The following is a 230,686-nucleotide window of genomic DNA, read 5'->3' on the forward strand; positions in this document are numbered from 1 at the left end:
TTCGATGTCTGCCCGGATGCGACACTTGAAGTGTCCATCCTCGCAGTATCCGGTTCTCAAGGTGCACGCCTGCGCGGCTCATCCGGTCCGACCGGGCCGCGCGGCAAGGAGATATATTGCCAGACCGGAGGGGCGCCGCGGGCGGGAATCGCGCACTCCATATTTTGTTCACAAATGAATAGAACCCTCAGTTGCTTCACTGAGGCCGTATTCGAAGCAGCAGCTTCTGATATTGGCGATGACCAGCTGGTTTATAGGTGTTAAGGCATCGGTCATCTCTGGAGCGCCACTTTACTCCAAAAGCATCAGCTATTTGTTTCCCGTCGGTAAAAGGCAGGTTTTGTTCGCCAAGCGTTCTTATATACAGAGAAGTTCGGGTTCGAACCCGTGCACCGGCAACAAAAAAGCGACCAACCGGAGTCGATCGCTTTCTATTCTATGGTGGGCCGTCAGGGGTTCAGCCTGCTCCGCAGGCGGCCGCTGCGGCGCTCCGCGCCCCGACGGGTTCGAACCCATGCCTTGGCAACAAAAAAGCGACCAACCGGCGTCGATCGCTTTCTTTTCTATGGTGGGCCGTCAGGGGTTCGAACCCTGGACCTTGGGATTAAAAGTCCCCTGCTCTGCCAGCTGAGCTAACGGCCCGCGGGTGGCATTGTACCACGGTCTGGGACTATTCCCAACTCCATTGGCCGTTCTGGAAAATCACAACTTCACGTCCATCAGGCGTAATGCCCGTAATATCGATGTCGTCCGTGCCGATCATAAAATCGACGTGCGTGCTCGAGACGTTAACGCCATGCTCCAGGAGCTCTTCCTTGGACATGTCGTACCCACCCTCGATGCATTCGGGGAAACCGACACCTAGCGCGAGATGGCAGCTAGCGTTCTCGTCATAGAGCGTGTCATAGAACAGAACGCCGCTTTCGCGGATCGGAGTGTTCTTGGAAATGAGCGCGACCTCGCCCAGATGAGCGGCACCTTCATCGGTGTCAATAATGCTCGCAAGCGTCGCCTTGCCCACACGGGCATCGTAGTCCACTACGCGACCGGCCTCGAACTTAATCCAAAAATCGTCAACCTTGTTACCGTGGTGAATGAGCGGCATAGCCGAATACACGATACCGTCGGCACGCATACGATCAGGCGAGGTGAAGACTTCCTCGGTGGGAATGTTGGGGAAGAAGGGGTGCCCATCGGGCGTCTTACCCTTGCCGCCGGCCCACTCGTGACCCTTCGTCATACCGATCGTCAAATCGGTTCCATTTGCCGAGGTGTAATGCAGGCGGTCAAAACGATTGTCGTTCAGGAAGCGCAAGTTCTTTTCGAACGCCGCGTCATGAAGCTCCCAGTCGCTCTCCGGGTCCTGGCCATCGGCACGAGCGGTGTGCAGAATCGCATTCCACAGCTTATAGATTGCAACCTCATCGGCGTCTCCCGGGAACACCTCGCGCGCCCAAGCCACGACCGGAGCGCCGGCGATACACCACGGGTTGATGTTGTAGTCCAGTCCACGGCGGAAGACCTTGCACTGCGTGTTCCTTGCCTTAGAAGCTGCAGCGGGCTTGGCGGGATCGATACCCTTGAGAGCCGCAGGATCCGCACCCTCGATAAAGATAAAGCAGGCACCGTCCTGGGCCAGGGAATCCAGCTGCAGGCGCTTCCACTCGGGCGTCTGCTCAAAATAGCTTTTATCGACATGCTCGTACGTGAGCCTCGTCACGGCATCATCGGCCCAAATGACCGTCACGTGGCCAGCGCCGGCGGCATAAGCCTCCGCGACCACCACGCGGGCAAAAGGCGCGCACTCGACCGGAGACTGAACGACAACCTCCTGGCCGGGTTTGACGTTTACGCCCTTGCAGACGACCAGGCGCGCGTAGTTTTTAATCTTGGGCTCCAGGGCCTTCATGCCCTCCAGAGCCTCTTCGACCGTCAGGGCAGCTCGAATCATGTGCCACTCCATCTATCTATAGAACAGTAAAAAGGCGCGCCGCAAAAACGACGCGCCTTATATCTTAGCGATAAGTATGAATGCAAACGCTACTTCTTCTTGGAGTCCTTCTTGTCCTCCTCGGCAGCCGCACGCTCAATAAGAGCGTTAAGCTTGTTCTCGGACATGCCCTCGGCCTGCGCGCGGTACATGTTGCGCAGGGGACGAATACGAACGAAGTCGTAGATAAAATCACCCAGAATGATGACATAGGACAAAACGATGCCGACCATCTGGACGGGACTGGACACCGTACCGCCGGGAGCGAAGTAGAGCGAAGCCCAAATTGCCACGACGAGTACCATGCCGATGGCGAGCACGGCCCACCAGATACGACGGCGCTTGGTGTAGTCCTCATCCTGCTTGAGGAGGATATTCGACACCGTGTAGATACGATCCTCACGAGCACGCTGCTTCGCCTTGCGGGCGCGCTTCTCCTCCTTGGAAAGACCTTCCAGGTTTTCACCCTTCTCGAGCTCTTTGCGGCGCGCCTTAGACGAAGCCGGCACGACGCGAACGGAGCTCGCTGCCTGGCGGGCGGGTTTAGCAGATGCGGCGGACTTGCGCGCAACCCCGGTAACTTCGCGGGATTGCGTACGCTTGTTCGTGGCGCTACGGGTACTCACTTATGCGTTCTCCTTCATGCTTGTGAACTGGGAGCCCGTGATGATCTGGAAGGCCTCGCGATAGCGCTCGGATGTGCCATCGATGACCTCGGCGGGCAGGTGAGGGGTCTCCCCCGTCATATCCCAGTTGGCTTTGAGCCAATTGCGGACGAATTGTTTGTCGTAGCTAGGCTGAATCTTGCCCTCCTCGTAGCTGGCAGCAGGCCAGAAACGGCTGGAGTCGGGCGTGAGACACTCGTCAATCAGCGTGACCTTGCCATCGATGACACCAAACTCGAACTTGGTATCGGCGATGATGATGCCACGGGTCGCGGCGTACTCGGCAGCGGCCTTGTAGATCTTGAGGGACAGGTCGCGAATCTGCGTGGCGATGTCCTCACCCACGATCTCGCAGCAACGCTCGAACGAAATGTTCTCGTCGTGGTCGCCGATCTCGGCCTTCGTGGACGGCGTGAACAGCGGCTTGGGGAGCTTGGAGGCCTCGGTCAGACCCTCGGGCAGCTGAATGCCGCAGACGGTGCCGTTCTCGTCATAGGTCTTCTTGCCCGAACCGGTCAGATAACCGCGGACGATGCACTCGACAGGAATCGTCTGGGCCTTCTTGACCAGCATGGCGCGGCCTGCGAGGTAGTCACGATACTCGGCAAACTCCTCGGGGAAATCCGCCGGGTCGATGGAGACGAGGTGGTTGGGAACGATGTCGGCAAACTTATCGAACCAGAATGCCGAGATGCGGTTGAGCACCTCTCCCTTAAACGGAATCTCGTCGGGGAGAATAAAGTCGAACGCAGAAATGCGGTCGGTGGCGACCATCAGCAGGTTTTCACCGGCATCGTAGATATCACGAACCTTGCCACGGGAATCCGGACGACGCTCCATCGTTGTCACGTGAGTCACTCCTTACCAAAATACGACAGTAATGCGGGTTCTTTCCCGCACGTTTTCGCAAACTCGGAGCGGCAGGGACGAAACCCCTCCTTCACCGAATAGCGAAAAGCTAGTGCTCCATTGTAGTAGATGCCGCGTCCGCCGTGTGCTCGCGAGGCAGATGAATCGTAAAAGTCGTACCCTTTCCAAGCTCCGACTCCACGGATATGTAGCCGTGATGACGCTCGACAATCTGCTTGGTCACGGCGAGGCCCACGCCCAGGCCACCCGCCTCGCGGGCGCGACTGGCGTCGGCACGCCAAAAACGACCGAAGATGCGCGACAAATCATCCTTGGCGATACCGATGCCCGTATCCGAAACCGCGATATCGACGTGCTTGCGGTCGCTGAGCACCGACACCACGACCCAACCCCCCTCGGGGGTGTAACGCATGGCGTTGCTCATGAGGTTGATAACGCATTGCGTGATCATGTCGGGATCTGCCTCGACAACGTCATCATGGCCCTGCGTCTCATCTGCAAAGCGCAAACGCAGGTCACGGTCGGCAAACAGGCGCTCCTGGCCATTCACAATCGAACGCACAAACGGCACCATATCCACCGGCTCCAGGTTGAGCGGCGCGGTACTGTTTTCCATGCGCGACAGGTCGAGCATCTGCTGCACCAGACGGGCCAGACGACGCGTCTCGGAAGCGACCGTCTCCAGATGCTCATCGTCGGTGGGATACACACCGTCTTGCATGGCCTCGACCGTTGCAAGCATGGCCATGAGCGGCGTGCGCAGCTCGTGGGCAACATCAGAGGTCAAGCGCTTCTCGTGCTTCATATCCTTTTCGAGTGAGGTGGCCATCTCGTCGAAGGTCTCTCCCAGCTGATCGATCTCATCGTCGCCGCGCAAGCCCGTACGAGCGGACAGGTCTCCATCGCGAATCTGCTTGGCGGTGCTGGTAATACGATGAATCGGCTTGGTGAGCATGCGCGACATGAGCGCTCCGATAACGACCGAGATGCAGACGGCCACAACCGCGGCAAGGGCCATGGCGTTAAAGGTCTTCTCTCTGAATGCCGAGTCTGCCCTGGTGAGCAGGGCATCGGAGCCAACCGCCCACAATTTGACCTGACCCACGTGCTCGCCGGAGGACGTCACGATCTCAACGTTGGCAACACTATTGGAATCGGTGGGAGCAGACGAGACTGGACTGTGCGATGCCTTCTTTCCGCTCGTACCATCGGTCGTCGCCTGATTTTCGCGTACATCGGCAGTAGCGCTTGCCGAGGGCCACGAGTCGTCGTAGACGATGACGCCCTTTTTATTGACGACCTGCATACCAAGATCGTCGGACACCAAACTCGATGTCGCGACCGTGCGCAGCTCCCCCGCGGTCCAAGAACCATTTTCCTCATATGACGTTGCCAACTTTTCGGCAGCGGAATTGGCGATTTCGACAATATTGGAGCGCGTGTAATCCGTAAAAACCGTGCCCCATACAACGGAGACTACGCCCACCAGCACCAATACCGTCATGAGCGACGTCAGGGCAAAAGCCAATGCCATGCGCGAGGGATAGCTCATCGCTGGCCGTGAATCGGAACGAGGCGTGTTCCAACTTGCCTTGGAACCCGCCTCGTTCTCCTGCTTGTGCTTTTGTCCGATTTCAAAGCGCGCAGGTGTCATATGTGATTTCCCTATTTCTCGTCCGACTTATCGGTCTTGGCCGGAGCCTCGAAGCGATAGCCGACACCGTGAACGGTGTAGAGCCACTTAGGCTTCTTGGGGTCATCGCCCAGCTTGGCGCGAAGGTTCTTCACGTGGCTGTCGATGGTGCGCTCGTAGCCCTCAAAGTCGTAGCCGAGCACCTTCTCGACCAGCTCCATACGGTTATAGACGCGACCAGGATGGCGAGCAAGCGTGGTGAGCAGCTTAAACTCGGAGGCAGTCAGGTCTACTTCCTTGTCCTCGACCAAGATCTTGTGGCCCGAGATATCAATGACCAGATCGCCAAAGTCGAGCACCTCAACGGCAGGCTCGTCTGCCTGGTGAGCACGACGGAACAAGGCGCGGACGCGGGCGACGAGCTCGCGCGGCGAGAACGGCTTGATCAGGTAGTCGTCGGCACCAAGCTCGAGGCCGATGATGCGATCCTCGATCTCGCCCTTGGCGGTAAGCATGATAATGGGCACATCCGAGGTATCGCGAATAGTGCGGCAAACGCGCTCGCCGGGAATCTTGGGGAGCATAAGGTCGAGCACAACCAGGTCAAACTGGTGCTTCTCGAACTCCTCGATCGCAGACTGGCCGTCGCCGACGCCAACAACCCAGTAGCCCTCGCGCTCGAGATAGGCAGCGACAGCGTCACGGATTGCCTTCTCGTCCTCGACCAGCAGAATCTTTTTTGCATCTGAAGCCATAACACGGCCCCCCCTGTCTCAATTAGCTAAGAACAAGCCCATTTTAACGCACCTATGCCCACCGAGCACCGCTACAGTGCGGCGGCTCGGCGGGCGGCACTCATAATTACAACGCGCTTATTCCCCCGTTGGCGCCTTTTTAACCCCTCGGCGCTAAAGAGAGAACAGGCGGGCGGTAACCGTCTCGGGAATTCCTTGACTATTACGCACCGTGGCATAGGTTAAAAACGTATTCGATTTACCCGCCGTAGCTGGATAATCGCCATATTCGAGAGCGCGGTCGGGCGACAGCAGCGAGCCATAGGTTTTGGCGGAGGTATCAATCAGAAAATGCGATGCCTGGACCTTAACCAAGTATTTGCTCTTTCTGCCGGCAGCGCACGCAAGCGGCTCACGCGACAGGAATAGGAACGTCCCATTCTCGTTTCCGATATAGGTGCCCATGTTGCCTAGACTCCCCACGCCGCTATAGGTGGCCTCGATGGAGAACACAAACGTGTCACCCATATATACGGCCTCGAAGGGAGACACCGATGAGGGAAGGACCAGCTGAGCCCTCTTGGTATTGTTGCCGTCCGTCAGGTCGATCGCCGTCATGCCGTAGTAGACGCCCTCGTCATTGCGCACGCGCGGGGAGATGGTCAAAATGCCGTCACTCACACGCGGGGCAGATGCAAAGCGACCCGTTGACTTCCAAATGGATTCGGTCTTTGCCTCGTCGAGCGAGCGGCGGTAGCAATACGAGTCGTGACTCGTCTTATTGCCGCCTGTTGAAGGCATCTTGTACCAAATGACGGACGATCCGAACGCCGTAAACAGCGGCGGATCGTAGTCCTTGCCGCCTCGGTCGAGCTCGACCACATCGCCGACAAGCGACGCACCTGCCTTATTTTGCGCATAGAGCTTCCATGATGCGTTTGCAAAGTTCATCTCGACCCAAGCAAATACGCCATCGCCAGCGCGAACATCGTAAAACGAATACCCTGCACCTTCGACAGGGTCCTCGATAAGCGTCGTGAGCGAACCGTCGCCCAAGCTGAGCACACCGAGCGTGTTGGCATGCCGCGCCGATGCGGGTGCCATCATCGCCGCGGCGTAATCGCCGTCGCAGTAGTACAGCAGCGTACCCAGAGGCAATGTCCATGAAGCCGTAGGCTCGAGGTCGATGTCAACAGCCTCGTACTCATCCGTGATCGAGACAATCTTTGAATCGTCCTTGATAACCTGCGGCTCACCAGCGGCATCGTCGCTGGTGCCCGTTTTTTTCGAGCATCCGGCAAGCACCGTGGCAGCGCCTGCGGCAGCACCGCCGAGCACAAAGCCACGGCGCGATATTCCGTTCTTGATGTGATCGACGATACCCATTAGGCGATCTCTGCGCGAGCGGCCTCGATAGCGCGCGTAAGCTGATCGGCGCAAGAGGTCTTTTTCATACCGCAGGTATTACCGGCGAGAACCTCGATTACGCGATCGGCGGGAGCGCCTTCGACCAGCCTGGAGATGGCCTTGAGGTTGCCATCGCAGCCGCCGGTAAACTCGACGCCCAGCACCTTGCTGCCATCGTCAGAGAGATTGAGGTGAATATTGCGAGAGCATACACCCTGAGGCTTGTAGTCAAAACTAATCATTGAGATCCCCTCTCAGAAAGAAATTTCAGACGTCTATTATCCCCACCTGGACCGACTTATTATCGCAAGCACCGATTCAACATCCTACGATGCTTGGACTGGCGGGGGCAAGATTAGCAGTCCGCACCCTGTACGTGGACCATGCGCTTCTCCCGATACATATTGTGGTCGGCGACGCGATATACATCGGCCAGCGTATTTCCAGCCGTCTCGACGGTCGCCACGCCAATCGATGCGCTGACCGTCAGGGTCTCATCGCTTACCGCGGCAAGACCGAGACGAAGATCCTGTTCCAGCCCGAGCGCAGACTCGTTGTCAGTATGGGGGCAAACCAGCAAAAACTCGTCGCCGCCAACGCGCATCGGCAGGTAATCCGCACCAGCCACCCGCCGCAGCACGGACGCCGTCCGTCGCAGCAGTTCATCCCCCATCTCGTGACCATAAATGTCGTTGGTCCGCTTGAGATAATTACAGTCCACCATAATCACGCTCACTGGCAAGTCCTCGTTTACCAGGCTATCTCCACGCGATTCCAGATAGTTGCGGTTGCGAAGCCCCGTCAGTTTATCTTGGTATGACAGCTCCTCGGCATGCTTGACCATCGATATGTTGTGCGTCGCCACGACGACCGAATCCAGGCGGCCTTGCTCATCGCGATGCTGGGGGACAACCTGTAGCGAGTACCAAGTGCCTCGACAATCTCGCACCTCGGCAGCCAAGTACGGTACGCCCTCCATGCGTTCACGAAGCGTACTTATATCTACGAGCCCCACAACCGCTTCGCGGCTTTCGGGGCTCACGATATCCCGGCAGACCGTGTCCATAAAGTCATATGCCTCGCTATGCTCGGCAAACATCTTCGCTATCGCCGGCGACATATTGATTCCCTCGATCTCGAGGGTGTCAAGATGCAAAAGGAAGGTCGAATCGTAGATGGCGCTTATGGCATTGATAATGCCGAGCTGTTTATCCTTTTCGACCAAATTGCGGTGGTCAGCGATATTTCGAGCCAACAGTACCACGACCCAAAACGCAAGGCACACCAAGACGCCGACGGCGACAAATGAAATCCTGTCAGACATGACCTCAGATTTGGGATATAGCGCAAACAGGCGGTAGCCCTTATATGCCGCACGCACGGCATATAAGGTGGTCCCCCGATATTCGATACGTGTTACGCCCTCGTCTTTCCAGTCAATTCCGCTATCGGCGAGAAGCCGGGCAAGGGTTATATCGACGGTCGAATCGTTTGAAGAAACGATTTGCGCATCGCGCATCACAAGCACCGTTGGACTCTGATGGAACGTGTTGTTCACAAGGACGTCGGCGATCGTGTATGAATAGTCATCGGCGGGCTCAGCCGCAAGGGATCGATACCCCAACGCCACCCCATCACCGTATGGAACGGCACTCACGGCAAAGTCGACACCGCGGCGCTCGACAGCGGTCGAGTAGGAAACTTTGGACCCTCGATACATCGATGCGATCGACGAACAGGCCAGCTCCTCTCGCCACAGCATGAGTGGATCGCGGCCGTCGATATCGTAATGGGCGACCATATGACCATCGGCGTCCATGACCAACATTCCCGAAAGGCTCTCGGTATGGACATATTCCTCGACCAGATCGTCGTTGACTTCAAATCGATCAGGCGGCAAGAACGTCGCAAACGACTCGAGCGCCGCATCCAAATTGTGCGTCGCCTCGGTTTTTCTTCCCTGTTCATATCGGTCATATTTTTCGCAGGCATTTTTTAAAAACACCATGGTTTCCTGGCCGAACCCAAGCGTTTTATCAAGGCAGCGATGCGTGCCAACCATATAGAGCAGACTCAGTAGGGCAACGCTGGCCACGATGCCGATGCCCACTGCGGCTAAACTCTTTCGGCGAAAGCGGCGCTCGTCATTTGTCATGATTCCGCTCCTTGCCCGCCTGTCGTCGCTCCTGCTTTGTAATTGTCCACAATGTGCTCTATCGTGCCGTCTCGATCCATGTCGGACAGTGCGGTATCGAGGTTTTTGACGTACTCCCCCTCATAGCTATCATCAAACGCGACGCCCAGGTCAACCGTCATAACGTTGCCGGCGAACACACGATAAACGCCAGGATACTGGGCAACGAGTCGATCAAGCGACTGAACGTCCGCCATCCAACAGTCGACATACCCTTTGGCGAGGGCGGCTTTGCAGAGTTCGGCAGAACCATACGATTTGATTTGCACGTCCGGCGAGATATCCAGATCCCCTGCGAGCAATCGGCGTTCGCTCACCGAGCCCGCAATCACCGCAATGGTCTTGCTTCCATCGAGATGCGCCAAGGAATTGATGCCACTCGTTTTCTTGGCTGCGACCGAAACCGTCAGGGTCAAATACGGCTCAGTCCAGTAATACTTATCCTCGCGATAACAGGGAGAATAGTCGCACCACAGGCAATCGATATCGCCGTTTTTGAGTAGGCGGTCACGGTCATTCCAAGAAATGTCGATAAATTGCGGCTTGATCCCCGCGCGCTTGCAGGCCTCGCGGGCGATGCCGATATCGATACCGGCGCAATCGCCCGTGGTATCGACATACACATAGGGGTCGTTATCCGTAACGCCGATTTTGAGTACCGGGAGGTCTTTGTCGGCTTCATTCGGGGAGGAAGAACTGCTTCGAACGATATACGTCAGGGCGCCCACACAGACGGCAACAAGAAGTATGAGCGTAAACGAGACGATGGCGGCTCGCTTGATACGTCCGGGCACACGCCTCCCTTCATCGAAACAGCAGTCGGATTTCATTTTATACCCGGGGCTGATGCGGCGATAAAAAAGCGCCTCACCCAAGATGGGCAAGGCGCCAAAGGTTGAAATGCATCCGCAAGCGGTCGAATTAGGTTAACCCTACTCGAAGCTCAGCTGCTCCAGGCGGTCGAAGACCGTGTCGATGCGGGTGAGGAAGTCCCACGGATCAAAGATCTCGTCGAGTTTTTCCTGGCTAACGGTGCAGCGCGGATCGGCCTCGAGACGCTCCTTAAAGGTGGGGCCGGAGACACAATCCTGCACCTCGTGCCAGGTGGCCATGGCGTTTTCCTGCACGATAGCGTAGGCGTCCTCGCGGGTGATGCCCGTATCGACGAGGGCCAGCAGGACCTTGGAGGAGAAGATGAGGCCGCGGGTCTTGTTGAGATTGGCCATCATGCGGGCCGGATACAGCTGCAGGCCGTCGATAACGCGAATGAGGCACTGGAACATATGGTCGAGTGCGATGAAGCTATCGGCCTGGGCGACGCGCTCGGCGGAAGAGTGCGAAATGTCGCGCTCGTGCCACAGGGCAACGTTGTCAAAGGCGACCTGAGCGTTGGACTTCACGACGCGCGACAGGCCGCAGACCTTCTCCATGGTGATGGGGTTGCGCTTGTGCGGCATGGCGGAGCTGCCCTTTTGGCCCTTGCGGAAGGGCTCCTCGGCCTCGAGCGTATCGGTCTTCTGCAGGTTGCGGACCTCGGTCGCGATGCGCTCGCAGGTGGCCGCTGTAGTGGCAAGCACGCCGGCAAGGTAGGCGTGGTGATCGCGACTGATGACCTGCGTGGACAGCGGATCGTGGACCAGGCCCAGGTGCTCGCAGACGTACTCCTCGACGAACGGCTCGATGGAGCTGTAGGTGCCGACGGCACCGGAGATGGCACCGAAGGCAACGTTCCTGCGAGCATCCTCAAGACGATCGAGATCGCGCTTGAGCTCCCATGCCCAGGAGCCAAACTTCATACCGAAGGTCATCGGCTCGGCATGGATGCCATGGGTGCGGCCGGCGCAGAGCGTATTGCGCTCCTCGAAGGCACGACGCTTGCAGATCACGCCGAGCTTCTTAACGTCCTCGATAATCAGGTCACACGCCTGAGTAAGCTGATAGCACAGAGCCGTATCACCCAGGTCAGAGCTGGTCATACCGTAGTGAACCCAGCGGCTAGGCTTGGGCTCGCCCTCGGGAACATCGGCGTCGATATATTCCTTCATGTTGGTCAGGAAGGCGATGACATCGTGGCGCGTGACCTCCTCGATCTCGTCAACCTTCGCCTTCTCAAAGTTGGCGTGGTCGCGAATCCACTGGGCCTCTTCTTTGGAAATACCGATCTTGCCGAGCTCCGCCTGAGCCTCGCAGGCCAGGACCTCAATCTCCTGCCAAATGGCATACTTGTTCTCGAGGGAGAAGATATGTCCCATCTCCGGGCGGGTATAGCGATCGATCATAGCGGCTCCTTTTTGGTTATTGGCACGTTGGTCGTAACCCAACCATTGTACCGTGCGCGGGCGCGAGTATGGGCAGCAGGCATTAACCTAACATTTTGTAGCATAGAGCGGCCATGAGGGCGTCCGCGTATTTGCGAAGCAAATTCGCGCCGGCTGCGGGCGGCATGCCACGGTCGGCGCGCATGCACGGGCAAAGCGGGTTGAATCCGACGTTCCCGAAGCCTCCCATGCTCGATGGAGCGGGCAACGGGACGTCCGCGTATTTGCTTTGCAAATACGCACCGGCTTCAGGCGCCTGCCGGCGCCTTCGCCTGCTCGCTACAAACGCTTCGCGTTTGCTTTACGCTCGCACCCTGGCGGGTTCGAATCCCGGCACTTGGTAGTAAAAAGCACGGTAACGTAACGCTGCCGTGCTTGTGCTTTTTACTGGAGCGGGCAACGGGATTCGAACCCGCGAGTGTCAGCTTGGGAAGCTGATGCCTTACCACTTGGCGATGCCCGCTTGTGTGTTGGCTAGTATAACGCGGTTGTCTTGTTTGATACAAGGGTGTCGATGCTTGTTTTAGCTGTGGAGAATCGTTTGAAAACCGCGCCAATTGTGGAGATGGGGACCCCTGTCGTTCTTTTCTTACCATCTTCTACCTGCGCTTTTATCTGATTATTGTATTTGAGCTCGATTTGTCAGAAATCGGGCAAGCTTTTGGTCAGCTTCCGGTACTTACCCGCATGAACCATGGCAGTAGCCTCATCCCAAGCGCCGCGGCCTCCCCGTGCGGCGCACGAGGGATAAGGAGCAGCCATGTCCAACGCACCCACGCACTCTGTCCACAGCGCAATCGCAACAGGTCCGCTGCTCCTGCTCCTCTTTTTTCTGATCGGCTGCCTGGCCCCAGGGGCCGCACTCGCCGTCGACGGGAACGACGCCCTTAATTTCCGCACTATAAGCGACGGCTGCGGCCCCTTCGGCGTCGGTAAATATGAGGCACAGGACACTTCGATTTCGTACTGCATGAATCAAGACTGCCCCGGCCCCAGCAAGCCGGGAGGGCCATGGCGCACATACAACCAGGGCTGGACATGGCTCGATGACGAATTTGCCGCCATCGTCTGTCACGGATACCCCTCCAGCACATCCTTTGGGGGCCACAACCTGTCGCCCGATCTCGCCCGTGCCGCCACCCAGATTGCCGTGTGGATGCTCAAGGGAACCACGCGCCCCGACGGCACCTATTCGTATACAAATAGCAAGGGAGTTGCCAGGAGCGGTAGGTTTTACGAAAACGCCGAGGCCGTAGCGGCTGCACGTTGGCTCTACGAGAGCGCTAAGTCCGGATCTATTAAGGCAGCCCCACATCGAGCCAGGCGTTATCACGGCCCGGTCTCGGGCGAGGGTCGACACCAGGACATGCTCTATGTTCTGCCCGCCGTCTCCGTATCGTTCCAAAAACAATCGTCCCAGGCTGGCATCACCGCCGGCAACGACACCTACAGACTCGGTGGCGCAACCTTCGATATCTTTGAAAGTGCGGGCGATGCACGTGTCGGCACTATCCAGATGGACGAAAACGGGCGTGCACAAGCAACACTTTTGCCCAATACGGCATATTACCTGGTCGAAACCAAAGCCCCGGCAGGCTATATCCCTCGAAGCGACCGAATAGCCTTCACCACACAAAACAGCGGCGAACATGTCACTATTAACGAGCAGCCCGGCACCATCACCTTGCGTATTGCAAAAATCGATGCCGCCACGGATGCCGGCGCCCAGGTTGGAGCGTCGCTTGCGGGCGCTGAATTCACCTGCGTCTCGCAATCAACTCCCGGCTGGACTCGCACCCTTACGACTGACGAAAACGGACGGGCGATCCTCAATGACGTTCCTCTGGGCACCTTTACCATCTACGAATCGAAAGCGCCCGAGGGCTACCTGATTTCAAACGACAGCTGGAGCTACACCGTCGGTGCCGAGCAACTCGGAGATACGGGTATCGTTGAGCTCGAAAGCCGTATTCCCAACATCCCCATCGCCTTTGACCTTGAAATCTCGAAGTTTAAGGATCATGGCGATAACAATGAGTCCGGCCTAGAGCAGCCGACGAAAGGCGTCGTCTTTGAAGTTGTCAGCAATAGCTCCCAACAAGTCGTCGGCACGTTGACCACAAACGTTTATGGCTTTGCCTCCACCAAAGACCAGCCCGAAGCATGGTTTGGCGCAGGCAAGCGACCCGCCGGCGCTCACGGTGCCATTCCCTACGACCGCGCGGGCTACACCGTTCGCGAGGTTGCAGAAACGGTCCCTGAAGGATTTAAGCAAGCAGAGGAATGGGCCATCACAGCAGAGCAGACCGCAGACGGCGCCGAGCTTCAGTACATCGTTGACAACCATGCCCTATCGACACACCTTCAAATCGTAAAGCGTGATGCTCAGACCGGCGGCACCGTACCACTTGCCGGCTTTACGTTCCAGCTGCTCGATAGCCATCACGAGCCCGTCTCGCAAACATGTTGGTATCCGGCCCACAATGTAATGAATACCTTCACAACCGATACATCCGGCGCCGTCACGCTGCCTGAATCACTTAATCCCGGAACATACTACGTGCACGAGGCGTCGGCCAAGGAACCGTATCTGCGCGGAGAAGACCTGGAGATAACGATTCCCGCCGACAGAAATCTGACACCGGTCGCCGTCGCCTCGTTCTATGACGACGCCGCAACCGGAAGCATCGAAATCATTAAGACGGATGCTGTAGATGGGCGCGCCCTCGCTGGAGCCACGTTTGACATCCGCGCTGACGGCGACATCGTGCGAGCCGATGGCAGCATCGTTGCCCTGGATGGCGAAACCGTCGCCACCGTTACAACCGACGAACGGGGACATGCGCGAGTCGACCTTCTTTCACTGGGATGCGGTACCGCCACCTACGAGGTCGTCGAGACGCAGGCGCCCGAAGGTTATCTGCTCAACCCGACCCCACATACCGTGAAGTTGTCGTACGCTGACCAGCAAACACCCGTGATCGAAGCGCACCTTGACGTTTCCAACGACTACACCAAGATCGATGTCTCCAAAGTCGACGCGTGCGGAGGTCAGGAAGTGACAGGCGCCGAGCTTGTCCTCTGCGACTTCAATGGCAACGAAATCGATTCTTGGACTTCATCCGGCAAACCGCACCACATTGAGCACCTTTCACCCGGCACCTACACCCTGCGCGAAACGATGTCTCCGCGTACCTACGACCTCGCCGAAGAGATAACGTTTGAAGTAAAGGCCACGGGAGAAGTTCAAACCATGGCCATGAAGGATACCCCCATCGAGATCAGGGGAAGCGTCGATAAGCGCCAAGAGATTGCACGGCCAGTCGTAAGCAAACTCGTTGCCAACGGCGACGGAAAAAACCGAGCCAAAGCACGGGCCAATACGCAAGGCGCCTTCTCCTATACCATCGACGCCAAAAATGAGTCGAGCACCTGGGTCGACGAGTTAACCATCACCGACGACCTTGAGTGCGTCAAAGATGGTGCAGCGAAACTCGTTGCCGTTGAAACCCCCATTGCGGTCGGTGATCTAAACGGGCTGTGCAACGTGTGGTATCGAACGTCTCCGGCAGGAACAAGCGATACGGGCAGGCAGGTCAATGCAACGCTTGACGACGGGCACCACAATCCTTGGCTCGAAACGGAAGAGGTTGCAAAGCTGCTGGGCGACGATGTGCGTCTCGTCGATTACGACGGGTGGCACCTATGGAAAGCAGATATCCCGACGGACAAGTCCGTCACGCTCGATACGAAAGAGCTTGATCTTACAGACGACGCCGTCATCACGGGCATCCGTTTTGAATACGGTGCGGTAGCCGCCGACTTTACAACCAGAAGCGAGGCGGACTCTTGGACCCGGGATGACCTTAAAGACGAACACGACGATCTTGACGATGCCAAGGCGGTCCTTAACTCGGATGCCCGAGGCGCAGTCGTGCATATGCAGGCAACGTCGTCCTATACGCCCCAAACCGCACTTGCCAACAGCGCGCGCGTCGATCTTTGCCGCAACGGCGGTGGCGATAAACTCGAGGCGCATGATGAGGACCGCGTCATCCAACGATGCACCCTGCCTCAGAACCTGCCGGCAACGGGATCTGTTCCCGTCGCCGCATGCATCACCGCACTCCTGATCTCGGGTACTGCGGCCCTATGGTTCGCTCGCCTTAGGTCAGCCACAAAGAGGCGCTAGTACGACGAAAAAGCGGGCGAGCCAGTCTCCCGGCTCGCCCGCCTTGGGCATAAACGATAAATCGGCTATTCAGCAGATGACGAACCGCCATCGATGGCTGCCTGATCGGACTCGGAAATACCGTCAGCACCCAAACTTTGCTCTTGCTCCACCTCTTCGTTCATTGTCGTCTCGGGCGTCGAGCCCTTAACGCCAACGACATACGCGGCCCCAAAACCCAATGCGACAGCGATCAGGGTCAAAATCAGATAGATGGGCCAATGGCGCTTGATGTACGAAAACACGCTGACTCCTTAGCGGGTCTGTCTACGAACGACGAATGACCTCGGTCACGACCTCGGACACCGTAGCGATATTGGTCGGATTGACGTTGTACGGCAGGTCATCCTCGGTGCGAGCGCAGGCAAGGCGCGGGCCGTCCACACCGGCGATCGTAAGGGCGCGACGGCTCGCCTCGAGCGCTGCGGATGCATCGGTTTTTGCATAGGGCATCTCGAACGCACCGCAATCGACGTGGAACGACTTACACACCTTGTTGACAAGATTCATGATGCGTCGGTCGCCCTTAAACAGCTGCTGCTCGCCCTCGACCGTCACCACCGAAAGCCTACCGGCACCGATAGACTCGAGGTTGATGAAGAACACACCGCGGAGCTTGTCACGATGCGAGGCCAAAAACGCCCTCATGCCGGCGCCGTCGCAATCGGACGCGCCCGTTGCGACGAACCAGATATCGTGGCCGAGCAGCTCATCGTCACCCATGGAGGCAACGGCCGAGAGCATATCCTCGGCAGAAGCACCATCGGAGGAGGTGGCGCCGCCCTTCCAACCGTCGTCGTCATCCTCAAAGTTATCCCACGAGCCAATGCCGCGACCAGACTTCTTGGCATCGTAATCGTCTTCGACGCCCAGCCAGTCGCTCATGCTGTCCTGCTCGTTCTTCTTTTTGCGACCGAACAAGCCACCCAGGCCACGCTTCTGCGGCTTGGCGCCCGTCGAAGCAGGAGCCGAGATGGTCTCGAGCGGTTGTGCGCCCGAGGAGATGGGCATGGGGGTCGCGACCGGTGCCGATGTGGGCTCGGGGCCCTGCGCCGTCGCAAAGGGATCATTTGTCTGTGCCGAAGGATCGGGAAGATCGAACAGCGACGTGCGGGACGCAACGTTGGCCTGTTGCATCGAAGGCAGCGACGGATCGGGGACCGAGGCCAGCGGCGACGAAGAGGGCGCGGGCGCGGAGGCCGGATCGGGGATATTCATTTGCTGGCGCGGAGGCACCTGAGACGAAATCTGCGCCATGAGGGAGTCAACCGTCTCGTCCTGCGTGGGAGCGGCATTGGCCACCGTGGCACCGGGGTCGCTCGGCGCGGGCATGGTGAAGATCTGCGTAGAATAAGGCCTGGACTCATCCGTCTTGGGAGCCTCGCCAATCGCAGGGGACTCCTGTTCCATAACAGGAGCCTCGACCTGCTCGGGTGCGCTGGCCTCAACGGAATCGGCCTCGTCGATAACCGAATCATCGGCGGCGTCCTGAGCACCATCGGAGATGGGAAGGGGCTCAGCAATTGCGGTGCCCTGCTTCTCAAACGTCATCGTGGCATCGAATGACATGGTGCCATCGGCCGGCTGCTGCGCCTCAAAGGACGTCGTAGCCTCGGCAACGTCAGCGGATGTCGGCTGCGGAGCCTCGAAGGACGTCGTGGCGTCGGCGACATCGACAGGCTCCGGCTGTTCGGCCTCGCTCTGCTCGAACTCCTGTGCCGCACGCTCACGCTCGGCCTCGGCGGCCTGCTGCTGGGCGATGGCCTCCCGCTCGGCGGCCTCGCGGGCAGCGGCGCGTTTTTCCTCAAAGTCGTCGACGAACTTCTTGCCCTTCGCAAAGGCACCCTTAAAGAAGCTTGAAGCGCTGGCACCAATCGAGGAGAACGCGGAAGCGATATCGGCATGGGGCGTTGTCGAGGGAAGCTCGGCCGAGAAATCGGTGTCGCTCTCATAGGACACGCGCTGCGGATACTCGTCATAGTCTTCGTCGGCGGTCTCGTCTTCAACCTGTGCCGGAGCGGCAGGTGCCAGAATATCCAGACCGGCTTCAGGATCGAGCGCGGGCTTTGCGTCAGACTCCGCGGCAGCAACAGGGGCAGCGACCGGCTCGGCGGGAGCAACAGCCGTATTTGCCGCGGGTGCGGGCTCCTGTGCAACGAGAGCAGGCTCCGGCTCGAACGTCGGCTCCTCGCCCTCTTCGTAATCGAGCGTGCAGGACTCGGGAAGCATGCCGAGCGCACGGATGGCATCCGAACCAAAGCGGATATTGCCGGCGGCATTGCGATAAAGCCTGGGCTCGGGCTCGGCGACTTCGACCACCGCGGGCTCCTCCGCCGGCTCGGCGGTGGACTTTTCCTCGGTGGACACTTCGGCCTGGACAGTCTGGTCTTGAGCCTCGGGTGCGATAACGCCGATCAGCGTCTCGTCGGCAGAGGCACCCTCAAAACCATCGATCTGTCCATCAAAAGCCTCGTCCTGCTCGGGCGCATCGACAGGCGCCATCGGCTGGCCAAACTCGTCCTCGTCGTAGGAAGGTTCCTCATATTCAATGGTGTTGCCGTAGTCGTTTTGCTGCTGGGCCGCGGCATACTCGGCCGCCGCGCGCGCCATTTCCTCGGCGCGACGCTTCTGCTCGCCAAAATAGGTGTCGAACGGAATGTCGTCGGGGAACTCGTTTTCGCCCTGATAGGGGGCGACGTTGTCCATGACACCGAGCATGGCGGCAACAGAGGACTTGTTGCACACCGCGCCAGACGTGTAGGGAAGCACAAAACGATTGGAGATGATATTGGCGGCGTTGGCCAGTGCCACAAGGGAGGCCAGAATCGCGACAACCCACAGCAGCACCTTGAGCACGCCGGGAAGCGGCAGGATGCGCAGGATGGCGACAGCCGCGGGCGCAATCGTGGCGACAGGCAGGAGCTTGGCGACGAGCGCGCGATACGGAGCGTAGGGCTCGCGAGCAAGGAGCTCGGCACGGGGGGAATCATAGTGTGCCACCACGACGACCGGACGGTTGCGCGGAGACGCAAGCGGGCCCGAGGCCTTGTGATAGGCGATGACATTTTGGCTCACGCCGGTCTTTCCCAGGCGCGAAACCATGGGATGCCCCGTGCGCTCGAGCACGTAAAGCACGGCACCGACAATGGCCAGCAAGGTGCCGACCAAGCCGATACCGCCGCCGATGCCCATCAGCAGGGCGCCAGCAAACGCCAGAATACCGGTAACGGCAAACGCCAACCTGCTGGGCGCGGGAGCATTAAATTCCTGCACCTCGGGGTCAAAGCCGTGGTTGCGGAAAATCTGAGCGATATCCTCGGCAGCCAGGCGCTCTTCTTCACTGCACGCCGGCGTAATGCCGGTGTTCTGCAGCAGGTGGTTAATATAGTTCTGGGTGTTCGCCATGTGCGCTCCACATCCATAATCCGACAAATAGGCCCAATGCATGCACATTAGAACCGTATACAGTCGAAAGTATACCCCGAGCGAGCGCAAACGACCGAATTCGGGGCATCTTAACGCCGCGAGCGGACAAGGATATAGCCTAATCTCCATATCGGACTAAAATCATGGCATCAAACGACCTTCTCATGCGAGGATTCTATGACGGCAAGCGACGCGACCGCGACAATTAAAAAGGGGGCACCCGAGCCCGGTTTCGATAAAACGGCTCAGCGCATCCTCAACCTTTTCTTTGTGCTCAACAGTTCTCCCGAACCGCTGACGACCGAGCAAATCGTCCTGGATTCCGATTTGGGATACGGCTCGGGCAATATTGACTCAGACAAGCGCAAGTTCCGCCGCGATCGCGACAAGCTGCTCGAACGCGGTATCGTCATCAGGGAGGTTCGTGCTGCCGGAGCGCAGGAAACCGAGGAGAGCGCGTGGACGATCGACCGCGAGCACACGTTTGCCGCGGGTGGTCTCATCACCGCAGACGATGCCGACATCCTGCTCAACGCCATCGACCAGACACTCGCGGCAGGCTCATCCGCCTTTGCCGCGCCGCTTGCCGACATTCGCTCCAAGATTGCCTACCTCACCGGTATGTCGACGGCGGGAGAGACACCGATCCGCCGCTCTCCCGCCGTCGATGCGGTATGGAGTGCCTTTGCCGAGCGTTGCGCGCTGCGCTTTTTGTACCAAAACGGACGCGGTGAACAACGCGAGCGGACCGTTTGCGTCTACGGCATGTTCGAGCGCGAGGGTACGGCATACTTCTGCGGCCTCGACAATGCCACCGGCAATATCAGAACATTCCGCTGCGACCGCATCATTCGCGCCTGGAGACCTTCGAAAGCCTACGCCATTCCTGCGGATTTCAACCTCAACGATTACTTATTCTTTGAGTTCGATTTTGCCGACCGTCCATCCGTTGCGGCTACGTTCTCGTTCGCGCGTGAAGCGCAGGCCGATATGATCAGCGGTCTCACACGCGGACGAGGCGAACTCACGCGCACCGAAGCAGAGTGGACCTGGACCGTTGACGTGCGAGACTTTGAAGCCGCAGCCTCGTTTTGCATGGCTCATGCCATGGATGGCATGAGGCCTGTCGCCCCCGATGCTCTCAAGCAGGCGTGGAATCACCTCATCGAAAGGACGGTGCACGAGCATGCCCGTGCGTAAACTCACCAGCGAGCAAAGACTCTCGCGCGCCATCGACATCATGGAGGCCCTCTACGCCGCCGGCGAGAATGGCGTGACACGAGACGAGCTTTGCAGCCGCTTTGATATCACGGGGGCATCGCTCGACGAGATTCTCGAGATCGTCTCGACGCTTGCGGACCGAGAATCGGGCGCACGTATCATCTGCGAACGCCGCGGCGAGTGCGTGGTCCTCACCGGTGATGCGGGGCGCGTGCTACCGCTGCGCCTGAGTGCCGCCGAGGGCGCTGTGCTCAACCATGAACTTGAATCATTGGGGATCGAACCCCAAGCGGCGGCTCGAATACGGCGCGCCCTTCTTCCCAAAGAGCTCGGCTATAACCAGCGCGTCTTTGACACCGTCGCCCACGGATCGCACTGGCAGCAGCTGAGCTGCGCCATTCGGGACGGCGTTCGCTGCCGCATCTCGTATCGCTCGATGGATGACACACAAGCGCGCGAGCGTTTGGTCGACCCCTTGCGCATCACAACAAATGGCGACCAAACGTATCTGATTGCCTGGGATGTCGCGGTCGACGAACAGCGCACCTACCGCATGGATAAAATCGAGGGCCTGGTCTTGACCGATGACTCCGTCGTGCGCCACGCACCGGAACCCGCGACCCTCCACGACTCCCTCGCCCAGGCGGAGCGGAGCGCGAAGCTTCTCATGCCGCGCGCCTTGGCAGAGCGCCTAGACTGGCCCGGCATCATGTCGATTAAACCCAATGGGGCGGACAGCTCAACAGTGAATGTGCGCTACGGCTCCGAGCGATGGCTGTTAAGCCAGGTAATCGCAGCGGGCGGGGCCATCCGTATCTTGGATGACTCCGCCCTGTCAAAGCGTCTGTGCGATATGGCAAAAACCCTCGTCTGCCCTCTTTAGCGGCGACGCTCGTGCGCCTGGCGCCACAACTGTAGGTAATGACCAATCTGCGCCGACTCGATGCGCTGATAGGAGCTCGTGGGCAGCGACGTTAAGAATTTCTTGCCGTAGCCCTTCGTCACCAGGCGCGGGTCGGCCAAGATGAGTACGCCACAATCGGTCGATGAGCGAATGAGGCGACCGGCGGCCTGCTTGACCTCGAGCACGGCCTCGGGCAGCGAATAGCGCGCCCAAGCGCGGTCTTCACGCAGATTGCGCTCGCATGAGAGCGGGTCTGTGGGGCTCGAGAACGGCAGCTTGGGGATGATGACACAGCGCAGCGTCTCGCCGCTGGCGTCAAACCCTTCCCAAAAGGCCTTAAGCGCAAAGAGTGATGAGGTCGGTTCGTTGATAAAACGATCGCGCAGACGGCGAGGAGACGAGTTGCGCTGCTGGCAGTTGAGTTCCAGACCCGCACGAGCCATCTTGGGCTCGACACGAGCGTACAGTTCCTCCATGTCACGCCTGTTGGTGAACAGTGTGAGCACCGAGCCGCCCATAGCAAGGTGAGCGTCGACCAGCACACGCTCGAGCGCCGAAAGATAGCTCTCACGATCGCGCGGATCGGGAATATCCCCAGCCACGACCACGGCCATATTCGAATCGAAGTCGTAGCTCGAATCCAAGTGCAGCGACGATGACGTCGAGGCACCGATGCGATCGAGGCCGACGGCGTGGTTAAAGTGCTCAAAGCTCTTGGAAACCGTCATGGTCGCCGATGCAAAGATAGCCGTGTGGACCTCGGGCAGCCACTCGGTTGCCAAGGCCTCACCAATATCGATGCGCTCCGCGGTCATCGACTCGCCGCCGGCGCGCAATCTGCGATTGACTTGCAGCGAGTACACGTAGTGTTCGTCTGTACCGTCAATGATGAGCTTGAGGTTCTCGACCAGCTCGTGTAGGCGGCGCGAGATATCACCCAGGTCGACAACAACCTCGGGCTTGTCGGCGGCGACGGCTTGTACCAGCGCGTCGACGCTCTTGTCAGCTTGTTCCAATGCGTCGATGGCAGTGTAGGCCGACTGTAAGAAATCATGCCAGTCGTCAGATTCGCGCAGCTCGGGGCCAATCCATAGGTTCGCATTGTCATAGCCCCCGCGCGCACGGCGGCCAAGCTCGCGAACGCCGTCAAACACATCGGCGATTGCCATGCTCGCGCGCGCAACCGTCGACGTCGCCTTGGCGGTTAGACCCAGGTAGAGCGTAGAGCCCTCCGAAGCTGCCAAATCGCGGGAAACCTGGCTCAGTGCACCGGTGCTCGAGCCACCCAGGCGCTCAAACAGAACGCGCGATTCATCCGCCGACACCACGCGCGCCCATTGACGGCGCGCCTCGCGCTCGATGGAGTGGGCCTCATCGATCACCCAGTGACGAATTGGAGGCAAGATTCTGCCCTCGGCCGCAACGTTGCGGAACAGCAGGGAATGGTTGGTGACCACCACATCGGCATGCGCCGCGCGACGGCGGGCGCCGTGGACCAGGCATTTATCGGGGAAAAACGGGCATAGGCGACGGGCGCACTCGCGCGACGCCGTCGTAAAGTCGGGACGGTTGACGCTGCGCCAGCGAATGCCGAGCGAGTCGAGGTCGCCATCGGCCGACTGACACACGTACGCCGTGATGACCGCGACTGCCGTAAGCGTGTCGGCAGGATCACGCTTGGTCGTAATTTCGACTTGCCCGCGGCTCATGCGCTCAAGCTTGCGCAAGCATGGATAGTGGTCATAGCCCTTGAGGGCGCAAAACGATAGGCCTCCGTCCAGCTGCTCGGCAAGTTTGGGCAGCTCATGATACATGAGCTGGTCCGCAAGATTATTCGATTTAGTCGCGATGCCAACCGTGATGTTGTTGCGGCGCGCGGCCTCGGCAAAAGGCACTAGGTAAGCCATCGATTTGCCGACGCCTGTGCCCGCCTCAATCACGCGATGCGTTCCCGTAACGAGCGCGTCACGGACCTCGAGCGCCATCGCGATTTGCTCATCGCGCGGCTCGTACGTGGGATACATGCGATTAACCAGACCGCCCGGGGCATAGTCCGCCTCGATTTCCTCGCGGCTCGGCATCTTAAGGACCGGCAGCTCGTCCGCATCAATGCGATCATCGGCCCGATCGGCCTTGAGTACGTCGGCGCGGGCGGCGCTGAGAGAGAAGATGGAACCGGGGTTCTGTCCCGCCAAGAACGAGAAGATGGGACGATAGGACCAGGGTACGTCGGGGTGCATGTCGGCCAAGCGCGCCATTAAGCCCTGGGGCAAGTCGGTGAGCGCCACGAGCAACACGCGCCATACGCCACACAGGGCGTCGACATCGGCGTTGGCGCGGTGCGACACCGAGTCACAGCCAAACAGGTCGGCCATAAAAGACAGCTTGTGCGAGGCCAGGCGCGGAAGTGCGATGCGCGACAGTGCCAGCGAATCGATCCAGATGTCGCTGACGTTGACACCGCCCTTGACCGACTCGATAAACGAACGGTCGAAGGTGGCGTTATGCGCAATCACCGGGGCGCCGCCGACAAAATCGGCGAGAGCGGCCACGGCCTCGACGGCCGATGGGGCATCTACCACATCGGCGTTTGTAATGCTCGTGAGTTCGGTAATCTCGGCGGGAATCAGCTGCTTGGGATGCACGAAGGTATCGAACCGGTCGACGATCTCGCGGCCCGAAAGACGAGCAGCCGAGATCTCAATCAGTTCATTGTCCTGCACCGAAAGACCCGTGGTCTCGGTATCGAGGACGATAACATCTTCCTCGATGAGACCAAACGATTGGGTTTTGGCGCGCTCGGCAAGCGTGGCATAGGAATCGATGACAAACTGCGGCGTTCCCGACGAAACAGCGTCCTCGATTAGCATGCAACGCCCGCTCGATGAAGTCCCATACGAATCAGACTGTCACACACCTGCGGGAACGTCATGTCATCGGTGTGGCGAATCTCATCCGGATACAGCGACGTATCGGTCATGCCGGGAATCGTGTTGGTCTCGAGGATGACGGGGCCATCCTCGCTCACGATAAAGTCGCTGCGCGAGATACCCAGGCAGCCGAGTGCCTTATGGGCAGCACAGGCGAGCTCCTGAGCACGAGCGTAGTTCTCGGGTGAAATCTGCGCCGGAATGCGGTGGATGTCCGTAGGGTCGACATACTTCACGTCCAGATCGTAGAACTCGCAGTCCTCGGGCTTACGGATCTCAACAATCGGCAGGGCGCGCACGTCATCCTCGCCGTATACGCCGACGGTGATCTCGGTACCCTCGATGCACTTCTCGACCAGCACTTTGTCGCCGTACTCAAACGCCTTGGCGATTGCCGCGGGCAGCTCGGAGGGCTCGTGGACCAGGGAAATGCCATAGCTGGAACCGTTTACGGCGGGCTTCACAAAGCAGCGCTCGCCACAAACCTCGACGATATGATCGATATCGATCTCATCGCCCGACTCGATCGCAATGCCGGGGGCAACGGGAATGCCCGCCTTGGCGTACAGGAGCTTCGAGACCTCCTTGTCGGCACCGCAGGCGCTGGCAAGCACGCCCGAGGCCGTGTAGGGGATACCCAGGGTCTCCATGGCACCCTGCATGGCACCATCCTCACCGCCGGCGCCGTGCATGGCGATAAACGCCACGTCAAAGCCGCCGGTCGCCATGGTTACCATAAAATCATCGGCAGCTGTGTCGAGCAGCTCCACCGAAGTGTAGCCGGCCTCCTTCAAGGCCACCACGACATTCTTTCCCGAATTGAGCGAGATCTCGCGCTCAGCGGAATGACCGCCCGCCAAGACCGCTACGTGCATGTTCTCTAGGCTTTTACCCGGCATGGGCAGACTCCTCCTCTATAATTTCTGCAGCTGATACCATATTGTAGCGATACCCTCTACGTTTCCCCAAAATCGAAAGGCTTCCATGAATCCCAGGACTAAATCTCAGGACATTCGCGACTTGAGCCAAAACGATATTCGCGAGCTTGTTGCCGAACTTGGCCAGCCCGCCTTCCGCGCGAAGCAGCTCATCGAATGGGTCTTTGAGAAGAACGTTTGTTCGTTTGACGATATGACCAACCTTCCCAAGGCTTTCCGCGAGCAGCTGAAGGAGGCATTTGCCTTTGACACGCCGACTGAGCTCACCAAGCAGGTTTCTAAAGATGGCTCTCGCAAGTATCTGCTCGAGTACCACGACGGCATTTCCGTCGAGACTGTCGGTATGCCCCGTCGTAACAAGCTCTCTGTCTGCGTTTCCACCCAGGCAGGCTGTGGCATGGGCTGCGCTTTTTGCGCTACCGGTCTGAACGGCCTTAAGCGCTCTCTGACCGCTCAAGAGATCGTTGACCAGGTGCTTCATGTCTCCAACGACTTTGGTGAGCGTGCCACGAGCGTTGTCTTCATGGGACAGGGCGAGCCCTTTGCTAACTATGACGAGGTTCTCAAGGCGTTGCGCATCCTCAACGACCCCGATGGCATCGGTATCGGCGCTCGTCACCTCACCGTCTCTACCAGCGGCGTTATTCCCGGTATTCGCAAATTTGCCGACATCCCCGAGCAGTTCACGCTTGCCGTTTCCTTGCACTCCGCTATCCAGTCCACGCGCAACAAGCTTATGCCTGGCGTCAAGAAGTACACGCTCCTGCGCCTTCATGAGGCACTGCAGCTCTACACCGAAAAGACGGGCCGCCGCCCAACCTATGAGTACGCCATGATCGAAGGCGTCAATGACACAAACCCCGAGATGCAGGCGCTTTGCGACTTCTGCGAGGGAACGCTGTGTCACGTCAACCTGATTCAGCTTAACGACATTGAGGGTAGCCCGCTCAAGCCGTCTCCGATTCATAAGGTCGAGGATCTTCAGCGCCGCCTTGAGTCTCGTGGCATCGAGACCACGATCCGTAATTCTCGCGGCAATGATATTGATGCCGCTTGCGGTCAGTTGAAGCAACGTTTCAAGGTCCAGAAGAACGCATAGGGGAGTCTGCACTCCATAACGTTTCATGTGAAACATCCGACAGCCCTGGTTGTAGATAATGCAACCAGGGCTGTTTCATTTGTTTTCATCCTAGAGGACTTGATTTACGTAACCTTAGTTTTATAGCCATAATAAGGGGTCCTTGTCTCATGAATCAGACAAGGACCCCTTCAAAATAGGCAAGTAATTGTTAGGTACCTAATAACCAACATTTTCCCATTGATGATTAACCCAGTCTTTGTTAATCTTGGGATTCTTAGTTACCTGAGCTGTACGCATAGCGACATCCTCGGTCATAACGTCCATTTTCTTTTTGGATGTATCGACGATATCCTGCGCCCCGCGAAGCAGACGACCACGCAATTCATCATCTGTTGCGACCTTAAATCCCACAAATGCGCCGACCGCTACAGTTGCAGCCAAAGCAAGAGCAGCCAGAACTTTATTCTTCATCCTGGCCTCCCTGATCAAATTGAATCATTTCACCAAGAATTCGAGACAGTTCTTCCTCATCCTTAAACTCAATCTCGATTTTATTCTTGCCGCGCGAGCTCTTAACGCGAACGTTCGTGTTAAACACCTGACGCAGAACGCGTGCAGCCTTCTTAAAAGACTGAGGCGTTGCAGGGCGAGGTGTCTTAGGCGTCTCTCCGGCAGAAAACAATGGAGCAAGATTTTCTGTCGCGCGGACAGACAATCCCTCGGCAACAACCTTCTCAGCAAGCTTAATGCGCGCTTCTTCATACGGAACCGCAAGAATTGCACGAGCATGACCAGCGGTGAGCTTGCCTTCGAAAATCATCTGCTGAACTACCTCTGGAAGATCAAGCAAGCGCAACGAATTGGTGATTGCAGAACGAGACTTGCTGACAGCCTTTGACAAGGCTTCTTGAGTCATACCGCTCGAATCGATGAGCTGTCGATATCCCTTAGCCTCTTCGACGGGGTTGAGGTCTGAGCGCTGAAGGTTTTCGATTAGCGCGAGTGCAAGCATCTCCTCATCATCAACGTCTTTAATGATAACGGGAAGTTCTTCAAGACCAGCAAGCTTTGAAGCCTGATAGCGACGTTCACCAGCAATAATTTCATAGCCATTACCGTGCTTACGCACAAGAAGCGGCTGCAAAACGCCATGTTCCTGGATTGACTCACCCAACTCCCGAAGTTCTGTCTCATTGAAATGAATTCGTGGCTGATTTGGGTTCGGAACGATATCCTCAATCGGAAGTTTAGTTTCCGAAGCAGCATTTGATGCTGACGTTGCAGATCCACCAGTCTCATATTCAGCTTCCGAGACCAGTGCATTGAGTCCACGACCCAAGCCGCCGCGCTTCTTAGGGCTAGGCACGTTTAATCACCTCTTTAGCAAGGTTCATATACGCCTTTGCGCCCTTATTCTGTGGCGCATAGGTAATTACAGGCTCACCGAACGACGGTGCTTCTGAAATTTTAACGGTACGTGGAATCAAAGTCTTGAACGCCTTGTCGCCAAAATATGATTGAACCTCTTCGACAACCTGGTTCGAAAGCGATGTGCGCGAATCGTACATAGTCATAAGCACGCCATAAGTATCAAGGCTCTTATTTAGGCGTGTCTTAACCATCTTCATCGATTCAAGCAGTTTTGTGACACCTTCGAGTGCGTAATATTCGCACTGTATCGGAATCAAAACGCTGTCTGCTGCGGTCAAAGCGTTGATAGTAAGCAGGCCGAGCGAAGGAGGACAGTCAATGAAAATAAAGTCAAACTCGTCCTGAATCGGCTCAAGCAAATCTTTGAGGCGGGTTTCACGAGCAATTGCGCTTACGAGCTCAATTTCCGCGCCTGCAAGTTGAATTGTAGCCGGAATAACGAATACCTTTTTACAATTTGTATCAAGAACAAGCGATTCTGCCGGCACATCATTCAACAATGCATCATAGATGCAGTGATCAAGGTCTTCTTTTTCAATTCCGAATCCACTGGTGCTGTTTCCCTGCGGATCAAAATCGACAATCAGTGTCTTACGACCCTGCTCACCCAGTGCTGCTGCAAGGTTTACAGCCGTCGTTGACTTACCGACGCCGCCTTTTTGATTGATGATTGCAATGATACGCGTGTCTTTTGCGCTCTTAGAACGCTTAACGTCGCGAAATCCCACGGTCCCTCCTGGTGTGTATTAAAGCTGTCAAACGGAGGATGTTTCACGTGAAACATTCCGAATCGATATCAACCGCCATGTTTCACGTGAAACACTGCAAGTTGTTAGTATCCATTATGTTTCACGTGAAACATCTAGGCAAGCGGATTCTTCTTTGCCACGCCATTTGCACGAGGCAGTGAGACGGATGCTGGATGACTCTTCTTAAGAACAATGAACTCCCTGTGACCCAAGCCTTCAGGCAAATCAATTGCGTCATTCAGAAGCAAAGTGAAGCCGCAAATCTTAGCTGCTGACATGCCGGAAGCAAGCTCCTCATCCGAAGGATTGCCCTTGGTTATAACAAATAGCCCTCCATCCTTCAGATACGGAGCCGCATACTCAACAAGAATCGGTAGAGGGGCCAGTGCGCGGGCGGTTACAACAGAGAACTGCTTCTTATGGCTTCGAGCATATTCTTCAAGACGATCATGAACTGCATGAGCATGTTTCAATCCAAGAGCATGGACAAAGGAATTAACCGCATCAACCTTCTTGCCAACAGAGTCAATATAAGTAGCTTTACGATGCGCGGTTATGGTTAAAGGAATACCAGGGAAGCCCGCACCTGTTCCCATATCGAGCAAAGCTCCCTCAGGAGCCTTATTGATATAGGGGAGCAAAACAAGTGAGTCGAGGATATGAAGTACTACAGCATCTTCTACGTTAAGAATACGGGTGAGATTGGTTGTCTTATTTGTTTCAAGAACCAAATCCAAATGCTGGATACATTTCCTCAGCTCAACATCAGTTACGCTCAAGGAATACTCTTTGCAATAGGAAGTTAGACGACTCAACATCTCGTCAGCCTGCTGATCGGTAAGTACTAACAACGAAAGCTCCTTTCTGACAAAAATCAGTGTATCGAGAACTTTTGACAAAAAAAGGGGACGTGGAAACCACGTCCCCTTAGCATAAGCTCAAGTAGATTATCGAGCAACAATCACCACATGGCGATCAGGGTCTGAACCCTCAGAATGAGTATCGACTGCATCATTGCCACGAAGTGCGATGTGAACAAGTCGGCGCTCGTAGGCATTCATGGGCGGAAGCGAAACGCTCTTATGAGTGCGGATGGCACGCTCGGCAGCAGACTGAGCCATGGAGGCGACCTTGTCCTGACGGCGGCTCTTGTATCCCTCGACGTCCACTACAACCGGATACCTAAAGCCAAGCTTGCGGCTCACCAGCAAAGAGAACATAACCTGAAGGGCATCAAGGGTGCGACCATGACGGCCAATGAGAACAGCAAGATCGGGAGCCGTTACATCCAAAATCAGCTCACCCTCGTCGCCCTCATACTCATCGATAGGAGAGTTGGCGGCATCGAAGTGCGAAAGGATAGAACGCAAGATGGAAACCGCAACATCGGCAATGGTGTCGAGCTCCTCATCGGTCAGCTCTTCACCAGCCTTGTAGCGCTGTGCAATCTCGGGATAATCGCCCGCGACCTGCGGGGCAACCTCCTCAAGCATATCCTCGATGATCTCTTCAGACATAACGTACTCCAAAAGTTAGGTACCTAAATAAGATTGATATCCCACTACTTCTTCTTGTGCGGGCGCGGCTTCTTCTCGCGACGAGTAACCTCGACTTGCAGCGGGGCGTTCTTAAGACGTTCCTCTTCATCGGCCTTGGCTTTATCGATAACCTTCTGCGTCACGAAGATCTGCTGGATAACCTGCCAGGCAGAAAACACATCGTAGTACAGCAGAACGCCGACGGGCAGGCTCCAGCCCATCCAAAGCATCATGACGGTCATGACAACAGCCATCATACGCATGCTCTGGGCCTGCTGACCGGTCTGATTGCGGGACATATACAGCTGCGGAATCAGGGTCAAGACAGCAAACAGGATCAGGCAGATCAGCGCAGGCAGCGCAACCATAAAGCCATCGGCAAAGGAAGCGCTCGGCGTGGTGGTCAGGTCGGGCAGGATGTTGAAGAACGAGAACGTGCCGTCGTTAAAGTACTGCGGCAGGTTGCGCAGCAATGTAAACAGGGCGAACAGGATAGGCATCTGAATCAGCAGCGGCAGACAGCCAGCCATGGGGTTGAACTTGTTCTCGCTGTAGAACTTCTGCATCTCCTCGGCCTGACGCTGGGGGTCGTCGGCGTAGCGCTCCTGGATCTCGAGCATCTTGGGCTGAAGCACCTGCATGCGCGCCGTCGACTTTGTCGACTTGAGCATGAGCGGCGTCAGCAGCAGACGGATGATGACCACCAGGATGATGATGGACAGGCCCCAGTCGACCGCAAAGGTCTGGATGAGCTTGAGCAGCTCGAAAAGGATGTTAACGATCCAATCCCACATGTAAGTTTTCCTCCGATAGCGAGTGCCAACTAGGGCACAGGGTCATAACCGCCGACGTGCAGGGGATTGCAGCGAGCGATGCGCCTCACGGCAAGCCAGCAGCCTCTCAAAACACCGTACTTCTCAATCGCCTGAACGGCATATTGCGAGCACGTTGGGTAATAAATGCAGGCGTCAGGTAATAAGGGCGAAATAACCTGTTGGTATATGCGAATAGGAGCGATGGCAACACGTCGCAAAACGTGATTGCTCATCGCTCCTCCCCGGCAACGCCGGCGCGTTTCATAAGCGAACGCAATGCCTTGTCCATCTCCTGCGGCGAGGAGATCCTCGTCTTGGGAGTCGCGAACAAGATGATGTCATAACCCGCAACGGGAAATCCGCAGCTGCGGGCGGCCTCGCGCATCACACGCTTAGAACGGTTGCGCACAACTGCACAACCGAGCCGTTTAGCACCAACGAAGGCGACCCTTCCGGAGTCGCCTTCGCCAACCGATTCACATATGGTCATTCGAATCAGAGGGTGATTGAAACGACGCCCCTGACTGAACACATGCTCGAAATCTTGCCGAGACTTAATAGTCTTCATGCGAGATGTGTGTATCGCTGCTAGACAGTGAGACGCTTGCGGCCCTTGGCGCGGCGACGGGCGAGCACGGCACGACCACCCTTGGTGGCCATACGGGCACGGAAGCCATGGGTCTTGGCACGCTTACGCTTATTAGGCTGATACGTACGCTTCATCTTAAGTTCCTCCTGCTGCATTTCGAGTGTCCGCGGGAGCGCGGACGCAGATATAGACACGTGAGCTTGAAGATTGTAGGGAAATCAATGTTCAAATGTCAAGAAATCAAAGGTAAAAGGTTGCGTAGTTCACACGGTTCCCCCATAAGCCCAACTGAAATTTGCAGGGTACGGCAACTTTTCACGATATTTCACCAAGTTTTCAACAGGTCATGTTGGCAATGTTGAGAACTTTTCGCCCGTTTTCCAAAGTTTTCAACAGGTTTTGAAAAGTTGTCGAAAGATGAGAAACATTGCACGGTGAGCTACTATTTGTTCGAAACCTTATGAAAGATTGCGAGCAGCATGTCTGACGACTTTTACACCATGGTCGATTCCGGAGACCCGGCACCTGACAACGAGCACATCACCGGCGTGCGCGAAAAGCGCGGCCAGGAAGAGCAGGCCGCTGCGAAAGCGCAGGGTGCCATGTATGCGGCACGCATCGCGGTCTATGACGACATGCTGTCGACGCCGCGCGTCATCGTCATCGAACCGAAGGACGTGCGCACCTATCTGGAAGAGACAACCAACACCGTCTACCAGTGCATGAAAGAGCAGGGCGGGCACATCTCGCTCATGGTTATCCGCGAGATTGTCGAAAACTTTATCCACGCCCACTTTGCAGAGCCCATCATCTCGATCCTAGACGGCGGCGACACCATCCGATTCGCAGATCAGGGACCGGGGATCGACGACAAGGAGCGCGCCTTCGATTTTGGCGTCACCAGCGCAAACAGCAACATGAAGCGATACATCCGCGGAACCGGAGCCGGGTTTCCCATGGTGCAGGAGTACTTGGAAAACGCCGGCGGCGCCGTATCCATCGAGGACAACATGGGCAACGGCACCGTGGTCACGGTAAGCCTGGACCCCAAACGCGTGCAGGAAATCGAGCGAGCCGGAGGGCGAGGGGCCGCCGTGCGCCCCGAGACGGAGCAGTCAGCATACCCCCTACCCGACACGTTTGCACAGCAGCCTGTGATAGCACAACAGATGCAGCAACCCGTGGTGCACATGCAGCAACCCGGAGCTTTTCCAGTGCAGGATCCCCAGGTATCGCTGGGCCACACGGCGCAAAGCATGTCGGAGACCATAAACTCGGCAGGTCTGGACACAAACGTCGCGCAACAGACGGCGGCCATGCCGAACGTCCAGCAAATGGGCTACCAACCGTACCCCCAAGGGTATCCTCCCCAATATATGCCGCAGCAGGGATATGCCCAGCCGTATCCGCAGCAGTACCCTCAGGGATACCAGCAGCCGTATCAGCAGATGCCGCGGGGGCAATTTAACCCTTGGTCCCAGCAGATGCCGCCGCAGCCTTACCAACAGTGGCCGCAAAGTTTTCAACAGCAGGTGCCGCCCATGCAGAGTTCTCAACAACCAGCAGCTCAAATGATGTATCCTAATGCGGCAAATCAATACGCACAACCGCAGCCGGACGTGTTTGTAAGCGAACGCGGCAACGCTGCATTGGGGTATCTGGCCCAACATCAAGAGTGCGGCGCAACGGACTTGGCGCGGGCGTTTGGAAACTCCGCACCCACCTGGTCGCGCACGCTCAACGATTTGGCACAGGCGGGCTTGGTGGTCAAACATGGGCAGAAATACCATCTGACCGAAATTGGAAGCGCTCGCGTGCGGGCTCAGGCTTAAGGAACGGGAGAGACAGTGGACGAGGAAGCAAGCATCATCCTGGGGGATGCCATCGCCTTTTGTCAGCGCGACGGCCAAGATGCGCGCCTCATCAACATGCTGGGGCAATCGCGCGCCGTGAGCCTGACCGAGGACACCTTGACGATTGAGGCCCCCTCACGATTTGCCATCGCTCAGCTCAAAAAGCATCAGCCGACCATCGAGGCGTACCTGGAAGAGATCGCCTTTGCGCCGATCGCGCTCAACATCGTGGCACCGCAGGGCACCGCGGCAGATAATGCCGTACCCGCGGCATCCGTCGTCCCCCCGGCGGCGCCGGCTGCCGCCGCAGTGTCGGCTCCCGAGCATCAAAACGACGATGTTTCCCGTGAAACCATGCCCGCCGTCTCGGCGTGGGCAGCCCCCATGCCCGCTGCCACACACATGCCTATCGCGCACGACGCAACACCGGGCGAGGATTCGGGCATCGCAATCAAAAACACGCTTTCGGCCGACGATTTCCGCCGCATGATGAACCAGATGAAAGGCGGTGCGCCCGAAAAGAGTGCAAAACCAGCCTCTACATCGCCCACGAGTGCCCCCGCAGCTGCGGCGCCGGCCGAGCAAAACGCTGACGGCGCACCCCTCGCGGCCAACTCGAAATTCACCTTCGAAAACTTTGTCTACGGCCCCGAAAACAGCCATGCCTATCGCTCGGCGCTCAAGTTTGCCGCGCTCGCGGACGAACGCGGCACATGCACATCCCTGTTCATCTATGGCAAATCGGGGCTGGGCAAGACCCATCTGCTGCTCGCCATCAAAAACGAGCTCGCCGAAAAGTCGCCCGAGATCAAGGTGAAGTACGCCAACTCGCAGGCATACCTCGATGACCTGATGACGGAGTTCGACCGCCAAAAGAAAAGCAACGCCCCCATCATGCAGGCATACCATGGCGTGGACGTGCTCATTATCGACGACATTCAAAACATCATCGGCAAGCGCGCGAGCGTGGACTACTTCTTCCAGCTCATGGACGAGTTTATCCGCAACAACAAAAAAGTCGTCATCGCAGCCGACCGCGCACCCAAAGACCTGAGCATGGACGAACGCCTTACCAGCCGTTTTAACGCCGGTATGCTCTGTTTGGTGGCGGAGCCCAGCTACGAGATGAAATACAAGATCTTGCAGCGCTACTACGAGAACACGATAGCCGCCGCACCCGAGTCGGGTGACGACTCGCTGCTGGCGGCCTATGGCGGCGATGGTGGGCATCTGACCGACGAGCACTTTAAGCACATGGCAGAAGTCTCGGGAAACAACATTCGCGAACTCGAGAGCTTTTGCGAACGCTGTGCCGGCGAGGCGGGAGACCGCGAACGCGAGGGCAGCGAGCTCAGCTTCGACGACATCGACGCCATCGCAAGCCAGTACTTCGACACGTCGGCCAAGAAGATCAACGTGCAGACGGTCCAGTCTGTCATCGAGGAGCAATACGGCGTGACGCACGAGGAGCTCATCGGCCCGCGCCGCAACGCCAACATTGCCAAAGCCCGCCACATCGCCATCTATCTGGCCATCGAGATGTGTGAGATGACGACTACGGCGGTGGGCGCGGAGTTTGGCAACCGCAACCATTCAACCGTCAGCACGAGCTATAAAAAGGTTCAGAAGATGATTCAGGAAGACCGTACCGTAACCGAGGATCTCAAATCGCTACGAGATAAAATTACACTGCGTTCGTAGGGAAATAGAGACACCTGTTGAAAACTTGTCGAAACGCCGGGCATAACGTGTCTAAAACTCACCCCAAGGCGACGAAAAGTTTTCCGCAGGTTTTGAACGTGGAAAACACGGTCGGTTGCGCACAGGATGCTGTCGATTCTCTTTTTGGGGTTGACCAGCGCTTTTGGGAGTAATCAACAGTTTCGTCAGTGCTATTACTATTATTAAGATATTTATATCTATAGAAAGGTATTAAAAGATGAAGTTCACCGTCAGCCAAAGCTCGCTCACGCAAGCCATCGGCGTCGTTATGAAAGGCGTCGCTTCGGCATCTACCCTTCCCATCCTGTCGGGCGTGCTCGTTAAGGCGCAGGACGGCATCTTGGAATTCCAAACTTCTAACTACACCATCTCGATTCGTCATCGCATTGCCGCGCATGTCGAAGAAGGGGGCGAGATGGTGATTCCCTGCAAGATGCTCTCGAACATTACGAAGACCCTTCCCGACGCTCCGGTTACCTTTGAGCTCTCGGAGCGTCAGGTGCTGATTGGATGCGAGAAGAGTTCCTTCCGCCTCAACACGCTCGATGCCAACGATTTCCCCGAGTTCCCGGCCTATGCCATCGAGAGTGCGGTGGAGCTCCCGACCGACATCCTGTCCGAGATGGTCGGCCGCGTGTGGCGTGTCACTTCGACCGATAAGGCCCGTCCCATCCTGGGAGGCGTGCACATGAAGGTCGAGAACAACACCGTGCGCCTGGTGGCAACCGACTCCTTCCGCCTGGCCGTATGCGACACCCAGGTCGAGACCTCGACGCTCGAGGGCTCTTTTGAGCTCAACGTTCCGGCCGACGCCTTCAACGACGCCCTGAGCATCATGGCCAGCCAGGCGACCATCATGATCGGCGCCACCGACACCCAGGTTGTCTTCGAGGCCGGCAACACCACCTACGTGTCGCGCCGTATCGAGGGCGTGTACCCCAACTACAAGCAGCTCATCCCCGATTCATGCGTGACGAGCGTCAAGATCGACGTGGCGGCTTTTAATGCCGCCCTTAAGCGCGTGGCGGTCATCGCGAGCGCGAACCCCGCCGTCAAGTTCGAGATCGATGTCGAGAACGGTCAGATGGGCCTGTCCTCCATCTCCAATGACCAGGATCTGGCGCAGGAGACAATCGATGTCGAGGCCGAGGGCGAGTCGGGCACCATCGCCTTTAACTACCACTACATCTTTGGCTGCCTCAATGCCCTGTCCAAGGAGAAGGAGATCACGCTGGAGCTCAAGAGCTACTCGCAGGCGGGTATCTTTAAGTCCTACGACAAGATCAACTACCTGTACCTGGTTATGCCGGTTCGCATCTAGCGCTGCGCCATGACCGTGTTTGCCCGCAACCTTTCCGTCGCGCGCTACCGCAGTTTCGATAGCTACCGTCTTGACCTGGACGAAGGCGTGACGGTGCTTGCGGGGCCCAACGCGGCGGGAAAGACCAACCTCATAGAGGCGCTGCAGCTTTTGACGAGTGGCACCTCGTTTAGGCATCCCACAGCTGCCGAGCTCGTGCACGACGGCACGGGCTCGTGCAAGCTCGAGTTGAGGCTCGAGGGCGATGGCCGCGTGCTCGATATGGGGCTGGGCGTTGAGGACGGCAAGCGCTCGTTTAGCCGTAACGGCAAGAGGTGCTCGGCTGCCGGCGTGCGAGGGGTTATGCCGAGCGTGCTGTTTTGCCCCGATCATCTGGATATGGTCAAGCGCGGTGCCAGCGTGCGCCGCGCCGCCCTCGACGACTTTGGCGTACAACTGAGCGCCCGTTACGCCGACCTGGCGAGCACCTACGGGCGGTGTGTGACGCAGCGCAACGCCCTACTCAAGGAGACCTGGTGCTGCCGCGAGATGCTCGGTGCGTGGAATGACTCCATCGCCCGCGCCGGGTCAGCCCTGCTCGTGCATCGTTTGGCCCTGCTCGCCCGACTGGCGGGCCATGTGCGCGCCGCGTATGGGCAGGTGGCGTCCGGCGAGGACGCAGGCGTGTCCTATGTATCCACGCTGGGGGATTTACCTCAAACCGAAGGGCGCGAGGAGCTTAAGGACTGGGCGTACGAGCATATGCTCGCGGCCCTCGATGAACGTGCCGACGAGGAGATGCGCCGCGGCGTGACGCTCGTGGGCCCGCATCGCGACGAGATTGAGTTTACCGTTGCGGGTCGATCTGCCCGTTCGTTTGCCAGCCAAGGGCAGCAGCGTACGCTGGTGCTGGCTTGGAAGGTGGCCGAGGTGACCGTCGCCCGTGACATCCTGGGCACTGCACCCCTGCTGCTGTTGGATGATGTGATGAGCGAGCTCGATGCCGAGCGCCGGGGCGCTTTTCTGCAGCTGATCGGTGATGACATCCAGACAGTCATAACCACCACCAACCTGGGGTACTTTACTGATGACCTGCTTAATCGAGCCAAGGTGGTGAGCATGGGTGAGACGTGCTAACTACGAGCGCGAGAACGGAACGGTTGCCTTTGGCGGCTTTTTGGATGCCGAGCGTCAGCGCATCCTGGCGGCCGCGACACCTGAGCGCCGCGCGCAAATGGAGGCTGCAGAGGAATCTCGTGCGGTCTATCGTGCCTGGAATGCGGTGTGTTCGGGCACGCGCGAGGGACGCCACGTGACGGGCCTGCGCTACCTGCCCGAGTCCAATGAGCTGCTGGTGTATCTCGATTCGCCCTCGTGGACTCAGGAGATGACGCTGCTGCGCGAGATCATCCGGGCACGCATGGAGCGGGCCGGCGCGCATGTGGACGGCCTGGTGTTCAAAACGACCGCGCCCGGTCACACGCCGCCGGCTGCCAAGGAGCGCTTGCGCCCAGCCGTGACCGAGCGCCCGCCGGCCCCACACGCCGATCTCAGTGAAGACGAACGCGGCGAGATCGAGCGCCAAGTGGCGCCCATCGAAGATCAAAAACTGCGCGAGGCCCTCGAGAATGCCATGAGAGCCAGTGCCGAGTGGGCCAAGGGCGTGCAAAGCAAGAAAGAGCCTTAAATCGCATCTGGTGGCCTTGTAGAGCCAAATACCCTCGCTCCCGAGGGTATTTTTTTACGATAAACTAGTAAGGCTGTACACATTTTCTTAGCTGAAGGAGGACGTGTGGCAAACGAAAACGATTACGATGGCGGCGAGATTAAGATTCTCGAAGGTCTCGAGGCCGTTCGTAAGCGCCCGGGCATGTACATCGGCTCGACGAGCGCCAGCGGCCTGCATCACCTGGTGTGGGAGATCGTTGACAACTCCGTTGACGAGGCCATGGCCGGTTTCTGCACCGAGATTCAGGTGACGGTCCACGCCGACAACTCCATCACGGTCGTCGACAACGGGCGAGGCATCCCCGTCGACGAGCATCCCATCAAAAAGATCCCGACGCTCGAGGTCGTTATGACGATCCTGCACGCCGGCGGTAAGTTCGATAACTCGGCCTACAAGGTCTCGGGCGGCCTGCACGGCGTGGGCATCTCCGTCGTTAACGCGCTGTCCAAGCGCGTGGTCGTGCAGGTTCGCCGTGATGGCAGCGTCTACGAGATGGAGTTCTCGCGCGGCAAGACCGTCAAGAAGATGGAGGTCGTGGGCACCTCGGATTCGACGGGTACCACCGTCAGCTTCTGGCCCGACGACGAGATCTTCGAGACCTGTGTCTACGATTTCGATACGCTGCACAACCGTCTGCAAGAGACGGCGTTCCTCAATAAGAATCTAAAGATCGTGCTGACCGACGAGCGCGAGGCGACTCCCCACGTGGAGGAGTTCTGCTACGAGGGCGGCATCATCGACTTCGTCAAGTTCCTCAACGACGGCAAGGACGTCCCCGAGGCCTTTAAGGAGCCCATCTATATCGAGGGCAAATCGGATCCGGATGCGCCCGTGACCAAGATGGGCGAGGTCGAGGTATCCCTGCAGTGGAATGCCGGCTACGGCGAGAACGTCATGTCGTTTGCCAACGACATCTACACCCCCGAGGGCGGCATGCATCTCGAGGGTTTCCGCACCGCTCTCACCCGTGTGATCAACGATTACGCCCGCAAGCAGAACCTACTCAAGGAGAAGGAAGCCAACCTGAGCGGTGACGACGTGCGCGAGGGGCTTTCGGCCGTCATCTCGGTCAAGCTACCCGACCCGCAGTTTGAGGGACAGACCAAGGCCAAGCTCGGCAGTTCCTACATGCGCGCGCTCACGCTCAAGATCGTGACCGATGGACTGACCGATTATCTGGAGGAGCACCCCAAGCCCGCCCGCGAGATCGTCAAGAAGGCCCAGCAGGCCTGCAAGGCCCGCAACGCTGCCCGCAAGGCGCGCGAGGCGACCCGTCGCAAGAGTCTGCTCGAGACGGCTTCGCTGCCCGGCAAGCTCGCCGACTGCTCGGTGCGCGATGCCGAGCTGACCGAGCTCTTTATCGTAGAGGGTGACTCGGCAGGCGGTTCGGCCAAGGACGGCCGTCGCCGAGACATCCAGGCGATTCTGCCCCTGCGCGGCAAGATTTTGAACGTCGAGCGCGTGGGTGACCACCGCGCGTTCTCGAGCGACACCATCCAGTCGCTCATCACCGCGATCGGCTGCGGCGTCACGACGAGTGCCGGCGACGGCGGCGACTTCGATATCACCAAGGCGCGCTACCACAAAATCATCATCATGACCGATGCAGACGTTGACGGTGCGCATATCCGCATCCTGCTGCTGACGTTCTTCTACAAGTACATGCGCCCGCTGATCGATGCCGGCTATGTCTATGTCGCCTGCCCACCCATCTTTGGCATTAAGGTGCGCAACAAGATCCATTACGTGTATCCCAACGGCCGCCAGCCCGAAGACGAGATTCTGCGCGACACCATTCAGAGCCTGGGCCTGAACCCCGACGACAACGACGAGGACGGCAAGGCCAAGGACGGCAAGATCACCAAGAAGCGCAAGGGCTATACCGTCCAGCGCTACAAGGGCCTGGGCGAGATGGACCCCAAGCAGCTTGCCTCGACGACGATGGACCCCAAGACCCGCATTTTGCAGCGCGTGTCGATCGAGGACGCCGTGGTGGCGGACCGTGCCGTGCGCGAGCTCATGGGTTCCGAGGTCGGCTATCGCCGCGAGTACATTGAAAAACACGCCCACGACGCACGATTCTTGGATGCCTAATCCCTGCGGCTTTCCCAGCCACCGCACCTTCGCCCTCAATCGTCGGTCGCGTACCCAAGTACGCTTCCCTCCTCTTTCGGGCGAATCTGCGGCATCTGGAAAAGCCGTCTCCGTGGTAGGGAACTAATGGACCACGCAAACCATGAGGAGGTAACGTGGCAGACGATATCAACAACAACGAGGGTATGGACGAGGCCGGCGACGCCGGTATGCCCGATGATCTGAAGCGCCTGCTCGCCCGCGCTGAGCAGGACGAGGACGGCAATCCGGATTCCTATAACCCCGACGCCGAGGATGAAGAGGAAGAGGATGACGACGCCGAGCTCGAGGAGAGCTTCGGCGCGGTCGATCGTGGCGCCTCAGCCGGCGAGGATATCAACGGTGGCCAGCTCCAGATTTCGGAGTTCGGCCGCGAGATGAAGCAGTCGTTCATCGAGTACTCGATGTCGGTCATCACGGCGCGCGCCCTGCCGGACGTGCGCGACGGCCTAAAGCCGGTGCACCGCCGCATCCTGTACGCCATGAACGAGAGCGGCATCTACCCCAACCGCCCGCATAAGAAGTCGGCCTGGACGGTCGGCGAAGTTATCGGCAAGTACCATCCGCACGGTGACTTCGCAGTCTACGAGGCCATGGTTCGTCTGGCGCAGTGGTTCTCCATGCGCACACCGCTCATCGATGGCCACGGCAACTTCGGCAACATCGATGGCGACGGCGCGGCGGCAATGCGCTATACCGAGAGCCGTCTGGCAAAGCCTGCCATGGAGCTGCTGCGCGACTTGCAAAAGGATACCGTCGACTGGCAGCCCAACTACGACGAGTCGCTCGCCGAGCCCGTGGCACTGCCCGCGCGCTTCCCCAACCTGCTGGTCAACGGCAGCCAGGGCATCGCTGTCGGCATGGCCACCAATATCGCCCCGCATAACCTCACCGAGGCGATCGAGGCAACCTGCTACCTGATCGACAATCCCGATGCTACCGTCGACGAGCTTATGCAGATCATGCCCGGTCCGGACTTCCCCACTGGTGCCATCATCATGGGCAGCGCCGGCATTAGGCAGAGCTATGAGACCGGCCGCGGCTCCATTACCGTGCGTGCCAAGGCCCATGTGGAATCCACCAAGACCGGCCGCAGTCGTCTGGTCTTTACCGAGATTCCCTACATGGTCAACAAGGGCACCCTTCAGGAGAAGATCGCCCAGCTCGTCAACGACAAGCGCATCGAGGGTATCTCGGATATGCGCGATGAGTCCAACCAGAAGGGTATCCGTCTGGTCATCGAACTCAAGAAGGGCGTCATCCCGCAGGTCGTGCTCAACAACCTGTACAAGTACACCTCGCTGCAGACGACCTTTGGCGCCAACAACCTGGCGCTTGTCAACGGCGTTCCCAAATGCCTGAGCCTGCGCGAGATGCTGCAGCACTATATCGACCACCAGGTCGACGTCGTCACCCGCCGCACCCGCTTTGACCTCAAGAAGGCCCAGGCGCGTGCCCATATCCTCGAGGGCTACCTGATGGCTCTCGACCATATCGACGAGGTCATCAGCATCATCCGCTCCTCGCAGACCGACTCCGAGGCCAGCAGCCGCCTGATCGAGCGCTTTGGCTTTACGCCCGAGCAGACTACGGCCATCCTCGAGATGAAGCTGCGCCGCCTGACCGGCCTGGAGCGCGAAAAGATTCAGGAAGAGCTGGACGGCTTGCGCCGCGCCATCGCCTACTACGAGGACCTGTTGGCGCACGAGGAGAAAATCCTGGGCGTCATCAAGGAAGAGATGCGCGAGATTTCCAAGAAGTTCGGCGACAAGCGCCGCACCGAGATCAGCCACGTCGAGAAGGACCTGGACGTCGAAGATCTGATTGCCGACGAGGACATGGTCGTGACCATCACCCACACCGGCTACGTCAAGCGCATCCCGGTGGCTGCCTATCGCGCCCAAAAGCGCGGCGGCAAGGGCGTGTCGGGCGTCAATCTCAAAGAGGACGACGTTATCGACGAGATGTTTATCGCATCCACGCACGAGTACGTGCTGTTCTTCTCGAGCAAGGGTAAAGTCTATCGCCTGAAGGTGCACGAGCTGCCGGTCGGTACGCGCCAGGCGCGCGGTACCGCGATCGTCAACCTGCTGCCCTTTGAGGAAGGCGAGAAGATCGCGAGCGTCATCAGCTGTCGCGAGTTCCCCGCCGACGAGTACCTGATGTTTGCCACCAAGAGCGGCATGGTCAAGAAGACCGTGATGAGCGCCTACGACCGTAGCCGCCGTGATGGTCTGATCGCCATCAACCTGAGGGACGACGACGCGCTGCTCGCCGTGCGCCGTGTGCGCGAGGGCGACAAGATCATCCTGGCCACCACTGCGGGCAAGGCGATTATGTTCCCCGAGGACCAAGTTCGCGCCACGGGACGCGACACCAGCGGCGTTCGCGGTATTAGCATGAAAGACGGCGTGGGCGTTTTGGGTATGGAGGTTACCAACGGCAATGGTGACCTGTTTGTCATCACCGAGCGCGGCTACGGCAAGCGCACGCCGGTCGCGGATTACCCGGAGCAAAACCGCGGCGGTCAGGGCGTCTACACCATCCAAATGACCGAGCGCAAGGGCAACCTCGCGGCCATGAAGACGGTGGGCCCGCAGCACGAGCTGTTCATCGTGACGGAAGGCGCGACGGTCATTCGCGTCAAGACCGACGAGATCAGCCAGACCGGCCGCGCCACCCAGGGCATCAAGATGATGACCGTCGACGACAACGACCGCGTATGCGCCGTAGCCCGCATGACAGCCGCCAAGGAGAAGCCCGAAGGCGAAGCCGCAGAAGACGGCTCTGCCCCCGAAGAAACCCCAGTCGACCTGGGCGACGGCAACGACATGCCAGAGGATCTCCTAGACGAGTAAGAGGTCCTAGCTGATAAAAATCATCAGACCCCTTATATCGGCGGTCGGCGCACTGCGCGCCGACCGCTTTTTTGACAATCTTGAACCCGCGTTCGCCCCGGCCGCGTGGCGGCACATAAAGTCGATCGCGAGTTCCGCACGAGCCGGAGAGCACTTAATGTGCTCTCCGTGCGAGTCAGGACTGTCCGAGCAGGCGACTTCATGTGCCGCCACGCGGCCGGGGCGAACCCCTCCCAAAGATTTTCAAAAAAAGTTGTTGACGCGCGCGTAACGACTCGTCTAATATATCCCTTGCGCGATGGACCTGTAGCTCAGTTGGTTAGAGCGTCCGGCTGATAACCGGGAGGTCACAAGTTCGAATCTTGTCAGGTCCACCACTTTCTTTCGCAATAAACACCCCAGCGAGAGCCGAGTCGCCGCTGGGGTGTTTATTACTGTCTCCGTGGGGGTTTAGCTCAGCTGGGAGAGCGCGGGCTTTGCAAGCCTGAGGTCAGGGGTTCGATCCCCCTAACCTCCACCATGATGGACCTGTAGCTCAGTTGGTTAGAGCGTCCGGCTGATAACCGGGAGGTCACAAGTTCGAATCTTGTCAGGTCCACCATCAAAACTGTGAAGAGCCCCGAGGTATTGCCTCGGGGCTTTTTTCTTGTGTGTTATAAAACTCATTTTGGTTTTGTGTGCTGTGCGAAAGATTGGGTAGTATAGCAATTCAATGTGGCGAAGGCGCCGCGTGTTAACCGCTACGTACCGGAGGTGTTCCATGGTTCGTGTCGACATAGAGACCATCGTCATGGCCGCCGGTCCCGTGCCATCGCTTATCGTGCTTCGCGAGCGCTGCAGCAAATCGGACTCCCCTGCGCCGCTGCGCTCCCTTTCTATCCAAACTGGTTCGTTTGAGGCTGCGGCTATTAGCCGCGGTATCGACAGCGGTCGTGCCGAGCGCCCGATTGCCCATGACCTGCTGCTCGACACGCTCGATGCCCTGGATGCAAAACTCGAGCGTATCGAGATTGTCCGTGCCGAGCCTCCCGTGTTCTACGCGACGGTCGTTGTTTTGGCCGACGGCAGCGAGCACGGCATCGACGCCCGTCCGAGCGACGCCATCGCCCTCGCCGTGCGCAGCAATGCCCCCATGTTTGTGGAGGATGACATCATGAACCGCCTGGGGACTGTCTCTCCGGTCGCCGAGGAAATCGATGACGAGCAGGAATTTGAGAAGTTCGACGAGTTCGTCCATACGCTTTCGCCCGATGATTTTTAAATGACGGGTAGCCATGAGACGGAGTGTGCACTGATGGAGCGTGGCGTCTCGGCCGAGGCCGCCGCCATTGCCCGCGAGGCCCAGATGCGCTCGGAGGCATCCGAGGCTGCACGCATCGCCTACGTGACGCAGGCCCGTACGCTTCGCGAGCGCCGTGCCTCCTTTATCAAGATGGTTGCCGTCTCTGCACTTGTCGCGGCAATCTCATCGCGCCTTCGTGGTACAGTTGGTGCGCTTGGGTTTTCGATTTCGACGGGCTTAGTCATCTGGGGCGTGGTCGATGCCGTGATGTTGACCAACCAGATTAAGGTTCTCGATAAGCGTGCGGCCGATATGACGCGCGTCCGCGACGCCGCCGCCAAGATCGCTGCCGAGGCGCAAGAGATGTAACGACGCCGGACTCGATGGGAAGGTCTAAAAATGGCACAGGATATGCAGGACGCCGGAAACGTCTCCGCCGAGCTCGACGCCATGGTGTGCGACCTCATCGGGGCCTTTTTGGACGATCTCGCCGCTGGTGAGAACCCCGGCGTTGTCGTTGCGATCGAGGACGCTGCGTCCAACCGCTATCTGGCGGCACTCGACGAGGACGGCGAGGAGGCATGCCTCGAGGCTGCCACCAACTTTATCTCCGAGCACAAGATGGGCCTTAAGGACGAGGGCCTGGGCCGCATCGCCCGCTATGCCATCGGTTACACCGGGTGTGTCGAAATTGACGGCGGCTACCATGACGCCCTGCTCGTGAGTTTCTTTGAGACGACGCTCGAGAGCGGCTTTTCGGCATACGTACTGTACGAGGGTGTGGGCGCCGGCGATGGTTTTATGTGGAGCGACCCTGAACCTGCAGGTGAGGAAACCCCTCTAATCTAAAATCGCTAAAATAAACGAGTTTTCGGTAAAAGGCTCAATATTCCCGCTGAGCGTTGTGTTGCTGGGCGGGTCGCATACGCGTGCCGGTTGTATATAGATAGAAGATAGGGGAACTACATGCGCGTAGACAATCTGAGGAACATCGCCATCATCGCTCACGTCGACCACGGCAAGACGACGATGGTCGACAAGCTCCTGCGTGCCACGGACGCCTTCCGTGCCAACCAGCAGGTCGAGGACCGCGTCCTGGATTCTAACGACCAGGAGCGCGAGCGTGGCATTACGATTCTCGCCAAGAACATCTCTATCGAGTACAAGGACGTCAAGATCAACGTTATCGACACCCCGGGTCACGCCGACTTTGGCGGCGAGGTCGAGCGCGTGCTGCGTATGGCCGACGGCGCCCTGCTGCTGGTCGACGCTTTTGAGGGCCCCATGCCCCAGACCCGCTTCGTGCTGCGTCATGCCATCGACACCGGCCTCAAGATCATGATCGTCATCAACAAGATCGATCGTCCGGGCGCCAACCCCGAGAAGGCTTACAACGACTGCCTGGACCTGATGGCCGACCTGGGCGCCACCGACGACCAGCTTGAGTTTGCCATGGAGCACGTGGTCTACGCTAGTGCCATGAATGGCTTTGCCCGCCTTGACCCCAACGACGGAAACATGGACATGTATCCGCTGCTCGATATGATCATCGACGACATGCCTGCACCCGAGGTTGACGAGAACGCCCCGCTGGCCATGCAGTGCGTGACCATCGATCACTCCAACTTCGTTGGCCGCATCGGCATCGGTCGCGTGTACTCCGGCGCCATCCACCAGGGCGACCAGATCCTGGTCGTCAAGAACGACGGTTCCAGCGCCACCGCTACCGTCAAGCAGCTCTTTACCTTCGACTACCTGGGCCGTACCGAGTGCCAGGAAGTCGGCGCCGGCGACATCGCCGCCGTCGTGGGCATCGACCGCACCGATATCGGCGATGTCTACACCGACCCCGAGAACCCCGTCGAGCTCGAGCCTATCGAGATCGACCCGCCGACCCTGTCCATTGTCTTTGAGGCCTCGACCTCCCCGCTCGTCGGCCGCGACGGCGATATCGTGGGCGCCCGTCAGCTCAAGGAGCGTCTGTTCAACGAGGCCGAGAACAACGTGACCATGAAGATCGAGGAGCTCGAGGACAAGAGCGGCGTCGAGGTCTCGGGCCGCGGCATTCTGCACCTGTCCGTTCTGATGGAGTCCATGCGCCGCGAGGGCTTTGAGTTCCAGGTCGGTCGTCCCCGCGTTCTGTTTAAGAAGGACGAGAACGGCAACAAGATGGAGCCCGTCGAGCAGGCCGTCGTCGAGTGCCCGGACGAGTACTCGGGCAAGGTCGTTGAGGTCTTCGGCACCTCCGGCGGCATCATGACGAGTATGGATACCTCGGGCATCGTGACGCACCTCGAGTTTAAGATCCCGACCCGCGGCATCATGGGCCTTAAGAACCGCATCATGAACGTCACTCACGGCGAGGGCGTGTTCTACCACACCTTCCTGGAGTACGGCCCCTATGCCGGCGAGATCGGCAACCGCCAGAACGGCGCCATGATCTCCATGACTACCGAGAAGGCCGTTGCCTACGCTCTGGGTACGCTGCAGGAGCGCGGCCAGCTGTTCGTTGAGCCGGGCACCGAGTGCTACGAGGGCATGATCGTGGGCGAGCGCAGCAAGGCCGGCGACATGGTCGTCAACATCGCCCGTACCAAGAACCTGGGCAACCAGCGCTCCTCGACCTCCGATATCTCCGTCCAACTGGTGCCGCCCCGCACCTTCTCGCTGGAGGAGGCGCTGGAGTACATCGCCGACGACGAGCTGGTGGAGATCACTCCCAAGAACATCCGCCTGCGCAAGCGTCTGCTCAATGCCACCGACCGCAAGAAGGCCGCCGTCCGCGCCGGTCAGGTCAACAAATAAGCGCTGAGCTTTATAGCGACTAACAAGAAAGGGCGCCGACCGCAATGGTCGGCGCCCTTTTTGGTGCACGGGGATTGAGTTGGTCTGTACCACCGCAAAGGTGCCTTGCCCCTTTGCGGTGGTTGGCGGTTAGGCGGAGGGAAGGCCCGGGGTGTTGGCGGTCTGCTGCGGCTTGAGGCGGGCGTTGCGCCAGATGATCTGGATGGCGTAACCGAGCGTAAAGACGAAGGCTACGCCGCTGACAAAGCTGCCCATAAGGGGGAGTGCCGTGAGTGCGCCCGCGGCGATACCGCCCACGGCGGCCATGGCGTAGCGGTTCTGGTTGTGTCCGACCATGCGTGCGATCGCGGTGCCCGTAAATGCCGCCGAGACTAGGGCGATACCGATTACGGCGCACATGAGGGCTCCGGCGAGTGACAGGCCTGCAATCGAGATGATGAGCAGCAGGACGGCGGGAATGGCGGCCGCCGTGCCCAAAAGACCGCTCACCCACAGCGGCGTGGGACGCTGGCGGAGCATGCCGGCGGCACTGGTGGTCGCACGCGGAAAGACGAGCTCAAGGAGGATCGCGACAAAGCAGGTGGAAAGCGCCGCGGCAACGATGCCGCCGATGGTGTCGTTAATCGTAGAGGTGTTCTCGTTCTCGGTGCGGTCAATCTTGAGGGCCCCGACCTGAGCGCCCTCGGCCCGCTCGGGATCCTCGGAGATATGGGCGTTCACCGTGCCGGTGATGTGAGCGTTTTTACCCAGGATGAGTTTGTCGGCCCAGACCTCGACATCGCCATCGACAGTGCCGTCGATAGTTACCGTACTGCCCGCGAGTGCTGCCGACTTGGCGGAGCCGCGCAGGGCAACCGTCTCGCCCATCGCGTAAAAACAGTTGGCGGCGCTACCGGTGTTGAGCACGACGTGCTGACCGGCTACCGTCATGCTGCCATCGATGGCGGTTTTGGAGATGTCGATGGTGCGCGCCGCCAGGCGAACGGCTCCGCCTACGGTGCAGTCGCGAATCGATAGGCTGTCGCCCGCCGCGATAATATCGCGGTCGATAGAGGCATCGTCCAGGTTAAGGTTTTGGCCGGCCCAGTACAGGTCGCCCTCGGCGCCAGACGGAGTTGAGTCGGCTTCGGTTGCGAGTACGTTGCCCGCGGTGTCTGTGCCGGCGAACGACGCCGTGGGCAGTACGGTCAGCGCAAGCGCAATCAGTGCGAATAGGAGGACGATGCGGGCCCGCGCTTTACGGCGCTGGGTCGACGGTGCTAGGTTGCAGGGCATAGTGAATCCTTCGTTAGATACTCGACATGTATCTAACAGGGTACCCAACGCGCAGGCGCTCTAAAAGAACCTCTCGGTTGCATTTCGAAGGGTCGTGCCGCGCTGTCTACTTTTTGCGATGCAAAAAGCGCGCGATGTCTTCTTCGGTGGGGCTTTTGATGTCAAAGCGCAGCGAGAGCCAGCGCAGACCCATGGTCACGATAACGCATACGACCAGCGCGGCGACATTGCTCATGATGTCGCTCATAACGAGACACACATAGCTTGTCGATCCGGCGATGGCGGCGATGGCATAAAAGTTAGTACGTTGGAAAATGCCCGGAACCACGCCCATAAAGCCGTCGCGCAGCATGCCGCCGCCCACCGCGGTGAAGAAGCCCATCATGATGCATACGGCGGGTGCAAATCCGTAGACCAGCGCCTTGTCCGCGCCGGTTGCCGCATAGATGCCGACCGAGATGATATCGAGCAGGGGAATGAGTTTATCGGGCTTGTCGACAATCGCCGGGAAGATGTAGATGATGGCCGCCGTGGCGATGGAGAGCGGCAGCGCCATTGGCTGGTTGAGGATATAGACGTTGCCGACCTGGAGTGTCATATCGCGCAAAAGACCGCCGCCCAGACCGCAGACCACCGCGAGCGCGACCGCGCCCACCAGGTCGAGCTTGTGTTCGCGCGCAACCAGCACACCCGAGATCGATGCAGCGACAACGGCGAACATCTCGAGCCAAAATGGGATAGCGACCATGGCATCCGAGGCATGTGAGGTAACGGTTACAGCGGCGACGACGGGCAAGATGGGGTCCTTTGAGTTGCGGGTTTGGACAATGCCCGTACATAGTACATGTTCGGCGCCGATTGCGACCCTATTGCTCGGCAAACGGTCGGGGCTGGGTTGATGCTGAACGCGATGGGGGCGTGGCTGAATAGGAGGGATGTCCAAATTTTGAGCGAAGCTCAAAATTTATCCGGTCGGCTGGCGCCGACCGCGCTGCGCTAAAAACGCGCCACGGGCGCGTTTTCTTTACGCTCCGCGCCCTGTTGGGTTCGAATCCCTCCTCCTCCGCCGTATTTGCTTGTTAGGGACTCAAAACAAAAAAGCCCCCAATCTGGGAGCTTTTTCAACAAAAATGGCGGAGGAGGAGGGATTCGAACCCTCGTGACCTTATACAGGCCAAACGGTTTTCGAGACCGCCGCATTCAACCACTCTGCCACCCCTCCGCGTGGGGTAAAAACAAAGCAGGCTCTAGGGCCTGCTTTGGAATTAACTGGCGGAGAGTCAGGGATTTGAACCCTGGAGACGCTTTTGACGCCTACACGATTTCCAATCGTGCTCCTTCGGCCACTCGGACAACTCTCCGTTAAATGCGAAAGTCAGTATACACGAGGAATCGAAAAGTGCAAACAGAAAACTTGGCATTTTTTAAACCGCTCGCTCCGCGGCCGTATCCGGCATGCGCCAGATAAGTACTAAAAAAGCATCCTGACCAGCCAGATCCCTCTCGATAACCTGTTCAAAATAGGTATTCATGAATGACGTGGCGGCGAATTTTAAAATTTTGAAGCAATCGATCGAACCGGTGGCATGCATTTTGCGACCACAACCCTGCAATCGACAACCTGCGGTTTGGCTCAGGTTGTCCTCGCCGCGGCGTATCTTACTATCGAATCCGTCAAGCTCTTGGTCAGCATTTGGTTGGAATACGCGAGAAGTGCCGTGTAAGCATGGACATATGTGGAGGTCATGAGGTTGTAGCTGCATATTCTTGCAGCCTGGGAGGTTGAAAGATATTATTACCAAGTCTTTTCCTGCTTCAGGCGCACCTTCACGACCTGAAGCCACATTTGCCCAGAGGAGGTGACAATATGAAGGCTTATGAACTGCTGTTCTTTGTTGACCCGTCGCTCGACCCCGAGACTCGTCTCGCTGTTATGAAGCGTATCGATACCACGATCGCTGAGGGCGCTGGCAAGGTCGACTCCGTTGACGAGTGGGGCAAGCGCAAGCTCGCCTACGAGATCAACGACCTCACCGATGGTGACTACACCCTCATCAACTTCCACGCAGATCCTACCCAGATCGCCGAGCTTGATCGCGTCCTGCGCATCACCGACGCTGTGGTCCGCCACATGATCGTCCGTCGCGACGACCAGGAGTAAGACTGTCGTTTTGGACTGGGCTTGTGCCCCAAGAGGAAGTAGTGAGTTATGAGCATCAATCGAGTGAACATCACCGGTAACCTCACCCGCGATCCCGAGCTGCGCGCCACCGCCGGCGGAACCCAGGTTCTGTCCTTTGGCGTCGCCGTGAACGATCGTCGCCGCAATGCGCAGACTGGCGAGTGGGAGGACTATCCCAACTTTGTCGACTGCACTATGTTTGGCACCCGCGCCGAGGCCGTGAGCCGTTTCCTGGCAAAGGGAAACAAGGTCGCGATCGAGGGCAAGCTGCGCTACAGCTCTTGGGAGCGCGACGGTCAGCGCAGGAGCAAGCTTGAGGTCATCGTCGATGAAATCGAGTTTATGAGCTCCCGTGGTGGCCAGGGTGGCTACGATCAGGGCGGTTACGCCCCCGCAGCTCCCGCGCCCGCAGCGCGTCCTGCCGCACCGGTGGCTACGCCGCCCGCGGTCGACGTCTACGATGAGGACATCCCGTTCTAAGGGTTGTTCGCCTATTTTGAGTGAGAGGCGGCTTCGGCTCGCCGAAGTTGCCAAATGAAAGGTATTTTGACATGGCTAATGATTATTCTGCACGTCAGCCGCGTCGTAAGTACTGCCAGTTCTGCAAGGAGAACACTGAGTTCATCGACTATAAGGACACTCAGCTTCTCCGTAAGTACATGACCGACCGTGGCAAGATCAAGCCCCGTCGCGTCACTGGCGCTTGCACGCAGCATCAGCATGACATCGCCAACGCCATCAAGCGCGCCCGCGAGATGGCTCTCCTGCCGTACACCGTCCCCGTGGTTTCCTCTCGTGGCAACCGCGACCGCGGCTAAGAAGGGAGACGCATCATGAAGGTTATTCTTCTCGATGAGATCAAGGGCAAGGGCGGCGAGGGTGACGTCGTAGAGGTCGCTCAGGGTTACGCTGAGAACTTCCTGTTCCCCAAGAAGCTCGCTGTTGCCGCCACCAAGGGCAACCTCAAGCAGCTCGACGAGCGTCGCAACAACATCGCCAAGCGCGAGGCCGTCCGTCTGGCTACCGCCAACGAGACCAAGGCTGCCTTCGAGGGCAAGCAGGTCACCGTTGACGTCAAGGTTGGCGACGAGGGCATCCTCTTTGGCTCCGTTACCGCCGCTATGATCGCTGACGCCATCAAGGATCAGCTCGGTATGGACATCGACCGCAAGCGCGTCGAGCTCGGTAAGCCCATCAAGGTTGCCGGTGCCCACACCGTCGCTATCTCGCTGTACCGCGAGATCAAGGCCGAGGTTGTCGTTCTCGTCGGCGTTACCGCCGAGGAGCTCGCTGCCGAGGTTGAGGTTGAGGAGACCGCTGAGGTCGCCGAGGCCGCCGAGGTCGAGACCGAGGCTGCTGCCGAGTAGCATTTGCTGCAACGCAACAATCTTGTTCTAAGAAGGGCGCTCTGGGAGACCAGGGCGCCCTTTTGTTTTTGCGCTGGGTGAGTTCATAGCAGTCATTGAGATGCGGTCCCGTGCATAGGACCGTTTATCCGTTTGGTTCGGTGATGATTGCCAAGGCGCGGCTCGATTTATAGCCGTGGCTGATACTATGGATGCTCGCAAGCGATATGAATGAGGATGCTCATGGCATATGACGATAGGGAGACGGGGCTGACGGTCGAGGACCGTGGCTCCAAGTTGGGTCTCCCCCAAAACCAAGATGCAGAGGCCAACGTACTGGCCGCTATGCTGCTATCGCCCGAGGTGGTCGAAGAGGCTCAGGTCGAGCTGCAGCCCGATGACTTCTATCGGCCCATTCATAAGACCATCTATACCGCGATGGTCGATATGTACAACAGTCGCATCCCCATCGACTCCATCTCGCTGATCGATTACCTGCGAAGCATCAACAAGCTCGATGCCGTGGGTGGCGAGGCGTACATTTTGGAGCTGATGGGTCAGACCCTGTCGCTCGTCAACTGGCAGCACCATGCCGCCATCGTTCGTCGCGACTCGATGTTGCGCGAGCTGATTGGCGCCACCAACGAGATCAACGCGCTGGCCTACAACGCCCCCACCGATACTAAGGAGGTCGTGGAGCTGGCTGAGAGCAAGCTGCTCAAGGTCACGGCGCGTGAGGTCAAGTCGAGCTACAAGACGCTGACCGAGTTTATGGTCGAGGCCTATAACGAGGCCGAGGAAGTGTGCAGGGCCGGCGGTCAGGCCGCAGGCGTGCCCACGGGCTTCCCGTCGCTCGACCGTATGCTCATGGGCTTCCGCGAGGGCCAGCTCATCATTATCGGCGCCCGCCCCGCCGTGGGTAAGACGTCGTTCGCCCTGAACTTGGCACTCAATGCCGCCGCCGCTGGCTATACCGTCGGCTTCTTCTCGCTGGAGATGTCGGGCAAGGAAATTGCCCAGCGTCTGATTTGCGCTTATGCCATGATCTCGATCAGCGATTTCCGTACGGGCCGCATTAGCCCCGAGCAGTGGGCCAATATCAATGAGGCCACGCAGACGCTGTCCAAGCTCGATATTCTGATTGACGATACGCCCGGCACCACGGTGACCGAGATTCGCGCCAAGAGCCGCCGTATGCTCCATAACAAGGAGAAGGCAATCATCATTCTGGACTACCTGCAGCTGGTGAGTCCTCCGCCGGGCCGTCGTTCCGAGAGCCGTACCGTCGAGGTCTCCGAGATGTCGCGTGGCCTGAAGATTATGGCCAAGGAGCTCAAGATCCCGCTGATCGCGCTGTCGCAGTTGTCGCGTCAGGTTGAATCCCGTACCGGCAAGCGCCCGCAGCTGTCCGACCTGCGTGAATCGGGCTCCATCGAGCAGGATGCCGATATTGTCATGTTCTTGGACCGATCTGCCGACGAGGCCGAGGCCTCGCGCGACGACCGACCCGACGAGGGCGTTACGCGTATTGTCGTGGCTAAGAACCGTTCGGGCCCGATCGGCGACGTCGACCTGATGTTCCTGCCGGCATCCACCAAGTTCTATGAGCTTGATGGGGCGCATACCGAGGAGTAGGACAGGCGCCCGTTGCACGGGTATACTAGGAATGTTTTGTGCTTCTGCGCGCTTGCGGTGCGCGGACAGTCCATGAATGTGAGGAGTAAACATGCCGTCAACCGTTTTGGTCGGTGCCCAGTGGGGCGATGAGGGCAAGGGTAAGATCTGCGACCTAGTCGCCGGCGACTTTGATGCCGTCGTGCGCTACTCGGGCGGCAACAACGCCGGCCACACCATCGTCGTCAACGGCAAGAAGTACGGCCTGCACCAGGTGCCCTCCGGCATTATGTATTCCGACCACGTGTCGGTGATCGGTAACGGCTGTGTCGTCAACCCCAAGGTTGTCCTTGAGGAGATCGACATGTTCGAGGCCGACGGCATCACCACCAAGAATCTCAAGATTAGCGGCAACGCGCATGTCATCATGCCGTACCACATCGATCTGGATGGCGCCTTTGAGCAGAAGCTCGGCAAGAAGAACATCGGTACCACCAAGCGCGGCATCGGTCCGTGCTACCAGGACAAGATGGCCCGTATTGGCCTGCGTATGCAGGACATGCTGGACGAGGCGCTGTTCCGCGATAAGCTGGAGACCGCTCTTGCCCGCGTGAACCCCGAGCTGGAGCTCATCTACAACCTGCCCACCTACACCGTGGACCAGATTTGTGACGAGTACCTGCCCATGGCCGAGCGCCTGCGCCCCTACATCACCGAGACGAGCCTGCTGCTCAACAATATGATCGATGAGGGCAAGGACTTGCTGTTTGAGGGCGCCCAGGCGACGCTGCTCGACATCGACCACGGCACCTATCCGTACGTGACGTCTTCTAACTGCACCGCTGGCGGCGCCATTACCGGTTCCGGTGTCGGCATGAAGAACGTCGACCGCGTGCTGGGCGTCATGAAGGCCTACATCACCCGCGTCGGTTCGGGCCCCATGCCCACCGAGCTTTCCTACGAGTCCGAGGCCGGCCACACGCTGACCGAGGAGGGCTACGAGTACGGCGTGACCACCGGTCGCCGTCGTCGCTGCGGCTGGTTTGACGGCCCTATCGCCAACTATGCCTCGCGCGTCAACGGCCTCACCGACATCGCCGTGACCAAGCTCGACGTGCTTTCGGCCTTCGACACCATTAAGGTGTGCGTTGCCTATGACGTCGACGGCGAGCGCTACACGAGCGTGCCCGAGCATCAGGTGCGCTTTGAGCATGCCAAGCCCATCTACGAGGAGCTCCCTGGCTGGAAGTGCGACATCACCGGCTGCCGCAGCTTTGACGAGCTGCCGCAGGAGGCTCAGGACTACGTGGCATTTATCGAGGATCTGGCACACACCCGCGTAACGTTTATCGGCGTCGGCGCCGGTCGCGAGCAGATCATCAACCGATTCTGGAAGTAATCGGTTTATACGGTTATTGCGATATACCCCTTTGCAGCCCGGACGGGCGGCCGAGGGGTATATTTGCTTGTAATGGGCCCGCTTGGTTGGCGGGCCGTTGATCCATAGAGGAGGCACCCTTGAAGGCGGACACTCAAACCATCGACATCCTGTTGTTGGGCAGCGGCGGCCGCGAGCATGCTCTGGCAGCCAAGCTCGCAGCATCACCGCGCGCCGGCAAGCTCTACATCGCGCCGGGTAACGGCGGCACCGCGAGCTGCGGCGAGAACGTGGTTCTCGACGATTGCGATCCTGCGGCCGTGGCGGCGTTTGCCCAGAGCCATGGATGCGGACTCGTGGTGATTGGCCCCGAGGCTCCGCTCGTGGCTGGCGTTGCCGACGCCGTCCGCGCGGCGGGTATTCCGTGCTTTGGTCCGGGTGCCGAGGGTGCCCAGATGGAGGGCTCCAAGCTGTTCTCCAAGCAGCTCATGGAGCGCGCGAACATCCCGACGGCCGCCTATGGCTCGTTTACTGACGAGGCCTCGGCTCTTGCTTATGTGCGCGAGCAGGGCGCTCCGCTGGTCGTGAAGGCCGACGGCCTTGCCGCGGGCAAGGGCGTTATTGTGGCAACCGAGCTTTCGCAGGCCGAGGAAGCTGTGCGTGAGTGCTTTGGCGGCACCTTTGGTGATGCCGGCAACACGGTGGTTATCGAGGAGATGCTCGTTGGCCCCGAGTGCTCGCTGCTGGCCTTTACCGACGGCAAGACCGTCCGTCCCATGGCTACCTCGCAGGACCACAAGCGCGCGCTTGAGGGCGATCTTGGCCCCAACACGGGTGGCATGGGCGTCTACAGCCCGGTGCCTATCGTGACCGACGAGGAGCACGCCACCATGGTGAAGGTCATGGAGCAGACCGTGGCAGAGCTCGCCGCCGAGGGCATCGACTACCGCGGCTGCCTGTACGGCGGCTTTATGCTTACCCCCGCCGGCCCCAAGGTGCTGGAGTTCAATGCTCGCTTTGGCGATCCCGAGACGCAGGTCGTGCTGCCGCGCCTTAAGAACGACCTGGTCGAGGTTATGCTGGCCTGCGCCAACTGCGAACTCGATCAGATTGAGCTCGATTGGCGTGACGAGTGGGCCGTGGCCGTTGTCCTGACGAGCGCGGGCTATCCCGGCAGCTATGAGAAGGGCAAGGTCATCACCGGTATCGAGGATGCCGAGGCCATGGAGAACGTGACGGTGTACCACGCCGGCACCGCTGTGGTGGACGGCAAGCTCGTGACCAACGGCGGTCGCGTGCTCGCCGTGACCGCGCTGGGTGACACGTTCGAGAACGCTCGCGACCTTGCCTACGAGGCCTGCGAGAAGATCGACTTTGAAGGCAAGACTCTGCGTCACGACATTGGCCTGCGCGCGCTGCGCGGCCGCGACGCCTGGGATGCCTAAAATCCGAGAGGGATGAGACGGATGGACGATAAGAACGAAGAGCTCGTGGACGCGCAGATCGTCGAGGAAGACGGTCGCGCGTACGGGCACGCCGAGGGCGAGCCTGGTGGCGAGATCGCTGACGAGCCGGCGCTGGTGCTGGGCGACGACGACCCGCATGACGCCCTGTTGCACGAGAAGATTCTTTCGGAGGAGTGTGCCTGGAAGGGCAAGATCCTCGACGTCCACCGTCTTGAGGTTGAGCTGCCTAACGGTCACCACAGTGCCCGCGATATCGTTCGCCATCCGGGTGCGGCGGCCGTTGTGGCGCTGACCGAAAGCGGCAAGATCGTGCTGGTGCGTCAGTACCGCACCGCCATCGACCGCGTGACGGTCGAGATTCCCGCCGGCAAGCTCGACCCGGGCGAGGACCCGCTCGATTGCGCCAAGCGCGAACTGCATGAGGAGACGGGCTTTAAGGCCGGCCGCATCCGCTTTTTGACGTCGATTGTCACGACCTGCGGTTTTTGCGACGAGATTATTCGCATCTACCTGGCTACCAAGCTCGAGTTTGATGCGCCCGATCCCGACGATGACGAGTTTGTCAACGTCGACCTGGTACCGCTGCACGAGCTGATCGACGCCGTGCTCGACGGTAAGATCGAGGACGCCAAGACCGTCGTGGGCGCCTTGGCCTGCGATAGCATCGCGCACCGCCTTGGGGGCACGGAGCTTTAACGAGTGGGGATAGCCCTGGGATAAGTACTACTGATTGCTTTGTCCCAGGGCCTTACGTTGCTGATATTTCTTTGAGGATCACATGCTGAAGAGGTTTCTTTCTTACTACAAGCCCCAGATGGGGCTTTTTGTTGCTGATACTATTTGTGCCCTGGTGCTTGCCGCCATTGACCTGGCGTTTCCCATTATCCTGCGCAATCTGACCGGAGGGTTGTTTACCCAGGGCCAGGCTGCCATTATGCAGGCGCTCGGCATGATCGCGGTGGGACTGGTGCTGATGTATGCCATCCGCTGCGCCTGCCGCTACTTTGTGAGCTATTGGGGCCACGTGATGGGCGCGCGCATGGAGTCCAAGATGCGTGAGGACCTGTTCGATCAGTACGAACGGTTTAGCTTTGCATACTTCGATCGCAACAGCTCGGGTGACATGATGAGCCGTGTGGTCAACGACCTGTTCGATATCTGCGAGGCGGCGCACCACGTGCCCGAATGGATCATTATCTGCGGTATCGAGATCATCGGCTCGTTTGTGATTCTGTTTACCATCGCGCCGGTGCTCGCACTCGCCATGGCTGTGGTAACGGCGGTGTTCGCGGTCATTATGTTTTGGCAGAATATGCGCATGCGCGAGGTCTTTAGCGATAATCGAAAAAAGATTAGCGGCATTAATGCGCAGCTGCAGGATTCGCTGGCGGGCATGCGTGTGGTCAAGAGCTTTGCCAATGAGCAGACCGAACGCTCTAAGTTTCGCGTCTCGAACAATCGCTACCTTTCGTCCAAGGAGAACATGTATCATGCCATGGGCGTCTACACCGCAACGTATGGCCTGCTCTCGGGCGTGCTCTATGTGATCGTGGTGCTGCTGGGCGGTTGGCTCGTTGCCCAGGGTCAGCTGCAGGCGGTCGATATGGCAACCTTCGCGCTTTACATTTCACTGTTCTGCACGCCTCTCGAGACGCTCGTCAATTCGGCCGAGACGTATCAGAAGGCCATTGCCGGCTTTAAGCGCATGGACGAGGTGCTCTCGACTGTCCCCGATATTCAGGATAAGCCGGGCGCTGCGGATCTGCAGGTGACGGCTGGTGCCGTGGAGTACCGCAACGTGTGCTTTAACTACGAGGATGTTGAGCTTGGCGCGGACGATGGGGCACGTCCCGTTATCGACCATATGGATCTGTCCATTAGGCCCGGTCAGACCATCGCTTTGGTTGGCCCCTCGGGCGGCGGCAAATCGACGACTTGTTCGCTGTTGCCGCGCTTTTACGACGTTGCCGGTGGCTCCATTAGTATCGACGGCCAGGATGTGCGCGACGTGACGCAGCATAGCCTGCGCCGTGCCATCGGCCTGGTGCAGCAAGATGTGTACCTGTTCGATGGAACGATCGGCGAGAACATCGCCTACGGCAAGCCGGGCGCCACGGCAGAAGAGATCGCCGAGGCGGCCCGCCGCGCCAATATCGATACCTTTATCGAGTCGCTTCCGCAAGGCTACGACACCGTGGTGGGCGAGCGCGGCAGCCGTCTTTCGGGCGGTCAAAAGCAGCGCGTCGCCATTGCGCGCGTGTTTCTCAAGAATCCCAAGATCCTTATTTTGGATGAGGCGACGAGTGCTTTGGATAACGAAAGCGAGGAAGCGGTTCAGGAGTCGCTCGAAGAGCTGGCACGCGGCCGTACCACGATCATCATCGCCCACCGTCTCTCGACTATTAAGCATGCTGACGAGATTGCGACCGTTGAGCATGGTCGCGTTGTGGAACGTGGCACGCACGAGGAGCTTCTCGCCCGTGGCGGCACTTATGCCCGTTACTATCGAATGCAGTTCGAAGGTGCGCGTGCGCACGAGCTCGACTGATTGATATGACAGGAAGATCATGGCTGATAAGAACCCTTTGACTCCGGAAGAAGTGACGGAGTTATTCTCCGAAATCGATGCATCCGGCGTCTTGGATCCTACGCTCGCCAAAAAGCGTACCGAGCGCATGCGCGAGAAAGAGGCTGCCGTCAAGCGCGGTGACAAGGCGACGCTGGCGCGGCTGCGCAGCGAGGACCGCGCGAGCCAGGCAAAACATATCGACCCGCTGTCCGAGGACGACCCTTCGGGTTCGCAGGTGAGCCACACCATTACGAAGACTGCCATGGCCGTGGTTATCGGCATCTTGGTGCTGATTGTGGGCATGCAGATTGGCTACGGCGTGATGCGACGCCTGAATACCGCGAACCTCTCCGAGAGCGTTTCGGTAGATACCGTCTCGACCGCGCTCAAGGGTGGACTCGAATGGGGTAATGGCTTTACGCAGTTCCCGCTCGATTTTACCGTCGACGAGGCCGATGAGCGCGCGGGCACGGTTGAGGTGACAGTGCTGGATACGTCTTCTGCCAATGAACTCGAGCTGCTGTCCAACGGTCAGATTCAGGCGGCGGCGCTCGCAACCAACGCCTTGCTCAACGACAAGATCGACCGCGTGGTGTATAACGTTCACGCCTATATCAACGAGGACAGCAGAATCCAACACGATTCCTTCTTTGGCATGTTTCCCGCCCGGGGGCACCAAAGCGCCATCCTGACGTTCGTCTGGACCAAGAGTTCGTCCAACGCCACGAGTATCGACTGGAAGATGCGCATCGTAAGCATGGACGACACCATTGCCGAGCGCATTCAAAAACAGGTGAACTCGGTTTCATCGCTGATCGAGGACCCGGTGGTGAGCCAGACCAAGATTGACGAGGAAAAGGCCGAACGTGACCTGGAGCATCGTCTGCATGGCCGCGAGATTTTCCGCGGCGGAAAGCCTGATCGCACGCCGTCCGAGCTGCTGGAGCAGGACAAGCAAAAGTAGCCCGCAGCCATATAGAACGATGCCATCCCGCGTGAGTCACAAGTCCACGCGGGATGATTTTTTATCCCGTCCCAGAAAAATCATTATGCATAGGAAGTCATAATTATCATTTTGTAAACAATTCTATGTAATTAATGCCATAGACGATGCTTGCGGTTAGAATACCGCAAGGCCTAACTGCACACCTTTAAGCCGGTCCCGTGAGACCGGGAAGGAGAACTATGGCGAACAACCATATTGCGGGCGCTGTCGCCCGCACCGTCGCGCCCAGCGAGCTGTGCCAGCGTATGCTGGCTAAAACCAGCAAGGGCACCTGCGGTCCCTGCATCCTGTATCTTGAGGATGGGACCATTTTTTATGGCCGTGCATGTGGTGCCGAGGGTACCGCAACCGGCGAGGTCTGCTTTAACACGTCGCTCGAGGGCTACTTTGAGGTCATGACCGATCCGAGCTATGCCGGCCAAATCGTAACCATGACCTATCCGCAGATCGGCAACTACGGCATTGACGAGACCGACGTCCAGTCGGCCTTCCCCGGCGATACCGCTCACCCCGCGAGTGCTCCCGCCATGCGTGGCATGGTCGTCCACGACATGTGCGCCACGCCTTCCAACTGGCGCTCGACCGTCAGCGTGCCGGAGTACCTGCGTGCACACGGTATCGTCGCTATCGAGGGCGTCGACACCCGCGCTCTTGTGCGCCACCTGCGCGACAACGGTTCCAAGATGGGCATTATCTCGACGGAAATCTTTGACGTCGACGAGCTTGTCGAGCGCCTGTCCGCCGCGCCCACGCTGGTCGGTGAGAACCTGGTCAAGACCGTGAGCTGCCCTGAGCCCCATGCCTTTGCTGCGAGCGACCTGCCCCCCGAGCATAATTTTGCAATGGCTCCTGCCACCCCCGCCCGCCACAGCGTGGTCGCGTACGACTGCGGTGTCAAGCGCGGCATCTTGGAGGGCCTGGTCCGTGCCGGCTGCGACCTCACCGTCGTGCCGTGGGATACGCCCGCGCGTCAGGTGCTCGACATGAATCCCGACGGCGTCTTTTTGTCCAACGGCCCCGGCGACCCCGATGCCGTGGTGGAGACCTACGAGCAGGTGCAGCAGCTGATCGGCAAGGTGCCGATCTTTGGCATTTGCCTCGGTCACCAGATGATCAGCTTGGCATGCGGCGCCCAGATGGAAAAGCTCAAATTCGGTCACCGTGGCGGCAACCAGCCGGTTATGAATCTGGTCAGCCGCCGCGTGGAGATTACCGCGCAAAACCATGGCTTCGGCCTGCTGTTCCCCAGCCTGGGCAAGCTTGTTCCCGAGCTTTCGGGCGGCGAGACCGAGCACGCGGCCGATGGCGATCTGCGCGCCTGGGTGCGCCGCGGTGTCGCGCCGGTCGTGATGAACGAGCGCTTCGGCCGCATTCGCCTGACGCACGTAAATCTCAATGATGGCACCGCCGAGGGCATCCAGCTGCTCGACGCGCCGTGCTTCTCGGTCCAGTACCATCCCGAGGCCTCGCCTGGCCCTACCGATGCCCACTATCTCTTTACCGCCTTTACGCGACTCATGGACGGCGAGGAAGACTATCTGGACATCGATACTGCCAAGGACCGCCTTGCCGGCTGGAACTTTGCCGACAATGGTTCCGCCGCTACCGAGACCGAGGAGAACTAACATGCCTAAACGTACTGACATCAAGCGTATCCTCGTCATTGGCTCGGGCCCCATCGTCATTGGCCAGGCCTGCGAGTTCGATTATTCCGGCGCCCAGGCCTGCAAGGTGCTCAAGGAGGATGGCTTTGAGGTCATCCTAGTCAACTCCAACCCGGCGACCATCATGACCGACCCGGGCTTGGCCGACCGCACCTATGTCGAGCCCATCACCGCCGAATTTATCGAGCGCGTGATCAAGAAGGAGCGCCCGGACGCACTGCTGCCCACGCTGGGTGGCCAGACCGGTCTGAATGCCGCCGTCGAGCTGGCAAAGGACGGCACGCTCGACAAGTACGGCGTCGAGATGATCGGCTGTGACCTTGCCGCCATCGAGCGTGGCGAGGACCGTAAGCTTTTTAACGAGGCCATGGCCGAGATTGGCCTGGAGGTTGCGCGCTCGGGCTATGCCTACAGCGTGGCAGACGCCGAGGCTATCGCCGAGCGCGTGGGATATCCCTGCGTGCTGCGCCCGAGCTTTACTCTCGGCGGCGCCGGTGGCGGCATCGCGCATACTCACGAGGAGCTCGTCTCCATCGTGAGCCAGGGCCTTGAACTCTCGCCCGCTCACGAGGTGCTGGTCGAGGAGTCCATCGAGGGTTGGAAAGAATACGAGATGGAGGTTATGCGCGACCACGCTGGCAACGGCATCATCGTGTGCTCCATCGAGAACCTCGACCCCATGGGCGTGCATACCGGTGACTCCATCACCGTGGCGCCGGCGCAGACCCTCTCCGACCTTGAGTATCAGCGCATGCGTGTCGCCTCGCTCGCCATTTTGGAGAAGATCGGCGTCGAGACCGGCGGATCCAACGTGCAGTTTGCCGTGAACCCCCAGGCCGGCCGCCTGATTGTCATCGAAATGAACCCGCGCGTGAGCCGTTCGTCCGCGCTGGCCTCCAAGGCCACGGGTTTCCCCATCGCCAAGGCCGCCGCTCGCCTGGCCGTGGGCTACACGCTCGACGAGATCGTCAACGACATTACCAAAGCTACGCCCGCCTGCTTTGAGCCCACGATCGACTACTGCGTGGTCAAGGTGCCGCGCTTTGCCTTTGAGAAGTTCAAGGGCACCGACCCCACGCTCACCACGCGCATGAAGGCCGTGGGCGAGATCATGGCGATCGGCCGCACCTTTGAGGAGGCTTTTGGCAAGGCCATGCGCTCGCTGGAGGATGGACATCAGGGTATTTGCGCTGGTGGCAAGGAGGGCGCCGATAAGCTGAGCGACGAGGAGCTCGCCCAGGCCGTGGGCACTCCGACTGAGCACCGCATCTTCTTTGTGGTCGAGGCCCTGCGCCGTGGCTGGGATGTTGCGCGCATCCACGCCATCTGCGGTATCGATCCGTGGTACCTCAACCGCATCAACGATATGGTGCAGGTCCAGGAGAGCGTTCGCGGCCTGCGCGTGGAGGACATTGATGCCGACGCGATGCGTCTGCTCAAGCAGTATGGCACGAGCGATGCCGAGATTGCCACACTGACCGGCTCGGACGAGCGCTTTGTTCGCGCTTACCGCAAGGGTCTGGGCGTGGTCCCCAGCATGAAGACGGTCGACACCTGCGCCGCCGAGTTCTCGAGTGCCACGGAATACCACTACAAGACCTACGAGAACATCTACCGTACGAGCCCAGTCGCCAAGAAGTGCGTTGCCCCCGACGAGACCACGCCGGCAGATAAGCCCAAAGCGATGATTCTGGGTGCTGGACCTAACCGTATTGGCCAGGGTATCGAGTTTGACTACTGCTGCGTGCATGCGAGCTATGCGCTGGCGGCCCGCGGCTTTGAGACCATCATGGTCAACTGCAACCCCGAGACCGTTTCGACTGACTACGACACGTCCGACCGCCTGTACTTTGAGCCGCTCACTTACGAGGACGTCATGGACGTTATCGATGTCGAGCGCCCCGACGGCGTCGTGGTGACGCTCGGCGGCCAGACCCCGCTTAAGCTGGCACGCATGCTCGAGGAGAGCGGCGTGAACATCATGGGTACCAAGCCCGACGCTATCGATTTTGCCGAGGACCGCGAGCGTTTTGCCGCCCTGCTCGACAAGCTGGGCATTATGTATCCGCCGGCGGGCCAGGCAACCTCGTTTGAGGAGGCCGAGGCCGTGGCCGCGCACATCGGCTACCCGCTGCTGGTGCGTCCGAGCTACGTGCTGGGCGGCCGCGGCATGATGATCGCCTATGATGCCGAGCATCTGCGCGATTACATGGCCGAGGCCGCGCGCATTAGCCCCGACTACCCGGTGTATCTCGACCGCTTCCTGGAGGGTGCGATTGAGTCCGACGTCGACGCCCTGTGCGATGGCGAGGAGGTATATATCGGTGGCATCCTGGAGCATATCGAGGAGGCCGGTATTCACTCCGGTGACTCCGCGACCTGCATTCCGCCGTTCAGCTTTAGCGAGAGCCTGCAGGCGAAGCTCCGCGAGACCACGCGCCGTATCGCCATGGCGCTGGGAGTCCGCGGCCTGGTCAACGTGCAGTATGCCATCAAGGGCGAGACCGTCTACGTGATCGAGGCCAACCCGCGCGCCAGCCGTACCGTGCCGTTCATCTCCAAGGCCACCGGCGTGCCGCTGGCCAAGTGCGCGGCGCGTATCATGGCGGGCGATTCCATCGCGAGCCTGGGCCTGCCGAGTGACGAGCGTCAGCTGGACTGGTTCTGTATGAAGGAAGCCGTTATGCCCTGGGGCCGTTTCCCGGGAGCCGACGTTATCCTGGGGCCCGAGATGAAGTCGACGGGCGAGGTCATGGGTATCGCCAAGAGCTATCCCGAAGCATACGCCAAGACGCAGCTGGCGATTGACTACCAGCTGCCCGATCCGAGCTGCGGCAAGGTGTTCATTAGCGTGTGCGACCGCGACAAGCGTCACATCCTTTCGGTCGCGCGTATCCTGCGCTACCTGGGCTTTGACATCTGCTCTACCGAGGGTACGGCGCGCGTTCTGCGTGGAGGCAACGTGACGTGCGAGGTCGTGGAAAAGATCAGCGGCCCGCATGACGGCGAGCGTCCCAACATCGGCGACCTCATCGCCGATGGCAAGATCGCGGTGATCATCAATACGCCGTACGGCCCGGGCTCGCGCGGCGACGGTTATCTGTTGCGTACCGAGGCCGTGCGTCGCGGCGTGACCTGCGTGACCGCGATGTCTGCCGCTAACACGTACGTGAGCGCCATCGAGGCGGTGCGTGAGGACCAGCAGGGTCACGGCAGCGCCAACGACATGGGCATGGACGTCATCGCCCTGCAGGACCTGCCGCAGTACACGGTGTAGGCTGAGCTGTCCGGCCGGGGCGGGAGGGGCCGAAGGGGCTTTGCGCGATGACTAGGGCTGAATAAAAAGTGAGTGTGGGATCCGCCGTTCGTTCGAACGGCGGATCCCACGTTAATATTTCAGCCAACGTACGTCATAGCAATTCCCGGTAGGTCGAAGGTGCTCTGCGGCGGCCCGGTGTTTTCATCTGAACGACTTTGCGTAGCAACCGGAGTGAAGATGAAAACACCGGGCCGCCGCAGAGCACCAACAGACCGCAGGGACGGGAGCAGCTATACTACTCTCAGTAGTTAAGGGTCGCGGATCCGCCGCGTCGCCGCTCTCAACAGGAGGTCTTTGTTTATGGCAGATCAAAAGCCGGTTGTCGGGATCATCATGGGTTCCAAGTCCGATCTGGGCGTTATGGAAGGTTGCACCGCCGAGCTCGAGACGCTCGGTGTGCCCTATGAGCTCGTCATTGCGAGCGCGCACCGCACGCCGGCGAAGGTTCACGAGTGGGCCTCGACTGCTGCCGATCGCGGTATCAAAGTGATTATCGCTGCCGCCGGCAAGGCCGCTCACCTGGGCGGCGTCGTGGCTGCCTTTACGCCGCTGCCGGTTATCGGCGTACCTATGAAGACGAGTGACCTGGGCGGTATGGATTCGCTGCTGTCGATGGTGCAGATGCCTTCGGGCGTGCCCGTGGCCTGCGTTGCCATCAACGGCGCCAAGAACGCCGCCATCTACGCCACGCAGATTCTAGGCGCTTGCGACCCCGAGTACCGCAAGGTTATCGAGAAGATGAAGCAGGAGATGGCCGACGCCTAAGCGGCTTGCCGCCTTATCTGCAATAGAGGAGAAATATGTCCAATTATCAGGGAAAACGTTTTAAACTGTCCCAGATTCCCGATCCTGCGAATCCAGGTGCGCCGCGCCCGGTGCAGCCGGGGCGGACGTCCTCTTCGCAGCCCGTCCGTCCGCCGCAGCCCGCCCATGTCGCGAGGCACGTTCGGGCTCCGCAGCCGGTGGCGCCGTCGAACCAGCGCGTTCAGGGCGCTTTGCCGACCTGCCGCCCGTCCAGTTACGGGGAGCAATCGCAAGCTCATCGTTCTCCTTCGCCCGGGCTCGGTGGCTCGGTGGAAAGTCCTGCTCCTAAGCGCAAAAAAGGCCGTTCGATTTTCGCGAGACTTCTTATTGTGATCGGTGTGTGCCTGATCGCTGCCGCCGCCGGCATCTATATCAAGGCGCAGTTGGGTTACAAGGAAGCAAGCGATTCGTATCAAAAGGTTGAGAAAAAGTCTGTGAGCGATAGCGACGCGAGCGGTGCACCCATTGTTGATTTTGCCACGCTTGCCCAAACCAACCCCGATGTCGTCGGTTGGATATATGTTCCCGGTACCGCCATCAACTATCCGGTGGTGCAGACGGATAACAACACCAAGTACCTGAGCACGCTCTTTGACGGCACGGCAAATCCCGTGGGCTCTATTTTCCTTGACTGCGATGACACGGCTCCCGGTATGGTGGACCAGCAGACTACACTCTACGGCCATCACATGAGGGATAACTCGATGTTCCATTTCATTGCTGACAGCGCCGACCAGTCGGTTTTCGACGGTATCGAATATGCCTTTTACGTTACACGCGACGGCGCCTATAAATTTAAGCCGTTGCTGACCAAGGTGGTCGAGGACTCGTACCGAAAAGCGCGTACTCCCAACTTTGAGGGCGGAGACGGCCTGAAGGCCTATCTTTCCGAGATGATTGACGGTGCTTCCGCCGTGGCGAGCGACGCTGAGAGCCGTGCTGCCAAGGCTGATAAGGTGCTCACGCTTATCACGTGTTCGCCTTCGGCGCTAAGGAACAAGCGTGCCGTGATGATTCTTACCCCCGTTGAGAACTAATGGTTGCATTGCGGGCAACGGAGGTACTGAAGGGCGAGTCGTCGCCCGACGGCATAAGAGATAAAAAAGGGGAAATGATGCTCGAGAATGGCAAAACGATGCCTTCGATTGATGCTTGGCTGCGCGAGGCCAAGGCCGACGCTTCGGCGCCGGCGTGCGGTATGTATCTGACGCATAACGGCGTGGTACGCGCGACGCCCAAGGCCGAGGTGCGCGGAGTCGAGACCGATGGCGTGGCGCCGGGCCACAAGGTGGGCGGCATGGTCTTTGACTACGATGCCGAAAAGGTGCGGTCTGCCATTGAGGCGACGCGAGCGATGCCGGGTATCGGCTATGTGCGCGTGTGGCTGGCAAGCGGCGAGCTTTCCGTGGGCGATGACATCATGCTCGTGCTCATTGGCGGAGACATTCGTCCGCACGTGGTCGATGCCCTGCAGACGCTTGTCGGCACCATCAAGAATGAATGCGTGAACGAGGTCGAGCGCGAGGCATAGGGCTTTGCGATCAATTCGAGCTCATCTATAGCAAAAGCCCGCTGGCAGTTAGGCTGAACTGCCAGCGGGCTTACTTGTCCGTTGGAACCGACTTGCGCCAGCGCCCGCGCTATACGCGTGTGGCGTCCTTGGGGCTCATGGTCATGCTCTGGAAGCGATTTTCCATATACTCATTATCGAAGTACTTGCCGTAGAACTGCGCAACGGGAATATCGTTGACCGTGCCGTTGACGCGCTGGTACCAGTAGTCGAGCGATTGCAGCGTCATGACGCCGTCGACCAGCATGATGATGGTAAAGATGACGGTGGCCGAGTAGCGGCTCTTCCAGGGAATCATGTTGATGAGTTTGAGCAATCTGGGCAGCAGCAGCTTGATCCAGATGAGTCCGCCCAGGCCCCACAGGCAGGCGAAGCCCGTGCAGGTGCGTCCGCCCGTAAGCACGGCGAGCGGATCGGGCATGCCAAAGAGCTTCATATGCGAGTAGCTCCACGAGACCACACCGAACGAGGTCTGCATAAACCAGCCCACGAACACCTCAAAGCTTGCGCCAAGTAGGGCACTCACCAAAAAGATAATGATGGGGTTCTTTTTGTAGAAGCGGTTGAGCACCATGGTCATGAGTACGGCGCCAAATCCGTAGATGGGGCTGAAGGGGCCAAACAGCATGCCGGCGCGGTTCTGGTAGACGCCCGGGTCGTCGACCGTCATATGCCAGATGTCCTCCAGGATGAGGCCCAGCACGCAGCAGACAAAGAATACCCAGAACAGGTTGAAGTAGTTGAGCTTGATGTAGCCTTCGCCGGTCTCATCGCGGCCGAGCATGCCCTCGGCGGCGGCGTCGCGATCGAGCATCTCCTGCAGGCGGCGCTGCAGTTCGCGCTCCTGACGAAGCGTGGGGTCGACGGTGGCCGAAAGCGCGATGAGGATGCCGAGCTGGATGGCGGGGCGCAACAAGAACGGCCCGATACCCTGGAGCATCACGTCGACCAAAAGCTCGACGACGGTGAATGCGATAAGGATGTAGGACAGGCGCGCGGCGTTGCGGCGCTGGTTCTTGATGAGGTCCAGGCCGAAGATGATTAAGATGACCGCGCTCGCCGCCGAGAGCATGATGCCGGCGACGATAAGGCCGACCGCGACGAGCGTGTTGTCGCCGAGCTTGGCGGCGGCGTTGCCGTTGATGAGTGCGGTGATGACCTGCCACATAAAGGCGCCGACCGACGGGAGCGTACCAACACCGGACAGGATGCACAGGACAGCGTACACCTTAATGATGAGGGGGATCTTCTTGACCTCCGTGGCGCTGGGGACGCTGGGGTCGAGTTCGTTTCGATCCATACACAACCTTTCTCGTTTTGTTGTAGATTACAAGGATACGCCGCCGACCTGCTAAAAGACAGGACGAACGTCCCAATTGCAGCAATGTAAGCCCTAATGGTGGGCGAGACGCGTCGCGACGGAAGCATACGGGATCGTTGGCCCCGAGAGCGGGTTTCCCAATAAAATGTTTGGCCGCAAAACGGATTATAAGCTCGGTGGGCTTTTAAAAAGCGCTGCTCATGCGCGGGAGTGCTTGTCTTGCCGTGCGTATAATAGGGCGGGTAACGCCAAATAACGAGGCTCTGAGGGGATGCCATGTCTCAAGAAACCATCCGCGCGGCCGAGCGTGCCACGGGACAGGTGACGACCATGTCGACGTACGATCCGGACTCCGACCAGCTGCATGAGGAATGCGGCATTTTTGGTGTGTGGGCACCCGATCGCGATGTGGCTCGACTGACGTACTTTGGTCTGCGCGCGCTGCAGCATCGCGGCCAGGAATCGGCGGGAATCGCCGTGGGCGATGGCGGCACGGTTATGGTTCGTAAAGACCTGGGACTGCTCGATCGCGTGTTCTCCAACGCCGACCTGTCGACGCTCTCCGGCCAGCTAGCCGTGGGCCACGTGCGCTATGGCACCGCCGGCGCCAAGAGCTGGGAAGCCTCGCAGCCGCATCTTTCTACCATCAACAGCGTCATTATCGCGCTCGCTCACAACGGCACTCTGGTCAACACCGACGAGCTGCGCCGTCAGCTGATCGAGCTGGGCGTGCCGTTCCTCTCCAATTCGGATTCCGAGGTCGCGACCAAGCTTATCGGCTACTTTACCCAGCGTACGGGCCACCTGCGCGAGGGCATTCGCAAGACCATGGAGCTCGTACGCGGAGGCTACGCCATGACGCTCATCAACGAGCAGGCACTCTACGCCTTCCGCGATCCGCATGGCATCCGTCCGATGGTGCTGGGCAAGCTCGTGGACGAGGGCCTGGACCAGGCCGACGCCGCTTCTGTTTCGCAGCTGCCCTCGCAAGATGATGCCTCGACGGTCGACTCCGCCGTCCATGTCACGCACGCTGGCGGCTGGGTCGTTGCCTCCGAGACCTGCGCACTCGATATCGTGGGCGCCGAGTACGTCCGCGACGTCCGTCCCGGCGAGATCTTGCGTATCAGCGCCGAGGGCCTGGTGTCCGAGCAGGGCGTACCTGCAGCCGAAGAGCCCGCCAACTGCATCTTTGAGCAGGTCTATTTTGCCCGTCCCGACTCCATCATGAACGGCAAGAGCGTCTACGCCTGCCGTTACGACATGGGTCGTCAGCTGGCACACGAAGAGCCCGTCGAGGCCGACCTGGTCATCGGCGTGCCCGACTCCGGCCTGCCGCCCGCGGAGGGCTATTCGCACGAGAGCGGTATTCCCTTTGGCGAGGGCCTCATCAAGAATCGCTATGTGGGCCGTACGTTTATCGAGCCCACGCAGGAACTGCGCGCCATGGGCGTGCGCATGAAGCTCAACCCGCTGCGCGACAACATCGAGGGCAAGCGCCTGGTCGTCATCGACGACTCCATCGTGCGCGGCACCACCATGGTGCAGCTCGTCAAGATGCTGCGCAACGCCGGCGCCAAGGAGATTCACATCCGCATCAACTCGCCCGAGGTTATCTGGCCGTGCTTCTACGGCATCGATACTGACGTGCAGTCGCAGCTCATCAGCGCCAACAAGACGGTCGAGGAGATTTGCGAGTATATCGGCGCCGATTCGCTGGCCTTCCTTTCGGTTGAGGGCCTGCTGAAGGTCATGCCCAAGGGCGGCTACTGCGATGCGTGCTTTACCGGCCGTTATCCCGTGGCGATTCCCGAGAGCTTTGGCCGTGACAAGTTCATGGAGGGCTTTAAGCCCCGCAACCTGGATAAGCCGCTGCACTTTGACGACGACGCCGTGGTCGAGAAATACGATGACCGCAGCTGGGAAGAGAAGCACGGCGAGGCCTAAAACCTGCCGTTTAGGGACAGGTTTATTTTGGTAGGTTTTACCTGCTGTTTTGTTGATTGAGCGGCGCGCGTTGCCAGAATGCGCGCCGAATCGAGAGCAACTATGAGCACCGGTTGGCGTCCGTGCGTCAAACGGTAGTGGGAGAGGAAGGCTCAGATGAGCGACAGCAAGCATGTGACGTATGAGGATGCCGGCGTCGATACCGCCGAGGGCGGCCGCGCCGTCGACGCTATTAAGCAAATGGTTAAGGACACCAACCGCCCCGAGGTCATCGGCGGTATCGGTGGCTTTGGCGGCCTGTTCTCGGCCGCCGCGCTTAAGGATATGGAAGACCCGATCCTGATCAGCGGTACCGACGGCGTGGGCACCAAGCTCGTGCTCGCCCAGATCATGGACCGTCACGAGACGGTGGGCCAGGACCTGGTCGCCATGTGCGTCAATGACATCTTGGCTTCGGGCGCCGAGCCGCTGTTCTTCCTGGACTACGTCGCCATCGGCCACATTGAGGCCGAGCATATGGCAAAGATCATCAAGGGCGTGGCCGATGGCTGCAAGCTCGCGGGCTGCGCGCTCGTGGGCGGCGAGATGGCCGAGCACCCCGGTGTCATGGCTCCTGCCGACTACGACCTCGCCGGCTTTACCGTGGGTGTCGTCGACCGTCCCAAGATGCTCGACCCTGCGAACGTCCGCCCCGGCGACGTCATCCTGGGCCTGCCCTCCACCGGCGTGCACTCCAACGGCTACTCGCTCGTGCGCAAGGTCATCGGCGTTGACGGCATCAAGCCGGGCACGCCCGAGGCCGCCGCTAAGGCCGAGGAGCTGAACCGCCCGCTCGAGGAGCTCGGCGGCGCATCGCTGGCCGACGCCCTGCTGGCCCCCACGCGTATTTATGTGAAGCCGATTCTTGAGCTGCTGCGCGGTGGCGCTCCGGTGCACGCCATCGCCCACATCACTGGCGGCGGCATCACCGAGAACCTCAACCGCGCGCTTGCCGACGACGTCGACGCCGTGGTCACTCGCAACGGCGCCGAGATGGGCTGGGATGTTCCTCCCGTCATCACCTACGTGTCGCGCCAGGCCGAGCTCGCGCCCAACGAGGCATGCAAGACCTTCAACATGGGAGTCGGCCTGTGCCTGATCGTCGCCCCCGAGGACGAGGCCGCGGTTACCGAGGCCCTGGTCGGGCTGGGCGAGAAGCCGTTCCGTGTGGGCGAGTGCGTCGAGGGTTCCGGTAAGGTCGTGTACTCCGATGAGCGCTAACGAGCAGATGGCTGCCGCCGAGGGTCTGGACTTTGTGCCCTATACTCGTCCGACCGGTACCGATACGGCCGAGCCGCTCAAGATCGGTGTGCTCATCAGCGGTTCGGGTACCAACCTGCAGGCGCTGATCGACCTGATCGCCGCTGGCAAGCTCAATGCTTCGATTGAGCTTGTGGTGTCGAGTCGTCCTTCGGCCAAGGGTTTGCAGCGTGCAGAGCGCGCGGGCATCCAGACGCTTACGCTATCCAAGGATGTCTATGCTGATCCCATCGCCGCCGACGAGGTCATCGCGCACGAGCTGCTCGAGCGCGGCTGCGAGTATGTGGTCATGGCCGGCTACATGCGCATGGTGCATACGCCGCTGCTGGCGGCGTTTCCCAACCGCGTGGTCAACTTGCATCCGGCGCTGCTGCCGAGCTTTACCGGCGCGCATGCGATCGACGATGCTTTTGCGCGCGGCGTCAAGGTGACCGGTGTGACCGTGCATTTTGCCAACGAGATCTACGACAATGGCCCCATCATCGCCCAGCGAGCGCTGGCCGTCGAGGAGGGCTGGGACGTCGACACGCTCGAGGAGCATATCCACGCGATTGAGCACGTGCTGTATCCCGAGGTAGTTCAGATGCTCGCTGACGGTCGCGTCCACGTGCTGGAGAGCGGCAAGGTCGCAATTGATGCGCCCCGCCATCGTGCGTAAAAGGATTCGCTCGGTTTTCCTTACAACGTAAACTATCAAAAAGCTGATTGGGGCATATGGAATCACATGTGCCTCAATCAGCTTTTATTACCCCTTTGATTTTGGACTCTGGATAACGTGACGTGTGTCATTTCCATCCCAAGAAATCCGATAGGGCCTCGTCCGCGTGTGGCCGGGCCCTTTTGCGTGGCCTTTTATGTCTGCTATACTGCTAGCAAGTAGAGAGGAGCCGCTATGGGTACAGCAACGGTGCAGCTCAACACGCGAATCGACCCTATGCTCAAAGCTGGTGGCGATGCAGTCCTAACTCGCAATGGATTGGGGCCGAGCGATGCCATTCGTGCGCTTTGGGCTTATCTCGTCGAGCATCAAACGTTGCCGGGATTTATGGTGGCGGATAAGCGCGAGGCGCCCCGTGCGGAGAGTCTGGCCGAGCAGGGGTGTGGCCTAGCTTTTTCTTCGTTGGGGCTACGTGCTTCGGATTTTGCGCCAGCTGGATCATCTGCGGAAGACTGGGATGCCGTACGGGATGATATGTATGAAGCGATGATTGCTGACATTGAGGCGAATTGCCGATGATTGAGGCAAAGCATCTCTTGGTAGATACGAACGTTTGGCTCGATTATTACCTGCAAGAGGGGGCGTTCGACGAAGCGAAGAGATTGGTTGAACTGGCCGAGGCAGGAAAGATCGACCTTCTGTATGCGCCAACGACGGCAAAGGACGTGTTCTATATTTTGCCTCGGCGACTAGCCAGGCGGAATGTGAATGGGATTAACGTGTCGTTTGCCTCGGCGTCATGGGCCTGCATTGAGCACATGATGCAGGTGGCAACTGCCTCTCCGCTTTCGTTGGCAGAGTGCGAGATGGCGCGCATGCTTGGCAAACACATGTCGGATCTTGAAGACAACCTCATCATCGCTTCGGGCGAGACGGCAGATGTTGACTACGTGGTCACGAGTGACCGCCGTATGCTGGAGGCGATGCCCGAAGTTTGCCTGACGCCAGCTCGCGCACTCGATATGATTGAGATCCTCGACTAACCTTGCCTGTCTCGTTTCGCTATCATATGGGACATTGTGAACCTCATGCAACTTTGGAGGACGGTATGGCGGATAACGCCGAGATGCTATTCTCGCCTGAGCTGGTGTTTTTTGATTGGGAGTGTGCGACGCCGGATGGGGTGTTTGCGCGACTCGAGGGCGAGCTTGCACCACGTGGCTACATTGCCGACGGTTGGCTCGACGCCGTTCGCATGCGCGAGGATGCCTATCCCACGGGTCTCGCTATGCCGGCGGCAAACATTGCCATTCCGCATACCGATCCGGGGTTTGTGGCCAAGCCCTATATCGCGGTGGTGAAGCCCGCCGCGTCCGTGACATTTAACGCTATGGCTGGCATGGGCGCTCCCGTGCCGGCGCAGATCATCATCAATCTGGGCATTGCCGAGCCGGGCGGTCAGGTCGAGGCCCTGCAAGCGCTCATGAATATCTTTATGGATGCCGACGCCGCAGCCGACGTGCTCGGCCAGACCACACCCCAGGGCGTGGTCGACGCCATCCGCCGCCACTTCTAAGGTGGAACAAAGCCGGCACCTGGGGACGTTCCTTTTCTGCCGGCAGTTAGGGACAGTCCCCAAGTGCCGGCACAAAAGGAACGTCCCTAACTGCCGACTGCCGGGTATGCCCCTTTGCACCAAAATGGTGCAGATTAATCTGTGTCCCATGCACCAGGTGTGCCGCAGGGGCTGCGTTGTGACACAATGGCGTTTGTTCGATTCGTGATGCGAAAGGCCAAACATGGCAAATAAGAAAAAGAACCCCGAGGCCGCGCCGACGCCCGAGCAACAGGCTCGCACCGCCTCCAACTCTCGTAAGAATCAGCGCAAGACCTATGTGTCCAAGACCGTCAAGATTATCCTGGTGGTCATCGGCGTGCTGGCGATGCTGCTTTCCGTCTCGGCCATGGCGTGCTCCGGCCTGATGTCGCAGACCGAAAGCGCCAGCTCGGGCTATAAGCTCACTGGTGGCGTGGCTGCTACCATCAATGGCACCAACCTCACCGAGGACACCGTGACCAAGCAGATCATGAGCATGCGTACGTCCTACGGCTACACCAAGGACAAGGACTGGGCGCAGTACCTGGTCGACAACGACCTCACGCCCAAGAAGTATCGCAAGCAGCTCATCGACTCCTATACGCAGCAGATTCTGCTTCAGCAAGCGCAGAAGGAAAACGGCGTGACCGTCTCGGACGAGGAGGTCGAGAAGGCCTGGAAGGACGCCTGCAAGAGTGCCGGCGGCGCCAAGGCCTTTAAGAAGACGCTTAAGACCTACGGCTATACCGAGGACACCTACAAGGACTCGCTCAAGGAGAGTCTGGCGCAGCAGAAGCTTAAGGATGCGGTAGCGCCCACAAGCAAGCCCAAGGACAGCGAGATTGTCGATTACATCAACGAGAACCTGTCCAACTACAATGACGCCCGTCGCTCGTCGAATATTCTGATCAAGGTCGATTCCGACGCTTCCGACGAGGATAAGGCCGCCGCCAAGGCCAAGGCGCAGGAGTGCCTGGACAAGATCAACTCCGGCGAGCTGAGCTTTGAGGACGCCGTAAAGCAGTACTCCGACGATACCGGCTCCAAGGATAAGAAGGGCGATGTGGGCTGGGACAAGCTCACCACCTTCGTCGACAGCTACCAGGCGGCGCTCGAGGTGCTCAACAAGGGCGATGTGAGCGACGTCGTCGAGTCGACCTATGGTTACCACATCATCAAGTGCACCGACTACTTCCATGTCGATAATCAGGTCGATGACATTAAGCAGGTGCCCAAGGACATCAAGAAGTACGTCTCCAACGTGGTGAAGACGCAGGCGGCAAGCACCGCGTACAGCGAGTGGCTGGAGCAGTACAAGAAGGACGCCGACATCACCGTTAACCCCATGCCCAAGGACGTGCCCTATAACGTCAGCCTGAAGGGCGTCACCAAGAGTTCGACCGGCGATTCGTCGACGACTGAGTAATCATGGGGCGGTGCCCGCGTGAGTGCCGCCCACGCTATTGAGGAGGATTTGCAGATGACCAACGAAGAGCTGCAGAAGGAAATGATCGCGGCCATGAAGGCTAAGGACAAGGTTCGCCTGTCCATCATTCGCCAGGTCAAGGCCGAGGTGAAGAATATTGAGGTCAACGAGCGCCGCGATGTGACCGAGGAAGACGTCAACAACATGATCAAGCGTCTGATTAAGCAGACGAGCGAGACGCTGGAGATGTCCATCAAGGCCGGCACCGACCAAGAGCGTACCGACAACCTGACCGAGCAGGTCAAGATTCTGGAGAGCCTGCTGCCTGCGCAGGTTTCGGGCGAGGAGCTCGAGGCCCTGATCGAGCAGGTTATCGCCGAGCTGGGCGCTACGTCCAAGAAGCAGATGGGCCAGGTTATGGGTGCACTCGGCAAGGCCACCGGCGGCAACTTCGACAAGCCGGCAGCAGCAAAGATCGTCGGAGCGAAATTGGCGTAAGTGCCGGCCGACACATAGCTGATGTCGAGGGGGGCGTGACCATTGCGGTCGCGCCCCTTTTTGATGAGCCTGTCCCCAATGAGTGGGTTATCCCCAATGACTAGGGGGAAGATTGCGGGTTCTTTACGGGGATGTAGTGTGGGCTGCGGAAACGTGGTTCTTTCCGTACAATAGTTCAACTCGTGTAAACGCAGGGAAGGGACATTCATGGCAGACATGATCGAGATCAAGCATCTCAACAAGTACTTTGGCGACCTGCATGTGCTCAAAGATATCAACCTCACCGTCAAGCGCGGCGAGAAGCTCGTAATGATCGGGCCTTCCGGCTCGGGTAAGTCGACGCTCATCCGTTGTGTCGATTATCTTGAGGAGCCCACATCGGGCGAGGTTATCATTGACGGTACGCCGCTCACCAAAAAGAACCACCTGGAGATGGCTCGCAAGTATAGCTCCATGGTGTTTCAGCAGTTCAACCTGTATCCCAACATGACGGTGCTGGGCAACCTGACACTCGCGCCCACCAAGCTGCAAAAGAAGAGCAAGGAGGAGGCGACCGAGATCGCCATCGCCGCGCTCAAGCGTGTTGGCATGGCGCATAAGGCCGGCGAGTATCCGCAGAACCTCTCGGGCGGTCAGCAGCAGCGCATCGCCATCGCTCGTGCCCTGTGCACCAAGCAGCCCATCATCCTGTTTGACGAGCCGACCTCGGCGCTCGACCCCGAAATGGTCCAGGAGGTTCTGGACGTTATGATTGAGCTTGCGCAGGAGGATATCACCATGATCTGCGTGACGCATGAGATGGGCTTTGCGCGCCAGGTGGCCGACCGCGTCATCTTTATGGAGGACGGCCGCATCCTGGAGGAGGGCACGCCCGAGCACTTCTTCGATAACCCCGAGAACCCGCGCTGCCGCGAGTTCCTGTCCAAGATTCTGCACTAGGCGCGGTGATGGACATGACGGATATGACGAGGGCGGCCGTGTCGCGCCGTCACTTTTTGCAGCTGGCGGGTGCCGGCATGCTTGCGCTGACGGGGACCGCGCTTACCGGTTGCGGCAACTCCACCAGCGGCGAGGGTTCCGACAAGGGGTCCAAACTTGCGGCCATTAAGTCGCGTGGCCATCTGAATGCTGGCGTTAAGAAGGATGTTCCCGGCTACGGCTATTACGACACCGCCAAGGGCCGCTTTGAGGGCATGGAAGTCGATTTGTGCTACCAGATCGCCGCTGCCGTCTTTGGCGTGAGCTACAAGGAGGCCCGTGCCCAGGAGCTTGTCGAGTTTACCGACGTAACGCCCAAGACGCGCGGTCCGCTGATCGATAACGGCCAACTCGACGTGGTCGCGGCGACCTACACCATCACCGACGAGCGCAAGAAGAGCTGGGATTTCTCGACGCCGTACCGCACCGACTACGTGGGACTCATGGTCAAGAAGCGTTCGGGCTTTACCTCGATTGAGGACCTAGACGGCAAGGTCATCGGCGTGAGCCAGGGTGCTACCACGCAGGGCCTGATCGAGCAGATGATCAAGGACAACGGCTTTAGCTGCAAGCCCGAGTTTAGGGCCTTTAGCGGCTACCCCATCATCAAGAGTTCGCTCGACGCCGGCAATATCGACGTCTTTGCTATGGACCGCTCCACGCTGGCCGGTTACATGAACGAGACCGTTGAGCTGCTGCAGCCCGAGGTCAAATTTGGTGAGCAGGGCTACGGCGTGGCGACCAAGAAGGGCTGCGACCTTTCGGCCGTGGTCGATCAGGTGATTTGCGATCGCTTGGCCGACGGCTGGCTCGACCAAGAGGTCAAGACCTGGGGTCTTGTATAGGCGCATCGTCCAAGGAAGGAATCAAATGCTCGAAGGATTGTTTGACGCCGACCGCTGGTCGACGACATTTCAAAACATGGGACCCTTCTGGGAGGGCTTTGGCGTGACGCTGCAGGTGGTCGTTGCCGGTCTGCTGCTGTCGCTGGTGCTGGGCACGCTGCTGGGCGTGTTCTCTACCACTCGTTCGCGCGTGCTGCGCGCCATAAGCCGCGTGTACGTGGAGTTTTACCAGAACACCCCGCTGCCCGTGCAGGTGCTCTTTATGTACATGGCCGGTCCGCAGTTTTTGCAGGCCATAACCGGTGCCGATCAGCCGGTGCGCATCGCGCCGTTCGTGCTGGGCTTCTTGGGTGTGGGCCTGTATCACGCGGCCTACATTTCGGAGGTCATCCGCACTGGTATCGAGGCGGTTCCGCGCGGTCAGATGGAGGCGGCCCAGAGCCAGGGCTTCACTCGCGCGCAGGCATACTGGTACATCGTGCTGCCCCAGACGTTCAAGATCATTCTGCCGCCGCTGTGTAACCAGGCGCTCAACCTGGTCAAGAACACGTCGGTGCTGGCGCTTGTGGCCGGCGGCGACCTTATGTACCGTTCCGACAACTTTGTGAGTCTGTACGGTTACCTGCAGGGATACATCGTCTGCTGCCTTATGTACTTCATCATCTGCTTTCCGCTCGCCATGCTGGTGCAGTGGCTCGAGCGCCGCTCCAAGGAGCGTCCGCGCGGCGTGAGCCTGGCCGAGCTGGGGCTCGATAACGTAGAGGAGGCCTAGCGCATGGAAATCTTCAACGCGACCAACCTGCTCTACATCTGGGGCGGCTTTGTTAAGACGATCGAGATCTCGGCGCTGTCGATCTTTTTCTCGCTCATCTTTGGCACGGTGCTGGCGCTCGTTAAAAGCTATGCGCCCCGCCCGTTCCGTATTTTGGTGAGCGCCTATATCGAGCTGTTCCGTTGCACGCCAAACCTGCTGTGGATCCTGTTTATCTACTTTACGGTGCAGGGTTTGGACATTGTGATTTCGACCATCGCCTTTACGCTGTTTACCAGCGCTGTTATGGCCGAGATTGTGCGCGGCGGCCTCAACTCGATTCCGCGCGGCCAGTTTGAGGCAGCGCAGAGCCAGGGCTTCGGCTTCTTTGCCACCATGCGCTACATCATTCTGCCGCAGACGTTTAAGACGATTATTCCGGCGCTGTTTAGCCAGTGCACGACCGTCATTAAGGACAGCTCGTATCTTTCGGGCATTAACGTGGCCGAGCTCATGTACACGGCAAACGTCGTGATGGCCCATGCGATCGACCTCTCGCAGGTGCTTATGCTCTACGGCCTGGTATTTGCGATGTACTTTGTGCTCAACTTTGGTATCTCGCTGCTGGTGAGGGCGTATCAGAGGCGAATGGTGGCAGCGTAGAATGTGGCAAAGGGACAGCCCCTTTGTCACATAGAGAAAGGAATCGCGATGAGCGATCTGGAGAACAAGAAGAGTCCTGTGGTCATTACCATCGCGCGCGACTTTGGCGCCGAGGGCCACGAGATTGGTCGCATGCTTGCCGACGAGTTGGGGATTCCGCTGTACGATAACGAGCTGCTGGTGCGTGCGTCGCTGCGCGCGGGCGAGTCGCTCGACAAGATGGCTGCCTACGACGAGCGCCTGGCCGTGGAGAACATGGCGTTTCTGCCCGACCGCTACGATGCCCGTTCGTACTCGGACAAGTTGTTCCAAAAGATGAGCCAGGTGATTTTGGATCTGGGCGAGACCGAGAGCTGCATTATCGAAGGCCGCCTGTCCGATTACCTGTTGCGTAACAATCCCAACCACATTGCCGTGTTGGTGACCGCTCCCTTTGAGGACCGCGTCGAGATTGTGCGCAAGAAGCGCGGACTTAACAAAAAGAAGGGCGCCAAGCTGGTCAAGCAGCAGCAGAAGGCGCGTGAGGCGTTCTACAAGCGTTACAGCGCCGGAAAGTGGAAGATGACGAGCGGCAAAGACATCGTCGTCAACCGTGCCAAGCTGGGCCGCGAAGGCTGCAAGGATGTCATCGCCGCAGCCTACCGCTACAAAGTAGCGCAACTCGAAGGCTAGTCGATCAAAACCACCACAAAGGGGACAGCACCTTTGTGGTGGTTTTTGTTTTAGGCAGAGGGGAAGGCTTTGGCGAGACCGGCGCGCGTCTGCGTATCGGTCTTTTGGTAGATAGAGCTCAGGTGGCGCTGTACCATGCGCATCGAGATGCCGAGCTCCTCGGCGACCTGCTTGAGCGGGCGTTCATCCTGGGTCACGGCTATGAGCACGTCGACTTCGTGCGGAGTGAGGGCGTGGTTGGCGATGAAGGCCTGGCGCTGCTCTTCGATGCTCGGCGCAGCGAGCGCTTTCTCGGCTCGTTGCTGGTGTTCGCGCTCCTGCTCGGTTTGGGGCAGGCGGAACAGACCCGCGGCTACAAACGCCACACTCGCCGCCACAAGCAGCATGAGCGCGCCGATCATGATGAGGGCGACATTGCCCGAGGTCACAAGTGCCAGCGAGATGCCCGACGTAGTGAACGCGCACACGTTGTTGGCGGCGCGGCCCATGCCAGCCCACAGTGCGGGCGTGTGCATGCTCGGCGCCAGCTGCGTAAACGTGGCGGTAAAGAACGTGACAAAAAAGCCCGAGCTTAGGTAAAAGACGACAAGGCCCAGGTTGGGATCGGCGCCGGCCTCCACGGTCAGGATGGAAATGGTCGAGAGCACGGCGATGCCGAGCATGATGAGGCCCATGTAGCGACGCTCGGCAAGATCAAAGACGATACCGGCGACGAGACCGCTCGCCGCCAAAAAGAGGCGCGGCCAGGTCTGTACGGCGATGGTGCCGTGGGCGTTGGAGAACGTGACGACGTTATCGAGCGTCGAGAACAGGCAGGCGAGAATCATGACGAGCGCGATGCTCCAGCATGCCTGTTTGGCGAGGGCATGAGAGGGCTCAACAAAGGGATTGATGGCGGGGTTGGAGCTCCTGGCAGCCTTTTGGGGAACGACGCTGAGGGCGGAGATGGCGATAGTCGCTGTGCCGAGGATGATGAGCTCTGCGATACCGCCGCAATTGAGCAGGTTGATGGCGAACTGTATCAGGATGCCCGCGGCATAGGCCGCTCCTGCGCCAGTGGCGAGTTTGGGGTCATCCTGGAATGTCAACGAAAAGGTGTGGTGAGCAGCGGCACCCAGCAGACCGAGCCCAAAGAATGCCACGCAGCCCAGAATCTCGAGGGCAAGCGGGGCCGTAGGGAACTGGACCTGGGTCAATCCCAGGATGGCGATGGGAACAGCGGCGTTGACGACTGCCAGTGAGTGGCCTTTGCGCTGTGCGAGCCCGAGCAGCGGCGCGTACCCGATAAAGCCGAGCACACTTGCACCCAGAATAAAGCCCTGCGCGATTACAACGCGTTCGGCACCGGCGAGCAGCCCGACGTTGACGTCGAAGCGAAACTCGGCGGCAAGGAAGGCGAAGGTGAAGAGCGCGAGTGCCAGAAGCGCGTTGATTTTAGGCCCGCTCAGGTTCAAGGACGGTCCTTTGGGTGGACGAATGATCGTGTCCTCGATTGTAGCGTCCCTGGGACGAGTGTAGCGATGGCGAAGTCATATTGGATTAAACCGCAGGTAGCAATAGGGGTTCGTATCTACGAACCTAGGCATATGGAATCGCTGGTCGCACCTTGGTGGTACAGGACCACCACAAAGGGGACAGGCACCTTTGTGGTGGTGTAGTCCTTCGACCAAGGAGGCCGTTATGTACGGAAGCCGCTTCGATAAGCAAACTCAGCGTGAGTGCACCTGCTCGCTGGTTCATGGTACCTGGCGTTGTGTGGGTGCCAAAATAGCTTGCGCCGGCGCGTGTGCGCTTATGGTCGGGCAGTTGCTGCTGCCGAGCGTGGCGCTGGCGACGGAATGCGCCGATCCCGCCGCTGGGACGGATGAGGTTGCCGCGGCTCCGGTGACGCCGACGGTTGCGGAGGATACGGCGGCTCCGTCGCCGGTACCGGTGGCTCCGGCTGCGCCGATGACTGACGCGGCTCCGGCGGCACCGTCCACGGCAGAAGCTCAGCAAGATCAGCAGGACGCACCGCCGGCAACGGTAAACGATGCGGGCGCTGCTGACCAAGACGGCTCTCTTGGCGGCGCCGAAAGCTCGTCGGCAAACGACGCTATCATGCCCTGTGGCGTGACCGATGTGACAGGCGGGAGCGGTGTTAAGGTCAACACGACCGTGGTCCGCCACGATACGGACTGCAAGCTTTCGGACAACATCACGCTCGAAAAGGGCCAGCCGTATACCTATGATTTCCCCGATGTTGAGGGCGGCATGCCGGATGAGCCGCTCTGCGAACTTGTCGAAACCAAGTACTACCGGGCCGATGCTGCTTCGGGCACCCTGGCTGAAGTCCAGGACACATCTATGTCCGATGTGACGGCTCACTTTGAGCCTGTTGGCGATCACATGAGGCTGACGCTGACCTTTACGGGTGGCGCGGCAGGCGGCTCGTATCGACTCACGCGCAATGAGGATCTTTATATTGGCGCGGCACTGACGTATACCGGAACTGACTATGAAGGCAGCTCGACTATCCTCAACGAAACCAGGTACGATTATTACCTCCGCTACGCCATCAATAGCGAAATTACGCTCGTTGCGTCAGAAAACGAAGCCCTCGAGAATTTGAACGTCAACGACGTGAAAACCGACTATGCGCCCGGCGAGGCGCCGCGTGCGACCGCGACGATTCCTGCCGCCGATGCCGACAAGTATGAGATCGCCTATGAGTGCTGGGAAGAGATGGATGGCAGTGACCCTGCGGAGCTTACGCCCGTTGCCTTCTGGTATTCCGACCCCGCTAAGTATCCGACGGGCGCGAGGAGGATCGAGCGCTTCGAAGAGGGCAAGTTCTACATGTATTCCGTTGAGCTGAGGCTCAAGGGCGACAATACCGTGGCTGATGACTGCAATATGAACGTCAACGGTCATTGGGTACACCACATTAAGACCGTCAACGGCGTCTTTGCGCCCAATGCTGACAATATGCTGTGTGAGCAACCAATCGACGAATGGCGTGCCATCGACGTTATTGAGATCAACGGCGCCACGACCACCTTCAAGGCGGGCGACAGGCCGGTCTTTACGGCGGGTACTCCGGTGGATTCGAGCTCTGTCCTTCAGTGTGAGTTCTGGACGGGGAGCGACGGCAGTGAGGTGAATTCCGTCGAGTTTTGGGACCAGCACATCACCAACCATATTGACGCGTTTAAGCCCGGTGTGACCTATCGTTACGGCCTGTACTTTAAGCCGGCGCGTGGCTTCTACTTTACGCCCAATACCAAGCTGAAGATCAATGGGGTTGAGTGTGGCTATCAGGTGGGCGAGGCAAGTGAGGTTGATCCCGAGAGCGGTTGGATTTACACCCTGTGGCTGAACACCAATCTGACGTTTACGCCTGAGACTACGCCTACTCCCGATCCGCAGCCCACGCCGGATCCCAACCCAATGCCGCAGCCTGAGACTAAGCCCGAGGCCAAACCCGCGACCAAGCCGACCGCGACCAAGACGGTTGAGAAAGCCACGCCGGCCAAGAAGTCCGATACCGCTCTAGTCGCCACAGGCGACACCACCGCGATGACGGCCACCGCCCTAGGCATCGCCGGCGCAACCGTTGCCGCGGCCGGCATCGCCGCAACCAAGCGCCGCAAGCGCTAGGTTTTGGTGGCAGCGCCCGTCCTCGGCTTTATCAAGATCTCAATCTGTAACACCTGGCTGCCCAAAACGGCCCTAGATGTTACAGATTTAGATGAACCGAATGGCCGCTAACCTAACGTCTTGATCTGTAACACGTAGCGGGGAATTTGGTCTCTAACTGTTACAGATTGAGATGAACAGGCGGATGTTCGCACAATATCTTGATCTGTAACAACTACGAGGCTCAACAGGTCCTAACTGTTACAGATCGAGACAAAACGATCGACCAGGCCCCAAACTACCACAAAGGTGCCTGTCCCCATCGTGGTGGTCTGGCGGCCGGTATAGAAAAAGTCCCCGCCGGGCGCGTGCTCGACGGGGACTTTGCCGTTTGGTGGCTAGCGCTGCAGGTGATTACTCGCCCAGCAGGCTCTTGGTGATCGAAGCGGCGGCCTTCTTGCCGGCGCCCATCGCCAGAATGACCGTAGCGGCACCGGTGACGATGTCGCCGCCGGCCCAGATGCGGGGATCGGTGGTCTGGCCGGTCTCCTCGTCGGCAACGATGTAGCCCCACTTGTTGAGCTCCATCTTGCCGCCGATCTTCTTTGCGAAGGGGTTGGCGTTGGTGCCGATAGCCGAGATCGCGACGTCGCAGGGAATCTCCTCGATGGCGCCCTCGATGGGCACCGGGCGACGACGGCCGGATTCGTCGGGCTCGCCGAGCTCCATCTTCTGGACCTTGACGGCGCACACGGAGCCGTCCTCGCCAGCGACAAACTCGAGCGGGGAGACGAGCGGCAGAACCTCGACGCCCTCGGCCTTGGCGTGGTGCAGCTCGGCACGACGGCAAGGCATCTCATCCTCGGTACGACGGTAGGCGATAATGGCGTGCTCGGCGCCCAGGCGCTTGGCGGTACGGACGGCGTCCATAGCCACGTTGCCGCCACCAAAGACGACGACGTTCTTGCCGTGCTTGGTGGGGGTGTCGTACTCGGGGAACTTGTTGGCCTTCATCAGGTTCACGCGGGTGAGGTACTCGTTCGCGAAGAAGACGTTGGGCAGGTTCTCGCCGGGGACGTTGAGGAACTTGGGCAGGCCGGCGCCAGTCGCCACGTAGATGGCGTCGAAGCCCTGCTCGAACAGCTCCTCGGCCGTGGCCATGTTGCCCACGACGGAGTTGTACTCAAACTTGACGCCCATGTCCTCCAGGCCGTCAATCTCGCGCTTGACGACTGCCTTGGGCAGACGGAACTCGGGGATGCCGTAGACCAGCACGCCGCCGCCGGTGAAGAATGCCTCGAAGACGGTGACGTCAAAGCCGTTACGGGCGAGCTCGCCGGCGCAGGTGATGCCGGACGGGCCGGAGCCGACGACGGCGACCTTCTTGCCGTTCTTGGGAGCCATCTTGGGCGTAGAGGCGAGCTCGGGGCGGTCACCCAGGAAGCGCTCGAGCTGGCCGATGGCCACGGGCTCGGACTTCTTACCACGGATGCACTTACCCTCGCACTGGTTCTCCTGCGGGCAGACGCGGCCGCAGATAGCGGGAAGCATGGAGTCCTCGCGGATAGTATCGAGGGCGCCGCCGAAGTCCTTCGCGCGGATCTGCTCGATAAAGCGGGGGATGTTGATGTTGACGGGGCAGCCCTCAACACAGAACGGCTTCTTGCAGTTGAGGCAGCGCTCGGCCTCGGCCAGCGCCATCTCCTCGGTGAAGCCCTTGTCGACGGGGCGGAAGTCGCAGGCGCGCTCGGCAGCCGGCTCCTCGTTATCGGGGGTGCGGGGCGACTTCATATCGGCAACGAAACGACCGTTAACTAGTGGCATGCGCAGCTCTTTTCCTCATAGGCCTTGAGGGACTCGCCCTCTTCGGAACGGTAAGCGGCCTGGCGGGCACGAAGGTCATCCCAGTCGACCAGGGTGGCATCGAAGTCGGGGCCGTCGACGCAAGCGAACTTGGTCACGCCGCCTACCTCGACGCGGCAGCAGCCGCACATGCCGGTGCCGTCAACCATGATGGGGTTGAGCGACGCGGTGATGGGGGTGTCGTACTTCTGGGCGGTGAGGGTCGAGAACTTCATCATCGGAACGGGGCCGACGCAGAAGACCTGGCTCACGGCCTTGTCCTGCAGCAGGCGCTCCAGCGGAGCGGTGACAACGCCCTGCTCGCCGTAGGAACCGTCATCGGTAGTGATGTGGATGTGGTCCTCGTCGAGGAGCTCGCGGAACTGGTCCTCCATGAGCAGGAGGTCCTTGGTGCGGGCGCCCATGATGGCGTGCACCTCGTGGCCGGTCTCGACCAGGTGCTTGGCGACCGGGAAGGCAATTGCCAGGCCGACGCCGCCGCCAATGACGGCGCAGGGGCCCTCAGCCATCTCGGTGGGAACGCCCAGCGGGCCCACGACGTCGCGCAGCGACTCGCCGGCCTCGTAGGTGGACAGCATCTCGGTGGTCTTGCCGATCACCATGAAGATGAACTCGACCCAGCCCTCGTCACCGTTCCAGCCGGCCAGGGTAAACGGGACGCGCTCGCCCGTCTCGTTGGCGCGAACCATGAGGAACTGTCCAGCGTGCGCATGCTTGGCGATTGCAGGCGCCTCGATGCGGAACTTGAACACCTTCTCCGAGAACTGCGTCTTCTCCAGGATCTTATACATAGAACCCCTCTCTTGTTAGGGCCGCCGAACCGTGCCTCCACGGAAATGGACGGTAGCCCGAATAAAACCGTACGCGCACAGGCGTTGTGCAGACATACGGTGCAAATTATACCCTCATGGACATGTCACTTACGTGTGTCTTCGGCGGTTGGGAGCAGGGTTTATCCACTGCGGCTTACCAAATAGGGGCAGGTTTATTTTGGTCAGTCTTATCGGGTAAAACGGCAAAGGGGGCCGGCCTCGGGTTGTGATGAGGCCGGCCCCCTTTGGGGTGCTATGTGCGTATGGTGGCGCGCGGTTTATTGCGATGCCGCAACTGGGGCGTTTCCGCAGGTAAAACCTGACAAAATAAATCTGTCCCTAAATGGTAGGTTTTAGTGCTTGCCGTTGGCGGAGGCGGCGCCGTTGACATGGTCGCGGGCATAGACTACGCCGTGCACAATCGCCAGACCGGCGGCGTCGGCCGCGCGGGCGCAGGTGTCCTGGAAGTCCTCGGCCTCGCGGGCGCGCAGCTGCTTGAGCACGTAGTCGGCGACGGCCATCTTGCCGGGAGGGTTGCCGATGCCGGTGCGGATGCGGCTGAAGTCGCGGCTGCCCATCTTGTCGATGATGGAACGCAGACCGTTGTGGCCAGCATGGCCGCCGCCCACCTTAACACGCACGTCGCCGGCGGGAATATCGAGCTCGTCGTGGATTACGAGCAGCTCCTCGGCCTTGATCTTGTACTCGCGGCAGAGCTTGGAGATGGGACCGCCAGAGGTATTCATGTACGACTGCGGCTTGACCAGCACGATCTGGCGTTTGCCGCCCTCTTCCTCAGGATCGTTGATGTTGATGAGCGCGACCTCGGCGCCGGCCTGGTTTTTCCAGTACGTGACGCCGGCCTGACGGGCCAGCTCGTCGATTGCTTTGAAGCCAGCGTTGTGGCGGGTCTCGGCATACTCATCGCCAGGGTTGCCAAGTCCGGCAACCATGCGAATCTTAAGCGGCTGTGCAGCTGCCATATTTATCCTTCCGTTACACAAAAGTTTAATCAACGACAAAGGCTACCACGCCCGCCGAAGGCGAGACTTCGTTTCAGCGAAATCCCACCAGACAAAAGCACGGCCGCGGCAGAGCGAGCCGCCGAAACAGAAGAAACCCCCGCGCGACCTTTGCGAAGCAAGGGGGAGCGCGGGGGTTTCTTCTGTTTCGGCGGCGATGCGCCGGGCTGCAAGGACGATGCGACTACAGCGCGAAGTCGCCGCCGACGAGCGTGGAGACGGGCTCCTCGTGGTAAACGGCGGAGATGGCCTGAGCGAACTCCTCGGCGACCGAGATGGTCTTGATCTTGCCGCCGACCTCGACGGGGATGGCATCGGTGACGACGCACTCGACGATGGGGGCATCGTTCAGGCGCTCGATAGCCGGGCCCGAGAAGATGCCGTGGGTGGCGCACACGTAGATGTCGCCGGCGCCCATGGCCTTGAGCTCCTTGACGTTGGCGCACAGGGTGCCAGCGGTGTCAATCATGTCGTCGTTGATGATGCAGGTCTTGCCCTTGATGTCACCGATGATGCCCATGACCTCGGCGGCGTTGTGGCGCGGACGACCCTTGTGGGCGATGGCCAGGTCGCAGCCGAGCATGTCGGACAGCTTCTTGGCGGCCTTGGCACGACCCACGTCGGGGGAGACGACAACCAGGTTGTCGGTGTCGAAGTGCATGTCGTTGTAGTACTGGCCAAACAGCGGCAGTGCGGACAGGTGATTAACCGGGATATCGAAGAAGCCCTGGATCTGGCCCTGGTGCAGGTCGAGGGTGATGATGCGGTTGACGCCGGCGCGCTCGAGCAGGTTGGCGACGAGGCGGGCGGTGATGGGCTCGCGCGGGCCGGCCTTGCGGTCCTGGCGGGCATAGCCGTAGTGGGTGATGACGGCGGTGATGGAGCGGGCGGATGCGCGCTTGGCAGCGTCGGTGGCGATGAGCAGCTCCATGAGCATGTCGTTGACGTTGCCGCCGGCCACGGACTGAATCAGGAAGACGTCGGCGCCGCGGACGGTCTCGTCGTAGCGGGCGTAAATCTCACCATTGGCGAACTGCTTTAGCGTAAGGCCCGAAAGCTCGACCCCAAGGTACTCAGCGATCTTCTGAGCGAGGGGACGGTTGGAGGAACCGGAATACACGCGGATGGACTTGCGCATATTCTCCGACTTCTCGGGATCATTAATCGGCATTACCCTTCTCCTTTATACATCGAATGCCATATAGATGCCTTTTTGCATTGTAACCGCGCGGCGGGGTTAATCGGGTCTTGATAACGTCTTTACCGTCAACGGACACGAACCGACCACTCATCCGGTCGCGCAGGTCAGCATAGAAAAAGGAGCCGTCCCCATGGGAACAGCTCCTTTTGTGCTTGGTAAAACGTTATACCTCGTCGTCCTCGTGCAGACGGCGGCGATAATCGGCGGCCCAGCCCTCAATATTTACCTGACGGGCGCGGCCCAGACCGAGCGCGTCGGCCGGGACCGGCTCGGTGATGACGGAGCCGGCGGCCACGAGCGCGCCGTCGCCGATCTGGGCGGGCGCGACCATCATGGTGTCGGAACCGATGAAGGCATCCTTGCCGATGACGGTCTTGTGCTTGTGCACGCCGTCGTAGTTGCAGGTGATGGAGCCCGCGCCCACGTTGACGCCGGCGCCCATGGTGGTGTCGCCGATGTAGGACAGGTGCGGAACCTTGGAGCCCTCGCCGATCGTGGACTTCTTGATCTCCACGTGCGTGCCGGCCTTGGAGCCGTCGAGCATGTGGGTGCCCGGGCGCAGGTAGGCGCGCGGGCCGCAGTCGACGCCGTTCTCGATGACGGCCTCGATGGCGATGGTCTCATCGATGGTGCAGCCGCTGCCGACGGTGGTGTCGGTGAGACGGCTGTTGGGGCCGAGCTGGCACTCTTCGCCCACGGTGACGTGACCGATCAGATGCGTCTGCGGCCACACGACGGTGTCGCGGCCGATAACGGCATCGGGGCCGATCCAGGCCTGCGTGGGGTCGATGAAGGTAACGCCCTCGGCCATCCAGTGCTCGTTGATGCGGTCGCGCGCGATGGCGGTGAGCTGTGCGAGCTGGATGCGGCTGTTGACGCCCAGGCCGTCGCGGTAGTCGTCGCAGTGGAAGATGGAGACTGCCTGGCCGTGGCCCTTGAGGATCTCGAGCATGTCGGGCAGATAGTACTCGGACTGCGCGTTGTCGTTGCCGATTTCGTCGATGTGGGCGGCGAGCTGCGCGCCGTCGAAGGCGTAGCAGCCGGCGTTGCACTCGAGCAGCGTGGCGGCCTGCTCGGGCGTGCAGTCCTTCTGCTCGATGATGCGCTCGATCTGGTCGTCGGCGCCCAGCTTGATGCGACCGTAACCGAAGGGGTCGGGCGGGGTCATGGTCATGACGGTGCAGGCGAGCTCGCCGGTAGCGACGGTCTGCGCGAACTTGGCGACGGTGTCGGCGGTGATGAGCGGCAGGTCGCCGTTGAGCACGACGACGGGGCCTTGCGTGATGCCGCAGGCCTCGAGCGCGACCTTTACGGCGTGGCCGGTGCCCAGGCGCTCGGTCTGCTCGACGCACTCGACCCTGGTGGCGCTGTTGGCGTAGGCGCCATCGATGAGGGCGCGCATCTCGTCGGCGTGGCTGCCGATGACGACCACGACGCGGCTGCAGCCGGCCTTGATGGTGGCGTCGACGATCCACTGGACCATGGGCTTACCCAGGATCTTGTGCGAAACCTTGCAGTGGTTCGACTTCATGCGGGTGCCCTCGCCGGCGGCGAGGATAATTGCGGTTGCGTCCATGTGATCTCCTGTTACGTTATAGAGACGTGTGTTTGGAAACGATACACGGCGCAATATGATACCGCAGGCATATGATGAGCGCGTAACGATTGATGCGTGACGGTCGATGTCGCTGCCGCCGATGTGGTATTTGCGCTGGTTGTGCATGGCGGCGGCGCTGCGGCGTTGGCGTTTGAGCGAGGGGGGGGTGGGGTGCCCGTGGATATCATGCGAGAGAAATCGGGCAACGAGTCCGTCGCGGCATTTTCGATGTCGCATCCGGCGGTGCCGGCCCTCTACATGGTGCTGACGTTGGGGCTCACCATGTTCTCGATGCAGCCGGTGCTGATCGCGCTGTCGCTTGCGGGCGGGCTGGCGTACGGGTTTGCGACGCGCGGCGCCGCACGTACGTTGGGGGCGCTTCGCTGGCAACTGCCGGTGATTTTGGTCATCGCGGCGCTCAATCCACTGTTTAGCGCCTCGGGCTCGACGGAGCTGTTCCGTATTGGCATGCGCGCGGTGTATCTGGAGAGCATGGTATACGGCCTGTGCATGGGCGGGCTGTTTGTGGCGAGCGTGCTGTGGTTTGAGGCTGCGGCATCGATGCTTGGCTACGACAAGGTGCTTGCGCTTTTGGGTAACGCCGCGCCGGTGATCGCGCTCATGATCTCGATGTGCATGCGGCTTATCCCGCAGTTTTTGCGCCGCGGTCGTACGGTACTGGCGGTGCAGGATGCGATTGATGTGCCGGGGCGTGCGTCGGCCGACCCCGTGCGTTCGCGCCTACGGGCATCGAGCGTGTTGATGGGCTGGGGCATGGAGGATTCGCTGGAGCGCGCGGACGCCATGCGCTCCCGTGGGTGGGGTGCCGCGACGCGCCGCACGACGTACGCGCGGTATCGGCTGGGGCGCGGCGATGTTGCCGCGCTGGTTGGGCTTGCGCTGTTCGGCGTGGCCACGGCGGCAGTGGCGTGGACCGCGACGACGCAGTATTCGTTTTACCCGCAGCTTTCGGCGCCGGCGCCGTGGCCTGGCTATATTGTGTACGCGGCCTGGATGGCGCTGCCCTGCGTGCTGTACGCGATTGACGAGAAGAGGTTTGGCTGATGGCTCGGTTGGACGGAAGCATGATGGCGGGCGCGGCGTGCGGCTCGGATGCGCCGGCGATTGAAGTGCGGGACCTGCGCTTTGCCTACCCCGGGGCCGAGGCGCCGGTGCTCGACGGGCTCGACTGGTCTGTTCCCCAAGGTGCGTTTGCGCTGCTGGTAGGTGGTACTGGGTCGGGTAAGTCAACGCTGCTCTCGCTGCTCAAACCCGAGATTTCGCCGACGGGCGAATGCGCTGGTGAGCTGCGCGTGCTGGGCGAGAACGTTGCCGACATGGATGTTCGGGCGTCCGCGGAGCGCGTGGGCTATGTGTTTCAGGACCCCGAGAACCAGATCGTGTGCGAAACCGTGTGGCACGAGATGGCGTTTGGCCTGGAAAACTTAGGTATGTCGCGCGATGAGATGCGCCGTCGCGTGGCCGAGACCAGCTATTTCTTTGGGTTGGAGGATTGGCTCCACCGCGATACCGATACGCTTTCGGGCGGACGCAAGCAGCTGCTGTCGCTGGCGGCCGTGCTGGCGTTGCGCCCGCGCGTACTACTGCTCGACGAGCCTACGTCCCAACTGGATCCCGTTGCCGAGAAGAGTTTTCTGCATGCGCTGTTTCGCGTGAATCGCGAGTTGGGCTGCACGGTTGTTGTGGCGACGCACCAGCCGCGCCCGATGCTCGAATACGCGACGTGTGCGTATCGGATTGAGGGCGGGCGCGTATGCGAGGTGCCTGATATCGCCTCCTTGGGGCATCGCGAAGAGCTGTTTTCTGGCGAGGCGCCAGGGTGGGGCGCCTCGCGGCGTGCAAAAAACGGAGTTTTCAGCAGCGCCGGTGGATGTCGAATACTCCCAAAAATGCACGCTGGGTCGGCTACCACCCTGGCAGGGAGCTGGTTTCGATACGATCGAGCGTCCGGCTGGGTGCTGCGCGGACTCGATGCGGCGTTCTCGGCTGGCGCAGTGCATGCGGTTGTTGGCGGCAACGGCTGCGGCAAGTCGACAATGCTTTCGGTGCTAGCCAAGACGGTCAAGTTGCAGCGTGGGCATATGGAGCGCGGGGCGGCCTCGGCGGCACTGCTGCCTCAGAATCCCAAGGCGTTGCTGGTTGCCGAGACGGTGCGCGACGAGCTGATGGAATGGGCTTCGACCTGCGGATATGACGAGGCTGTGGCGCGGGAGCGCGCGGCGAGCCTGGGGCTGTCGGGCCTGGATGGGCGCCACCCGTACGATCTTTCGGGCGGGCAGCGTCAACTGCTTGCATTGGCAAAACTGCTGCTGATTGGCCCCGAACTGCTATTGCTCGATGAGCCCACCAAGGGCTTGGACTTGGCTAGCCGTCGCATCATCGCCCGCGCCTTGCGTGACCATGCGGAGGCTGGCGGTACCGTCATCATGGCCACGCACGATCTGGATTTTGCCGAGCAGGTTGCCGATGACATTGCCATGATGTTTGACGGTGAGATTGCCTGCATGGAGCCGCCGGCCGACTTCTTTGCCGACAACGTGTTTTATAGGGCGTGATGGGATGACGGATTATCGCGTCGCGCGCCTACTCGCAAAACTGGAGATCCCGCTGCTGCTGGCGGTGCCAGCGGTGATGGCTGCGGCGTTGCTAGCGGGCGTTGAGCAGGCGGCGCTCGCCATGCTTGTCGTGGTGGCGCTGGTGCTTGCGCTGTTCTTCGCGGGTTACGAGACGTCGCGACCGGGCCTTCGCCAGATTATGCCCACGCTGGTATTGGCGGCGCTGGCCGCGGCGGGCCGCATCTTGTTCGGCCCCATTCCCGACTTTAAACCCGTGAGCGCCATCGCTATTATCGCGGGGGCGACGTTGGGCCGACGCAACGGCTTCATGGTCGGTGCGCTGGCGGCGCTGACCAGCAATTTCTTTTTTGGGCAGGGCATGTGGACGCCGTGGCAGATGTATGCCTGGGGTCTGGTTGGCTATGTTGGCGGCGCGCTGGCGCATGCGGGCGCTTTTGATCGCGCCGATGGCACCGTGCGCATGCCGGCGCTGCTGGCCTACGGCTTTGCGTCGGGCCTGCTCTATGGAGTTGTAATCAACGCCTACGACATCATCGGCTTTGTGCAGCCGCTCACGTGGGCGGGCGCCATGGCGCGTCTTGTCACGGCGGTGCCGTTCGATATCACGCACGGTCTCGCGACCTGTGTGTTTTTGGCCGCCCTGTACAAGCCCTGGTGCCGCCGCATCAACCGTGTTGTCGTGAAATACGGACTGTAGGGCAGGTTGTGCTGGAGCAAGAACCAATACTGCTGCGGTGCCATTTCAAAACTATGCCGGTTTACGGGGCCAGATTGGCATAGGCCGACCATACCGTCATTTTTCGAAAATAGGCGAGCCGTCTACCTGCGGTTTTATTTTTCCCAAGCTGCGTATGGTTGGGGGCTCGCGATTCAGCCCCGTAAACCGGCATAGTTTTGAAGCGGGCCGACTCATATGACGGTCGCCGCGGGCCCTAGGAGCCAAAATGATCCGTTTCCTCCGTCCCTAAGGGGTCGTTGGGGGGGTGCTCGCCACGAAACCGGGCCATCTACTACGTTTGACCCGATACCTCCAACCATACCCGCGTTTTATTAAAAACCGCAGGCTTTCTACCTGCGGTTTTCTTTTTGCGCTGCTCGTTGTGGTTGAGGGTGGTGGCTTAAACGTAGTAGATGGGCGCGTTTCGTGGCGGGCGGATCATGCGGATGCCCCCACGAGACCCAAAAATGGTCCGCCTTCCTTCGTCCCTGGGGAATCGTTGGGGCTAGAGCTCCAGCGTGAGAGTGACAGGGCAGTGGTCGCTGCCAAAGATGTCGCCGCGGATGCCGGTGTCGCGCACGTTGCCGGCGATTGAATTGCTTACCAGGAAGTAGTCGATGCGCCAGCCGGCGTTGTTCTTGCGTGCATTAAAACGGTAGCTCCACCAGCTGTAGACGCCCTCGACGTCGGGGTTTGCCGCGCGCCAGGTATCGGTGAAGCCGGCGTTGAGCAGCTCGGTAAACTTGCCGCGTTCCTCGTCCGAAAAGCCTGCGTTGCCGCGGTTGGATTTGGGGTTCTTGAGGTCGATCTCCTCGTGCGCCACGTTAAAGTCACCGCAGGTTACGACGGGTTTGCCGGTCTCGCGCTCGAGTGCGCTCAGAAAGCCGCGATAGGCGTCGTCCCAGGCCATGCGCACGTCGATGCGGGCGAGCTCGTTTTGCGCGTTGGGCGTGTAGACATCCACAAACCAAAACTTGTCAAACTCGAGTGCGCAGACGCGGCCCTCGGTCGCGGCTTGGGCGACGAGCTCGGCTGCATCGCCCTTGCCGGCGTAAGGCAGCAGCGCGTCGGCGTGCAACACGCGCAGCGGTTCCTGGCGGCTAAAGACCGCGGTGCCCGAATAGCCCTTGCGCTCGGCGTAGCTCCAGGTTTGGTGGTAGCCGGGCATGTCGATATCGACTTGGCCTTCCTGCAGCTTGGTTTCCTGCAGCGCCAGGATGTCGACGTCGAGTTCCTGCGCGATTTGGATAAAGCTCGGGTCTTTTTTGAGCACGGCGCGCAGGCCGTTAACGTTCCAAGAGGCAAACGTGTAAGTCTGAGGCATGGTGTCCTTTCGACGGGGTTGGCAGGCTTAAGATTAGCGCAACACGAGCGGGGCGGAGTCCGCGAGCGACGGCGCAAACGCCGCCGCCCCGGTGGCAAGGACGGAGGACACACATGACGCAGGCAATATCGGATCCCAGATGGGCCTCCGCTGCGCTGGCGGAGCTGTTCAATACCCACAAGCGCGTGGTCTTCTTTGGCGGCGCGGGTGTTTCCACGGCGAGTGGCATCCCCGATTTCCGCAGCGTGGACGGCCTGTATCACCAGCAGTTTGCCTATCCGCCCGAGACTATGCTCTCGCATAGCTTTTACGAGGCGCATCCGGCCGAGTTCTTCGACTTCTACCGCACCAAGATGATCGCGCTTGGCGCCAAGCCCAACCGCTGCCACACCAAGCTGGCCGAGCTGGAGCGCGTCGGCAAGCTAAGTGCCGTGGTGACGCAAAACATCGACGGCCTGCATCAGATGGCCGGCTCGCGGCGCGTGTTTGAGCTGCATGGTTCGGTCCATCGCAATATCTGCCAGTCGTGCGGCGCGGTCTATAGCGCCGAGTGGATTTGCTCGCGCGAGCACGAGGACGCCGCGGGCGTGCCCGTGTGTCCTGCGTGCGGCGGGCGCATTAAGCCCGATGTGGTGCTCTACGAGGAGCCGCTCGACGAGCGCGTGCTGACCGGTGCCGTTGCCGCCATCGCCGCGGCCGATGCCCTCATCGTGGGCGGGACCTCGCTCGTGGTGTATCCGGCGGCGGGCCTTACGCGCTACTTTACCGGCGATACGCTGGCCATTTGCAATCTTGCTCCCACCGATCAGGATGCAAATGCCGACCTGCTGATTTCTTGCGACATCGCGGCCGCGTTTGCGTTCTAGCCCGTGTGCGCGGATACAATAGAAAGACTGATTGCAAAGCGACCCCGCCGCCAGCGCCCAGGCGCGGCGGCGCGGGCATTTTAGGAGGATGTTCATGGCGAACGATAGCAAGACATGGCGGTGCGGAAAGTACGAGCTCAGCTTTGACCGCCCGCGCATCATGGGCGTCCTCAACGTGACGCCCGATTCGTTTAGCGACGGCGGGGAGCACTTCGATCCGGATGCCGCCATCGAGTACGGCCTGGCGATGCTCGACGCCGGTGCCGACATCATCGATGTGGGTGGCGAGTCCACGCGCCCCGGATTTACCCCGGTCAATCCCGACGAGGAGGCTCGCCGCGTGCTGCCCGTGGTGCGCGCGCTGGCCAAAGAGGGCGCCATCGTCTCGATCGACACGCGCCACGTGGCGGTTGCCAAGGCGGCCGTGCGCTGCGGCGCCTCGATCGTCAACGACGTGACGGGCTTCACCGATCCCAAGATGGTCGAGTTTGTCGCGACGAGCACCTGCGGCGTTATCGTGATGCACGCCGGCGAGGTCGCGGCACCCACGCGCACGCATGCAACGGTGCAGCTCGATACCTCTGCTGCGGCGTTTGTTGCCGAGAAGGCACGCGAGGCGGCCGCCGAGGCTGCGCGCGAGGCCGAGAAGCCTGCCCGCCGTCGCCGTGGCAAGTTGCTGGGCGAGCCCAAGACGGAGGCCAAGCTGCCAGGCGGCGTGGTGCAGCCCTCGTTGCCGTTTGGCGATCCGGAGCCCGCGCCCGAGCCCACGGACGAGCAGAAGCAGGAGGCACCGGCCGCCGAAGAGGCCGCCCCTGTCTCCGAGGCCGCCGCGACCCCTGAGTCCGCGCCGGAGCCCAATGACCGCCTGGCAGCCATGATGCGCCGTAGCGCCCGCCGCGAGGAGGCCTACGTGCCCACCTCTCAGCTCCGCCGCTTTACCCTGCCCGATTCGGCGCCCATCATGCGCCGTGTCATGGGCTTTCTGTCCGACCAGGCCCGCACGCTCATCCATGCCGGCGTGTCGCGCGACCGCATCTGCATCGATCCCGGTCCGGGCTTTGGCAAGACGGCCAACGAGGATATCGTCATCCAGCGCGAGACCGCCAAGATGGCGTCGCTGGGCTACCCGCTCGTGTGTGCCGTGTCGCGCAAGCGTTTTGTGGGCGCCGTTTCGGGCGTGACCGAGGCCGCCGCGCGCGATGCCGCCACGTTTGGCGTGTGCCTGGGCGCTATCCAGGCCGGTGCCAACATCGTGCGCGTGCACGACGTCACCGGCTTTGCGCAGTTCCTGAACGGTTACTGGGCTGTCGCCAAGCCGCAGCCGCGCCGTGCGTTTGTGGCCGTGGGCTCCAACCTGGGGCATCGTTGCGATAACATCCGCGCCGCACGCGACATGATCGCCGAGATTCCGCTCACCTGCGTGTCCAACTGCTCGCGCATCTACGAGAGCGAGCCGGCCTACGAGACGCGCCAGGACGCATTCGCCAACGCCGTCATCGAGATCAAGACCGAGCTGGCGCCGCTGGTGCTGCTCGACGAGCTTATGAAGATCGAGGCCGAGCTGGGGCGCGACCGCTCCAAGAAGGCCAAGGCCAACGGTCCGCGCACCATCGACCTGGACCTGCTGTGGATGGATGGCGAGACCCACGGCGGCAAAAAGCTGCGCCTGCCGCATCCGCTGATCGGCGAGCGCGACTTTGTGCTGGTGCCGCTCGAGGACCTGATGCACGACCCGGCGCGGTTCTTCCGCTACAACGGTGTCGAGGTCAAGGAGCCCGAGGAACGTGTGGGCCATATCGTGGGCGAATTGGGGCGTATGTAGATGATTGAGATGAATGCTGTAGCCGTCGGTACCGAGCTTGACGCCGCGCGCGACGCGGGTCGCGAGGGTGCGTCCGCGGGCTGGTGCGCTTGGAGCGCGGGCGAGGCGTCGTTGACGTTTTCGCTGGTCATGCGCCCGGATGTGAATATGCATGCCTTCCACGGCCTGCCGTTTGTGACGGCGATGGGCATGATGGACGCGCTTGTGGGCACGGCGTCGACGCCGGGCCTGGGCCTTGCCGGCAAGGTGGGCATTGAGTGGCCGAGCAATATCGTGTGCGGCGCGCCCGCGTTTGAGACGTCGCTCGCTCGCGTCGCCGTCAACGGCGGCGCCGGTGCCGCGGGCATGTTCGGTGCCGTGACGGTGGATATTGAGCGTTCGGCGCTGAGCGAGCTTGGTGTGGACGTGGCTGACGAAGCGCTGGTCGAGGCGCTGGCCGCCGCCTTGCTGACCCGCGTGGACGCCTGGGCGGTTGTTGCCAACACGCCGCAGGGCGCTGCCGGTCCGCTGGCCCCCGTGCTGGGCGAGTGCTTCGACATGGTGCCGCTGCTGGGCCGCCAAGTTGCGGCGGTGTCGCCCAACGGTTTGCCGCTTGCGGTCGGTGTGTTTGCGGGCCTGGACATCTGGGGCCGCGCGACCATCAAGACCGATGCCGGCGAGCAGGAGTTTCCGCCCGAGGCCGTACGGATTCGCGGGCTGTAACGCGAGGCGCCCGCGTCCAAAGATAACGATGACAACGAAGCCCTTCTCGGCTGTGCCGGGGAGGGCCTTCGCGTGACTGCAGAGCGGCATCTTGGTCCTATTCCTCAAAACTGAAAAATTTTCGTTTTTGAGGAATAGGCTTGGCGAATGTTTGCGGGGGGCTGTGGCATCGGGCGTGCTCGACTTAGGCCCCTGTCTACCCCAGCTCCTGCATGCGGCGGTAGATTTCGCAGATGCCCTTGATGGTGAGCTGTCCGTCGACTACGTCGAAGGCATCGGTCGAATCGGCGACGATGCCGGCGAGACCGCCTGTGGCGATAACCGTGGCGTCCTCACGACCCAGCTCGCGCTTCATGCGCGCGACCAGGCCCTCGGCCATGGCGGCAGCGCCCACCACGGCGCCGACCTTGATGCACTCCTCGGTATCGCGGCCGATGGCGTGCTCGGGCGCCTCGAGCGGCACGCTGGCGAGCTTGGCAGCACGCGCGGCAAGCGCATCCATGGAGATGCGGATGCCCGGCGCGATCGCTCCGCCAATGTAATAACCGTTCTCATCGATGACGTCGATATTGGTCGCGGTGCCAAAGTCCACCACGATTGCCGGCGCGCCGTAGAAAGTTTCGGCCGCAACGGCGTTGGCGACGCGGTCGGCGCCCACAGCCTGGGGACGCGCCGCGCGCAGCTTGGTCACCGCGGCCGTCTGCGGCCCAATGACGATGGCGTCCGCGGCAATGCGGTCGGCCACGGCGTGCCACTCGCGCGAGAGCTGCGGCACCACGCCGGCAAAGGCGATCGCGTCGACCGCGTCGAGCGAAAGGCCGTACATCTTAAAGAAACCCATCAGGCGCACGTGGATCTCGTCGGCAGTATAGGAGCGGTCGGTGGGCATGCGCCACGACTGCACCAGCTCGTCTCCGTCAAACAGGCCCATGGCCGTCTGCGTGTTTCCCATATCGATAGCGAGCAGCATGTCTACTCCAGGTGTCGGCGTAAAAGGACGCGCACCATTGTATACGTGCCGTCGGCGCTGCTGCGCCGCGATTCGTCTGCGTGGGCGTTTGGACCCGTGTTCAGCTGAACCGAGTGCGACCGAAACGCCCGTTTTGCTGCCAGACTGTCGGCGACAAAGCGGGCGGTCCAAGCCCGCGGAAGCAGCCCTGGACGCGGCGCAGGACGGACCAGAGCCCGCCGCGCCCAGCCGGTGTGGACGATAAGGAGTAGAGATGTTGATTCACTACGAGGCGAGCGTAGCAGGTGCCAGGCATGAGTTGCAGGGGTGCGGAAATCGGGAGCACTGCTGCGTGAGGGTGGTCGAGCCGCCTCGCGCGTTCGGCGCGGTGGGGGATGGTGGCCCGGACGGCGGAGGCTCGGTGGCCGACGCGGCGCCTCGCCAGGCGATCGTTGCCGCCGTCGCGGGTGGTATGCCATCCATGATTTTGAGCAGCGAAGGTGCCCACCTTGCCAGCGAAGCCGCCGCCGATGCCGCGGCCGAGGCGTATCGTCGGGGCGAGCTCGTGCCGGGTGATGCCTCTGCCCTTAAGGGCGTGTTTGAGCGCGCTCTCCGTGCGGTCGCAGACGTGGCCGTCGATCAGCCCGCTGCCGACATCGCCTCGTTTGCCTGCACAATGTGCCTGGTGGTATGGGACGGCACGCGCGTCTGGTATGGCAATGCCGGCGATTCCGGTGCGGTTGCCGTGGGTCTCATGGGCGATCCGTTTGCCCTGACGCATATGCACTGCGGGCCGCTGTCGAGCCAGCCGTTCCCGCTGCACGATTCCTGTCACTGGGAGTTTGGCTATCGCGGGGACGCCGAAAGCGTACTTGTGGCCACAAGCGGCATGCTCGGGCAGTTTGCCGAGTGGGAGCCCGGCTCTTACGGTGCGGCGAAGGCGTATGATCGCGGGCTCATCGGCTTGCTTACAAACCGGAATATCGATGTGGACGACCTGCCGGCGATGAATATCGCTGCAGCTAAATATCTGAATGAGTTGCCCGCGGCTCGCGTGGACGGCGATAAGACGGTGGTGGCGTTGATCAACAGCGAGAAGTCTTCGCTGGCAGATTTTATTGACTCCATGGTGAAGGACGTGACGGCCGAGCGTCTTGCCGCGAAGGGCGTGTCCTTTGCGGACGAGGATGACGATCGAAAAGTCGTGCTGCCGTGGAGCGATGAGCTGCGCATGCGTGCCAGCGATGTGGCGAATGACGTGGGCGGCGACTTCACTGTAGAGCTTGAGTATCAGCTCATGTGCGGCATGTCGCTCGACCGCGCTTTTGAGCTGGCTGCCGCCGCGGCCCGTGAGCGCGCCGAGAGGTATCGCGTGTTTGAGGACTGCGTAGCCGATGGACCCGAAGGTTTTGACGCTGCCGTTTTGTCCGACGATGAGGTGTCGTTTGACGGGATGGTCTAGCGGCGTCGCGGGCCCTGGACTCTTCGCGCCGGGGGCGTTCAAGATATGAAGGAATTATGCTCTACGAGATTTTCCTTGCCGTTTACCGAACTCCCGCGTAATATTCTTTCCTGCGCACATGAGGCGCCCAGACATTGCGGGGTGGAGCAGTCTGGTAGCTCGCCGGGCTCATAACCCGGAGGTCGTAGGTTCAAATCCTGCCCCCGCGACCAAGAACTTGCAGCTCGTCGGCTTAGCCGGCGAGCTTTTTTGTTATCAAGGGACCGTCTTTCGGCGTGGTCCACAGCTTCTCAAACAATATCTCGATCTGTAACATCTAGACCCGATTTGGGCGGCTAGGTGTTACAGATCAAGATATACCGGTGGGTTGGGTCCCGTTTGTCTAAATCTGTAACACGAGGGACGGATTCTGCCGAGCAGCTGTTACAGATTGAGATTTTCTAGCAGGCGGGTTTGGTTTGTCTCGATCTGTAACGCCTAGGGCCGGTTTTGGTCGATAGATGTTACAGATCGAGACGTTTTGTTGGGATGGTTTCTATTGTCTCGATCTGTAACAGGTAGGGGCCAAAAGTGGGCCTAGATGTCGCAGATTGAGACAATTAGAAATTAGACTGATGCCTCTTCGAGAAGCTGGCCTCGCCTTTCCAGGATTGTGGAGCATGTGCTCAGGTACGCTGGTATGCTGTTTTTGAGCTCATTCATATGGGGGCATCTCAGACTTCCGATACCCGCGAGATCGCGGATGCAATCTCGGGATATGTGCTCATTTTCGAAGAATGGCTGGAGCTTCTCCCTCTCAATCCATTTGGCGATATCGATGTTTTCATCGGCGGCACGATGATTTGCAAGATCATATTTACCGAATAGCCAGTCCAAGAAACTAGGCATGTAGTCATACATTTTCCCGCGTTTGCTGTTCCACGATCGGTCGAGTAGGATCATAACGTTCGCCCTGGTCTGGCCGAGTTCAAAAAGCCTCTCGAGGGCTGCTGTGGCTTCGTTGTCGCGTGGTAGAAATTCATCGATATGATCGTTGAACTCCTGTAAGAAGGGCGCGTGGCGCTTTATCATGAAGTCTCTGGGTTGTTTATCGCCATACACATCAGTCGCGTACTGCCGTCCTGCAGCAACTGCGTCGCTATTCAAGCCACACTCGTATTTGGGATTCTCCTTAGGACATTTGACTCCATACTCGAACTCACGCCACCACACCCATCGCTCGTTGGGAGCACTGTTGAGGGTGGCTCGAAGCGGGACCCATAGGGAAAAGATGAGATCGGCGTTCAGGACCAAGTCATTGGGGACACGGCGATCTCGGGACGCGATAATACAGTCCAAATCGTTTCTCTTCCTCCAATCATCGTAGCCGCCCGGTTCTAGGCACGGGTCCGGTTCGCACCAATAGCTCAGCATTTTCCGAATTGCATCGTAGTCGCACATGGGCTTTCCTCTCTTTTTTCGGGAATGGTAGGGAATGCGGACGGTGCTTTGGACTGTCCGCATTCCCTTATCGGGCTGTTTATTGGGGCCGCTGCTCCCAGTTGACATCGTATCCGCTGTACTTTTGCTGGTAGAAGCGTTGAACCTCTGCCGGCATATCGATCGTGCTGGCGGTTTTTCTGTCGATGGCGACAATGAGAAAGTTCCCGAACACGATATCGATGAGCTTGCCATTAGCCCAACGAATGGCTCGATTGGGCGCAGAGCCATCAAATTTTCCCGCATCGTTCACATACAGGAGGACCTCGACGTCATCGTCCCACGTCTCATCGAAAGCGCATGCAAACATTTCGCACCGCAGGGTTTTGTTGATGTTGTTCACCACAACCGGTTGCGGACGGCCCCCGATGGGAACGAGCAGCATCTCCTTACCGCGCTTTCCGTCTTTATACGTCATTAGACACTCCTTAAAAATATCGTCTACTATCGAATCTACTTCAGTGTAAGATTCAATTGATAATAAATCAATAGATAGCTTAAATAAATCTCGTCTAAAACTGGATTACCATCGAGTATAATTGACTTAAACGTTGCGAAAGGACATGGGCATGCATACAAAATGGCTTCCAACCAAGGAGAATATAGAGACCGTCGTGAGTAAAATTAGCCCTGGAAAGCTCTATACACGTCAGCAGGCTATTGATGAGCTCGAGATCGCCGGATCTATTTTTGACAGAAATATCCGCTTAAATTCAATGTGGCTTGCCTACGGCAAGCCGGTAATGGCTGGTCGCATGACCCTCTATCCAGGCGAAGAGTTGGTTCATCAATTCCGACGTCTTGAAGATCCAGCGGTGGCACTTCATCTCTTCAATCTCTACTACCGCTCGAGTGAGGAGGAGTTCCAGCAAGAAATTGGTGTGCCTCGCGATGAGGTATTTGCGGAGGGCACCTATCTAACTATAGGCGGATGGAAGGGCATTAACTACTAACGGCTGCGAGCGGACGGGAGTGCGTGGCCTATGGCAACATCCAACCAAAAGACACTTGTTGTTGGAGATATGCATCTTAAAGAGGAGCTCATACTGGGACGCGTTGACGCGGCAGTTTCTCAAATGGACATTGAGCGCGTGGTCTTTTGTGGCGACTATACCGACGAGTGGCACAGCAACCGACTCACAACGCTGGATGCCCTCGACATGCTCGTCGCTTGGGTCAGACGGAGGCGTAGACAGGGAATGGAGATTGACCTCGTGCTCGGAAACCACGATATGCAGTATCTCCGTCGTGCGCCAGGGCCCGGTACGCATGTCGATTTGTACGATGAGGTCGCGAATGCCCTCGCCACACTGGGCGTGCAGGTGGCAACAATAGCAGGTAATTGTCTGGTAACGCACGCGGGCGTTACGCGTGCGTGGGCAGATCGGCATCTGGAACTCAATGATACATATGATGTGTGCGACGTGTGCCAGGTCCTCAATGCGATGTGGGGGCGAGGTGGTGAAGACGATTTCGCTGCTCTTGAGTCTGCGGGACCCGGAAGGGGTGGATTTGAGATTCCCGGTCCGCTTTGGGCGGATCAATCAGAGCTGTACCAGGATCCGCTTCCCGGTATCCATCAGATAGTCGGACACAGTCCGGTCGAATCAATTGATCTATGGCAAATTCCCTCAGAAGATGGCTGTCACACGGCGGCGAAGCTGGTGTTTTGCGACACGTTCGGTCTCACCCGCGACCTAACACCCATTGGGGATGGCAGTATGCTCTTCGTCGAGGGAAAGTCCGTAGAGCCGGTGACTTCTGATTCGCTGGGGCTTGATCCGTGGTCCGTTGCATCATGGGAATGGATGTCAACATGCGTGCTTCCTTTTTTGTAGTCGAGAGACATGGGTAAGGGGACTACTTCGGATGCAGCCGGTATGTGTATAGTGGGCTAATTGGTTGCAATCGCAGGTTCTGTTTATGTCTCATCCGTTCATCTCAATTTGTAACATCTGGACCCGATTTGGGCGGCTAGATGTTACGGATCGAGATGTTTCGGCAGGACGTTCTCCGTTTGTCTCAATCTGTAACACGAGGGGCGGATTTTGCCGAGTTGTTGTTACAGATTGAGATTTTCTAGCAGGCGGGCTTGGTTTGTCTCGATCTGTAACAGGTAGGGGTCAAAAGTGGGTCTAGATGTTACAGATTGAGATGTTTGGTCGGACCGAATTTGTTCGTCTCGATTTGTAACATCTAGGGTCGTTTTTGGTCTGTAGGTGTTACAGATAGAGATTATCCGACGGAACGCTCCCGTTTGTCTCGATCTGTAACAGTAAGACCCGGTTTTGCCGAGCAACTGTTACAGATTGAGACAAACCGACGGGCCGTCCCGCCCCATCCACCTGCCGCCACCTGATATTCGCCGATTTTCGTTGTGCCGCTGTACCCCCATGCCATATCCTCTAGACAATTACACGGCACCATCGCCGCCGCGCCTATAAGAGAGGAATGTCTATGACCGCACCTGCATCCAAGCTGCTCCAGCCCATTACGGTTGGTCCCCTTGAGCTCAAGAACCGCATTATGTTTCCGCCGCTGACCACCGGCTACGAGGAGCGCGACGGTTCCATTGGCGAGCGCAGCCTGGCTTTTTACGAGCGCCTGGCCCGTGGCGGCGTGAGCTACATCGTCATCGGCGACGTCGCTCCTGTTATGACCGCGAGCCCCACGCCCAAGCTGGCAACCGACGCCCAGATCCCCACGTTTAAGGCGCTGGCCGATGCCGTCCACAAGCACGGCGCCAAGATCGCTTTGCAGCTGTTCCACCCCGAGTACGACGTGCCCGGGGTCGGCCACATGGTCATGGGATCCATGGCCGCCGCCAAGGCTGCGCAGGAGGCCAAGGCCGCCGGAGACGAGGAGACCTTTGCCGCCAAAATGACCGAGTCCAACGAGATCCGCAATCAGGCCTACGCCAAGCTGCACCACGACATGCAGCACTTTGTGAACGAGGCCAGCGTGGAGCAGCTCACCCAGATCAAGGAGGCCATCGCTGCCTCGGCCGCTCGCGCACAGCAGGCCGGGATCGACGCCATCGAGGTCCACGGCGACCGCCTGGTGGGCTCGCTGTGCTCGGCCATCCTCAACCAGCGCACCGACGAATACGGCGGCTCGTTCGAGAACCGCGTTCGCTATGCGCTCGAGGTCGTCGCCGCCATTAAGGAGGCCGCGCCGCAGCTGATGGTGGAGTACAAGCTCCCCGTGATCATGGAGAACCCTGACGGCACGCCGCGCGGCAAGGGCGGCCTGCAGCCCGACGAGGCTTGCGAGTTTGCCAAGCTGCTCGAGGGCGCGGGCATCGATATGATCCAGGTTGCACAGGCCAACCACACCGGCAACATGGGCGACACCATTCCGCCCATGGGTGCCATGCCCTACAATTGGACGCTGCCCGTGGCCGAGCGCGTCAAGGCCCTGGTCTCCGTGCCGGTGGCAACCGTCGGCCGCGTGGTTTCGGTCGAGGCCGGCGAGAAGATCCTGGAGGATGGCTCGGCCGACATCATCGCCTATGGCCGCTCGCTCATGTGCGACCCCGACATTGCGCAGAAGGCCGCGACCGGCGAGCCTATTCGCGAGTGCCTCAACTGCAACAAGGGTTGCGTCGACGCGATTCAAAACCGCAAGTACATCTCGTGCGTGCTCAATGCCGAGAACGGCGATGAGGCGACCATCGCCATTAAGCCTGGCGAGGGCGACAAGAAGATCGCCGTGGTGGGCGGCGGTATCGCCGGCCTAGAGGCCGCGCGCGTGGCGGCCAAGCGCGGCTACGACGTGACCGTCTACGAGGCGAGCGATCATCTGGGCGGCCAGATTGTGCTGGCGGCCGCGCCTCCGCGCAAGGACGAGATCATGCGCTCGGTCGAGTACTACGAGAAGATTCTGCCCGGCCTGGGCGTGAAGGTTGAGCTCAACCACGCAGCTACTGCCGAGGACCTCAATGCCGCCGACGCCGCGATTGTGGCCGTGGGCGCGCACGAAGTGGTCATCCCCGTTCCGGGTGCCGATTCGGACAAGGTCGTCTCGAGCTGGGACGTGCTGGCCGGCAAGGTGGAGCTCACGGGCCGCGTCGCCGTCATTGGCGGCGGCCTGGTGGGCACCGAGACTGCCGAGTACCTGCTGCAGCACGGCTGCGAGGTGGCGATTGTCGAGATGCTCGACAAGATTGCCGCGGGCGAGTCCGAGACCATCCTGCCGCTGATTATGAGCGACTTTGCCGAGCATAACGTGGAGCAGCACGTGAAGACCCGCCTGACCGCCATTACCGACGAGGGCGTGGAGGCCGTTCGCACCACCGAGGACGGCGCCGAGGAGCCGGTGAAGATCGCTTGCGATTACGTGGTGATGGCTGTGGGTTCCAGGGCCAACGTGTTTGACCTGGACGGCGTGACGGTGCCCGTGACCTGCGTGGGCGACTGCTCGGGCGAGCGCACCGCCGACATCGCGAGCGCCATTCGCACGGCATATCACGCGGCCAACGAGCTGTAGTTAACATCGCAGCGGGGCGGGGCGGTAGCACGGATCCACCTCGCCCGACTGCGTCCCATCGGGTGTCAACCGGGGCGGGGTCTGCAAGCGCAGCAGGTCCCGCCCTTCTTGTTTTGCTCCAGTGGATGGCAATGCGCGCTAATCATGAGGAGTGAGGACGTCTACTGCCTTGCAGACCGCTCAAAATTATTAGGGGAGGGGTTAATAATTATATCCTCTATACCAAAGGACATAAAGAGATGCCAATTTTGTTGGCAGGCGAATGACGATTGGCTGCGAGCTAGCTACCAGCGTAAATAATCGATAAAGAAATGTCGTAAATTGATGCCAAATGCCCAGATGCCACCGTTGCGATTTTCAATTAACTGCTACGTGCAAACAGCAAAATGCTACTATCTAACATGCACGTAAGAAGGCAGATTAACGGTTAAGGCTAAGAAGTGGCAGGTATGTCGGAAGCAACAAGGACTCGCACGCATGCGCCCGAGGTTAGGCAGCGCGCCGTCGAGATCCTCCAAGAGGGGGTTGGTCACCGCGCCCTCGCCGCAAAGCTTGGCATTCCCCAGGCCACGGCTCGTCAGTGGGCCCGCGCATATGACGTGGGCGGTGCCGATGCCGTGCTCAACGCGGGCGCTCGTCATCACACCTATTCGTACGAAGTAAAGCTCGCCGTGGTTAAGGACCGTCTGGAAAACGGCCTGACGGTTCGCGAGACCATGATCAAGTATGGGATTCCCAGCGAGTCTTCAGTCAAGGCTTGGTGCCGCCAGTATCGCGAGAGCGGCGAGTCCGCGCTGGTCGATAAGCCGCGCGGTCGCAAGCCGCGCGTTAAAAAGGAGGAATAGCGAACGGGATGGTGCGCCCACAGGGGCGCATTTTTTGCCGCGCCAACTTTTCGGACTGCCGCGAGCCTATCGGGACATCTTCCAACGTGGCCAATAAACCGCGCACAGTGGCCCGCGCGCCTGCCGCTGCGGTAAGGGAGCGTCACCCCTCTACTCCAATGCGGACAGACTCCTTGCCCCGTACGCCTAAAACTCCCCAGTTGACCGAAAACCTGCCGCCGTTGCTCCTCAATTGAGCTATAACATTAAACAATTGCAGCGTTTTTGCATGGGGGAGTGATGGTATGACGCTACTGTATTTCCTTACCCTGTTTCCGCTGGTACCGGCGCTGGGCATGCTGCTTGCGCGCGGTGACCGCGCCCGCGATGCGGTGGGGCTCATAGGTTCCGGCATTATTATGGCGGTGACAGTTGTAGTCGCCGTCATGTTTTTTGTCACGGGTCCGCAGAGCTTTGAGGTTGCCCCCGGCACCTCGCATGTGCTCTCGATCATCAGCTCCGCCATCGACGTAATTCTGTGCGCCGTTATCCTGTACAACGCGTACAAATATAGGAACGCGCTTACCGGTGTGCTCGGCGTAGTACAGCTAGTGGGCTCCGTTGCCTTTGCAGCCATGACGCTGCCCGCGGCCGAAGCCGTCACGGCGACGCCGCTCTACCTGGACTACATGAGCGTGATCATGGTGCTTGCCGTCGGCATCGTCGGCAGCCTGATCTGCGTGTACGCCCTGGGCTACATGAAGGACTTCCAGGCCCACGACGAGCACGAGGCAGCGCTGCGCGGGCAGACCGCGCCCGACCGTCGCCCGCAGTTCCTGGCGCTTATGTTCCTGTTCCTCTCGGCCATGTTCGTCATCGTGACGAGCGACAACCTTGAGTGGCTGTTCTGCGGCTGGGAAATCACCACCGTGTGCTCGTTCCTTATGATCGGCTACACGCGTACGCCCGAGGCCATTAAAAACGCCTTCACCCAGATCATCCTCAACATGATGGGCGGCATCGCGTTTTTGGCCGGACTCATGTACCTGCACGTTAACGGCATGCCGCTGACCATCTCGGGCATGATCGAGCTTTCCGGCGCCGGAACCGCGCAATCCGCGCTGCTGGTGATGCCGGTCATCCTGCTGTCGCTCGCCGCACTCACCAAGGCCGCGCAGATGCCGTTCCATACCTGGCTGCTCGGTGCCATGGTTGCCCCCACCCCCACGAGCGCCCTGCTGCACTCGTCAACCATGGTCAAAGCCGGCGTGTTTCTGATGGTCAAGCTGAGCCCGCTCTATGCCATCTATCCCGTGACCGGCTTTATGGTCACGAGTGTGGGTGCCATCACGTTTTTGCTCGCTGCCCTCATGGCCATCTCGCAGAGCAACGCCAAGCGCGTGCTCGCGTACTCCACCATTTCCAACTTGGGCCTCATCAGTGCCTGCCTGGGCGTCGGCGCGCCCGAGGCCGTATGGGCGGCCATCTTCCTGATCCTGTTCCACACGGTGGCAAAGTCGCTGCTGTTCCTGTGCGTGGGCACGGCCGAGCATCATATCGGCAGCCGCAATATCGAGGACATGGACGGTATGTTCAGCCGCATGCCGCACCTGACGCGCCTGATGATGCTGGGCATCATGGGCATGTTTGTGGCGCCGTTTGGCATGCTCGTGTCCAAGTGGGGCGCCCTGGTGGCGTTCGCGCAGACCGGCAACGTGCTCATGATCATGGTGCTTGCCTTTGGCTCGGCCGCGACGTTTTACTTCTGGGGCAAGTGGCTTGCCAAGCTTTCGGGCGTCGACCCCACGGCTCAAAACGTTGAGGTCAATGTCCATAAGACCGAATGGATGGCGCTCAACACCATCGCCGCGCTGCTGATTCTGTGCTGCGTAGCCTTCCCGCTCATCTCGAGCGGTCTGGTGTCGCCTTACCTCGCCATGGTGTTTGGCCGCGTGCCGTACGTTATCGGCAAGGACGCCATGTATCTGATGGTGGTTATCGTGGCGTTTATCGCCGTGGTGCTGCTGACGTCGTTCCGCGTGAGCAATAAGCCGCGCGTCAACGTGTACCTTTCGGGCGTGGGAACCGACAAATATCGCCATTTCCGCGGCTCGATGGGACACGAGGTGAAGGCCGAAAAGCGCAATTGGTACTCGGAGGACGCCCTTGGCGAGAAGCGCATTGGCCCCGCGGGTAGCGTCGTGTGCTGCAGCATTATCTTGTTTGCGCTGCTGTGCTGCGCGTGGATTGGGCCCGAGCGGCTTGCCATGAGCGCGCCCTCGGTGCTGCGCGGCAAGTATTTCGAAGGTTCGGGCGTCGTGGGCATATTTATTGGCACCGTGGCATTTGCCTTGCTGGCGCCGCTTGTGGGCGGCTTGATCGACGGTATCGACCGCAAGCTGTCCGCCCGCATGCAGGGCCGCGTGGGCCCGCGCCTGCTGCAGCCCTTCTACGACGTTGCCAAGCTGCTGCGCAAGGCCCCCGCCAGCGTAAATACCATGGACGATACCTATATGGCGTGCGCGCTCATCTTTACCGTCGTGGGCGGCGGTATCTTTGTGTCGGGCTCCAACACGCTGTTGTGCGCCTTTATGGTTACGCTCGCCGCGATCTTTGTGGTGTTGGCGTCTGCCTCGACGCAAAGCCCGTTTGCCCAGGTCGGCGCCGACCGCGAGCTGTTGCAGGTCATGAGTTACGAGCCCGCCGTTCTGCTGATGAGCGTGGGCCTGTATCTTGCCACCGACAGCTTTGATTCCATCGCCGTGACGGGGCAGTCGGCCCCCATCATCGTGTACAGCGCGCCCATTTTTCTCGCGCTGCTCGCGGTGCTTACCATCAAGCTGCGCAAGTCGCCGTTTGACCTTTCGTACTCGCATCACGCGCATCAGGAGATCGTTCAGGGCGTCGCCACCGAGATGAGCGGCGGCACGCTGGCCAAGATGACCCTTATGCACTGGTGCGAGACCGTGCTGTTTTTGATGTGGGTGGGCATGTTCTTTGTTTGGGACAACCCGGTGAGCTGGCTGGTCGCCCTGGTCGTGATGGCCGCGACGTATTTTGTCGAGGTCCTGATCGACAACACCTTTGCCCGTAGTACCTGGCGCAGCTGCTTTAAGCTCGGCTGGGGCGTGGCGCTGGTGTTTGGCCTGCTCAACCTTATGCCCATCCTCGTCGACGTGTTTATTTAGGAGGCGGCATCCATGGATCATAAAATGTCGCGCTCGCCGTGGGTTATTCATTACGACGGCTCGAGCTGCAACGGATGCGATATCGAGGTGCTGGCCTCGCTCACGCCATTGTTCGATGCGGAGCGCTTTGGCGTGGTCAACACCGGCAACCCCAAGCATGCGGATATCTTTTTGGTGACAGGCTCGGTCAATGCTCAGAACCTGCCCGTTGTGCGTCAGATTTACAACCAGATGCTCGAGCCCAAGTGCGTGGTGGCGTGCGGCATCTGCGCGTGTTCGGGCGGCGTGTTCCGCGATGCCTACAACGTGATCGGCGGCGTGGACCGCGCGATTCCCGTGGATGTGTACGCGCCCGGGTGCGCCATTCGCCCCGAGACCGTGATCGATGCCATCGTGGAGGCGTGCGGCATTCTGGACCAGAAGGAGGCCGTGATGCGCGCCGGCGGCGATCCGCTCACCGTGGGCGGCGCCGCTACCTGGGACGGTGGCGTTGAGCTGGGCGAGGACGGGTTTGTGGCTGCGGCTGGGGCCGGGGCTGATGGTGTCGGTGGCGCGCCTGCCGGGAAGCCCGCCGCGCCCGTCGCTGGCGACGCACCTGCTGGGACGCCCGTCGCTGCAAAGGAGGCCGAGTAATGCAAAAGGCAATCTATACCACCGTCGGGATCGACGAGCTCCTGCCGCATGTCCAGGCGCTCAAGGGCGTCGGCGCGCGCTTTGTGCAAATGCACGCCGAGCGCAACGTCGACGACGGCTCGTATCGCTTGGTCTATACGTTTATCAACGTTCGGGCTGCTCAGGAGCAGATCGCGCAGGACGGCAGCTATGCGATCGAGAACCTGGTGGTTGAGGGAATTGATCAGTACCAGGAGATTCCGTCCATCAGCTCGTACTATCCGGCAGTATTTCCGTTTGAGAACGAAGCGCACGACCTGTTTGGTCTTGCCATTACCGATATGCAGGTCGACTTTAAGGGCTTTTTCTACCAGGTCTCAACGGCCGAGCCCATGAGCGTTATCACGCCCGAGGTGAAGGCTGCGCGCGAGAAGGCCATGAAGGTCCGCGCGGTTGCAGAGGCCAAGGCGCGCAAGGCTGCGGCCGAAAAGGCTGCCGCTGCCACGGCCACTGCGGGGGAGGGCACTGCGGGCGCCGACGATGCTGCGGGCGCTGCCGTCGCCCAGCCCGCTGCGGCTGCCGGCTCCGATACTCAGCACGATGAGGCTGCTGCCAAGGCGGCGCTCAAGGCTGCCGAGATGGAGGCAAAGCTCGCCGCCATGGATCCCGAGAAAGCGGCCAAGGTCCGTGCGGCGCTTGCCGCAAAGGCCGCCCGCGACAAGCATAAAAAGGAGGCGTAAGGTCCATGGCACATCGCTCCGTTATTCCGTTTGGCCCGCAGCACCCGGTGCTGCCCGAGCCGCTTCATCTGGACCTGGTGATCGAGGACGACCGCGTTCTCGAGGCAATTCCGCAGATCGGCTTTGTGCACCGCGGACTCGAGAAGCTCACCGAAAAGCGTGACATGCACCAGTTTGGCTACATCGCCGAGCGCATCTGCGGCATCTGCGCCGTGGGCCACAGCTGCGGCTATGCCAGCGCCTGCGAGCGCATGCTCGACATCGAGGTGCCCGGCCGCGTGCAGTATATCCGCACCATTTTGCACGAGCTTTCGCGCATTCACTCGCATCTGCTGTGGCTGGGCCTGCTCGCCGATGCCTTTGGCTTCGAGGCGCTGTTCTATCGGTCGTGGACCCTGCGCGAGCAGATTCTCAAGATCTTCGAGAGCGCCTGCGGCGGCCGCGTGATCCTTTCGATTAACGAGGTCGGCGGCCTTAAGCATGACATCGAGGACTCCGAGCTGGCGGGTATTGTCCAGACGCTTGATGCCATGCGCCCCGACTACGAGGCCCTGGTGCATACGTTTTTGGACGACAATAGCTGCGGCGAGCGCCTGCATGGCGTGGGCATGATCAGCAAGAAGGACGCGCTGGAGCTTTCGATGGTCGGCCCGTTCGGTCGTGCCTCGGGCGTGGATTATGACGTGCGCATGTTTGGCGACGGTGCCTATGCGGACTTGGCTGCGTTTGAGCCCATCGTTGCTAGCGATGGCGACTGCTATGCCCGCTGCCAGGTGCGTTGTGCCGAGGTCACGCAGGCCATGGACATTATCAAGGAGCTTGTCGGCAAGATTCCGCACGACGGCATTGGCGGGCGTACCAAGCTCACACCGGCCGACGGCGCGTGCGGCGAGGTTGTGATTGAGCAGCCGCGCGGCGAGGCGTACTACTATGTGCGCGGCAACGGCACCAAGAACCTGGACCGTTTCCGCGTGCGCACGCCGACGTCGCAGAACCTGGCGGGTCTGACGCATGCGCTGCAGGGCGTGCTCCTTGCCAACGTGCCCATGATTATCCTGACCATCGACCCCTGCATTAGCTGCACGGAAAGGTAGGCGCGGCATGAGTTTGCTGACATTTGCCAAGACGGCCTGGGGCTCTATGGTCAAGCAGCCGGTAACGGTGTGCTATCCGCAGGAGAAGCTGGCGGCGCCCGAGCGCTTGCGCGGGCATATCGTCAACGACATGGATGTGTGCATTTGCTGTGGTATGTGCGCACGTCGCTGCCCGGCGGGCGCGCTCACGGTCGATCGCAAGGGTGGTACCTGGTCGATTGACCCGTATGCCTGCGTGGTGTGCGGTGAGTGCATCGAAAGCTGTCCCAAACACTGCCTGACTATGGACACCGCCCGCACTCCAGTTGCGGCGGACAAGACTCCCACGGTAGAAACCAAGCCGGAGTAGCGTTGGAATAGAGTTGGAATAGGGGCCGGTGGGGCAAGATTGCCCCACCGGCCCCGCGCTTAAACGCGCGGTTGTACCACTGCGAACAAAACTATGCCGGTTTACTACGATAAATCGCCTACCCTCAACCACACCGCATTTGGCAAAACAAAAACCGCAGGTAGACGGCTCGCAGTTTAGTGAAAAAGTCGCGCGTGATCGGCGACCTCGTTTTTATCGTAGTAATCCGGCATAGTTTTGAAATGGCACCATATCCGTAACAGCCTTTGATCCCCCGGGGACGGAGGAAAACGGATCATTTTTTGCCTTGCGAGGGCCGCCACGTGACCCGTCTGCCACGAAATGGGCCCATCTACTACGTTTAAGCCGCTGCCCTCAACCATGGCAAGTAATGCGAAATAAAAACCGCAGGTAGAGCACCTGCGGTTTTTCATGAAACGCGGTTATGGTCGGGGGTATCGGGTCAAACGTAGTAGATGGGCCGGTTTCGTGGTGAGCACCACCAATTGATCCCCCGGGGACGGAAGAAAGCGGATCATTTTTGCCTGATGGCTCCGAGTCGCACCCGTTTTCCTGCGAAAATGCCGTGTCTCAACTTTGGTGAGACATTTGTCTCACGCCCAAAACGGAATCTGGAACATGTGTCACCTGCCCAAATTGTGTCTCATTTCGTAACTTTAGGCTGTTGCAAGGTCTGAGACCGCGAGAAGGGAGACGCGATGAGTAAGTACACGAGGGGTCTCTTGGCGGTGATACTTGCCGTAGTGCTTGTGTTGCCGGCTGCAGCATTTGCCATGCTGCCCGAGGCCAACGCCAGGTCCAGCACCGGAATGGACGGACCGACAATGACCGGAAAGGTCGTCGACCCCGACACCAGCAACTACTGGAAGTTCTGGGCCGGCGGCTATAACGGAAAGGAAGTAACAACTCAAAACGTCGGCCGAATCTGGACCGACAAGACGGTCAAGGCAGTCGAGAGCGGGGATTCGGATTTCCTGACCACGCTGTCTGCCATCTCTTCGACATCCGATACGACGATTTCCGGCAAGCCGCTCGACATCGTGATGGTGCTGGATGCTTCTGGCTCGATGGACGACCCTATGGGCACGGGCGACAACACAAAGCGCATCGATGCGCTAAAGACGGCCGCCAATACCTTTATTGACGCCATCGCCGCGCAAAACCAAAGCATTACAGATGCGTCCAAGCAGCATCGGGTTGCCATCGTAAAGTTTGCGGGCAAGAAGAAGACTGATAAGGTCGGCAACGACACTTATCGTGATGGACGGTACACCTACAACTACTCGCAGACCATGAAGAACCTGACGTCCTGCAAGGGCAAGGATGCGGATAGCCTCAAGGACACGGTTGGCAACATCAAACCTGCCGGTTCCACGCAAGCCGACTATGGTCTGGAGCTGGCCGAGAACATTACTATTAATTCTGGTCGTGCAGATGCCAAGAAGATTGTTGTGTTCTTTACCGATGGCTCACCTACGAGTTCAAGTGGATTCCAGGCAAGTGTTGCCGATAGCGCCATCGCTAGCGCCAAGAGCCTCAAAGCTAATGGTGCCGACATTTATACTATTGGCATCTTTAACGGAGCAAATCCCAGCGCCGACCCCACAGCTGAAGGCACGAGCAAAGTGAACAAGTTCATGCATGCTGTGTCGAGCAACTATCCTGGTGCCACGTCAAGCATCTCTTTCTGGGGCGAGTGGGTCATCGACTATGGCACGCGTGCGGAAAACTCCGACTACTACAAGTCGGCAACCAGCGCCTCTGAGCTCGAGAAAATCTTCGAAGAGATCTCGGGAAGCATTATCCAAACTGGTTACCCGACAGAAGTTCACAGCGGTTATGGCGAGCATAAGTCCGGCTACATCACGTTTACCGATGAGCTGGGCGACTTTATGCAGGTCGACAACTTTACGTCCGTCGTGTATGGTGGAGAGACGTTTGAAAAACCGTCAAAGAAGCCCGAGGGTAACGTCGACACCTACACATTTTCTGGTGCCGCTGCGAACCTGGTCATCACCGTTCAGCATGCCGAAGAGGGCAAGCCTCAGACCGGCGATATCGTAACGGTTAAGATTCCTGCGTCGCTGATTCCGCTGCGCCACTTTAAGATCACCGACGGCGTGCTTACGGTCGACAATACTGAGCCCATTCAGGTGAACTACACCTCGAGCGTTAAGAAAGAAGCGCTCGATAACCTGTTTACGCCCAAGAACGTAAAGGGGCTCGAGGACTACATCAAGAGCAATACGACCACCGGGGAGAACGGTTCCAAGACCGTTAACTTCTACGCGAACAAGTGGAACGCTGGCGCGCTGGGCGATACGATCGCGAACTTTGAGCCTGCCGACACCAACCGCTACTACTACTTCCAGAAGCAGACCCCTATTTACACGGACAAGGACTGCACGCAGCCTGCAAAGAATCCGCTGGCAGATACCGGCATCTATTACTACAAGGATGAGTTTGAGGAGCAGGGCGAAAACGGCGTGGCCAAGCCCGCCACCGCCGTCATCGAGTTTATCGGCCGCGACGCTGCGAAGCTTGACGGCGCCATAGTTCGCGATAAGGACGGTAACCTGTCGTTTAGTGCGGGAACCGCGCGCCTGGCATTTATTGACGAGCTTCATACCGACAAGAACCCCAACGCGACCGGCACCGCGTCCGACGTGCTCAATCCCAGGTGGAATGACACGTCGTCCAAGGCGAGCGCAACGCACATTGATTCTCACCTGGGCAATAACGGCAAGATTAGCTTTGCGTACAACATGACGCCGGCAACGGTGGATACCAAGGCGGAGTTTGGTCTGACCAAGGTGCTCGAGGGCCGCGAGTGGACGGGTACGGATGCGTTTGAGTTTGAGCTCTCCGCGACGTCCGACAACAATGCCCCGATGCCCGACCCCGCGACCGTAACTGTGACCAATGCCGATCTCGACAAGGACAAGGCAGCCATTAACTTTGACAAGATTACTTATGCCGAGCCGGGCAAGTACACCTATGAGGTCCGCGAGAAGAACGCTGGTCAAACTATCGATGGCATCGCCTACAGCAAGAACGTCGCGGAGATTACCGTGACGGTGATTCCCAACAAGAAGGGCGAGCTGAGCGCTGATGTGGAGGTGACCTCGGGCAAGGCCAAGTTCGAGAACACCTACACTGCGAATCCTGCTGAGTCCAGCGTTACCGACAAGATTGACGTGACCAAGTCCCTGACCGGGCGCGACCTTGCGGCCGGCGAGTTCAGCTTTGAGCTGCGCGAGGTTAAGGGCGAGGACTCTGAGCTTATCGAGACCGTCAAGAACGCCGCCGATGGCAACGTTACGTTCAGCCCCATCAAGTACACCGAGATAGGTCAGCACACCTATACGCTGCACGAGGTTAAGGGCAACGCCGGTGGTATTGCCTATGACAACACGGTTTACACCATCGTGACGACCATTGCCGACAACGACAAGGGCCAGCTGGTGGCTACGCACGAGCTGAAGAGTGCCGAGGGCGTCAAGAACATTAAGTTCGAGAACGCTTACAATCTGACCCCCAAGAGCTTCAGCGTCACCGATAAGATCGCCGCGACCAAGTTCCTGACTGGGCGCGACCTCAAGGCCGGCGAGTTTTCCTTCGAGCTCGTCGAGGGTAACGATGTCGTCGCCACCGGCACTAACGCCGCCGACGGCAAGATCGCGATGACTGCCATCGAGTACACCGAGGCCGGCGAGCACACCTACACGTTGCGCGAGGTCAACGGCGGAACCGCCAGCAACGGTATATCTTACGACGGCAAGACCTATACCATCGTGACCACCATCACCGATAACGGCGACGGCACCCTCAAGGCCGAGCATGTCCTGAAGGACGCCAAGGTTGCCGAGTTCAAGAACGCCTACAACCTGACGCCTACGGACTCCAGCGTCACCGACGAGATCAAGGCGAACAAGGTCCTGACCGGGCGCGACCTCAAGGAAGGCGAGTTCTCCTTCGAGCTCGTCGAGGGCGACGAGGTCGTCGCCACCGGCACCAACGGTGCCGACGGCACGATCACGATGGGCGCCGTCAAGTACGACAAACCCGGCAAGCACACCTATACGCTGCGCGAGGCCAACGGCGGAACCATCGGCAAGGGCATCACCTACGACGGCACGACCTATACCGTCGAGACGACCATCACCGACAACGGCGACGGCGCACTCAAGGCCGAGCATGTCCTGAAGGACGCCACGTCTGCGACCTTCAAGAACGCCTATAGCGTGACCCCGCTCGATGCAGAGCTCGACTTTGGCCTGAGCAAGGCTGTCGACGGCCGCGACTGGACGGATGCAGACGAGTTCAGCTTTACCATCACCGCTCCCGAGGGCGCCCCGCTGCCCGATCCCGCAACCGTAACCGTGAACAAGAAGGACGCGAAGGATGGCATCGCCGCCATCAAGTTCGGCAAGATCCACTACGCTGCCGCCGGAACCTACAAGTACGAGATCCGCGAGAACGCGGGCAACGCGGCCGGCATGACGTATGACGGGCATGTCGCGACCGCCGAAGTGACCGTGACCGAGAACGGCGAGGGCGTCCTGACCGCCAACGTCACCAAGAAGGAAAACGGCCACTTCACCAACACGTACCGCACTGAGCTCGATTACGCCGCGGCCGGCGGCCTTAAGCTCAGCAAGACCCTCTCCGGACGTCCCATGACTGAGGGCCAGTTTAGCTTTACCGTGACGCCCGCCGACGAGGCTTCGGCCAACGCACTTGGTCTGCTGCCCGGGGCCAACACTTTCAAATCCCCTGCAACGGCAGAGGCAACGGTCGGTCTGATTGACATTCTGGCGGGCCATGAGGTCAAGTTTACGCAGGCTGACGCCGGCAAGACCTTCAAATACACCGTGGCCGAGAAGAACGACGGCAAGCCCGGTTACACCTACGACAACGCCGAGCGCACGGTGACGATCGTTATCGCCGATGACGGCGCCGGTACGCTTACCGCTACCACGACCGTCTCCGGCGGTCCCGAGGGCACGCACGAGACAATCCACAAGAGCGGCGAGAACAAGGTTGAGAGCGCTCTGGTCCCGTTCGAAAACAGCTATAGCGCATCGACCGATAACCCGGGCGTTTCTGCACAGATTGTCGCCACCAAGACCCTGACCGGCCGTCCGCTGGCCGACGGCGAGTTCTACTTTGGCATCGCCTATGCGGGCGAGACGGAAGCCATCAGTGGCACGCCGGCGTTCAACTATAACGGCCAGGTAAGCTTTGGCACGCTGCATTACGACACCAAGATGCTCGCTGACCTGGTAAGCACCGGGCGCGCCATCCGCACCGACACGGATGCCAAGCTCGCGTGGACCATCAACTACACGGCGTTTGAGTACACGTCCCCGCTCACAGCAAAGGGTATTACCGCCGCGAAGCCGAGCTTTAGCTTTAAGGTTATCGTCGTCGACAACGGCGACGGCACCCTGACGGCGAAGCCTGACTACGGTGGCACTGAGCCTGTGTTTGAGAATGTCTATGGCGCCGATGCCGTTGACGCCGCGCTCGCTGGTACCAAGAAGCTCCAGGCTGCCGAGGGCCTGACCCCGGCAGACATTGTGGGCAAGTTCACCTTTACCGTGACTGCCGATGAGGCGGGCGCCCCGATGCCCGAGCATACGACCGCAACCAATGACGCGGCCGGCAACGTGGACTTTGGCAAGATCCACTTTACGCTCGAGGACCTCAACCGCGCTCTGGGCGTGACGACCGATGCTTCTGACGACGCATCGAGCGACGCCGAAGCCAACGCCGACGAGGCCGAGGTTGACGCCGACGCTGCCGAGACCGATGGGTCCAACGACGAGTCCGAGCCCGCAGCCCCTATCGCTCCTCGTTCGCACACTTTTACCTACACGGTGACCGAGTCCGGTACCGCCCCTGGCGTGACTAACGACGCCAACACCGCGCGCAAGGTTTCCTACACCGTGACCGATGACGGCGCCGGACACCTGAGTGTCGTGCGCAACGGCGACGACGGTGCGGCTTTCACGTTCACCAACACCTACAGCGTGACGCCCGCCGATTCTGTCGTGACCGATCAGGTCAAGACGGTTAAGCGTCTGACCGGCCGCGACCTTGCAGCTGGCGAGTTCACGTTTGAGCTGCTCGAGGACGGCGTGACTGTCGCTAGTGGCACCAACGACGCCAACGGCAACGTTACGCTGAGCCCGATCCGCTACGAGGCACCAGGCACGCACACGTACGCGCTGCGCGAGGCTTGCCCCAACGCGCTCGGCCTGTACAAGGGCGTCACCTATGACGGCACGACCTACACCGTCGTGACCACCGTCTCCGACAACGGCGATGGCACGCTGGCCGCGACGCACAAGCTCGAGGGAACCACCGAGTCGGCTGGCTTTACCAACAAGTATCACGCCATGCCCACGCAGGTTTCCATCGGCGCCATCAAGGTGCTCGAGGGACGCGAACTCAAGAAGGACGAGTTTAGCTTTAAGCTCGTTGGCGAGGACGCCGAGTCCACCGTCACCAACGATGCCGACGGCAAGATCAGCTTCGACAAGTTCGAGTACGACGAGCCTGGTACGTACGTCTACACCATCAGCGAGGTCAAGGGCGACGAGGCCGGTATGACCTACGACAAGTCCGTCTTTACCGCGACCGTCAACGTGGTCGACGACGGCGAGGGCAACCTCAAGGCGAGCGTTGCCTTTACCAAGGGCGACAAGAGTGTCGAGGGCATCGTGTTCAACAACACGTACAAGAAGCCCGAGACTCCTGCGCCTACGCCCGATCCCGGCACGCCCAAGACCGTGACGAATATCGTCAAGACGGTTAAGGGCTTCCTGCCCACCACGGGTGACCAGCAGGCCGCCGCACTGCTCATGGCATTCGTCATAGCCATGGCCGGCGTCGGAGCCCTAGTCTGGGGTATCCGTAAGCGCTAGGCGCGCTGACAGCGCCCGGGGCCAAAAGGCCCCGGGCCGCTGGCGGGGAGCCAAAACATAGCCCCGCCCCACCCCCAGCCGCCACGGAGACATCTCCCTTCTCCGTGGCGGCGCTTTTGTGCGTAGGCGAGAAGGGCTTGCCATGGAACCGGCCCATCTACTACGTTTGACTGCCTGTTCCCGACCATGCTGAAAAACACAAAAACAAAACCGCAGGTAGAACGCCTGCGGTTTTCTGAAAACAGAGGTATGGTCGGGGGTATCGAGTCAAACGTAGTAGATGGGCCGATTTCGTGGCGGGCGCCGTCAGCCGATCTCCGCGAGCGGAAGAAAAGGGATCATTTTGGTCCCGCGAGGCTTGCGGAGGCACTCGTGCAAGGCCGCCCGAACAAAACTATGCCGGTTTACTACGATGAATTCGACATTCCCGACCATGACTGCATTTTTCTAATTATTGCAAGCGTTCTACCTGCGGTTTTGCAAGCGCGCAATTTGCCGTGGTCGAAGGTGGGCGATTCATCGTAGTAAACCGGCATAGTTTTGAGTTGATCCGTTGGGGACGGAGGAAAACGGATCATTTTTGGCTCCGTACGGCTTGCGGGGTGTCGGTATGTGACCCCACTGTTCCAAAACTATGTCGGTTTACGGGGCTGAATCGCGAACCCCCAACCATGTCGATAGTTGCAAGAATAAAACCGCAGGTAGACGAGCCGTCATTTTGCAGAAAACGTGGGTATGGATGAGGGTCCCGACTTTAGCCCCGTAATTCGGCATAGTTTTGAAATGGCGTTAAATCGGTAGCAGCCATTTTGCTATGCCGGGGGGCTCGGTCTTTGGGCAACTACCCTCGCAGGTAGGCGATGGCGATCTGCGTGCGGTTGCGCAGGCCCATCTTTGCCAGGATCGAGCTGATGTGGTTGCGCACGGTGCCTTCGCCCATGTAGGCGGTGGCGGCGATCTCCTTGTTGTCGAGGCCGCGGGCGATGAGCTCGGCGACTTCGAACTCGCGGTCGGTCAGGCTGGCGAAGGCTGCGGGCCGGCGGGGCGTGCCCGCTTTGACGCCCGTTCCGTCAAAGTCGATGTCCTCGATCGCCTTGCCCTCGAGTATGCGTTTACCGTCCATGACCTGCGCCAACGCCGGCGGAATGGCGGCGACATCGGTCTTGATCAGGTAGCCGCGGGCGCCGAGCTTGAGCGCCGACACAATGTACTCGTCATCCGAGAATGTCGTCAGAAACACCACGCGTGCCGCAGGATCGCGCTCAAGGATTTCGCGTGCCGCCGAAAGGCCGTCGCGCCCCGGCATCTGAATGTCGAGCAGTGCAATATCGGGTGCGTGCTCGGCGTAGAGCGCCACCGCATCGTCGCCATTGGCGCCGGTGCCCACCACCTCGATCTGCGGCTGGGCGCCCAAGATAATCTTGAGCGAATCGACCACCAAGCGGTCGTCGTCGACAACGATGAGCCTCATCGGCCCTCATCTCCTTGCTGTTTGGGAACGGTGGCAAACACGCGCCAGCCGCCGGCGCCGGCACGCGAGTCGGCGGTGAAGGTGCCGCCAAGCGCCTCGATGCGCTCGCGCATGGAGGCAAGCCCCATGCCCTCCGCGGCGCCGCGGCCGCTTGCTTGGACCCCGCCCACGCCATCGTCGGTAACGATGAGCTGGTAAAACGACGGATGTTCCATGCATCGTACAGTGACGGTCTGGGCGCAAGCGTGGCGCATGGTGTTGGAGAGCGCCTCGCGCAGGACCGCGGCAAAGCAGTTGGCGACGTTTGCGGGTGCATGCTCGGTCATAACTTCAAGCTCAATCTGCGGACCGCCGTCCGAGCGCGCGCCTTCAACAATGCGTTCGAGCTGCACGGAAAGGTCGACAGCGTTGTCGTTGAGCGCGTGGACGCTGGTGCGCACAAGCTGGAGCGCCTCGTCAACCGTGCGTTTGACGTCGGCGAAATCGGCGGCGACGCCGGGCTCGTCGGCGTGGACCACGCGCAGCGCTTCGGCCTGCAGCGAGGCGCGCGTGAGCTGGTGGCCCACATTGTCGTGGATCTCGCGCGCGATGCGGGCGCGTTCGGCGAGCGTCGCGAGCTCGACTTCGTAGTCCTGACGATCGGCAAGGTCGCGGTTGCATGCCTCGAGCGCGAGGGCTCGTTCCTGCAGCTCGTCGCGGGTACGGCGCATGCGTTGCTGCTCGCGCTCTAGCTGGGCGGTACGTAGCGATAACAAGGTGGCGGCAACCGAAAGGATGGCGGTCAGCAGGAGCGTTCGGGCAGTGAGCGCATCGGCACGAAGGTCCGCGACGAGCGCAAAGACAAAGGCGATGCCAATGCCCAGCGCGACCCAGGCGTGCTCACGGCGCACGCGCCGCGCAATGTCATAGAAGGCGAGAGGCGCAAACGGTATAAACGGCGGCACGAAGACAGCCGCGATGATGTAAGCGCAGCTCGTGGCCTCGCTTGCGCGCCGGGCGCGTTCCCCCTGCGCGAGCTCGGCCAGCGAGGTGGCAATAACGCCAAGACAAAACGCCGCGACTAGGCGAGCGTCCACAGCAAGGCCCACGGCGGCCGCAATACAGCACGCCAGCACAATCGATTTGTCGAAAAGCCTGTTCATACGGGTATTGTAAGCGATGCTGCGCGCGGGGGAGGCGCCGCCCGGGGCACCCGTGACATTCCTCCCGCGCGGCAAAGCGGCGTCGATTGCTCGCGCGAGCGGGGGTTTCGCCCCCCCCGCACTCGTGACAAAGCTCACTGGTGCGCGCCGCCTGCTCCTGCGATGATGCAATCGTACCGGGCCGCAATCAACAGAAGGGCCGCCTCATGGCAGATATCGTCCACGTCGAAAACCTCGTCAAGCGCTACGACGATCTTATCGCGCTCGACCACTTTAACCTGAGCATCGCCCCCGGCGAGATCTTTGGCCTGCTCGGCCCCAACGGCTCGGGCAAGACCACGTCCATCAACTGCATTCTGCAGCTGCTCGCCTACGACAAAGGCACCATCGAGCTGTTCGGCGAGCCCATGACGCCCGCCCGCTACGACCTCAAGCGTCGCATCGGCGTGGTGCCGCAGCAGGTGGCGGTGTTCGACGAACTCACCGTGCGCGAGAACATCGACTATTTCTGCAGCCTTTACGTCAACGACCGCAAGCGCCGCCGCGCGCTGGTGGACGAGGCGATCGACTTTGTCGGGCTGGGCGACTTTACCAAGTTTCGCCCCGGCAAGCTCTCGGGCGGCCTGGCGCGTCGCCTCAACATCGCCTGCGGTATCGCGCACGAGCCCGAGCTCATCTTTTTTGACGAGCCCACGGTGGCGGTCGACCCGCAGAGCCGCAACGCCATCCTGGAGGGCATCTGCCGCCTGCGCGACGAGGGCGCCACGGTGGTGTATACCAGCCATTACATGGAGGAAGTCGAGCAGATTTGCAGCCGCATCATGATCATGGACGGCGGCCGCGTGCTGGCGCAGGGCACCAACGACGAACTCAAGCGCATGATTCAGATGGGCGAGCGCGTGACCGTCGAGGTCGGCGCCGTCGAGACCGCCACGGTTGAGCGCCTGCGCGCCCTCGAGCATGTGCTTTCGGTTGGGCTGTCGGGCGGCGAGCTCGTCTGCACCTGCGAAGCGAGCCCGCACAATCTGGTCGACATCCTCGATACGCTGCGCGCCGCCGACGTGGCGCTCGGCCGCGTGTGGAGCGAGCCGCCGACTCTCAACGACGTGTTCCTCGAGATCACCGGCCGCGAGCTGCGCGACTAGGGGGCAGCCATGTTCAACACCATCATCACCACGGTCAAGACGCTGCTGCGCCGGCCGAGCACGTGGGTTTGGGGCGCGATCTTTCCCGTCGCGCTTTCCACGATTTTCATGTTTATGTTTGCGAACCTCAGCTCCGACGGCACGGTCGACCCGGTGCCGGTGGCCGTCGTGGCGGATGAGGCTTGGGACGCCTCGACCTTTAAGGACGTGGCGACGTCGCTTGCCAAGGGAGGCGACGACCAGCTGCTCGAGATCCACGAGTGCGAAGACTTGGCTGCCGCGCGCAAAGCGCTCAAGTCCGGCGAGGTCGCGGGCATCTACACGGTCGACGACGCGGGCACGCCCAAGCTCACGCTGCTTTCGAGCTATGACAACTCGCGCGCCTCGTCGGTGCTGACCGACCGCAGCATTCTGGAGACGGTGGCAAGCTCGTATGCGCAAAATGCCGAGCTCATGTCCCAGATTGCCCAGGACAACCCGGCGGCGCTCGCCGACCCGGAGGCGGTTGCGCGCGCCCTGTCGCTCGAGGGCGGCACCCGCCGCGTTAGCCTGACGCGCACCACGCCCGATGGCACGGTCATCTACTACTACGCGCTCTTTGGCCTGGTTGCGATGATGTCTGCCGAGTTTGCTGCCTTGAGCGTCGTCGATTTGCAGCCCAATCTGTCGGGCCTTGGCGCGCGCCGCTGCGTGGGCGGCCTTTCCAAGACGGCGTCGCTGGCCGGCATCTTTGTCGGCTCGTGGCTGGTCTCCTTCGCCTCGATGACGATCGCGATTGGCTATGTGCGCCTGGTCGTGGGCGTCGACTTTGGCGGGCGCGAGGGACTGTGTCTGGTGGGCGGCGCCGCTTCCGCGCTTGCCGCCACGGGCCTGGGGCTCTTTGTGGGCACGCTTCCCGTTAAGGGCGGCAAGGCGTCCAAGTCCGGCATCCTTACGGGCTTTGCTACCACGTGCGCCCTGTTCGCCGGCCTCTACGGCGAGCCGGCGATGGCGCTTGCCGACGACGTCGCCCGCGCCTGCCCTGCCGAGTGCTGGCTCAACCCCGTCAAGCTTATCTGCGACATGTTCAACCGCCTGTATTTCTTTGAGGACCTGGGCCCCTTTGCCGTTCGCGCCGGCGCACTGGTCCTTATGGCGCTGCTGTTCGTTGCCGCCGCCACGCTGATCTTTGGAAGGAGCCGCTATGAGCACCTTTAAGACCGCGCTTCGCATGGCGCTGGCGCACCCGTTCTACCTGCTCATCTATACGGTGTTCATCTCGCTCATGGGCGTATTCATCGCGGCATCGGTGAGCTGGAACTCGTCGCAGCTCACCGAGTACAAGCCCTACGATGCCAACGTGATTGTGGTCGACCGCGACGACAGCGACCTTTCGCGTGCGCTTACCAAGCATCTGGGTTCGCGCTTTGAGCTGGTCACGGGCGTCGGCGACGACACCTACGACCTTGCGGACGCGCTCTCCAATAGCAACAGCGCCAAGGGCAGCGCCGACTGCGTGTTCTTTATCCCGGAGGGGTTTGAGGGCGACCTCGTTGCGGCCGCTCGCGCGGGGGAGTCCCTGCCCAAACTCGACGTGACGTACGGCTCCGGCACCATGGCGGCGGCGCTTTCGTCTGCCGAGGCCTCGCGCTGGATCTCGCTCGCGGGCGCTGCGGCGGCACTTGAGCCCACTGCCTCCAACGGTGACGTCGCCAAGGCGGCCGAGCATGCGGCCGCGAAGCGTGCGGAGGTCGAGATCGATCAGGTCAAGGTCGACTCGACGGCCGCCGCCACGCTCGAGTCGTATTTCAACTTTGGTGCGTACGCGATTATCTCGTCGGTCATCGTGTCGGTGGGTCTGGTGTTCTCGGGCATGAACGAGCCCGAGCGCGTGCGTCGTATGGATGCCGGTCCAATCTCCGAGCGCCGGCGCTCGCTTGCCGTGTTTGCGGCCGCCGCCGTGATCACCGTCTGCATCTGGTTTGTGTCGAGCATGATGGGCGTCGTGGGCTTTGCCGGTGCGGTCGCCGAGGTCGGCGCGGGCCGTGTGTGCTTGGCGCTGGCAGCGACGTTTGCCCTGGCGTGCACGCCGCTGGCCGTTGGCTTTGCGCTGTCGAGCCTGGGTGCGCGCGAGGAGCTGCTCAACGGTGTGGGCAACCTGCTCGGCATGCTCATGACGTTTTTGGGCGGCGCCTGGATGCCGCTGTCGCTGATGGGCCCGGCCGTGCAGACGGTGGCGCACTTTGTGCCGACATATTGGGTGAACGACGCGATCGGCAAGGCGCTCGCCTCGGATTTGACGTCCGCCGTGCTGGGCGACATCGCCTGCGACCTGGGCGTCACGGCACTCTTCGCCGTGGCCATCGCCGCCGCGGGCCTCGCCCTCGCACGCGCCAAATCCCGCGCCTAGTCTGAAATAAAGTCCAGACCTCGCTCCAAAATAGTTCGCCAAGGTTTACTATTACGCTCATAAAGTAGTACGAGGCTAACAATGGGGGATACCATGGAAGCGCAGGAAGCCTACGTCCAGGTTAAGGATCTCAAAAAGCACTACGGCGATGGAGATGCATGCCTAACGGTGCTCGACGGCATCGACACGTCCATCAACCGCGGAGAGATTTGCGTCATGTTGGGGCCCTCGGGCTCGGGTAAGTCGACCTTTCTTAACCTGATCGGCGGCCTGGAGGATGCCGACGCCGGCTCTATTCTGGTGGACGGCTGCGACCTCACGGTGCTCAAGCCCACCGACCTGGGCGAATACCGACGCCGTGAGCTGGGCTTTGTCTTCCAGTTCTACAACCTGGTGCCCGACCTCACCATCAAGGAAAACATCGAGGTCACGGCACACCTGTCCAAAAACCCGCTCAACATCGACGACCTGCTGCGTTCACTGGGCCTCTACGAGCACCGCAACAAGTTCCCGCGCCAGGTCTCGGGCGGCCAACAGCAGCGTTGCGCCATCGGCCGTGCACTCGTCAAAAACCCGGGCCTGCTGCTGTGCGACGAGCCCACGGGCGCGCTTGACTACAAGACGTCCAAGGAGATCTTGCAGCTCATGGAGGATGTCAATCACGAGTACGGCTGCACCATCATCATCGTTACCCACAATGCCGCCATTGCGCGCATGGCCAATCGCGTGCTGCGCCTGCGCGACGGGCGCATCGTCGAGGATGAGCTCAACGAGTCGCCCGTCGCGGCCGCCGAGCTCGATTGGTAGGCGGCGCCATGACACCTCTCGCAAAACGTCTCCCGCGCGAGCTGCGCCGCAATATTGGCAAGTACCTGGGTATCTTTTTGCTTATGTGCGGAAGCATCGCTCTCACCTCGGGCTTTTTGCTCGCGGCGCATTCCATCGGTTGTCTTATCGACGACATGCGCGATGCGTACACGATTGAGGATGGCCGCGTGACCACCTCCTTCGAGGCCACCAAAGACCAGCTCAAGGCCGCCGAGGATGCTGCCGGCGACGTCGGCGGCGTCACGCTCTACAAGAATTTCTCTATCGATGCCATCATCAAAAAGGCGTCCGGCGACGACGGCACCAAGCGCACGCTGCGCACCTATGCGCACCGCGCTAAGGTGGACATTGCGTCCTACTGTGAGGGCAAGCAGCCCAAGGCGGATGACGAGCTGGCCATCGACCGTGTCTTTGCCACCAATAACAACCTGTCCGTGGGCGATAAAGTCGAGCTCGAGGGCCGAACCTACACCATTTGCGGCATCATGACCCAGCCCGATAGCCAGGCGCTGTTCCTCAACAATTCGGACTTTACGGTGAACACCATCACGTACGGCGTGGCCGAGGTCAGCGACGCCGGCTTTGCCGCGCTCGAGGACGCCGGCGGTGCACCTGCCTACACCTACTCCTTTACCTTTACCGATCGCGACCTCCCCACCGCGGACCGCACCGATGCCGAGCAAGCTATGGTGGAGGCGCTCGCCGATGCCGATGCACGCGTGGATGACCTCATCGACGCCGATTCCAACCAGGGCATTGGCTACGCACGCGACGACGTGGACGGCGACTCCATGATGTGGATGACGTTGCTCGACATTATCATCGTGATCATGGCATTTGTCTTTGTGGTCCTTACCGATGCCACCATCGAGGAGGAGAGCGCCATCATCGGCACGCTGCTCGCCAGCGGCTATCGTCGACGCGAGATCGTGCTGCACTACCTTGCGCTTCCCGCCATCGTGGGCGTGGTCGCGGCGCTTTTGGGCACTGCGCTCGGCATAGCGTTCTTTACCGAGCCCATGCGCGGCCTCTATTACGGTTCGTACAGCCTGCCGCCCTTCCAGGTGTACTGGAGCTGGGAGATCTTTGTGAAGTGCGCCGTGGTCCCCGCCGCTGCACTCATCCTCATCACGCTGGTGGGCCTGCTTCGCAAGATGGGCAAGACGCCGCTGCAGTTTCTTCGTCACGAAGCGAGCGGCAAGTCGGGTACCAAGCGTGGTATGCAACTGCCGGAGCGCATGGGCTTTGTTTCCCGCTTCCGCCTGCGTATCTTCCTGCGCAACCTGGGCAACTTTGCCACACTGTTCGTGGGCATTGCGTTTGCCTCGCTGCTGCTGCTCTTTGGCCTGGCGATTCTGCCCACGATGACGCACTACGCGGACAACCTCGAGACGAGCCTGGTCGCCGAGCACCAGTACACGCTCAAGGCTCCGCTGGAGCTCGAGGGCGCTGCCGAGGAGCGCGAGCAGTGGTCGGCACTCGAGCGCTTGCAGTCGGTTGACGGCGCGCTGCTTTCTGCCGCTCAGGATGCCGATGACGAGCTTGACGACGCGGCCGATACAGCGCAGGCGGCAGCCGATGCTGCGACCGCATCTCCGTCTGCCGAGAGCCTGGCCGTAGCGCAGGATGCGCTTGCCAAGGTCCAGGACAAGAAGGATGTGCTCTACGCGCGCCTTGACGATCTTGCCGATGCCCTCGGCTGCAACCGCGATGAGGCTATCGACCTGATCGACAAAGCCTCCAAGATTGACACTGACAACGACGATATCCACCCGGTCAATACGACCGACAACGGCGCGGGCGCAATCGCGCAGGCCGAGAAATACGCCGTTTACCTGCTGCAATACGACCGCGGCGATGGTAATGGCGAGGAGACGATTTCCGTCTACGGCATCTCGCCCGATTCGCGCTATTGGAAAGACCTCAACGTCGGCGATGGGCGCGTCGTCTTTGGCGGCGGTCTGCTCGACAAGTTTGGCTGGAGCGAGGGTCAGAAGGTCGCGCTCGGCGACGAGTACGAGGGTGAGCATTATTCCCTTGAGTACGCGGGCAAGGATTGTGCCTGGGGCTCCAAGTCGGACATGAATATCTATATGAGTATCGAAGACTTTAACGAGCTGTTCGACAACGACGCCGCCTACTTTAACGGCTATGTGAGCGACGAGAAGCTCGACCTCGATGCGCGTTACTTTGCCGGCGACACCACGCCCGACGACATGCGCGCCGTGGGCGACCAGTTCATCGGCATGATGAGCAAAATGATCGGCATGATGGTCGGGCTCGCGGTGTTTATCTTCCTGCTGTTTATGTACCTGCTGACCAAGGCTGTGATCGACCACAGCGCCCGTTCGATCAGCTACATGAAAGTCTTTGGCTATCGCGATAGCGAGATCTCGCATCTGTACATCCGGTCGATCACGCTGTGCGTGGCGGCGTCGCTCGTGCTAAGCCTGCCGGTCATTATTGGCTCGCTCACGGCCATCTTCCGCTCGATGCTGCTCGCCTACAACGGCAATATCGAGATCTACGTGCCCGCTTGGTCCATGGCTGCATGCGTCGGCATTGGCTTTGCGACCTACCTGGTCGTGGCGCTGCTACACACGCGTTCTATCAAACGTGTGGGCCTGGCCGAGGCACTCAAAGTCCAAGAGTAGTCGTTTAAGAACCTCCCCAACGACTAGGTTTCGCGCTTGACTTTGACCCTACTTCAACGGGTACCATCCTCTTATGTCTGTAACGCCATATAGACCGAGGGGATAGATCTATGACCGCAACTGCACCCGCAGCACCCGCTAAGGTGTACTTCACCAACTTGCGCACGCATGCTCGCGAGAGCCAGCTCGACAAGCTCAAGCGCCTCATCCGCCACGCCGGAATTGAGCAGATCGACTTTGAGAACAAGTTCGTCGCCATCAAGATTCACTTTGGCGAGCTGGGCAACCTGAGCTTTTTGCGCCCCAACTACGCCCGCGCCGTCGCGGATGTCGTGAAGGAGCTGGGCGGCAAGCCCTTCCTTACCGACTGCAACACGCTCTATGTCGGTAGCCGCAAAAACGCGCTCGAGCACATCGACACCGCCTACCAGAACGGCTTTACCCCGTATGCCACGGGTTGCCAGATCATCATCGCCGACGGCCTCAAGGGTACCGACGAGGCGCTCGTCCCGGTCGAGGGCGGCGAGTACGTGCGCGAGGCCAAGATCGGTCAGGCACTCATGGATGCCGATATCGTGATTAGCCTCACCCACTTTAAGGGCCATGAGCAGGCAGGCTTTGGCGGCGCCATGAAGAATCTGGGCATGGGTGGCGGCAGCCGTGCCGGCAAGATGGAGCAGCATGCCGCCGGCAAGCCGAACGTCGCGACCGAGCACTGCGTTGGCTGCCGTGCCTGCGAAAAGATCTGTGCGCACAACGCCATCTCGTTTGACGATACCCGCGAGCGCGAGCTTGCCAACGGCAACACCCGCACGGTGCACGTGGCCGCCATCGACCACGATCGCTGCGTGGGTTGCGGACGCTGCATTGCGGCATGCAACCAGGACTGCATCAAGCCCGGCTATGACGCTGCGGCCGACGTGCTCAACTGCAAGATCGCCGAGTACACCAAGGCCGTCGTCGACGGCCGCCCGAGCTTCCACATCTCGCTTGCCATGGATATCAGCCCCAACTGCGATTGCCATCCCGAAAACGACACGCCTATCGTCAACGATATCGGCATGTTCGCGAGCTTCGACCCGGTCGCCATCGACCAGGCCTGTGCCGATGCCGTCATGGCGTCCGAGCCGCTGCCCAACACCGAGCTCACCGATAGCGCGGCTAAGATGGAGCACAACCACGAGCATCTGGAGGGCGAGCAGGCCAAGGACCCCTTCTGCATCACGCATCCCGACACCGACTGGCGCGCCTGTATCGCACACGCCGAGAAGATCGGCCTGGGCACGAGCAAGTACGAGCTCATCGAGGTCAAGTAGCGCCTAGTTATTGGACAAATGAAGCGCTTTTCTGGCGCAAGTAGAGCAAAAGCCGCCCGTGGGCACAGCGCTCACGGGCGGCTTTTCGGAAGTATGCGGCAAATTTCGAGACCGCCGAGCACACGACGTTTTTTGGCAACAAAACCCCTGATAAATTGTTGGTAAAACTGCGGTCTGGTCGGCAGTTCCAGATTTTGCCGCATACTTTCGAAAATAGGGGGTCAGATAAAGCCCCAGACGTTGCTTTTTGCCTAAAAATACTCGTCGAGGAAGTTGTTGACTGTGTTCCAGTAGAGCTCGGGGTCAACTTGCGCGCTCTTGGCGTGGGTGGCGCCATGGATGGTGAGCTTTTGCTTGACTTTGCTGGCGCACGCGTCGTAGTTTTGGTCGAGCATGTCGTACGGCACAAAGGTGTCCTGGTCGCCGTGGATAAACAGCATGGGAACCGTCGCGTGTTTGAGTTGCTCCACACTGCTCGCCTTATGAAAGTCGTAGCCCGCGCGCACGTTGCACACCAAGTTTGCTACATCGAGCAAGGGAAAGCTGGGCAGGCCGAACACGTCCTTGAGCTGCAGAGAAAACTCGTCCCAAACACTCGTATAACCACAGTCCTCGATAATACATTTCACGTTTGCGGGCAGAGATTCTCCCGCCACGTTCATAGCGGTTGCTGCACCCATCGACTCGCCAAAGACCAGGATGCGCGCCTCGGGGTCAGCCTGAACGATTTGCTCGATCCATGCGACGATATCGAGGCGCTCGGGCCAGCCCATGCCGATATAGTCGCCGCCGGAGCGCTCGTGGGCGCGGGCGGCAGGCGCAAGCACGTTCATGCCGCGGTCGTGGAAGCGCTTGGCGTATCGGGCCATGCCGATGGGCTCGTTGGTATATCCATGCAGGCAGACGGCGTAATCGTGGGTGTTCTCCGAGGCGGCAAAATACCAAGCGGCAAGTTCGGTTCCGTCATCTGCGGTGAGGCTGCTGCTCTCGCGATTCTCTTTAAACCACGCCCGCGCCTCGGTTTCCTCGGCATCCGGCTGCTCGCCTTCTTTGTCGTTCTTGCTATCCTGCATCATCTTCATGGTGTAGGGCGCTTGGGGATTCAGGGCAAAGTCAAACAAAAAGTTGCCGGCAAACCCCAGCAGCGCGACAACGAGCACCAGCGCAACGACGCCGGCTATCTTGAGCTTTCGATGGGAACGTGCGTTTTGAGACATAAGAAGCTTTCCTATAAGATGTTAATACATCAACATTTAATGCAAGCGCATTATGGACGTTCGCCGTTGATGCGTCAACAGGCAAAGAATGGGTAAACAAAGGGTCACGTATGGTGCAAATTTCGCACGTACCTAGACGCTTTGATATAGTGTTGAGAACTCTTTACGTTGGAGGATGTAACCGGCATGTCCGATTCGAGCGACAGTTCTAAGCCGCGACCCAAGACCGCGGCCGTTCCACACTACACGGTGGGCGAGGAGATCATGAACTCCGTCACCCATGGTGTCGGCTGCCTGCTGGGTATCGCGGGCCTGGTGCTCCTGATCGTATTCGCCGCCCTGCGCGGCGGGGGCCCGGCCCACATGGCCGCGGCAATTGTCTATGGCGTCAGCATTATCCTCGAATACCTAGCCTCTACGCTCTACCATGCGATTCAGCCCGCGGGCGCTAAACGCGTGTTCCGCATTATCGACCACAGCTGCATCTACCTGCTCATAGCCGGCAGCTATACGCCGTTTTGCCTCATCACGCTCGCAAACGACGGCGGCGCTGTGCTGTTCTTTGCCGTGTGGGCTATTGCCATTGTCGGCATCGCCCTCGAGTGTTTTATGCGTGAGCGTCAACCGCACTGGGTAAGCGGCCTGGTCTACCTGCTGATGGGCTGGCTCGTCGTTTTTAAGCTGCCCGAGCTCGTGGCGCTGCTCAACCCCGTGGCACTTGCCCTGCTCGCCGTCGGCGGCGTGTGCTACACCGCGGGCGTGCCGTTCTATATCGCCAAAAACGTGCGCTATCTGCACAGCGTGTTTCACCTGTGGGTGCTCGCCGGCAGCATCTTCCAGTTCATGGCGGTGATCCTCTTCGTAATCTAGCGACCATGTCCGCGCGCCCGCGTCCTCGTTTGGGCGCCGGTGCAATTGCCGTATCTGTCATCAACGTTTTACCCTAACGTCCCGAATCTTGGAGGTTCGAGAAACTCCCGATGGACATAACCATCTCCCTTATCACCACCCTCGTTTTGACCCTCATCAACGGCTACTTCTCCATGTCCGAGATGGCGCTCACCACGGCTAAGCGCGCCGTGCTGGAGCACGAGGCCGAGGAGGGCGACAAGCGCGCCGAGCGCGCCATTAAGCTGGCCGCCGATTCCGACCAGCTGCTCGCCACCATCCAGGTCGCCATCACGCTCGTGGGCTTTGCCTCGTCTGCCGTCGCCTCGACGAGCCTGTCCGACCCGCTTGCCACGTGGCTCACGAGCTTTGGCATCGCGCCGCTCTCTGCCATCGCGCGCGGCCTGGCGCCGGTCATCATCACCGTTGCGGTCGCCTTCGTGTCCATCGTGATTGGCGAGCTTGTGCCCAAGCGCATCGGTCTGGCCAACGCCGAGGGCGTGTCCAAGCAGGTCGTGGGACCGCTCTCCGTGTTCCAAAAGATCGCCCGTCCGCTCGTGTGGCTGACCGGCGCTTGCTCCGATGGCCTGGCCCGCATCCTGCGCATTAAAAGCGCCGACGACCGCCAAAACGTCTCGGAGGAAGAGATTAAGTACATGGTCTCGGAGCAGGACGACCTGCTCGACGAGGAAAAGCGCATGATCCACGAGATCTTCGACCTGGGCGACACCGTTGCCCGCGAGGTCATGGTGCCGCGCGTGGACACTACCATGTGCGAGGACGACGAGACGGTCGCCGACGTGTTGTCCACCATGCGCCAGACCGGCTTTAGCCGCATCCCCGTCTATCACGAGGATCCCGACAACGTCGCCGGCATCGCGCACATCAAGGACCTGATCCAGCCTTCGCTCGACGGCAAGGGCGACCAGCCCATCGCCGACTTTTTGCGCGACGCCGCCTTTGTGCCCGACACCAAGGACATCCTGCCGTTGCTGTCCGAGATGCAGACCTCGCACGACCAGATCGTAGTGGTCGTGGACGAGTACGGTGGCACGGCCGGCATCATCACCATCGAGGACATCGTCGAGGAGATCGTGGGCGAGATCGAGGACGAGTTCGACCCCGACAACAAGTACCTCACGCGCCTTTCGCGCCGCGAGTGGCTCGTCGATGGGCGTTTTTCGTGCGATGACGCGATTGAGCTTGGTTGGCCGCTCGAGGAAAGCGATGATTATGAGACCATCGCCGGCTGGATTTTGGAGCTTTGCGACTCGGTACCCGACATCGGAGAGGTGTTTGAGGTCGCGGGGTACAAGTTTAAGGTGCAGTCGATGCGTGGCCAGCGCATCTCGCTCATTCGCGTGATCGCTCCGGCCGAAACCGATAAGAAGGATTCCGAGCCCTCGGCAGATAAGCCGACGGTGTCGGGTGCGGGCTCTGCGGACCCGCACGACGGCGACGAGTAGGGCAAGGAAGAGTAGGGGAGAGTTATGGCAGGCCTGTTCAACATCCTTAAGGTCACCGTCAGCGAGGACAAGATCTGCGCGCATGTGCTGGTGAACCCCGGCATGCCGCTCATGACCTCGGAGGACATCGAAGCCACGGCGCGCGTGTACTACCTGGTGCCCGCGATTGCCAAGCATCTGTGCCTGGGCGATTCCGGTCGCGAGTTCCAGGACTGCATGGGCCAGACCGAGCTTTGCCATCTGCTGGAGCACGTGACGGTCGAGCTCATGAACGAGACCGGGCTTGCCGGCAGCATTTCGTGCGGCCGCACTCGTGTGAGCGAGCACGATGAGCGTGTCTTTGAGGTCGAGCTTTCGTGTCCCGACGACGCGCTGGCCATCGGCGCGCTGTCTTCGGCGACCTTTATGATGGATTGGGCCTATCTGCATGCCGACCAGCCCGCTCCCGATGTGGACGGTACGGTCGCGGGCCTGCGCAACCTGGTGCTGGGCATGCGTGCCGAGGCCGAGGGCAAGGATCCGCACGAGGCCGTCGCCGCCGCGAACGCCGAGGACGAGGCCGGGGACGCGACCGAGGGCGAGGCGCCTGCCGAGGCTGCCGTCGATCCTGTCGACGAGGCGCCTGCCGAGGCGGCTTCCGAGCCCGAGTCCGCGGAGCCCCAGGGCGTCCCGAACTTTGACGACGAGCCGCAGGAGGCAATCGATACCGAGGGCGCGACCGCTGAGAGCCACGAGGCCCCCGCTGCCGTCTACGGTGGCGCGGCGACGGCTCCGGTTGCCCCCGCGCACGAGGGAACGCTGCCGCTCGTTGACGGCGCCGGCGAGGACCCGGCCGCCACGGTGGCCATGCCGGCCGTGCCGCAGGAGTAGGCTCACTCGCTTATCACCATTATGTACCTGCGCCTTTACCGTACGCAGATGAGCAAGACGGCAAGCGCTGTGCTGCGGGTATAATGGACAGCATTCAAACGGTGGGCGCCGAGGTGCCCGCAGGAGAGGAATGAACATGGGTAAGACTTTCAACTTTATCTCGGGTGCGCTCTTCGGTGCTGCCGCCGGCGCCATCATCGGCGTCGCCCTGGCTCCGCGCTCGGGCGCCGAGACCCGCGCCATGGCTGCCGATATCGCCAACGACGCCTGGGATAACATGCGCGACACCTACGAGCACGGTGCCGAGGGGGCCCGTGCCGCGGTCAACGATTTTGGCCCGATGGTCGACGCCAAGACCGATGACCTGCGTGCCAAGGTTGACCTTGCCCGCGAGCGCATGGACCAGCTGCGGGAGCAGCTCAACGACGCCATCTCGGGCGGCAACGTGACGCCCGCCGCCGATGTCGTGGTCGAAAACGCCGTTGAGGCCGACACCGAGGCCGCGGAGCCTTCGACCGAGGCATAATGCGCGCCGGGGATTTTGTCGGCGCCAAGATCTATCGCAAGCCTACCGAGGACAAGCGCACCAAAAAAGACGGCACGCCGCGCAGCCCTAAAAAGCTCGGCAAGATTCACTTTCCGGTCTTTACCCCGGGCGGTACGCGCGTGGTGGGCTTTATGGTTCGCCAGTCCGATATCGCGGGCATGATCGAGCGCCCTGACCGATTTGTGGCGCTCGATGCCATTGGCGTCTACGAGGGCGCCATCGCGGTTGACGACGTCAAGGGCACCTACGATGCCGCTGCGGCCAAGCGCCTCGACATCAACCTGGACGATTGCATTATCTGGGTTGGCATGGACGTGCGCACGGAGTCGGGCGATGTCGTGGGCTATTGCTCGGATGTGGAGTTCAAGCCGCGTTCGGGTGTCGTGCAGACGTTCTACGTGACCGCTGGTGCTGCTTCGAGTGTGCTGGTGGGCGACACGCAGATGCCGCCGACGATGCTGCGCGGCTATGCGGACGGCGCGATGATCGTTTCGGACGAGGTCAAGTCGCTCGGGTATTCGGGCGGTGCCGCTGCAAAGGCTGCCGAGGCAAGCGTCGCGGTGGGCGATAAGGTCAAGAAGGGCGCCAAGGTGCTCGATGACAAGGGTTCGGTCGCCGTGGACAAGGGCAGCCGCGCGCTGGGCAAGCAGCTCGGCAAGACGCGCGGTATGTTCAAGGCCTTTAAGGACGAATATCAAAAGGCGAGCGGGGGCTCGTCGAAAGCTAGCAAATAGCGACGTACCAAATGACGGGAGACAAGCCGGAGACCTGTTGCTCCGGCTTGCTGCGTTTATGGGGGAGGGCACATGCGTCAAAACGGATCTAACTTAAACAGGCGCTCGGGTGCGCGTCCGACGGCGCGCCGCGACCTGGGGCAGCTGCCCAGCGGTCAGCGCAAGCGTCACCGTAAGCCCGGAGCGATGTATCTCAACCATAGCCGCGGCTTTAGCGACCGCAGCGCTCGCATCGGCAACAGCCGCACGCCCCGTCGTTCGTCTCGCCTGCCCTATGCGCTTATTGCCGTGGGTTGTGCGCTCGTGTTGTTTATCGCTGCCGTCGTGGGCTACGTCAACCGCAGCGTGGATGTCGTCCTCAATGGCCAGGAGACTGCGGTGCGCGTCGGCTCTACGCTGCAAAATCTCATCGACGACCAGGAGCTGGCCGATACCTACGATGCCGGGGACCTGCTGGCTGTTGACGACAGCGTGCTGACCCGCCATGGCGGCGAAAAGCTGTCGGTAAAGGTGGACGGCAAGCGCATAAAACAGGGCAAATGGAAAAGCCGCGAGCTTACGGGCGGCGAGAAGGTGACGGTCAAGGACGGCCGCGACACGTATGAGAAGCACGAGGTCCAGGCGACGGTTATCGAGCCCAAGCTCAAGGTCGAGGGCACGGGTGCCATCGAGTACGTCAAGACGTGGGGCATCCAGGGCCGCTCCGAGGTGTGGGTCGGCGAGCAGTCGGGCAAGACGCAGGACCGTGGCGAGGTCGTGCCCGCCACCGATTGCGTGGTCGAGTGCGCGAGCGTGGCGCCCAAGGGCAACGAAAAGTACGTGGCGCTGACGTTTGATGAGGGCCCGAGCGGAGCGACCAAGCAGATCTTGCAGGTGCTCAAGGAAAAGGGTGTCACCGCGACGTTCTTCCTGTCGGGCGATGCGGCCGAGGCCTCGCCTGCCACGGCCAAGGCGATTGTCGATGCCGGGTGCGAAGTCGGCTCCAACAGCTACCGCGACGAGTCGCTCAAGGGTCAGGACCGCGACGCGGTGCGCGAGCAGATTTCGAAGGGCACCGAGGCGATCAAGTCCGCGACCGGCGTGAAGACGATGCTTTTGCGCGCTCCCTACGCAGCCTTTGACGAGCAAAACTGGATTGATGCGATGGACCTGGTGTCTGCCGTGGTCTCGTGGAATATCGATTCGGGCGACTGGCTGCTCAACGGTGCCGACGAGCAAGTCTCGACGGTGCTCGATTCGGTGACGCCAGGCAACATTGTGCTGCTGACCGATAACGATAAGTGCGCCGAGCAGACGCTCGAGGCGTTGCCGCAGATTATCGATGGGCTTATTGCCGACGGCTACAAAATCGTGACGTTGAGCGATCTGGTTAAGACGGACGCATCGCTGAGCAAAAAGCTCACCTCGCTGACGAAGGTCGCCATGCCCAAAAACGCCGTGTTCCCCCAGCTCGTCGAAGATGACGACACCACAGACTAGTCATTTAAGAACGTTCCCAATGACTATGTCACGGATGCGTCAGCGTTTGGTATGCCTGTGATGTTTGGAGCATAAATATGGCGCCACAGCGCGATGCTGATGCTATAGTTACTGCGGATAACAAGGGTCAAGAGAAAGGTTACAGGTGAAATCCAAACCTCGACCATACAGTCGATGACCCCTTGCAGGTGCTTCTTGCGCATGCACGGGGTGTGAGCGCCGAGCGGCGTGCCGCCCGCGCATGCGTATACATATCTAAAAGTCCACGGATGGCGTGCCGGTATGGCCGCAGTCCGAAGGAATAATGATGGGGAGCACCAGTGAATTATCTGAGTGAGATGCTCAAACTGCCGGTCTTGGACGTCGATGGCGAAAAGCTCGGCGTTGTGAACGATTTTGGCATTGCTACCGGCGAAGTTTTTCCGCACGTGACGTCGCTCGCGTTCCGCGGACCCGGTAAGACGCCGTTTATGATCAGCTGGCGCAAATGGGTCGACCGTATCGACGAGACTGGTGTGCACCTTAAGTCGCCGGCCACCGAAATCCGTTTTTCGTACCTGCAGCCGACCGAACTCTTGCTCGCCCGCGACGTGCTCAACAAGCAGATTGTCGACACGCAGGGCATGAAGGTCGTGCGCGTAAACGACATCAAGTTTTCCATGTCGGGCGAAAATCAGCTGCGTCTGCTGGGTGCCGAAGTTGGCGCCCGCGGTCTACTGCGCGCGATCAGCCCCGCACTCGAGCATGTCGTCGAGGGCTTTATGAAGCACCTGGGCAAACCGCTCGGCGAGGATATCATCGCCTGGTCCTACATGGACCTGCTCGATCGTTCGACTAAAAACATCCAGCTTTCGGTGTCGCACAAGACGCTTGGAGAGCTGCACCCTGCCGACATTGCCGACATTATCGAACAGCTCGACCCGCGCCTGCGTGCGCAGGTGTTCGCGCAACTCGATACCGCCCAGGCCGCCGAGGCCATCTCGGAGTTCGATGACGACGAGCTTATGACCGAGATGCTCGAGGGCCTGTCCGACACGGACGCATCGTCGATGCTGGCCATGATGGACCCGGACGACGCCGCCGACCTGATCGACGAGCTCGATTACGAGAAGGCCGAGAAGCTTTTGCGCCTGATGGGCGTTCAGGAGGAGAAGGCGATTCGTAACCTGCTGGGCTATGAGGACAACACCGCCGGCCGTATCATGACCTCGGAGTTTGTCTCCCTGCCCGCCACAGCGACGGTCGGTGACGCCATCGAGGCGATTCGCAAGCTCGACGAGGACTTCGAGAGCGTCTACTACGTCTATACCGAGGACCCGAGCGGCATGCTCACCGGCGTGCTTTCGCTGCGCACGCTGATCGTGGCCGACCGCGACGCCACGCTGGGCCAGCTGGCCTATCGCGACCTGGTTTATGTGTCGCCCGACGATGACCAGGAAGACGTAACGGACGAGATGACCAAGTACGACCTGGTTGCCATTCCCGTTTGCGACGAGAACCGTCACATCTTGGGTATCGTGACCTTTGACGACGCCATGGATGTTATCGCCGAGGAGCACCAGGAGGACCTGCAGATCGCAGGCGTTGGCTCGGGCGATAGCGCGTCCGACGATTCGACGAATGTGCTCAGCTGGTTTGTGCATCGCCAGTACTGGGTTGTCGTGTGGGGCATTGCCTCGTGCATCATGGCAACGGTGCTTGGGACGGCGCTGGGCTCGGCGCATCTGGTGGTGTTCCCCATGTGCGCCATGCCGCTCGTGCTGCTGGCTGCCTCGCGTATGGTGTCGTTTGTCAAGAACTACTTCTTGGAATACGACGGCCATGACGATGAGCCCAAGCCGTATCTGGGATTTTTCTTCCAGAGCACGGGCATGGGCCTGATTCTGTCGCTCGTGACCTACCTATGCGCCCAGCTGGTGCGCACCGCCGCATTCCTCGACGCGCCCATGTTTGAAGAGCAGCTCTTTACCGGCTGCTTTAACATCGCGGCCATCGTCTGCCTGATCGGCAACATGAGCGCCGTGATTTACCTGATGGTGTTGTTCTGGCGTGACGAGCACGACCTCAATACATCGGGCACCGCCATGAACGTCATTGCCGTCATGATCTCGTGTGTGGCGTACTGCATCGCCGCGGTGCTGCTCACCATGTCAGTCATGGGTTAGGTGGTCGCGTGCAAAACACGAAGCAAAAGGCGAGCACCAAGCAAAAGCTGACCATCGCGGCCATCTTTGGCGCCATGGGCCCTGGCCTTCTGGCGGCGCTTTCGGGCAATGACGCCGGCGGCATCGCCACGTATTCCAGCGCTGGTGCCAGCTATGGCTACAAGATGCTGTGGATGCTTCCCGTCATGACCGTGCTGCTCATCGTGACGCAGGAGACTGCGGCGCGTTGCGGCTGCGTCACAGGCAAGGGCCTGGCCTCGCTCATCCGCGAGCGCTTTGGCGTGCGCAGGAGCGTGCTGGCCATGGCGGCGCTGCTGATCGCCAATACAGCCGTGACCATTTCGGAGTTTGCGGGTATCGCGAGCGGCCTTGCCCTCTTTGGCGTGCCGGCGAGCATCTCGGTGCCGCTGGTGGCACTGCTGGTTTGGATGCTTACCATGTCGGGTAGCTTCCAGCGCATCGAGAAGATTCTGCTGCTGGTGAGTTGTGTGTTTGTGACCTACATTGTCGCTGCATTTATGGCTGGCCCCAGCTGGGGCGAGGTGGCAGTCGACCTGGTTGTGCCCAACATCCAAAATGACCCCAGCTACGTGTCGCTTGTGGTCGCAACGATTGGTACCACCATCGCGCCGTGGATGATCTTCTTGGCGCAGAACAACGTGGTCGATAAGAATGCGGGCGAGGACGATATCGTGCTGCAGCGCATCGACACCGTGAGCGGCTCGATTGCCGCCGATGTCATCGCCGGCTTTATTATCATCACGACCGGTACGGTGTTGTTCCCTGCAGGCATTCAGATTAGCGACGCTGCCGATGCCGCCCGCGCATTGGAGCCTATCGCGGGCCAGTGGTCCACGGTGCTGTTTGCCTCGGGCCTGGTCGCGGCGAGCTTCTTGGCCGCCTGTGTGCTGCCAGGCGTTACGTCCAGCGCCATCTGCGAGGCATTTGGCTGGGAGCGCGGTGCCGATCGCAGCTGGGACGAGGCCCCGGTCTATCGCGGCATCATTACGGCCATCATTGGCATCTCTGCCGTGCTGGTGCTTATGCCCGGTGTTGACCTGTTCCAGATTATGATGACCTCGCAGGTCATTAACGGCGTGCTGTTGCCCGTGGTTTTGGTGTTCCAGGTGATTATTGCCGCCGATCGACACATTATGGGCGCCAACCGCAACGGCCGCGTGTGGAATGTGCTCACCTGGGCGACTATCGGTGTGATTACGGTGCTGACGGTCGTCATGTTTGTGCTGCAGGCGATGGGCTACAGCGCGTAGCGTCTCTTTTGGGTTTCGAGCGGGCCGTGGCCATGGGCTGCGGCTTGTTTTTTGCCTGATGTAGGGGGTTGGTTATATACGCGTGGGCAAAAAATGCCAAATATGAGTACTGTTGCTAATCCGGTGACAATTAAGACAATGAAGATAATGAACATAACTAAAGTATCTGTTAATTAATATCGATACAGCCAGGCTTTAAGCCGATTATTCTGGCCGGTCCAAAGGGGTATGGCGACCGAAAGAACGCCATTTTGGGCCATTTTGCCTGTTACTAAAATGGTATCAGTACTCATATTTGGCATTTTTTGCCCACGGCCCCTTGGGGCCGGCTCGAAAAGAGCAACCTTGGGGTGTTTGCTGCGGGTGCGGGGCTTGCAGACGACACTCGGGGTGGCGAGGAACTCAGAATTCGGCCGCGGAAGGGCATTCATCGACCGCGTCAGGAGTGTCCCTAAGTACCGGCACATATGGAACGTCCCTAACTGCCGGAGGGGGCGTCGGTTGTGGCCGACGCCCCCTCCGGGTGCAAGCGGATTTGACAGTGTGTTACTTGTCGGTGCCTAGCTTGTGCGGTTTGTAGGCGAGCGCGTTGACGAGTGCGTCGGCGGCGGACTTGACGGCCGCCGGCTGCGGATCGTTAACGTGGTCCTCGGGATGCACGGGCAGGTCCTTCTTGACGGCATCGTGGATGAGCTTAAGGTACTCGGCCACGCCCGCGTTCGAAAGGTGCGTGCCGTCGCCGTCGAACAGATCGTTGCGGTTGGCACTATATCCGTACCAGTCGATAACGCGCACGTTTTTATAGCGCGTGGCGGCGTTGGCGATGGCCTGATTGGTAGCGCCGACCCATGGCTGCGGGCTGCGCGTGTTTACAAATACGACGGTGCGCTGATTGCCGGCATCGGCCATGATGGCGTCAATCTGGACATCGGTCACTAGGCCGTTGGTGCCCAGCGCAAAGACTACGATCTTGCCGGCGAGGTTCTGCTGGATATAACCCTCAAATGTTGTGCGGCCCGCATCGAACTGGCGGCCCTTTTCGGCATCGATGTGACTGTGGGGGAACACGCCGTCAAAGGAATCGACGGCGCGCAGGGACACGGAGTCGCCAATCATGAGCAGGTCGTAGGATCCGTCGGGGAAGCCGTCGTTGTCCTTGTCGGTGTCATCGGCCGCCTGCTGGTCCTGGGGTTTTGCATTTTTGGCTTCCTTGTTTAGGATTTCGGCGCCCTCGCCGCTCAGCGCGGATGTGTCGGGCACGAAGACCAGACCACCCAGCGCCACGACAAGCACGACGCCGCAAACGGCGCACACGGGAATATGCGCGCGCACCCAGTTTGCGGGCGTGGTGGTGCCTTCGCGGAGCTCGGAAACGGTGCGTCCAAAGGCGCCCTTCCTAAACGGCGTCTCGATAAAGCGATAGGAGCACTCGGCTACGGCGACCACCACAAGTACCTGCAAGATGTACTGCCACCAGGGCGTATCGCTGATGTTGGCGACCGGGTTCATGAGCAGCAGCAGTGGATAGTGCCACAGGTAGATGCTGTACGAGCGCTTGCCAACCCACACGAGCGGCTCGGCGGACAGCGCGCGGGCAACCATTCCCTGGGGCTGCACGCAGGCTGCGATGACCATGAGCGTGAGGATGGAGCATAACAGCGTGCCGCCGCGATACTGGAACGCGGTGTAGCCGTTGGTGAGTGCGACCATGGCGGCAAGGCCAACCAGACCCACGACGCCTAAGACATCGATGGATGCGGGCGAGGACCAAAAGCGCACGAGGGCGCTCGGCTGTGCCAGGGCGGTATCGGCTGATTCGTCGGCCTTCTTGTCAGGCTTGTCCTCGGCTTTCTTGCCGTGCTTGGCGGCGCCAGCCAGGCGATTGAGCCCCAAACGATGAGCGAGACGCACCGGCGCCAGGTCGCGATCGGGGATAAAGGCCATCCAGGCACCCAGTAGCAGCGAGAACACGCGGGTGTCGGTGCCGTAGTACACGCGGCTGGGGTCGGCGGCGGGATTGTAGAGTACCATCATGGCGAGGGCAGATACCGCGGCAAGGCCCAGAACCACGCGGCGCGTGTTGGGCTTGCTCACATGCATGGATACCATGGCAAACAGCAATGGCGGCCAAATCAGGTAGAACTGTTCCTCGATGGCGAGCGACCAAAAGTGCGTGAGCGGCGAGGGGTCGCCCAGAGCATTGAAGTACGAGACGTTTTGGGCAATCTGCCACCAGTTATTAAAAAACAGCAGCGACGGCAGGATGTCGGGGCGCATCTTGGTGAGCATCACATGGTTAAAGATGGTGCACAGCGCGCAGGTCACCACCACAACGGTTACCACGGCGGGGAACAGGCGACGGATGCGGCGAATCCAGAAGCTCTTGAGGTCGATGCGGCCGGTCTTTGACACTTCGTTGATGAGCAGGCGCGTGATCAGATAGCCCGAGAGCACAAAGAAAATCGTGACGCCAAGCAGGCCGCCCTGTGCCCATGTGAGGTTGAGGTGATAGAGCACTACCGCGACGACGGCGAGCGTGCGCAGGCCGTCGAGGGCGGGGATATAACGAGATTTGGGGCGCGTGGGTGCCTGTTCTTTTGCGGCGCTGTTGGTGTGGGCACCCTTGTTGGCGGGCGCACGATGAGAGCCTGCGGCGTGGCGCGGCTCGGTGGCTTGTCGGTTAGCGCGCGAACGTTCGTGCGGCGCTTGTTGATCGCTCGCGTGGCGTGAGCTGCGCGAACTCGATCGCGGGAATTGTTCCATAAAACATCATCCAATGACGAGAATAATCAGCACGTCTTCATTGTAACCGCCTGCTCCTGTGAATGCTTGCTGCCGGCGCAAGCTCAAGCGCGCGTCCACATCAAAGTGAACTAAAGTTATAGAGGCGCGAGAGCGCACGATTGACGGCCAAAGGCGGGTGCAGAGCCCGCGGACGAGGAGGTTTCCATGGCAGATAGCGGCATCGTTGCGGTGTTCGGCAGCATGAACATGGACCTTTCGGTGGCGTGCGAGCGCATGCCGCGTGCGGGCGAGACCGTTGGCGGCAGCGGGTTTATCACCAACGCCGGCGGCAAAGGCGCCAACCAGGCCGTAGCTGCTGCGCGCATGGGCGCGCACACGCATATGATCGGCGCGGTCGGCTGCGACGCATTTGGCACGTCGCTCGTGGCGGGGCTCCAAGACGCCGGCGTGGACTGTGTCTTTGTAGCGCGTCGCGATGACGTGGAGACGGGAACGGCGACCATCATTCGCTGCGAGGGTGACAACCGCATCGTGCTGTCGCCGGGTGCCAACCATGCGCTCGCGGGCGAGGATGTTGCCCGCGCGCTGAGGCGTCTGGTAGCCGATGAGCTCGACGGAGACGCCAGCGATATTGCCCCGGCTGCCGGAAGCGTCTTTATCGCCCAGGGCGAATGTGACCTTGCGGCGACGGCCGAGGCGCTTGTTTGCGCTCACGAGCTCGGGTTCTATACGGTCTTTAATCCGGCGCCTGCCTGCGAGTTGCCTGCGGAGGCCTGGCCTGCGGTCGACCTGGTCTGTCCCAACGAGACTGAGTGCCAGGTGCTGACGGGCATCTTGCCCGCGGATGATGCGAGCTGCGTCGCGGCGCTCAATGCCCTGCTCGCCAAGGGTGCCGGAGCTGCGGTCATCACGTTGGGCGGCGCCGGGTCGGTTACGCTCGGCGATGACGGCGAGCCGCTGCGCATGCCGGCGCTCTCGAGCACGTTGGTCGATACGACGGCCGCGGGCGATACATTTATCGGTGCGCTTGCCGCGGCTCGCCTGGAGGGCCTGCCGCTCTTTGAGTGCATGGCGGCGGGTGCACGCGCCTCGGCGGTGACGGTGTCGCGCTTGGGCGCTCAGCAATCAATTCCCACGCGTGCGGAAGTCGAGCACAAGTTTGGTTTAGACGGTTTGGATGTAGACGGAGAAGCGGAGTAGAACAATGGCAACCAAGAAGCTGATCCTTGATCTGGATATGGGTGTGGATGATGCGATGGCGCTTGCCTATGCCATCGCGAGCCCCGAGGTGGAGCTCGTCGGCATCACCACGTGCTTTGGCAACGTGCGCGTCGACCAGTCGGCGCATAACTGCCTGGCGGTGCTCGACCTGTTGGGTCGTCCCGAGGTGCCGGTGTACCTGGGCGCCGATCGTCCCGTGAAGGCGACCGAACCCTACACGCCGCCGGCGTCCACCACGCTTATCCACGGCAAGAACGGCATCGGCGGCGCAAGCGTGCCCGCCTCGCTGTACGAGCCGGTGGGCGCGACGTCGGCCGATGGCAATGCGGCGGTCGATTACCTGATTGATGCCGCGCGTACCTATGGTCCCGACTTGGTCTATGTGGCGACCGGTCCGCTCTCCAACCTGGCGCTCGCCCTTGAGCGCGACGCGGCGGCGATGATGTCTATCGGCCGCGTGGTGGTGATGGGTGGCGCCCTGACCGTGCCCGGCAACGTGAGCGCCGGTGCCGAGGCCAACATGGCGAGCGACCCCGAGGCGGCCGATGCCGTGCTGCGCTCGGGCCGCAAACTCACCATGGTTGGTCTTGACGTGACGCATCGCGTGGTGCTGACGCGCCGCGACATTGCCGGTTGGACGGGCTCGGGCACCATGGCGGGCTGCGCATTTGCGAGTATGGTCGAGCACTACATTGGCTCGTACGAGATGAACGCCCCTTACCTGGGCGGCTGCGCGCTGCACGATCCGCTTGCCGTTGCCGTGGCGATTGATCCCACGCTCGTGGGCGCACTTGGTTGCAACTTGCGCGTCGACTTGCTCGGCGAGTATCGCGGCCGCACTATCTGCGACGAGCATCGCCTGTCCGACCCCGACAAGAGCGCGCTTGTGGCACTCACCGTGGACGCCCCGCGCTTTCTGTCCGAGTTCAAGGCGCGCATGGCCCGCATCCTAGGCTAGGCTCGGGATCGAAGCACGCCCATCTGCTCGATGTGGCCGCTGGCGGGCCGACATCTACCGTTCGCCAGCCCGATGGTCCCCGGGGCGGGGAGAGCGCTATAATGCATTCTGCATCTTGGATTGTTACTCCTGTGTGGAGGCATGCCCAAGAGCAATACAACACGGATTGTTACGTAAGGCATGACCGCAATAGCACTGCTATTGGCTATCATGCCTTTTTCTGTGAGTGTTCTTGAAAGGAGGTTCACCATGCTTGCAATTAAAAAGCTTAACAACAACGCGGTTCTTTGCCGTGACGGACAGGGGCGAGATGTCATCGCCATGGGCAGGGGCGTCGGTTTCGGCGGAGATTTTCCTCGAGAGCTCCCTCTTTCTAAAATCGAGCATACGTTTTACGACATTGATCCTAAAGGACAAGATGTCATGAGGGATCTTCCCTCGGATATCGTGATGTTTGCGGCGAAAGTTATGGACATCGTTGCCAACGAACTGCCCTACGACCTCTCGACCAATGCGACGCTGTTCATGGCTGATCACCTGTCGTTTGCCGTTGCGCGAGCCCAAAAGGGGGTCCGCATCGCGATGCCTCTTGCCTATGAAGTGCGGGAGACGTATCCGAAGGAATACAAGGCTGCCCAGTTTATCGTCATGCGACTCGAGAAGGAGCTCGGAGAGCGGCTTCCCAAGGATGAGATTGCCAGTATTGCGATGAATCTCGTGAACGCACGGGTTGTTGAAGCCGTCAAAGCCACGGCCGAGCCCGCAAAGCAGTTCGACGATATGCTCGAGGACGTTATCGAGATTCTCGAAAGCGATTTCCGCATTATTGTCGACCGCGATTCCTACGATTTCACCCGCTTCGCCACGCATCTGCGGTACCTGTTCAAGCGCATTCAAGCCGGCGAGTCGCTGAACAGCGCCAACATGCAGATGTACAAGAACTTTCGTGAGGAGTTTCCGCAGTTGGCAGAGTGCGTGAAGCATATCGGTTCCTATTGTCGTGAAACGTGGGACGCCACGCTCTCCGAGGAGGAGGAACTCTATCTGATGATCCATCTCAACCGGATCATCTCCAAAAAAGGATTGTAACCCGTAGCCATTCGGGGCATGACCTTTGCCGATTCGAACAGTAAGCCAAGATTGTGCAAAGGAGCCAATGATGGCAAATTACAAAAAGGTGGCAGAGCAGATTCTCTCCACTGTGGGCGGGGCGGAAAACGTGGCTTCGGTTACGCATTGCATGACGCGCCTGCGCTTCAACCTCAAGGATGAAAGCCTCTCGAATGATGAGAAGCTTGAGGACATCTCGTCTATCATCAGCGTCGTGCACGCCGGAGGGCAGGTGCAGCTGGTGGTCGGGCCCACGGTCGACAAGGTCTACGACGAGGTTTGTAAGCAGGGCGGATTCGAGGTCACGGTATCGATTGACGAGGAACTCGATGGCCCTCAGCTTAGCTGGAAGGAGCGCTTGGCGCCCAAGCACCTCTTCAATCAGCTGCTCGATGCCGTGAGCGGCGCTATCACCCCGATCCTTCCGATCTTTTGTGTCGCCGGTATCTTCAAGATGCTCGTTATTCTGTTTGGGCCCGAAGGCGCCGGTTTTATGTCCGAAACGAGCGACCTGTATCGGATCCTTTCCCTGGTGGGCGATGCGGCGTATTACTACTTCCCGGTGTTTGCCGCCTATAGCTCGGCTAAGAAGTTCAAAACGAGTCCTGTGCTGGCACTGCTCATCGCTGTTGTGATGATTTATCCCGACATGCTCGCTATTGTTGAGGACGGAAAGCCTTTCAGCGTCTTCGGCATCCCCATGCAGCTCGTCAACTACACCCAGGCTGTTCTTCCGGTCATCTTGATCACCTGGGCCCAGTCCTATGTTGAGCGCTTCTTTAAGAAGATCTCGCCTGATATGTTGCGCATTCTGATCGTACCCGTGGGTACGGTGCTCGTGATGTTGCCGGTCGCGCTGTGCCTCTGCGGCCCTGCCGTCCAATTTGTCATGGGCCTTGTGGCCGATTTCATCATTTGGCTCGCCTCTGTTGCCGGTCCCGCTGCGACCGCGGTTATCGGCGCATTCTGGAATCTGATCATCGCCACCGGCATGCACGTGCCGATCTATACCGCCATATTGCCCGCCGCGCTCCAGAACGGTTACGACGCCATCTTATACCCCGGCACCGCGGTTGTAGCCTACACCACGCTTGCCATCGCGCTCGCCTATGGCCTGCGCGCTAAGGGCAAGGAGAGTCGAGCCACGGGCTGGAACTTGTTCATCACCTATGCCTTCGGTCGCGTGAGTGAGCCCATCATCTACGGCATCCTGTTTCGCGACAAGAAGGCTCTTGCCTGGAACATGATTGGTGGTGCTGTCGGTGGTCTGCTGGTAAGCCTTCTTCATGCCAACGTCTATATCTTCACTGGCGTTGGTTTCCCATGGATGAACGTGCTCATGTTTGCTCAGGATATCATCCCTGGCACCATCGGGTGTCTTGCTGGCGGTGCCGTGACGTTTGCGTTGGCGATGATTTTTGGATTTGAAGGACAGGAGAAGATGCCGTTGAAGTCCAAGAGCGGCGATTCTGAGGCCGTTGAATCCGTCGAGGCATAAGAGGCTACTACACAAATATGCTCCCCAGCCGTTGCGCGGTCCGACCCCTTGGCCGCGCAACGGTACTGTGCTGTTGCGCGGCACTTGCCGAGTCCGTTGCGTTCGACAGTGTGGGCCGGGAATTTGATAGAAAGGACGACACCATAATGTTTAGAGAAGATTTTTTATGGGGCGGGGCTCTGGCTGCAAACCAGTGCGAGGGAGGATGGAACGAAGGCGGTCGCGGTTTAGCCAATTCCGACATGCTGCCGTTTGGCGATCAACGCATGGACGTCATGCGGGGAGACCTTGATCCGCGTGCGTTGGCACCCGACAGCTTCTATCCCGCTCGCAAGGGCATTGATTTTTACCATAGGTACAAGCAGGATATTGAACTGTTTGCCCAGATGGGTTTTAAATGCCTGCGCTTATCAATCGCCTGGAGCCGCATTTTTCCCAAAGGAGACGAAGCCGAGCCCAATGAAGAAGGCCTTGCCTTTTACGAGGATGTTTTTAGGACGTGTCGCGCGCATGACATTGAGCCTTTGGTGACGCTCAACCACTATGATGTCCCCATGCATCTCGTCGATGCGTATGGCGGATGGCGCGATCGCAGGTTGGTCGACCTGTTCGAGCGATATTCGCGTACCGTGTTCGAGCGCTATCGGGGATTGGTCAATTATTGGCTGACCTTTAACGAGATCAACATCATGACGCAGGCGTGCTTTATGGCGGCGGGGATCATCTTCGAGCAAGGGGAGAATCGCTATGCAACGGTTCACACGGCCGTGCACCATGTATTGGTTGCGAGCGCCCGTGCGGTCGGGGCGTGTCATGAACTGTGCCCTGGGGCGAAGATCGGTTGCATGCTCAACGCAGGTGTCTTCTATCCGGCTACATGTGATCCGGACGATGTGCTGGCTGCGCAGGCTGAGAATCGCAGCCATTACATGTTTACCGACGTCCAGGTGCGCGGTGCGTACCCGAGCTATGTTCTCAAGGAATACGCCCGCCATGGTTTTGAGGTGCCCTATCGGGATGATGACCGCGAAGTACTGGCTGCAAACCTGGTCGATTTCGTCTCGTTTTCGTATTACTCGACGCGCGTCGCAAAAGCGCATGCGGAAGGTCAGTTCGATTCGAACCTTCTTCGCTCGGCGCCTAATCCGTATCTAAAACAGGAGCCTTGGGGGAGGTTTATCGACCCCAAAGGGCTGCGCGTCACCATGAATGAAATCTGGGATCGCTATCAAAAGCCGCTGTTCATCGTCGAAAACGGTTTGGGTGCTCCTGATGTGCCGGAAGATTCGGGTGAAATAGAAGACGACTATCGAGTTGAATACCTGCGGGCCCACATCGAGGCGATGAGGGAGACCGTCGAGCTCGACGGGGTGGAACTCATGGGATATACCTGTTGGGGCCCGATCGATTTGGTTTCGGTCGCCACAGGACAGATGCGTAAGCGCTACGGGTTTATCTATGTCGATCGAGACGATAGCGGTGCGGGCTCGTTTGAGAGACGTAAAAAGAAAAGCTTCGAATGGTACCGACGCGTAATAGCAAGCAATGGCGAAGACCTTGCGTAATAACGTTAAGATGGACAAATGCGCCCGTTGGGGGAATAGTCGTGCCACTTCGCTTGACAACAGGCTAAACTAGCTATTAAACATTTACTATTCTGTTTAGATTGAATTTGCGGTCGTTTAGTTGCCGAGCCACGGGGCGGTCAAGCCACGATGCTCGGCCGCGACCGATGCTAGGGGGAACGATGGCTAAAGCAAGCGTCCGCGAGATCAGCCGCATTACCGGCTTTTCGCCCGCAACCGTGTCCAACGCGCTCAACCGCAAGCGCAGCGTGAGCGAGGAGACCGCCAAGGTCATCCTGGAGTGCGCGCAGTCGCTTGGCTATCAGCAGTCGACGCAGCTCGAGAGCATCCAGTTTGTGCTTGCGCGCAAGACGGGCGCCATCCTGGACGAGAGCACCTTCCATCCCGCGGTCATCGAGGGCGTGGAGCGCCAGGCGCGTCGCCACGGCATGAGCACGAGCTTTGTCTCGCTCGACTTTAGCGACCTGGACGCCGTGCGCCCGCAGGTCGAGGGCCTGATCGCCGACCCGTCGGCCGCCATCGTGCTGATGGGTACCGAGCTGGGCGAGGAGGACTACGCCCTGTTCGCCGACGCTGCCGCCCACCTGATTGTGCTCGACGGCTGGAGCGATCGCCAGTACTTTGATGCTGTAGTCATTGCCAATACCGATTCGGTGCTGCGTGCCGTGGATTACCTTATCGAGAAGGGCCACAAGCAAATCGGCTACCTGGCAGGCGACCTGCGCATCCGCAATTTCAAGGATCGCGAGCGCGGCTATCGCCAAGCGCTTGAAGATGCAGGCCTTGAGGCCAATCCGACATGGCGCGTCACGCTGGGCACCACGCTCGAGGGCGCCTATCGCGACATGGGCGCATGGCTCGATACCGTTTCGCATGATGAACTGCCGACGGCTTTCTTTGCCGAGAACGACGTCCTCGCCGTGGGTGCTATGCGTGCGTTGAGCGAGCATGGCATTCGCGTGCCCGAAGATGTCTCGATGATTGGCTTCGACGATCTTTCCGTGGGCGCCTTCTCCAACCCGCCACTCACCACGGTGCATGTTCCCAAGCACGAGGTGGGCGAGATCGCGGTGCGCCGTCTGGTGGGCAACATCCGCAATCCCAAGAGCTATACCTGCAAAACGGCCGTCTCGACCTATTTTGTCGAGCGCCAGAGCGTGCGCGAAATCTAGGCAAAGGCAACGCTAGGCCGTAGGGAGGCAAAGCTCGCTAAGGCAGCCATACATAACGCTACTAAGAGAGGGTCCTTCGGGGCCCTCTTTTTGATGCCCTTGTATGTTCAGTTTGTTTACATACCGTTTAGGCTGATTTCTCTACCGTCTACGGGTATTTCGCGTTAAACTTCTAAACAGTAGAGTAAAACATTTAGTAAACAGAACAAAACGAAACATGCGTCTGTTTACTGAACATGTGATTAGGGGAGGACGTACATGGACAAGATCAAGCTCGGCTTTGTGCCCACGCGCCGCAGTATCTTTAGCGCGCCGGACGCAATCAAGTATCGCGGCCTGACGGCTGATCGCCTGCGCGAGATCGGCGTCGACATCGTGGATATCGACGACATCAATGACGAGGGCCTGCTGTTCGACGACAGCCATATCGAGCCTATCGTGAAGAAGTTCCGCGCCGAGGGCGTCGATGGCATTATGCTGTGCCACGCCAACTTTGGCACCGAGTACGTTTGCGCTCGCCTTGCCCGCGAGCTCGGTCTACCCGTACTGCTGTGGGGTCCGCGCGACGAGCGCCCCGAGCCCGACGGCACACGCCTGCGCGATAGCCAGTGCGGCCTGTTCGCCACCGGCAAGGTCCTGCGCCGCTTCCAGGTTCCCTTCACCTACATGACCAACTGCCGCCTGACCGACCCCGAGTTCGAGCGCGGCGTTTGGGACTTTTTGGCCGTTTGCAACGTGGTCAAGACCTTCAAGCACACCCGCATCCTGCAGATGGCCACCCGTCCATTCGACTTCTGGTCGACCATGTGCAACGAGGGCGAGCTGCTCGAGAAGTTCAACATCCAGCTTTCGCCTATCCCCATGACCGAACTTGTCCAGGCTGTGCGCGACGCCCAGGCCGACGAGCAGGCCATGGCCGCCATGCTTGCCCACATCAACGACAGCTTTGAGATCTGCATCCCCGAGGACAAGGTCCCCGCGGTCGCCGGTCTTGCCATCGCCATGAAGCGCTTGGTCGAGAAGTATGGCTGCAACGCCGGTGCCATTCAGTGCTGGAACGCTCTGCAGGACGAGCTGGGCATTATGCCCTGCGCCGCCAACGCCATCCTCAACGAGATGGGCATTCCTATCGTATGCGAGACCGATATCCACGGCGCCATCACCGCGCTGATGGTCGAGGCCGCCGACCTGGGCCGTCACCGCGGCATGTTCGCCGACTGGACCGTGCGCCATCCCGATAACGAGAACGGCGAGCTGCTGCAGCATTGCGGCCCCTGGCCCTGCAGCTGCGCGGCCGTCAAGCCCAAGCTCACCTACCCGCTGGCTTTCGATCACCCCGGCGCGCTGACGGCCGAGGCCAAGCACGGCGACCTCACCCTTGCCCGCTTTGACGGTGACAACGGCGAGTACTCGCTGCTACTGGGCAACGCCCGCGGCATCGACGGCCCGGCCGGCATGGGCACCTACCTGTGGGTCGAGGTCGACAACCTCAAGCGCCTCGAAGCCAAGATCGTCGAGGGCCCCTACATCCACCACTGCGTCGCTATTCACGCCAACGTGGTGCCGGTGCTCTACGAGGCGTGCAAGTACATCGGCATTGCCCCCGACCTGTACGACCCCATCGAAGAAGACGTTAAAGCCTACCTGCGAGGAGAGTAGAAATGGCAACTATCGAAGAGCTTGAGTCCCTGCGTTGGGACCTTCGCCGCGATTGCGTCGATATCATCATGGCTGGCGCCGGCGGCCACATCGGCGGCGACATGTCGGTGATCGACGCCCTCATGACCCTCTATGCCAACCACCTCAACATTTCGCCCGAGACCGTCGACGATCCCAACCGCGACCGCTTCGTGCTTTCCAAGGGCCACGCTATGGAGGCCTACTACGCGGTGCTCTGCCACGAGGGCTATCTTGACCTCGACGACGTCAAGGCCCGCTTCTCCAAGTTCGGCAGCCCCTACATCGGCCACCCCAACAACAAGCTCAAGGGCATCGAAATGAACTCGGGCTCGCTGGGTCACGGCCTGCCCGTGGCCGTGGGCATGGCGCTCGCCGGCAAGATGGACGGCCGCGATTACCGCGTCTACACCATCATGGGCGATGGTGAGCTTGCCGAGGGCTCGGTCTGGGAGGGCGCCATGAGCGGCGGCAACTACCAGCTCGATAATCTGTGCGCGCTCGTGGACCGCAACCGCCTGCAGATCAGCGGCAGCACCGAGGACGTTATGAAGCAGGACTCGCAGGAGGAGCGCTGGGCCGCCTTCGGCTGGAACGTGCTCTCTATTCCGGGCAACGACGTCCGGGCCATCGACGCCGCGCTGACGCTTGCGGCCGAGACCTGCGGCAAGCCCACGGTCATCATCCTCAACACGGTGAAGGGCTACGGCTCGCCCGTTATGGAGGACAAGGCCGCCTGGCATCATCACCTGCCTAACGATGAGGAATATGCCCAGATCATCGCCGATTTCGCTGCCCATAAGGAGGCCATCAATGGCTAACAAGATCGCCAATCGCAAGGTTATCTGCGACACGCTGCTCGAGGCCGCGAAGACCGATAAGGATATCGTCGTCCTGTGCTCCGATTCCCGCGGCTCCGCATCGCTCACGCCGTTCTTTGATCAGTATCCCCAGCAGTCCGTCGAGGTCGGCATTGCCGAGCAGGACCTGGTGAGCATCGCCGCCGGCATGGCTTCGTGCGGCAAGAAGGCCTGGGCCGCCTCGCCGGCGTCCTTTGTGACCACGCGCTCGTATGAGCAGTGCAAGGTCGACGTCTCGTACTCCAACACCAACGTCAAGCTCATCGGCATCTCGGGCGGCGTGTCCTACGGCGCCTTGGGCATGAGCCATCACTCCGCGCAGGATATCGCCGCCATGAGCGCGATTCCCAACATGCGCGTGTATCTGCCGAGCGACCGCTTCCAGACCGCCGAGCTCGTGCGGGCCCTGGTCGCCGACAACAAGCCGGCCTACATCCGCGTGGGCCGCAACCCGGTCGAGGACGTGTACGCCGAGGGCGAGTGCCCGTTCCAGATGGATCGCGCCACCTGGGTACGCCGCGGCACCGATGTAACGCTCGTCGCTACCGGCGAGATGGTCCGCCATGCCGTGGACGCTGCCGACCTGCTGGCCGAGCAGGGCATCTCGGCAACGGTGCTCGACATGTACTGCGTCAAGCCGCTTGACGCCGAGGCCGTGATTGAGGCTGCCGGTGCCACGCGCGCCGTCGTGACTGTCGAGGAGCACAGTCCCTTCGGCGGCTTGGGCTCTATGGTCGCGCAGGTTGTGGGCGAGCATTGCCCGCGTCCGGTCAAGTGCCTCTCCCTGCCCGACGCGCCGGTCATCACCGGCACGAGCCCCGAGGTCTTTGCACACTACGGCCTGACGGGTGCCGGAATCGCGCAGACCGTCGCCGAATTCCTGCCCACAGAGTAACTGGAATGTGACAAAGGGACCGTCCCTTTGTCACATTCGTTTTGAAAGGGGTGGCCATGGGCCGCTACATCATCGGAATCGATCAGTCCACGCAGGGCACCAAGGCGCTGCTGGTAGACGAGGGCGGCCATCTGATTCATCGTGCCGACCGCTCGCATCGCCAGATTGTCAACGAAGCCGGCTGGGTGAGCCATGATCCGGCCGAGATTGCCACCAATGTGCTGGCCGTGGCGCGTGCCGTGGTGGAGGAGACCGGGGTCAATCCGGCCGACGTCGCCGGCATCGGCATCTCCAACCAGCGCGAGACCACCGTTGCATGGAACCGCACGACGGGCGAGCCGCTGTGCGACGCCGTGGTGTGGCAGTGCGCCCGCGCCCGCGAGCTGTGCGACGAGTTGACCGCGCGCGAGGGTGTGGCCGAGCTGGTGCGCGACACGACGGGTCTGGTGCTCTCGCCCTACTATCCGGCGGGCAAGATGGCCTGGATCCTTGCGAACGTTCCCGCTGCTGCCGAGGCCGCGGCGGCAGGCGAGCTGTGCCTGGGCACCATCGATGCCTGGGTGGTCTGGACGCTCACGGGCGGCGCGGAGTTTCGCTGCGACTGGTCCAATGCCAGCCGCACGCAGCTCTTTGACCTGCGCCGTGGCTGCTGGAGCGAGCCGGTGTGCGAGGCCTTTGGCGTCGACGTGGCCTGCCTGCCGCAGGTGACCGATTCCGATGGCCTGTTCGGCATGACGGATCTGGGCGGCTTTTTGCCAGCGCCCGTGCCCATTCACGGCGTGCTGGGCGACAGCCACGCGGCCTTGTTCGCGCAGGGCTGCCACAGCCGCGGTATGGCCAAGGCGACCTATGGCACCGGCAGCTCGGTCATGATGAACGTCGGCGACGAGTTCGTTGCCAGCTCGCACGGGCTTTCGAGCTCGCTCGCATGGCGTATGGACGGCGTGACCGAGTACGTGCTCGAGGGCAACGTGAGCTACGCCGGTGCTGTCAAGACGTGGCTGCGCGACGATCTGGAGCTCATCAATAACCCCGAGGAAGTTACCGACCTGTGCTACGCTGCCAATCCGGCGAGCCGCGTCTACTTTGTGCCGGCGTTTACCGGTTTGGGCGCGCCGCACTGGGCGAGTGACGCCGAGGGCTGCGTCTTTGGCATGACGCGTACCACGGGTCGCGCGGAGTTCGTGAAGGCCGCCGACGAGTCGATCGCCTATCAGATCTTTGACGTGATCGATGCGATGGTCGAGGATTCGGGCGCGGTGCTGTCCGAGCTTCGCGTTGACGGTGGTCCCACGCGCGATGCGTACCTGATGCAGTTTGAGAGCGACTTGGTTGGCTCGCCTATCCGCATCGCGAGCAACGACGAGATGAGCGGCCTGGGTGCGGCCTGGGCCTGCGGCATTGCGCTGGGCATGTACACGCGCGATGTCGTCGACGTCTATGGGGCCCGCGGCATCGTGGAGCCTGCCATGACCGCCGACGAGCGCGCCAAAAAGATCGCCGGCTGGCGCCACGCCGTGAAATCAACGATTGCCTACACAGCCTAGAATGGTTTTTCTGGGACGGGGATTAAAAAATCATTGGTCCTCGTCCCAGGTAGTCAATTTGGGACGGGGCTTTTTTGACTGGTATGATTGGTGCGACCATTCGTACCAGCTAAAAGAGCCCCGTCCCAAATTGACTACCGAGAGGATCTGCTATGGAGCGCATTGCGAGCTTTTCCGTTGACCATCTGCTGCTTGAGCCCGGCGTGTATGTGAGCCGCATCGACCGCGATCCGGCAACCGGTGCTGCCGTCACCACGTTTGACCTGCGCCTGACCACGCCCAACAAGGAGCCGGTCATGAACACCGCCGAGTGCCACACCATTGAGCACCTGGGCGCGACGTTCCTTCGCAATCATGCCGAGTGGTCGAGCCGTATTGTCTACTTTGGGCCCATGGGCTGCCGCACGGGCTTTTACCTCGTCGTGTTTGGCGAGGTGACGAGCGAGGAGATTCTGCCGCTCGTGCGTGAGCTGTTCGAGTTTGTCGCCGGCTTTGAGGGCGATGTCCCCGGTGCCGCTCCCGAGGAGTGCGGCAACTACCTGGACCAAAACCTCCCCATGGCAAACTGGCTCGCACGCCGCTATCTCGACCGTGACCTGGCCGATATCGATGAGAAGCACCTGCACTATCAGCAGGCTTAAGGGCTTTATCGTCCAAAACGCGCGCATTGGACGCCTTCGCTTATGCGGGGGCGCCTTTTTGTTTATTGGTCGGGACGAGCGTTCAAAATCGCTCATGTTTGTTCTAGAATGTTCGTATAGTCACATTTACGAACAGGAGTGAACATGCATATCTACTCTGTCAATGATCCCGAGTTCAAGCCCTATGGCAACGTTTGGGATGACGTTCCGTCCGAGCTCACGTCGCCCGTGCTCGAGGCGCTTTCTGCCACGCCCATTCCCGAGGGCAGCAAGTACGTAGCAAGTGCGCCGGAGCTCGAGGGCGTCAAGGATGCCGATAAACTGGGCTTTCTCATGTTTGGCGGTCGTCCCTTCCAGCTGGGCTGGTGCAACGGCCACAATACACGACTTAACTGCCTGGAGTATCATCGCGCCAGCGAATTCAACCTGGGCGCTCGCGACTTTATCCTGCTTGTGGCGCATCGCTGGGAGATCGAGGACGGCAAGCTCGACACCGCGTGCGTCAAGGCGTTCCGCGTGCCGGCGGGTACGGTTGTCGAGGTCTTCAACACTACGCTGCACTACACGCCCTGCATGGTCGACGACGGCGGCTTCCAGGTGATGGTGGCGCTGCCGGCGGGCACCAACGGCCCACGCCCCGAGGCTGCATCCGACATGCCCGCGGCCGGCGATAGCTACTGCTACTGGAAGGTCGACAAGTGGGTCCTCTGCCACGCCGACAGCCCCAAGGCAGCCGAAGGCGGCTACGTAGGCCTCATCGGCAAGAACCTCGACATCACCGTGGACTAGAGCCTTCTTTCTCGATCTGTAACATCTAGCGGGCTAAATCGTCTCTACCTGTTACAGATCGAGACAAACCGTAGAGGGCCGCCCGAAAAATCTCGATCTGTAACACCAGGCCCGATTTTGGCTGTCTAACTGTTACAGATTGAGACAAACCGGGCCCAAGCCACCACAAAGGTGCCTGTCCCCTTTGTGGCGGCTTGGACAGGCGGGTATCAAAAAGTGTCAGACGGGGCGGCTGCCGGGCACCTGCGCGCGAAAAGAAGTATCGGCCTGCGCCGTTGCCGTTGAGCGGTACCCCGTTTGCAGGGATACTGAGCCTATGACAACAGCGTGCGAAAGGATTGATGCATGGCTTTCCGTAATGACTTCCTGTGGGGCGGCGCGACGGCTGCCAACCAGTGCGAGGGCGCCTACAACGTGGACGGCCGCGGCCTTGCCAACGTGGACGTGGCTCCGCACGGCCCCGAGCGCTATGCGGTGGTCTCCGGCCAGCGCAAGATGCTCGACTTCGAGGACGGCTATTACTATCCTGCGCAGACCGGCATCGATTTCTATCACCACTACAAAGAGGACATCGCTCTCTTTGCCGAGATGGGCTTTAAGACCTTCCGCATGAGTCTGGCGTGGACCCGCATCTTCCCCAACGGTGACGAGGCCGAGCCCAACGAGGCCGGTCTGGCCTTCTACGAGGACGTATTCCGCGAGTGTCAGGCGCACGGCATCGAGCCGCTTGTGACCATCACGCACTTCGACTGCCCGATTCACCTCATCAAGGAGTACGGCGGCTGGCGCAACCGCAAGCTCATCGACTTCTACAAGAACCTCGCGACCACGATCTTCACCCGCTACAAGGGTCTGGTGAAGTATTGGCTTACCTTCAACGAGATCAATATGATCTTGCACCTGCCGTTTATGGGTGCCGGTCTGGTCTTTGAGGAGGGCGAGAACAAGGAGGCCGTCGAGTACCTGGCCGCCCACAACGAGCTCGTCGCCAGCGCTTGGGCAACCAAGATCGCTCACGAGATCGATCCTGAGATCAAGATCGGCTGCATGCTCGCCGCAGGTAGCTACTATCCCTACAGCTGCCGTCCGGGCGATGTGCGCCAGGCGCAGCTCGATAACCAGGACAACTACTTCTTCGTCGACGTCCAGAGCCGCGGCTACTACCCTGCCTATGCCGTCAAGAAGCTCGAGCGCTTGGGCATCGATGTGGGCATGACGGACGAGGACCGCGAGATCCTGGCCGCCAACACCGTCGACTTCATCAGCTTTAGCTACTACAGCACCCGCTGCTCTGCCGGTGCCGATAACCCCGATGTCGAGCGCACCCAGGGCAACGCCTTCGCCGGCGCCAGGAATCCCTACCTGCAGGAGAGCCAGTGGGGCTGGGCCATCGATCCGCTGGGCTTCCGCATCACCCTTAACGACCTGTACGACCGTTATCAGAAGCCGCTGTTTGTAGTCGAGAACGGTCTGGGCGCCAAGGATGTTGTCGAGGAGGATGGCTCCATCAACGATGACTACCGTATCGACTACCTGCGCCAGCATATTGCCGCGATGCGTGATGCTGTGACCGAGGACGGCGTTGATCTGCTGGGCTACACCACCTGGGGCCCGATCGACCTGGTGTCTGCCGGCACGGGCGAGATGTCCAAGCGCTACGGCTTTATCTATGTGGACCGCGACGACGCCGGCAACGGCACCCTCAAGCGTTCCAAGAAGAAGAGCTTCGACTGGTACAAGAAGGTTATTGCTTCTAATGGTGAGGACCTGTCCTAAGGAAGCTGAGATACTCGACCTCAGAGTCTCCTAACCAAGGCGTCCGGCGAGCAGTTGATGTTCGCCGGGCGCCTTGCCGTCTGCGGATTTTGGGACATGCGGCCCGCTTTTTCGGCCCATCTGTCGGTACACTAAAGGGACTATGGGTACCCGCGAGCGACATATCGGCCACGCGGCCGCCCGGACCGCGCCGGTTGCGGATCCCAGGGGTGGCAGGCTCTTCGCCATGCCGCGATTCCTTGTTGGCATAACACATCAGGTGTACCGTCACCGCGTCTTTGCTATCGCCGGCGCCATCACCGCGCTGTTCCTCATGCTTTTGGCAGTCTTGCCGGCGCTGTTCGCCTTCGACCCCAAACTTTCTAACGCCGTGCCCGCCTATAGCGAGGTGTCCGAAGAGGTCGTGGATGCGCTCGTCCATTCGAGCTCTCTGCCGCTGCTTGTCGCCGCAATTGTATTTTCGATCTGGGGCGTATCGGTCTATCTGCGCTGTTTGGACTATGTGCTGCGTCGGCGCCTTGTGGCCATCGCCGCCATCTGCGCCCTATGGATGATCGAGGTCATTCTCAAGTACAAGTCGTTCACGCCGTTCTATGCCACCGTGCTGTGGTACCTGTACTACGTGCCCATGACGCTTATTCCGCTGCTCTATCAGCTCTGCGGCCTGCGCCTTGCGGGCCTGGAGCAACACCGCCTGGGTCGCCGCTACTGCGCTGCGCTGTGGATTGCGGCCATCCTGCTTATCGGATTTGTGCTCACCAACGATTTTCACCAGCAGGTCTTCCACTTTGACCGTACAAGCGACACCTGGAGCAACGATTACACGTACGGCTGGGGTTATTTCGCCGTCCTCGTGTGGACGGCCTTTGACTTCGTGGCCTTTTTTATCCTGGTTGGTCGGTCCTCGTCCTTTCGCATCCAGCGTTTCTCGGGCACGGCGGCGCTCGTACTGCTGGGTGGCGCATTCTTTGCCATCTCGTATGCGTTGCGTGTGCCCTGGGCATGGAGGCTCAATTTTTCGCTCGTCTATTGCATTCTGTGCGTGGTGGCGATGGAAATCTGTCTCGATTGCGGTGTCATTCCGTCGTATCACGACATCGCCGGCATCTTCGACACCTTGCCGCTCGACCTCAAAGTTCTAACGCGCGACCTGCAGGAGGTCTATGCCACGCCGGTGTCAAAGCCAATGCCGGTAGGCGTGCGTGAGGAGTTGCGGACCCAGGAGCACGGCCGCGCCCATGCCTTTGCCGTGGCGTCCGATCCCGATGTGATGTACCGTGCCTTTCCACTGCTGGGCGGATCGGCCCTGCTTGCCCAAGACGTGTCGGAGCTCAACGAGCTTAACCGTGAACTGGCACATCGTCGCATGGAGCTGCAGCGTCAAAACGAGCTACTCGCCGCCGACTACGACCTTAAGACGCATTTGGCAGATCAAGAGGCCGAGACCTTGCTGGTCCAAGACGTGGACCAGGCGCTTGCCCGCGCACTCGAAGGGATGTACGACCTGCTGAGCTCGCTGCCGCCGTTGACCGATGAAGTATCTTCGCACGAGCGCTACCGCATGCTGCAGCGCGCCAAGATGCTCGTCGCCTATTGCAAACGCAAGGGGTCGCTCACGTTGGCGCAGCACGGGGAGAGCGGTTTTGACCGCGACCGTATTCAGCTCATTGCCAACGAGCTCGCAAGCGACCTGCGCACCATCGATATCGATTGCGCCTCGATTATCGCCATACGGCGCCCGATGCACGCCAGTACGGTAAGCGCCCTGTACGACTGCGTGTATGACTTTGCGTTTTTTGCCTACACCACCGATCATCCGGCGCTTATGTATCACCTGAGTGACCATGATCGGTGCAGCGTCGAGTTGCGTGCCACGCTTTTCTCCAACGACGAGGAGGATCTTTCGCAGACACCCGCTGCGCAAGAGCTCGAAAGCGCTTTGCAAGGACGCAACGTGGCATACCGCCTTGAGGGCGAGCCCGGCCAGCTGCGCATGATCGTCTTGATGCCGAGGGCGGGTGAGTGACGATGCAGATTTCGCTCATTCTTCCCCAAATCGTTGCGCTCGATGTTGTCTTTGCCCTGGCTGCGTGTCTGCAGACGATCCACGTCCCGCTCATCGCATCGCGCCGCTCGTCCTATAACCGTAAGGTGATTTGCGCCTACGAGGCGAGCCTCGTGCTTCACCTGGTGGTTTCGGCGCTTATCCTGTTCGCGTCGTCTGGCTCGTATCTGGTGGCGCCGCTTGACGTTTGCGCCAGGGCAATGGGCGGAGTGCTGTGGCTCAATGCCGCAATCTTTGCCTATGGCGTGGTGCTTATGGTGCACTATCGTCGCCCCGTCATGCTGGTCGAGCTGCTGCTTGTTGTCACCGTTACACCGCCGGTGGTTTTTGCCATGGGCTCGGCGTGGACCGTTGTCCTTATCGCAGAGGGAGCGTTCTTCCTGTTCCGTTCCATCGCGGCGCTCTTGATGGACGTCCGTAACCGCCAGGAGGATATCACCGCGTTCTCGACGATCGAGACCATCAACGTGATTCCCGTGGGCATCCTGTATCTGGACCCGAGGGGCCGTCCGCTGCTCATGAACCGCTGCATGCGCAAAAACCTGGTGGAACTTCATATGCCCACCGATCTAGGTGACATGAGCGACACATGGAACGACTTGCGCAAACTTAGCATGCAAATGCCCGAAAGCAGCACTAATCGCGCCCATATCGACCTTGATCGCTTTGGTAGGGATCGCGCCGTGGTCGAGATCTCTCCTTCCGAGATTCGTCTGTTCGTGCGTGACTCCGTTACGGTCTCGGGCCGTCCGTTCGAGCGCGTCGTCGGCCTGGACGTGACGGAATACGCACACGCCTACGACCGCCTGGCGCAAGCCAACCACCTGCTTGAGCTTGCGGGCCAAGAGCTCCAGGCCCAGATCGAAGAAGTTAAAAAGGTTGCCGACAATGTGGCCTACCTACGTATGCGCGCCCGCGTTCACGATGTGATCGGGCAGCGCCTGTCCATTCTCCATCGCTATTTGGAGGAGGGGCGCCTGGACGACGAGTCGCTCGAGCAGATTGACCCGTTGCTGCGCTCAATTGCCGCCGATTTGCGCAGTGGCGGTGCCAGCGAGCCTGCAGAGCAGCTGGGTGATATCGTCCATGCTTTTGGCCTGGTGAGTGTGCAGATCGATGTTGAGGGTGCGCTGCCTGAGGACGCGCGTGTCGCCGCCGCATTTTTGCAGATTATTCGCGAGGCCTCGACCAATGCCACCAAGCATGCGCAAGCGCATCGGGTCCATGTGCGCCTGTGGCAGGAGGGGGCGGATGCTGACGGCATCGCGCACATGACGATTTCTAACGACGGGTCCCCGGCCCCCGTATCGTATCGCGAGGGAACGGGTATCCCAGGTATGAGGCATGTCGCGCAAGATCTGGGTGGCAGCCTAGAGGTCCATACTGCCCAGCCCTTTACGCTTGCGGCGTCCATCCCGCTGAGCTCCAACGCCACGGTCCAAAGGAGAAGTTCATGATCCGCGTCCTTATAGTCGAAGACCAGGCCATCCTGCGCGAGAGCCTGGCGCGCTCCGTTGGCGACCAGCCCGATATGACCGTTGTTTCCGCCATCGCCGATGCCTCCGAGGCCTTGGGTGTCGCGCTCAAGGAGCGTCCGGACATGATACTGATGGACGTATGCACCGAGCATGATTCCAACGGCATCGTGGCGGCGGCGCGCATCAAGGAGCAGCTGCCCGAGTGCCGCATCATTATCATGACCGGCATGCCCGAGATCACCTTTGTCGATCAGGCCCGCGAGGCGGGCGTCGATAGCTTTGTTTACAAGAACGTCGGTATCGACGAGCTGTTCGCCGTGATGCGCTCCACGCTGGCGGGCTATTGCACGTTTCCCAAGCCGCCCGAGAGTATTTTTTCTGGTACGGCGGCACTCGACGATGCCGAGCTGTCGATTTTGCGCCTTGCCTGCGAGGGCAAAAGCCGCCGCGAGATCGCGGCCGAGCTGTTTATGAGCGAGGGCACCATCAAGCGCCGCATCTCGGAGATCCTGAGCAAGACCGGCTACGACAACATCATGCGCCTGGCCGTGCATGCGGTGACCGAGGGCAGCATCGTTCCCAACATGGAACGCCCGTAATCGACGCGCTCATCCGTGTTCTGGCGCCGTAAAGATAGACCACCCGCCGTTTCGCATCTAAAAACGGCGGGCGGTCTGCTTGTATGGGCAGTGCTGTTGGCATGAAGCGGCGGGGTCGCAGGATCATCTCCTGCGGCCCCGCCTGGCATGTGCGCGGATGTGTCCGCCAATCCGCGGCTGACGTTACGTGCCGTTACGCGATGGTTGCGGTGTAAGAGGCGACGTCCTCGTAGGAATCGGTCAGATAGGCGTCAATGCCGATGGTCGTGTTAACCAGGTCGTCAAGGCTGTCAAGCTCGCCGTTCGAGAACGTGAATTCCTCGGTGGCGTTGGTGCCGGGCATCAGGTGAGCCGAGAACCAGGGTTCCTTCATGGTGCCGTTGACGTTGGTCTTGCCGGAAGGAGCGTAGAAGGTCAGGTCCTTGTCGCTCTTGTTGGTGATGTTGACGACAAAGCCGATGTCGCCCCAGTCGTCCTTGAACTTCTCGGTGATGGTGATGGTGCACAGATCGTCATCGGCGACGGTGACGGCGGGGGAGATTTCAATCTTCTGGACGTCGTCGTCTTCGACGGCCTCATCGATCTCATCTTCCTTCTCAGCCGCCTCGCGATCCTTCTTCACCGTACCGGACAGGTCCTTGTCGGACTTGGTAAAGACAAGATTGCCGTCATCTTCTTCGAGGATGAGTTTTCCGTCCTTGAGCTTCATGTCATGCGACTCGTCTTCGGCGGTGATGGTTACGGTGGTGGCGTCCTTTGCCTCCCATTTAAGGTCGACGACTTCAAGGAACAGATCGAGGGCGCCTGTACCGTCCTCATCGAGAATCAGGACGCAGTGGACACCCCAATCCTCGAGCATCTTCATGTACTCATCGGTCAGCTCTTCGCCCTCCAGGGTTCCACCCGAGAGTTCCCAGCTGCCGACGAAGTTGGCCTTGGGGTCTTTGCCGCCGCCGCTGCAGCCCGTCAGGGCAAAGGCGAGCGCCAGGACGCATGTCAGAAATGCGAGTACGGACTTTTTGAACGTTGTCTTCATGGTGTCCTCCTTCTTGTGTGAAAGCCCATAGAAGCAAATGCGGGGGTGGCGGATCCCCCGCCAATTACCAGATAGAGGGACTAGGGCCGGGGCGTTCCGCAGTTGCTGCAGAATTTGCCGCCGTTTTCGCTACCGCAGTTGGGGCAGAACCACTTGGCCGGTACCGGGGCGGGTGCGGGACTGCCGCACTCGGAGCAGAACTTGCCGGTGTTGGTGGCGCCGCAACTGCAGGTCCACGTGCCGGCCGCGGGGGCAGCGGCAGGAGCCGGTGCGGGGGCGGGTGCCGGAGCCGGCTGCGGGGCGGCCTGCTGCTGTGCCTGGCCGGCGGCGAACAGCTGGCTGGCGTTCATGCCGCCCATGCCGCCTGCCATGCCCATGCCCATAAAGCCGGCCATCGCGCCGTTGGGGTTGGCCGCTGCGGCGCGCATCGCATCGCTCTGGGCGCTGGCGATGTTGGCGGCTGCCATGGTGGGATCGCGCATGACCGCGGCCTTCTGCAGATCCTTGATCATCTGCTCGTCTTCTTGCGAGGCGGCGATGGAGTTGACGCCAAAGCTCACAATCTCGACGCCGCGCAGGTCGCGCCAGTCGGCCGAGAGGACCTCGTTGAGCGCGCGGGCGAGCTCGGTGGTGTGGCCGGGAATGGCGCTGTAGCGAATGCCCATCTCCGAGATCTTGGCAAAGGCGGGCTGCAGAGCGGTGAGCAGCTCGGACTTAAGCTGGCTGTCGATCTTATCGCGCGTGTAGCTATCGGTCACGTTGCCGCACACGTTGGTGTAGAACAGCAGCGGGTTGGTGATGCGGTACGAATACTCGCCGTTGCAGCGAACGGAGATGTCGACGTCCAGGCCAATGTTGTTATCGACCACGCGGAAAGGCACGGGCGAGGCGGTGCCGTACTTGTTACCGATGATCTCCTTGGTGTTGATGAAGTAGACGCGCTGGTCCTTGCCTGCGTCGCCGCCAAAGGTAAAGCGGCTGCCGATATTGGCGAACGTCTCCTTGATGGAGTCGCCCAGGTTGCCGCTAAAGACGCTCGGCTCGCTGCCGGTGTCAAAGACGAACTCGCCGGGCTCCAGCGCGACCTCGATGATCTTGCCGTTTTGCACCACGAGCATGCCCTGGCCGTCGTTGACGGCGATGACGGAGCCGTTGGAGATGACGTTGTCCTCGCCGCGCGTGTTGGAGCTGCGGCCGCCGGTGCGCTTGCTGCCCTTGCAGGCCAAGACGTCAGCGGGCATCGATTCGCAATAGATAAATTCCTTCCACTGGTCGGCCATGACGCCGCCGGCAGCACCCAATCCAGCTTTCAAGAGTCCCATGGTGATCTTCCTTTCTCGTCAAAGGCCGGGTGGTATTGGTCAGAATGGCTAATCGTCCTTGTTGTCCTTCATGACAACGGTGGTCTCGGTGTGGCTGAAGGTGTCGTGCTTCTCGGTCAGGTCGAGCTCGCCGCAGTAGCAGTCGGCGTGGGTGGCCTCGTTGGCCGTCTTGAGCTGGCCTACCAGCAGCACGTCTGCGATGATCACGATGATCAGCGGCGCGACGATGTTGATGAGGATGCCCTCGACATCAAAGGTGAGGTAATCCGGATCGAAGGCGTTCTCGCCCATAAAGAGAATCTGGGAAAGGACAAATCCGATCGCAAAGAACAGCACCGAGGCGATAGCGAGCTTGGGCTTGGAGCAGGGAAGCTCGCCGACCATGCGGCCGGTTTGGCCGTTCATGGCAAACAGGTAACTCTTGCCGTTCCACGAGGTAGAGAGCATCCACACGGGGAACAGAGCATAATCGTTTTCTTCCCAGGTGTAGTCGAGCTGCTTGCTTTCGACCGTGGCGTCGTCGTACTCGTCGACGACGGTCTCGCGCAGGGCTGAGATCGTGCTCTCCTCCATGCGGCGCTCGGCGCGCGCCTTGCAGGTTTCGCAATCCTCGTCATAGCGGTTGGCGATGTAGCCGGGCATATAGGCGACCGAGAACGGGCGCAGCGCGTCGTAGTCAAACGGCTCGATGGCGTCCATGTGGCCGTCGGGCATCTTGGACGATCCGTCGACGGGCACGCGCTCAAACGAGATATTGCCCTTACGGTAGGCGTCGTAGTGGTCGGTGGTCGTGACGGTGCGGTCGGATTCCTCGGTCACGGTCTCGTTGGTCGCGTCAAAGTACACTTCGCCGTCAACGCGGGCGCCGTAGAGCCAAAACGGCACGTAAACGCCTTGGACCTCGTCGATGTGGTTGCCGGTGACAAAGCTCTTGGGCAGCAGGATTTTACCCTTGTAGTGGTCTTTGAGCGCGGCCATGACATCGTCGCGCCCGAGCTTAAACGGAATCACCAGGTCGGGTGAGAAGTCGCCCGAGAGCTGGCCGGGTGCCACGGCGGAGTTGCCGCAGTACGGGCAGGTGGTGACGGCGACGGTGCCGTCGGACACGAGCTCGGCGCCGCACGACGAGCAGATGTAGCCGGCGTTTTGAGCCAGCTCCTGCACGGCATCGTCGACAGCAGGCTTGGGGGCCGCGGCTGCGGCATCGGCTTTGGCATCTGCCTTGTCCTGGCGCTCGCGATAGAGGGCCTCGACTTCTTCGACTTCAAAACGCGAATCGCAGTAGTCGCAGACGAGCTTTTGCTCGGCACTGGCAAAGTGAAGGGGGCCGCCACACGCGGGGCACTGATAGTTGACGCTCTCAAAGGCCATGATCGGTCCTTTCGCTGCCGGAGGCTATGCGCCGATGGCGCCGCCGCAGTATTCGCAGCGCCCGCTGGCATCGGGAATGGTGGTTGCACCGCAGAAGGGGCAGGTGACCGCGGTCTTGGGGGCCTTAGCGGCCACGACGCTGTCGCGCGTTTCCTGACGCAGCTGCACCAGCGCGTCGCGGACCTCGGTTGCCTGGCGCTTGGCCTCGCGGTATTCGATGGAACCGCGCTGATCGATGGTGGAGTCGTTCACGCGCAGGTTGATCTCGGTAAAGTACGGCGTGTTGACGTGGATGGTCAGGTTAAAGTCGTAATCCAGGTCGTAGCGCGGCGGATTGTAGCTCTCGCGCTCGCCGTCTTTTGTCTCGCGATAGATCTCGGTGCGGTGCTCGTCGATATCCATATCGCAGCCGAGTACCTGCGAGAACTCGATGATGTCGGGATTGGCGTCGCGCCAGCGGCTCTGCGAAGTGATGATCAGCAGGCCCGCGTCTTCGTCGAGCATGATGTTGGTGCGCCCGGCCGAGAGTGTGCGCGTGGGGTTGAACGACGCCAGGCGCTCGGCATTGGCCTCGCGGTAGGCGAGTTGCTCGCGGATATCGTCCGCGGTGCTGGAGCGATAGCCGTGGAAGTAGGGGGAGAGCTTGCCGGCACACTCTTTGCACAGGTAGCCTTCGCTGATCTTGGTCTTTCCCAAAAGTCCCAGCTCGGTACCGCAAATCGCGCACTCTTTCTTTTCGAACATCTTGTCAAAGAAGCCCATGGCTGCCTCCCATCAACAGGTAGCGTGTGTCACTTTTGATGATGGGGGAGTGCGCGATCTTTCACGATACCCAGACGGCTCAACGAGTCTCCACAACTGGGACACATGGCCCATTTTTGACTAGTCGTTGGAGGCACTCTTCGGCCACTCATTGGGGACGCACTTAAATGAGTGGCAGTTGGGGACGCTCCATGCCGAATGTGGCGGTTGCCGAATGTGGGCGCCGTCCTTGCTATGCCACGGTTACGGCAATCTGGGCGTAGCGGCTGCAGGGGCGCTCGGCGCGTGTCTGCACGGTAAGGGTGAGCACGAAGCGGTTGCCGGGCTGCGCGTCGGCGGGCACGATAAAAGCGGTGCTCACCGCGCATTCCTGCCATAGCGAAAGATCCTGCGCGCCTGCATAGCCCGACGGGTTCACGGCGACATCCCAATGTGCATCAAAGCCCTTACCGTCGGGGTCGACGACAGTCGCTGCAAGGGCGACGCGCTCGCCGGCTGTAGCGCTGCGGTCGGCCGTGACCTCGATAACATGTGCCGGATGCGAGCAAGCTGCCGGATCATGGGCACACCATTGCGCGCGGGCGGCAAAGTCTTCCTGATAGGCGCGCAGGTAGGGATTGGGGTTGCCGTCTATGGGCGTGCCGATGGCGGCAAAACCGGCGGGCGCGTCCGAATCGGGATGCCCATCAAGAAACATACGGCCGAGCAGTGTATCGAAGTTGCGGTCATCGATACCGCGCAGGCCAAACGGCAGTAGCGGAATGTAGGTCATGCTGTCGCCTTCGGCCATAAAGTCGCCGCGCTCAAACTGCATCGCGGGCATGCCCTCTAGGCCCCAATCCAGATGGGCATGCTTGCCAAACTGGAAGCGCTCGGGCTCGTTTTCGTAGACCTTGCCATCGCCATAGAGCATGTAGCGTGCCATGAGGGGGCCGTTACCCTGCGTGAGATTCTGCTCAGGCCAAGGTGCCTTAAACAGCGGCAGCGTATCGGGTTGAGCCATCTTGGCATCGACATAGCCGCCATACATATAGGGCACACACCAAAAGATGAGCTCGGGAAAGAGCTCACGTCCATGGTCGAGCCATGAGTTGTCCTGCCCCACGCCATCGGCAACGCCCATCACGCGCACCTTCTGATAGACCCGCTGCTGCACGGCAGGCCATTCGGGCGTGGCGCGATAACACTCGGCAATGCTCATGAGGGCGCGAACGATGGTGTTCATGCCACCCCAGCTGAGCAGCCATAACGTACGCGGGTCATCATCCAAAATCGCCTGCGCAATTACGTGAGACCCCTCAGTTTCCTCAGTCACATCACCCTCAAAGGTAACATTTCCCACAAAGGTGCGCTCGATCATCTGGGCAGGCGTGGGAAACGGCGGCTCACCGGCAGCGCCCGCATTCGCTTGCAACTGCGGCCAAGCCTGGGCATATTCATTACTCCAGAGGCTTTCGATCCAATGTTCGGGAAACGGACGATACTCACAAAGCTCCCCGGCCAGCGGATCAGGCTCATGAGGCACAACAGCCCACTCGTAAGAGCGACGCCCTTTGGTCCGCCAATGCGAATTCACCTCGCCCAGCGTATGAACCCCATCCCCAAGAAAGTGATACTGCGAAGCCGTATACACCACAGCCTGAACATCAAGTAAGTTGAGATACAGAGCCAAATGAACGAGCGAGTTCATATCGTCGACTTCCATATCGGTAGTAACAATCACCCGAGTCAAATTCTGGGACATAGGAACAGCTCCAATCAAAATCAATTTAGCCAGTTACGCGCAAGGCAAGACGGGACCCACGCCCTCACCGCCACCGACCCGGCGTGCTGCCGGAAGCGCCCGGCCAGCGTTTCGAACAACGTTAACTTAGGGGGCCCTGACCTTTAGTTTTGTAAACATTCCGCAGCGCGGGCCCCGCTTATCCGATGCTCCGAAGGAGCAGGATAAGCGGGGCTCAGGCGCGAGGACGTTTACAAAACTAAAGGTCAGGGCCCCCGATGGGATGGTTACCTCGAAACTCTGGCCGACCACTCCCAGCAGCCCACCGGCTCGCCGTCGATGAGTACGTTACCCCCGTCGAAGTCTTGATAACACAGGTCGTTGAATTGGTGGATCCACACGCCGTGGTTGAACGTCTTCTTGGGCGAGCCGTCGGCCTCGCGATAGCGCCCGGTCAGGTCCTCGACATGGCTAAAGTAGGTGAGGTGCACGTTGGCTCCGGCGTCACGCAGGCGCGCCGTGAGCGGCAGCACGGTCTGTTGCGGCGGCACGAGCTCGTCGCCCTTGGAGTGCGTAAACCACAGCGGCGTCTTGGCGAGCGCGGCTACGTCCTCGTCCGTGGCGTTGTACCACGGGGCACAGCAGGGAAGGCCCGCGGCGAAGAAATCGGGGTAGTCGGCGCACAGGCGCAGGGTCATAAAGCCGCCGTTGGAAAGGCCAGCGATCACGATGCGGTCGGTGTCGATACGCTCGGCATACTCGGCGACAAACTCGTCAATGAGCGCTTTGAGTACGGGGGAGTAGATGCTCTGGTTGGAGCGACCGAGCTGCTCGACGCCGTTGTCCATCCAAAACGTCGGAGACTGCGGCACGAGCACCCAGGCAAAGCCGCCAAAGTAGCGCTGGATTTGCGCCTGGCTAATGGCTGTCACGCGGTTGCCGGTATAGGCGCGCGTGGCGCCTTCGCCCTGTGTGGCGCCCTTGCCTTCGCCGGCGCCGTGTAGGTACACCACGAGCGGGGCCTTTTGGGGCACGACCGTGGCCTCGGGCGCGAAGGGATTGAAGCAGGCCGAGTCCTCTGCCTTAAAGCTGGGCTCAAAGAAGCCGTACTCGAGCGCGATGCCATCAATGGCGGTCTTTTGTACGGCATTGCTCCAGCCCTTGAGTGCGGGGCAGATGTCGCCGCGACAGGTATCGAAGACCAGGCCGCAGGTGGGGTCGTCGCCGTCGTTGCCGGGAAGAGCCGCGAGCTGCGTGATGTGCAGCTGGTCATCGAGCATGCGCGAGCCCATGACGCCGCCTTCGATCTTTTTGGTCAGGCGCTGCTCGGCGACCTCGAGTGCCACATGGGTGCCCACGGCGAGCTTGCGGCCGTTCTCGTCACATGGATACGCGGCGAGAACGTCGATGTAACCCACGGAGGGCGCGGCATGGTCGGCGCCGTGCTCCTTGCGCATCAGGACCTCGCCCGTGCGCTCGTGACGCTCTGCATATATATGGAAAGTGTTCGAATCGAGATCGTTGGCGCGCACGGTGCAGGGCAGGTCGAGAACGACCTTGCTGATCCAGGGGCCAAAGTCACCCAAGGTGGTGACGGTTGCGTAGGTGCACGATTTGAGTTCCATGAGCTGCCTCCCTTGTGCCGCGAGAGTTAAACGTGTGCGGCAATACAATCTAAACATGTTTAGTGTAAAGCAGAATTAGAGAATAAGCAGATGAACTCGGTAAACGGTCGCATCAAACGCTCAATGAACTACTAAACACTCGTTTACCACTATCTAGCAGGGCTTTTGTTGATGGGTCAACAAGGCATTTGGGTGCCAGATTATATAAAATCCCACGTAGACGGCTATTTATTAATAAACGGTACTATATGTAATGCCTTAGCGTTCAATTACGTTCACCCCCGATTTCCTACCGTTCACCGGACTGCAAACGGCAAAACTGCCACAAATTCAACGCTGCGTGTAAACTAAGTGCTGTAAACGTTCAGTAAACAGATTGTTTACGACAGCGTATCCAAGGGCTCGGCAGCCGTAAGGGGTTATAGTCGCCGGGTCAAAGGCGTGCCTACGTCCAAACGGGTAGGCACACGATGATATGGGGAGGGGTCCCATGGCAGTAGATAACAAGCAGATTGCCACCGATGTCCTCGAGCTCGTGGGCGGTGCGGAGAATGTTGCCGTCGCCACCAACTGCATGACGCGCCTGCGTCTGACGCTCAAGGATAACAGCAAGGCCGACGTGGAGAAGATCAAGAAGGTCAAGGGTGTTCTGGGTTGCCAGTTCGCCGGCAGCCAGCTCCAGGTCATCATCGGCCAGAACGTGCCCAAGGTGCTCGCCGAGTTCGTCGCCATGTCCGGCGTCAAGCAGGGTGCCGCGGTCGACGAGAACCTCGACGCTCCTAAGGAGAAGTTCGAGCTCAAGAACCTGCCCAACATCATCCTCGACTATCTGTCGGGCTCCATGACCCAGCTGATCCCGCTGCTCATGGCCGGCGGTCTGTTCCGCACCATCGCCGCGGTCCTCGGTCCCACTATGCTCGGCGTTCTCTCTGACACCGATCCGACCTACACGTTCCTCTACACCACCCTGTACGAGGCCACGTTTACCTTTATCCCCATTTACCTGGGCTATGCCGCTGCTAAGAAGCTCGGCGCCTCTCCGGTTCTGGGCATGCTCCTCGGCGGTGCTCTCATGGCCCCGTCCGTCGTGAGTGTCGCGACTCAGGAGGGTGGCGGAATCATCTCCGTCTACGGCATCCAGATCGCCGCTGCCAACTACCAGCAGTCCGTCCTGCCGATCATCCTCTCGGTGCCGGTCCTGTACTTTGTCGAGAAGTTCTTTAAGAAGGTCATGCCCGACGTGCTGTCCACGGTCTTCACGCCGTTCTGCACCATGATCGTCACCATCCCCATCGCCTTCATCGTCCTTGCCCCGATCGGCAACGAGATCGGCAGCCTCATCGCCAACGCCCTCTTTGGTCTTGCTGACCTTGGCGGTATCGGTATCCTGATCGTCATGGCCATCCTCGGCGCCTTCTGGCAGCTCTTCGTGGTCTGCGGCATGCACATGCCCGTCATCCTGCTCGCTCAGGTTCAGATCATCGCTGCCGGCTACGATCCCTTCGTCTTCGTTTCCACCAACTGCGCTATGGCCGCTGTCTGGGGCTGCGCCTTCGGTGCCTTCCTCAAGATGAGGAACCCCGACGAGAAGGGTCTTGCTCTGGGTTACGTCATCTCCGCCATCGCCGGCGGCGTCACCGAGCCCGCACTCTTCGGTATCCTCATGCGCTTCCGTCGCACCATGCTCGGTATGTTTATCGGCGGTGCTATCGGCGCTGTGTTCTCCGGCCTCATGGGTGTTACCTACTACCTGGCCGGCGGTGCCTCCAACTTCCTGGTCTTCACCAACTACCTGCAGGGTGGCCAGATGAACACCGTCTGGGCTATCGTCGGTATGGCAATCTCCTTTGTCATCGCCGCTGCCGTCGTCTTTGCCACTGGCTTCTCCAAGGAGGAGCTCGCCGAGATGGAGGCCTAAGGCCAAACCATTCGGACGCATACGACCTTACCTACACGACAGGGCCCCGTCAGGCGCAAGCCCGGCGGGGCCCTTCTTACAAGGTAGACTGATTGGGGGCGCGCGGCGCCTACTCGCCGGGGCTTGCTAAGCGCCAGGGGCTTTCGCGCGGGGTTACCGCGAAAGAATCTGCCGGTTCGCAACTCCTTTATCAAACGAAAGGGCATGCAGATGAGTTTGGGAAAGCTGACCGTTAACGGTCGTCAGGACGGCTTTTTGTGCGAGGGCAAACCGTTCTTTTGGTTTGCCGATACGTGCTGGAGCGCGTTTACGAGCATTACCGAGGCCGATTGGGACTACTATCTGACCCGTCGCGCCGAGCAGGGCATGAACGTGCTGCAGATCAACACGCTGCCGCAGTGGGACCGCTGCTGTCCCGATCTGGGCATTTGGCCCTATGCCAGCGAGGACGGCGTGCATTTTGATTGGTCCCGTCCCAACCAGGCGTACTGGGACCGTGCTGCTGCCATGTGCCGCGCTGCCGTCGAGCACGGCATTCGTCCGGCACTCGTGCTTATGTGGTGCAACTACGTGCCCGGTACCTGGGGCTCCAAGATTGCTGAGCGTTGCGGTGCCGAGGTTATGCCGCGCGAGGAGGTCCGTGCCCACGTTGCCCGCGTCGTCGAGAACCTGGGCGAGTTCGACCCCGTCTATGTGGTGACGGGCGATACCGACTTTACCAGCGACGAGGCGATCGCCTATTACGAGGATGCCCTCGACGAAGTTGTCAAGCGCGCGCCCGAAGCGTTGCGCACCATGCATATCAACCGCGGCAACCGCACCATTCCGTTGCAGTACCTGGACCGCCTGGACTTCTACATGTTCCAGCCCGGCCACAACTACGAGGGCCAGCCCGAGGCCTGGCGCCTGCCGCAGGACTTTATCGCCAACTATCCCAAAAAGCCGATGGTCAACTCCGAGCCCTGTTACGAGCAGATGGGCGCCTCGCGCAACGTGTACTGGCGGTTCACCGCGCAGGACTGCCGCGCGAGCGTGTGGTCGTCGATCCTCGCCGGCGCCAGTGCAGGTGTGACCTATGGCGCGCACGGCGTTTGGAACTGGCAGACCAGCAAGAGCCAGGGCTCGGTGCTGGGCGAGGGCTTCGATATGCCGTTCCGCTGGCAGGAGTGCCTGCAGTTTGCGGGCGTTTGGGACTTTGGCGCGATCGAGCATGTGCTTGCCGGCCTGGGCGCTACGGCTGGCGATGACGCACTTGCCGTGGTTCCGGCGCAGGAGCTGCTCGATGACGCGCGCGAGGCCATTCGTGTGGCGCGCGTTGGCGATCGCGTCGTCACGTACCTGCCGCGTACCACGGCGCTCAAGTTTAAGCTCGACGGTGCGCGCGACTGGACGGCGACGGTCCTCGACATGGAGGACAAGCGCATCGCCAAGCTGCCCGTCCGCGACAACGGTGACGGCACCGTGCGCGTGGCCCAGCATCCCTTTGAGCACGACGCGCTGCTCGTGGTCTCGCCGGCGCGTTAAGGAAAACGGAATAACGCAAGAGAAAAGGCCCGGGTGGTAGCCCGGGCCTTTTTGTATCGACACAGCCGTTGCGGTTGGTAATGGCGATTGCATACCGCCGCTCTTAACGGTAGCCCTCCCAGAGGGGAAGGGGAAAGAGGATGTCCTCGAACTTAGACCACTCGGCGGGATAGTCGATCTCGTCGGGTCGCGCCACCCAACGGCCTTCCAATCCGTACATCGCCGCCAGCGCGCACGAGATGGCTTCGGTGGCGTCGATTCCCTCGGGAACGCTCCAGTTAACATCGGGCTCGGGCTCGATAACTCCGCGCGAGCGGTCGTTGAAATACTCGTGCAGGGGGCTCTCCGTGCTCATGGCCTCGGTATTGAGCATCTGGAAGAGCATGACGAGCTCGGGCTGACTGTTGTTCTCCGCCACGAGCAGACGGCAGCATTCGGGAATCTTGGGGCTCTGGCCCTCAAATGCCCCGCCAGGATGAAAGAGGGAGAGATAGTCGTCTAAGGTTGAGCTGCGATCGTAATAGCGACGGATCACCTCGACCAAAAGCCCGTGCTTGCTGCCCACGTAGTGCAGCACGCCCGCCTGGGTGATGCCCACCTCGTCGGCTACCGCCTGGAGCGACATGCCGTTAAAGCCGCGCGCGTTGATAAGCCGCACGGCCGCCGAAACAATCTGGTCAAGGCGTTCCTGCGCCGCAGCGCTGCGTTTCTTTGCCGCGGGTGTGGGAGTTTTCTGAGTGTCCATATAAATCGCGCTGCCTTATTTAGGGCGGCTCGAGTATTGCCGCCAAATGCCTTTTGTATACCCCCATAGCTTACCTCAGCCGTTCAGCGGTTCAAAACAACCGTTTACCGCTCTTATAGGTTACTAAGTACTTAGTAAGCGTACTATACAGGTCGTGGAGTTACTTACTAGTTAGTAAGTAACAACTCAACAGACGCTCGCGAGCAGCCGTACCCCATTCCACGGCCGCCGCATCCAGCGGGTTTGACCCCTTGACCCTTGGTGCACGAGCGCCCTCGCGCATTCCATCACAGAGAGGATCTATTCCATGGCAAATCAAACCGCCGCGGCGATTGACGAGAACGCCATCGCCCCCGATACCGGAAAGCCCATGACCAAAACCGAGACATGGCGCTTTATGATCGGCTTTATCATCTTCGGAATCATGTGGATGATGTCGGGAACAATCGGCTCCAACGTCTTGTTCCCCGAGCGTTTTAACGGCCTTAATATTGGCCAGCCCGAGGCAATTCTCGCGGCGATGAACTCGGTCGGTTCGATCTTCGCCCTGTTCTCAAATCTCGTTTTCGGCGCGCTTTCCGACCACTGCCACAGCCGCTTTGGCAAGCGCACGCCGTTTATCGTTCTCGGCGGTTTTATCTGCGGCTGTGCTTTCTGGAGCACTTCGGTCGCGACCACACTTCCCATGATCGTCGCCTCCTGGTGCGTGCTGCAGATTGGCCTCAACTGCATGCTTGCCCCTGCTGTTGCCGTGCTTTCCGACCGCATCCCGCTTAACAAGCGCGGCACGCTCTCCGCATTCTATGGCGGCGGCGCAACGGCCGGCCAGTCGATTGGCACCATCATCGGTACGCAGTTCCTCTCCAACCCAGTTCCTGGCTTTATCATCGGCACGGTCTCTTGGTTGCTGACCGGCATCCTCGCCGTCATCATTTGGCCGCGCGAGAAGTCTGCCGCTCTTGACGAGGGCGAGCAGTCTGAGAAGCTCAATCTCAAGTCGCTGCTGCTCATGTTCGTTCCGCCCACCAAGAACTGCCGCGACTTTTATCTGGCGCTCTTTGGCCGTCTGCTCCTCATCTTCGGTTACTTCTGCATCAACGGCTATCAGCTCTATATCCTCGAGAAGTACATCGGTCTTCCCGTGGCAGAAGCCGGCGCAGTTCTTTCGAGTATGTCCGTCGTGATCATGGTCGTGTCGCTTGTCGCCTCGCTTACCTCGGGCGCCATCTCCGACAAGATCGGCCGCCGCAAGCCTATCATCCTCGTCGCAACGATTATGATGTGTATCGGTATCGCCCTGCCCTGGCTACTTAAGTCCGTTATCGGCATGTACGGATTTGCTCTGCTCGCCGGACTTGGCTACGGTATCTACTCTTCCGTGGACCAGGCGCTCAATGTCGATGTTCTGCCCGATAAGGAGAACGCCGGCAAGGACCTGGGCATCCTCAATATCGCCAACACCATCGGTCAGATCCTTGGTCCCATCGTGACCTCGGCAATCGTTGTCGCCACTGGCTCCTATTTCATGGCGTTCCCAATCTCCATCGTGCTCATCGCCGTGGGCTATGTGTCCATCATGCTCATCAAGAGCGCCAAGTAATTTGCCACTCTCTTTCATTCCGTCGGGCTGCGTTCGTGTTGCCCGACGGACTCCGACTATTCAATCGCTTAACTTGGAGGCGTTATCATGACTATCGTCGAGCAGTACAAGGTGCTTAAGCTCGAGCTCGCGGGCACTGCGGCCGGCAATCCCTATGTCGAAGTCGAGCTGTCGGCGCGATTTGACCGCGTGGATGGCCAGGACAGCTTTGAGGTCCATGGCTTCTACAAGGGCAATGGCTGCTACGGAATCAACTTTATGCCCGAGAGCGCCGGTGTCTGGAACTACACGGTGAGCTCCAATGACCCCGAGCTCGATGGTGCCGCCGGCTCTTTTGAGGCCGTGCCCGCCACGGGCGCCAATCATGGTCGCGTGCTGCTGGCAAAGGATGTGCTCGCCCACGGAGCTCCGTTCATTACTGACGAGGATTTCAACTTTGCCTACGAGGATGGAACGCGCTACCTGCCCTTTGGCACCACATGCTATGCCTGGACCAACCAGGATGTTCAGCTGCAGGAGCAGACGCTCGAGACGCTCGCAGAGGCACCTTTTAACAAGATCCGCATGTGCGTCTTCCCCAAGTTCTACGACTATAACGTTGAGGACCCAGCGATGTATGCCTATGAAGGCGAGAAGGGCGATTTCGACCATTTTCGCTTCTATGAGCCGTTTTGGGAAAACCTCGAGCACCGCATCGAGCAGCTTGACGAGCTGGGCATCCAGGCGGATCTCATCGTTTTGCATCCGTATGACAAGCCTGAGGACTGGGGCTTCTCTCGTATGACGCGCGAGGAGGATATTTTCTACCTGACGTATGTCGCTCGTCGCTTCTCGGCATACAAGAACATTTGGTGGAGCCTTGCCAATGAGTGGGACCTTATGCCGTGGAAGCCGGCCGAGGACTGGGACCGCTATGCCCGTATCATCATGGCGAACGACCCGTATGGTCATCTGCGCAGTATCCACAATTGCCGTGAGATCTTTGACCACAGTCATCCGTGGATTACGCACGTGAGCTACCAGAGGTGCGACCTCAAGAACACAGCCGAGGACGTCACCATGCTGCGCGCGCAGTATAGCAAGCCGGTTTTGATCGACGAGGTCGGCTATGAGGGCAACATCAACTGGGGCTGGGGTAACCTGACCGCTCAGGAACTCGTACGTCGTTTTTGGGAGGGCAGTTTGCGTGGCGGTTATGTGACCCACGGTGAGACCTACGTCGACCGCGGACCCAAGCTGTGGTGGGCGCACGGCGGCAAGCTCTACGGCGATTCGCCCGATCGCATTGGCTTTTGCCGTCGCTACATGGAGGCGCTGCCGGCCGATTTTGACTGGGTGCCCGATGAGGTCGGCATCCTTGACGGTACGTTTACCTGGGATGTCACCTGTATGTCCAACGATCATGGCCACGGGACTGCCGATGTCCTTATGTACTTTGGGTTCAACCGTCCGGCGTATCGTGAGTTTGAGGGCGAGGCGGGCGCTCGTTACAAGGTGAATGTCGTGGACACATGGGACATGACGGAGGAAGAGCTTCCCGGAACCTTTGAGGGCAAGTTCCGCATCGACCTCCCTAGTAAGCAGTATATGTTGCTTCGTCTGACTAAAGTAGAGGCGTAATAATAGAGATAATCGGCTCCGGGCGCGATTTGCTGCACGACCATCATAAGGGCAGCCCCTGTGGTGGTCGCGGCGATGCGCGTTCGGGGCTATGGCACGTGAGGGGCGAATATGCAGGAGTTCTTTGGAATCGATGTGGGCGGCACGGCCGTTAAATGGGCTGTGCTGGGCGAGGATTTTTCCATCCGCGAGCGCGGGAGCCTGCCGACGGGCTTTACCACGGCTGAGGAGACCGTTTCGGCGTTGATCGGGCTCGTCGAGCCGTACCGCGAGCGCGTGAACGCCGTAGGCGTGAGCGCACCCGGCGGTATTTACGAGGGAGATGTCACGGGAACGATCCATCGCGGCGGTGCGCTCACGTTTATGGACGGCTGCCCACTGGGAAAGCTCATGCGCGAGGCGCTGGGGGTGCCGGTTGCCGTCAATAACGACGGTAAGTGCTGTGCACTCGGTGAGTATGCGGCTGGCGCCCTGCGCGGGACGCGTTTTGGCGTGGTACTCGCTATTGGCACGGGCATCGGCGGCGGTATCGTCATCGACGGCAAGGTCCTGCGCGGCGCGCACTGCTTTGCAGGCGAGTTCAGCTTCTTGCGCAACGATGTCACGACTGCCGCGAGCATGGAAAACTCCTTTGCGGGCTCGGGCGGTTGGCGCGCGCTCCGCGATGCCGCCGTTGCCGAGAAGGGCCTGCCTGCGGATTCTCCGGTGGACGGCCGCCGCGTCTTTGAGTGGATCGCGGATGGCGACATAGCGGCGCAGCGCGCGCTCGACCGCTACGCTCGCGCATTTGACGGACAGCTCATCAACCTGCAGGCCGTGCTCGACCCCGAGGTCTTTGTGATCGCAGGCGGCATCTCGTGCCATCCCGAGCTCGTCGATGCCCTGCGTGCGCAGATGCCGCTGGCCCTCGCGAGTTACGAAGGGACCCTTGCTGGCATTCCTGTGCCGCAGATAAAGGTGGCCGAGCTCGGCAACGACGCCAACCTTTACGGTACTGTCCAGGAGGCCATGCGCCTGGTGTAGCGCGAGCCAAACAAGGCTGTCGAAAAAGATAAAGGCCGGCGTGAACCGCCCCTATTTCCTTAGCACGGGAAATGGGGGTGGTTTTACTCATTGGGGACGTACTTAAATGAGCGCAGTTGAAAACGCTCCTTGCCGAGCTAGAGGTCGCGCGTGCCCCTTCTGGGCCATGCGGCTCAAAATCTCGGCGTGATGTGGACGACTGGGGTCGAATTAGCAGCATTTCGAGCTTGGTTTTGATATTGAGATTGATTCTTTATTAAAATAGATTCCAGACCAATTAAGCGGCCGGGGGTTAACCGTGAGGGGCATGGGAGACACAACCGCATATCTGCGTCGGGGCATTCGGGAGATTATATGCCTGGCGCTGTTCTTCTTCACGTTTTTGGCGTGCGAGTATCTTTTTGATGTGCGCATAGCCGAGTTCGTGCCATCGAGTGAGGTCGCCATCTACGAGAGCATCGTTGTCGGCGCGAGCGTGATTGGCTTTTTCGTGCGCCCATTTCTGTACTATCGCCGTCCCCAGACGATCGATGCGACGAGCGATATTACAGGCGTGCTTTTGGTATCGGCGTTGCTGCTGATGATTATGGCAGTGCGGTTTGAGGTGGTAATTGCCGGCGGCCTGGTGGCGTGCTGCGCCCTGGGCTACTGCGGATCGACTGCCCACGCAAACTTTGCGCGACGCTTTGCGCGGACGCCCTGCTTGGCGCACGCCGCAGCACTTTCCTATGCCATGGGCGTTCTGGTACAGGTGTTCAACCACATGGCGATGCCTGTTGGTATTCCTCAGCAGGCTGTTCTGGTCATCTGTGCGATCGCGCAGGTAGCGTTGCTCCACGGTGCCCGACGCGCCAAGCTGCGCGACGAGTCCGATCCCAACTTCGAACCCAGTGCTGCCGGGCTTTCGGTAGATGCTCTGGAATATGGCGCCAAATGGCATGACGATCCCGAGGCAAAGGCGGCATTTCGCCGCACCGTAGTTCGCCTGACCGTGGCGACAGCGTATCTTTCCGGCGTATTCGCCGCTCTCAACGCGGGCCTCACAACCCTGTATGCTACCGGAGCCGTTGATTTGGGTGACTGGCCGCGCCTGCTGCTTGTCGTGAGCTCGTTGGCCGCCGGCGCACTATTTGACCTGCACGACCGCTCGTATATGAATATCGGCATGACATGTGTCGCCATGCTGTCCACGCTTTCGTTCTTTGTGCTCATCATCGATGGCAATGGCGGCAACGAGCTTGCTGCCACGATCATCTTTTATCTGGGCTCGGGCTTCTTTGTGGTGTTCTTTACCACAAAATTCGCCGCCATCTCACTCTATGCGCGCTGGTCATATTTTTGGCCGTGCATGGGTCGCGTCGTCAACAACGTGTGCTCGATGCTCGTGACGGCGCCGGCGGTGGCGATCATCTCGAGTCAAAACGTGCTGGTGGCAGTCGGCGCGGCGCTCGTGATGTTTGTGGGTATTGCGATTACGCTGCTGGGGCAGTTGGGGCAACGGGCCGATGATGTCGTGATGCAGGACGGCCTGCCGCTTGCCACTGATGATCTTGGTGGGGATCTTGCGCCCACATGCTCCGACTCCGAGCCCGTGGAGGCAGCGGAGCTCACGTCCGATGAACGCCTCGATGCCTTCGTCGCCACCTTTGAGCTTACAGAGCGCGAGCGCGATGTTCTTGAGGCCTTGGTCGTTTCGGACCAGAGCGTTCAGGACATCGCCACAACGCTTTTCCTTTCGCGCTCCACGCTCTATCGTCACATTTCCTCGATCAACAAAAAGACCGGCACCGCCTCGCGCGTGGCCCTTATCAACTTCTTCTGGTCCTGGACACCAAATGACTAACGTGTGAGACGCCGACCAGTCCCTTACTCTAACGGGGGTGTGGCCTCAAAGCGCGCCCGCATCGACGCTTCGCCTGCGCTAAACTGGAAGGCACGTACGCGATTACGAGAGGAGCCCGCATGGAGGCTTACAAGCAAGAGTTCATCAAGTTTATGGTTGAGTCCGACGTTCTTAAGTTCGGCAGCTTTACGCTCAAGAGCGGCCGTCAGTCCCCGTTCTTTATGAATGCCGGCGCTTACGTGACGGGCTATCAGCTCAAGAAGCTGGGCGAGTATTACGCCCAGGCCATCCACGATAACTTTGGCGACGACTTTGACGTGCTGTTTGGACCGGCCTACAAGGGTATTCCGCTGGCCGTCGTGACCGCAATTGCCTACCACGAGCTGTACGGCAAGGAGGTCAAGTACTGCTGCGACCGCAAGGAGGCCAAGGACCACGGTGCCGATAAGGGCAACCTGCTGGGTTATGAGCCCCAGGACGGCGACCGCGTGGTCATGGTCGAGGACGTTACCACCAGCGGCAAGTCCATCGACGAGACCTATCCCAAGGTTAAGGCTGCTGCCGATGTCGAGATCAAGGGCCTCATCGTGTCCCTCAACCGCATGGAGGTCGGCAAGGGTGGCGTGACCACCGCTCAGAAGGAGATCGAAGCCAAGTACGGTTTCCCCGTCGCGAGCATCGTCTCCATGGCCGAGGTCGTCGAGACCCTCTACAACCACGAGATCGACGGCAAGGTTGTCATCGACGACGAGCTCAAGACCGCCATCGACGCCTACTACGAGCAGTACGGAGCTCAAGAGTAGTTACGGCGTTTTACCAAACGCCGTAACCGGCCGACGCTGCGCGCCGCCCAGGGCGACAATTTGTCATTCAAAAGGCGAGGCATGACCAGAAGGTCAATGCCTTGCCTTTTTCATGCCAACTTGTTCGCCCTGGACGGCGCTCGCTGTCCGTCCTCTACTTGCGGCGTTGTCTTGCTCCGGATGGGTAGTCATTGGGGACGTTCTTAAATGACTAGTCGTGAATGAGCGTGGATAATCTCCCGTTTTTGGCTCGGTGACGGCCTCAAAGTGGGAGATTATCCACGCTCGTTAGATAAGCGTCCGAAAATCCACGCTCGTCGCTACTTGAGCCCCGGGAGGCGGGTGTAGGGGAACGAGCGCTCCAGGAACTCGGAGCAGCGGGCGTAGTCTTTGGCGAAGTAGCTGCTGTAGAGCGAATCGAGCACGTATTGCACGGCGATGTGGCTCGCGAACTGCGTGATGCGATGCGTCATGCTCTCGTGGTCACTCACCGTAAGGTAGGCAGCAAAGCCGGGATGAATGCGCGCGCAATAAGGCGTACCGATAACGATGACCGGGACATGCCGGCTGCTGAGGATCGGCAAGATGTCCTTGAGATTGGGGGCAAGGCCGCTGTAGGAGATGACGATTGCCGCATGGTCGGGACCCGAGGCGAGTGCCGTGCGCACCTGGGCCTCGACACCGTCGTGGCACGTCGCGCTTTTACCGGCGGAGAGCAGGCGGTCGCGGAACATTCCCGCTGGATAGAGGTTGTGCGAGCCCGTGTAGATGTCGACCTGTCGGGCGTTCGCGATGAGCTTGGCGGCGTGGTCAAGCTGCGTGGGGTCGAGCAGCTCCTGCGTTTCGGCCAGCGTGGTCTGGTAGAGCCCCTCCATGCGCTCCATAACCTGCGCGGGGCTGGACGTAGCATCAAAGGGAAAGTTGATGTCCACGTCGCGGCGGTTTCCCGCCTCGGTTGCCAAGCGAATAAGCTCGACCTTGAGATCCTTGAAGCCCTCGAGACCGAGCTTTTTGCAAAAACGGTGTACGCTCGCGACCGAAACGTTGGTTCGCGCGGCAAATTCCTTAATAGAAAGTCCGCGGATGTCCTGACCGATGGCAAGGGCTGCAATGCCGAGCTGTTGCTCGGTGGGGGTGAGGCCCTGCGCTTCGGTGATCTTGCGTTTGATATCCATGCGAACTCCCACACTCGCCAAACCTGCCAAAAAGGGACAGGTTTATTTTGGCAGGTTTTGCCCGCAAAGGGTAACGGGGCCGAGGATGCCGCTGGGGGCGACGGGCTCGGTGAGACCGAAGATGTCGGGGATCGCATGGTCGAGCGTGTTGATGACGTCGATCGCGAGCTCATGCGCACCGGCGGAAAGTGAGCCGGCGGCAAAACGATAGGGCGGGCAGATGCGTGTGCCGAGCGAGCGTCCATCGAGCGTGAGCGTTGCGGTTTCGTAGACGTCTCCCAGGTCGATCGTGGCGTCGGTGCAATCGTTGGCCAGCTCAAACGACGCATGATATCGGTAGGTGCCGCAGGTGCCGGTGAACAGATCGGCCGTAAGGTCGCCCAGGTGTTTGAGCTCTTGTGCTTCACCAAAGGCGCCATTGCTGCCGGCAGGGGAGAGGGCAACGGTCCATGGGCCTTCGATGCGCAGGCCGAGCGATGTATCAGCGTCGATTACGCCGTCTCCGGGCGCATCCTCGTTGCTCGCTTGCAAAACAACGATGCAGCTCTCGAAGGGTGCGAGCTCCAGCGCACCGTCAAACGCAACGGGCTCGGCACCGTTTAGCAGGTCGAGCCGCGTGCCACAAAGGCGCTCGCCTGTCGCAAGTGCAACCGTGCAGTCGATGTGCTCGCGTGGGTGCTCGTTGACGAGCATAACGTAGGTCTCGCCTGCTCGCTCGTAGCGAAGTGCGCGTAGCCAGGGTTGCGGTGTGTCAGGCACAACGGTCTGCAGTCCCGCGCTTGCAAGCGCGCGGGCGACATCGGCGAGCGGCGTTGCGACGAGTCCTCCCAGCTCGACCGCGCCATCGGAATCGTAGAATGCGCCGGGCACCTCGTCGACGGCAAGCACCATAACGCCTGCATCCGTCATGTATCTCGCCGCCTTTGCCGTCTCCGCGCCAATAAACGTAGCACCGGGCATAACAAATGCCTGGTAGTGGCAGTTGTTAACACCAAGCAATCCATCGGCAATCGAAACCTTGTAGCGGCTCTTGTCCTCAAAAGCCTCGGCGGGCACAAAATCAAAGTCGATCTGCGCGCGCGTGAGCTCTGCCGCCACGCGCTCGATAGGCATGGCGCTACCGGCCCATTCGGCATCGGCATGGTACAGGATGGCGACGGGGCGCGTGGCACAGCCTTCCGAAAGCAGCGTTGCCGTACGGTTCATATAGCTCATGAGCTGGCCAAAGTGCGGCCACTGCGGGTTATTGCCGTGCGCGTAAAAGTGCGGCGGGCAGTCCCAATCGGGGAAGGGCGCCATGCTAAACGCGTGCGGCGTAAACCAATTGACGCCGCGGACGAGCATGTGGTCGGCAATCCATTTCATCTCGCGCAAGCCCTCGTGCCAGCCAAAGGCGCCAAAGACCTCGGCCATGCAGCGCCCTTGCTTTTTGGGGTCGAGGCGCGCGGCCGAAGAGCCCAGTTTGGCAAGCGCGTAGGTAAAGAACTCCATGTTCCATGCGCCATGGAAGTAGCTGTAAGGGCCGTGGTCGATGCCGGGGGCGAGCTGGTTAATAACCACATCGATGCCCGCCATGTCCTGACCGGCGACAGCGCGGAAGTAGTGCCCAGCGCCCTGGCCCAAGCGTGTGTGGCAGCTCTTGTCCTCGATTACATGGCCAATGTGCATAACGCCGCGCTCGCGGCACCAGTCACCAATCTGCTCGTCAAAGCACGCACGGTAGAGTTGCGTGGCGATGTCCATGTAGGTGTGGCGGACCCGAGCGCCGGCGGGGTCGCGCGTCCAAAGCCCGCGGAGCTCACTCAGCCAATTTGTGCCCAGTGCCTCGTGCAGGCGTCGCGCAAGTTCGTCCGACCATGGCAGCGCCATGTCACCGCGTCCGATAAAGCTGCTGGTAGAAGCGTCTTCGAGGGTCGCACCCTTCTCGTTCATAAAGCCAGGCTCATCGGTAAAGAACCCCAGAATGGTCTTGCCGAACTCGTCGCCCAGATGCGTGAATGTGGGTTCGTAGACGGCGTTGATGAGCATGCGGCACGAATCGGCGTCGACCATGTTGATGTATTCATCGCGAAAGCCGGTCTTTTGGCTGGTGACGTAGAGCTCGAGGGTGGTGACGCCGGCGGGAGCGTCAAAGCGCAGGCAGGCGGGAGTGCCGCCCTCGGTTTGCTCAACGGCGAGCTCAAGGTCGAGCGATGCGCCGGCAGCGTCAAAACCCGCCGCGCCCACAAAGTGCTCCGTGGGATCCATGAGGTTGCCGAGCTTGATGGTCGTGGACGGCTGGGGTCCAACGACCGTTACCGTGTGATGCTTAAGCACAGTCTTCTTGAGCGCGGGGTCTACATCCTCGCCTGCAAGCGCGCCGTTGGCGTAGCCCGTGGGAAAGTGGGCATCATCGAGCAGCCAGATCTTAAGGTCCAGTCGCTTGCACTCGCCAATGATAAAACGCAGGTCGGACCACCAGCCGTCGCGGCAAAATTCGGGATGCGTGCGCGACTCAAGGCAGACCTCATGGATGTCTGCGCCGGCAATCTGCTCTAAGTATTCGGTAATCGTCTCGCGTTCTTCGCCCTTGAGCCACAAGAACGGAAGCACATGGTTGCCGTATGCTGCCATATCCACTCCTCTAAAACCAACCTTTTAAATCGATTGAAGTCAGGGTACGTCGTCCGCGCTGCCCTGCTAATATCAAAACCACGGCAGAATATGACTAAATCAACGATGGTGGAGCTATGGATATCGCACGTTTAGACAATCTTTTGCTCGAGCTGACCGATAGCGAGCGCGCATACCGCGCGGGTGCCCGCTATGACTGGTTCGATGCGTTCGACTGGGATTTTCAGCCGGAAATCGACGATAATCACGTCCATAAGATCGGCAATCGAATGCGCGCTCTGCATCAAAAAGGTATGCCCGAGGGCCTGTCAATTGTGCGCAACTCGCGTTTCAATCCCGTACCGGAGCACGTGCACGACTATGTCGAAATCAGCTATGTCTATTGCGGAAACGCGCCGCAGATTGTCAACGGCGCACAACTCACACTCGCCCAAAATGAGGTGCTCCTGCTCGATGCGGCATGTCCGCACGCCATAGGCGAGCTGGGTGAGCATGACATTATGCTGAGCATTGTCATCTCGCGGCCGATGTTGCGCCGCAGCCTGGATCAGAGCCTTTCGTCCGCAGGTACTGTCTCGCGATTTCTACTCAACGCCCTCAATGACGAAACCGACCACCGCGGTCACGTGCATTTCCGCACGGGTGGCAGCCGTCGCGTGCGCCGGTACATGCAGGAGATGCTCTGCGAACTCCTGGAGCCGACAGCGGCGAGTCCTCAGATTGCCTCGAGGCTGTTCGAGCTGCTGCTGGTCGAGCTTATGCAAAGCTACGAGGCCGCGCTGCTGCAAACGGACGCGCCCGCACTTCCCTCGGCGCAGGTTGCGGCGGCGATGAGCTACATCGAGCGGCATGCTTGCGATTGCACACTCGACGACTTAGCCCACCACCTGCACCTGAGTCCCAACTACGCGAGCGCGCTGCTCAAGCGGCAGACGGGCCGCACGTTTATGCAGCTCGTGCAGGAGAGCCGCCTGACACGCGCGGCGGCTCTACTCGACACCGGTGCTACTGCAGAGGCCGCAGCGCGCGAGGTGGGCTATGCCAATATGAGCTTCTTCTACAAAAAATTTGCCGAGCGCTATGGCTGCACGCCGGCCGCCTACCGCCGGCGTTTGCCCAGATAAAACCTTCCAAAATAAACCTGTCCCTTTGTTGGTCGGTATCAGGAAGTGTCAGGGACGGGGCGGCGGCGGTCCGTGGGCGCGAAAAGAAGTGTCGGGTTTGGCGCGCCCGCTTCTGCCCGTCCCGCGCGTGGGCGATACTCGGATTATCGACCCGCGATGCAAAGGAGATGCTCATGGCAAACATCAAGTTCCCCAAGGGTTTCTATTGGGGTGGCGCCACCGCCGCCAACCAGTTTGAGGGCGCTTGGAACGTGGACGGCCGCGGTCCTTCCGTCGACGACCATTTCTTGGGCGGCAGCTACAAGGAGCCGCGTCAGATTACGATCGACATCGACCCCAACCGCTTCTACCCCAATCATGACGGTATCGATTTCTACCATCACTACGAGGAGGACATCGCGCTGTTCGCCGAGATGGGCTTCAATATGTTCCGCATGTCCATCTCCTGGAGCCGTATCTTCCCCAACGGCGACGACGCTGAGCCCAATGAGGCCGGTCTCGCCTTCTACGACCGCGTCTTCGACTGCCTGCGCGCCCACAATATCGAGCCGCTCGTGACCCTCTCGCACTACGAGATGCCCTATCACCTGGTCGAGAAATACAACGGCTGGGCGAGCCGCGAGCTCATCAGCTTCTTTGAGAAGTACTGCCAGACCGTCTTCGACCGCTATCAGGACAAGGTCAAGTTCTGGCTCACCTTCAACGAGATCAACTGCGGTACTCAAGACATGGGGAACCTCTTTGAGACCAGCATGATTCAGGGCTTTGAGGGTCCGGCGTCGGCGGTCCACACCACGCCGCAGGCTCGTATGCAGGCGCTGCATCACCAGTTTGTCGCCAGCGGCCGCGTCGTGCGCTATGCCCACGAGCATTACCCGCAGTTTAAGATGGGCAACATGGACTGCTTCATCCTCTCCTATGCCGCCACGTGCGATCCGGCCGACGTGCTCGCCACGCAGCAGGAGATGAACACCATGAACTGGTATTGCTCCGACGTGCAGGTGCGCGGCAAGTACCCGTTCTATGCCAAGCGCTTCTGGGCCGAGAACGATGTTGAGCTCGTGATGGAGGACGGCGACCTGCAGGATATCGCCGACGGCAAGGTTGATTTCTACACCTTTAGCTACTACATGTCCGGCACCGTGGGCACCCACAAGGACCACGAGATGACCGAGGGCAACATGACCTTTGGCGGCAAGAATCCCTATCTGGAGTCCACCGACTGGGGCTGGCAGATCGATCCGCTGGGCCTGCGCATCGCCCTCAACGAGATTTACGCCCGCTACGAGATTCCGCTGATGGTGGTCGAGAACGGCATGGGTGCCTACGACGAGGTCGAGGAGGACGGCTCCATCCACGACCCGTACCGCATCGCCTATCTGCAGAGCCACATCAAGGCTATGGGCGAGGCCATCGCCGACGGCGTTGACCTGATCGCCTACACCTGGTGGGGTCCCATCGACCTGGTTTCCGCCGGCACTGGCGAGATGCGCAAGCGCTACGGCTTCATCCACGTCGATAAGTACGACGACGGCACCGGTACCTACGAGCGCCGCCGCAAGGACAGCTTCTTCGCATACCAGAAGATCATCAAGTCCAACGGTACCGAGGGCTTGGATTAATCGACAATATGAGTGCCACTGGGGAAAAGGTTTTGGGAAGGGCTTGGAAGGGCTTGCGATTCGAGCCCTCACCTTAGCAATTTGATCATTTGGCACTATAATCACCATAGGCATGCGCAAAACGTTGCGCTTAATCAAGAGGAGAAAACGTATGGGTCTGTTTGATATGTTCAAGAAGAAGGCTGAGCCCGCGGCAGCTGCTGCTCCGGCCTCCATCTCTGCTTCTGCCGGTGCCGACGTGCTGTGCTCGCCCGTCAAGGGCAAGGTCATCAAGATGGCCGACGTGCCCGATCCCGTCTTTGGCGGCGAGGTTCTGGGCAAGGGCTGCGCCGTGTGGCCCGAGGACGACCTGGTCTACGCTCCCTGCGACGGCAAGGTGACCGTCACCATGGGTCACGCCGTGGGTCTGCAGTCCGATAGCGGCATCGAGGTTCTGGTGCACGTTGGCGTCGATACCGTCAACATGAACGGCGACGGCTTCGAGGGCTTCGTCAAGGCCGACGACGTCGTGAAGGCTGGCCAGCCCATACTCAAGATCGACCGCGCCAAGATCGCTGCTGCCGGTTACAAGGACTGCGTCGTCGTGGCCGTGTCCAACACCGCCGAGTTTGCCGATGTCGAGCTCGCCGTCGAGGCCGAGTCTGCCGTCGCCGCCGGTGACGCCATCGTTAAGGTCGTCCGCAAGTAGTCTGCGGCATCCAAAAGATGCACAAGGGTGGTCGGGTTATCCGGCCACCCTTTTTTAATAGGCCGAGCAGGCGCATTTTATTGCAGGGGGCTTGCTATATGGGCCATTCGTTCGTCAAATTGAGCCGCCTGCGCTTTTGCGACGTAGGGGTTTGGACGGAGCCGCTAATATGGACTTACTGTCACGACGTGCGCTGCGCGGGAAACGCAACGCCGCTTGTTTGGAGGAATGTCATGAAAAAGAAGCTGCTGCTTGCGCCCCTGATGGCTGCTCTGGTCGCGTGCGTGGTTTTGCTTTCCGGCTGCGGAGGGCCTTCGGTGGAGGAACTCATCACCAATGACCTTACGAGTCAGTTTGACGAGATCAAGAACGGCGGCGATGACTTCCTCTCCGGCCTGGAAGAGGCTTCGGGCGACGAGTTTGAGCAGCTGGGCATCGATCCCAAGGAGTATGCCAAGAGCTATCTCGAGGGCTTTGACTACAAGATCGGCGATGTGACGGTCGACGAGGACAAGGGCACCGCGACCGCCGAGGTCACCATAACCTGCAAGTCCATGAACAAGATTGTCGAAGATTTTGCTACTCAGTATCAGGAGAAGGTCGCAGCGTTCGACGAGCTGCCGTCCGAGGACGACCTGTACAAGATGGCCGGCCAGGTCATGGTCGACGTGACCAAGGCCGCTAAGACCAAGGACACCAAGGTCACCTTTAAGTATTCCGCCAACGAGGATAACGAGTGGTCTGCCGACGATTCCGCAACCACCGAGATGATGAATGCGATGATGAGCTAGTTCGTTGCGGCGTTTTACCAAACGCCGCAACTGCTCGACGCTGCAAGCCCGCCAGAGCGGCAATCTGCCTTTCAACTTCGGCGGCATGACCAGAAGGTCAATGCCGCCTTGTTTCAAGGCACCTTGCTCGCTCTGGCGGGCTTTCGCTGTCGTTGCCAAAACAACGGCGTTCTCTTGGCTGGCTTAAAGTGGCACTTGTACCTGTGGCGTTGCCATCGCTGTCGAAGGCGGCACTTGGGGACGTTCCTTTTCTGCCGGCAGTCGGGGACATTTCTTTGTTGCGGGGGCAGCTAAAAGAGTCCCGTCCCACATTAGCTACCCGTGGAAGGGATGAGCGGTTACTCGCCCAGCATCAGCGCCGCGAGCTCTGCTTGGGTGTCCACCACGTAGTCGGCGCCGGCGGCTTCCAGCTCTGCGCGGCCGCGGAAGCCCCAGCTGACGCCCGCGCTCTTAAGGCCGGCGTTGTGACCGGTTAGGATATCGACATTGGAATCGCCCACATAGATCGTGGTTGCCGGATCGGCGCCCAGCTCCTCCATCACATGCAGCGTGACGGGTGCTTCGGGCTTAGGCGGAAACGCATCGACACGGCCCTGTACCAGCGCAAAGCACTCAGAACCAAAATACTTCTCGATAAGCGGAACTGCCGAGACGTGATCCTTGTTGGTGAGCACGGCAAGCTGCACACCCGCGGCGCGCAGGCGGTCGAGCGTCTCGATCGTGCCGGCATAGGGGGCAGTGTGGTCCTCCTTGTGCTCGCCGTAGTAAGCCCTAAACTCGGCAAGCGTCTGCTCAAACATACGGCTGTCTCCCGCGTACTCGGCGGGCATAAAGCGTTCAACCAGCTTGAGCATGCCGTTTCCCACCTTGTAGCGGTACTCGTCTACGGCAAACGTGGGCCAGCCGTGCGTCTCGCAGGTATGGTTGCCGGCGGCCGCCAGGTCCTCGAGCGTGTTGAGGATGGTGCCGTCCAGATCAAAGATCACATGGGAAAAAGCTGCTGCCATGAAAGCTCCCGTCATTGGCTTTAAAAACGCACCTCATAATACTGGGCTTCCGCGTTGGGCGAGCTTGGAATCTGAACATCTCCAGGGATATCAAGCCGCATCGCGCCGACCGTGCGGTTCCGCCCTAGCAAATTCTCGGCAGCTGCTCTCCCACGAGCATGTCGAGGATACGAGTCGAGCCCCAGCCGGTGCGCACGCGCACGGCGGGACGGGCGCCTGACTCAAGCGGCAGCACGCGACCGATGATGGCGGCATTCTCGCCGTAGCGGGCGGCGCGCATGGCGCTCAGCGCGGCATCGGCTTGCTCGGCCGGCACGACGGCGACCATCTTGCCCTCGTTTGCCACCTGCAGCACATCGTAGCCGAGCATTTCGCAGGCGGCCTGCACGTCGGGACGCACGGGCACGGCATCCTCGTCGACCTCCATGGCAACACCGCTGGCCTGGGCAAACTCGTTGAGTGTGGACGCCAGACCACCACGCGTGGGGTCGCGAAAGCAACGCGTGCCGGGCGCTGCGGCCAAAACGTCGGCAATCAGGTGGTTGAGCGGCGCGGCGTCGCTTTCGATCGTGCTCGAAAACGCCAGGCCCTCGCGTTGGCTCATGATGGCGATGCCGTGGTCGCCTAGCGTACCCGATACCAGAATGACATCACCGGGTTGGCAGTTGGCGCCGCCGAGCGCCACGCCCGTGGGAACCTCGCCCACGCCGGCGGTATTGATATAGACGCCGTCGGCCCCGCCGCGCTCGACCACCTTGGTGTCGCCCGTGATTATGGACACGCCCGCCTCGCGCGCCGTTTCGGCCATCGTCTGCACAATCTGGCGGAGCTTATCCATGGGATAGCCCTCTTCGAGGATAAAGCCGCACGATAGGTAGCGCACGTTGGCGCCCGAGGTCGCGACATCGTTGACGGTTCCGCACACGGCGAGGCGGCCGATATTGCCACCGGGGAAGAACTGCGGCGAGACCACAAAGCTGTCGGTCGACATGGCGATGCGCCCGCTCGCGGGCAGCGCGGCCACGCCGGCATCGTTGCCTTCGAGCAGCTCGGGCGACCCAAAGGCATCCAAAAAGACCTCATCGATGATGCGTTTCATCATCTGACCGCCAGAGCCGTGGCCCAACAGGACGGTGCTATCGGTGATGCTATGGGACATATCCAAAACTCCAATCGTGGGTGGTGCCGGTGTGCGGGTGCGTCCGGACTAGTCGCGGTAGCGGTAGTACGCCGCGCAGCTGCCCTCGGAGCTCACCATGCACGGGCCGACGGGGTGTTCGGGCGTGCAGGTGCGGCCAAAGAGCGGACAGCTGCTCGGCGTAATGGCCCCGCGCAGCACGTCGCCGCAGCGGCACCCACGCGGCTCGACCGTCTCCTCGACGGGCACGTCAAAGCGGGTACGGGCATCAAAGCGTGAGAACTCGGGGCGGATGGAAAGGCCCGAGTTGGCAATCGGCCCCAGTCCGCGCCACGTGGTGTCGCACGGCTTAAACACCTGCTCGACCAGCTGGCGCGCCACGGGGTTGCCGTCTGCGTTGACGCCACGGCGGTAGGCGTTGCCAATCGCGGGCCCGCCCTCGACAACCATCTGGACCAGCATGCAGATGCCTTGCAGGATATCGACCGGTTCAAATCCCGTGACCACGCCCGGGGTATCGAATTCGTTGACCAAAAAGCCAAAGGGTGCCAAGCCCGTGATGGTGGCGACGTGGCCCGGCAGGATAAAGCCGTCGATGGCGGTCTCGGGGTCGTTGGCGATGGCGCGCAACGCCGGCGGCGTGGTCTTGTGGGCGCAATAGACCGAGAAGTTCAAAAGCCCGCGCGCCTCGGCCTCCAGGATGGCGGCGGCGATGGTGGGCGTCGTGGTCTCAAAGCCCACGCCCATAAAAATGACCGGACGATTGGGGTTTTGCTCGGCAATGTCGAGCGCGTCGAGCGGGGAATAGACGATGCGGATGTCGCGCCCTGCCGCCTTTTGCGCAGCGAGCGAGGTGGACGATCCGGGCACGCGCATCATGTCGCCAAAGGTGGTGATGATGGCGCCGTCTATGTTGGCGAGCGCGATTGCGTGGTCGATGTCGCGGTTGGCGGTAACGCAGACGGGGCAGCCCGGTCCGCTCAGCAGCTTGAGCCCGGCCGGCATAATGGAGCGAAAGCCATAGCGGCCGATGCTTACGGTGTGCGTGCCGCAGACTTCCATAAGGTTGATGGTGCGGTCGCCGACAAGCTCGCAAATGCGATCGATGAGCTCGCGGGCCAGCTTGGAATCGCGAAATGCCGAAAAGTCGATACCGGAGCGAGCCGGCTGTCCGGCCGCCACTAGTATGCCTCGGCCGGGTTGCTGGCCAGTTGGTCTTCTTCGGCCAGCTCGGTCATGGTGTTGACCAGGTCGAGCGTCTCCTGCGCCTCCTGCTCGTCGACAATCTGGATGCCAAAGCCGGCGTGCACGAGAATATAGTCGCCAACCTGAGCCGTCGGCACGAGTCGTAGCGACACGGGGCGCTCGATGCCCATCATGTCGACGGTGGCCTTGAGGTCGTCGTCGCGTTTGACTACTTTACCGGGAACGGCAAGGCACATATTGTTCCCCTTTTAGACGCTTTGCGCTGGATGGGCGCTTAATAATCCATCAGTTGATGGTAGCGCTCGCGGGGTTCGCGGGCAAACGCGTTACGCCTGTGAGACGGCTGGGCACGGCGGCGTGCGAGAGCGAGCTACTGCGATGCAATCTGCGCAAGACGAGCGCTTGCGACCGCCGCCTGACCGTAGGCGATGCAGCCGTCGTTGACGGGCACGGTATGGGGGACGAGGACGGTAAGGCCTGCGCTTTTGAGCTCGCGGGTGAGGAGCTGAAGCAGGAGTCGGTTCATGAACACGCCGCCCGATAGGGCGACGGTGTCGATGCCCTCGCGCACGCAGATATCGCTGGAGATGTGTGCCGAGGAGCGCGCGACGGCGACATGGAAGTCGAGCGCGAGCCTGTCGGCGGGCGCTCCGGCTTCAATTCCCTCCAAAAGTGCCTCAAAGAGTGCTTTCTGGTCCAGAACATAGGAGCCGTCCAACCACGATGGGTCAGATGCGGAATAGCCGGCGTTGTCGTCGGGAAAACGGGCGATTTCGCTGTCCAGTGCACGCCAGGCGGCGGCTTCGAGCTCGATGGCGGGTTCGCCCTCGTAGGTTGCCTGGCCGCAAATGCCCAAAATCGCGGCTGCGGCATCAAACAGGCGACCCATGCTGCTGGTGCGCGGGCTGTTGATGCCGCGCTCGATCATCGTTGCCGTTATGCTGCGCGTCTGCTCGTCAAGGCTGTCCAAGAGTCCCGCGGCGCCCGGGTGTTCGAGCAGGTCGAGCTCGCTGAGCAGGGCAAAGGCATTGCGGCGGGCATCGTGTACGGATGCGGCGCCACCGGGAAGCGTCCAAGTGCGCAGATGCGCGACGCGTTCAAAATCGGCGAGATGGGAGATAAGAAACTCGCCGCCCCATATGGTGCCATCGGTGCCGGCGCCCGTGCCGTCGAAGGCGATGCCGAGGACGCGTGCATCGGGCGCAAGCCGGCCTGCGACAATCGCCTCTGTCATTACGCTCGCGATGTGCGCATGATGGTGCTGGACTTCGATAAGCGGCAGATTATGCTCCCGTGCCTGCTCGCGTGCCCATTGGCTCGACAGATAGCTGGGATGCATGTCACATGCCAAGGCGGCGGGCGCCAGGTCAAAGAGGTTTTCCAGACGCGAGCGCGCGGCGCTCCAGGCATCGAAAGTCGCGCCGTTTTCGACATCGCCGATATGCTGCGACACAAAACAGGTCGTATGACCGTCGGCGTCCTCGCGCGTGAGTGCGATCGTGGCTTTTTGCTGCGGCCCACAGGCGAGTACGCAGGGCGTGGTGCCGTCGAGCGCCGGCAACGACAGCGGTTGCGGCGCATATCCGCGTGCGCGACGCACGGGCATGACGTCGCCGTCGACCAAGCGTACCACGGAGTCGTCGTAGCGCGACAGAATCGCGCGGTCGTTACCGAGCAGCGCATCGGCGATGCCGGCGGCAACAAGGTGCTCCCATGCAAGGGCATCGTCGGTCTCGATGGGCTCTTCGCTCAGGTTTCCGCTGGTCATGACGATTGCGTGCATACCGTTCGCTGCAGCCGCGGCGAGCAGCAAATGTTGAAGTGGGGTGTAGGGGAGCATGACGCCGAGCTCGGGCAAGTCGTGCGCGACGGATGGCGCGAGTTCGAGGGCGTTGGGGGAGCCGTGGGTGTCGCTGCCGGCTGCGCGGCGACGCAACAGCACAATGGGACGAACACTGCCGGCCAGCAGGTCGCGCTCAACGCCATCAATGTGACACAGGCGCTCGGCGTCGGCAAGGCTGCGCACCATAACGGCAAGCGGCTTATTGCTGCGACGCTTGCGACGGCGCAACTCGCACACCGCCTGTTCGTTGGTGGCATCGCAGGCCAGATGGAATCCTCCCAGACCCTTGATGGCGACGATCCCGCCGCCTGCCAGCAGCTCGACGCAGCGTTCGATGATGGCATCGCTGGCCTCGCGCGTTGTGCCGACGGCTGGTGTTGCGCCGACCGCCGCTGGCACATCGCCGCGATCCACCTCGCGCCACGTAATATGCGGTCCGCAATCAAAGCAGGCATCGGGCTGCGCGTGAAAGCGCCGATCGATCGGGTCGGCATACTCTGCGGCGCAGGTGGGGCACATGGGAAAGCGATCCATCGAGGTGGCCGCTCGGTCATAGGGCAGCGAGCGGATGATGGTAAAGCGCGGTCCGCAATTGGTGCAGTTGATAAAGGGATAGTGAAAACGTCGGTCGGCGGGGTCGAACAGCTCGCGCAGGCAGTCGTCGCACGTGGCGATATCGGGGGAGATGAGCGTCGTGTGGGCAGTTTGATCCTGCGACGCCACAATGCGAAAGCCCTGCTCGTTAGCGGCGTCCCAGTCGCCGGGTGCTAGGTCCACAACCTCGACATGCTCCACGCGAGACGCCGCAGGCGCATGTTCGGAAAGCGCGTCGACAAATTCGTCGAGCGACTCGCTTAGAGCGTGCGCCTCGATATGCACGCCATCGCCCGCGTTGAGCACCCAGCCGCAAATGCCGTGCGCCATGGCCTCGCGATACACAAACGGTCGCATGCCGACACCCTGCACAATGCCCGTTACATGGATATGCGCATGTCGCATGCGACCCTCCTTCGTTGAAATGTGTGCTGTTACAGCCCCAGGCTCTGCTCGGTGGCGGCGCAGGTGAGCTCGCCGTGTTTAACCCCGCGCAGGCCCAGCAGACGGTCAGCCAGCTCGTAGACACGTTCGCCGCGACCCTTAAGCGCCAGAATCTCCAAGCAGTTGTGGTGATCCAGGTGCACATGCATGGTCGATACGATCTCGTCGGTGTAGTCGTGTTGCACCTCGTCCAAGCGGCGCGTCAGGTCGCCGGTGTGATGGTCGTAAATCATGGTGAGTGATCCGATGACCTGCTCGTCGGGCGTTCGCATCTGCTCCTTGGCAATCGATGCGCGAATCAGGTCGCGTACAGCCTCGGAGCGGTTGGCCACGTCGCCGCGGCGCGCGATCTGCTCGTCAAAGCGGCGCAACAGGTCGTCGGGCGCGGTGACCGAAAAACGGACCAGCTCGGAGGCGGAGCCGCTGCAACGGCAGTCTGCGTCGCCGGTCGGCCCGTGCGAATGCTCGTGCCCGCAGGTGTGCTCGTGCTCGGTCACGCTACACCAGCTTTACGGAGCCAACGGAGTTATGGTCGGCCTCGATGGCCTCCTCGTAGCCCTCGAGTGCGTCGTGCGCCTCGTGGAGCGCCGCCATGGCGGCCTCGAGCTTGGCGCCAATGCGCTCCATATCAAAGTTCTCGGTCGCATGCAGCAGCTGATGGCTCCACTCGTGGGCGAGCTCGATCGTGTCGTCGACCTGCTTGACGCTCATGGCAAGCTGGCTCATGTTCATTCCGACGTCATGCATGGGAAATCTCCTTTTGTACGGGTCTATTCAGTGGTTCAGATTCTACTACGCCTGCTTTGCGCGTCGCCGCATAAGAAAACGGGTGCGAGTCCGTCTGACCCGCACCCGTTCACTGGGGGCTGTTTGTGATTACCATACTATCCGTGGTCGCGGGCGCAGCGCCCGGCTCTCCGGTGAGCGGCGCAAAACCGCTCATGGACGGCAGCACATGACCGGCGTATTACAGGTGCTTCTCAAGCAGCGCCTGCAGCCTGGCCTTGGGCAGCGCGCCAACGGAGCGGTCGATTTCCTCGCCGTTCTTAAAGACAACCAGCGTGGGGATGCTCATAACGCCAAACTTCATGGCCAGGTCCTGATTGTCGTCGACGTTGCATTTGGCGACGGCAAGTTTGCCGGCCAGCTCGTCGGCCACTTCGTCAACGATGGGCGAGAGCGAACGACAGGGACCGCACCACGGTGCCCAAAAATCAACCAGCACGGGAAGGCTGCTGTTAACGACGGAATCGAAGTTCTCGGGGGTAATCTGCTTAATGTCAGCCATGGTGACCTCCATAGTGCGACGCGGCTCGGCCGCGTAAAACTCAGTACGACCGTGCTTATACCCAACGGCCCGTAAAGCAAGCACTCGCGGGCGGCTCTTTTATATAATGGTGGGCACGCAAACGATTGGAGAGCGCATGCCCACGTCACAAAGCCAGAAAAAAGAAGCTATCGCCCAGGCGACCGAGCAGGAGCTCGCATCGCTCGCGGGTCGCGGCGTGCGTATCGCGGGCAACGCGTGCTCGCCGATTGTACTGGTAAAAGGTGATTTAGACGATGCCGAGCGTGCGGGCGGTGAGCTGGCTGCCGGTCCGGACGGTGCTGCGCTGCGCAAGGCGCTCGGTGCCATCGGCTACGCGCCCGAGGATTTTTGCGTGCTGGCAAGTGTTGCCGGCGCGGGCGACGGAGCGGTTGCGACAGGCGAGGGCCTGCCGTGCGAGCTGTTCCGCGAGGCGCTCGAGGCTTTGGACCCCGAGGCAGTCCTGCTGCTGGACGATCGCGCGGCCGATACCATGCGCGAGACCTATGCCGACATGCTCGTGGCAATCGACGACTTCGATACCGCCATGCTCAAGCCCGGCTTGGTCGCCCATGTTCAGGGTCGTCGCGTGCTCGCGCTCGACGGTTTTGAGGCGGCGCTCACTGACAAAGCCGCCAAACAGCGCATGTGGGCCTACATCAAACAGCTGACCCCGGCGGCCGCGCCGCTGTAGCGGACTGGCGCCGGCAAGGCGGTCCTGACGGGTCGAGCGCGGCGCCGGCTTGTCGCGCCCCTACATCACGGCGCGCAGCTCAAATCGGTCGCCGTGAATGCGAAACTGGCAGTTGCCGTCCATGCGCTCGACGGCAAGCTTAATGCTCTTGGTTCCAAAGCCGTGTCCGGTGTGCCCGGCTACGGGCATGCCGTCGACCATGCGCGGCGGGCGCCCAAACGTGTTGGAGACCAAAAGGAGCAGTTGCCCGTCCTCGCAACGCAGGTCCAGATCGACAAATCGCTTGCCCTGGGGAGCGGCGCTCGCGGCGACGATGGCGTTGTCCAGGGCATTCGAGAGCACGCTAAACAGATCGACGTCGGCTACATGGACGCTCTCGGGTACGGCGGCGCGCAAATCGGCGGTGATGCCGTTTCGGTTGATATCGGAGCTAAATGACGAAAGCACGATATTGACCGTGTCGTTGGCGCAGTAGCGGCGCACGGCGGTGCGGTCGTTCGTCTCACAGAGTTCGTCGATGTGTTCGAGCGCCTCGTCGATGTGGCCCTCCTCGATCAAAGCCGCAAGGCCGCGCAGGAAGTGCCGCATGTCATGGCGGAGGACCGAAAGCTCGCGTCCAGATTGGCGCCAAGCTTCGAGTTCCTTGATGGCTGCGCTGTCGCGGGTTGCGAGCATCCAGCGCTCGCGCTCGGCGATTTCCTTCGCCTCGTATTCGCGCAGATACACAGCAAGAAACATAAGGTAGAACGCGCAAAGCGCAAACGCCAAAAACTCAACCGTCACCACGGAGCCCGAGTGGAAGAGCGTGGTATAGACGTTGGTGGCGTAGTCAAAGATGTAATAGACGAGCGGCAGGATGAGCAGAATCTCGAGCTCGGTGGGGGTTTTGACCGCCAGGCGCGGACCGATGTCGCTTGCCCAATGCAGCAGGATCGCAAAGACGACGACCGTGGTGATAATGCGTGCCACGTAGTACGCGATTTGCGAGTCGGTGGCGGCGAGCGCGGCGATGCCCATCCAGTTGCTGAACTGGCAGCTCAGGTAGGCACTGGTAACGCCCAGCATAACGAGCAGCGGGCTCAGGCAATAGCGCGCGCACAGATAGATGACGAGCGGCAAATGCACGACGAGTGGATATGCCTGGCGGGCGAAAAGCTCGCCGCCGACGGCATTGGCGAGGCTGAATGCGCATCCGGTTACGGCGCCGACCATCACCAGCTCAAGCGCATGACGCCGGTTGATCTCGATACCGCAGAGCGCCGCCGAGGCAAAAACGCCAAAAAGCAGGGTCGTTGCGTGGTGGATTGCCCAAAGTAACATCTCGACCGCAGGGAGCATCAGCGCCTCCCGCCCTCGAACCGTGCCGCAAAGTAGGCATCCTGGAAACCCTGCTTGCAGCTGCGCGCCAGCGGGATGCAAGCGCCCGAGCGCATGACGATATCCGTGCGGTTGAAGTGGTCGATATTGCGCAGGTTGACCTGGTAGCTGCGGTGGCATTTGAAGAAGCTCGCGTTTTTGGCTAGCTGGTCCTCGATGTTGCGGAACGGCTCGAGCGCCTCGATATCGCGCCCGTCACGCAGGTGGAATACCACGTGCTTGTTGCGGGCCTCGGCGTATTCGATATCGGACAGGCGCAGGGCATGGTAGCCAAAGGACGTTTTGGTCACGAGCTCATCGGTCGCGGCGGGTCGCATGCTCGAAAGCTCGTCGAGCAGTTGCGCCAGGCGTTCGTACGCTACGGGCTTGAGCAGGTAGTCGAAGGCGCGGACCTCGTAGGACTCCAGCGCGAACTCGGGCGATGAGTTGAGGAACACCAGTCGCACGGCGGTGTCAGATTGGCGCAGCTCCCGCGCGGTGTCCATGCCGTTGACGAGCGGCATGATCATGTCGAGCAGAATGATGTCGGCACGCGATGCGGCATGGCGGGCCAGCAGGTCCTCGCCGCGCGTGACGAGCGCAACGTCGACTGCCGTGCTCGTCTCGGTCGACCAGCGGTCGATCATCCGGTGCAGTCTATCTAGAAAAGCGACGTCGTCGCAGGCGATAATCTTGAGCATTCGAGCCCCCTTAGTAGTTCGATTTTGCCACATTGGGTGCGCGCCGCCCGCGGAGGCGTGTCCCATTTGCGCCCCAAGGCGTGCAACTCGCGCCAAGCGGCAGGGCGTCAGTTTTGACGACCGCACAATACTCCATGGATACACATGTCAATCGATGCCGGCGGTCGGACGGGGAATCAGGCCGACCGCCGGCGCCAAGCGATAACGAACATCGCGAAAGCATAGGGGTAGGGGGAACTGTGATGAGGGAGAAGAAGATGGGGATGCGCGCTGTGTTGACGCGCATACTGGGTATCGCCACCGTGGCCTGCGCGCTCGTGGCAACGCCAGCGGTGGCAAGTGCCGAGACGCAGGTCATGCCCGACGGAGTGAATGCCGAGGTGCTGTCGCTTAAGCAGGACGGCACCAAGCCCGTTCAAATTACTGAGCCGGGTAGCTATGTGCTTAAGACCGCCAAGGGTGAGGTCACGCCTACTTCGGGCTATACCATCGACGCCCCGGATGCGACTCGGATTAATCCTGTAAGGATTTACATCGATGGCACGGTCTACGTGAACAGCTATACGAACTCGTCGGTAGGTCAAAATCGATGGCTGTTCAACATCAAGCAGGGCAGCAATATTGAGTTCATCGGTGTCAATAATCCAATCATTAGCTTTCATGATGAGCGCGGAGGGAGTCAGTCCGTAAGCGGGTTTTTGACCGACCGATATTACGACGGTGGCTACAAAAATGCTTCGGGTGACATCTCGGTTAGCCTGGGGATTGGCGATGATTCGCAAGACCTCACCCTCTGGTACAGCAGCAGTATGGAACAAAAAGTGCCTGCGATTTCGCTTGGCAACACCAAGGGCAATCTGTCTGCAAATTTCAGTAAGCTGATGATTAAGGACTATGCTGGCAAGTCTGGTGCGGTAGCGGGCAATGCTCAAGAGTATGCCGTTCCCGTACATCTCTTTCGCGAAGGCCGGAATACGACTGGCGGCAACATCAACCCCTTCACGGCGACTTTTACCGACTGCGAGTTCTACGATACGTCTGGAGACTTCAATGGTGCTGTTTCCGTCGATGGCAACAGCAGTTTCAAGATGCCGAAAGACGGAAGCGCTGTCGCAAAATTGACGGCGACGTTCAACAATTGCAGCTTCAGCGGTCACAATGGGGAGAACGCGGGCGTCAGGCAGACGAACAGGAGTTACAACTCGGTCGAAGCGTCTCGTTATTTTGCTAATTCCTCTATCCTTAATACCTATGCTGTCTCCGGCGTGATGGGTGTCACCAACGCTACGGTCAACCTCAACAGCTGCGAGATGAGCAACTTCCACAGCACGCGCTCGAGCTCGGCCGACAGCACCTTGACAGTCGATGCCCTCAATGTTGCACGAAGCGCTCGCTGCAACATAAACGGTGGCACGATTGAACGCTATGGTGCACGCGGCAATACGTGCGTGGTATACGCCGCCGGAACCCTTACCCTCAACGGATCGCCGGAAATCGCGAGCTACTGGAAGAACAGTCACGCCGGCGATACTAATTATGGCGACAAGTACACTGAAGCTGATAAAGCTACGGGAACCGCCAAGAGCCTGTATGTCCCGAAGAAAAAGAGTGTCGATGCCAACGTTCCGGCGCTGAACATCGCGTCTGACTTCTCCGTACGCGGAGGCTATGGAGACAATGTTTGGATCTCGATTGAGGAGACCGCGGACAGTAATGGCGTAAAGTCGCGTGTCCTTGGCACCTGCGAATCCAACAAGATCGAAGGCGTTGTGCCTGACGGCTCGTCCGAGAACGACGACAACTCCGACAAGTACGAGGTCGTGAACCTTAACGGCGACCTCACCTTCCGCGAGACCATTCATCAGCATAAGTGGAAGGTCGAAGCTGACGGTTTGGGCGTTCGTGCATCGTGCGTGGGCCCGTTCCGCAACGGCGAGTGTGAATATGGTATGGGCGAGGACGGCAAGCCCAAAAAGTACCTGACGGCCACGTACAAGCTCTCCATGTCCAAGGCAACGAGCTCTCAGAGCACTGAGCTTGTCTATGACGGCTGTCCGGTCAAGATTGCTTTGAATAAGGACGGCGCGTGGAATCTGGAGCAGATGGGCGTAACGGCCAGCGATGAATTCACGTGGTATCAGTGCAAGTCTCAGGCGGACGCCGAGGCATATAAAAACGGCACCAAGCTCAAGGGCGCCCCGACGGACGCCGGCTACTACTATGTCGTTACGAGCTTTAAGACTGCCTCTGGCCAGACGCTCGAGGGCAAGAAGTCTTTTGAGATTTCGCAGCGTCGCTTGGTCAAGAATCAATCCTACAAGTTCATCCTTAAAGACGGCGGTAAGGGTGCGGGCAAGTATGCCTATGACGGCAAGGAGCATCAGCCTGTCGTTGAAAGTGCACAGTTCAAGAACGGTGCCGGCGAGTGGGTCGATCTCGTTGAGGGCAAGGATTACGAGCTCAGCGCTCGAAGTGAATCCGGACTGAAGCAGACCGAGCCAGGGCAATACGAGTGCATTGTCATCGGTAAGGGCAACTTCACGACCGATGGCGGCACCACAAGTGTTCTGACGCTCAAATGGGAGATTGTTGACTTTGCGCGTTTTGACCTCGAGGTCACCGGCTTTGAGGGTGCCTATGACGGCGAAAAACACGGCATTACGGTCAACGTTAAGAACGACCCTGTTCCGGCAGATATGAAAATTGAGTACCGCGAAGACGGCGGTGATTGGACGACGGACAAGCCGACCTATCGCAATGCGGCCGAGTACACGACCTGTTGCCGTGTGACGGCTTCTGGCTACCTGACCGCCAAGGGCAGCGCGACCGTGAAGATTTCCAAGGCCGGTCAGGACGCACCGGCTGACCTCGTGGGCAATAATTGGACTACGTGCAACAGCAAGGACGGCTCCATCTCGGGCGTCACCAAGAAAATGGAATACCGCCACGAATTCAGCAAGAAATACCAGAAGATAACGTCTAGCGACAAGCTGACCGGTCTTGCGAAGTCGGGAACGTACTACGTCCGCTATGCCGAGGACAACAACCACAATGCGTCGGCCGATGCTGAGGTCAAGATCGAGCCGGGATCCCATGCTGTTGCCGACAATGCAGTTTGGAAGCCGAATGGCGAAGGTAGCCACGTTAAGCTCTGCAAGTACTGCAAGAAGGAACAGGAGCGCCAGCCCTGCAGGTGGAAATATGAGATCGTTACGCCCGCCACGCCTGAGGCCGATGGTGTTCGTCAAAAGGTCTGCAGGGTTTGCGGCGGCAAATGGGATGAAGAACGTTATACCTACGTGGACACTTACGCCCCCACCATTTATGACCTGTGGGTAGATAAGGCCTACTGTGAGAGCGTTTCGTTTGACGTGTTCGATGATCGCGACGAGACGGTGACGGTTACCGATAGCGGCAAGGAGCTCAAGGCTGGCAAGGACGGAAAGTACACGGTTAAGGCCGCTGAAGGCGATGCCGGTACTGAGCATGTAATCGTGGCTACGGACACTGCCGGCAATAAAGAGACCATCACAATTAAGATGTACGCCGAACATGCGTATGAATGGACAATCGACAAGCAGCCGACGGTTACCGAGACCGGCTCCAAGCACGGGAAGTGCTCCGTGTGCGGCCACGAGTCGGGCGCGGTAGAGATTCCGGCCCTGGCTGTTAAGGGTTACTCAGGCAAATATGACGGCAAGGACCACTCTGTCGATGCCTCGACCCTGCCCGAAGGTTCCGTCGTTGAATACAAGGCTGCTGACGGCGGCTGGACGAGCGTTGCGCCCAGCATCAAGGATGTCGGCAGTGTGACGGTCGACTATCGCGTCACGATTGATGGCGCGGCGGTTGAGGGCCAGGTGACACTCGAGGTCACTCCGCTCGCGATCACGGTTTCCGCTTTGGACGCCTCCAAGACGTACGGCGATTCTGATCCCGCGCTGGGTTGGGAGGTCACCAAGGGCAAGCTTGTCAAGGACGAGAGCCTCCAGGGCATCACCGTCTCTCGCGAGCTCGGCGAGGCCGTGCGCAAGGACGGCTACGCCGTGACGGTAGCGCAGTCCGAAGGCGCCAACCCCAACTACAAGATTACGTTCAAGGATGGCACCTTTACGATCGGCAAGCGCGAGCTCGCCGTAACGTGGGACACCACTACTGAGTTCACCTACGACGGCGAAGAGCACTGCCCCCAGGCGAAGCTCCACAACGTCGTCGGCGATGACAATATCTCCGCGTACGTCGAAGGCGCCAAGGTCAAAGCCGGCACCTACACGGCGAAAATTACCGAACTGACGGGCGACGACGCAGGTAACTACAAGCTTCCCGCCGAAGGCCTGACGTGTGAGTTCTCCATCAAGAAGGCACTCCAGGGTGCGCCGAAGGTCCAGGCCACGGCCGAGACTGTGAGCGGCAAGTCCGACGGTAAGATCACGGGCGTCGACGCTAAGATGGAGTGGCGAGCCAAGGGATCTGGCGAGTATCAGGGCGTGCCCGATGGCGTGACTGAGATTACGGACCGCGCCGTCGGCACGTATGAGGTGCGCTACCGCGCCGATAGTGACCACGATGCCTCCTCCGCCACCGAGGTTACCGTTAACGCTGGCGGCAAGTTTGTCGTGACGCTGCCTACCAAGCAGATCGGCTATACGATCACGGCGAACCCGGACGAGCTTGACTGGCACGGATCAACCACCCTCACTGTCAGTATCGAGAGCGGCTACTTTACTGACAACGACTCTTACGCCGTCAAGGTCAACAATGTCGTTGTGACGCCCGACGCGCGTGGCGAGTTCACTGTTCTGAACGCCGAGAGCGACCTCGTCGTCACGGTCGAGGGCGTGCGCAAGCACGAGGCCGTGAACGATAAGTGGCTCTCCGACGACAATACGCACTGGCACGAGTGCACCTGCGGTGAGAAGATCGACGAGAGTGCGCACACCTTTGAGTGGGTCATCGACAAGGCGCCCACGGCAACCGAGGCTGGCTCCAAGCATCAGCAGTGCACGGTCTGTGGGCATGCGTTGCCTGCAGTCGAGATTCCGGTTGCCGCCATCGTTGGCTACTCCGGCGAGTACGACGGTGCATATCACACGGTCGATGCGACGAGACTGCCCGAGGGCGCGACGGCCCAGTACAGCACCGATGGCAAGAACTGGTCTCCCGAGGCCCCCAAGATCAAGGACGTCGGCACACTGACTGTTTCCTATAAGGTGACGATCGACGGTACGACCGCCGAGGGCGAGGTTGCGCTCGAGGTCAAGCCGCGCGCGATTACGGTCACCGCCCAGGACGCTTCTAAGACTTACGGCGAGGCTGACCCCGTGTTTACGTGGGCGATCACATCCGGCGAGCTTGTTGAAAGCGAGTCTCTTGAGGGCCTCGAGATCGAGCGCGAAGATAACGACAACGTGCGTGATGGCGGCTATGCTCTGCACCTGACGCAGGCCAAGGGCGCCAACTCCAACTACAACATCACGTTCGTCGATGGCGTGTTTACCATCAACCAGCGCCTGCTTACCGTGACGTGGGGTACCAGCGAGTTTGTCTACGACGGCAAGGAGCACTGCCCCGAGGCAACGCTCGGCAACGTCATCGGCAAGGATGACCTTGGCGCGACCGTCGTGGGCTCCCAGGTCGAGGCTGGCGATTCGTATCAGGCGACCCTCACAGCGCTGACGGGCAAGGCCGCTGGCAACTATGTGCTGCCGACCGAGGGCCTGACGCGTGGGTTCTCCATCAAGAACGCCGCTCAGGACGCTCCGGTGATTCAGGCTACGGCCGAGACCGTGAGCGGCAAGCGTGACGGCAAGATCACGGGCGTCGACGCGACGATGGAGTGGCGCGCCAAGGATGCCGCCGAGTACCAGGCTGTGGGTAAGGACGTGACCGAGCTCAAGGATCTCGCCGCCGGCGTGTACGAGGTGCGCTACCAGGCCAAGGCCAACCATGATGCCTCGCCTGTCACCGAGGTCACCGTGGCCGCCGGTCGCAAGTTGGTCGTGGCACTGCCGGCCACCCAGGAGGGCTACTCGCTCACCGCGACGGCAACCGAGCTCGACTGGCACGGCGCCGCAACGCTCACCATGAGCATCGACAGCGCGTACTTTGCGGGCAAGGACTACGCCGTAAAGGTTGACGGTAAGGCCGTTGAGCTCTCCGACACCGGCACCTTTGAGCTTAAGGGCGTCGAGCACGACGTGAACGTGACGGTCGAGGGCGTGCTCAAGCACGAGCCCGACGGCACGGGTTGGGCGCACGATGTCACGAATCACTGGCATGTCTGCCGCTGCGGCGACATCATCGACAAGGCCGGGCACACCTTTGAGTGGGTCGTCGACAAGCCGGCGACCGTTGAGGCCAAGGGCGAGAAGCATCAAGAGTGCACCGTCTGCGACGAGAAGGGCAAGACCGAGGAGATCGCGATTCTGAAGCCCGTGATCACCGACGGCAAGGGTCAGACGATGGTGGTCGACGCCGCGAAGGACCTGAGCTTCCGTTCGAACGCGCCGCTCGAGTTCTTCCAGAAGGTGCTGGTTGACGATAAGGAGGTCGCGGCCGAGAACTACGTGCTCACCGAGGGCTCTACGATCGTGACGCTCAAGGCGAGCTTCCTGAAGACGCTCGGCGTGGGCGAGCACAAGCTGAGCGTGGTTTCGGCCACGGGCACTGCCGAGACGACCTTCACCGTTGCCGAGGCAGCCAAGCCCGCTCCTGGCCAGACTACCACGACTACTACGACCACGACTACGACTACGACGTCTAAGTCCAAGAAGAAGGCTAGCAAGAAGACGTTGCCTCAGTCCGGCGACAGCGCGTACGCCATGGCCGGTGCCGTACTCGCTGCCGGTGTGGCAGCCCTGCTGCTGGCGTGGGCCATGAAGCGCCGCGCGTAGTCGCGCACCAGTCCCCAGCGGGCCCGGATCGAGCGATTCGGGCCCGCTTTTGGGGTCTGCCGGAAACCCGGTGGTCAAAAAAGGCCAAATATGAGTACTGTTACCAGTTTGGTGGCAGCCAAATGGCCTCAAAAATTGGTGCCAGCGGCCAAAAGTACATCGATTTTCGTCCTTCAGAGTCGCGATCGGGCTCCAAACAAGGCGATTTTGCTGCTCTGGACTGGAAAATCGCTGCTACTAATTTGGTGACAGTACTCATATTTGGCCTTTTTTGACCACTGCCCCTTGGTCCAAGGCAAAACGGGCCGATCAAACCGTGCGGCAGGTCCATTTTCGACTATCCTCAGCTTGCCAGTTCGAAAATGGACCTGCCGCATGATTGAATCTTTATTTCAACTTTACACCTAGGTTTACAGCTGTCTTGTCAGCTGTAAACCTAGGTGTCATACTAAAGCCCCAAGATTCGCCAAAAGAGAGGGGCCTTGATGGCACAGAGCGCGAACATGGATGCGTCGGAGCTTGCGCGCGATATCGCGGCCGGCCTGGCATCGGCAACGACGGCAACGGAGCGCGCGGCATTGGTGCCCGCAGAGCTCGTCGAGGCCATTCAGCAACTAAAAACCCAACGTGACGCGGTGATCTTGGCGCACTATTATGTGGCGCCCGAGGTCCAAGCCGTTGCCGATTTCGTCGGCGACAGCTTCTACCTGGCAAAGCTCGCCAAAAGCCTGCCGCAGCAGACCATCGTGCTGTGCGGCGTGGAGTTTATGGGCGAGAGCGCCAAGCTGCTCAATCCCACCAAGACCGTGCTGTTGCCCGAGCCGGGCGCGGACTGCCCCATGGCTCACATGGTCAAGCGCGAGACAGTCGATGCAGCGCGCGCCGAGTACGGCGACGACCTTGCCGTGGTCTGCTACGTCAACTCGACGGTCGAGATCAAGAGTTGGAGCGACGTGTGTGTCACCAGCTCCAACGCCGTCAAGATCGTGTCCGAGCTGCCGCAGCAACACGTCCTGTTCATCCCCGATCAAAACCTGGGCCGCTTCGTAGCCGAGCAGGTGCCGCAAAAGCACGTCATGCTTAACAAGGGCTACTGCCCGCGCCACCACATCATCACCGTCGAGCAGATTGTCGATGCGCAGGAGGCGCATCCCAACGCGCTCGTACTGGCGCACCCCGAGTGCAAGGCCGACGTGCTGGCCGAGGCCGACTACATCGGCTCCACCGCCGGCATCATCAAGTATGCCGAGGAGTCGGACGCCAACGAGTTCATCATCGTGACGGTCCGCGGCGTGCTCTACGAGCTCGAGCGCCGCTGCGAGGGCACCGGCAAAAAGTTCTACTTCCCTGCGGTGCAGCCCACCTGCGTCAACATGGATCTCATCACGCTCGAAAAGCTCGTGCGATGCCTGGAGACGGGCGAGGGCGAGGTGCAGATTGGCGTGTCGGACGAGGCAGCCGATCAGGCCAAGCTCACGCTCGACCGCATGCTCGAGTACGCGGCGCGCTAAGCCAATGTGGCATGAAGGACAGCCCCTTACGCCACATTACAAGGGAGAGGATTCCTGTGGAAACCAAGCAATACCCCGACATGGAGTGCGACGTCGTCATTGCCGGCTGCGGCGTGGCGGGCCTATACGCGGCCCTCAATCTGCCGACGAGCACGCGCGTGATCATGCTCTCCAAGGGCACTGTCGACGAGTGCGATTCGATGCTCGCGCAGGGCGGCATCTGCGTGCTGCCCGAAGGCTCAGACTACGATGCCTTCTTTGAGGACACCATGCACGCCGGTCACTACGAGAACCGCCGCGAGAGCGTCGACATCATGATCCGCTCGAGCCGTTCGGTCATCAACGACCTGCTAGCGATGGGCGTGGATTTCGAGCGCAAGGCCGACGGCAGCCTCGACTTTACCCGCGAGGGCGCGCACAGCCGCCCGCGCATTGCCTTCCATGCCGATATTACGGGTAAGGAGATCACGACCAAGCTGCTCCAGGCCGTTCGCAAGCTGGATAACGTGCAGATTCTTGAGCACGTGGCCATGACCGACATCCTGACGGGCGAGCGCGATGGGGCCACGGTGTGCACCGGCGTCGTCGCCGTTCCCGTGGACGAGGACAACTCGGTCCGCCCCGCCGACGAGCTGGCACATGCCGCCGAGGGCGTGCATACCGGCGAGCCGTTTAAGATCCATGCCCGCCATACGCTGTGGGCGACGGGCGGTATCGGCGGCGTGTACGACCATTCGACTAACTACCCGCAGCTCACGGGCGATGCCTGCTACATCGCTCAGGAGCATGGCATTAAGATGGAGCACCTGGACTACGTACAGATTCACCCCACGGGGCTGTTCTCGCCGCGGCCGGGCCGCACCTTCCTGATCAGCGAGAGCTGCCGCGGCGAGGGCGCGATTCTGCTCAACGCCGCTGGCGAGCGCTTTACCGACGAGCTGCAGCCGCGTGACGTGGTCGCCGCCGCCATTCGCGAGCAGATGAAGCAGGACGGTACCGAGCACGAGTGGCTGAGCTTTGCCCCCGTCGAGCGCGACGTGGTGACCGGGCACTTCGCCAACATTCGCGCACGCTGCCTGGAGGACGGACGCGACATCTTGGACGAGCCCATCCCCGTTACGCCCACGCAGCACTACTTTATGGGCGGCGTGTGGGTCGACAAGGACGGCCGCACCTCGATGCCCGAGCTGTACGCCGCGGGCGAGACGGCTTGCAACGGCGTTCACGGCAAGAATCGCCTCGCATCGAACAGCCTGCTCGAGTCCCTAGTCTGGGGTCGCCGCGCCGCTTGGCGTATGCGCACCGGCGAGTCGCTGGCCGTGGAGCAGGCGGGCGATCCCGCGCTCGATGGCCGTCATCGCGCCCTGAGCGCCGATACCCTGGCAATCGATGATTTGGCCCGTGCCGCCGGCACGCAGGCCGTGGAGGAGTAGACCATGAATCCCATTACCATGAAGCTCGTCGTCGATGATCTGATTCTGCAGGCTCTGCGCGAGGACATTACCTTTGAGGACGTGAGCACGGCGAGCGTGTGCCCCACGGCGCGCCCCGCCACGGTGGAGCTTATCGCCAAGGCCGATGGCATCATCGCGGGCCTGGATGTGTTCGCTCGCACCTTTGAGCTGCTGGATTCGCAGAGCTCGGTGCTGTTTGATGTTGCCGACGGTGACGAGGTTCACGCCGGCGACCACGTGGGACAGGTGCGTGGCGATGCGCGCGTGCTGCTTTCGGGCGAGCGCGTGGCGCTCAACTACCTGCAGCGCATGAGCGGTATCGCTACCTATACGCACCAGATGGCCGCGGCGCTCGAGGGCACCAAGACCGTGCTTGTCGACACGCGCAAGACCACGCCGGGCATGCGCGTCTTCGAGAAGGCCGCGGTCGAGATCGGCGGCGGCAGCAACCACCGTTACAACTTGTCGACGGCCGTCATGCTCAAGGACAACCACATCGATGCCGCCGGGGGCGTGACGCGTGCGATCGAGATGGCGCGCGCCCATGCATCGTTTACCGCGACGGTCGAGATCGAGTGCGAGAACCTGGACATGGTACGCGAGGCCGTGGAGGCCGGCGCCGATATCATCATGTTCGACAACATGACCCACGACGATATGGCTGCCGCGATTGAGCTTATCGCCGGTCGCGCCAAGACCGAGTGCTCGGGCAACGTGGACGCCAGCAATATCCGCGCGCTCGCTGACCTGGGCGTTGACTTTATTAGCTCGGGGGCATTGACCCACTCTGCGCCGATTCTCGACCTCTCGCTCAAGCACCTGCGTCTGCTGGACGGTAAATAATGGATGCCCGCGAGCGTCGCCGTGCCATCATGGGCGTGCTCGAGGAAGCCAAGGAGCCCGTTTCGGGCAGCGCACTTGCCCGCGAGGTGGGTGTGAGCCGCCAGATTGTCGTGCAAGACATCGCTCTGCTGCGCGCCGACGGGCACGATATCGTGGCGACCAATCGCGGCTACGTGCTGCAGGAGGCCCCCAGCAGCCCGGCTGTTCCCACGCGCTTGGTCAAGGTTCGCCACGGCGTGGAGCAGGCGGGCGATGAGCTCACGAGCATCGTCGACGCGGGCGGCGCCGTGCTCAACGTGATCGTAAACCACCGCGTGTACGGCAAGATCACGGCCGACCTGGACATCCGCAATCGTCGCGATGTTGAGCGCTACCTGCACGATATCGAGAGCGGCAAGAGCTTCCCACTACTAACGGTGACGAGCGGCTATCACTTCCATCGCATCGCGGCAGACGACGAGCAAACCCTCGACGAGATCGAGGCCATGCTCAAGGAGAAAGGCTACTTGGCGGACCTGATGCCCTACGAGGACGACTTGTCCTAGTCGACGCCGCATCTATAAGTTGCGGTGAAATAGTTCCTAAAATCGGCATCCAAGCCATAAAACAGGAACTATTCCACCGCAACTGCCAAGGGTTCCGCTCCAAATTAGCTGCCCGCACATGCAAAAGGAGGCCTCCGCGGCGATGCGGAGGCCTCCTTTTTTGTGCACGGTGTACTTTTGAGTGTGCAAGTGGGGGAGTTATTACTCCTCGACGATCTCGGTGATCGCGCCAGCGGGGCAAGCGTCCTGGCAAGCGCCACAGGCGACGCAGGAATCCTCGTCAGCGACGGTGGCGACGTCCTGGAGCTCCAGAACGCCAGCGGGGCAGGAGTCGACGCAAACGCCACAAGCGATGCACTCGTCGGCATCAATTACGGGATGAGCCATGGTAGTTTCCTCTCTGTTGACCGACGCTACAGGCGATGCGCGTCGGTTTGATTCGGGCAAAAACATACCACGGGAGCGACCGTTTGCAATACCCTCTGACCGGCATCTTCATACCGTTCGCCGAGTATGCCACGGCTTACTAAAAAATATGCAGGTGAGGCCGTTGAGCTGCGCAAATGTTAGCTAAAGGTGACTCGTAATATTGAGCGATTGAGCGAGCTTTTGGAAAGCGTGTCCCGGAATCGACGCCCAAAACGGGTCACGCCTTCCTCGGGGTCGCCCAAGACCGCCCCAGGCACCCCCAGATCCAAACCTCAGCCATCTCTACATAGATCTCAATAGATTTGCCCAGAACTCAAACAGTGCGTCTACCTGCGCATTTGCGAACCTAAACTCTCGGCAATAAGAAATCTTATATGAATTGACTTAGATTTTGTATATTCCGGCCCATAAGGGGATACACTACATCCTGAAAGACAAGCCGAAGCGCCGCGCGACAGACCGTCGAGGCGGCGCGAACGCAAAAGAGAGAGGTAATTTCTAATGAGTAAGATTCTTGGTATCGACCTTGGTACTACTAACTCCGCTATGGCCGTCCTCGAGGGCGGTTCTCCGACCATTATCGTGAACGCCGAAGGCGACCGCACCACCCCGTCCGTTGTTGGCTTCCGTGCTGACGGCGACCGCGTCGTGGGTAAGGCCGCTAAGAACCAGGCTGTCACCAACCCCAAGAACACCGTGTTCTCCATCAAGCGCTTCATGGGCCGCAAGTACTCCGAGTGCACCTCCGAGATCAAGACCGTGCCGTACGAGGTCAAGGAGGGCCAGGGTGGCCGTGCCGTCGTCGACATCGAGGGCAAGGATTACACCGCCGAGCAGGTGAGCGCCATGACGCTCGCCAAGATGAAGGCCGATGCCGAGAAGTATCTGGGCGAGACCGTCACCGACGCCGTCATCACCGTCCCGGCCTACTTCAACGACGCCCAGCGTCAGGCCACCAAGGATGCCGGTAAGATCGCCGGCCTCAACGTCAAGCGTATCGTCAACGAGCCGACCGCTGCCGCTCTTGCCTATGGCCTGGACAAGCAGGGCACCGACCAGCGCATCCTGGTCTTCGACCTGGGTGGCGGCACCTTCGACGTCTCCATCCTCGACCTCGCCGACGGCGTGTTTGAGGTTCTGTCCACTTCGGGCGACAACCACCTGGGCGGCGACGACTGGGATCAGCGCGTCATCGACTGGATGGCCGACAAGTTCCAGCAGGAGAACGGCGTCGATCTGCGTCAGGACCCCATGGCCCTGCAGCGTCTGAAGGAGGCTGCCGAGAACGCCAAGAAGGAGCTCTCCGCGGCGCAGCAGTCCACCATTAACCTGCCGTTCATTACCATGAACCAGTCCGGCCCGCTGCACCTCAACTACACGCTGACCCGCGCCGAGTTCGAGAAAATCACTCGCGACCTGCTCGAGCGCTGCAAGCAGCCTGTCACCAACGCCCTGCGCGACGCTAAGCTCAAGCTCTCCGATCTGACCGAGGTCATCCTCGTCGGCGGCTCCACCCGTATGCCCGCTGTCCAGGATCTGGTCAAGACCATGACCGGCAAGCAGCCCAACATGTCCGTGAACCCCGATGAGGTCGTTGCCGACGGCGCTGCCGTCCAGGGCGGCGTGCTCACCGGTGACGTCGAGGGCATCCTGCTGCTCGACGTAACCCCGCTGTCGTTGGGCGTCGAGACTATGGGCGGCATCATGACCAAGATGATCGACCGCAACACCACGATCCCGACCTCCAAGACCGAGGTCTACTCCACCGCTGCCGACAACCAGACCAGCGTCGAGATCAACGTGCTCCAGGGCGAGCGCGAGCTTGCCCGCGACAACAAGTCGCTCGGTAAGTTCCAGCTGACCGGTATCCCGGCTGCCCGCCGCGGCGTGCCGCAGATCGAGGTCACCTTCGACATCGACGCCAACGGCATCGTCAAGGTTTCCGCTAAGGACAAGGGCACCGGCAAGGAGCAGCAGATCACTATCTCCGGCTCCACCGCTCTGTCCGACGACGAAGTCGATCGTATGGTCAAGGACGCCGAGGCTCATGCCGAGGAGGACAAGAAGCAGAAGGAAGAGGTCGAGGTCCGCAACCAGACCGATAGCCTGTGCTACTCCACCGAGCAGACCCTCAACGAGCTGGGCGACAAGGTTTCCGCCGATGTGAAGTCCAAGGCCGAGGCCGCTATCGCCGACGCCAAGAAGGCGCTCGAGGGCTCTGACGTCGAGGCCATCAAGGCCGCTGGTGAGTCCCTGCAGTCCGTGGCCTACGAGCTGGCTCAGGTTGTCTACGCCGACGCTCAGCAGCAGACCGACGGTGCCGCCGGTGCCCAGTCTGCCGACGATGACGTCGTCGACGCCGACTACGAGGTTGTGGACGACGAGGACAAGTAATCATGTCCGCCCGTAAAGCTCGCACGGAGGCGGCTGCCGCAGGCACTGCCCCCGTTGACTCTGAGGAGAAGGACGTGAAGATTCCCGTAGAGGCCGTCGACGATAGCGAGGCCAACGAGGCCGAGGCCGTCGAGGCTGCCGAGAACCAGGTAGAGGATTCCAACAAGGAGGCGACGATGACCGAGGACGAGATGGTGGAAGCTGCTATCCGCGCCGGTGAGGAAGCCGCCGACAACGACTTTAAGCTCAAGTTCGAGCAGGCCCAAAAGGAGCTTGCCGACGTGCGCAGCGAGCTCGATGCTGCGGCAGAGGCTCAGAAGGCCGCCGAGGACAAGGCAAAGGACGCCACCGAGCGCACCGCCCGTCTACAGGCCGACTGGGAGAACTTTCGTCGCCGCACCGCTAACGAGCGCATCGCCGAGCGCGAGCGCGCGACCGAGAAGCTCGTCACTGCGCTGCTGCCGGTGGTTGACGATATCGAGCGTGCAATCGACCATGCCCGTAGCCAGGAGCTTTCCGACGATTTTAAGCAGTTCGTCGATGGCGTTGACGCGGTGCATGCCAAGCTGCTCGATGTGTTTGCGCACGAGGGCGTTGAGCCCATCGACCCCAAGGGCGAGGCGTTCGATCCGCTCGAGCACCAGGCCGTGGGGCGTGTCGAGGACGCATCGCAGTACGACGAGACCGTCAACGACGTGTACCAGAAGGGCTACCGCATGGCGGATCGCATCCTGCGTTCCGCGATGGTGACGGTGACCTACGGTGGCGAGAAGCGCCCCGCACCGGAGCCCGAAGCGGCGCCCGAGGATGCCGCGGCCGATACGGCCGAGAGCACCGAGGAGTAATTGAGAAGGGCCCCGGGGCAACACCCGGGGCCCTTTCTGGCCTAGTGCCATATGAAAGCATGAGCCGTCGTCAGCAGTGACGGCGGACGTAACAGGAGAGGAGCTACGATGGCTGCAGGCAAAACCTTCTATGACATCCTGGGCGTATCCAAGAGCGCCTCCGACAAAGAGATCAAGAGCGCGTTTCGCAAGCTCGCGCAAAAATATCACCCCGATGCCGGCGGCGACGAGGCCAAGTTTAAGGAGATCAGCGAGGCCTATGAGACGCTTTCGGACGAGAAGAAGCGCAAAGAGTACGACCAGATGCTCATGTTCGGCGGTATGCCGGGCGCGGGCGGCGCGTATGGCGGCGGCTACGGTGCCGGCGCGGGTGCCAGCGGCTGGGGCGACATCTTCGACAGCATCTTTAGCGGCAACGGCGCCTGGGGCAGTGATTGGGGCTCGGGCTTTGCCGGGGCTGCGGGCGCTGCCGGTGCCGGCGCTGGCCGCAGCCGTGCTCGCAAGGGCGGCGACCTGTCGCTGACTGTCGATGTGACGGCCGAGGACGCGTTTCGCGGCGTGACGCACAAGGTTACCTACCGCATTCCCTCGACGGGCGAGCAGCAGACCATTACGGTCTCGGTGCCTGCGGGCGCGGTCGACGGAGGCAAGCTGCGTTACAAACGTCGCGGCGAGTACGGCGTTGCCGGAGGCGAGCGCGGCGACCTGGTCGTGACCACGCATGTGGAGGAGCACCCGCTGTTTAAGCGCAAAGGCGCCGACGTAACCATGGAGGTGCCGGTCTCGGTCTACGAGGCGGCGCTCGGCTGCACGGTGGACGTGCCCACGCCCGGCGGCGCGACGGTTCGTCTGAAGGTGCCCGCGGGTACCCAGACGGGCAAGAAGTTCCGCTTTAAGGAAATGGGCGCGCCCGACGTTAAGCATCGCGGCCGCACCGGTGCGCTGCTCGTCGAGATTAAGGTGCAGGTTCCCACGAACCTGTCCGATGACGAGCGCGATGCTATGACCAAGCTGCGCGAGGCCGACACGCGCGATTATCGCGAGAAGGTCAACCGTTACAAGGCGACGTACTAGGGCGGTCGTGGCGCACACCCGCGCCCGCGGGCTTATGATGGACGATAACGAGACGGAAAGGGGTCAGGTAGCATGGCCGAGGACAATAGGAATAAACCGCTGTACATGATCAGCGTGGCGGCCGAGTTGACCGGCATGCATCCGCAGACTCTGCGCGTCTACGAGTCCAAGGGCCTGGTGAACCCCCAGCGCTCGGGCGGCAACACGCGTCTGTATTCGCGTGCCGATATCGAGCGCCTGGAGCTCATCAACCAGCTGACCGACGAGGGCATCAACCTTGCCGGCGTGGTGCGCATCCTCGATATGAAGGAGCGTGCCGAGGAGCGCGAGCGCGAGAACGAAAAGCTCCGCGCCCGCGTGCGCCAGCTCGAGGACGAGCTGCACGAGTACAAGATGCAGAAGAAGATCACTGCCCTGGCCCCGCGCGATGGCTCGGTTAACCCCGAACAGGTCATGCGCAAGCTGCTGGGCGCGGGGACCGATTTGTAGTTACGCGGGCCGCATTCGGACAATCTGGCATTCAACTTCATGATCCCTTGGGGACGGAGGAAAACGGATCACTGGGTCAGGCCGACCCCCTCAGTGATCCGTTTTCCTCCGTCCCCAAGGGATCATTTTGCCGGCTCACACTGGGCTCGTCCTTTACTTTACCGAGATAAAGTGAACGTGTAGATTCGTAACCCACTCGCAACCGTTCTATGGCACGATATTGAACGAATGTATGCTATGCGCCCAAATCTTTTGGGCAGAGTGGGAGACAGTATGGTCAAGCTGTACGAGGACGGCATCTACCTGCGCGGCGGCAGCGAGGTTGTGCCTGCGGCCGAGGCTGCCGAGCGCGGTATTACGCAGACGCCCGAGGATGCCAAGCGCGGCACCATCGCGTATTCGATCCTCCAGGCACATAACACGTCGGGTGACCCCGAGGCACTCAAGATTCGCTTTGACGCCATGGCGAGCCACGACATCACCTTCGTTGGCATCATCCAGACGGCGCGCGCCTCGGGCATGGAGCAGTTCCCGCTGCCCTACGTGCTCACCAACTGCCATAACTCGCTGTGCGCCGTGGGAGGCACCATCAATGAGGACGACCACGTCTTTGGCCTTTCCGCGGCCAAGAAGTACGGCGGCATCTTCGTCCCGCCGCACATCGCCGTCATCCACTCCTTTATGCGTGAGAACTTCGCCGGCTGTGGCAAGATGATCCTGGGCTCCGACTCGCACACCCGCTACGGCGCTCTGGGCACCATGGCCGTGGGCGAGGGCGGTGGCGAGCTGGCAAAGCAGCTGCTGCGCGACACCTACGACGTTGCCTATCCCGGCGTCGTTGCCATCTACCTCACGGGCGCCCCGCGCCCCGGCGTTGGCCCACACGATGTGGCGCTCGCCATCATCCGCGCCGTCTTTGCCAAGGGTTACGTTAAGAACAGGGTCATGGAGTTCGTGGGCCCCGGCATTGCGAGCATGACGACCGATTATCGCAACGGCGTCGACGTCATGACCACCGAGACCACCTGCCTGTCGAGCATCTGGGCCACCGACGAGGACACGCGCGCGTTTTTGACCATGCACGGCCGCGGCGACGACTACCGCGAGCTCAAGCCCGCCGATGTCGCCTACTACGACGGCTGCGTCGAGGTCGACCTGTCGAGCATCAAGCCCATGATCGCGCTGCCGTTCCATCCTTCCAACGGCTTTGAGATTGACGAGCTCAACGAGAACCTCGAGGACATCCTGCATGAGGTCGAGCTCGAGGCCGCCAAGATCGGCGAGGGTAAGACGCACTTTAGCCTGCTCGACAAGATCGTCGACGGCAAGCTGCACGTGCAGCAGGGCGTCATCGCCGGCTGCTCGGGCGGCAACTACGACTCCGTGGTCCAGGCTGCCCGCGTGCTTAAGGGCGCCAACACCGGCTGCGGCGAGTTTTCGCTGTCGGTCTATCCCACGAGCCAGCCCGTGGCGCTCGAGCTTACACGCCGCGGCTACATCTACGACCTTATGGAGGCCGGCGCGATTGTGCGCACGGCATTCTGCGGCCCGTGCTTCGGCGCCGGCGACACGCCTGCCAACAACGGCCTTTCGATCCGCCACACCACGCGCAACTTCCCCAATCGCGAGGGTTCCAAGCCGGGCAACGGTCAGCTGAGCGCCGTGGCCCTGATGGACGCCCGCTCCATTGCGGCGACGGCTGCCAACGGCGGCGTCCTGACGCCGGCGACCGACCTGCCCGAGGAGACTTGGGACGAGGCCTGCGAGTACACCTTTGACGACGCGCCGTACAAGAAGCGCGTGTACTGGGGCTTTGGCAAGGCTGAGCCGGCCGACGAGCTGGTCGAGGGCCCCAACATCAAGCCGTGGCCCGCGATGGAGCCTCTCGGCGACGACATCCTGCTCAAGGTGTGCTCCAAGATCATGGACCCGGTCACTACGACCGACGAGCTCATTCCCTCGGGCGAGACGAGCTCCTTCCGCTCCAACCCGCTGGGTCTGGCCGAGTTTACGCTCAGCCGTCGCGACCCTGCCTACGTGGGCCGCTCCAAGGAGGTCGACGCGGTGGAAAAGCGCCGCGTTGCCGGCGAGGCAGCGGGCGACCTGGTGGCACTCGATGCCGAGCTTGCCAGCGTGTTTGAGGCGCTGACCGGCGCGGGTGTCGCGGCCGATGCCAAGGCGACTGAGTACGGCTCCATGCTCTATGCCAAGAAGCCCGGTGACGGTTCTGCCCGCGAGCAGGCCGCGAGCTGCCAGCGCGTAATTGGCGGCCTGGCCAACATCGTCCACGAGTACGCCACCAAGCGCTATCGCTCCAACGTGATGAACTGGGGCATGGTGCCCTTCCAGATGGAGGCCGAGCCCAACTTTGAGGTGGGCGACTACGTCTTTGTGCCGGGTATCCGTACCACGCTCGACGGCGACCTGCAGAACATCGCCGCGTACGTAGTGCGCGCCGATGGTGCGGTCGAGCAGATTGAGCTCTATATTGCCGATATGACGGCAGAGGAGCGTGCCATCGTCAAGGCCGGCTGCCTGATCAACTACAACAAGTTCAAGGCCGCTGCCGAGTAACGCACTTAATTGTCCGTCCGGGGCTTACCCTTTCCCGCCCGCTCACGCGCTTCGCGAGGGTCGCGTTCGGGAAAGGGTGAGCCCCGGACTACATTTCTGCATTCTCGTTGGGTCTTGAGGGACGCTAATAAATAGACTTGCTTGATGCCGCCTCTGTTAATGGGGCGGCTTCTTTTTGTCGAAAACCGCCACAAAGGTGCCTGTCCCCTTTGTGGCGGTCCGCGGTTTGTCTTGTCCTGTAACAGGTAGACCCTTATTTGCCGAGTAGTTGTTACAGATCTAGATAAACGGGCGCCGCTGAGCATTTCATCTCAATCTGTAACATCTGGGGTCAAAAACGGCAGCTAGATGTTACAGATCGAGATTTTGAGCGCTGGAGCCGAAAATCACCACAAAGGGGACAGGCACCTTTGTGGTGGTGGGGGTGGGCTCGATGTTATTGTGATCGCTGGGCGGCATTTTAATGAGCGTCCCTACAGGATTTCATCCGGGCTGGCGGGTTTGGTTGTTTTGGGGATGCCGAGTTTGGATGACGCGAAATCGTCAACATTGTCCTTAATTCCGTCTTTGGTGTAGACAGTGACCATATAGGTGCTGTGTCCGAATTCGCCCTTGTCGCGTGTTGCCCAGGCATCCCAGTAGGCGGCCCCGTTTCGCCCTTTGATTTTTCCGACACGGCGGAGTTCTGTTCGCTTTAATTTCCGGTTGCTATAGATGGTTCGACCGGCTTCCGCGGTGAGCCCGCACTGTCCAAGCAGCTTGTCGAGGACTTGGTTCATGTGGCGCTCATCGGTGTTTGGTGCGTAGTCGTAGGCGAGGGTGATGGAGTCGAGTGGCTGGTCGTCGATCAGATAGTTTAGCGCCTGAGGTTCAAGGCAGAAATAGGGGGAGCATCCGTCGACCTTGCCGAGCAACGGTAACTTGGACTGCCAACTTCCGGTGGGAATTGCATATTCGTAGAACACGCCACGGCAGACAAAGGAGAGCGAGGTGGCACGCGAGCCGGCGTCGACCATTCCGCATAAATCGAAGGGCGAGGCGATACCGAGGGAAAAGGGCGTGACGACGATAAAGAAGAACATCGCGATGGGTATGGCGAAAATGGTAATGACGTTGCGACCGGTGGAATGAGACGGCTTCATATGCGCTCCTCGAGACAAAGATCTGTTGAGGATAGGCAGAAATGGATATGTTCAGAGAACAATTCAAGTTTAATCTCATGGCGCGAGATGGTCGACCGTTAGCGTCGAAAACCACCACAAAGGTGCCTGTCCCCTTTGTGGTGGTGAGGAGCGCGCGGCTTCTTTTGGTAATAGTGTTAGCTGGCGGTATCATTAGTGCAGGTGGCGAAGGTTTGCATTGTGGGGTGTTTTGCCGTGAGCCGTTCTGCCCGTATTGGATTGATTGTCTTGGCGCTTGCGATCGCTGTGGTTGGCGCGGGCGCTGTCGGTATGGCATTTCTACCTGCTGCGGTGACGGAGCCGGTGGTCAAGCCTGTGACTCAATCTGTCGAACTTCTGACCGGCGACGACAAGCCCGAGACCATTACCGTTGATTTTGATGAGCAGCCGGCTGTGCTGGGTATTAGCAATTATCCGCGTATTCAGCTTGGGGCCATGCGCTATACCACGGATGCAAGCCTGATCGATAGGGCGTCCGAGCTACTCAAGGGCAAAACATTTAAGCGTTGGTACGGATATGCGTCCTATCGGGCAAAAGCGAACGACATGGTTGGCGGATGCCACTCTTCCATCGAGCTGGACACTGCAAACGGCGCAAAGTTATGTGATGTCTCGTACGATCCGGGCTACGAGGGCAATGAGGGTCCGGGCATCTACATCATGGACGGCGATGTCGCCTATGTCATGGAGGGCGACCAGACCGAGCTCAACGATTTTATGGGTCAGTGTATCCAAGATGCCTATAAACAGACCTGCTTGCCTGACCCGCAGACTGCACGCGATAGTGGGTCTGCCCGTACATGGCTGTTCGAGGATGAGATGCCCTGGACCGTCGAATCGGGAAGTACGGGTTCGGCGAAGGAGTAGAGACCGCGACCACCACAAAGGTGCCTGTCCTCTTTGTGGTGGTTTTCGGTCTGTCTCGATCTGTAACATCTTGGCCGCTAAAAGTGGGCCTGGTGTTACAGATTTAGATTTTTGATCCGGGTGTTTTCTGTTCGTCTCGATCTGTAACAGTTAGACCCTAATTTGCCGAGTAGATGTTACAGATCGAGACAAACGGTTGCCGCTGGTCATTTTCTCTCGATCTGTAACATCTAGGATCAAAAATGGCTGCTAGATGTTACAGATCGAGACGGTAGCGCGCCTGGGCAGCGGCGGGCTGACATCTCAGTATCCTATCCATCAATCACTCAGAAAATCTTATATATAGAGACTTAGATTTGTGTATAAGATCGTACAAAGCTGGCAACAATACTTCTCGAACAACGTGAAGCCGCCCCGTAGGGCGGCCGCCCCAAGAGAGGTGATTCCATGAGAATCGATAAGCTAGCAATGACGTCGCGCGAGGCGCTGCAGACCGCCATGAGCACGGCTGCCGACGCGCAGGCCGGCGCGGTGGAGCCGATTCACCTGCTGTCTGCCCTGCTCGGTGCCGGCGAGCGCAATATCTCCGTGATCATCGAGCGCATCGGTGCCGACCCGGCTCAGCTCGCACGCTCCACGCAGGATGTCATCGACCACGCGCCCAAGGTTTCGGGCGAGGGCCAGCAGATGGGCCTGTCCAACGAGCTTGTCCGCGTCATCGAGAAGGCCGAGAAAAAGGCCACCAAGATGGGAGACAGCTTTGTGGTGACCGAGCATCTGCTGATGGCGCTTGCCGAGGACAAGGGCGAGGCCGGTCGTGTGCTGCGCGACGTCGGCGTCACCAAGGAGCGCATCGAGCAGGTCTACGAGGAACTGCGCGGCGATGACCGCGTGACGTCTGCCGAGGACAAGACCCAGTTTGAGGCGCTGGAACAGTACGGCCGCAACATCTGCGACCTTGCCCGCGCCGGCAAGCTCGACCCTGTCATCGGCCGTACGGACGAGATCCGTCGTACCATCCAGGTCCTGTCCCGTCGCACCAAGAACAACCCCGTGCTCATCGGTGAGCCGGGCGTCGGTAAAACGGCTATCGTCGAGGGCATCGCCCAGCGTATCGTGGCCGGCGACGTGCCGAGCACCCTGCGCGACCGCGACCTCATCGAGCTCGACATGAGCGCGCTGGTCGCCGGCGCCAAGTATCGCGGCGAGTTCGAGGACCGCTTGAAGGCCGTGCTCAAAGAAGTGCAAAAGTCCGAGGGCAAGGTCATCCTGTTCATCGATGAGCTCCACACCATCGTGGGCGCGGGTGCCACCGAGGGTTCTATGGACGCCGGCAATATCCTCAAGCCGGCGCTCGCCCGTGGCGACCTGCATGCGATTGGCGCGACCACGCTCGACGAGTACCGCAAGTACATCGAGAAGGACGCGGCGCTCGCGCGTCGTTTCCAGACCGTGATGGTCTCCGAGCCCACCGTCGAGGACACTATCTCGATCCTGCGTGGCCTCAAGGAGAAGTACGAGATCTTCCACGGCGTACACATCACCGATAGCGCGCTCGTGGCAGCTGCCGACCTCTCCGATCGCTACATCGCCGACCGCTTCCTGCCCGACAAGGCCATCGACTTGGTCGATGAGGCCGCAAGCCGCCTGCGCATGGAGCTCGACAGCATGCCGGTCGAGATCGACGCCACCACGCGTCAGCTCACCCAGCTGCAGATCGAGGAACAGGCGCTCATGAAGGAGACCGATGACGCCTCCAAGGAGCGTTTGGAGGCTCTGCGCCAAGAGATTGCCGAGGTCCAAGAAAAGCTCAACGTGCAAAAGGCCGGCTGGCTCAACCAGAAGAACGCCATCGACCACGTGCAGGAGCTCAAGGGACAGCTTGACGAGGCCAAGAGCGAAGAGGAGCGTGCGACGCGCAACGGCGACCTGGGGCGTGCGTCCGAGCTGCGCTACTCCGTGATTCCTGGTCTGCAGCAGCAGATTCAGGATTCCGAGGCTGCGCTCGAGGCGCAAAAGCAGCAGGACGGCGAGGGCCTCAACGAGCAAGTGACCTCCGATGAGATCGCCGAGGTCGTGAGCGCTTGGACCGGCGTGCCCGTCTCCAAGATGATGCAGGGCGAGCTCGACAAGCTCAAGGGCCTGGAGGGCGAGCTGCATAAGCGCGTCATCGGCCAGGACGAGGCCGTCTCAGCCGTCGCCGCAGCTGTGCGCCGCAGCCGTGCGGGCCTCTCCGATCCGGACAAGCCCATCGGAAGCTTCTTCTTCCTGGGCCCCACCGGCGTGGGCAAGACCGAGCTCGCCAAGGCGCTTGCCGAGTGCCTGTTCGATGACGAGCGCGCGCTCGTGCGTATCGACATGTCCGAGTACATGGAGAAGTTCAGCGTCCAGCGTCTGATCGGTGCGCCCCCGGGATACGTGGGCTACGACGAGGGCGGCCAGCTCACCGAGGCCGTGCGCCGTCGTCCGTACTCCGTGATCTTGCTCGACGAGATGGAGAAGGCCCATCCGGATGTCTTTAACGTGCTACTACAGGTGCTTGACGACGGCCGTCTGACCGACGGTCAGGGTCGCCAGGTGTCCTTCAAGAACACGATCATTATCATGACGTCTAATGTGGGCTCCAAGGCTATCGCCGAGCTTTCCGGCAAGGACGAGGAGGAGATGCGCCATCAGGTCGACGCGGCCATGGCTCAGACCTTCCGCCCCGAGTTCCTCAACCGTATCGACGATATCGTGGTGTTCCATCCGCTCGGCATGGCGCAGATCGAGAAGATCGTCGACATTCAGCTCGCCGACGTCCGCGCGCGTCTGGCCAAGGAGCGCATGACGCTTGCCATCACCCCGGCGGCCAAGCAGATGCTCGCCGTGGGCGGCCTGGATCCGGTCTTTGGCGCCCGTCCGCTCAAGCGTCTGGTGCAACGCGAGGTCGTGGATGCCATCGCGGCCGCCATCATCGACGGTACGGTGCGCGAGGGCGATCAGGTGACGGTCGATGTCGACAAGGACGGCGGCTTTACCGTCGTGTGCGACAACACGCCGGCGGCCACCTACGAGGTCCCCGACGCCGAGTAGATTTTGGGCCATGCCTTAAAAACTACTAGCCGTCTCTAAACGCCAAGGGCGGCGGATCCAATTGGGTCCGCCGCCCTTTTTCGTGCGACAATCGATGGTGTTGAACACAATTGCACGGCAAGGAGATACGCAGATGAAAGACGAGAACAAGACGAACGCACCGGCGACTGAGGCGGCGCCCGCCGCACCCGCCGCACCCAAGCCGGCGCCTAAGCCGGCACCCAAGCCGCGCGACCCCTACATCCGTGCCGAGAACGAGGACGACGACGGCTACGATCCCTACAGCGATTGCCGCCCCGAGCGCGAGCCGCTGTTCGAAGCCGACCCCTGGCGCTGAGTACCACCCAAAAGGCCATGAATAAGTTGCGGTGAAATAGGGACTGTTTTGCGGTTTGACCAGCAAAAACAGTCCCTATTTCACCGCAACTGCGTTAGGGATGTGGGTGTTGGGCGGCTGTCTTTGGGCTGGCTAGTCCTGGGCTTTGATGCTCGGCAGGAGAATCTGGGCGAGGTAGTCGGTCTCGAGTTTGGTCGCGGCGTCTGCGTTGCCGTCTTTACCGACCAGCACGTTCTTGATCTGACTATAGGTGTAGCGGTTGCCGGTCGTAAGCTCGACAAGCTCAATGGCCGTGTCCATGGGGTAGGTCGACACGGGGTCATGCGTGCGTCCGTTGATGGTCTGGGGCACCACATACGGATAAACGGGGCCGCTGGCGTAGACGGTGTAGCCGTTGCCGAGGTTTGCCGCACCCAAAACCGCGTCGCCCTCATCGGGCGTAAAGCTCTCGCCGTCGCGCACCGTGACAAGCGTCACAAGCGGCGTGCTCGTGTCGCCGGCAAGATAGATGCACAGCGTGCTGCCGTTTTGCCAAGTCGCGACTTTGCCGTACCACTCAACGGGAATATCGAGCTGATACAGGTCCGTTGCCTTATGTCGAGCATCGGCGTCGCGGGCCGCCTGCACCTTGCGGGAGCTCACGGCGTTGGTTGCGGCGTCGCGTCGCGCGGTTGCCGCCTGCTGGAGTACCTTTGCGACCGCGGCGGAATTCACCCCGCCTTCCTCGGCATACTTGGCGGCGGCATCGATCTGGTCGTCGGTCACCGTGTCGGCCGAAGGTACCTTGAGCTTAAAGGTGGCCTGGGTACTCAAATCCTGCCCATCGCTCTTAATGGTGACCTGGGCCTTGGTGGTCGGGACGGTGTAGATGGTGCCGTCGGCCGCGATGGGGGAGGCGGCGATGGAGAACGTGTAATCGCCGGGCAGCAGCTTTATGCCGCGACCATGCTCGTCAACGTAGAGCGTTTCGCTCACGGAAGAACCGTCGGAATCCTGTCCGCTCACCTGCACGGGAATCTTAGAGCCAGTTGAGCAGTCGAGGCCCGCGGCATGCACGCCGATCTGCACCGACATCATGGTATGGGCGTTTGCGGCAAGCACGGCAGCCTGCTCTTGCTGATATCCGTTCCAGGCAGCATAGCCTGCGCCGCCGGCGACGAGCGCGACGGCCACAACGCCGGCAACCATCAGGTTGCGGCGCTTGGGCGACATCTTACGATGACGAACCTCGGCTTCGCGTGCCGAAGGAACGGACGGTAGGGGAATATCGCCCATGGCGATGGTCTCGTCCACGGCAGGCGCAGAGCCTAAGCCAGGGAGCTCGCGGGTCAGCGAATCTTCGGCCGGCAAGTTGTCGAGCAAGATGGTTTCCTCGCTCGTGTCGGATCCGGGCTGGCCGTCGGCCTCGCATTCGGATTCCTCGTGCCCCGCCCCGTCTTCGGTGGGCGCGGCGCCATCGTCTTTTGCATCCTGATCATCGGGCTGCGCCTCGATTTCCGGCTCATCCTGCACATCAACGCTCGAATCGTCAAACGCAACATCGTCAAGCGAAATCCGGTCTAGGCTCTCCAGGGCCTCGGCACACGCTTCTGCATCTTGGGCCGCATCCTCTTGGTCCATCGTCTCATCTTTCATATATCCCCCAAGCTCAATATCGGGACAACACTGTACCCAAAAACGGGACCCCATAGAGCCGCCGCATGATTTGAAATCCGATTTTAAATATGCGCATGTTTTTGAATAGATGAATAGAGGCGCGACGACAAAAGCCCCCGAAAAGCGAGCGAAACGCTTTCCGGGGGCTCTGCGAGACATTGGATTGAAAGTCTGGCGGACGGGCCTATGCCCAGGCGCCAACAGCGACCAACATGTTACTCGGCGTGAGCGTAATCAACCTTGGCGCGGCGAGCGGTAGCCTTCTCCCAATCGCTGGTGCCCTCAAAGACATCCTGCTTGTAGGGATTGCGGCCGAGCTTCTTGGCGCGGTAGGCGATGTAGATGATCGCGGCGACGTTGGCGACCAGTGCGGCGATCGAGACCGCGGTAGCGGCGCCGGGGTCGAGCGTGGAGTGGGTCACAAAGACGGACTCCTCCTGGAAGTACGGGAACACCTGGGCAAACATGCACCAAATAGCAAGCGTAAAGGCGCGGTTCTGAATCCAGCCGCCCTTGTTCCAGATAAAGGCGGCGACGGTGGGCGCCAGCAGCAGCGCAAAGCCGCAGAACCAGGAGTGGGTGGGCAGGCAGTTGTAGGTGTAGCAGAAGTTCCAGATATCGTAGGCGATGATGTAGACCCAGGTCATGTCGGGCCACAGCATGTCGGTCTTGTCCTCGGAGGCATAGACGCTCCACCAACCGGTCATGCAGAAGATGTTGATGATACCGGCGATGCCGTTGAACACGTTGTTCCAACCGGCGAGTTGCGTGGCGCCCTCGGAGGTGACCCAGGTGGACTCGCCCAGTACAAAGAAGTGATAGGCGCTCTCGAAGTCGGACACGACGGCGATCATGATGTTGATGGCGACGATCACAAACGGCCACGCACGGAACCAATGCGCCTTGCCGATCTTTCCCCACTGGTACTTAATGGCAATGAAGCCCCAGCAACCGGCCAGCGCAGCGTATACCTTGGCGTAGTGGAACCAGCTGTTCTGGTACACATGGGTGGGGTTGGTGAGCGCCCACTCGGCACCCTGCGAAACGCCGATGGCGATGGCGACGCAGTAGATGGTCATGGCCAGCGGAGCCACGCCAAAGATGATTGCCGCGCCCAGCTTAGTGCGGCGGCCGACCTCGTTGAGCACGATGAGGCCAATAAAGACCATGGCCCAGCCGGCCCAGTGGATAAGGGTATCGCTACCCCAAACATCGAACAGCATGCTGCTCTCCTTTCACACGCCCGCGGCCCCTCTTCTGATCGCGGGCAGTTTGGCCAAATGTCGTCAGTTCTGGGGCTTGCGCTCCGGATACTTGGCGGTATAGCCCTCGATGTGGAGTGTCGAGGCGATGATTTCCTTGACCGTCTCGTCGGGCACATCGGGGTGCGTGCGGATATACATCAACAACCCCATGATGAGGGTGTAGAACGTCTCGTAGACATGATCGATGCGTAGCTCATGATGGGCGACAAAATCCACCACGGTGGTGTCGCAGATATACTGCGCCACGCGCTGGACCACGTTGTGCAAAAAGCCGCCGTAGAGCGCGCCGCTGCTCGAGGTGAGCGTACTCGGCAGCTCGTGGCCGCTGACGACCAGGCGCTTGAAGAGCGGGGCGACGGTGTCGAGTGCGCCCTCGATATCACCGACGATGCGGCTGGCATTCCACTGCTCGAGCTCGGCAATAAAACCGTCGATCGCCTCGTCCATGACGGCGGTGACGGCGGCGTCCATGTCGGCGAAGTAGTGGTAGAACAGCGAGCGCGTGCAGCCGGCTCGCTTGGTCACGGCCGAGACGGATAGATGGGACACGCCCAGCTCGGAGCTTACGGTGCGCACGGCATCGAGGATCTCGCGACGGCGTTCGTCGCCCGTCAGACGTTTGGCCGTGCTGTCGGGCGCGGGGACGGCATCGGCCACAGAGGTATCTGCTGTGTTGTTGCCCATGTTTTGCCGCCTTTCATCCTCTTTTGCCTGACCGTTCACCTAACAGTCTTGAATATTGTTGACGGTTCGTCAATACTATTTTTGACACAATGTCAACAATGGCGGGTGAACGGCATGGGGCATGCTCGACCTGCAAAAAAAGAGGGGCGCTGCGGCCTCGTCGGGCTGCGGCAAGAGAAGGGACAACCATGATTCTCAACGGACCGGGAATTAGCTACACCGAGCCCGACATTGGTTCGGAGTTCGTGCCGCCGCTGCCAGAGCATCCGCGCGAGGCAATCGTCAAGCTGTGCGAGCACTGCACTAACCGTCTGCTGCATCGCGACGAGCTGCTGGGCTACGAGTACTGGTCGTTTGCCGAGGCCGCGACCGACGAGCAGGCCGAGGTGCTCTGCAAGATGAAGATGCGCCGTCCCTATACGCTGCCCGAGATGGTCAAGCTCACCGGCATGCCCGAGGCCCAGATCGAGAAGATGCTCGACGACATGAGCTACACGGGTCTGCTCGAGTACAACTGGGAAAATCCCGAGCGCGCCAAGCAGTGGGTGCTGCCCATGCTGGTACCGGGTTCCGCCGAGTTCCTCAACATGCGCGTGAGCCAGCTCGAGGAGCATCCGGTCTATGCCAAGTTCTTTGAGCAGGCCTCCAAGGGGCCGCTGTCCAAAGCCACGCCGATGGTG

General features: G+C 60.3%; 182 protein-coding genes and 8 tRNA genes (1 of these 190 cut by a window edge). 122 read left to right on the plus strand and 68 right to left on the minus strand.

Going from position 1 to position 230,686, the window contains the following annotated elements; translation table 11 throughout:
* Positions 1-264: hypothetical protein (locus V2391_RS07040; RefSeq protein WP_329738769.1), on the plus strand; the 264-nt coding region annotated here is incomplete at its 5' end.
* A gap of 302 nt (positions 265-566) precedes the next feature.
* On the opposite strand, the gene V2391_RS07045 is transcribed toward V2391_RS07040, so the two are convergent.
* The 12 genes from V2391_RS07045 to V2391_RS07100 all read right to left on the minus strand — a co-directional run bounded on the left by V2391_RS07045 (position 567) and on the right by V2391_RS07100 (position 12,274).
* Positions 567-642: transfer RNA gene (locus tag V2391_RS07045), tRNA-Lys, on the minus strand.
* A gap of 28 nt (positions 643-670) precedes the next feature.
* Positions 671-1,951, minus strand: a complete 1,281-nt coding sequence (locus V2391_RS07050; RefSeq protein ID WP_329738770.1) for an aminopeptidase — start codon at positions 1,949-1,951, stop codon at positions 671-673.
* 89 nt (positions 1,952-2,040) lie between these two features.
* Positions 2,041-2,616, minus strand: a complete 576-nt coding sequence (locus tag V2391_RS07055) for a hypothetical protein (protein WP_329738771.1) — start codon at positions 2,614-2,616, stop codon at positions 2,041-2,043.
* Positions 2,617-3,495: a phosphoribosylaminoimidazolesuccinocarboxamide synthase gene (locus tag V2391_RS07060; protein ID WP_329738930.1), complete on the minus strand. Its 879-nt coding sequence runs from the start codon at positions 3,493-3,495 to the stop codon at positions 2,617-2,619. It lies immediately after the preceding gene.
* 118 nt (positions 3,496-3,613) lie between these two features.
* Positions 3,614-5,179 carry a sensor histidine kinase gene (locus V2391_RS07065; RefSeq protein ID WP_329738772.1) on the minus strand — a complete coding sequence of 522 codons (1,566 nt, stop codon included), beginning with the start codon at positions 5,177-5,179 and terminating at the stop codon, positions 3,614-3,616.
* A gap of 11 nt (positions 5,180-5,190) precedes the next feature.
* The gene (locus V2391_RS07070) at positions 5,191-5,913 is read right to left on the minus strand and encodes a response regulator transcription factor (RefSeq protein WP_118079985.1); all 723 of its coding nucleotides are present in this window, start codon (positions 5,911-5,913) and stop codon (positions 5,191-5,193) included.
* Positions 5,914-6,066: 153 nt separating this feature from the next.
* Entirely contained in the window at positions 6,067-7,278 is a 1,212-nt protein-coding gene (locus V2391_RS07075) for a hypothetical protein (protein WP_329738773.1), read from the minus strand.
* Positions 7,278-7,541: a TIGR03905 family TSCPD domain-containing protein gene (locus tag V2391_RS07080; protein WP_055287275.1), complete on the minus strand. Its 264-nt coding sequence runs from the start codon at positions 7,539-7,541 to the stop codon at positions 7,278-7,280. The genes V2391_RS07075 and V2391_RS07080 overlap by 1 nt, the downstream gene beginning before the upstream one ends.
* Before the next feature lie 113 nt (positions 7,542-7,654).
* Positions 7,655-9,454 (minus strand): GGDEF domain-containing protein, encoded by a 1,800-nt coding sequence (locus tag V2391_RS07085; RefSeq protein ID WP_329738774.1) that lies wholly within the window; start codon positions 9,452-9,454, stop codon positions 7,655-7,657.
* Positions 9,451-10,368: a substrate-binding periplasmic protein gene (locus V2391_RS07090; protein WP_329738775.1), complete on the minus strand. Its 918-nt coding sequence runs from the start codon at positions 10,366-10,368 to the stop codon at positions 9,451-9,453. Before V2391_RS07090 ends, V2391_RS07085 begins: the two co-directional genes overlap by 4 nt.
* 57 nt (positions 10,369-10,425) lie before the next feature.
* Positions 10,426-11,772 (minus strand): adenylosuccinate lyase, encoded by a 1,347-nt coding sequence (gene purB / locus V2391_RS07095; RefSeq protein WP_329738776.1) that lies wholly within the window; start codon positions 11,770-11,772, stop codon positions 10,426-10,428.
* 427 nt (positions 11,773-12,199) lie between these two features.
* Positions 12,200-12,274, minus strand: a tRNA-Gly gene (locus V2391_RS07100).
* Between the two features lie 297 nt (positions 12,275-12,571).
* Between V2391_RS07100 and V2391_RS07105 the strand changes: the two genes are divergently transcribed.
* Positions 12,572-16,003 carry a SpaA isopeptide-forming pilin-related protein gene (locus V2391_RS07105; protein WP_329738777.1) on the plus strand — a complete coding sequence of 1,144 codons (3,432 nt, stop codon included), beginning with the start codon at positions 12,572-12,574 and terminating at the stop codon, positions 16,001-16,003.
* A 65-nt stretch (positions 16,004-16,068) separates the two neighbouring features.
* On the opposite strand, the gene V2391_RS07110 is transcribed toward V2391_RS07105, so the two are convergent.
* Both V2391_RS07110 and V2391_RS07115 read right to left on the minus strand, forming a co-directional pair.
* Entirely contained in the window at positions 16,069-16,287 is a 219-nt protein-coding gene (locus V2391_RS07110; protein WP_329738778.1) for a hypothetical protein, read from the minus strand.
* A gap of 22 nt (positions 16,288-16,309) precedes the next feature.
* Complete coding sequence (locus V2391_RS07115) at positions 16,310-19,447, minus strand: hypothetical protein (protein ID WP_329738779.1); 3,138 nt, start codon at positions 19,445-19,447, stop codon at positions 16,310-16,312.
* Between the two features lie 198 nt (positions 19,448-19,645).
* On the opposite strand from V2391_RS07115, the gene V2391_RS07120 reads away from it, so the two are divergent.
* Together V2391_RS07120 and V2391_RS07125 are read left to right on the plus strand one after the other, a co-directional pair.
* Entirely contained in the window at positions 19,646-20,668 is a 1,023-nt protein-coding gene (locus V2391_RS07120) for a helix-turn-helix transcriptional regulator (RefSeq protein WP_329738780.1), read from the plus strand.
* Positions 20,655-21,572 (plus strand): helix-turn-helix transcriptional regulator, encoded by a 918-nt coding sequence (locus V2391_RS07125; protein ID WP_329738781.1) that lies wholly within the window; start codon positions 20,655-20,657, stop codon positions 21,570-21,572. The genes V2391_RS07120 and V2391_RS07125 overlap by 14 nt, the downstream gene beginning before the upstream one ends.
* Here V2391_RS07125 and V2391_RS07130 read toward each other — a convergent pair.
* Both V2391_RS07130 and V2391_RS07135 read right to left on the minus strand, forming a co-directional pair.
* The gene (locus V2391_RS07130; RefSeq protein ID WP_329738782.1) at positions 21,569-24,463 is read right to left on the minus strand and encodes a helicase C-terminal domain-containing protein; all 2,895 of its coding nucleotides are present in this window, start codon (positions 24,461-24,463) and stop codon (positions 21,569-21,571) included. The two genes, V2391_RS07125 and V2391_RS07130, sit on opposite strands and share 4 nt — an antisense overlap.
* Positions 24,457-25,422, minus strand: coding sequence for a D-alanine--D-alanine ligase family protein (locus V2391_RS07135; RefSeq protein ID WP_329738783.1), 966 nt, complete (start codon positions 25,420-25,422; stop codon positions 24,457-24,459). Before V2391_RS07135 ends, V2391_RS07130 begins: the two co-directional genes overlap by 7 nt.
* A gap of 85 nt (positions 25,423-25,507) precedes the next feature.
* Here V2391_RS07135 and rlmN point away from each other — a divergent pair, with 85 nt between their 5' ends.
* Entirely contained in the window at positions 25,508-26,560 is a 1,053-nt protein-coding gene (rlmN, locus tag V2391_RS07140; RefSeq protein ID WP_055251319.1) for a 23S rRNA (adenine(2503)-C(2))-methyltransferase RlmN, read from the plus strand.
* 198 nt (positions 26,561-26,758) lie between these two features.
* On the opposite strand, the gene V2391_RS07145 is transcribed toward rlmN, so the two are convergent.
* The 9 genes from V2391_RS07145 to rpmH form a co-directional block, all read right to left on the minus strand.
* A complete protein-coding gene (locus V2391_RS07145; RefSeq protein WP_329738784.1) occupies positions 26,759-27,013 on the minus strand; it encodes a hypothetical protein in 255 nt (84 codons plus the stop codon).
* Positions 27,003-27,908, minus strand: a complete 906-nt coding sequence (locus tag V2391_RS07150) for a ParB/RepB/Spo0J family partition protein (RefSeq protein ID WP_329738785.1) — start codon at positions 27,906-27,908, stop codon at positions 27,003-27,005. The genes V2391_RS07145 and V2391_RS07150 overlap by 11 nt, the downstream gene beginning before the upstream one ends.
* On the minus strand, positions 27,901-28,701 hold the full coding sequence (locus V2391_RS07155; RefSeq protein ID WP_329738786.1) for a ParA family protein: 801 nt from the start codon (positions 28,699-28,701) through the stop codon (positions 27,901-27,903). The genes V2391_RS07150 and V2391_RS07155 overlap by 8 nt, the downstream gene beginning before the upstream one ends.
* 134 nt (positions 28,702-28,835) lie before the next feature.
* Complete coding sequence (gene rsmG / locus V2391_RS07160; protein WP_329738787.1) at positions 28,836-29,573, minus strand: 16S rRNA (guanine(527)-N(7))-methyltransferase RsmG; 738 nt, start codon at positions 29,571-29,573, stop codon at positions 28,836-28,838.
* 96 nt (positions 29,574-29,669) lie between these two features.
* Complete coding sequence (locus V2391_RS07165) at positions 29,670-30,239, minus strand: Jag family protein (protein WP_329738788.1); 570 nt, start codon at positions 30,237-30,239, stop codon at positions 29,670-29,672.
* 44 nt (positions 30,240-30,283) lie between these two features.
* Positions 30,284-31,054, minus strand: a complete 771-nt coding sequence (locus tag V2391_RS07170) for a YidC/Oxa1 family membrane protein insertase (RefSeq protein WP_329738789.1) — start codon at positions 31,052-31,054, stop codon at positions 30,284-30,286.
* A gap of 29 nt (positions 31,055-31,083) precedes the next feature.
* Positions 31,084-31,308, minus strand: coding sequence for a membrane protein insertion efficiency factor YidD (gene yidD / locus V2391_RS07175; protein ID WP_022093804.1), 225 nt, complete (start codon positions 31,306-31,308; stop codon positions 31,084-31,086).
* A complete protein-coding gene (gene rnpA, locus V2391_RS07180) occupies positions 31,305-31,643 on the minus strand; it encodes a ribonuclease P protein component (RefSeq protein ID WP_117716212.1) in 339 nt (112 codons plus the stop codon). Before rnpA ends, yidD begins: the two co-directional genes overlap by 4 nt.
* 20 nt (positions 31,644-31,663) lie before the next feature.
* Positions 31,664-31,798 carry a 50S ribosomal protein L34 gene (gene rpmH, locus V2391_RS07185; RefSeq protein ID WP_019127408.1) on the minus strand — a complete coding sequence of 45 codons (135 nt, stop codon included), beginning with the start codon at positions 31,796-31,798 and terminating at the stop codon, positions 31,664-31,666.
* Between the two features lie 345 nt (positions 31,799-32,143).
* On the opposite strand from rpmH, the gene V2391_RS07190 reads away from it, so the two are divergent.
* The 14 genes from V2391_RS07190 to typA all read left to right on the plus strand — a co-directional run bounded on the left by V2391_RS07190 (position 32,144) and on the right by typA (position 47,346).
* Positions 32,144-33,496 (plus strand): ATP-binding protein, encoded by a 1,353-nt coding sequence (locus tag V2391_RS07190; protein WP_329738790.1) that lies wholly within the window; start codon positions 32,144-32,146, stop codon positions 33,494-33,496.
* A 15-nt stretch (positions 33,497-33,511) separates the two neighbouring features.
* On the plus strand, positions 33,512-35,218 hold the full coding sequence (locus V2391_RS07195; protein WP_329738791.1) for a DnaA ATPase domain-containing protein: 1,707 nt from the start codon (positions 33,512-33,514) through the stop codon (positions 35,216-35,218).
* Positions 35,219-35,456: 238 nt separating this feature from the next.
* Complete coding sequence (gene dnaN, locus V2391_RS07200; RefSeq protein WP_329738792.1) at positions 35,457-36,560, plus strand: DNA polymerase III subunit beta; 1,104 nt, start codon at positions 35,457-35,459, stop codon at positions 36,558-36,560.
* A 9-nt stretch (positions 36,561-36,569) separates the two neighbouring features.
* Complete coding sequence (gene recF / locus V2391_RS07205) at positions 36,570-37,676, plus strand: DNA replication/repair protein RecF (RefSeq protein WP_329738793.1); 1,107 nt, start codon at positions 36,570-36,572, stop codon at positions 37,674-37,676.
* Positions 37,663-38,226 (plus strand): DciA family protein, encoded by a 564-nt coding sequence (locus tag V2391_RS07210; RefSeq protein ID WP_329738794.1) that lies wholly within the window; start codon positions 37,663-37,665, stop codon positions 38,224-38,226. Before recF ends, V2391_RS07210 begins: the two co-directional genes overlap by 14 nt.
* A 105-nt stretch (positions 38,227-38,331) precedes the next feature.
* Positions 38,332-40,362: a DNA topoisomerase (ATP-hydrolyzing) subunit B gene (gene gyrB / locus V2391_RS07215; RefSeq protein ID WP_329738795.1), complete on the plus strand. Its 2,031-nt coding sequence runs from the start codon at positions 38,332-38,334 to the stop codon at positions 40,360-40,362.
* Positions 40,363-40,547: 185 nt separating this feature from the next.
* Positions 40,548-43,259: a DNA gyrase subunit A gene (gyrA, locus tag V2391_RS07220; protein WP_329738931.1), complete on the plus strand. Its 2,712-nt coding sequence runs from the start codon at positions 40,548-40,550 to the stop codon at positions 43,257-43,259.
* 300 nt (positions 43,260-43,559) lie between these two features.
* A tRNA-Ile gene (locus V2391_RS07225) sits at positions 43,560-43,636 on the plus strand.
* Between the two features lie 67 nt (positions 43,637-43,703).
* Positions 43,704-43,779 (plus strand) — tRNA-Ala (locus tag V2391_RS07230).
* Positions 43,780-43,783: 4 nt separating this feature from the next.
* A tRNA-Ile gene (locus tag V2391_RS07235) sits at positions 43,784-43,860 on the plus strand.
* 159 nt (positions 43,861-44,019) lie between these two features.
* The gene (locus tag V2391_RS07240; protein WP_329738796.1) at positions 44,020-44,520 is read left to right on the plus strand and encodes a bifunctional nuclease family protein; all 501 of its coding nucleotides are present in this window, start codon (positions 44,020-44,022) and stop codon (positions 44,518-44,520) included.
* Positions 44,521-44,910 (plus strand): hypothetical protein, encoded by a 390-nt coding sequence (locus V2391_RS07245; protein WP_329738797.1) that lies wholly within the window; start codon positions 44,521-44,523, stop codon positions 44,908-44,910.
* A gap of 30 nt (positions 44,911-44,940) precedes the next feature.
* Positions 44,941-45,390 (plus strand): hypothetical protein, encoded by a 450-nt coding sequence (locus tag V2391_RS07250; protein ID WP_035136509.1) that lies wholly within the window; start codon positions 44,941-44,943, stop codon positions 45,388-45,390.
* Between the two features lie 117 nt (positions 45,391-45,507).
* The gene (typA, locus tag V2391_RS07255) at positions 45,508-47,346 is read left to right on the plus strand and encodes a translational GTPase TypA (RefSeq protein ID WP_055287536.1); all 1,839 of its coding nucleotides are present in this window, start codon (positions 45,508-45,510) and stop codon (positions 47,344-47,346) included.
* 129 nt (positions 47,347-47,475) lie between these two features.
* Here typA and V2391_RS07260 read toward each other — a convergent pair whose 3' ends face one another.
* The 4 genes from V2391_RS07260 to V2391_RS07275 all read right to left on the minus strand — a co-directional run bounded on the left by V2391_RS07260 (position 47,476) and on the right by V2391_RS07275 (position 49,982).
* Positions 47,476-48,621 carry a polymer-forming cytoskeletal protein gene (locus V2391_RS07260; protein ID WP_329738798.1) on the minus strand — a complete coding sequence of 382 codons (1,146 nt, stop codon included), beginning with the start codon at positions 48,619-48,621 and terminating at the stop codon, positions 47,476-47,478.
* 106 nt (positions 48,622-48,727) lie between these two features.
* Complete coding sequence (locus tag V2391_RS07265; protein ID WP_329738799.1) at positions 48,728-49,417, minus strand: trimeric intracellular cation channel family protein; 690 nt, start codon at positions 49,415-49,417, stop codon at positions 48,728-48,730.
* Positions 49,418-49,752: 335 nt separating this feature from the next.
* Positions 49,753-49,843: transfer RNA gene (locus V2391_RS07270), tRNA-Ser, on the minus strand.
* A 48-nt stretch (positions 49,844-49,891) separates the two neighbouring features.
* Positions 49,892-49,982: transfer RNA gene (locus V2391_RS07275), tRNA-Ser, on the minus strand.
* A 506-nt stretch (positions 49,983-50,488) separates the two neighbouring features.
* Between V2391_RS07275 and rpsF the strand changes: the two genes are divergently transcribed.
* The 15 genes from rpsF to V2391_RS07350 all read left to right on the plus strand — a co-directional run bounded on the left by rpsF (position 50,489) and on the right by V2391_RS07350 (position 67,500).
* Positions 50,489-50,782: a 30S ribosomal protein S6 gene (rpsF, locus tag V2391_RS07280; protein ID WP_006235831.1), complete on the plus strand. Its 294-nt coding sequence runs from the start codon at positions 50,489-50,491 to the stop codon at positions 50,780-50,782.
* Between the two features lie 48 nt (positions 50,783-50,830).
* A complete protein-coding gene (locus tag V2391_RS07285) occupies positions 50,831-51,283 on the plus strand; it encodes a single-stranded DNA-binding protein (RefSeq protein ID WP_006235830.1) in 453 nt (150 codons plus the stop codon).
* Positions 51,284-51,354: 71 nt separating this feature from the next.
* Positions 51,355-51,621 carry a 30S ribosomal protein S18 gene (gene rpsR, locus V2391_RS07290; RefSeq protein WP_117778657.1) on the plus strand — a complete coding sequence of 89 codons (267 nt, stop codon included), beginning with the start codon at positions 51,355-51,357 and terminating at the stop codon, positions 51,619-51,621.
* 15 nt (positions 51,622-51,636) lie between these two features.
* The gene (rplI, locus tag V2391_RS07295) at positions 51,637-52,170 is read left to right on the plus strand and encodes a 50S ribosomal protein L9 (protein WP_329738800.1); all 534 of its coding nucleotides are present in this window, start codon (positions 51,637-51,639) and stop codon (positions 52,168-52,170) included.
* Between the two features lie 216 nt (positions 52,171-52,386).
* Positions 52,387-53,784, plus strand: a complete 1,398-nt coding sequence (dnaB, locus tag V2391_RS07300; RefSeq protein WP_329738932.1) for a replicative DNA helicase — start codon at positions 52,387-52,389, stop codon at positions 53,782-53,784.
* Positions 53,785-53,875: 91 nt separating this feature from the next.
* Positions 53,876-55,162: an adenylosuccinate synthase gene (locus V2391_RS07305; RefSeq protein ID WP_022094075.1), complete on the plus strand. Its 1,287-nt coding sequence runs from the start codon at positions 53,876-53,878 to the stop codon at positions 55,160-55,162.
* Between the two features lie 119 nt (positions 55,163-55,281).
* Positions 55,282-56,586, plus strand: coding sequence for a phosphoribosylamine--glycine ligase (gene purD, locus V2391_RS07310; RefSeq protein ID WP_329738801.1), 1,305 nt, complete (start codon positions 55,282-55,284; stop codon positions 56,584-56,586).
* Between the two features lie 21 nt (positions 56,587-56,607).
* Positions 56,608-57,303 carry an NUDIX hydrolase gene (locus V2391_RS07315; protein WP_329738802.1) on the plus strand — a complete coding sequence of 232 codons (696 nt, stop codon included), beginning with the start codon at positions 56,608-56,610 and terminating at the stop codon, positions 57,301-57,303.
* A gap of 82 nt (positions 57,304-57,385) precedes the next feature.
* The gene (locus tag V2391_RS07320; protein ID WP_329738803.1) at positions 57,386-59,155 is read left to right on the plus strand and encodes an ABC transporter ATP-binding protein; all 1,770 of its coding nucleotides are present in this window, start codon (positions 57,386-57,388) and stop codon (positions 59,153-59,155) included.
* 19 nt (positions 59,156-59,174) lie between these two features.
* Complete coding sequence (locus tag V2391_RS07325) at positions 59,175-60,140, plus strand: hypothetical protein (RefSeq protein WP_329738804.1); 966 nt, start codon at positions 59,175-59,177, stop codon at positions 60,138-60,140.
* A gap of 221 nt (positions 60,141-60,361) precedes the next feature.
* Positions 60,362-61,807 (plus strand): glutamine-hydrolyzing carbamoyl-phosphate synthase small subunit, encoded by a 1,446-nt coding sequence (gene carA / locus V2391_RS07330; RefSeq protein WP_329738805.1) that lies wholly within the window; start codon positions 60,362-60,364, stop codon positions 61,805-61,807.
* A gap of 1 nt (position 61,808) precedes the next feature.
* Complete coding sequence (carB, locus tag V2391_RS07335; protein WP_329738806.1) at positions 61,809-65,123, plus strand: carbamoyl-phosphate synthase large subunit; 3,315 nt, start codon at positions 61,809-61,811, stop codon at positions 65,121-65,123.
* Positions 65,124-65,465: 342 nt separating this feature from the next.
* A complete protein-coding gene (gene purE / locus V2391_RS07340) occupies positions 65,466-65,930 on the plus strand; it encodes a 5-(carboxyamino)imidazole ribonucleotide mutase (RefSeq protein WP_329738807.1) in 465 nt (154 codons plus the stop codon).
* Positions 65,931-66,298: 368 nt separating this feature from the next.
* On the plus strand, positions 66,299-67,006 hold the full coding sequence (locus tag V2391_RS07345; RefSeq protein WP_329738808.1) for a class B sortase: 708 nt from the start codon (positions 66,299-66,301) through the stop codon (positions 67,004-67,006).
* Positions 67,007-67,083: 77 nt separating this feature from the next.
* Complete coding sequence (locus tag V2391_RS07350; protein WP_329738809.1) at positions 67,084-67,500, plus strand: molybdenum cofactor biosynthesis protein MoaE; 417 nt, start codon at positions 67,084-67,086, stop codon at positions 67,498-67,500.
* Between the two features lie 109 nt (positions 67,501-67,609).
* On the opposite strand, the gene V2391_RS07355 is transcribed toward V2391_RS07350, so the two are convergent.
* Entirely contained in the window at positions 67,610-68,839 is a 1,230-nt protein-coding gene (locus V2391_RS07355) for a putative ABC transporter permease (RefSeq protein WP_329738810.1), read from the minus strand.
* 297 nt (positions 68,840-69,136) lie between these two features.
* Between V2391_RS07355 and purF the strand changes: the two genes are divergently transcribed.
* The 13 genes from purF (at position 69,137) to V2391_RS07420 (ending at position 80,194) form a co-directional block, all read left to right on the plus strand.
* On the plus strand, positions 69,137-70,807 hold the full coding sequence (gene purF / locus V2391_RS07360; RefSeq protein WP_329738811.1) for an amidophosphoribosyltransferase: 1,671 nt from the start codon (positions 69,137-69,139) through the stop codon (positions 70,805-70,807).
* 156 nt (positions 70,808-70,963) lie between these two features.
* Positions 70,964-72,067, plus strand: a complete 1,104-nt coding sequence (gene purM, locus V2391_RS07365) for a phosphoribosylformylglycinamidine cyclo-ligase (RefSeq protein WP_329738812.1) — start codon at positions 70,964-70,966, stop codon at positions 72,065-72,067.
* Entirely contained in the window at positions 72,057-72,764 is a 708-nt protein-coding gene (gene purN, locus V2391_RS07370; protein WP_329738813.1) for a phosphoribosylglycinamide formyltransferase, read from the plus strand. The genes purM and purN overlap by 11 nt, the downstream gene beginning before the upstream one ends.
* Positions 72,765-72,998: 234 nt before the next feature.
* A complete protein-coding gene (locus tag V2391_RS07375) occupies positions 72,999-73,343 on the plus strand; it encodes a type II toxin-antitoxin system RelB/DinJ family antitoxin (RefSeq protein ID WP_329738814.1) in 345 nt (114 codons plus the stop codon).
* Positions 73,340-73,807 (plus strand): PIN domain-containing protein, encoded by a 468-nt coding sequence (locus V2391_RS07380; protein WP_329738815.1) that lies wholly within the window; start codon positions 73,340-73,342, stop codon positions 73,805-73,807. The genes V2391_RS07375 and V2391_RS07380 overlap by 4 nt, the downstream gene beginning before the upstream one ends.
* 65 nt (positions 73,808-73,872) lie before the next feature.
* Positions 73,873-74,340 carry a PTS sugar transporter subunit IIA gene (locus V2391_RS07385; protein WP_329738816.1) on the plus strand — a complete coding sequence of 156 codons (468 nt, stop codon included), beginning with the start codon at positions 73,873-73,875 and terminating at the stop codon, positions 74,338-74,340.
* Positions 74,341-74,563: 223 nt separating this feature from the next.
* Positions 74,564-75,787, plus strand: a complete 1,224-nt coding sequence (locus V2391_RS07390; RefSeq protein WP_329738817.1) for a peptidylprolyl isomerase — start codon at positions 74,564-74,566, stop codon at positions 75,785-75,787.
* Positions 75,788-75,841: 54 nt separating this feature from the next.
* Positions 75,842-76,285 carry a GatB/YqeY domain-containing protein gene (locus V2391_RS07395; RefSeq protein WP_117769746.1) on the plus strand — a complete coding sequence of 148 codons (444 nt, stop codon included), beginning with the start codon at positions 75,842-75,844 and terminating at the stop codon, positions 76,283-76,285.
* A 207-nt stretch (positions 76,286-76,492) separates the two neighbouring features.
* Positions 76,493-77,224, plus strand: coding sequence for an amino acid ABC transporter ATP-binding protein (locus V2391_RS07400; protein WP_329738818.1), 732 nt, complete (start codon positions 76,493-76,495; stop codon positions 77,222-77,224).
* Between the two features lie 8 nt (positions 77,225-77,232).
* Positions 77,233-78,108, plus strand: coding sequence for a transporter substrate-binding domain-containing protein (locus V2391_RS07405; protein ID WP_082435536.1), 876 nt, complete (start codon positions 77,233-77,235; stop codon positions 78,106-78,108).
* Positions 78,109-78,133: 25 nt separating this feature from the next.
* Entirely contained in the window at positions 78,134-78,880 is a 747-nt protein-coding gene (locus V2391_RS07410) for an amino acid ABC transporter permease (RefSeq protein ID WP_035136546.1), read from the plus strand.
* A gap of 3 nt (positions 78,881-78,883) precedes the next feature.
* A complete protein-coding gene (locus V2391_RS07415) occupies positions 78,884-79,522 on the plus strand; it encodes an amino acid ABC transporter permease (protein WP_006235796.1) in 639 nt (212 codons plus the stop codon).
* 48 nt (positions 79,523-79,570) lie between these two features.
* Positions 79,571-80,194, plus strand: a complete 624-nt coding sequence (locus tag V2391_RS07420) for a cytidylate kinase-like family protein (RefSeq protein WP_117564047.1) — start codon at positions 79,571-79,573, stop codon at positions 80,192-80,194.
* Between the two features lie 50 nt (positions 80,195-80,244).
* On the opposite strand, the gene V2391_RS07425 is transcribed toward V2391_RS07420, so the two are convergent.
* On the minus strand, positions 80,245-81,648 hold the full coding sequence (locus V2391_RS07425; protein ID WP_329738819.1) for a helix-turn-helix transcriptional regulator: 1,404 nt from the start codon (positions 81,646-81,648) through the stop codon (positions 80,245-80,247).
* A gap of 226 nt (positions 81,649-81,874) precedes the next feature.
* Between V2391_RS07425 and V2391_RS07430 the strand changes: the two genes are divergently transcribed.
* The gene (locus V2391_RS07430) at positions 81,875-83,833 is read left to right on the plus strand and encodes a hypothetical protein (protein ID WP_329738820.1); all 1,959 of its coding nucleotides are present in this window, start codon (positions 81,875-81,877) and stop codon (positions 83,831-83,833) included.
* A 393-nt stretch (positions 83,834-84,226) separates the two neighbouring features.
* Here V2391_RS07430 and gltA read toward each other — a convergent pair whose 3' ends face one another.
* The 5 genes from gltA to glmU all read right to left on the minus strand — a co-directional run bounded on the left by gltA (position 84,227) and on the right by glmU (position 90,286).
* On the minus strand, positions 84,227-85,636 hold the full coding sequence (gene gltA, locus V2391_RS07435) for an NADPH-dependent glutamate synthase (protein ID WP_022094914.1): 1,410 nt from the start codon (positions 85,634-85,636) through the stop codon (positions 84,227-84,229).
* On the minus strand, positions 85,627-86,466 hold the full coding sequence (locus tag V2391_RS07440) for a sulfide/dihydroorotate dehydrogenase-like FAD/NAD-binding protein (RefSeq protein WP_006235793.1): 840 nt from the start codon (positions 86,464-86,466) through the stop codon (positions 85,627-85,629). The genes gltA and V2391_RS07440 overlap by 10 nt, the downstream gene beginning before the upstream one ends.
* Before the next feature lie 374 nt (positions 86,467-86,840).
* Entirely contained in the window at positions 86,841-87,470 is a 630-nt protein-coding gene (gene pth, locus V2391_RS07445; RefSeq protein WP_329738821.1) for an aminoacyl-tRNA hydrolase, read from the minus strand.
* A 223-nt stretch (positions 87,471-87,693) separates the two neighbouring features.
* A complete protein-coding gene (locus V2391_RS07450) occupies positions 87,694-88,680 on the minus strand; it encodes a ribose-phosphate diphosphokinase (protein ID WP_089573682.1) in 987 nt (328 codons plus the stop codon).
* Positions 88,681-88,873: 193 nt separating this feature from the next.
* Complete coding sequence (gene glmU / locus V2391_RS07455; RefSeq protein WP_329738822.1) at positions 88,874-90,286, minus strand: bifunctional UDP-N-acetylglucosamine diphosphorylase/glucosamine-1-phosphate N-acetyltransferase GlmU; 1,413 nt, start codon at positions 90,284-90,286, stop codon at positions 88,874-88,876.
* Between the two features lie 96 nt (positions 90,287-90,382).
* Between glmU and V2391_RS07460 the strand changes: the two genes are divergently transcribed.
* From V2391_RS07460 to V2391_RS07470, 3 genes are read left to right on the plus strand one after another with little or no spacing between them, the layout of a single operon-like run.
* Complete coding sequence (locus tag V2391_RS07460; protein WP_329738823.1) at positions 90,383-91,372, plus strand: energy-coupling factor transporter transmembrane component T; 990 nt, start codon at positions 90,383-90,385, stop codon at positions 91,370-91,372.
* Positions 91,372-92,883 (plus strand): ABC transporter ATP-binding protein, encoded by a 1,512-nt coding sequence (locus V2391_RS07465; RefSeq protein WP_329738824.1) that lies wholly within the window; start codon positions 91,372-91,374, stop codon positions 92,881-92,883. Before V2391_RS07460 ends, V2391_RS07465 begins: the two co-directional genes overlap by 1 nt.
* 4 nt (positions 92,884-92,887) lie before the next feature.
* Positions 92,888-93,601 (plus strand): DUF6580 family putative transport protein, encoded by a 714-nt coding sequence (locus V2391_RS07470; RefSeq protein ID WP_329738825.1) that lies wholly within the window; start codon positions 92,888-92,890, stop codon positions 93,599-93,601.
* 526 nt (positions 93,602-94,127) lie between these two features.
* Here V2391_RS07470 and V2391_RS07475 read toward each other — a convergent pair.
* Positions 94,128-94,946, minus strand: a complete 819-nt coding sequence (locus V2391_RS07475; RefSeq protein WP_329738826.1) for an exodeoxyribonuclease III — start codon at positions 94,944-94,946, stop codon at positions 94,128-94,130.
* A 113-nt stretch (positions 94,947-95,059) separates the two neighbouring features.
* On the opposite strand from V2391_RS07475, the gene V2391_RS07480 reads away from it, so the two are divergent.
* The 3 genes from V2391_RS07480 (at position 95,060) to V2391_RS07490 (ending at position 98,336) form a co-directional block, all read left to right on the plus strand.
* Complete coding sequence (locus V2391_RS07480; protein WP_329738827.1) at positions 95,060-95,812, plus strand: NAD-dependent protein deacylase; 753 nt, start codon at positions 95,060-95,062, stop codon at positions 95,810-95,812.
* A 94-nt stretch (positions 95,813-95,906) separates the two neighbouring features.
* Positions 95,907-97,634 carry a dihydropteroate synthase gene (gene folP, locus V2391_RS07485; protein ID WP_329738828.1) on the plus strand — a complete coding sequence of 576 codons (1,728 nt, stop codon included), beginning with the start codon at positions 95,907-95,909 and terminating at the stop codon, positions 97,632-97,634.
* The gene (locus tag V2391_RS07490; RefSeq protein WP_329738829.1) at positions 97,635-98,336 is read left to right on the plus strand and encodes a hypothetical protein; all 702 of its coding nucleotides are present in this window, start codon (positions 97,635-97,637) and stop codon (positions 98,334-98,336) included.
* 196 nt (positions 98,337-98,532) lie between these two features.
* On the opposite strand, the gene V2391_RS07495 is transcribed toward V2391_RS07490, so the two are convergent.
* Positions 98,533-99,306 (minus strand): type III pantothenate kinase, encoded by a 774-nt coding sequence (locus V2391_RS07495; RefSeq protein ID WP_329738830.1) that lies wholly within the window; start codon positions 99,304-99,306, stop codon positions 98,533-98,535.
* 253 nt (positions 99,307-99,559) lie between these two features.
* On the opposite strand from V2391_RS07495, the gene V2391_RS07500 reads away from it, so the two are divergent.
* Together V2391_RS07500 and V2391_RS07505 are read left to right on the plus strand one after the other, a co-directional pair.
* Positions 99,560-100,747 carry a protein phosphatase 2C domain-containing protein gene (locus tag V2391_RS07500; RefSeq protein ID WP_329738831.1) on the plus strand — a complete coding sequence of 396 codons (1,188 nt, stop codon included), beginning with the start codon at positions 99,560-99,562 and terminating at the stop codon, positions 100,745-100,747.
* Positions 100,748-100,882: 135 nt separating this feature from the next.
* Positions 100,883-100,959, plus strand: a tRNA-Met gene (locus V2391_RS07505).
* Positions 100,960-101,353: 394 nt separating this feature from the next.
* Here V2391_RS07505 and V2391_RS07510 read toward each other — a convergent pair.
* On the minus strand, positions 101,354-102,187 hold the full coding sequence (locus V2391_RS07510) for a hypothetical protein (protein WP_329738832.1): 834 nt from the start codon (positions 102,185-102,187) through the stop codon (positions 101,354-101,356).
* Positions 102,188-102,266: 79 nt separating this feature from the next.
* Entirely contained in the window at positions 102,267-102,644 is a 378-nt protein-coding gene (locus tag V2391_RS07515; protein WP_329738833.1) for a DUF3846 domain-containing protein, read from the minus strand.
* A gap of 151 nt (positions 102,645-102,795) precedes the next feature.
* Between V2391_RS07515 and V2391_RS07520 the strand changes: the two genes are divergently transcribed.
* The 10 genes from V2391_RS07520 (at position 102,796) to V2391_RS07565 (ending at position 120,474) form a co-directional block, all read left to right on the plus strand.
* A complete protein-coding gene (locus V2391_RS07520) occupies positions 102,796-103,179 on the plus strand; it encodes a hypothetical protein (RefSeq protein WP_329738834.1) in 384 nt (127 codons plus the stop codon).
* 30 nt (positions 103,180-103,209) lie between these two features.
* Positions 103,210-104,064, plus strand: a complete 855-nt coding sequence (locus V2391_RS07525; RefSeq protein ID WP_329738835.1) for a metallophosphoesterase family protein — start codon at positions 103,210-103,212, stop codon at positions 104,062-104,064.
* Positions 104,065-104,683: 619 nt separating this feature from the next.
* The gene (gene bilR / locus V2391_RS07530; protein WP_329738836.1) at positions 104,684-106,714 is read left to right on the plus strand and encodes a bilirubin reductase, long form; all 2,031 of its coding nucleotides are present in this window, start codon (positions 104,684-104,686) and stop codon (positions 106,712-106,714) included.
* Between the two features lie 449 nt (positions 106,715-107,163).
* Positions 107,164-107,559 carry a transposase gene (locus V2391_RS07535; RefSeq protein ID WP_329738837.1) on the plus strand — a complete coding sequence of 132 codons (396 nt, stop codon included), beginning with the start codon at positions 107,164-107,166 and terminating at the stop codon, positions 107,557-107,559.
* Between the two features lie 284 nt (positions 107,560-107,843).
* Positions 107,844-110,726 (plus strand): proton-conducting transporter transmembrane domain-containing protein, encoded by a 2,883-nt coding sequence (locus tag V2391_RS07540; protein WP_329738838.1) that lies wholly within the window; start codon positions 107,844-107,846, stop codon positions 110,724-110,726.
* A gap of 12 nt (positions 110,727-110,738) precedes the next feature.
* The gene (locus V2391_RS07545) at positions 110,739-111,359 is read left to right on the plus strand and encodes an NADH-quinone oxidoreductase subunit B family protein (protein WP_329738839.1); all 621 of its coding nucleotides are present in this window, start codon (positions 110,739-110,741) and stop codon (positions 111,357-111,359) included.
* Positions 111,359-112,078, plus strand: a complete 720-nt coding sequence (locus V2391_RS07550) for an NADH-quinone oxidoreductase subunit C (RefSeq protein WP_329738840.1) — start codon at positions 111,359-111,361, stop codon at positions 112,076-112,078. The genes V2391_RS07545 and V2391_RS07550 overlap by 1 nt, the downstream gene beginning before the upstream one ends.
* 5 nt (positions 112,079-112,083) lie before the next feature.
* Positions 112,084-113,172, plus strand: a complete 1,089-nt coding sequence (locus tag V2391_RS07555) for a hydrogenase large subunit (protein WP_329738841.1) — start codon at positions 112,084-112,086, stop codon at positions 113,170-113,172.
* A 7-nt stretch (positions 113,173-113,179) separates the two neighbouring features.
* Positions 113,180-113,521: a 4Fe-4S dicluster domain-containing protein gene (locus V2391_RS07560; RefSeq protein ID WP_329738842.1), complete on the plus strand. Its 342-nt coding sequence runs from the start codon at positions 113,180-113,182 to the stop codon at positions 113,519-113,521.
* Positions 113,522-114,240: 719 nt separating this feature from the next.
* The gene (locus V2391_RS07565; RefSeq protein WP_329738843.1) at positions 114,241-120,474 is read left to right on the plus strand and encodes a Spy0128 family protein; all 6,234 of its coding nucleotides are present in this window, start codon (positions 114,241-114,243) and stop codon (positions 120,472-120,474) included.
* Between the two features lie 841 nt (positions 120,475-121,315).
* On the opposite strand, the gene V2391_RS07570 is transcribed toward V2391_RS07565, so the two are convergent.
* Positions 121,316-121,945, minus strand: coding sequence for a response regulator transcription factor (locus V2391_RS07570; RefSeq protein ID WP_329738844.1), 630 nt, complete (start codon positions 121,943-121,945; stop codon positions 121,316-121,318).
* Entirely contained in the window at positions 121,942-123,087 is a 1,146-nt protein-coding gene (locus tag V2391_RS07575; protein WP_329738845.1) for a sensor histidine kinase, read from the minus strand. The genes V2391_RS07570 and V2391_RS07575 overlap by 4 nt, the downstream gene beginning before the upstream one ends.
* Positions 123,088-123,293: 206 nt before the next feature.
* Between V2391_RS07575 and V2391_RS07580 the strand changes: the two genes are divergently transcribed.
* From V2391_RS07580 to V2391_RS07605, 6 genes are all read left to right on the plus strand, one after another.
* Entirely contained in the window at positions 123,294-124,232 is a 939-nt protein-coding gene (locus V2391_RS07580; RefSeq protein ID WP_329738846.1) for an ABC transporter ATP-binding protein, read from the plus strand.
* A 9-nt stretch (positions 124,233-124,241) separates the two neighbouring features.
* Positions 124,242-125,429 (plus strand): ABC transporter permease, encoded by a 1,188-nt coding sequence (locus V2391_RS07585; protein WP_329738847.1) that lies wholly within the window; start codon positions 124,242-124,244, stop codon positions 125,427-125,429.
* Positions 125,416-126,621, plus strand: coding sequence for an ABC transporter permease (locus V2391_RS07590; protein ID WP_329738848.1), 1,206 nt, complete (start codon positions 125,416-125,418; stop codon positions 126,619-126,621). The genes V2391_RS07585 and V2391_RS07590 overlap by 14 nt, the downstream gene beginning before the upstream one ends.
* Before the next feature lie 93 nt (positions 126,622-126,714).
* The gene (locus tag V2391_RS07595) at positions 126,715-127,428 is read left to right on the plus strand and encodes an ABC transporter ATP-binding protein (protein ID WP_329738849.1); all 714 of its coding nucleotides are present in this window, start codon (positions 126,715-126,717) and stop codon (positions 127,426-127,428) included.
* A gap of 8 nt (positions 127,429-127,436) precedes the next feature.
* Positions 127,437-130,103, plus strand: a complete 2,667-nt coding sequence (locus V2391_RS07600) for an ABC transporter permease (protein ID WP_329738850.1) — start codon at positions 127,437-127,439, stop codon at positions 130,101-130,103.
* A 110-nt stretch (positions 130,104-130,213) separates the two neighbouring features.
* Positions 130,214-131,419, plus strand: coding sequence for a DUF362 domain-containing protein (locus V2391_RS07605; protein ID WP_196025906.1), 1,206 nt, complete (start codon positions 130,214-130,216; stop codon positions 131,417-131,419).
* A 251-nt stretch (positions 131,420-131,670) separates the two neighbouring features.
* Here the strand turns inward: V2391_RS07605 and V2391_RS07610 are convergent, their stop codons facing one another.
* Positions 131,671-132,636 carry an alpha/beta hydrolase gene (locus V2391_RS07610; protein WP_196025905.1) on the minus strand — a complete coding sequence of 322 codons (966 nt, stop codon included), beginning with the start codon at positions 132,634-132,636 and terminating at the stop codon, positions 131,671-131,673.
* Positions 132,637-132,822: 186 nt separating this feature from the next.
* On the opposite strand from V2391_RS07610, the gene trhA reads away from it, so the two are divergent.
* The 8 genes from trhA to V2391_RS07650 all read left to right on the plus strand — a co-directional run bounded on the left by trhA (position 132,823) and on the right by V2391_RS07650 (position 142,056).
* Entirely contained in the window at positions 132,823-133,506 is a 684-nt protein-coding gene (gene trhA / locus V2391_RS07615) for a PAQR family membrane homeostasis protein TrhA (protein WP_196025904.1), read from the plus strand.
* Positions 133,507-133,616: 110 nt separating this feature from the next.
* Positions 133,617-134,990, plus strand: a complete 1,374-nt coding sequence (locus tag V2391_RS07620) for a hemolysin family protein (protein WP_196025903.1) — start codon at positions 133,617-133,619, stop codon at positions 134,988-134,990.
* Between the two features lie 24 nt (positions 134,991-135,014).
* On the plus strand, positions 135,015-135,860 hold the full coding sequence (locus V2391_RS07625; protein ID WP_329738851.1) for a cyanophycin synthetase family protein: 846 nt from the start codon (positions 135,015-135,017) through the stop codon (positions 135,858-135,860).
* A 136-nt stretch (positions 135,861-135,996) separates the two neighbouring features.
* Positions 135,997-136,386, plus strand: a complete 390-nt coding sequence (locus tag V2391_RS07630; protein ID WP_196025902.1) for a YtxH domain-containing protein — start codon at positions 135,997-135,999, stop codon at positions 136,384-136,386.
* Positions 136,386-137,141 (plus strand): PRC-barrel domain containing protein, encoded by a 756-nt coding sequence (locus V2391_RS07635; RefSeq protein WP_196025901.1) that lies wholly within the window; start codon positions 136,386-136,388, stop codon positions 137,139-137,141. The genes V2391_RS07630 and V2391_RS07635 overlap by 1 nt, the downstream gene beginning before the upstream one ends.
* Positions 137,142-137,213: 72 nt before the next feature.
* On the plus strand, positions 137,214-138,620 hold the full coding sequence (locus V2391_RS07640; protein WP_329738852.1) for a polysaccharide deacetylase family protein: 1,407 nt from the start codon (positions 137,214-137,216) through the stop codon (positions 138,618-138,620).
* Between the two features lie 320 nt (positions 138,621-138,940).
* Complete coding sequence (locus V2391_RS07645; protein WP_118080140.1) at positions 138,941-140,785, plus strand: magnesium transporter; 1,845 nt, start codon at positions 138,941-138,943, stop codon at positions 140,783-140,785.
* A gap of 74 nt (positions 140,786-140,859) precedes the next feature.
* Complete coding sequence (locus tag V2391_RS07650) at positions 140,860-142,056, plus strand: Nramp family divalent metal transporter (protein ID WP_329738933.1); 1,197 nt, start codon at positions 140,860-140,862, stop codon at positions 142,054-142,056.
* A gap of 546 nt (positions 142,057-142,602) precedes the next feature.
* Here V2391_RS07650 and V2391_RS07655 read toward each other — a convergent pair.
* Positions 142,603-144,819: an acyltransferase family protein gene (locus V2391_RS07655; RefSeq protein WP_329738853.1), complete on the minus strand. Its 2,217-nt coding sequence runs from the start codon at positions 144,817-144,819 to the stop codon at positions 142,603-142,605.
* Between the two features lie 186 nt (positions 144,820-145,005).
* On the opposite strand from V2391_RS07655, the gene V2391_RS07660 reads away from it, so the two are divergent.
* The 16 genes from V2391_RS07660 (at position 145,006) to V2391_RS07735 (ending at position 164,673) form a co-directional block, all read left to right on the plus strand.
* A complete protein-coding gene (locus V2391_RS07660; protein ID WP_329738854.1) occupies positions 145,006-146,001 on the plus strand; it encodes a ribokinase in 996 nt (331 codons plus the stop codon).
* 4 nt (positions 146,002-146,005) lie between these two features.
* Positions 146,006-146,980 (plus strand): nucleoside hydrolase, encoded by a 975-nt coding sequence (locus V2391_RS07665; protein WP_329738855.1) that lies wholly within the window; start codon positions 146,006-146,008, stop codon positions 146,978-146,980.
* A gap of 249 nt (positions 146,981-147,229) precedes the next feature.
* Positions 147,230-148,069 (plus strand): PRD domain-containing protein, encoded by an 840-nt coding sequence (locus V2391_RS07670; RefSeq protein WP_329738856.1) that lies wholly within the window; start codon positions 147,230-147,232, stop codon positions 148,067-148,069.
* Between the two features lie 70 nt (positions 148,070-148,139).
* A complete protein-coding gene (locus V2391_RS07675; RefSeq protein ID WP_271740368.1) occupies positions 148,140-149,588 on the plus strand; it encodes a PTS transporter subunit EIIC in 1,449 nt (482 codons plus the stop codon).
* A 146-nt stretch (positions 149,589-149,734) separates the two neighbouring features.
* Positions 149,735-151,153: a 6-phospho-beta-glucosidase gene (locus V2391_RS07680; protein ID WP_164473267.1), complete on the plus strand. Its 1,419-nt coding sequence runs from the start codon at positions 149,735-149,737 to the stop codon at positions 151,151-151,153.
* Positions 151,154-151,335: 182 nt separating this feature from the next.
* Entirely contained in the window at positions 151,336-152,346 is a 1,011-nt protein-coding gene (locus V2391_RS07685; protein WP_329738857.1) for a LacI family DNA-binding transcriptional regulator, read from the plus strand.
* A gap of 258 nt (positions 152,347-152,604) precedes the next feature.
* Positions 152,605-154,005 carry an L-fucose/L-arabinose isomerase family protein gene (locus V2391_RS07690; RefSeq protein ID WP_195535695.1) on the plus strand — a complete coding sequence of 467 codons (1,401 nt, stop codon included), beginning with the start codon at positions 152,605-152,607 and terminating at the stop codon, positions 154,003-154,005.
* Positions 154,006-154,007: 2 nt separating this feature from the next.
* Positions 154,008-154,844, plus strand: coding sequence for a transketolase (locus V2391_RS07695; RefSeq protein WP_199576976.1), 837 nt, complete (start codon positions 154,008-154,010; stop codon positions 154,842-154,844).
* Entirely contained in the window at positions 154,837-155,778 is a 942-nt protein-coding gene (locus tag V2391_RS07700) for a transketolase family protein (RefSeq protein WP_329738858.1), read from the plus strand. Before V2391_RS07695 ends, V2391_RS07700 begins: the two co-directional genes overlap by 8 nt.
* A gap of 56 nt (positions 155,779-155,834) precedes the next feature.
* The gene (locus tag V2391_RS07705) at positions 155,835-157,325 is read left to right on the plus strand and encodes an FGGY family carbohydrate kinase (RefSeq protein ID WP_329738859.1); all 1,491 of its coding nucleotides are present in this window, start codon (positions 155,835-155,837) and stop codon (positions 157,323-157,325) included.
* 152 nt (positions 157,326-157,477) lie between these two features.
* Positions 157,478-157,966 (plus strand): S-ribosylhomocysteine lyase, encoded by a 489-nt coding sequence (locus V2391_RS07710; protein ID WP_117770240.1) that lies wholly within the window; start codon positions 157,478-157,480, stop codon positions 157,964-157,966.
* Positions 157,967-158,110: 144 nt separating this feature from the next.
* A complete protein-coding gene (locus tag V2391_RS07715; protein WP_329738860.1) occupies positions 158,111-158,755 on the plus strand; it encodes a DUF4867 family protein in 645 nt (214 codons plus the stop codon).
* 345 nt (positions 158,756-159,100) lie between these two features.
* A complete protein-coding gene (locus V2391_RS07720; protein WP_329738861.1) occupies positions 159,101-160,531 on the plus strand; it encodes a 6-phospho-beta-glucosidase in 1,431 nt (476 codons plus the stop codon).
* A 226-nt stretch (positions 160,532-160,757) separates the two neighbouring features.
* On the plus strand, positions 160,758-162,557 hold the full coding sequence (locus V2391_RS07725; protein ID WP_329738862.1) for a histidine kinase N-terminal 7TM domain-containing protein: 1,800 nt from the start codon (positions 160,758-160,760) through the stop codon (positions 162,555-162,557).
* The gene (locus V2391_RS07730) at positions 162,554-164,053 is read left to right on the plus strand and encodes a sensor histidine kinase (protein WP_329738863.1); all 1,500 of its coding nucleotides are present in this window, start codon (positions 162,554-162,556) and stop codon (positions 164,051-164,053) included. Before V2391_RS07725 ends, V2391_RS07730 begins: the two co-directional genes overlap by 4 nt.
* Positions 164,050-164,673 carry a response regulator transcription factor gene (locus V2391_RS07735; RefSeq protein WP_329738864.1) on the plus strand — a complete coding sequence of 208 codons (624 nt, stop codon included), beginning with the start codon at positions 164,050-164,052 and terminating at the stop codon, positions 164,671-164,673. Before V2391_RS07730 ends, V2391_RS07735 begins: the two co-directional genes overlap by 4 nt.
* Positions 164,674-164,866: 193 nt before the next feature.
* Here V2391_RS07735 and V2391_RS07740 read toward each other — a convergent pair whose 3' ends face one another.
* The 6 genes from V2391_RS07740 to V2391_RS07765 form a co-directional block, all read right to left on the minus strand.
* A complete protein-coding gene (locus V2391_RS07740; RefSeq protein WP_329738865.1) occupies positions 164,867-165,709 on the minus strand; it encodes a hypothetical protein in 843 nt (280 codons plus the stop codon).
* An 80-nt stretch (positions 165,710-165,789) separates the two neighbouring features.
* Positions 165,790-167,031: an SPFH domain-containing protein gene (locus V2391_RS07745; protein WP_329738866.1), complete on the minus strand. Its 1,242-nt coding sequence runs from the start codon at positions 167,029-167,031 to the stop codon at positions 165,790-165,792.
* Positions 167,032-167,079: 48 nt separating this feature from the next.
* Positions 167,080-168,402 carry a hypothetical protein gene (locus V2391_RS07750; protein WP_138375257.1) on the minus strand — a complete coding sequence of 441 codons (1,323 nt, stop codon included), beginning with the start codon at positions 168,400-168,402 and terminating at the stop codon, positions 167,080-167,082.
* Positions 168,403-168,426: 24 nt separating this feature from the next.
* Positions 168,427-169,164 carry a DUF4428 domain-containing protein gene (locus V2391_RS07755; protein ID WP_138340566.1) on the minus strand — a complete coding sequence of 246 codons (738 nt, stop codon included), beginning with the start codon at positions 169,162-169,164 and terminating at the stop codon, positions 168,427-168,429.
* 232 nt (positions 169,165-169,396) lie between these two features.
* Positions 169,397-170,908: a nucleoside hydrolase-like domain-containing protein gene (locus V2391_RS07760; protein ID WP_329738867.1), complete on the minus strand. Its 1,512-nt coding sequence runs from the start codon at positions 170,906-170,908 to the stop codon at positions 169,397-169,399.
* A 266-nt stretch (positions 170,909-171,174) separates the two neighbouring features.
* Positions 171,175-172,512: a prolyl oligopeptidase family serine peptidase gene (locus V2391_RS07765; protein WP_329738868.1), complete on the minus strand. Its 1,338-nt coding sequence runs from the start codon at positions 172,510-172,512 to the stop codon at positions 171,175-171,177.
* Positions 172,513-173,002: 490 nt separating this feature from the next.
* Here V2391_RS07765 and V2391_RS07770 point away from each other — a divergent pair, with 490 nt between their 5' ends.
* Positions 173,003-174,430, plus strand: a complete 1,428-nt coding sequence (locus V2391_RS07770) for a PTS transporter subunit EIIC (protein ID WP_329738869.1) — start codon at positions 173,003-173,005, stop codon at positions 174,428-174,430.
* A 210-nt stretch (positions 174,431-174,640) separates the two neighbouring features.
* Positions 174,641-175,954 (plus strand): apiosidase-like domain-containing protein, encoded by a 1,314-nt coding sequence (locus V2391_RS07775; RefSeq protein WP_329738870.1) that lies wholly within the window; start codon positions 174,641-174,643, stop codon positions 175,952-175,954.
* 103 nt (positions 175,955-176,057) lie between these two features.
* Here the strand turns inward: V2391_RS07775 and V2391_RS07780 are convergent, their stop codons facing one another.
* On the minus strand, positions 176,058-176,699 hold the full coding sequence (locus V2391_RS07780) for a TetR/AcrR family transcriptional regulator (protein ID WP_329738871.1): 642 nt from the start codon (positions 176,697-176,699) through the stop codon (positions 176,058-176,060).
* 307 nt (positions 176,700-177,006) lie between these two features.
* Between V2391_RS07780 and V2391_RS07785 the strand changes: the two genes are divergently transcribed.
* From V2391_RS07785 to pyrE, 5 genes are all read left to right on the plus strand, one after another.
* Positions 177,007-178,299 (plus strand): MFS transporter, encoded by a 1,293-nt coding sequence (locus V2391_RS07785; RefSeq protein WP_156597836.1) that lies wholly within the window; start codon positions 177,007-177,009, stop codon positions 178,297-178,299.
* An 87-nt stretch (positions 178,300-178,386) separates the two neighbouring features.
* Positions 178,387-179,919 (plus strand): DUF5605 domain-containing protein, encoded by a 1,533-nt coding sequence (locus V2391_RS07790; protein ID WP_329738872.1) that lies wholly within the window; start codon positions 178,387-178,389, stop codon positions 179,917-179,919.
* Between the two features lie 111 nt (positions 179,920-180,030).
* Positions 180,031-180,942 carry an ROK family protein gene (locus V2391_RS07795; RefSeq protein ID WP_161160607.1) on the plus strand — a complete coding sequence of 304 codons (912 nt, stop codon included), beginning with the start codon at positions 180,031-180,033 and terminating at the stop codon, positions 180,940-180,942.
* A gap of 307 nt (positions 180,943-181,249) precedes the next feature.
* A complete protein-coding gene (locus V2391_RS07800; RefSeq protein WP_329738873.1) occupies positions 181,250-182,785 on the plus strand; it encodes a helix-turn-helix transcriptional regulator in 1,536 nt (511 codons plus the stop codon).
* 119 nt (positions 182,786-182,904) lie between these two features.
* Complete coding sequence (pyrE, locus tag V2391_RS07805) at positions 182,905-183,588, plus strand: orotate phosphoribosyltransferase (protein ID WP_154518188.1); 684 nt, start codon at positions 182,905-182,907, stop codon at positions 183,586-183,588.
* A gap of 320 nt (positions 183,589-183,908) precedes the next feature.
* On the opposite strand, the gene V2391_RS07810 is transcribed toward pyrE, so the two are convergent.
* Both V2391_RS07810 and V2391_RS07815 read right to left on the minus strand, forming a co-directional pair.
* Positions 183,909-184,763, minus strand: coding sequence for a MurR/RpiR family transcriptional regulator (locus tag V2391_RS07810; RefSeq protein ID WP_329738874.1), 855 nt, complete (start codon positions 184,761-184,763; stop codon positions 183,909-183,911).
* 42 nt (positions 184,764-184,805) lie between these two features.
* Positions 184,806-187,376, minus strand: a complete 2,571-nt coding sequence (locus V2391_RS07815; RefSeq protein WP_329738875.1) for a hypothetical protein — start codon at positions 187,374-187,376, stop codon at positions 184,806-184,808.
* A 116-nt stretch (positions 187,377-187,492) separates the two neighbouring features.
* On the opposite strand from V2391_RS07815, the gene V2391_RS07820 reads away from it, so the two are divergent.
* The 4 genes from V2391_RS07820 to V2391_RS07835 all read left to right on the plus strand — a co-directional run bounded on the left by V2391_RS07820 (position 187,493) and on the right by V2391_RS07835 (position 191,601).
* Positions 187,493-188,500, plus strand: coding sequence for an AraC family transcriptional regulator (locus V2391_RS07820; RefSeq protein ID WP_329738876.1), 1,008 nt, complete (start codon positions 187,493-187,495; stop codon positions 188,498-188,500).
* Between the two features lie 173 nt (positions 188,501-188,673).
* Positions 188,674-190,122: a glycoside hydrolase family 1 protein gene (locus V2391_RS07825; protein ID WP_329738877.1), complete on the plus strand. Its 1,449-nt coding sequence runs from the start codon at positions 188,674-188,676 to the stop codon at positions 190,120-190,122.
* 151 nt (positions 190,123-190,273) lie between these two features.
* Positions 190,274-190,810 carry a PTS sugar transporter subunit IIA gene (locus V2391_RS07830; protein WP_022093778.1) on the plus strand — a complete coding sequence of 179 codons (537 nt, stop codon included), beginning with the start codon at positions 190,274-190,276 and terminating at the stop codon, positions 190,808-190,810.
* 233 nt (positions 190,811-191,043) lie between these two features.
* Positions 191,044-191,601, plus strand: a complete 558-nt coding sequence (locus V2391_RS07835; protein WP_329738878.1) for a hypothetical protein — start codon at positions 191,044-191,046, stop codon at positions 191,599-191,601.
* Positions 191,602-191,939: 338 nt separating this feature from the next.
* On the opposite strand, the gene V2391_RS07840 is transcribed toward V2391_RS07835, so the two are convergent.
* The 8 genes from V2391_RS07840 to trxA all read right to left on the minus strand — a co-directional run bounded on the left by V2391_RS07840 (position 191,940) and on the right by trxA (position 199,121).
* Positions 191,940-192,608: an HAD family hydrolase gene (locus V2391_RS07840; RefSeq protein ID WP_329738879.1), complete on the minus strand. Its 669-nt coding sequence runs from the start codon at positions 192,606-192,608 to the stop codon at positions 191,940-191,942.
* 124 nt (positions 192,609-192,732) lie between these two features.
* A complete protein-coding gene (gene hypE / locus V2391_RS07845) occupies positions 192,733-193,767 on the minus strand; it encodes a hydrogenase expression/formation protein HypE (RefSeq protein ID WP_329738880.1) in 1,035 nt (344 codons plus the stop codon).
* A 48-nt stretch (positions 193,768-193,815) separates the two neighbouring features.
* Positions 193,816-194,928 (minus strand): hydrogenase formation protein HypD, encoded by a 1,113-nt coding sequence (gene hypD / locus V2391_RS07850; RefSeq protein WP_329738881.1) that lies wholly within the window; start codon positions 194,926-194,928, stop codon positions 193,816-193,818.
* Entirely contained in the window at positions 194,928-195,188 is a 261-nt protein-coding gene (locus tag V2391_RS07855; RefSeq protein ID WP_195920097.1) for a HypC/HybG/HupF family hydrogenase formation chaperone, read from the minus strand. The genes hypD and V2391_RS07855 overlap by 1 nt, the downstream gene beginning before the upstream one ends.
* 134 nt (positions 195,189-195,322) lie before the next feature.
* The gene (hypF, locus tag V2391_RS07860) at positions 195,323-197,794 is read right to left on the minus strand and encodes a carbamoyltransferase HypF (protein WP_329738882.1); all 2,472 of its coding nucleotides are present in this window, start codon (positions 197,792-197,794) and stop codon (positions 195,323-195,325) included.
* 29 nt (positions 197,795-197,823) lie between these two features.
* Positions 197,824-198,330, minus strand: coding sequence for a nickel-responsive transcriptional regulator NikR (gene nikR / locus V2391_RS07865; RefSeq protein WP_329738883.1), 507 nt, complete (start codon positions 198,328-198,330; stop codon positions 197,824-197,826).
* A 1-nt stretch (position 198,331) separates the two neighbouring features.
* Positions 198,332-198,580 carry a hypothetical protein gene (locus V2391_RS07870; RefSeq protein WP_006235225.1) on the minus strand — a complete coding sequence of 83 codons (249 nt, stop codon included), beginning with the start codon at positions 198,578-198,580 and terminating at the stop codon, positions 198,332-198,334.
* 220 nt (positions 198,581-198,800) lie between these two features.
* Positions 198,801-199,121: a thioredoxin gene (gene trxA, locus V2391_RS07875; RefSeq protein WP_271758242.1), complete on the minus strand. Its 321-nt coding sequence runs from the start codon at positions 199,119-199,121 to the stop codon at positions 198,801-198,803.
* Positions 199,122-199,257: 136 nt separating this feature from the next.
* Between trxA and V2391_RS07880 the strand changes: the two genes are divergently transcribed.
* On the plus strand, positions 199,258-199,833 hold the full coding sequence (locus V2391_RS07880; protein ID WP_230308394.1) for a hypothetical protein: 576 nt from the start codon (positions 199,258-199,260) through the stop codon (positions 199,831-199,833).
* 60 nt (positions 199,834-199,893) lie between these two features.
* On the opposite strand, the gene V2391_RS07885 is transcribed toward V2391_RS07880, so the two are convergent.
* Complete coding sequence (locus V2391_RS07885; RefSeq protein WP_329738884.1) at positions 199,894-201,171, minus strand: sensor histidine kinase; 1,278 nt, start codon at positions 201,169-201,171, stop codon at positions 199,894-199,896.
* Positions 201,171-201,890 carry a LytR/AlgR family response regulator transcription factor gene (locus tag V2391_RS07890; RefSeq protein WP_329738885.1) on the minus strand — a complete coding sequence of 240 codons (720 nt, stop codon included), beginning with the start codon at positions 201,888-201,890 and terminating at the stop codon, positions 201,171-201,173. Before V2391_RS07890 ends, V2391_RS07885 begins: the two co-directional genes overlap by 1 nt.
* Before the next feature lie 242 nt (positions 201,891-202,132).
* Here V2391_RS07890 and V2391_RS07895 point away from each other — a divergent pair, with 242 nt between their 5' ends.
* From V2391_RS07895 to V2391_RS07915, 5 genes are all read left to right on the plus strand, one after another.
* A complete protein-coding gene (locus V2391_RS07895; protein ID WP_329738886.1) occupies positions 202,133-208,783 on the plus strand; it encodes an MBG domain-containing protein in 6,651 nt (2,216 codons plus the stop codon).
* A gap of 485 nt (positions 208,784-209,268) precedes the next feature.
* Positions 209,269-210,294, plus strand: a complete 1,026-nt coding sequence (gene nadA / locus V2391_RS07900; RefSeq protein ID WP_329738887.1) for a quinolinate synthase NadA — start codon at positions 209,269-209,271, stop codon at positions 210,292-210,294.
* 56 nt (positions 210,295-210,350) lie between these two features.
* Positions 210,351-211,727 (plus strand): L-aspartate oxidase, encoded by a 1,377-nt coding sequence (locus tag V2391_RS07905; RefSeq protein ID WP_329738888.1) that lies wholly within the window; start codon positions 210,351-210,353, stop codon positions 211,725-211,727.
* 3 nt (positions 211,728-211,730) lie between these two features.
* A complete protein-coding gene (nadC, locus tag V2391_RS07910; protein WP_329738889.1) occupies positions 211,731-212,591 on the plus strand; it encodes a carboxylating nicotinate-nucleotide diphosphorylase in 861 nt (286 codons plus the stop codon).
* Positions 212,591-213,136 (plus strand): transcription repressor NadR, encoded by a 546-nt coding sequence (locus tag V2391_RS07915; RefSeq protein WP_329738890.1) that lies wholly within the window; start codon positions 212,591-212,593, stop codon positions 213,134-213,136. Before nadC ends, V2391_RS07915 begins: the two co-directional genes overlap by 1 nt.
* Positions 213,137-213,337: 201 nt before the next feature.
* Here V2391_RS07915 and V2391_RS07920 read toward each other — a convergent pair whose 3' ends face one another.
* The gene (locus V2391_RS07920; RefSeq protein WP_158564522.1) at positions 213,338-213,589 is read right to left on the minus strand and encodes an indolepyruvate ferredoxin oxidoreductase subunit alpha; all 252 of its coding nucleotides are present in this window, start codon (positions 213,587-213,589) and stop codon (positions 213,338-213,340) included.
* Positions 213,590-214,066: 477 nt separating this feature from the next.
* On the opposite strand from V2391_RS07920, the gene dnaK reads away from it, so the two are divergent.
* From dnaK to V2391_RS07945, 5 genes are all read left to right on the plus strand, one after another.
* Positions 214,067-215,959 (plus strand): molecular chaperone DnaK, encoded by a 1,893-nt coding sequence (gene dnaK, locus V2391_RS07925; RefSeq protein WP_196033393.1) that lies wholly within the window; start codon positions 214,067-214,069, stop codon positions 215,957-215,959.
* A 2-nt stretch (positions 215,960-215,961) separates the two neighbouring features.
* Positions 215,962-216,804 (plus strand): nucleotide exchange factor GrpE, encoded by an 843-nt coding sequence (locus V2391_RS07930; protein WP_329738891.1) that lies wholly within the window; start codon positions 215,962-215,964, stop codon positions 216,802-216,804.
* 108 nt (positions 216,805-216,912) lie between these two features.
* Positions 216,913-217,878, plus strand: a complete 966-nt coding sequence (locus V2391_RS07935) for a DnaJ C-terminal domain-containing protein (protein WP_055285310.1) — start codon at positions 216,913-216,915, stop codon at positions 217,876-217,878.
* Positions 217,879-217,950: 72 nt separating this feature from the next.
* A complete protein-coding gene (locus tag V2391_RS07940; RefSeq protein WP_117746523.1) occupies positions 217,951-218,367 on the plus strand; it encodes a heat shock protein transcriptional repressor HspR in 417 nt (138 codons plus the stop codon).
* 273 nt (positions 218,368-218,640) lie between these two features.
* Complete coding sequence (locus V2391_RS07945; RefSeq protein WP_329738892.1) at positions 218,641-220,941, plus strand: hydratase; 2,301 nt, start codon at positions 218,641-218,643, stop codon at positions 220,939-220,941.
* A 473-nt stretch (positions 220,942-221,414) separates the two neighbouring features.
* Here V2391_RS07945 and V2391_RS07950 read toward each other — a convergent pair whose 3' ends face one another.
* Positions 221,415-222,083 carry a hypothetical protein gene (locus V2391_RS07950; RefSeq protein ID WP_329738893.1) on the minus strand — a complete coding sequence of 223 codons (669 nt, stop codon included), beginning with the start codon at positions 222,081-222,083 and terminating at the stop codon, positions 221,415-221,417.
* A 234-nt stretch (positions 222,084-222,317) separates the two neighbouring features.
* On the opposite strand from V2391_RS07950, the gene V2391_RS07955 reads away from it, so the two are divergent.
* The 3 genes from V2391_RS07955 (at position 222,318) to V2391_RS07965 (ending at position 226,401) form a co-directional block, all read left to right on the plus strand.
* Entirely contained in the window at positions 222,318-222,989 is a 672-nt protein-coding gene (locus tag V2391_RS07955; protein WP_329738894.1) for a hypothetical protein, read from the plus strand.
* A gap of 447 nt (positions 222,990-223,436) precedes the next feature.
* Positions 223,437-226,064: an ATP-dependent chaperone ClpB gene (gene clpB / locus V2391_RS07960; RefSeq protein ID WP_329738895.1), complete on the plus strand. Its 2,628-nt coding sequence runs from the start codon at positions 223,437-223,439 to the stop codon at positions 226,062-226,064.
* Between the two features lie 133 nt (positions 226,065-226,197).
* On the plus strand, positions 226,198-226,401 hold the full coding sequence (locus tag V2391_RS07965; protein WP_329738896.1) for a hypothetical protein: 204 nt from the start codon (positions 226,198-226,200) through the stop codon (positions 226,399-226,401).
* A 132-nt stretch (positions 226,402-226,533) separates the two neighbouring features.
* Here the strand turns inward: V2391_RS07965 and V2391_RS07970 are convergent, their stop codons facing one another.
* The 3 genes from V2391_RS07970 to V2391_RS07980 form a co-directional block, all read right to left on the minus strand.
* A complete protein-coding gene (locus V2391_RS07970) occupies positions 226,534-228,036 on the minus strand; it encodes a hypothetical protein (protein WP_329738897.1) in 1,503 nt (500 codons plus the stop codon).
* 236 nt (positions 228,037-228,272) lie between these two features.
* Positions 228,273-229,280 carry a DUF5692 family protein gene (locus V2391_RS07975; RefSeq protein WP_329738898.1) on the minus strand — a complete coding sequence of 336 codons (1,008 nt, stop codon included), beginning with the start codon at positions 229,278-229,280 and terminating at the stop codon, positions 228,273-228,275.
* Between the two features lie 63 nt (positions 229,281-229,343).
* Positions 229,344-230,006: a TetR/AcrR family transcriptional regulator gene (locus tag V2391_RS07980; RefSeq protein WP_329738899.1), complete on the minus strand. Its 663-nt coding sequence runs from the start codon at positions 230,004-230,006 to the stop codon at positions 229,344-229,346.
* Positions 230,007-230,194: 188 nt separating this feature from the next.
* On the opposite strand from V2391_RS07980, the gene V2391_RS07985 reads away from it, so the two are divergent.
* Positions 230,195-230,686, plus strand: the 5' end (the start) of a protein-coding gene (locus V2391_RS07985; RefSeq protein ID WP_329738900.1) for an FAD-dependent oxidoreductase. 2,289 nt of this gene lie beyond the right edge of the window; 492 of the gene's 2,781 nt are visible here — the first part of the coding sequence; it begins with the start codon at positions 230,195-230,197; its stop codon lies beyond the right edge, outside the window.

Origin of the sequence: Collinsella sp. CM84Y_54 (assembly GCF_036317945.1) — a bacterium.
Classification (GTDB): Bacteria; Actinomycetota; Coriobacteriia; order Coriobacteriales; family Coriobacteriaceae; genus Collinsella.

Coding starts and splice junctions, on each gene's coding strand:
- V2391_RS07050 (WP_329738770.1), bottom strand. CDS start 1,951: ATGATTCGAGCTGCCCTGACGGTCGAAGAGGCTCTGGAGGGCATGAAG.
- V2391_RS07060 (WP_329738930.1), bottom strand. CDS start 3,495: ATGGAGCGTCGTCCGGATTCCCGTGGCAAGGTTCGTGATATCTACGAT.
- V2391_RS07065 (WP_329738772.1), bottom strand. CDS start 5,179: ATGACACCTGCGCGCTTTGAAATCGGACAAAAGCACAAGCAGGAGAAC.
- V2391_RS07070 (WP_118079985.1), bottom strand. CDS start 5,913: ATGGCTTCAGATGCAAAAAAGATTCTGCTGGTCGAGGACGAGAAGGCA.
- V2391_RS07075 (WP_329738773.1), bottom strand. CDS start 7,278: ATGGGTATCGTCGATCACATCAAGAACGGAATATCGCGCCGTGGCTTT.
- V2391_RS07080 (WP_055287275.1), bottom strand. CDS start 7,541: ATGATTAGTTTTGACTACAAGCCTCAGGGTGTATGCTCTCGCAATATT.
- V2391_RS07085 (WP_329738774.1), bottom strand. CDS start 9,454: ATGACAAATGACGAGCGCCGCTTTCGCCGAAAGAGTTTAGCCGCAGTG.
- purB (WP_329738776.1), bottom strand. CDS start 11,772: ATGATCGATCGCTATACCCGCCCGGAGATGGGACATATCTTCTCCCTC.
- V2391_RS07105 (WP_329738777.1), top strand. CDS start 12,572: ATGTCCAACGCACCCACGCACTCTGTCCACAGCGCAATCGCAACAGGT.
- V2391_RS07115 (WP_329738779.1), bottom strand. CDS start 19,447: ATGGCGAACACCCAGAACTATATTAACCACCTGCTGCAGAACACCGGC.
- V2391_RS07120 (WP_329738780.1), top strand. CDS start 19,646: ATGACGGCAAGCGACGCGACCGCGACAATTAAAAAGGGGGCACCCGAG.
- V2391_RS07125 (WP_329738781.1), top strand. CDS start 20,655: ATGCCCGTGCGTAAACTCACCAGCGAGCAAAGACTCTCGCGCGCCATC.
- V2391_RS07130 (WP_329738782.1), bottom strand. CDS start 24,463: ATGCTAATCGAGGACGCTGTTTCGTCGGGAACGCCGCAGTTTGTCATC.
- V2391_RS07135 (WP_329738783.1), bottom strand. CDS start 25,422: ATGCCGGGTAAAAGCCTAGAGAACATGCACGTAGCGGTCTTGGCGGGC.
- rlmN (WP_055251319.1), top strand. CDS start 25,508: ATGAATCCCAGGACTAAATCTCAGGACATTCGCGACTTGAGCCAAAAC.
- V2391_RS07145 (WP_329738784.1), bottom strand. CDS start 27,013: ATGAAGAATAAAGTTCTGGCTGCTCTTGCTTTGGCTGCAACTGTAGCG.
- V2391_RS07165 (WP_329738788.1), bottom strand. CDS start 30,239: ATGTCTGAAGAGATCATCGAGGATATGCTTGAGGAGGTTGCCCCGCAG.
- V2391_RS07170 (WP_329738789.1), bottom strand. CDS start 31,054: ATGTGGGATTGGATCGTTAACATCCTTTTCGAGCTGCTCAAGCTCATC.
- yidD (WP_022093804.1), bottom strand. CDS start 31,308: ATGAGCAATCACGTTTTGCGACGTGTTGCCATCGCTCCTATTCGCATA.
- rnpA (WP_117716212.1), bottom strand. CDS start 31,643: ATGAAGACTATTAAGTCTCGGCAAGATTTCGAGCATGTGTTCAGTCAG.
- rpmH (WP_019127408.1), bottom strand. CDS start 31,798: ATGAAGCGTACGTATCAGCCTAATAAGCGTAAGCGTGCCAAGACCCAT.
- V2391_RS07190 (WP_329738790.1), top strand. CDS start 32,144: ATGTCTGACGACTTTTACACCATGGTCGATTCCGGAGACCCGGCACCT.
- dnaN (WP_329738792.1), top strand. CDS start 35,457: ATGAAGTTCACCGTCAGCCAAAGCTCGCTCACGCAAGCCATCGGCGTC.
- recF (WP_329738793.1), top strand. CDS start 36,570: ATGACCGTGTTTGCCCGCAACCTTTCCGTCGCGCGCTACCGCAGTTTC.
- gyrA (WP_329738931.1), top strand. CDS start 40,548: ATGGACGAGGCCGGCGACGCCGGTATGCCCGATGATCTGAAGCGCCTG.
- V2391_RS07240 (WP_329738796.1), top strand. CDS start 44,020: ATGGTTCGTGTCGACATAGAGACCATCGTCATGGCCGCCGGTCCCGTG.
- V2391_RS07245 (WP_329738797.1), top strand. CDS start 44,521: ATGACGGGTAGCCATGAGACGGAGTGTGCACTGATGGAGCGTGGCGTC.
- V2391_RS07250 (WP_035136509.1), top strand. CDS start 44,941: ATGGCACAGGATATGCAGGACGCCGGAAACGTCTCCGCCGAGCTCGAC.
- typA (WP_055287536.1), top strand. CDS start 45,508: ATGCGCGTAGACAATCTGAGGAACATCGCCATCATCGCTCACGTCGAC.
- V2391_RS07260 (WP_329738798.1), bottom strand. CDS start 48,621: ATGCCCTGCAACCTAGCACCGTCGACCCAGCGCCGTAAAGCGCGGGCC.
- rpsF (WP_006235831.1), top strand. CDS start 50,489: ATGAAGGCTTATGAACTGCTGTTCTTTGTTGACCCGTCGCTCGACCCC.
- V2391_RS07285 (WP_006235830.1), top strand. CDS start 50,831: ATGAGCATCAATCGAGTGAACATCACCGGTAACCTCACCCGCGATCCC.
- rpsR (WP_117778657.1), top strand. CDS start 51,355: ATGGCTAATGATTATTCTGCACGTCAGCCGCGTCGTAAGTACTGCCAG.
- rplI (WP_329738800.1), top strand. CDS start 51,637: ATGAAGGTTATTCTTCTCGATGAGATCAAGGGCAAGGGCGGCGAGGGT.
- dnaB (WP_329738932.1), top strand. CDS start 52,387: ATGCTCATGGCATATGACGATAGGGAGACGGGGCTGACGGTCGAGGAC.
- V2391_RS07305 (WP_022094075.1), top strand. CDS start 53,876: ATGCCGTCAACCGTTTTGGTCGGTGCCCAGTGGGGCGATGAGGGCAAG.
- V2391_RS07315 (WP_329738802.1), top strand. CDS start 56,608: ATGGACGATAAGAACGAAGAGCTCGTGGACGCGCAGATCGTCGAGGAA.
- V2391_RS07320 (WP_329738803.1), top strand. CDS start 57,386: ATGCTGAAGAGGTTTCTTTCTTACTACAAGCCCCAGATGGGGCTTTTT.
- V2391_RS07325 (WP_329738804.1), top strand. CDS start 59,175: ATGGCTGATAAGAACCCTTTGACTCCGGAAGAAGTGACGGAGTTATTC.
- carA (WP_329738805.1), top strand. CDS start 60,362: ATGGCGAACAACCATATTGCGGGCGCTGTCGCCCGCACCGTCGCGCCC.
- carB (WP_329738806.1), top strand. CDS start 61,809: ATGCCTAAACGTACTGACATCAAGCGTATCCTCGTCATTGGCTCGGGC.
- purE (WP_329738807.1), top strand. CDS start 65,466: ATGGCAGATCAAAAGCCGGTTGTCGGGATCATCATGGGTTCCAAGTCC.
- V2391_RS07350 (WP_329738809.1), top strand. CDS start 67,084: ATGCTCGAGAATGGCAAAACGATGCCTTCGATTGATGCTTGGCTGCGC.
- V2391_RS07355 (WP_329738810.1), bottom strand. CDS start 68,839: ATGGATCGAAACGAACTCGACCCCAGCGTCCCCAGCGCCACGGAGGTC.
- purF (WP_329738811.1), top strand. CDS start 69,137: ATGTCTCAAGAAACCATCCGCGCGGCCGAGCGTGCCACGGGACAGGTG.
- purM (WP_329738812.1), top strand. CDS start 70,964: ATGAGCGACAGCAAGCATGTGACGTATGAGGATGCCGGCGTCGATACC.
- purN (WP_329738813.1), top strand. CDS start 72,057: ATGAGCGCTAACGAGCAGATGGCTGCCGCCGAGGGTCTGGACTTTGTG.
- V2391_RS07375 (WP_329738814.1), top strand. CDS start 72,999: ATGGGTACAGCAACGGTGCAGCTCAACACGCGAATCGACCCTATGCTC.
- V2391_RS07380 (WP_329738815.1), top strand. CDS start 73,340: ATGATTGAGGCAAAGCATCTCTTGGTAGATACGAACGTTTGGCTCGAT.
- V2391_RS07385 (WP_329738816.1), top strand. CDS start 73,873: ATGGCGGATAACGCCGAGATGCTATTCTCGCCTGAGCTGGTGTTTTTT.
- V2391_RS07390 (WP_329738817.1), top strand. CDS start 74,564: ATGGCAAATAAGAAAAAGAACCCCGAGGCCGCGCCGACGCCCGAGCAA.
- V2391_RS07395 (WP_117769746.1), top strand. CDS start 75,842: ATGACCAACGAAGAGCTGCAGAAGGAAATGATCGCGGCCATGAAGGCT.
- V2391_RS07400 (WP_329738818.1), top strand. CDS start 76,493: ATGGCAGACATGATCGAGATCAAGCATCTCAACAAGTACTTTGGCGAC.
- V2391_RS07405 (WP_082435536.1), top strand. CDS start 77,233: ATGGACATGACGGATATGACGAGGGCGGCCGTGTCGCGCCGTCACTTT.
- V2391_RS07410 (WP_035136546.1), top strand. CDS start 78,134: ATGCTCGAAGGATTGTTTGACGCCGACCGCTGGTCGACGACATTTCAA.
- V2391_RS07415 (WP_006235796.1), top strand. CDS start 78,884: ATGGAAATCTTCAACGCGACCAACCTGCTCTACATCTGGGGCGGCTTT.
- V2391_RS07420 (WP_117564047.1), top strand. CDS start 79,571: ATGAGCGATCTGGAGAACAAGAAGAGTCCTGTGGTCATTACCATCGCG.
- V2391_RS07430 (WP_329738820.1), top strand. CDS start 81,875: ATGTACGGAAGCCGCTTCGATAAGCAAACTCAGCGTGAGTGCACCTGC.
- gltA (WP_022094914.1), bottom strand. CDS start 85,636: ATGCCACTAGTTAACGGTCGTTTCGTTGCCGATATGAAGTCGCCCCGC.
- V2391_RS07440 (WP_006235793.1), bottom strand. CDS start 86,466: ATGTATAAGATCCTGGAGAAGACGCAGTTCTCGGAGAAGGTGTTCAAG.
- pth (WP_329738821.1), bottom strand. CDS start 87,470: ATGGCAGCTGCACAGCCGCTTAAGATTCGCATGGTTGCCGGACTTGGC.
- V2391_RS07450 (WP_089573682.1), bottom strand. CDS start 88,680: ATGCCGATTAATGATCCCGAGAAGTCGGAGAATATGCGCAAGTCCATC.
- glmU (WP_329738822.1), bottom strand. CDS start 90,286: ATGGACGCAACCGCAATTATCCTCGCCGCCGGCGAGGGCACCCGCATG.
- V2391_RS07465 (WP_329738824.1), top strand. CDS start 91,372: ATGGCTCGGTTGGACGGAAGCATGATGGCGGGCGCGGCGTGCGGCTCG.
- V2391_RS07470 (WP_329738825.1), top strand. CDS start 92,888: ATGACGGATTATCGCGTCGCGCGCCTACTCGCAAAACTGGAGATCCCG.
- V2391_RS07475 (WP_329738826.1), bottom strand. CDS start 94,946: ATGCCTCAGACTTACACGTTTGCCTCTTGGAACGTTAACGGCCTGCGC.
- V2391_RS07480 (WP_329738827.1), top strand. CDS start 95,060: ATGACGCAGGCAATATCGGATCCCAGATGGGCCTCCGCTGCGCTGGCG.
- folP (WP_329738828.1), top strand. CDS start 95,907: ATGGCGAACGATAGCAAGACATGGCGGTGCGGAAAGTACGAGCTCAGC.
- V2391_RS07490 (WP_329738829.1), top strand. CDS start 97,635: ATGATTGAGATGAATGCTGTAGCCGTCGGTACCGAGCTTGACGCCGCG.
- V2391_RS07495 (WP_329738830.1), bottom strand. CDS start 99,306: ATGCTGCTCGCTATCGATATGGGAAACACGCAGACGGCCATGGGCCTG.
- V2391_RS07500 (WP_329738831.1), top strand. CDS start 99,560: ATGTTGATTCACTACGAGGCGAGCGTAGCAGGTGCCAGGCATGAGTTG.
- V2391_RS07510 (WP_329738832.1), bottom strand. CDS start 102,187: ATGTGCGACTACGATGCAATTCGGAAAATGCTGAGCTATTGGTGCGAA.
- V2391_RS07515 (WP_329738833.1), bottom strand. CDS start 102,644: ATGACGTATAAAGACGGAAAGCGCGGTAAGGAGATGCTGCTCGTTCCC.
- V2391_RS07520 (WP_329738834.1), top strand. CDS start 102,796: ATGCATACAAAATGGCTTCCAACCAAGGAGAATATAGAGACCGTCGTG.
- V2391_RS07525 (WP_329738835.1), top strand. CDS start 103,210: ATGGCAACATCCAACCAAAAGACACTTGTTGTTGGAGATATGCATCTT.
- bilR (WP_329738836.1), top strand. CDS start 104,684: ATGACCGCACCTGCATCCAAGCTGCTCCAGCCCATTACGGTTGGTCCC.
- V2391_RS07535 (WP_329738837.1), top strand. CDS start 107,164: ATGTCGGAAGCAACAAGGACTCGCACGCATGCGCCCGAGGTTAGGCAG.
- V2391_RS07540 (WP_329738838.1), top strand. CDS start 107,844: ATGACGCTACTGTATTTCCTTACCCTGTTTCCGCTGGTACCGGCGCTG.
- V2391_RS07545 (WP_329738839.1), top strand. CDS start 110,739: ATGGATCATAAAATGTCGCGCTCGCCGTGGGTTATTCATTACGACGGC.
- V2391_RS07550 (WP_329738840.1), top strand. CDS start 111,359: ATGCAAAAGGCAATCTATACCACCGTCGGGATCGACGAGCTCCTGCCG.
- V2391_RS07555 (WP_329738841.1), top strand. CDS start 112,084: ATGGCACATCGCTCCGTTATTCCGTTTGGCCCGCAGCACCCGGTGCTG.
- V2391_RS07560 (WP_329738842.1), top strand. CDS start 113,180: ATGAGTTTGCTGACATTTGCCAAGACGGCCTGGGGCTCTATGGTCAAG.
- V2391_RS07565 (WP_329738843.1), top strand. CDS start 114,241: ATGAGTAAGTACACGAGGGGTCTCTTGGCGGTGATACTTGCCGTAGTG.
- V2391_RS07570 (WP_329738844.1), bottom strand. CDS start 121,945: ATGAGGCTCATCGTTGTCGACGACGACCGCTTGGTGGTCGATTCGCTC.
- V2391_RS07575 (WP_329738845.1), bottom strand. CDS start 123,087: ATGAACAGGCTTTTCGACAAATCGATTGTGCTGGCGTGCTGTATTGCG.
- V2391_RS07580 (WP_329738846.1), top strand. CDS start 123,294: ATGGCAGATATCGTCCACGTCGAAAACCTCGTCAAGCGCTACGACGAT.
- V2391_RS07585 (WP_329738847.1), top strand. CDS start 124,242: ATGTTCAACACCATCATCACCACGGTCAAGACGCTGCTGCGCCGGCCG.
- V2391_RS07590 (WP_329738848.1), top strand. CDS start 125,416: ATGAGCACCTTTAAGACCGCGCTTCGCATGGCGCTGGCGCACCCGTTC.
- V2391_RS07595 (WP_329738849.1), top strand. CDS start 126,715: ATGGAAGCGCAGGAAGCCTACGTCCAGGTTAAGGATCTCAAAAAGCAC.
- V2391_RS07600 (WP_329738850.1), top strand. CDS start 127,437: ATGACACCTCTCGCAAAACGTCTCCCGCGCGAGCTGCGCCGCAATATT.
- V2391_RS07605 (WP_196025906.1), top strand. CDS start 130,214: ATGACCGCAACTGCACCCGCAGCACCCGCTAAGGTGTACTTCACCAAC.
- V2391_RS07610 (WP_196025905.1), bottom strand. CDS start 132,636: ATGTCTCAAAACGCACGTTCCCATCGAAAGCTCAAGATAGCCGGCGTC.
- trhA (WP_196025904.1), top strand. CDS start 132,823: ATGTCCGATTCGAGCGACAGTTCTAAGCCGCGACCCAAGACCGCGGCC.
- V2391_RS07620 (WP_196025903.1), top strand. CDS start 133,617: ATGGACATAACCATCTCCCTTATCACCACCCTCGTTTTGACCCTCATC.
- V2391_RS07625 (WP_329738851.1), top strand. CDS start 135,015: ATGGCAGGCCTGTTCAACATCCTTAAGGTCACCGTCAGCGAGGACAAG.
- V2391_RS07630 (WP_196025902.1), top strand. CDS start 135,997: ATGGGTAAGACTTTCAACTTTATCTCGGGTGCGCTCTTCGGTGCTGCC.
- V2391_RS07635 (WP_196025901.1), top strand. CDS start 136,386: ATGCGCGCCGGGGATTTTGTCGGCGCCAAGATCTATCGCAAGCCTACC.
- V2391_RS07640 (WP_329738852.1), top strand. CDS start 137,214: ATGCGTCAAAACGGATCTAACTTAAACAGGCGCTCGGGTGCGCGTCCG.
- V2391_RS07650 (WP_329738933.1), top strand. CDS start 140,860: ATGGGCCCTGGCCTTCTGGCGGCGCTTTCGGGCAATGACGCCGGCGGC.
- V2391_RS07655 (WP_329738853.1), bottom strand. CDS start 144,819: ATGGAACAATTCCCGCGATCGAGTTCGCGCAGCTCACGCCACGCGAGC.
- V2391_RS07660 (WP_329738854.1), top strand. CDS start 145,006: ATGGCAGATAGCGGCATCGTTGCGGTGTTCGGCAGCATGAACATGGAC.
- V2391_RS07665 (WP_329738855.1), top strand. CDS start 146,006: ATGGCAACCAAGAAGCTGATCCTTGATCTGGATATGGGTGTGGATGAT.
- V2391_RS07670 (WP_329738856.1), top strand. CDS start 147,230: ATGCTTGCAATTAAAAAGCTTAACAACAACGCGGTTCTTTGCCGTGAC.
- V2391_RS07675 (WP_271740368.1), top strand. CDS start 148,140: ATGGCAAATTACAAAAAGGTGGCAGAGCAGATTCTCTCCACTGTGGGC.
- V2391_RS07680 (WP_164473267.1), top strand. CDS start 149,735: ATGTTTAGAGAAGATTTTTTATGGGGCGGGGCTCTGGCTGCAAACCAG.
- V2391_RS07685 (WP_329738857.1), top strand. CDS start 151,336: ATGGCTAAAGCAAGCGTCCGCGAGATCAGCCGCATTACCGGCTTTTCG.
- V2391_RS07690 (WP_195535695.1), top strand. CDS start 152,605: ATGGACAAGATCAAGCTCGGCTTTGTGCCCACGCGCCGCAGTATCTTT.
- V2391_RS07695 (WP_199576976.1), top strand. CDS start 154,008: ATGGCAACTATCGAAGAGCTTGAGTCCCTGCGTTGGGACCTTCGCCGC.
- V2391_RS07700 (WP_329738858.1), top strand. CDS start 154,837: ATGGCTAACAAGATCGCCAATCGCAAGGTTATCTGCGACACGCTGCTC.
- V2391_RS07705 (WP_329738859.1), top strand. CDS start 155,835: ATGGGCCGCTACATCATCGGAATCGATCAGTCCACGCAGGGCACCAAG.
- V2391_RS07710 (WP_117770240.1), top strand. CDS start 157,478: ATGGAGCGCATTGCGAGCTTTTCCGTTGACCATCTGCTGCTTGAGCCC.
- V2391_RS07715 (WP_329738860.1), top strand. CDS start 158,111: ATGCATATCTACTCTGTCAATGATCCCGAGTTCAAGCCCTATGGCAAC.
- V2391_RS07720 (WP_329738861.1), top strand. CDS start 159,101: ATGGCTTTCCGTAATGACTTCCTGTGGGGCGGCGCGACGGCTGCCAAC.
- V2391_RS07725 (WP_329738862.1), top strand. CDS start 160,758: ATGCCGCGATTCCTTGTTGGCATAACACATCAGGTGTACCGTCACCGC.
- V2391_RS07735 (WP_329738864.1), top strand. CDS start 164,050: ATGATCCGCGTCCTTATAGTCGAAGACCAGGCCATCCTGCGCGAGAGC.
- V2391_RS07740 (WP_329738865.1), bottom strand. CDS start 165,709: ATGAAGACAACGTTCAAAAAGTCCGTACTCGCATTTCTGACATGCGTC.
- V2391_RS07745 (WP_329738866.1), bottom strand. CDS start 167,031: ATGGGACTCTTGAAAGCTGGATTGGGTGCTGCCGGCGGCGTCATGGCC.
- V2391_RS07750 (WP_138375257.1), bottom strand. CDS start 168,402: ATGGCCTTTGAGAGCGTCAACTATCAGTGCCCCGCGTGTGGCGGCCCC.
- V2391_RS07755 (WP_138340566.1), bottom strand. CDS start 169,164: ATGGGCTTCTTTGACAAGATGTTCGAAAAGAAAGAGTGCGCGATTTGC.
- V2391_RS07760 (WP_329738867.1), bottom strand. CDS start 170,908: ATGTCCCAGAATTTGACTCGGGTGATTGTTACTACCGATATGGAAGTC.
- V2391_RS07765 (WP_329738868.1), bottom strand. CDS start 172,512: ATGGAACTCAAATCGTGCACCTACGCAACCGTCACCACCTTGGGTGAC.
- V2391_RS07770 (WP_329738869.1), top strand. CDS start 173,003: ATGGCAGTAGATAACAAGCAGATTGCCACCGATGTCCTCGAGCTCGTG.
- V2391_RS07775 (WP_329738870.1), top strand. CDS start 174,641: ATGAGTTTGGGAAAGCTGACCGTTAACGGTCGTCAGGACGGCTTTTTG.
- V2391_RS07780 (WP_329738871.1), bottom strand. CDS start 176,699: ATGGACACTCAGAAAACTCCCACACCCGCGGCAAAGAAACGCAGCGCT.
- V2391_RS07785 (WP_156597836.1), top strand. CDS start 177,007: ATGGCAAATCAAACCGCCGCGGCGATTGACGAGAACGCCATCGCCCCC.
- V2391_RS07790 (WP_329738872.1), top strand. CDS start 178,387: ATGACTATCGTCGAGCAGTACAAGGTGCTTAAGCTCGAGCTCGCGGGC.
- V2391_RS07795 (WP_161160607.1), top strand. CDS start 180,031: ATGCAGGAGTTCTTTGGAATCGATGTGGGCGGCACGGCCGTTAAATGG.
- V2391_RS07800 (WP_329738873.1), top strand. CDS start 181,250: ATGGGAGACACAACCGCATATCTGCGTCGGGGCATTCGGGAGATTATA.
- pyrE (WP_154518188.1), top strand. CDS start 182,905: ATGGAGGCTTACAAGCAAGAGTTCATCAAGTTTATGGTTGAGTCCGAC.
- V2391_RS07810 (WP_329738874.1), bottom strand. CDS start 184,763: ATGGATATCAAACGCAAGATCACCGAAGCGCAGGGCCTCACCCCCACC.
- V2391_RS07815 (WP_329738875.1), bottom strand. CDS start 187,376: ATGGCAGCATACGGCAACCATGTGCTTCCGTTCTTGTGGCTCAAGGGC.
- V2391_RS07820 (WP_329738876.1), top strand. CDS start 187,493: ATGGATATCGCACGTTTAGACAATCTTTTGCTCGAGCTGACCGATAGC.
- V2391_RS07825 (WP_329738877.1), top strand. CDS start 188,674: ATGGCAAACATCAAGTTCCCCAAGGGTTTCTATTGGGGTGGCGCCACC.
- V2391_RS07830 (WP_022093778.1), top strand. CDS start 190,274: ATGGGTCTGTTTGATATGTTCAAGAAGAAGGCTGAGCCCGCGGCAGCT.
- V2391_RS07835 (WP_329738878.1), top strand. CDS start 191,044: ATGAAAAAGAAGCTGCTGCTTGCGCCCCTGATGGCTGCTCTGGTCGCG.
- V2391_RS07840 (WP_329738879.1), bottom strand. CDS start 192,608: ATGGCAGCAGCTTTTTCCCATGTGATCTTTGATCTGGACGGCACCATC.
- hypE (WP_329738880.1), bottom strand. CDS start 193,767: ATGTCCCATAGCATCACCGATAGCACCGTCCTGTTGGGCCACGGCTCT.
- V2391_RS07855 (WP_195920097.1), bottom strand. CDS start 195,188: ATGTGCCTTGCCGTTCCCGGTAAAGTAGTCAAACGCGACGACGACCTC.
- hypF (WP_329738882.1), bottom strand. CDS start 197,794: ATGCGACATGCGCATATCCATGTAACGGGCATTGTGCAGGGTGTCGGC.
- V2391_RS07870 (WP_006235225.1), bottom strand. CDS start 198,580: ATGCATGACGTCGGAATGAACATGAGCCAGCTTGCCATGAGCGTCAAG.
- trxA (WP_271758242.1), bottom strand. CDS start 199,121: ATGGCTGACATTAAGCAGATTACCCCCGAGAACTTCGATTCCGTCGTT.
- V2391_RS07880 (WP_230308394.1), top strand. CDS start 199,258: ATGCCCACGTCACAAAGCCAGAAAAAAGAAGCTATCGCCCAGGCGACC.
- V2391_RS07885 (WP_329738884.1), bottom strand. CDS start 201,171: ATGCTCCCTGCGGTCGAGATGTTACTTTGGGCAATCCACCACGCAACG.
- V2391_RS07890 (WP_329738885.1), bottom strand. CDS start 201,890: ATGCTCAAGATTATCGCCTGCGACGACGTCGCTTTTCTAGATAGACTG.
- V2391_RS07895 (WP_329738886.1), top strand. CDS start 202,133: ATGAGGGAGAAGAAGATGGGGATGCGCGCTGTGTTGACGCGCATACTG.
- nadA (WP_329738887.1), top strand. CDS start 209,269: ATGGCACAGAGCGCGAACATGGATGCGTCGGAGCTTGCGCGCGATATC.
- nadC (WP_329738889.1), top strand. CDS start 211,731: ATGAATCCCATTACCATGAAGCTCGTCGTCGATGATCTGATTCTGCAG.
- V2391_RS07915 (WP_329738890.1), top strand. CDS start 212,591: ATGGATGCCCGCGAGCGTCGCCGTGCCATCATGGGCGTGCTCGAGGAA.
- V2391_RS07920 (WP_158564522.1), bottom strand. CDS start 213,589: ATGTTTTTGCCCGAATCAAACCGACGCGCATCGCCTGTAGCGTCGGTC.
- dnaK (WP_196033393.1), top strand. CDS start 214,067: ATGAGTAAGATTCTTGGTATCGACCTTGGTACTACTAACTCCGCTATG.
- V2391_RS07930 (WP_329738891.1), top strand. CDS start 215,962: ATGTCCGCCCGTAAAGCTCGCACGGAGGCGGCTGCCGCAGGCACTGCC.
- V2391_RS07935 (WP_055285310.1), top strand. CDS start 216,913: ATGGCTGCAGGCAAAACCTTCTATGACATCCTGGGCGTATCCAAGAGC.
- V2391_RS07940 (WP_117746523.1), top strand. CDS start 217,951: ATGGCCGAGGACAATAGGAATAAACCGCTGTACATGATCAGCGTGGCG.
- V2391_RS07945 (WP_329738892.1), top strand. CDS start 218,641: ATGGTCAAGCTGTACGAGGACGGCATCTACCTGCGCGGCGGCAGCGAG.
- V2391_RS07950 (WP_329738893.1), bottom strand. CDS start 222,083: ATGAAGCCGTCTCATTCCACCGGTCGCAACGTCATTACCATTTTCGCC.
- clpB (WP_329738895.1), top strand. CDS start 223,437: ATGAGAATCGATAAGCTAGCAATGACGTCGCGCGAGGCGCTGCAGACC.
- V2391_RS07965 (WP_329738896.1), top strand. CDS start 226,198: ATGAAAGACGAGAACAAGACGAACGCACCGGCGACTGAGGCGGCGCCC.
- V2391_RS07970 (WP_329738897.1), bottom strand. CDS start 228,036: ATGAAAGATGAGACGATGGACCAAGAGGATGCGGCCCAAGATGCAGAA.
- V2391_RS07975 (WP_329738898.1), bottom strand. CDS start 229,280: ATGCTGTTCGATGTTTGGGGTAGCGATACCCTTATCCACTGGGCCGGC.
- V2391_RS07980 (WP_329738899.1), bottom strand. CDS start 230,006: ATGGGCAACAACACAGCAGATACCTCTGTGGCCGATGCCGTCCCCGCG.